Origin of the sequence: Gabonibacter chumensis (genome assembly GCF_024741215.1) — a bacterium.
GTDB classification, from domain to species: domain Bacteria; phylum Bacteroidota; class Bacteroidia; order Bacteroidales; family Marinifilaceae; genus Gabonibacter; species Gabonibacter massiliensis.
Window position 1 is genome coordinate 1 of the sequence record NZ_JANSKB010000004.1, and the last position, 170,639, is coordinate 170,639.

At 41.9% G+C, this 170,639-nt stretch carries 141 protein-coding genes, 5 tRNA genes and 1 other RNA gene; 74 read left to right on the top strand and 73 right to left on the bottom strand.

Going from position 1 to position 170,639, the window contains the following annotated elements; translation table 11 throughout:
* The first annotated feature begins 723 nt into the window (after positions 1 to 723).
* The 23 genes from NVS78_RS11170 (at position 724) to NVS78_RS11280 (ending at position 21,690) form a co-directional block, all read left to right on the top strand.
* Entirely contained in the window at positions 724 to 1,998 is a 1,275-nt protein-coding gene (locus NVS78_RS11170) for a lipopolysaccharide biosynthesis protein (RefSeq protein WP_286359253.1), read from the top strand.
* Entirely contained in the window at positions 1,999 to 2,931 is a 933-nt protein-coding gene (locus NVS78_RS11175; RefSeq protein ID WP_286359254.1) for an AAC(3) family N-acetyltransferase, read from the top strand.
* Between the two features lie 4 nt (positions 2,932 to 2,935).
* Complete coding sequence (gene fabD, locus NVS78_RS11180) at positions 2,936 to 3,874, top strand: ACP S-malonyltransferase (RefSeq protein ID WP_286359255.1); 939 nt, start codon at positions 2,936 to 2,938, stop codon at positions 3,872 to 3,874.
* Positions 3,871 to 4,098 (top strand): acyl carrier protein, encoded by a 228-nt coding sequence (locus tag NVS78_RS11185; protein WP_041502351.1) that lies wholly within the window; start codon positions 3,871 to 3,873, stop codon positions 4,096 to 4,098. The genes fabD (NVS78_RS11180) and NVS78_RS11185 overlap by 4 nt, the downstream gene beginning before the upstream one ends.
* Positions 4,098 to 5,159 carry a 3-oxoacyl-ACP synthase III family protein gene (locus NVS78_RS11190; protein ID WP_286359256.1) on the top strand — a complete coding sequence of 354 codons (1,062 nt, stop codon included), beginning with the start codon at positions 4,098 to 4,100 and terminating at the stop codon, positions 5,157 to 5,159. The genes NVS78_RS11185 and NVS78_RS11190 overlap by 1 nt, the downstream gene beginning before the upstream one ends.
* Before the next feature lie 22 nt (positions 5,160 to 5,181).
* A complete protein-coding gene (locus NVS78_RS11195; RefSeq protein WP_286359257.1) occupies positions 5,182 to 5,919 on the top strand; it encodes an SDR family NAD(P)-dependent oxidoreductase in 738 nt (245 codons plus the stop codon).
* Between the two features lie 7 nt (positions 5,920 to 5,926).
* Positions 5,927 to 6,550: an LbetaH domain-containing protein gene (locus tag NVS78_RS11200; protein WP_286359258.1), complete on the top strand. Its 624-nt coding sequence runs from the start codon at positions 5,927 to 5,929 to the stop codon at positions 6,548 to 6,550.
* Positions 6,551 to 6,554: 4 nt separating this feature from the next.
* Entirely contained in the window at positions 6,555 to 7,193 is a 639-nt protein-coding gene (locus NVS78_RS11205; protein ID WP_286359259.1) for an MBL fold metallo-hydrolase, read from the top strand.
* Positions 7,194 to 7,211: 18 nt separating this feature from the next.
* Positions 7,212 to 8,471, top strand: a complete 1,260-nt coding sequence (locus tag NVS78_RS11210) for a hypothetical protein (RefSeq protein ID WP_286359260.1) — start codon at positions 7,212 to 7,214, stop codon at positions 8,469 to 8,471.
* A gap of 61 nt (positions 8,472 to 8,532) precedes the next feature.
* Positions 8,533 to 9,738 carry a UDP-N-acetyl-D-mannosamine dehydrogenase gene (gene wecC / locus NVS78_RS11215; RefSeq protein WP_286359261.1) on the top strand — a complete coding sequence of 402 codons (1,206 nt, stop codon included), beginning with the start codon at positions 8,533 to 8,535 and terminating at the stop codon, positions 9,736 to 9,738.
* Positions 9,739 to 9,740: 2 nt separating this feature from the next.
* On the top strand, positions 9,741 to 10,895 hold the full coding sequence (gene wecB, locus NVS78_RS11220) for a non-hydrolyzing UDP-N-acetylglucosamine 2-epimerase (protein ID WP_286359262.1): 1,155 nt from the start codon (positions 9,741 to 9,743) through the stop codon (positions 10,893 to 10,895).
* Positions 10,896 to 10,948: 53 nt separating this feature from the next.
* Positions 10,949 to 11,923 (top strand): lipid II:glycine glycyltransferase FemX, encoded by a 975-nt coding sequence (locus NVS78_RS11225; RefSeq protein ID WP_286359263.1) that lies wholly within the window; start codon positions 10,949 to 10,951, stop codon positions 11,921 to 11,923.
* Positions 11,923 to 12,987: a polysaccharide deacetylase family protein gene (locus NVS78_RS11230; protein ID WP_286359264.1), complete on the top strand. Its 1,065-nt coding sequence runs from the start codon at positions 11,923 to 11,925 to the stop codon at positions 12,985 to 12,987. Before NVS78_RS11225 ends, NVS78_RS11230 begins: the two co-directional genes overlap by 1 nt.
* Complete coding sequence (locus tag NVS78_RS11235) at positions 12,956 to 14,062, top strand: glycosyltransferase family 4 protein (RefSeq protein WP_286359265.1); 1,107 nt, start codon at positions 12,956 to 12,958, stop codon at positions 14,060 to 14,062. The genes NVS78_RS11230 and NVS78_RS11235 overlap by 32 nt, the downstream gene beginning before the upstream one ends.
* 16 nt (positions 14,063 to 14,078) lie before the next feature.
* Positions 14,079 to 14,495 (top strand): sugar 3,4-ketoisomerase, encoded by a 417-nt coding sequence (locus NVS78_RS11240; RefSeq protein ID WP_286359266.1) that lies wholly within the window; start codon positions 14,079 to 14,081, stop codon positions 14,493 to 14,495.
* Positions 14,479 to 14,901, top strand: a complete 423-nt coding sequence (locus tag NVS78_RS11245) for a sugar 3,4-ketoisomerase (protein WP_286359267.1) — start codon at positions 14,479 to 14,481, stop codon at positions 14,899 to 14,901. The genes NVS78_RS11240 and NVS78_RS11245 overlap by 17 nt, the downstream gene beginning before the upstream one ends.
* Positions 14,891 to 15,658 carry an acyltransferase gene (locus tag NVS78_RS11250; RefSeq protein ID WP_286359268.1) on the top strand — a complete coding sequence of 256 codons (768 nt, stop codon included), beginning with the start codon at positions 14,891 to 14,893 and terminating at the stop codon, positions 15,656 to 15,658. The genes NVS78_RS11245 and NVS78_RS11250 overlap by 11 nt, the downstream gene beginning before the upstream one ends.
* A gap of 56 nt (positions 15,659 to 15,714) precedes the next feature.
* A complete protein-coding gene (locus NVS78_RS11255; protein WP_286359269.1) occupies positions 15,715 to 16,824 on the top strand; it encodes a DegT/DnrJ/EryC1/StrS family aminotransferase in 1,110 nt (369 codons plus the stop codon).
* Entirely contained in the window at positions 16,814 to 18,067 is a 1,254-nt protein-coding gene (locus NVS78_RS11260) for a glycosyltransferase family 4 protein (RefSeq protein WP_286359270.1), read from the top strand. The genes NVS78_RS11255 and NVS78_RS11260 overlap by 11 nt, the downstream gene beginning before the upstream one ends.
* 10 nt (positions 18,068 to 18,077) lie before the next feature.
* Complete coding sequence (locus tag NVS78_RS11265; RefSeq protein WP_286359271.1) at positions 18,078 to 18,935, top strand: GNAT family N-acetyltransferase; 858 nt, start codon at positions 18,078 to 18,080, stop codon at positions 18,933 to 18,935.
* A gap of 103 nt (positions 18,936 to 19,038) precedes the next feature.
* Entirely contained in the window at positions 19,039 to 19,836 is a 798-nt protein-coding gene (locus NVS78_RS11270) for a polysaccharide deacetylase family protein (protein WP_353620737.1), read from the top strand.
* Positions 19,833 to 20,729 carry an NAD-dependent epimerase/dehydratase family protein gene (locus tag NVS78_RS11275; protein ID WP_286359273.1) on the top strand — a complete coding sequence of 299 codons (897 nt, stop codon included), beginning with the start codon at positions 19,833 to 19,835 and terminating at the stop codon, positions 20,727 to 20,729. The genes NVS78_RS11270 and NVS78_RS11275 overlap by 4 nt, the downstream gene beginning before the upstream one ends.
* 7 nt (positions 20,730 to 20,736) lie before the next feature.
* Positions 20,737 to 21,690, top strand: a complete 954-nt coding sequence (locus NVS78_RS11280) for an MraY family glycosyltransferase (protein ID WP_286359274.1) — start codon at positions 20,737 to 20,739, stop codon at positions 21,688 to 21,690.
* Between the two features lie 36 nt (positions 21,691 to 21,726).
* Here NVS78_RS11280 and NVS78_RS11285 read toward each other — a convergent pair whose 3' ends face one another.
* The 7 genes from NVS78_RS11285 to tgt form a co-directional block, all read right to left on the bottom strand.
* Positions 21,727 to 22,869: a Wzz/FepE/Etk N-terminal domain-containing protein gene (locus NVS78_RS11285; protein ID WP_286359275.1), complete on the bottom strand. Its 1,143-nt coding sequence runs from the start codon at positions 22,867 to 22,869 to the stop codon at positions 21,727 to 21,729.
* A gap of 5 nt (positions 22,870 to 22,874) precedes the next feature.
* A complete protein-coding gene (locus tag NVS78_RS11290) occupies positions 22,875 to 25,292 on the bottom strand; it encodes an SLBB domain-containing protein (protein ID WP_286359276.1) in 2,418 nt (805 codons plus the stop codon).
* 144 nt (positions 25,293 to 25,436) lie between these two features.
* Positions 25,437 to 25,964, bottom strand: coding sequence for a UpxY family transcription antiterminator (locus NVS78_RS11295; RefSeq protein WP_286359277.1), 528 nt, complete (start codon positions 25,962 to 25,964; stop codon positions 25,437 to 25,439).
* The gene (locus NVS78_RS11300; protein WP_286359278.1) at positions 25,957 to 27,951 is read right to left on the bottom strand and encodes a polysaccharide biosynthesis protein; all 1,995 of its coding nucleotides are present in this window, start codon (positions 27,949 to 27,951) and stop codon (positions 25,957 to 25,959) included. The genes NVS78_RS11295 and NVS78_RS11300 overlap by 8 nt, the downstream gene beginning before the upstream one ends.
* 104 nt (positions 27,952 to 28,055) lie before the next feature.
* On the bottom strand, positions 28,056 to 29,474 hold the full coding sequence (locus tag NVS78_RS11305) for a pseudouridine synthase (protein WP_286359279.1): 1,419 nt from the start codon (positions 29,472 to 29,474) through the stop codon (positions 28,056 to 28,058).
* A gap of 130 nt (positions 29,475 to 29,604) precedes the next feature.
* Positions 29,605 to 30,684 carry an LptF/LptG family permease gene (locus NVS78_RS11310; protein ID WP_286359280.1) on the bottom strand — a complete coding sequence of 360 codons (1,080 nt, stop codon included), beginning with the start codon at positions 30,682 to 30,684 and terminating at the stop codon, positions 29,605 to 29,607.
* Positions 30,685 to 31,815: a tRNA guanosine(34) transglycosylase Tgt gene (tgt, locus tag NVS78_RS11315; protein ID WP_286359281.1), complete on the bottom strand. Its 1,131-nt coding sequence runs from the start codon at positions 31,813 to 31,815 to the stop codon at positions 30,685 to 30,687. It abuts the gene before it with no gap.
* Between the two features lie 229 nt (positions 31,816 to 32,044).
* Between tgt and NVS78_RS11320 the strand changes: the two genes are divergently transcribed.
* From NVS78_RS11320 to NVS78_RS11330, 3 genes are all read left to right on the top strand, one after another.
* On the top strand, positions 32,045 to 34,255 hold the full coding sequence (locus NVS78_RS11320; RefSeq protein ID WP_286359282.1) for a S9 family peptidase: 2,211 nt from the start codon (positions 32,045 to 32,047) through the stop codon (positions 34,253 to 34,255).
* A gap of 236 nt (positions 34,256 to 34,491) precedes the next feature.
* A complete protein-coding gene (locus tag NVS78_RS11325; RefSeq protein WP_286359283.1) occupies positions 34,492 to 35,955 on the top strand; it encodes an aminoacyl-histidine dipeptidase in 1,464 nt (487 codons plus the stop codon).
* A 234-nt stretch (positions 35,956 to 36,189) separates the two neighbouring features.
* Positions 36,190 to 37,866 (top strand): AMP-binding protein, encoded by a 1,677-nt coding sequence (locus NVS78_RS11330; RefSeq protein WP_286359284.1) that lies wholly within the window; start codon positions 36,190 to 36,192, stop codon positions 37,864 to 37,866.
* A 31-nt stretch (positions 37,867 to 37,897) separates the two neighbouring features.
* On the opposite strand, the gene NVS78_RS11335 is transcribed toward NVS78_RS11330, so the two are convergent.
* Positions 37,898 to 38,464, bottom strand: a complete 567-nt coding sequence (locus NVS78_RS11335; RefSeq protein ID WP_286359285.1) for a fumarylacetoacetate hydrolase family protein — start codon at positions 38,462 to 38,464, stop codon at positions 37,898 to 37,900.
* A gap of 38 nt (positions 38,465 to 38,502) precedes the next feature.
* Entirely contained in the window at positions 38,503 to 39,066 is a 564-nt protein-coding gene (locus NVS78_RS11340) for a nitroreductase family protein (protein WP_286359286.1), read from the bottom strand.
* 136 nt (positions 39,067 to 39,202) lie between these two features.
* Here NVS78_RS11340 and NVS78_RS11345 point away from each other — a divergent pair, with 136 nt between their 5' ends.
* Positions 39,203 to 42,034 (top strand): PD-(D/E)XK nuclease family protein, encoded by a 2,832-nt coding sequence (locus NVS78_RS11345; RefSeq protein ID WP_286359287.1) that lies wholly within the window; start codon positions 39,203 to 39,205, stop codon positions 42,032 to 42,034.
* 305 nt (positions 42,035 to 42,339) lie between these two features.
* Positions 42,340 to 42,954: a uridine kinase gene (udk, locus tag NVS78_RS11350; protein WP_286359373.1), complete on the top strand. Its 615-nt coding sequence runs from the start codon at positions 42,340 to 42,342 to the stop codon at positions 42,952 to 42,954.
* 61 nt (positions 42,955 to 43,015) lie between these two features.
* Here the strand turns inward: udk and NVS78_RS11355 are convergent, their stop codons facing one another.
* From NVS78_RS11355 to rbr, 4 genes are all read right to left on the bottom strand, one after another.
* Positions 43,016 to 45,676, bottom strand: a complete 2,661-nt coding sequence (locus tag NVS78_RS11355; protein WP_286359288.1) for a DNA gyrase/topoisomerase IV subunit A — start codon at positions 45,674 to 45,676, stop codon at positions 43,016 to 43,018.
* Positions 45,677 to 45,729: 53 nt separating this feature from the next.
* Positions 45,730 to 47,562: a DNA topoisomerase IV subunit B gene (locus tag NVS78_RS11360; protein WP_286359289.1), complete on the bottom strand. Its 1,833-nt coding sequence runs from the start codon at positions 47,560 to 47,562 to the stop codon at positions 45,730 to 45,732.
* A gap of 185 nt (positions 47,563 to 47,747) precedes the next feature.
* Positions 47,748 to 48,488, bottom strand: a complete 741-nt coding sequence (locus NVS78_RS11365) for a biotin--[acetyl-CoA-carboxylase] ligase (RefSeq protein WP_286359290.1) — start codon at positions 48,486 to 48,488, stop codon at positions 47,748 to 47,750.
* A 153-nt stretch (positions 48,489 to 48,641) separates the two neighbouring features.
* A complete protein-coding gene (gene rbr, locus NVS78_RS11370; protein WP_041502387.1) occupies positions 48,642 to 49,220 on the bottom strand; it encodes a rubrerythrin in 579 nt (192 codons plus the stop codon).
* 197 nt (positions 49,221 to 49,417) lie between these two features.
* Here rbr and NVS78_RS11375 point away from each other — a divergent pair, with 197 nt between their 5' ends.
* From NVS78_RS11375 to NVS78_RS11395, 5 genes are all read left to right on the top strand, one after another.
* The gene (locus tag NVS78_RS11375; RefSeq protein WP_286359291.1) at positions 49,418 to 50,110 is read left to right on the top strand and encodes a 4Fe-4S dicluster domain-containing protein; all 693 of its coding nucleotides are present in this window, start codon (positions 49,418 to 49,420) and stop codon (positions 50,108 to 50,110) included.
* 42 nt (positions 50,111 to 50,152) lie between these two features.
* Entirely contained in the window at positions 50,153 to 51,226 is a 1,074-nt protein-coding gene (locus NVS78_RS11380) for a CoB--CoM heterodisulfide reductase iron-sulfur subunit B family protein (RefSeq protein WP_286359292.1), read from the top strand.
* Positions 51,227 to 51,250: 24 nt separating this feature from the next.
* Entirely contained in the window at positions 51,251 to 52,270 is a 1,020-nt protein-coding gene (locus NVS78_RS11385) for an FAD-dependent oxidoreductase (protein WP_286359293.1), read from the top strand.
* Positions 52,271 to 52,286: 16 nt separating this feature from the next.
* Complete coding sequence (locus tag NVS78_RS11390; protein WP_041502391.1) at positions 52,287 to 52,622, top strand: 4Fe-4S dicluster domain-containing protein; 336 nt, start codon at positions 52,287 to 52,289, stop codon at positions 52,620 to 52,622.
* 220 nt (positions 52,623 to 52,842) lie between these two features.
* Positions 52,843 to 54,393, top strand: coding sequence for a (Fe-S)-binding protein (locus NVS78_RS11395; protein WP_286359294.1), 1,551 nt, complete (start codon positions 52,843 to 52,845; stop codon positions 54,391 to 54,393).
* Between the two features lie 161 nt (positions 54,394 to 54,554).
* Here the strand turns inward: NVS78_RS11395 and NVS78_RS11400 are convergent, their stop codons facing one another.
* The 3 genes from NVS78_RS11400 to rpsO form a co-directional block, all read right to left on the bottom strand.
* Positions 54,555 to 55,655, bottom strand: coding sequence for a PdxA family dehydrogenase (locus NVS78_RS11400; RefSeq protein ID WP_286359295.1), 1,101 nt, complete (start codon positions 55,653 to 55,655; stop codon positions 54,555 to 54,557).
* 240 nt (positions 55,656 to 55,895) lie between these two features.
* On the bottom strand, positions 55,896 to 58,091 hold the full coding sequence (gene pnp / locus NVS78_RS11405) for a polyribonucleotide nucleotidyltransferase (RefSeq protein WP_286359296.1): 2,196 nt from the start codon (positions 58,089 to 58,091) through the stop codon (positions 55,896 to 55,898).
* Positions 58,092 to 58,209: 118 nt separating this feature from the next.
* Positions 58,210 to 58,479, bottom strand: coding sequence for a 30S ribosomal protein S15 (gene rpsO / locus NVS78_RS11410; RefSeq protein ID WP_286359297.1), 270 nt, complete (start codon positions 58,477 to 58,479; stop codon positions 58,210 to 58,212).
* A 245-nt stretch (positions 58,480 to 58,724) separates the two neighbouring features.
* Between rpsO and NVS78_RS11415 the strand changes: the two genes are divergently transcribed.
* Together NVS78_RS11415 and NVS78_RS11420 are read left to right on the top strand one after the other, a co-directional pair.
* Complete coding sequence (locus NVS78_RS11415) at positions 58,725 to 59,423, top strand: DUF1573 domain-containing protein (RefSeq protein ID WP_286359298.1); 699 nt, start codon at positions 58,725 to 58,727, stop codon at positions 59,421 to 59,423.
* Between the two features lie 288 nt (positions 59,424 to 59,711).
* Positions 59,712 to 62,201 (top strand): endonuclease MutS2, encoded by a 2,490-nt coding sequence (locus NVS78_RS11420; protein ID WP_286359299.1) that lies wholly within the window; start codon positions 59,712 to 59,714, stop codon positions 62,199 to 62,201.
* Between the two features lie 226 nt (positions 62,202 to 62,427).
* On the opposite strand, the gene NVS78_RS11425 is transcribed toward NVS78_RS11420, so the two are convergent.
* The gene (locus tag NVS78_RS11425; protein WP_070807436.1) at positions 62,428 to 62,769 is read right to left on the bottom strand and encodes a helix-turn-helix domain-containing protein; all 342 of its coding nucleotides are present in this window, start codon (positions 62,767 to 62,769) and stop codon (positions 62,428 to 62,430) included.
* A gap of 360 nt (positions 62,770 to 63,129) precedes the next feature.
* Here NVS78_RS11425 and NVS78_RS11430 point away from each other — a divergent pair, with 360 nt between their 5' ends.
* The 4 genes from NVS78_RS11430 (at position 63,130) to NVS78_RS11445 (ending at position 68,829) form a co-directional block, all read left to right on the top strand.
* Positions 63,130 to 66,042, top strand: coding sequence for a DUF4988 domain-containing protein (locus NVS78_RS11430; protein ID WP_286359300.1), 2,913 nt, complete (start codon positions 63,130 to 63,132; stop codon positions 66,040 to 66,042).
* A gap of 215 nt (positions 66,043 to 66,257) precedes the next feature.
* Positions 66,258 to 67,550, top strand: a complete 1,293-nt coding sequence (locus tag NVS78_RS11435) for an arginine deiminase (protein ID WP_286359301.1) — start codon at positions 66,258 to 66,260, stop codon at positions 67,548 to 67,550.
* 444 nt (positions 67,551 to 67,994) lie between these two features.
* Entirely contained in the window at positions 67,995 to 68,372 is a 378-nt protein-coding gene (locus NVS78_RS11440) for an immunoglobulin domain-containing protein (protein WP_286359302.1), read from the top strand.
* A 70-nt stretch (positions 68,373 to 68,442) separates the two neighbouring features.
* Positions 68,443 to 68,829 carry an immunoglobulin domain-containing protein gene (locus NVS78_RS11445; protein ID WP_286359303.1) on the top strand — a complete coding sequence of 129 codons (387 nt, stop codon included), beginning with the start codon at positions 68,443 to 68,445 and terminating at the stop codon, positions 68,827 to 68,829.
* Positions 68,830 to 68,957: 128 nt separating this feature from the next.
* Here NVS78_RS11445 and NVS78_RS11450 read toward each other — a convergent pair whose 3' ends face one another.
* Positions 68,958 to 72,344, bottom strand: a complete 3,387-nt coding sequence (locus NVS78_RS11450) for an ABC transporter permease/M1 family aminopeptidase (RefSeq protein WP_286359304.1) — start codon at positions 72,342 to 72,344, stop codon at positions 68,958 to 68,960.
* A gap of 503 nt (positions 72,345 to 72,847) precedes the next feature.
* Between NVS78_RS11450 and NVS78_RS11455 the strand changes: the two genes are divergently transcribed.
* Positions 72,848 to 73,237, top strand: coding sequence for an immunoglobulin domain-containing protein (locus NVS78_RS11455; protein WP_286359305.1), 390 nt, complete (start codon positions 72,848 to 72,850; stop codon positions 73,235 to 73,237).
* A 214-nt stretch (positions 73,238 to 73,451) separates the two neighbouring features.
* Here the strand turns inward: NVS78_RS11455 and ubiE are convergent, their stop codons facing one another.
* The 5 genes from ubiE to NVS78_RS11480 form a co-directional block, all read right to left on the bottom strand.
* Complete coding sequence (ubiE, locus tag NVS78_RS11460) at positions 73,452 to 74,144, bottom strand: bifunctional demethylmenaquinone methyltransferase/2-methoxy-6-polyprenyl-1,4-benzoquinol methylase UbiE (RefSeq protein WP_286359306.1); 693 nt, start codon at positions 74,142 to 74,144, stop codon at positions 73,452 to 73,454.
* A 73-nt stretch (positions 74,145 to 74,217) separates the two neighbouring features.
* Positions 74,218 to 74,958, bottom strand: a complete 741-nt coding sequence (locus NVS78_RS11465; protein WP_286359307.1) for a DUF3858 domain-containing protein — start codon at positions 74,956 to 74,958, stop codon at positions 74,218 to 74,220.
* Positions 74,959 to 75,259: 301 nt separating this feature from the next.
* Positions 75,260 to 76,303 (bottom strand): DUF2776 family protein, encoded by a 1,044-nt coding sequence (locus NVS78_RS11470; RefSeq protein ID WP_286359308.1) that lies wholly within the window; start codon positions 76,301 to 76,303, stop codon positions 75,260 to 75,262.
* Between the two features lie 89 nt (positions 76,304 to 76,392).
* A complete protein-coding gene (gene obgE, locus NVS78_RS11475; RefSeq protein WP_286359309.1) occupies positions 76,393 to 77,385 on the bottom strand; it encodes a GTPase ObgE in 993 nt (330 codons plus the stop codon).
* 11 nt (positions 77,386 to 77,396) lie between these two features.
* Positions 77,397 to 77,939, bottom strand: a complete 543-nt coding sequence (locus NVS78_RS11480) for a phosphoribosyltransferase (RefSeq protein ID WP_286359310.1) — start codon at positions 77,937 to 77,939, stop codon at positions 77,397 to 77,399.
* A 109-nt stretch (positions 77,940 to 78,048) separates the two neighbouring features.
* Between NVS78_RS11480 and purE the strand changes: the two genes are divergently transcribed.
* Both purE and NVS78_RS11490 read left to right on the top strand, forming a co-directional pair.
* Positions 78,049 to 78,555 (top strand): 5-(carboxyamino)imidazole ribonucleotide mutase, encoded by a 507-nt coding sequence (gene purE, locus NVS78_RS11485; RefSeq protein WP_286359311.1) that lies wholly within the window; start codon positions 78,049 to 78,051, stop codon positions 78,553 to 78,555.
* A 345-nt stretch (positions 78,556 to 78,900) separates the two neighbouring features.
* Positions 78,901 to 80,964, top strand: a complete 2,064-nt coding sequence (locus tag NVS78_RS11490) for a helix-hairpin-helix domain-containing protein (protein ID WP_286359312.1) — start codon at positions 78,901 to 78,903, stop codon at positions 80,962 to 80,964.
* A gap of 186 nt (positions 80,965 to 81,150) precedes the next feature.
* On the opposite strand, the gene hisIE is transcribed toward NVS78_RS11490, so the two are convergent.
* The 9 genes from hisIE to NVS78_RS11535 all read right to left on the bottom strand — a co-directional run bounded on the left by hisIE (position 81,151) and on the right by NVS78_RS11535 (position 89,268).
* Entirely contained in the window at positions 81,151 to 81,762 is a 612-nt protein-coding gene (gene hisIE, locus NVS78_RS11495; protein WP_286359374.1) for a bifunctional phosphoribosyl-AMP cyclohydrolase/phosphoribosyl-ATP diphosphatase HisIE, read from the bottom strand.
* Positions 81,762 to 82,544 (bottom strand): imidazole glycerol phosphate synthase subunit HisF, encoded by a 783-nt coding sequence (gene hisF, locus NVS78_RS11500; RefSeq protein ID WP_286359313.1) that lies wholly within the window; start codon positions 82,542 to 82,544, stop codon positions 81,762 to 81,764. Before hisF ends, hisIE begins: the two co-directional genes overlap by 1 nt.
* Before the next feature lie 6 nt (positions 82,545 to 82,550).
* Entirely contained in the window at positions 82,551 to 83,267 is a 717-nt protein-coding gene (gene hisA / locus NVS78_RS11505) for a 1-(5-phosphoribosyl)-5-[(5-phosphoribosylamino)methylideneamino]imidazole-4-carboxamide isomerase (RefSeq protein ID WP_286359314.1), read from the bottom strand.
* A gap of 2 nt (positions 83,268 to 83,269) precedes the next feature.
* Positions 83,270 to 83,848, bottom strand: coding sequence for an imidazole glycerol phosphate synthase subunit HisH (gene hisH, locus NVS78_RS11510; protein ID WP_286359315.1), 579 nt, complete (start codon positions 83,846 to 83,848; stop codon positions 83,270 to 83,272).
* 11 nt (positions 83,849 to 83,859) lie between these two features.
* Positions 83,860 to 84,954, bottom strand: coding sequence for a bifunctional histidinol-phosphatase/imidazoleglycerol-phosphate dehydratase HisB (gene hisB, locus NVS78_RS11515; protein WP_286359316.1), 1,095 nt, complete (start codon positions 84,952 to 84,954; stop codon positions 83,860 to 83,862).
* Positions 84,951 to 86,009, bottom strand: coding sequence for a histidinol-phosphate transaminase (gene hisC / locus NVS78_RS11520; RefSeq protein ID WP_286359317.1), 1,059 nt, complete (start codon positions 86,007 to 86,009; stop codon positions 84,951 to 84,953). The genes hisB and hisC overlap by 4 nt, the downstream gene beginning before the upstream one ends.
* Before the next feature lie 3 nt (positions 86,010 to 86,012).
* Positions 86,013 to 87,299 (bottom strand): histidinol dehydrogenase, encoded by a 1,287-nt coding sequence (hisD, locus tag NVS78_RS11525; protein WP_286359318.1) that lies wholly within the window; start codon positions 87,297 to 87,299, stop codon positions 86,013 to 86,015.
* Between the two features lie 48 nt (positions 87,300 to 87,347).
* Complete coding sequence (gene hisG / locus NVS78_RS11530) at positions 87,348 to 88,205, bottom strand: ATP phosphoribosyltransferase (RefSeq protein WP_286359319.1); 858 nt, start codon at positions 88,203 to 88,205, stop codon at positions 87,348 to 87,350.
* 289 nt (positions 88,206 to 88,494) lie between these two features.
* Positions 88,495 to 89,268 carry a hypothetical protein gene (locus NVS78_RS11535; protein WP_286359320.1) on the bottom strand — a complete coding sequence of 258 codons (774 nt, stop codon included), beginning with the start codon at positions 89,266 to 89,268 and terminating at the stop codon, positions 88,495 to 88,497.
* Between the two features lie 313 nt (positions 89,269 to 89,581).
* Between NVS78_RS11535 and NVS78_RS11540 the strand changes: the two genes are divergently transcribed.
* Positions 89,582 to 91,435, top strand: coding sequence for a PCMD domain-containing protein (locus tag NVS78_RS11540; RefSeq protein ID WP_286359321.1), 1,854 nt, complete (start codon positions 89,582 to 89,584; stop codon positions 91,433 to 91,435).
* 43 nt (positions 91,436 to 91,478) lie between these two features.
* Here the strand turns inward: NVS78_RS11540 and NVS78_RS11545 are convergent, their stop codons facing one another.
* The 7 genes from NVS78_RS11545 to NVS78_RS11575 form a co-directional block, all read right to left on the bottom strand.
* Positions 91,479 to 92,378 carry a hypothetical protein gene (locus NVS78_RS11545; protein WP_286359322.1) on the bottom strand — a complete coding sequence of 300 codons (900 nt, stop codon included), beginning with the start codon at positions 92,376 to 92,378 and terminating at the stop codon, positions 91,479 to 91,481.
* A gap of 23 nt (positions 92,379 to 92,401) precedes the next feature.
* Entirely contained in the window at positions 92,402 to 93,826 is a 1,425-nt protein-coding gene (locus NVS78_RS11550; RefSeq protein ID WP_286359323.1) for a RagB/SusD family nutrient uptake outer membrane protein, read from the bottom strand.
* An 11-nt stretch (positions 93,827 to 93,837) separates the two neighbouring features.
* Positions 93,838 to 97,431, bottom strand: coding sequence for a SusC/RagA family TonB-linked outer membrane protein (locus NVS78_RS11555; RefSeq protein ID WP_286359324.1), 3,594 nt, complete (start codon positions 97,429 to 97,431; stop codon positions 93,838 to 93,840).
* A gap of 76 nt (positions 97,432 to 97,507) precedes the next feature.
* On the bottom strand, positions 97,508 to 98,668 hold the full coding sequence (locus NVS78_RS11560; protein ID WP_286359325.1) for a FecR family protein: 1,161 nt from the start codon (positions 98,666 to 98,668) through the stop codon (positions 97,508 to 97,510).
* Positions 98,669 to 98,743: 75 nt separating this feature from the next.
* On the bottom strand, positions 98,744 to 99,295 hold the full coding sequence (locus NVS78_RS11565; protein WP_286359326.1) for an RNA polymerase sigma factor: 552 nt from the start codon (positions 99,293 to 99,295) through the stop codon (positions 98,744 to 98,746).
* A gap of 154 nt (positions 99,296 to 99,449) precedes the next feature.
* Positions 99,450 to 100,919, bottom strand: a complete 1,470-nt coding sequence (locus NVS78_RS11570; protein WP_286359327.1) for a bifunctional metallophosphatase/5'-nucleotidase — start codon at positions 100,917 to 100,919, stop codon at positions 99,450 to 99,452.
* Positions 100,920 to 101,809: 890 nt separating this feature from the next.
* Positions 101,810 to 101,883, bottom strand: a tRNA-Pro gene (locus NVS78_RS11575).
* 203 nt (positions 101,884 to 102,086) lie between these two features.
* On the opposite strand from NVS78_RS11575, the gene trxB reads away from it, so the two are divergent.
* On the top strand, positions 102,087 to 103,064 hold the full coding sequence (gene trxB / locus NVS78_RS11580) for a thioredoxin-disulfide reductase (protein ID WP_434802138.1): 978 nt from the start codon (positions 102,087 to 102,089) through the stop codon (positions 103,062 to 103,064).
* A gap of 33 nt (positions 103,065 to 103,097) precedes the next feature.
* Here trxB and NVS78_RS11585 read toward each other — a convergent pair whose 3' ends face one another.
* The gene (locus NVS78_RS11585; RefSeq protein WP_286359328.1) at positions 103,098 to 104,102 is read right to left on the bottom strand and encodes a Smr/MutS family protein; all 1,005 of its coding nucleotides are present in this window, start codon (positions 104,100 to 104,102) and stop codon (positions 103,098 to 103,100) included.
* A gap of 156 nt (positions 104,103 to 104,258) precedes the next feature.
* Between NVS78_RS11585 and hutU the strand changes: the two genes are divergently transcribed.
* The gene (hutU, locus tag NVS78_RS11590; protein WP_286359329.1) at positions 104,259 to 106,268 is read left to right on the top strand and encodes a urocanate hydratase; all 2,010 of its coding nucleotides are present in this window, start codon (positions 104,259 to 104,261) and stop codon (positions 106,266 to 106,268) included.
* Positions 106,269 to 106,586: 318 nt separating this feature from the next.
* Here hutU and NVS78_RS11595 read toward each other — a convergent pair.
* The 3 genes from NVS78_RS11595 to ffs all read right to left on the bottom strand — a co-directional run bounded on the left by NVS78_RS11595 (position 106,587) and on the right by ffs (position 106,890).
* Positions 106,587 to 106,658, bottom strand: a tRNA-Thr gene (locus NVS78_RS11595).
* A gap of 46 nt (positions 106,659 to 106,704) precedes the next feature.
* A tRNA-Thr gene (locus NVS78_RS11600) sits at positions 106,705 to 106,778 on the bottom strand.
* Between the two features lie 12 nt (positions 106,779 to 106,790).
* Positions 106,791 to 106,890, bottom strand: an RNA gene (gene ffs, locus NVS78_RS11605) — signal recognition particle sRNA small type.
* Positions 106,891 to 107,108: 218 nt separating this feature from the next.
* Here ffs and NVS78_RS11610 point away from each other — a divergent pair.
* Together NVS78_RS11610 and NVS78_RS11615 are read left to right on the top strand one after the other, a co-directional pair.
* Entirely contained in the window at positions 107,109 to 108,200 is a 1,092-nt protein-coding gene (locus NVS78_RS11610) for a PAS domain S-box protein (RefSeq protein WP_286359330.1), read from the top strand.
* The gene (locus tag NVS78_RS11615; protein WP_286359331.1) at positions 108,190 to 109,323 is read left to right on the top strand and encodes a hybrid sensor histidine kinase/response regulator; all 1,134 of its coding nucleotides are present in this window, start codon (positions 108,190 to 108,192) and stop codon (positions 109,321 to 109,323) included. Before NVS78_RS11610 ends, NVS78_RS11615 begins: the two co-directional genes overlap by 11 nt.
* Here NVS78_RS11615 and NVS78_RS11620 read toward each other — a convergent pair.
* Both NVS78_RS11620 and NVS78_RS11625 read right to left on the bottom strand, forming a co-directional pair.
* Positions 109,312 to 109,929, bottom strand: a complete 618-nt coding sequence (locus NVS78_RS11620) for a 3'-5' exonuclease (protein ID WP_286359332.1) — start codon at positions 109,927 to 109,929, stop codon at positions 109,312 to 109,314. The two genes, NVS78_RS11615 and NVS78_RS11620, sit on opposite strands and share 12 nt — an antisense overlap.
* A gap of 3 nt (positions 109,930 to 109,932) precedes the next feature.
* Positions 109,933 to 110,466, bottom strand: a complete 534-nt coding sequence (locus NVS78_RS11625) for a DUF5063 domain-containing protein (protein ID WP_286359333.1) — start codon at positions 110,464 to 110,466, stop codon at positions 109,933 to 109,935.
* A 341-nt stretch (positions 110,467 to 110,807) separates the two neighbouring features.
* Here NVS78_RS11625 and NVS78_RS11630 point away from each other — a divergent pair.
* Positions 110,808 to 110,895, top strand: a tRNA-Ser gene (locus NVS78_RS11630).
* Between the two features lie 471 nt (positions 110,896 to 111,366).
* Here the strand turns inward: NVS78_RS11630 and NVS78_RS11635 are convergent.
* From NVS78_RS11635 to NVS78_RS11665, 7 genes are all read right to left on the bottom strand, one after another.
* The gene (locus NVS78_RS11635; RefSeq protein WP_041502427.1) at positions 111,367 to 111,888 is read right to left on the bottom strand and encodes an IbrB-like domain-containing protein; all 522 of its coding nucleotides are present in this window, start codon (positions 111,886 to 111,888) and stop codon (positions 111,367 to 111,369) included.
* Positions 111,881 to 113,176 (bottom strand): DUF3440 domain-containing protein, encoded by a 1,296-nt coding sequence (locus tag NVS78_RS11640; RefSeq protein WP_286359334.1) that lies wholly within the window; start codon positions 113,174 to 113,176, stop codon positions 111,881 to 111,883. Before NVS78_RS11640 ends, NVS78_RS11635 begins: the two co-directional genes overlap by 8 nt.
* Entirely contained in the window at positions 113,151 to 113,564 is a 414-nt protein-coding gene (locus NVS78_RS11645; protein ID WP_286359335.1) for a hypothetical protein, read from the bottom strand. The genes NVS78_RS11640 and NVS78_RS11645 overlap by 26 nt, the downstream gene beginning before the upstream one ends.
* A gap of 367 nt (positions 113,565 to 113,931) precedes the next feature.
* A complete protein-coding gene (locus NVS78_RS11650; RefSeq protein ID WP_052634402.1) occupies positions 113,932 to 114,315 on the bottom strand; it encodes a helix-turn-helix domain-containing protein in 384 nt (127 codons plus the stop codon).
* A 215-nt stretch (positions 114,316 to 114,530) separates the two neighbouring features.
* Positions 114,531 to 116,912 carry a translocation and assembly module lipoprotein TamL gene (tamL, locus tag NVS78_RS11655; RefSeq protein ID WP_286359336.1) on the bottom strand — a complete coding sequence of 794 codons (2,382 nt, stop codon included), beginning with the start codon at positions 116,910 to 116,912 and terminating at the stop codon, positions 114,531 to 114,533.
* Position 116,913: 1 nt separating this feature from the next.
* On the bottom strand, positions 116,914 to 121,662 hold the full coding sequence (locus NVS78_RS11660) for a translocation/assembly module TamB domain-containing protein (protein WP_286359337.1): 4,749 nt from the start codon (positions 121,660 to 121,662) through the stop codon (positions 116,914 to 116,916).
* 46 nt (positions 121,663 to 121,708) lie between these two features.
* Positions 121,709 to 121,846 carry a hypothetical protein gene (locus NVS78_RS11665; RefSeq protein WP_286359338.1) on the bottom strand — a complete coding sequence of 46 codons (138 nt, stop codon included), beginning with the start codon at positions 121,844 to 121,846 and terminating at the stop codon, positions 121,709 to 121,711.
* Positions 121,847 to 122,017: 171 nt separating this feature from the next.
* Between NVS78_RS11665 and NVS78_RS11670 the strand changes: the two genes are divergently transcribed.
* The 4 genes from NVS78_RS11670 to NVS78_RS11685 are packed head-to-tail and all read left to right on the top strand — an operon-like array spanning position 122,018 to position 126,202.
* Entirely contained in the window at positions 122,018 to 123,562 is a 1,545-nt protein-coding gene (locus NVS78_RS11670; RefSeq protein ID WP_041502431.1) for an acyl-CoA carboxylase subunit beta, read from the top strand.
* A gap of 17 nt (positions 123,563 to 123,579) precedes the next feature.
* Complete coding sequence (locus NVS78_RS11675) at positions 123,580 to 123,894, top strand: acyl-CoA carboxylase biotin carboxyl carrier protein subunit (RefSeq protein ID WP_286359339.1); 315 nt, start codon at positions 123,580 to 123,582, stop codon at positions 123,892 to 123,894.
* Positions 123,895 to 123,937: 43 nt separating this feature from the next.
* Positions 123,938 to 124,855, top strand: coding sequence for an ABC transporter ATP-binding protein (locus NVS78_RS11680; RefSeq protein WP_286359340.1), 918 nt, complete (start codon positions 123,938 to 123,940; stop codon positions 124,853 to 124,855).
* A 12-nt stretch (positions 124,856 to 124,867) separates the two neighbouring features.
* On the top strand, positions 124,868 to 126,202 hold the full coding sequence (locus NVS78_RS11685) for an ABC transporter permease (protein ID WP_286359341.1): 1,335 nt from the start codon (positions 124,868 to 124,870) through the stop codon (positions 126,200 to 126,202).
* 429 nt (positions 126,203 to 126,631) lie between these two features.
* Here the strand turns inward: NVS78_RS11685 and NVS78_RS11690 are convergent, their stop codons facing one another.
* The 4 genes from NVS78_RS11690 to gcvT all read right to left on the bottom strand — a co-directional run bounded on the left by NVS78_RS11690 (position 126,632) and on the right by gcvT (position 131,501).
* A complete protein-coding gene (locus NVS78_RS11690) occupies positions 126,632 to 127,882 on the bottom strand; it encodes a DUF1015 domain-containing protein (protein ID WP_286359342.1) in 1,251 nt (416 codons plus the stop codon).
* Between the two features lie 144 nt (positions 127,883 to 128,026).
* Complete coding sequence (locus NVS78_RS11695) at positions 128,027 to 128,947, bottom strand: 3-phosphoglycerate dehydrogenase (protein ID WP_041502436.1); 921 nt, start codon at positions 128,945 to 128,947, stop codon at positions 128,027 to 128,029.
* Positions 128,948 to 129,091: 144 nt separating this feature from the next.
* The gene (gene serC / locus NVS78_RS11700) at positions 129,092 to 130,165 is read right to left on the bottom strand and encodes a 3-phosphoserine/phosphohydroxythreonine transaminase (RefSeq protein ID WP_041502437.1); all 1,074 of its coding nucleotides are present in this window, start codon (positions 130,163 to 130,165) and stop codon (positions 129,092 to 129,094) included.
* Positions 130,166 to 130,403: 238 nt separating this feature from the next.
* Positions 130,404 to 131,501, bottom strand: coding sequence for a glycine cleavage system aminomethyltransferase GcvT (gcvT, locus tag NVS78_RS11705; RefSeq protein WP_041504837.1), 1,098 nt, complete (start codon positions 131,499 to 131,501; stop codon positions 130,404 to 130,406).
* Between the two features lie 251 nt (positions 131,502 to 131,752).
* Between gcvT and NVS78_RS11710 the strand changes: the two genes are divergently transcribed.
* A complete protein-coding gene (locus tag NVS78_RS11710) occupies positions 131,753 to 132,091 on the top strand; it encodes an STAS domain-containing protein (protein ID WP_041502438.1) in 339 nt (112 codons plus the stop codon).
* Between the two features lie 49 nt (positions 132,092 to 132,140).
* Here NVS78_RS11710 and NVS78_RS11715 read toward each other — a convergent pair whose 3' ends face one another.
* Both NVS78_RS11715 and NVS78_RS11720 read right to left on the bottom strand, forming a co-directional pair.
* Positions 132,141 to 133,142 (bottom strand): ornithine carbamoyltransferase, encoded by a 1,002-nt coding sequence (locus NVS78_RS11715; protein ID WP_286359343.1) that lies wholly within the window; start codon positions 133,140 to 133,142, stop codon positions 132,141 to 132,143.
* Positions 133,143 to 133,257: 115 nt separating this feature from the next.
* Positions 133,258 to 134,226 (bottom strand): carbamate kinase, encoded by a 969-nt coding sequence (locus NVS78_RS11720; protein ID WP_286359344.1) that lies wholly within the window; start codon positions 134,224 to 134,226, stop codon positions 133,258 to 133,260.
* 710 nt (positions 134,227 to 134,936) lie between these two features.
* Here NVS78_RS11720 and NVS78_RS11725 point away from each other — a divergent pair.
* The 8 genes from NVS78_RS11725 (at position 134,937) to NVS78_RS11760 (ending at position 144,860) form a co-directional block, all read left to right on the top strand.
* The gene (locus tag NVS78_RS11725; protein WP_286359345.1) at positions 134,937 to 135,221 is read left to right on the top strand and encodes a fibronectin type III domain-containing protein; all 285 of its coding nucleotides are present in this window, start codon (positions 134,937 to 134,939) and stop codon (positions 135,219 to 135,221) included.
* A gap of 37 nt (positions 135,222 to 135,258) precedes the next feature.
* Positions 135,259 to 138,453 carry a golvesin C-terminal-like domain-containing protein gene (locus NVS78_RS11730; protein WP_286359346.1) on the top strand — a complete coding sequence of 1,065 codons (3,195 nt, stop codon included), beginning with the start codon at positions 135,259 to 135,261 and terminating at the stop codon, positions 138,451 to 138,453.
* A 231-nt stretch (positions 138,454 to 138,684) separates the two neighbouring features.
* On the top strand, positions 138,685 to 138,996 hold the full coding sequence (locus tag NVS78_RS11735) for an FtsB family cell division protein (protein WP_286359347.1): 312 nt from the start codon (positions 138,685 to 138,687) through the stop codon (positions 138,994 to 138,996).
* Positions 138,997 to 139,001: 5 nt separating this feature from the next.
* Positions 139,002 to 139,427, top strand: a complete 426-nt coding sequence (gene ruvX, locus NVS78_RS11740) for a Holliday junction resolvase RuvX (protein WP_041502445.1) — start codon at positions 139,002 to 139,004, stop codon at positions 139,425 to 139,427.
* Between the two features lie 2 nt (positions 139,428 to 139,429).
* Positions 139,430 to 139,984, top strand: coding sequence for a peptide deformylase (gene def / locus NVS78_RS11745; RefSeq protein WP_286359348.1), 555 nt, complete (start codon positions 139,430 to 139,432; stop codon positions 139,982 to 139,984).
* 54 nt (positions 139,985 to 140,038) lie between these two features.
* Positions 140,039 to 141,985, top strand: a complete 1,947-nt coding sequence (locus tag NVS78_RS11750; protein ID WP_286359349.1) for a ComEC/Rec2 family competence protein — start codon at positions 140,039 to 140,041, stop codon at positions 141,983 to 141,985.
* Positions 141,986 to 142,071: 86 nt separating this feature from the next.
* Positions 142,072 to 143,415 carry a Trk system potassium transporter TrkA gene (gene trkA / locus NVS78_RS11755; protein WP_286359350.1) on the top strand — a complete coding sequence of 448 codons (1,344 nt, stop codon included), beginning with the start codon at positions 142,072 to 142,074 and terminating at the stop codon, positions 143,413 to 143,415.
* Positions 143,412 to 144,860 carry a TrkH family potassium uptake protein gene (locus NVS78_RS11760; RefSeq protein WP_286359351.1) on the top strand — a complete coding sequence of 483 codons (1,449 nt, stop codon included), beginning with the start codon at positions 143,412 to 143,414 and terminating at the stop codon, positions 144,858 to 144,860. Before trkA ends, NVS78_RS11760 begins: the two co-directional genes overlap by 4 nt.
* Positions 144,861 to 144,931: 71 nt before the next feature.
* Here the strand turns inward: NVS78_RS11760 and NVS78_RS11765 are convergent, their stop codons facing one another.
* From NVS78_RS11765 to NVS78_RS11800, 8 genes are all read right to left on the bottom strand, one after another.
* Positions 144,932 to 145,540 (bottom strand): L-threonylcarbamoyladenylate synthase, encoded by a 609-nt coding sequence (locus NVS78_RS11765; protein ID WP_286359352.1) that lies wholly within the window; start codon positions 145,538 to 145,540, stop codon positions 144,932 to 144,934.
* A gap of 11 nt (positions 145,541 to 145,551) precedes the next feature.
* Positions 145,552 to 146,208, bottom strand: coding sequence for a fructose-6-phosphate aldolase (gene fsa, locus NVS78_RS11770; RefSeq protein ID WP_041502451.1), 657 nt, complete (start codon positions 146,206 to 146,208; stop codon positions 145,552 to 145,554).
* A 95-nt stretch (positions 146,209 to 146,303) separates the two neighbouring features.
* A complete protein-coding gene (locus NVS78_RS11775) occupies positions 146,304 to 147,557 on the bottom strand; it encodes a YeiH family protein (RefSeq protein WP_286359353.1) in 1,254 nt (417 codons plus the stop codon).
* Positions 147,558 to 147,638: 81 nt separating this feature from the next.
* Positions 147,639 to 148,019 carry an SRPBCC domain-containing protein gene (locus tag NVS78_RS11780; protein WP_041502512.1) on the bottom strand — a complete coding sequence of 127 codons (381 nt, stop codon included), beginning with the start codon at positions 148,017 to 148,019 and terminating at the stop codon, positions 147,639 to 147,641.
* Between the two features lie 64 nt (positions 148,020 to 148,083).
* Positions 148,084 to 148,677, bottom strand: a complete 594-nt coding sequence (locus tag NVS78_RS11785; protein ID WP_286359354.1) for an OmpH/Skp family outer membrane protein — start codon at positions 148,675 to 148,677, stop codon at positions 148,084 to 148,086.
* A gap of 90 nt (positions 148,678 to 148,767) precedes the next feature.
* On the bottom strand, positions 148,768 to 149,448 hold the full coding sequence (locus NVS78_RS11790; protein ID WP_286359355.1) for a peptidase associated/transthyretin-like domain-containing protein: 681 nt from the start codon (positions 149,446 to 149,448) through the stop codon (positions 148,768 to 148,770).
* Between the two features lie 33 nt (positions 149,449 to 149,481).
* The gene (locus NVS78_RS11795; protein WP_286359356.1) at positions 149,482 to 150,054 is read right to left on the bottom strand and encodes an RNA polymerase sigma factor; all 573 of its coding nucleotides are present in this window, start codon (positions 150,052 to 150,054) and stop codon (positions 149,482 to 149,484) included.
* Positions 150,045 to 151,175: a glycosyltransferase gene (locus tag NVS78_RS11800; RefSeq protein WP_286359357.1), complete on the bottom strand. Its 1,131-nt coding sequence runs from the start codon at positions 151,173 to 151,175 to the stop codon at positions 150,045 to 150,047. The genes NVS78_RS11795 and NVS78_RS11800 overlap by 10 nt, the downstream gene beginning before the upstream one ends.
* Positions 151,176 to 151,303: 128 nt before the next feature.
* Between NVS78_RS11800 and NVS78_RS11805 the strand changes: the two genes are divergently transcribed.
* Positions 151,304 to 152,494 (top strand): 6-phosphofructokinase, encoded by a 1,191-nt coding sequence (locus NVS78_RS11805; protein WP_286359358.1) that lies wholly within the window; start codon positions 151,304 to 151,306, stop codon positions 152,492 to 152,494.
* A 35-nt stretch (positions 152,495 to 152,529) separates the two neighbouring features.
* Here NVS78_RS11805 and NVS78_RS11810 read toward each other — a convergent pair whose 3' ends face one another.
* Positions 152,530 to 152,769, bottom strand: coding sequence for a hypothetical protein (locus tag NVS78_RS11810; RefSeq protein ID WP_286359359.1), 240 nt, complete (start codon positions 152,767 to 152,769; stop codon positions 152,530 to 152,532).
* Positions 152,770 to 153,095: 326 nt separating this feature from the next.
* Between NVS78_RS11810 and NVS78_RS11815 the strand changes: the two genes are divergently transcribed.
* The 3 genes from NVS78_RS11815 to prmA all read left to right on the top strand — a co-directional run bounded on the left by NVS78_RS11815 (position 153,096) and on the right by prmA (position 156,014).
* The gene (locus tag NVS78_RS11815) at positions 153,096 to 153,509 is read left to right on the top strand and encodes a helix-turn-helix domain-containing protein (RefSeq protein ID WP_286359360.1); all 414 of its coding nucleotides are present in this window, start codon (positions 153,096 to 153,098) and stop codon (positions 153,507 to 153,509) included.
* A gap of 242 nt (positions 153,510 to 153,751) precedes the next feature.
* Positions 153,752 to 155,113: a TrpB-like pyridoxal phosphate-dependent enzyme gene (locus NVS78_RS11820; RefSeq protein ID WP_286359361.1), complete on the top strand. Its 1,362-nt coding sequence runs from the start codon at positions 153,752 to 153,754 to the stop codon at positions 155,111 to 155,113.
* 49 nt (positions 155,114 to 155,162) lie between these two features.
* On the top strand, positions 155,163 to 156,014 hold the full coding sequence (gene prmA, locus NVS78_RS11825) for a 50S ribosomal protein L11 methyltransferase (RefSeq protein ID WP_286359362.1): 852 nt from the start codon (positions 155,163 to 155,165) through the stop codon (positions 156,012 to 156,014).
* Between the two features lie 520 nt (positions 156,015 to 156,534).
* On the opposite strand, the gene floA is transcribed toward prmA, so the two are convergent.
* Positions 156,535 to 157,509 (bottom strand): flotillin-like protein FloA, encoded by a 975-nt coding sequence (floA, locus tag NVS78_RS11830; RefSeq protein WP_041502517.1) that lies wholly within the window; start codon positions 157,507 to 157,509, stop codon positions 156,535 to 156,537.
* Positions 157,510 to 157,519: 10 nt separating this feature from the next.
* Complete coding sequence (locus NVS78_RS11835; protein ID WP_041502469.1) at positions 157,520 to 157,987, bottom strand: NfeD family protein; 468 nt, start codon at positions 157,985 to 157,987, stop codon at positions 157,520 to 157,522.
* A gap of 202 nt (positions 157,988 to 158,189) precedes the next feature.
* Between NVS78_RS11835 and folE the strand changes: the two genes are divergently transcribed.
* The 7 genes from folE (at position 158,190) to NVS78_RS11870 (ending at position 166,178) form a co-directional block, all read left to right on the top strand.
* Positions 158,190 to 158,816, top strand: a complete 627-nt coding sequence (gene folE / locus NVS78_RS11840) for a GTP cyclohydrolase I FolE (protein WP_041502470.1) — start codon at positions 158,190 to 158,192, stop codon at positions 158,814 to 158,816.
* Positions 158,817 to 158,828: 12 nt separating this feature from the next.
* Entirely contained in the window at positions 158,829 to 159,704 is an 876-nt protein-coding gene (gene fabD, locus NVS78_RS11845; RefSeq protein WP_286359363.1) for an ACP S-malonyltransferase, read from the top strand.
* Positions 159,705 to 159,794: 90 nt separating this feature from the next.
* The gene (locus tag NVS78_RS11850) at positions 159,795 to 161,897 is read left to right on the top strand and encodes an HD family phosphohydrolase (protein ID WP_286359364.1); all 2,103 of its coding nucleotides are present in this window, start codon (positions 159,795 to 159,797) and stop codon (positions 161,895 to 161,897) included.
* Complete coding sequence (locus tag NVS78_RS11855; RefSeq protein WP_286359365.1) at positions 161,872 to 162,915, top strand: LacI family DNA-binding transcriptional regulator; 1,044 nt, start codon at positions 161,872 to 161,874, stop codon at positions 162,913 to 162,915. Before NVS78_RS11850 ends, NVS78_RS11855 begins: the two co-directional genes overlap by 26 nt.
* 116 nt (positions 162,916 to 163,031) lie before the next feature.
* A complete protein-coding gene (locus NVS78_RS11860) occupies positions 163,032 to 163,955 on the top strand; it encodes an ATP-binding cassette domain-containing protein (RefSeq protein ID WP_286359366.1) in 924 nt (307 codons plus the stop codon).
* Between the two features lie 4 nt (positions 163,956 to 163,959).
* Positions 163,960 to 164,700 (top strand): ABC transporter permease subunit, encoded by a 741-nt coding sequence (locus NVS78_RS11865; protein WP_059025358.1) that lies wholly within the window; start codon positions 163,960 to 163,962, stop codon positions 164,698 to 164,700.
* The gene (locus NVS78_RS11870; protein ID WP_286359367.1) at positions 164,700 to 166,178 is read left to right on the top strand and encodes a GldG family protein; all 1,479 of its coding nucleotides are present in this window, start codon (positions 164,700 to 164,702) and stop codon (positions 166,176 to 166,178) included. The genes NVS78_RS11865 and NVS78_RS11870 overlap by 1 nt, the downstream gene beginning before the upstream one ends.
* Before the next feature lie 60 nt (positions 166,179 to 166,238).
* Here the strand turns inward: NVS78_RS11870 and NVS78_RS11875 are convergent, their stop codons facing one another.
* The 4 genes from NVS78_RS11875 to NVS78_RS11890 all read right to left on the bottom strand — a co-directional run bounded on the left by NVS78_RS11875 (position 166,239) and on the right by NVS78_RS11890 (position 168,897).
* Complete coding sequence (locus NVS78_RS11875) at positions 166,239 to 166,832, bottom strand: hypothetical protein (RefSeq protein ID WP_286359368.1); 594 nt, start codon at positions 166,830 to 166,832, stop codon at positions 166,239 to 166,241.
* 33 nt (positions 166,833 to 166,865) lie between these two features.
* On the bottom strand, positions 166,866 to 167,672 hold the full coding sequence (locus NVS78_RS11880) for a MazG-like family protein (RefSeq protein ID WP_286359369.1): 807 nt from the start codon (positions 167,670 to 167,672) through the stop codon (positions 166,866 to 166,868).
* On the bottom strand, positions 167,659 to 168,570 hold the full coding sequence (locus NVS78_RS11885; protein ID WP_286359370.1) for an AAA family ATPase: 912 nt from the start codon (positions 168,568 to 168,570) through the stop codon (positions 167,659 to 167,661). Before NVS78_RS11885 ends, NVS78_RS11880 begins: the two co-directional genes overlap by 14 nt.
* A gap of 254 nt (positions 168,571 to 168,824) precedes the next feature.
* A tRNA-Arg gene (locus NVS78_RS11890) sits at positions 168,825 to 168,897 on the bottom strand.
* A gap of 165 nt (positions 168,898 to 169,062) precedes the next feature.
* Here NVS78_RS11890 and NVS78_RS11895 point away from each other — a divergent pair.
* Positions 169,063 to 169,572 carry a DUF6913 domain-containing protein gene (locus NVS78_RS11895; protein ID WP_286359371.1) on the top strand — a complete coding sequence of 170 codons (510 nt, stop codon included), beginning with the start codon at positions 169,063 to 169,065 and terminating at the stop codon, positions 169,570 to 169,572.
* Positions 169,573 to 169,578: 6 nt separating this feature from the next.
* A complete protein-coding gene (dapA, locus tag NVS78_RS11900; RefSeq protein ID WP_286359372.1) occupies positions 169,579 to 170,481 on the top strand; it encodes a 4-hydroxy-tetrahydrodipicolinate synthase in 903 nt (300 codons plus the stop codon).
* Positions 170,482 to 170,639 lie beyond the last annotated feature (158 nt).

A 170,639-nucleotide genomic window follows, 5' to 3' on the forward strand; every position in this document is an offset into this window, starting at 1 on the left:
AAAGATTCTTGAACAATCTCTACCTCAAGATCAAATAACGACCGATTAATGATATTTTCAGTTGATGTTTAATATATAATTATATGTATAATTATATTAATTTATATATATGATGAATTCTGGCATAACTTTACGTTCTAAGAAGAACGGTTTATATAAAAAATAAATGTCGACAACAAAAAAAATAAATTCAACAATAAAATGGTAGTGAAGAACATAATCGATAAAAAAGCTTGCTAAATGCGAGATAAAAGAGTCGTTTATTTTGTATGTAGTATTATTTTTTTACTTTTGCACTCGTTATAATGCGACCGAAAATGTATCATATATGATACAAAACAGAAAATACTGATTAGATCCTACATGGGATTGACGGGGCGGAGCTATGAAATAACTCATGAATCTCTAATTAGAAAACATAGTATATATTAACATATATTTGTATTACTTTACATATTAGCATATATATCATTAATCGGTCGTTTATTGAATGATTTCTCACAACATAAAAAAACCTTTAATAAGGTTATATAATTCACTAACAAGCAATAATTTAACAGTGTTAAATATAATAAAAAAACAACTAATCATATTCTATAATTAAAGTGCTAAATATTCACTTGCTGAGAAGTAAAATACAATTATAAACTTAGCATATCCAAAAATAAGCGATCATAGAGAGGCAATCGCTCAGCAAAATAGTGCTTCGCAATTTGTTAACCAATGATATTCGATTTTTTAGGTTTTTATAAAAACAGTCCTTTTGCGAGAAATGCACTGACCTTAACCATAGGTACAACCATTGCTCAATTTTTGCCACTATTAATTTATCCTATCCTTGCGCGAATTTACAGTCCCGAGCAGTTCGGCATCTTGGCATCATTAACTTCGGTCATATCGATTCTAACTGTCATCTCTACGGGAAAATACGAATTTGCTATTCTTGTAGCAAAAGATGATAAAGATGCAGCTAACACCACTTGTTTATCACTGGTGATCAGTGCTTTGTTCTTATTGATTATTTTATTGCCATTATATTTCTTCCGAAATGAGATTGGGAGATTATGTGGTAATAATTTGGAATATTGGATATTAATCTGTCCGTTTGCCGCTTTCTTTATCAATATTTTTAATTGCTATAATGAATGGTGTGTCAGAAAAAAATATTATTTCAATTTATCCTTAAATAAAATTACAAATTCCGTATCCGTAACGCTGGGTAAACTACTATTCGGATTTACAAAATTTCAAAATTCAGGTTTAATCATCGGAGATGTCATTGGGCGAATTATCACTGCGTTATGTTGCGTTTTCCGTGTGCTAAATAAAGACTGGGGTATCTTTAAAAAGGTTACCTACAAAGGGATGAAAGCAATGGCTATTAAGTTCATCGAATTCCCTAAATTTACGATGCCAGCTCAATTATTAAACACAGTAGGAGGTGCTGTTCCCGTTTTAATCCTTAGTGCTTACTACAATAATACTGAAGTAGGTTATTTCTCTATGGCAATAAGTATTTTAAGCGTACCCATAAGTGTAATAAGTAATTCTGTTCGGGACGTTTTCAGGCAGAAAGCCAATGATATATACATTAAGCAAGGAAGTTTCAGAGGGTTATTCATAAAACTATTTCAATTAATGTTTGCATTAACATTAATTACTTCTTTAGCTGTCATTTATTTTTTACCCGATCTCTTTGTATTCGTATTAGGTAAGCCATGGGCAGTAGCAGGCAAATATGCCCAAATATTACTTCCCATGATCGCCATTGATTTTATTGCAATATCTTTATCTGGGGTATTGATCATAACGAACAAACTAAAACAAAATTTAATATGGCAAATATATTACACTTTTGTTTCAATAGTTCCTTTAGTTTTTGCTTATACATGGCATTTTGATATTTATCATGCACTAATACTATTTAGCGTATGTAAAAGTACCGCCTATATATATTTATTAGTCATATCTTTTTATTATTCCAAAGGAAAAAAATAAATGTCCCAACAGCAAGAAATAAGAAAAAAAACGATAAGAGTAGCTAAAAAGATTTTAGGAATTCCTCAAAACCAATGTCTTACCCCTAGAGTTTTCCAAAAATACTTTAGATTAAGATATGGACCTTGGATATATAAAAAGAAAATAAGGACAGAAGAGATCATAGAAGAGATGAAAAAAATGGGTATGAAAAGGGGAAGTAACATTTTCATTCACTCTTCTTGGGATGAAATGTATAACTATAACGGCTCTGAAGAAAATCTGATAGATGCGATTTTAGAAATAATCGGCCCTCAAGGAACATTAATCATGCCCGCTTTTCCTCTACTACGTAAAGGAAAAATATTTAATGTAAAAAAAAGCGTTACGGGTGCGGGGACATTGGCCGAGACTTTCAGAAGGTATCCTGGGGTTAAAAGAAGTATTAATGTTCAACATTCTGTTTGCGCTTTAGGACCTCAAAGCGATTTCTTACTTGCGGAACACCACTTGGGAGAATCTTGCTGGGACGAGAAATCTCCTTATTTCAGGTTGTCTCAGATTGACGCATTAGTTTTTACACTCGGTTTAAGAAAATATTACATCGGAACAATGCTACACTGCGTGGAATCTGTATTAAGGAAAGATTATCCATATTATTCTTCTTTCTATACGCCTGTTCTCGTAAAACACGAATACATAGATTTAGATGGCAAACAGAAATGTTATTATTGTTACGACAAAAAGATCCGCATCAGAGATAAATTATTTGGAACAACAACAATGGTCAAAAAACACTTCGCTAAAGAATGGTATGCATGTTCTCAAATCTCAAATTTAATTATCGGAGTATATCACGCGAAAGAGATAATACCTCATTTAATCAACTTGGGAAAAAAAGGAATCGACGTGTATCAAAACTCAGGGAAAAAAGGTTATAAATTTGACAAGTAATAAAATGAAGAAAGCTTTTATATTTCCGGGACAAGGCTGCCAGAAAGAAGGCATGGGAAAAGAACTTTACGACAATTTTCCCCGGGCCAAGGAACTTTTTGAACGGGCTAATGATTACTTCGGCAGGCGTATAACCGATGTTATGTTCCATGGAGATGAACTGGAATTAATGGAGACTAAAAACACGCAGCCCGCCGTTTTCGTGTATGAAGTGGCTACCGCTTTGACACAAAATGAAATTCAACCGGATGTTGTCGCCGGACACTCGTTGGGAGAATTCGCCGCTTTGGTCGTTAACGGTTGTTTATCCTACGAAGACGGTTTAAATCTTGTATTGAACAGGGCCTTAATCGGTCAAAAAGTATGCGAAAAATTTGACACGGCCATGGGAGCCGTTATCGGTTTTCCGGATGAATATATTCAAAAAAGATTAAAAGAAATCTCAGAAGAATCCGGTGAACCCATCTATTTTGCGAACTACAACGGACCCGGTCAGGTAGTCATTACAGGCTCGAAGACAGGAGTAAAAATAGCCTGTAAAACATTTAAAAAAGAAGGAGCCAAAAAAGCCGTTCCTTTAGCCATCGGGGGATCGTTCCACTCCCCGTTCATGATAGAAGCGGAAAAAGAATTAGGTAAAATAATCAGGGACACGGAATTCAGGAAACCGCATTGTCCCATTTACCAATGCGTGGACGGGAAAGCTCATGTTGATCCGAAAGAAATTCAAGATAATCTCGTTATTCATATAACTCATTCCGTATTGTGGACGGATATGGTCAATAACATGGTAAAAGACGGAGTAACGGAATTTTACGAGGTCGGCACGGATGACACGCTGCAAAAGATCGTTACTCGCATGTATCCCGATAAAAAAGTAACTTCCATTTGGGAAATAGAAGAATATAATAGTATAAATCCATTTAAAGAAAAAGAATCATGAAACTAGAAGAATTCGTACAGTTATTCGCGGAACAATTTGACGATACCCCGGTTGAAAAGTTCACACCTTCAACAATCTATAAAGACTTAGGTGAATGGGGATCATTGGTAGCACTGTCTATAATTGCCATGGTCGACGATGAAATGGGGAAACGCATTTCAGGAGGAGATTTAAGATCTTGCAAAACCATAGAAGATTTGTATAACTTGATCGAGTCCAAGTAATGTCATTTCTTGAAGTCAAAAAAGTAAAGATAGCAGGAATTTCAGCTTGTGTCCCTTCCGCCGTGGAAGAGACTCTCGATTACGATCTTTTACCGAGAGAGATGCTGGAAAAGTACGTGGAATCAGTAGGTGTATTGAAAAAACACCGGGCAAAGGAAGATCAATGCACCTCTGATCTTTGCCACGAGGCGGCTGAAAAGTTGATAAAGGATCTACAATGGGATAAATCTGAAATCGATTTGTTAGTATTTGCCTCGCACACGGGAGACTATAAACTCCCCTCCACGTCCTGTACTCTTCAACATCGTTTAGGCCTACCGACGGACATCATGGCATTCGATATCAACCACGGTTGCTCCGGGTATTTATACGGGCTGAGCATCATCAGTAACCTGATGTCAACCGGATCTTTTAAAAAAGGTTTACTTCTGGTCGGGAACACGCAATCCAAAAATGTCAGCTATTACGACCAAAGTACCTATTTGATATTCGGCGATGCGGGAACGGTTACCGCTTTGGAATATCGACCGGACAATTACGACTTAATGAAGTTTCACTTTCTCACGGACGGTTCCGAGTTCAGCTCCGTGTATATTCCCGACGGGGGATACCGGCATCCTATTACCCCCGACTCTTTCGTCATGGAAGAAGACGAGGAGGGCATAAAGCGGAACAGGACACACCTGAGAATGAACGGGACAGATGTTTTCTCTTTTGCCAATTCTTATATGCCTAAATCTGTCGGGGCCTTGATGAATCATTACGATATCAATAAAGACGATATCGATTTCTTAGTCATGCATCAGGCCAACAAATTTTTATGCGAAAAAATTCGCAAAAAAATAAAGATCCCGGCAGAAAAGACTCCTTACACGTTTCCCGATTACGGAAACACGAGTGGGGGTTCCATCCCGTTAACCATGACTTTAAAATTAAACCAGCCATTAGCGAAAGAGAAATTAAAGTTACTGATGTCGACTATTGGAGGAGGGTTCTCCGTGGCATCTGCATACATCGAGACGCAAGGTGATATACATTGTTCCGACCTTGTATATTTATAAATTTACTGAATAACGCGTATACATGAATCCCTTCAATTTACAAAACAAAACCATACTTGTGACGGGAGCCTCCTCGGGGATAGGCAAGGCTACTGCCATAGAATGTTCAAAAATGGGGGCCTCCCTAATTATCACGGGACGTGACGAGTCCCGTTTACGGGAAACATTAAATTTATTAGAGGGAGAAAAACATCAATCCGTGCAAACCGATTTAACTTCCGATGACGGAATTGAAGTACTATGTCATCGGATTAATAAAATAGACGGCGTCGTGTTATGTGCCGGTATTAATGATAAATCGTTAATCAAGCATGTCAATCGGGATAAAATAGATCGAATGATGAACATTAATTTATTCGCTCCGATTTTATTGATTCGCTCTCTACTAAAATCAAAGAAGCTGAACAAATTTGCATCGGTGATCATATTATCATCCATTTCCGCCTACTATCCGGCAGTTTCCAATGGATTGTATGCAGCCTCAAAAGGAGCGTTAAATTCATTCTCTAAAATATTAGCGCTGGAGTTACTACCTCTAAAAGGCAGAGTTAATTGTATCCAACCCGCCTTCGTTGAAACAGAGATGCTAAAAAAATACACCCTGCAAGAAGAGATAGAAAAAATCAAAGAAGATTACCCGTTAGGAAGATTTGCCCGACCGGAAGAGATCGCCTATGCAGCCGTCTATTTTTTATCGGATGCCTCCCAATGGGTAACCGGTAATTTTTTCATCATGGACGGAGGATTTACGTTAAGGTAAGTATGTTATGAAAAAACTGATCATAATCGGCACTGGCAATTTCAGCAAAGTCGTTGAAGAATACGCACGCAAAAGCACGGCATACAACAAGGAGTGGGTGATAAAGGGATATTTAAAATCTGAATTCGATACACCGAATGACACGACCATCCTCGCTTCAACGGTAGAGGAATACTCCATAGAACCGGAAGACGTTTTTATCTGTTCGTACGTGAACGGACAAGAACGGGAGGTTATAACGCGGTGCATTGAAGCTAAAGGCGGACATTTCATCAACGTTATTCATCCTTTCGCCAATATTTGTTCTTCCGCCAAACTGGGAAAAGGGAATATAATAGGAGCCTTTACAACGATATCGGTCAACACGACAATCGGAAACCACACTATTGTACAAGATCATTGTAACGTGGGACACGACTCGGCAATCGGGGACTATTCCCATCTTTACGTTGGAACACTTGTCAGCGGCAAAAACAGGATCGGGAACGGGGTATCCGTTTTCACGGGATCGGTTATTTATCCCGGCTTACCAATCGGGAATAAAGCAACCGTGGGAGCGGGAAGCGTCGTGATGAGAAAAGTGAAAGAAAATTCGACCGTGGTGGGGAATCCGGCAAAAGTAATGGATTAAAGAGTTGGTTCAGATAAAAAGAATAATAAATTCTCCGGTCGCTTCCAATTGCTATATCGTATCGCTCCCGTATCAGAACGATTGCATCGTGGTAGATCCGGGAACACCCGATCCTGTTTCAATCGTTTCTTTCTGCCTGGAAAATAATTTAAAACCGGAATACGCCATACTGACACATGAACATTATGACCATTGTATAGGATATAACGAATTAAAAAGATATTACCCGGACATTAAGTTAATATGCTCGTCGGTATGCGCTCAAAACATCCGGTTACCGGAATGGAATCTTTCCAAATACGCGGAAAATGTCATGCCGACAAGTATTCATGAGGCAGATATCCGTATTGAAGATACAAATCATCCGCTAAATTGGAATAACCGTATCATTCGCTTCTTTTTAACCAAGGGACACAGTAAAGGAAGTATCTGTTTCAGTATCGATGAGAAATTTTTATTCACGGGAGATACTCTTATACCTGGTTTTAAAACGATTACCAAATTAAAAGGCGGTTCAAAAGAAGAACTATCGGAATCTTTGAATAGACTATCAAATTATTTCAAGGGTAAAGAAAGTGAATTAATAGTCTACCCGGGTCATGGGGAGTGTGTCTTGTTTAAAGAAATTAATCATAAAGATTGAATCTTATACAATTGAAAAATGATTAAAAACACATATAATAATTTTTGGATTATTTTTTCAATTATTCTATATAAGATAGCATTAGATTACTCTTACGAATTAGTTATATCTAACGGATTTGAATATGCAGGATTAGGCAACCATTTTACTACCGGGAATTATATCATATCATGGTGTTTTCTATTAACGTTCATTCCGTTTATCTTAAGAATAAACAGAAAAATAACCTATTCCAATAGTGTCTTGCTCTTACTTACAGCAATATCACTTGTTCCCTCTACGACTTTGATAGCTTATTTAAATTTCGAAACAAAATTCATTATACTATTATATATTTATTGGTTTTGCTTTTTTTCATACGATGCAATCTTTACCAGATTCAGAATCAAAGAAAACGGGAATAAAAGAAATTTTATTTTAATTAGTTTTCTGCTTTGTGCAAGCGTAATATACGTATCATGGAAATATACTGGATTTAGATTCCATTGGGGGATTAAAGATGTCTATGATCTAAGATTAGAAGCAAGAGAGTATGATATCGGGGCTATAGTCGGCTATTTAGCGACAGCTGCCGATAAATTACTGCCTGTCATATTAATCTATTGTATCCTAAAGAAAAAAAACATTTTATCCATGGCATTAATATTTGTGATTCTTCTAAATTTTGGGATCGCAGGTAGTAAAGGTGTTTTATTTTCTTTATTCTTATGTATTTTAGGTTTTTACTTTTTCAAATATCGACGTTCTCTATACGTTTTCAGTATATGTGCGCTACTGAGTACATGGAGTGTCATAGAATACATTTTCTTCAAACAGTTTTTAGTAGGTTTTATTGTATATAGAATCTTATTGATACCTAGTCAATTGAACTATTATTATTATGATTTTTTTAAAGACAATGAGCTCGATTTTTTTAGGCAGGGCTTTTTAAGACATTTCGGTTTTGAATCTCCATATAAAGGAGGTATTGAATTTCTAATAGGTACTAAATATTTTAATGATTACCAAACAAGGGCAAACAACGGATTATTTACCGATGCCTATTATAATTGCGGAATCATAGGAATACTATTATTCCCGTTAATACTGGTTTTTCTGCTAAAATTGATAGAATCCGTATCGAATGGAGTAGATGAAAGATTGATGTTTGTTCCCGTGTATATGGTCGCTCTGGCATTTTTAAGCACAACATTTACAACGGCACTATTAACCCATGGCCTTTTATTATTGATGTTGATGCTATATTATATTCCTCGAAATAAAGAAAATTATCAATAATTTATTTCCACCTAATCATTTTTTGTGTTCTGGATTATCCAAATTTATATATAAATAATTTATGAAAGCATGTTTTATGGGGTTAGGCTATATTGGCTTACCCACAGCTATTATTGCCGCCAAGCATGGTATACAAGTAACCGGCGTAGACATCAACCCTCAAGTAGTAGAACTAACCAACAAAGGACAACTTCATATTATAGAGCCCGGACTGGAAGAATATCTGCAAGAGGTAGTTCAAAACGGATATTTGCGGGCTTCTTTGAAACCTGAGACAAGCGATGCTTATTTTATCGTGGTCCCCACTCCTTTCAAGGGGAATCATGAACCAGATACCTCTTACGTGGAAGCTGCGACCCATACCGTTTTGCCTTTCTTAAAAGAAGGAGATTTATATGTCATCGAATCAACGTCCCCGATCGGCACCACGGATAAAATGAAAGAATTAATATTTTCTAAACGCCCGGAACTAAAAGATAAAATTTACATCGCTTATTGTCCTGAACGGGTTTTACCGGGAAACGTGATTTATGAGTTGGTCCATAATGACCGGGTAATCGGGGGTATAAATCCTGCATCAACCGAGAAGGCTTCTGCTTTTTACGGCCAGTTTGTTCAAGGGACTTTGCATAGGACCAATGCACGCACTGCTGAGATGTGCAAACTTACCGAAAATTCCTCTCGAGACGTTCAAATCGCTTTCGCCAACGAGTTATCACTGATTTGTGATAAAGCCGGGATCAACGTGTGGGAATTAATAGAATTGGCGAATAAGCATCCGAGAGTCAACATCCTTCAACCGGGTTGTGGAGTCGGAGGACATTGCATAGCGGTAGACCCTTATTTTATTACGGCTGATTTTCCCATGGAATCCAAAATAATTGCCGACGCCCGGGAAATCAATAACTATAAATCATTTTGGTGCGCAGAAAAAGTACAAAATGAGATGCTGAAATTCGAATTGAAGAACCATCGTAAACCGATTGTAGCCATGATGGGACTTGCGTTCAAACCCAATATCGACGATCTCAGAGAATCTCCGGCCAAATACATAACCAGCAAAGTAATGCAAAGCTGCAATAACGCCGATATTTTAGTAGTTGAACCTAATGTGCAAAATCATAAAGTATTCAAACTGACTAACTATAAAGAGGCTTACAACAAAGCTGACATTGCTGTTATGCTCGTCGCACACAACGAGTTTAAGGAATTAGCTTGGACAGACCAAAAAATAATTCTCGATTTTTGCGGGATCTATAAAAAATAAGGATGAAAAAAATAATGTTAGTTTTCGGGACCCGTCCGGAAGCGATTAAAATGGCTCCTCTGGTAAAAGAGTTTAAGAAATACCCGGAACAATTTCAGACCATTATTTGTGTTACAGGTCAACATCGGGAGATGTTGGATCAGGTATTGCAAATTTTTAACATAATACCGGATTATGACTTGAATATCATGAAACAAGGACAAGACCTGTATGATGTGACGGCCCGGGTATTAACGGGAATGCGGGGTGTTTTGAAAGAGGTATGTCCCGACATCGTACTGGTTCACGGAGATACGACCACTTCTATGGCTGCTGCACTGGCCGCTTTTTATCAGCAGATCCCAGTAGGACATGTGGAAGCGGGACTGCGCACACACAACATCCATAGCCCCTGGCCGGAAGAGATGAACCGGCAGATCACCGGACGGATCGCCACGCACCACTTCGCCCCTACCCCTTTAAGCCGCCGGAACCTGCTCAACGAAGGTGTCGAGGAGCAGAATATCCTGGTTACGGGGAATACGGTCATAGATGCCTTGTATACGGTTGTAGACCGGATCAACAACGATACGGTACTTAATACCCAATTACAGGAGCAGCTAAAACGTGCCGGATATGATACCGGCAGATTAACAGGCGGTAAGAAGCTGGTATTGATAACGGGCCACCGCCGGGAAAATTTCGGGGACGGCTTTCTCCAGATATGCCGGGCTATAAAAACCTTAACGGAAAAATATCCGCAGGTAGATTTCGTTTACCCGATGCACCTGAATCCCAATGTAAGACAGCCTATCCATGAGATATTCGGAGAACAATCCAATGCCAATGTGTTTTTTATCGAGCCGTTGGAATACTTGAGTTTCGTCCTGCTGATGGAGAAATCCTTTATGGTACTGACCGACAGCGGGGGAATCCAGGAAGAGGCGCCGGGACTGGGCAAACCGGTACTCGTGATGCGGGATACTACGGAAAGACCGGAGGCGCTGGAAGCGGGTACGGTAAAACTGGTAGGAACCGATTATGAAAAAATTATTTATGAAGTTTCCAAATTATTAAACGACTCAACTTACTACAATCAAATGAGTCAAGCTACAAACCCGTATGGAGACGGATCAGCCTGTACGAAGATTGCTCATTATTTCATAAATTATCGATAATAAATAATTGTGAGTACATTCATTAATAATAGCAATAGGATATAATAGAGTTCATGAAAATTATTAAGGAGATAGACAATTACAAAAATATATTGCCTGTATTGGCTTACCCTGAATATTTAGCATCGACCAATAGTATGATCGATTATGGATATTTTATACAAGACCGTTGTATACAACCTTTTATCGTAAGAAAAAAACTCTTTTTTAAATATATCCAATTACCGTCTGCTGTAATTGGAGGGACAACACACGAAGAACGACAAAATTTTTTGAACGACGTTATCACGTATGTCAAGAAAAACTTTCATACAGATATGATGATTACGGTAAACACTGTTGTATCTGATGTTTTCCCTACAGGTTCCTTATACTGTAAGTTCGCTTCATATATCCTAGATCTAAGTAAAACAGAAGATGAATTATTTAAAGGATTACATTCTAAACACCGAAATGTAATAAGAAAAGCCGAAAAAGACGGGTTAATTATAGATTACGGGAATCAGTATAGTCAAACTTGTTTTGAAATAATCCAGCAAACATTTTCCAGGCAGGGTAAGATGACATCGAATGCCAATTTTGCCACAAATTTAAAAATACTGGGAGAAAATGTGGACTATTGGATAGTAAAAGACAATGAGCGTATCTGCGGTTGTGCCATATTACTTTGGAGTAAAGGATTCACATCATATTATTTGTATGGCGGTTCTCGAGAACGCCCGCATAGTGGAGCTCTGAATCTGTTGCATTGGACCGCAATTTTAAAAATGAAAGAACGAGGAGTAAAATATTATGATTTCGTCGGAGCAAGAATCAATCCTGACGTAGGCAGTAAATTAGAAGGGATACAACGGTTTAAATCACGCTTCGGAGGTGACTTCAAAATCGGTTATATGTGGCGTTACGTGTTTCATCCACTTAAATACTTTATGTATCAAACTTTATTATGGGGATATCTTAGATTATTAAAAAGAGATGATACACCTATTGACGCCATAAAAGAAGAACGCAAAAAAGGAAATTTTTAATGAAGAATATTATCATAACATTAGACTATGAACTCTGTTTAGGACAAAAAACTGGAGGCATTTATGACACTCTAATACTTACAACAAATAAATTGCTTGATTTGTTTAGTAAATACAAGGTAAAGGTCACCTTTATGGTTGATATGGCCTATCTATTACGAATGAAAGAATTATCCCTTAACAATACTAAATTACAAGAAGAATATTTAATCATACTAAATCATTTGAAAGAGATTAATAATCAGGGACATGATCTGGAATTACATCTACATCCCCAATGGTTATATTCTACTCATGACGGAAGCGAATGGCATTTAGATTTTAAACACTATAAATTGAGTGATTTGAATTCTAATGAAGTAAAGAGACTATTTTCTGAAGCTATTGATTTACTATCTACTATAAAAAAAGATAAAGTTATAGCTTTTCGTGCCGGAGGATTTTCATTACAGACATTGGAAAACTATGGACAAATATTAAGAGCAAACGAAATTAAGGTTGATACTTCTGTTGTCCCGGGAGAAAAAGAAAACTCTATCTATCATGTTTATGATTTTTCCCATATACCTAAAAAAGATCTCTATCCTTTCCAAGATAACGTATCTATTGAGGTTTCAAATATAGATTTATATGAATTACCAATCAGTACAATTTCTTACAATCCATTTAAATATCTACTAATAAAAAAGAAGTTAAAAACAACTGGTAATTATACATTATATACCCGAGGAGTCGGTATCGGAAATAATCTATCCAAGATGCAGGTACTTAAGCATTTATTACCACAACTTCTCAGAAAAAAATCCACTGGGGCCTCTCTTGACGGAATCATGTCTGCTTTTCTATTAAAGCACTTCAACAAATACTGTGTTGAGAATCCGAATTTTGAGAACTATGTCATTCTTGGTCATCCGAAAGGGGTATCTGACGACAGCTTAAAGAACACAGAATATTTCTTGAAAGCAACAGTAGGTAATTATAAATTTTTAACCATCAGGGAGTTAATCTCTTCAAAAATACACAATAAAAACAATGAAAATCTGTCACTTAACAGTTGCTCATAAACGCTACGATACACGTATATTCAAAAGAGAGTGTTGCAGTCTAAGTAAAGCTGGTCACGAGGTAACACTATTATGTGCGGATAATAAATCAGCTGAGGCCATAGATGGGGTTAAGATAGTTCCATGGGGCAAACAAGTTTTATCTAAATTCCAACGGGCGAAATTACTATTATTTTCGAGAAGCTTAGCAAAAGAAGCACTAAAACTGAATGCCGATATTTACCAATTTCATGATTTGGAACTAATTACCTTGGGGTTGTATTTAAAAAAAAGAGGGAAAAAAGTAATTTTCGATGCTCATGAAGATTGGGAAGCCTATATAACGGAGATAAATTTTTTACCAAAATTTCTTTCTAAAATTCTATCCAAAAGACTGACCTTTTTCTATAAAAAACATTTGAATGATTTTGACGCGATCTTCACAGTCTCCCCTAATATGGTAAGCAATCTGAAACAATATTCGGATCAGGTATATTTTGTTCCTAACTATCCTACAATTAACCATTTACATAAAATATCCCTCCCAAAAGATCAAACTTTCATATACGCAGGAACCGTATATGAAATGAGTAATCAAAAACAGATTTTACAAGCCCTTAGTTGCGTGCCGGCGGCCAAATATATGATTGTAGGTAAAATCAATCCCGAATTAAAAAAACAACTTCAAACCATGCCGGCATCAGAACGTGTTACATTCATAGATTGGGTTTCCAAAACGGAATTAGACCAATACTATTCTAAAGCACTCGCCGGGCTTGTCGTCTTTGATTATGTGGGCATCTGTTGTTATAGGGAAGGACAGTTGGGATCGAATAAAATCTTCGAATACATGGCCATGGGATTGCCTGTAATCTGTACAGACTTTCAGTTATGGAAAAAGTTGATCATTGACAAATATCACTGTGGAATATGCGTACCTCCAGGAGACAGCAAAGCCATCGCCCAAGCTATGCAATACCTCATAGACCACAAAGACGAAGCTTACCAAATGGGCAAAAACGGACAAAAAGCAATCTCGGAAGAGTTTAACTGGGGAAAACACGAGAAAGAATTTTTATTGAGATACAATGATTAAGTAATGAATTTAAATTATGACGTTAAATAACGTAGAGATCATACATCTCCCTCGATTTTTAGATAATCGAGGGAATCTATCCTTTATAGAGCAAAGGAAGCATATTCCTTTTGATATAAAACGTTCCTACTGGATATACGATGTGCCTGGCGGACAGATTCGAGGAGGACATGCTTATCGTAAAAACGAGGAATTTATTGTGGCTTTGTCCGGAAGTTTTGATGTCGTTTTGGATGATGGAAAGCAAAAAAAGATTTTCTCTTTAAACCGTTCCTATTTCGGATTATATGTCCCTAAATGTATTTGGCGACAAATGCAGAACTTTTCAACGAACTCCTTAGCCTTGGTATTAGCGTCAACTCCATTCGATGCAAATGATTACATCTACGATTATGAACTATTTAAATCATTATCAAATGAGGAAAGAGAGTAAAGTTTACGATTGTACGATTATCGAACTGGATAAACATCATCAAGAAAGAGGAAATATTTCCGTTGTAGAGAATAACAAGACCATTCCTTTTGCGATTAAACGAGCTTACTATTTATACGACATTCCGGGTGGGGAATCAAGAGGAGGTCATGCTCATAAGAATTTGTATCAATTGATTATTGCAGCAAGCGGTAGTTTCAATGTTACTCTCGATGACGGGGATGTGAAACGTACTTTTACTTTAAACCGCCCCTACCAAGGTTTGCTAATCGTTCCTGGGATATGGAGGACACTGGATGACTTTTCTTCTGGATCCGTTTGTTTAGTATTAGCTTCGATGGAATATGACGAAACGGATTATATACGTGAATACGATAAATTTATTAGTTATAAAAATGAAATTTAATGATTTTAATGTACGGATTAGCCCTTCTGCCCAAATAGGAAAAAATGTACGAATCGGAGACAATACGGTGATTTATGACAATGTTATCATTCAAGACAATGTCATCGTCGCAAATGACTGCATACTCGGAGAACCATTGAATATTTATTATAGTGAAATTGAAAACTATAATAATCCTCCCACAATAATTGGAAATAATTCACTAATTCGTAGTCATACAATTATTTATGCAGGATGTGAAATTGGAAATCATTTTCAGACTGGACATCGAGTTACGATCCGGGAATACACAAGATTCGGACATCATTGTAGCGTGGGAACATTAGACGATATCCAAGGATACGCCATATTTGGGAATTATTGTCGTTTACACAGTAACGTACATATTGGACAAGGTTCTAAACTGGGCAATTTCGTCTTCGTCTATCCTTATGTAATCTTCACGAATGATCCGACTCCTCCTTCTGATTTATGCCAAGGGCCTATAGTTGAGGATTATTCTCAAATAGCAACAGGAAGCGTGTTATTACCTGGAATAAAAATAGGCAGGCATTGTTTAATCGGTGCAGGTAGCGTTGTCGGTAAGGATATTGGAGATTTCATGTTAGCATTAGGCAGTCCCGCTAAAGAAATAAAAAATGTCAGCCAAATAAAAGATAGAAATACAGGCACTAGCCATTATCCTTGGCCTTATCATTTCGAGCGCGGAATGCCATGGCAAGGAATTGGTTTTGAAGAATGGACCGAACAAAATTGAAATAACCATTCACTATAATGAAAACGAACAAAAGATAGTAATATAATAACAATTTAATGATAAAGTTTCTCAATTTACAGAAAATAACAGCCAAATATCAACAAGAAATACACGAGGCAGTAAAACGAGTCGTGGATTCCGGTTGGTATTTACAGGGAAAAGAAAATGAAAATTTTGAAAAAAATTATTCAAAATATATTGGGACAAAATATACAATCGGTTGTGCAAATGGATTAGATGCACTAATTTGGATATTTCGGGCTTACATAGAAATGGGGGTCCTTCATCCCGGAGACGAAGTCATTGTCCCTGCACATACATATATCGCTTCCATATTGGCCATCACGGAAAATGGTTTAAAGCCGGTACTGGTTGAACCCGATATCGAAACTTACCAAATAGACGACACAAAAATAGAAACTGCAATTACAGAAAAGACAAAAGCGATTCTGATTGTTCACCTGTACGGACAATGCGCCTATACCGAAAAAATCGGAGATATTTGTAAAAAATACAATCTGAAATTGATTGAAGACAACGCCCAAGCTCATGGGTGTTTATTTGAAGGGAAAAAAACGGGTTCGTTAGGAGACGTCAGTGGACATAGTTTTTACCCAGGTAAAAACTTAGGGGCATTAGGAGACGCAGGAGCAATTACAACAAATGATAAGGAATTGGCCGAAGTCATTAGAGCTTTGGCCAATTATGGATCAAATCAAAAATATATTTTCAAATACACGGGACGGAATAGCCGGTTGGACGAAATCCAAGCTGCCGTGTTAAACGTGAAACTAAAATATTTGGATCAAGATATTATCATTCGAAAACAAGTAGCTCGATATTATATCGAAAATATCAAGAATTCGAGGATCATACTTCCTATTATAAAAGATTGGGATGCTCATGTATTTCATCTGTTTCCGATCCGCTGCAAATATAGAGATGAACTTCGACAATATCTTGATCAAAAAGGAATTCAAACTATTATCCATTATCCGATTCCTCCACACAAACAGGAGTGTTATAAAGCATGGAATAATTTATCATTTCCCGTGACCGAGCAAATCCATAGGGAGGAGTTAAGCCTGCCAATAAGTCCCGTAATGGAAAAAGAAGAAATCCAAATTATTGTTGACACCATGACACTTTTTGCTTATGAAAAGTAAAAAAACAGTATGGTTAGTAAGTGTAAACGCACAACCCCCTGAACACGATACACATTTGAGGCATCGCAAATTTGCAGAAATGTTGACCCAAAAAGGGTATGATGTCGTCATTTTTGGAGGTAGCTTTTTACATTATGCAAAATTCAATCTGATTAACGATTCAAGAAAATATATAACACCGAAATACCAGAATATACAATATGTTTTTTTCAAAGTACCGTCATACTCCTCTAATGGAATAAAACGCATGCTTTCCATATTCTTATTTGCATGGCGATTATTCTATTACAGAAAAAAATTCATTAAGCCTGACATTATTGTCCATAATATACACGTACCTTTTGATCTCCCCGTATATTTTGCAGCAAAACGATTAAAATCCAGGTATGTAACAGAAGTATGGGATTTATGGCCGGAAGCATTCGTAAGTACAGGATTGGTAAAAAGGAGTAATCCTCTGTTAAAATTAGCATTCAACATGGAAAGATTTCTTTACGAAAAAGCTGACAAATTAATTTTTACCATGGAAGGAGGAAAAGATTATATAATAGAAAAAGGGTGGGATATAGCCCATGGAGGAAAAATAGATATCAATAAATATCATTATATCAATAATGGCATCGATTTAGATGAATTCGAATACAACAAAAAGAACTATATCATACAAGACAATGATTTATCAGATAACTCTCACTTTAAAGTCATTTACTTAGGCTCAATACGATTAGTCAATAATGTACAACAATTAATAGATGCCGCTGCTTGTCTCCAAAATAATCCCAAGATTAAATTTCTGATATACGGAGATGGGGACGAAAGAGAAAGGTTAATAGATTATTGTACAAAATATAACATAAATAATGTCATTTTTAAAGAAAAATGGGTTGACATAAAATATGTTCCCTACATTTTGTCATGCAGCTCTCTTAATTTATTGAATTACAAAAAAGTAGACACTCAAAAATATGGGGGAAGTCAAGGCAAATTGTTTCAATATTTGGCGAGTGGCAAACCAATTCTATCGAATAATATGATGGGATACGATATTGTAAATAAACACCATGCGGGAATATCTAAAAACATAAGTAGCGCCCAAGAATACGCAGAAATTATCAATGAATTTGCATCATTAGATCAAGAAAAACACAATACACTGTGTACAAACGCATTAAACACCGCACGATTCTTTGATTACAAATATTTATTCAAAGCCTATTTTAAACTAATAAATGAATTATTATAAAGATTTTTCCATGGAATACAAAATACAACAATTATCCTTTGATGATAACTGGTTAGCATTACAGAAGGTGGTTGATTTACAAAATATCGTTTACGCCGGTACTAATCATAAATTTTCACTTAAAGGATTCAAACACCTGTATGTAGATAATCCCTTGGGGCATGTCATTTCCTTCAACGCTTTCTATGGTGATGATATGGTCGCTCATTATGCCTGTATTCCCGTCAAAATGAAGATTCAAAATAATCTGATCGATGGCGTACTAAGTCTGGCAACAGTAACACATCCCAATCATCGAGGCAAAGGATTATTTACAACGTTAGCAAAAAAAACATATGATTATGCACGAGATAAAGGTTACAAATTTGTAATCGGAGTAGCTAACGCAAATAGCATTCATGGTTTTATGAAGTATTTCAATTTTACTTTAGTCTCTCGATTAAATGTCATGTGGGGTTGGGGAACAGATATAAAATATGCTTCGAACAAAACGTATAGCGTTTACTGGGACGAGGAGTTGTTGAACTGGAGATTAAGTAAACAGGAATACGCTGTTCATAAAACCTCTATCGTCGGGAAAACGAACTTCTACAAATTCCGAAACGTGTTGGGAGTAAAAACATTCATGGGTGTTTTTCCGGAAAAATTACTGACCAAGTTAAATCTCAAAAAATCCAATAATTTTTTAAGACCGCTAAATCTTTACGTGGGTCTGGGGGCCGATTTAAAAAATGGACACTATTTCAGTATCCCCGGTTTTATCAAGCACTCCCCTTTCAATCTAATCTTTATGGATCTAACGGGTAACTTACCCCCCGTCACGAAAGATAATATCTTTTTCCAGTTAATCGATTTTGACGTGGCTTGATCCCAATTTATCATCCGGTATAACCCTTTACTATTTTATTATAATGAATATTCTGACCTTTGATATAGAGGACTGGTACTGCCATGATAATTACTCTCAAAACATGGATTGGGATAAACATGAAGTTCGAATACACGAGCCTCTGGAGAGAATATTATCGGAACTGGAAAAAAAGAAAGTCAAGGGAACTTTTTTCTGCCTGGGATGGCTCGCGCAAAAACATCCCGAAGTGATCCGAGTGATTCACGAGAAGGGACACCACGTGGGATGTCACTCTTACCAGCATGAACTGGCATTTAGATTAGATTATAAAGCATTCAAAAACAACACTTTCAAATCGAAAGCTCTGCTGGAAGATATCACCGGTGAAGCGGTGGATGCTTTCAGGGCCCCCTCCTTTTCCGTCATGAAACAAAACCTGCACGTTTTTGACGTGCTCGCGGAGCTGGGCTTCAAATACGATTGCTCTATATTTCCCGCCAACCGGGAATTCGGGGGATTAAAAGAATACGGGGAAGGTGTTCCCGGGATTATAGACGTCAACGGTTACAAGTTGAAAGAATTTCCGATGAACGTGTATCGTTTCCTCGGTAAAGATATCATTTTTTCCGGCGGCGGGTATTTCCGGATTTTACCTTACCGGTTAACAAAGTATTTCATGCGACATAGCGATTACGTGATAAACTATTTCCACCCGAGCGATTTCGACCCGGCACAACCGAAGATGAAACACTTGCCTTTGATGCGCCAAATCAAAAACTCGATGGGCTTGCGAGGCGCTTTCGAGAAATATCAGAAACTCATCCGGGATTTCGACTTCGTCGATATTCGCCAAGCCGATTCCCTGATAGACTGGGATAAAGCAAAAACTTTCGACATCAAAAATATACAGGTAATATGAATTTACTTTTCACGGGAGCTTCCGGTTTTTTAGGGAAAGAGGCAGGTCCTTTATTATCAAAGAAGTACGAGTTGGAAACGATCGGGTTAACCTCGCTTGATGATTACACGGTAAACCTGGCCAAAGAAGTACCGGTCTTGTCCAAGAGGTATGACGTGGTACTGCATGCTGCCGGCAAGGCTCACGTCATTCCCGGAACGGAAAAAGAAAAACAGGAGTTTTACGAGGTAAATCTACAAGGTACGAGGAATTTATGTGAGGCGTTGGAAAAAGCGGGAGTACCAGGTTCATTCGTTTTCATCAGTACAGTCGCCGTTTACGGTTGCGAATCGGGAAAGTTGATCGGTGAAGATCACCCGTTGAACGGGGCTTCTCCTTACGCCGACAGTAAAAAACAGGCGGAAATCTATTTACAAGAGTGGTGCTCGATGCATAACGTCATATTAACAATCCTGCGTCCCTCTCTGTTAGCAGGAAAAAATCCTCCGGGAAACCTGAGATCCATGATCGAGGGGATCAGGACCGGACGTTATTTAAGCATTGCCGGGGGAAAAGCCCGCAAGAGCGTGTTGATGGCGGAAGATATTGCCAGGTTGTTGTTCCTGGCTGTCGACAAGGGGGGCATATACAACGTGTGTGATGACGAACATCCGAGTTTTCGGCAACTCGAAAAAACGATCTCGGTTCAACTGGGCAAGAAATTACCGGTGAACATACCTTACTGGTTGGCTAAAGCATTAGCATTGGCAGGTGATTGTTTGGGAGATAAAGCCCCTATCAATTCCTCGAAATTGGACAAGATAACGAAATCGTTGACTTTCAGTAACGAGAGAGCGAAGAGTATGTTGGGCTGGGAACCGTTAAACGTGTTGGAGCATTTTAAAATTCATTGATCCGGTCGTGTATTATTTTTTAGTTTTTGCTTTATTGCTGGTCCTCGAGTTGATCTATTTTCGAGTAGCGGACCGATTCAATATTATCGATAAACCGAACGAGAGGAGCTCGCATACACGAGTTACCTTACGAGGAGGCGGAATTATTTTCTATTTCGGAGCCTCGATCTATTTTCTTGCGAACCGTTTTGAATACCCGTGGTTCATGACCGGCTTGACCTTGATAACCATCGTGAGCTTTATCGATGACATCCATTCCGTGTCCAAGAGAGTGCGTTTAGCGATACACTTTACGGCCATGTTACTGCTATTCTACCAGTGGGGGGGCACGGCCTTACCCTGGTGGTATATCCCGATCGCATTGATCTTTTGTATAGGAATAATCAATGCCTATAATTTTATGGACGGTATTAACGGCATTACCGGGGGATACAGCTTAGTCGTAACGGGAACTTTACTCTATATAAACGAATACCAGGTGAATTTTATAGAAGCGCAACTATTATGGGTTATAGTGATCGCCATCACGGTATTCAACATTTTTAATTTCCGTAAAAAAGCGAAATGCTTTGCCGGGGATGTCGGATCAGTCAGTATAGCGTTTATCATTTTATTCCTGTTAGGGAAGTTGATCATACAAACACGAGATCTCAGCTATATTATTTTACTGGCAGTATACGGGGTCGATAGCATACTCACGATTATACACCGGCTCCTATTACACGAAAACATCTGTCTCCCTCATCGGAAACACCTCTACCAAATAATGGCAAACGAACTTAAAATTCCACACGTTGTTGTCTCCGGATTTTATATGTTACTCCAAAGCATCATAAGCATAGGCTACATCTACTGTCAAGCTTATAAATCCTGGTACTTTATAAGTATCATCCTGATCTTGAGTTACGGGTACATATGGTTTATGAGAAAGTATTTCGGATTGCATTCCATAACACAATAAAAAAGCGGGAAATTTATCGATTTCCCGCTTTTTTATTTACTCTTTAACTATCCGCCTCAATTTCGCACTTCCGAAGATTTCAGCCACGAAGGGCAAACCCAACACGACACCGATTCCGGCAAACCCTCCCAAAAAAGTAAATAATACACAAATCAATGCCCGCTTAGGTTTAGATCGTTCATTGGGAATAACGACCGGATCCACGACCGTCAATATGGGAGTTGTCTCTTTTACGGCAATTTTGGCCTGCTCCAATTGTTTGGCCAACTCATTGTACACATTATTAGCCAAAGTATACTCTGCCGTCAATCTCTCCTCTTCAATCTTAGCCATGGCCGAAGAGAAATTTTTATTACGATCCTGAAAACGGGCCAACTCTTTCTGTTTCTCTTCAAAATCATTCCTGGTCTCGTTATAACGCTCCTCGACAAATTTCAAATTAGAAGCGACCTTCTCTATCTTAAATTCCGTAATATATTGCTGCAGCAAAGTTTGTGCATACTGGGCCAGCTGCGCTACGGCAAGCGGTTCCGGTAACTCCGCGGATAACTGAACATATCCATCCTTTTCGTTAACATTAAGAGATATAATATTTTTTAAATTCTGGGATACTTTCTGTTCATCTCCTGTCATAAATAAAATAGTAGAATCCCCCCCCGATAATACCGTGGTTGTATCTTTTCCCCGAATCGCATCGATAACAACTCCCGGTAAACCGATCGTATACTTTTTGATAAAACCGATCAAACTAAATTTTTGATATTGATCATCCGTGAAATATTCGAAAAGAGTCACCGGGTGATCGATTCCCTCAAATGTCAAAGGGGCATTCATCAACTCTTTTTGAAAAGGGACACTGGCGATAATTTTCGGATAGATCTTAGGCGAAAGGACCTCTCCCGCACTCATACTTCCCAAATTGATACCCACCATCGAAGCTAACCCCGACAAACCTCCCGACATATTCTTCTCTCCCGATTGGGGTACCATCGTACTGCCGGCCGTATATACCTTAGGGCTAAAAAGGGCTACCAAAATTCCGATCGCCATAAAACAAACGGTCACCTTCAACATCAATTTCCTGTTTCTCCACAATTTACGAACCACTTCAACCAAATCGATCTCCTGTTCTTCAGGACGTACTTTATTTTGTTGTGGTATTGTTTCGTTCTGTTCCATATCGCTTATTTCGAATTATTCATAATGGTTGTAATCATAGCCGCCATCGAAGTCGTAGAAGAAGCTAAACTCATGATTTCAGCCAAGCTCATTCCCTTCCTTATCGGTCTAATCGGTACGATAATCTCACATCCCGGTTCTATCTGTTTCGCACTATTCCCTTTTCTCTTAGCCACCATTCCATTCATATAAACAATATACGTCCCCCGTTTTTTAGCTCTGAAAGCAAAACCGCCTGCACTGGCAATATACTCTTTCAATTTCTTTTTAGGATTGTAGGTAGTGGTGTTGGGACGCATCACGGCTCCGTCTACTTTCACCGTTCCGTCATAAAGCGGAACGATAATGCGATCTCCTTCTCGAAGTACCACATCGTAATCCGATCCGGGATTAGCCATCGCTTTATCCAATTCGATTCCCACGTAATAGGTATCACCTAACTCTAAAGTTTTAACGTCGATGGAATCCTTACCGACCCCCTGAGTCATCAATTTCAACTTGGATTCCAATCTCCTGCGTTCATCTTCGTTCAATTTTCTCTCCAAACGGGCTCCTTTAATATAAGCCTTGGTGGTTAGTCCTCCCGCACGATTGATAATACTCGATAAGCGTTCATTTTTTACCGATTTAGCATACTGACCTTCATACATCACCTCTCCTTTTACCATCACATTCTGTTGTTCACTATAACCGGGAGAACGACGGACCTCGATCTCGTCGAAAGGTTCTAAAACAAAGTCCTTCGGACCGTCGATAATCAAACCGTCTTTTAGCGTATAACTAAATATCTCCGCCTCAAAAAGAGCCTCCTTTTTCGCTTTGGGATTCTTTACCCGACGAGCCACATCCACTTTTACCGTAGAAGCCGATTCCAAAAGTCCTCCTGCCTGCAATACCAAATCTTCCAACGACATATTCTGTATATAAGGATAAATACCCGGTTTCTTCACTTCTCCGCGGACCGAAACAATATAATTTTCCTGCAATTCCAAAGTAGAAGGTATATAAAGCAGGTCATTCTTTTGTAAGAGCATATCCTCTTCCCTTCCGGACAATATCTCTTGCAAATTCAAAGATTGAACCTGCTTCGTCAAATCCGGATTTTCCCGGTACAATAAAACCCGTCCCGTAAAAGCATCTCCTTTCAAACCTTCAGCCACCTTTACCAACTGGGCTACCGTTTGAATATCCTTATCCAAGGAGTAATCCCCCGGACGATACACGGCTCCCTGTACAGAAACCTTATTCTCAAAACGCGACACGATAGAATCGACCTCGACCACATCCCCGTCATCCAATAGGAAAGAAGGAAAATCCTCCTTTTTCACCGTGTGGATCTGGTATTCGGAACCGCTCTTGCGAATCAAACGTACATTCTTTTTATATGCATCTCCCGTAAACCCTCCGGCATAGTCCAATAACTTCTGTAAGTTCTCCGCCGCAGTCATTTCGTATTTCATGGGTCTTTTCACCCTTCCTTTTATCTGTACCAAATCTTTATAAGGACCGACAACAACGTTATCCCCGTCCTGCAAAACGATATCCCCGATATTTCCCCCCTCCAGAATATACTTATATACATCAAGAGTTGCAATCTTATTTCCCTTTCTAAAAATATTAATCTCCCTTAAAGTACCGATATCATTGACCCCTCCGGCAGAATAAAGCGCGTGGAAAACGGATGCCAAGGAAGGCAAGGTATAGCTCCCCGGGACAAGCACCTCTCCCATCACGTTCACCTGAATACTTCGGATCTGTCCCAACGTCAGGTTAACAAAAGTAGTCGGTTGTGCGGCCGTTATCGCGGAGTAAATCTTAGAAAATTCGTTTTTGATTTTTCCGTTCGCCTCTTTCACGGAAAGACCGCTCAAATAGATCGGCCCTAAATTCTCGACGATGATACTTCCGTCCGGGGATATCACCGAGCGCACGGTCTGTTCCGAATCCCCCCACACATCGATGATGACCTCGTCACCAGCCGCCAACTTGTAATTTTCAGGAGTGGGGATATTCAATATCGGCTCAAAAGTTAATTTTTTATTATTAAACAGATCCTTACCGAACACCTCCTCCGAACGATCGGCAACAGGGGCCGGAATTGAATCCATCATGACAAACAAAGAGTCCATCGAACTCAACATCTCTTTGTTTATGGTCCTCAGACGATTCTCCCCCGACTTATTATCGGTCATTTTACCCGTTCCCCCCTCCTTCTCTGCCATCATCTTTTCGTATTGTGCCTTCAGACGTAACATCTGTTCCTGAGTCACTCCACGGTCTTTTAACATCAGCATCATCTCCTGCTGCGTTTTTCCGTCTTTTTGAGCTTGCTTCAACAATTCAATGACCTGTGCATCGGTCATCTGGGCAAAAGAAGCAACAACCGCACCAAACAAAAATACAATAAGCAATACGAATCTCATATAATCGATTTTAATTGTTTTTAAGTTTTTACTAAAATTATTTAACCGCAAGACCACCAAAACAACTCTATTTTGCGGGCGACGGCAAAGATACGTTTTTAATTGAAAATCAAAAAAACATATCTGAAAATTATCCGACCATAACTACATACCGGAAACGACTCTTTGATAAGGTTCCACACAGCTTAAAGGCACCGTCGTCAAAGCACACCCCAAATGCTCCAAACGGACCATAATTCGATGTTTCCCCCTGACCTCAACCAACTCTCCTTCCAACCCCGCCAGCTTTCCCAACACAACCCGCACATAAGAACCGACAGGCAAATCCACGGTAGAAATTTCCACCTCCTCTTCCGCGTTATCGTTCATAAAACGCAATGCCCTTATCTGTTTATCCGGTATCGGAGCCGGTATTCCGAATTCCTTCAAAAAAGAGACCACCCCAAAAGTCGTCAAAACCTTTTGCATCTGCAATAAATTCACGTATACGAATATATATCCGTTTATCAAAGGGACCTCCACCTTTTTGTTACGGTCACTCCATTTTCTGATTACGATACGCAATGGCAAATAATTAACAATCCCCTGCTGATCCAATCGCTCCTTTACTTTCTTCTCTGCCCGGGAAGCCGTGTAAACAGCGTACCAACGCGACTGATTTTTCTCAAACATCACCCGACACCTCCTGTTTCTCTAATATTTCCATACGATCGAGTACGCCTTGCATCTGTTTGTTCATTCCTTCTTCTTCCATTTGGAAATCAATGGATTCGAAAACAGAATTCTTAGACTTGAATTCAGGAACGATGTTTTTCATCTGTTTCACAACCATAAAACTATCCGCGGTCTCCAAGGCAGAATGCAATCTATTTATCTCTTCCAATACCCCCCTGTAATCGTATTCCCTGACTTTAGCTATTTTTATTCGATCGTGAACAGTGGGCAGAGTCGTCTCCTTTACATTCAAAACTTCCTCGTATAGCTTCTCGCCGGGACGTAACCCGGTAAAGACAATATGAATATCCTTTCCGACTTCAAAACCGGACAATTTGATCATTTTCCGAGCCAAGTCTACGATTTTCACACTTTTCCCCATGTCAAACACGAAAATTTCCCCTCCATGCCCCAAAGCACCCGCTTGCAAGACCAGTTGACAGGCTTCCGGAATTGTCATGAAGAAACGGGTTATTTCCGGATGAGTTACCGTAACCGGCCCTCCCGTTTCGATCTGTTTTTTAAAACGAGGGATAACCGATCCGTTCGATCCCAATACATTTCCGAAACGGGTCGTTATAAAATTAGTTTGCGATACCTTGTTTAAAGATTGCGTGTAGATTTCAGCAATACGCTTACTGGCTCCCATGACATTCGTCGGATTTACCGCCTTATCCGTGGAGATCATAACAAAACGCTTGCAGCCGTATTTTACGGCACAATCCGCCATATTCTTGGTTCCGAACACATTGGTTTTCACCCCCTCCACGGGATGCATCTCAACCATCGGCACATGCTTATAAGCCGCGGCATGATAAACGATATCCGGATGATACATTCTGAATATACCTTCCACCCTCTCTTTATCACGAATATCCCCGATTTCAATCTTATAATTAAAAAAATGAAATTCCTCTTTCAATTCCAGTTCTATATCATACAACGGAGATTCAGCCTGATCAAAAAGCACAATCAAAGAAGGTCTGAAATGAGTCAATTGACGGATGATCTCGCTTCCGATGGATCCGGCCGCCCCAGTCACCAAAACGACCTTATTAAGTAATTGCTTCCGCAAATTATCCTCATCCAATTTGATCTCTCCACGCTCCAACAAATCTTCGATCTTTATATTTTTTATATGCCGTATACTCAGATCCCCGTTAATCCAACTTTCGAAACGAGGAACCTCCAACACGTTGACATTGTATTTCAGGCAGGTTTCGACAATCATTCGCTTTTTATCGTAAACGATCATCTTTTTAGCGATAATAACTTTATCCACCTTATTCCGTTTCAACAGATACCCCAAAGAAGACATCTTGTAGATCTTAATTCCCTCCAATACTTTCCCGGCTTTTTTATCATTCACATCAATAAACGCAAGGATATTATAAGACATATCCTCCGCGTTATCCAACGCGTGCTTGGCCATAATCCCATACTCATCGCTTCCGCAAATAATGACATTCTTCTTTACCTTTTCCGCCCCTATATATTGGATAAAAAGAGTTTTTACAATCAACCTGCTCACAATCATCATACTCATTAACAACACGTACTCCGTCAAAAGCACGGAGATAGCGATCAATAGACGACCGGTCACCAAAAAATAAGCACCGCTTCCTAAAAGAAGTACCAACTCTCCAGCCGTTAATACATAATAAATCCGTAAAGCATCTTCTGTTCCGGTAAATCGAACAATACCGGAATAAGTTTTTCCCCAGATAAAACTAACAATTCTTACCCCCACGATACAAATCGCCCCTCGTGAAACAAGAGACATGTTTATGCGGTCTAACTGAAAATTCCCAAGTATCAAATAAGTGACACCGACCGCGACGCAGCTCAACATCACGTCGATTATAAAAACGATCCATCTTGGCGTATAGGAGAAAGAGTGCAGCGCTTTCATCCTATTCAATCCATTTGTAACAAATGCAACCATAAATTCCCGTTATATTACATCTCTCATGGGTCCATGCAACCGACCCATGAAAGATGTTGTTAAAGTATAAAAAAACACAATAGTATCTACAAAGATCTACCTATTTAATAAACTTTTAACACATTCACCTCTTCAGGTGTTAAGAATCTCCATCTTCCGCGAGGCAAGTTCTTTTTCGTGATTCCGGCAAAATAAACCCTATCCAATCGAAGAATCTGATAGCCGAAATATTCGAATATACGACGAACGATACGATTCTTTCCGGAATGAATTTCGATGCCGACTTGCGTACGATCATCAGCAGCTATTTGAATATCGTCAGCCTGAACAAAACCGTCTTCCAACTCAATTCCGTCCCGGATGGACTGAAGATCTCCCATACTTACAACCTTATCCAAAAAAACGTGATATATTTTTTTCTGATTATACTTCGGATGCGTCAATTTCTTAGCCAAATCGCCATCATTCGTGAATAAAAGCACTCCCGTCGTCTGGCGATCCAAACGTCCGACCGGATAAACCCGCTCCTTACAAGCCCCCTCGATCAGAGACATTACCGTCTTTCGCTCCATGGGATCATCTACAGTAGTCACGTAATCTTTAGGCTTATTCAATACCAAATACACTTTACGTTCCGGCACAACAACACGATCGTCCACTTCTACCCTATCTTCCCGTTTAACCTTCACGCCTACTTGTTGTATCACCTCACCGTTTACTTTTACCCGTCCGGCTAAAATCAATTCATCTGCATCCCGGCGGGAACAAATTCCCCCTTTGGCAATATATCGATTCAACCGCAATTCCGTTTCATCGCCTTCGTTCTCCAACCGATGAGCCAACTGTTTTTTCTGAGAATAGACACTCCTCTTTCTCTCTCTTGCTTCCGGAAAAGTCCTACGTTCACGATTGGGACGATCTACCCGGTTGAAACGGTCGTTTCTCTCTTCACGTTCTCCCCGATTGTACTCTTCCCGGTCAGAACGTGCTCCTCTCCTGAATTCATTTCTTTTTCCCGACTCTTCCCGGTTATTCCTCTGCTGGAAACGCCGTTCTCCCCCCTCGCTCCGGTTCTCCCTGTCGGAAGTATACCTTTCGTTTCTATCTTCCCGGCTTTCCCTTCTCGGAAAACGGTTTTCCCTCCGTTCTCCTTGTTCTTCGCGTCTCTGGTAATTTTCGTCCCGGCGACGGAATGAACGTTCTTTTCTTTCCCCGTCACGATCTCCCTCGTAACGATCTCTCCGGAATCTCTCCCCCTCATCGTTACGTTCCCCTCTGTCAAAACGATTTTGACGAACAAATTTACCTTCTCGTTCTTGATTCAAATCCCGAATCTCAACCCGTTTAAACCTTCTGACCGGACGATCCGACTCTCCCTCTCCGGAAAAATCATCTCTCCGTTCTCTATTAAAACGATTTGCCCTCTCATCTCCCTCACGGGTGTCAGGCTTCCTTTGCCGATTCTCGTCACGATTCCCGGCATTTCGACTAATCCTTGGTCTTTTCTCTTCCCGATTGTACATAACAGACTTCTAATAAATTAAATATTAATTATAACTGAGCATACTATAAATCAACAGTATATTAAATGCTCTTCGATTTTTAGACAACTGATCTTTCTATTTTTTAATTCAATTGCACTCCCGACTCAACTTACTTCGGAGCCGTTCGATAAACAAAAAATGCCACGAAAGCATACAAGATATTAGGTATCCATACCGCTAATAACGGATTCATATTTCCATTGGTTGCAAATACCGTCGAAAATTGCATGAATAGAATATAAGAAAAACTGATCAACAACCCTAATCCTAAATGGAATCCCATACCTCCCCGAATTTTTCGGGAAGCAATACTCACCCCTATCAATGTCAGTATAAAGGTGGCAAAAGCATTGGAAAATATTCTATATTTCTCAATCTGAAACTCAACGACATTACTACTTCCCCTCAGCTTTTGTCTGTCGATGTATTCATTCAATTCCGGCAAAGTCAAACGTTCCTTTATCTTCTTGGGATCTTCTGAAAATTCCGCCGGAGTAAAATTTAATAAGGTATCGATCTGCCTACCCGTCGTATACGTCTCTTTCATTCCGTCGAACTCCCTGTAAGTCCAATCCTTAATTGTCCATTTTTCTTTCTTCTCGTCCCATTCGATCAACCGGGCGTTCAATTTATTTATTAACGTATCTCCCCGGAAATTCTCATATGAAAAATCATATCCTATTTTAGGACCCACGGAAAAAGAGGACATATATATATAAGAACCGGGAGCCACTTGACGATGAATATTCTTCTCTCGATTTTGAAAAGTTTTCCAAATGTATTTTTCCGAGAACTCTATCCGTTTCTTATTGGCATTAGGGATGATAAAAGCAGTCAACAACAGGGATAACGTCGCGATAACACCCGCCGAAATCATATAGGGACGTACCATCCGGCGAAAACTGGTTCCCGTACTTAAAATGGCTATGATTTCACTATTGTAAGCCATCTTGGAAGTAAAGAAGATAACAGAAATAAATGTAAACAGAGAAGAAAACACATTCGCGAAATAAGGAACGAAATTGAGGTAATAGTCAAAAACAATGGCGTTAACCGGAGCACTGTTCTCTATAAACTTCTCCAAACGCTCCGAAAGGTCGAAAACGATAACGATACTGAGAATGAGTACCATTGAGAAAAAGAAGGTACCCAAAAACTTTCGTATAATATATATATCCAGTTTTTTCATCTACAGCCGAGTTGTCACTTTTTTTACTGTTTTCGCTTTCCATTCAAGGAAATCACCTTCCAATATATGCTTCCGCGCCTCTTTTACCAACCACAAATAAAAGGACAAATTATGGATCGAACAAATTTGCAACCCTAAAATTTCATCTGCTTTAATCAAATGGCGCAAATAAGCTTTTGAATAATCTTTATCCACGAAAGAGAGAGCTAAAGGATCAATGGGGGAAAAATCCTTTTCCCACTTTTTGTTCTTAATATTAATTACCCCCTCCGTCGTAAACAACATTCCGTTTCTTCCGTTCCGGGTAGGCATAACACAATCGAACATATCGACTCCTAAAGCAATGGCTTCTAAAATATTCTCGGGTGTACCGACACCCATCAGGTAGCGGGGTTTATCTTTCGGTAAAATTCGGTTCACCACCTCAATCATCGCGTACATCGACTCCGCGGGCTCTCCTACCGCCAAGCCCCCGATAGCATATCCTTCCCGCTCCAATGACACCGCATGCTCAGTAGCACGTTCCCGAAGATCTTTATACACACATCCCTGAACGATCGGAAATAAAGACTGATGGTAACCGTATAACGGCGCCGTTGCATCAAAACGTTTTACACAACGTTCCAACCACCTTTGAGTCAACTCCAAAGATTTTTTAGCATAAGCGTAATCGCTTTGCCCGGGAGGACATTCGTCGAAAGCCATCACGATATCGGCCCCTATCTTACGCTGGACATCCATTACGTTTTCCGGTGTAAAAAGATGTTTCGACCCGTCAATATGAGAACGGAAGGTAACCCCTTCTTCCGTAATCTTCCGGCTATCCGTCAAAGAAAATACCTGAAAACCGCCGCTATCGGTCAATATCGGTCTATCCCACGCGTTAAATTTATGCAAACCTCCCGCGGCTTGCAATACATCCGTACCCGGTCGCAAGTAGAGATGATACGTGTTTCCTAAAATAATTTGAGCCTGAATATCCTCTTTCAACTCCCGGGCATGAACAGCTTTCACGGTCCCTACTGTCCCCACCGGCATGAAAATGGGAGTTTCAATAGTTCCGTGGTCTGTCGTTAACATGCCACCTCTTGCTTCGCTATGCTTGTCTTTCGCTAAAAGGGTGTAATTCATTCGCTTTCATTTTTGAAACGGCAAAGATAGTGATTATTTTAGATTAAAATCGTCTCTCTTTCCCCTAAATATCGCAAAAACGTACCCTTCCCCCTCAAAACAGGCCGAAAATTTAAAATCCAAGCCATTTAATCGTTATTTTAAACTTAAAATCAGCAAATCATTTTCAAATAAAAGAAAAAAATAGAATCTTTGGAACTTGATTCAAAATGCTAAAAAATTATAGGTTATGAGAATGTTTTACAAGTTAATTGTATTCCTTTTTATGGTGGGGTTGGTTTTACCCGGATATGCACAAAGCGAAAATAAAAAATTTAGTCTGGCCGATTTCTGTCTCAATTATACATTTATGCCCACAGGGGTTCGGGGACTTCGTTCACTGAACGACGGAGAACATTATACGGTTTTGGAATCCAACGGACAAAAATTAGTCATGTATAGCTACAAAACCGGAAAGGCCGTAAACACCCTGTTAGATCTCGGTGATCCCAAATATAAAGAGGTAAAAACGATACAAGACTACGAGTTCAGTCCCGATGAAAGCCGCATTTTGATATGCACGAACGTAAAACCGATTTACCGTCGTTCTTTCACGGCTGATTATTACGTTTTCGATTTTAAAAACAGGGAACTGAAACCGTTATCCACAGGCGGACCTCAACGTTTGGCAACTTTCTCCCCGGAAGGAACCAAAATAGCATTCGTACGGGACAACAATCTCTTTATCGCGGATTTACGCTTCGGTTCCGAATTACAGATCACCTTCGACGGAAAATTCAATCAAATTATTAACGGGGCTCCGGATTGGGTTTACGAGGAAGAATTTGAATTCAATAAAGCATTCGAGTGGGCCCCCGACGGATCTGCCATCGCTTTCATGAAATTTGACGAATCAGATGTAAAGATATACCATATGAATATGTTCAAGGGAGAGAGACCGGAACTGAAAGAAAATGCCGTCTATCCTTCCAACTATTCTTATAAATACCCGAAAGCCGGTGAAGCGAACTCCAAAGTCAGCGTACACGTGTACGATATAAAAGATCGCGTCACAACTCCCATGAACATCGGGGACGAAACCGACATCTATATCCCGCGCATCAAATGGACCACCGATCCTAAAAAATTAGCCATACTGAAATTAAACAGATTTCAAAACAAGCTGGAAATTTTGCTGGCAAACGCCCGGGTAGGCAACACGACAATGCTATACAGGGAGGAGAACAAATACTACATAGACGAGAATAACTTCGATAACCTTATTTTCCTGGAAGACGGACAACATTTCGTACTCAGCAGTGAAAAAGACGGTTATCTCCATCTTTATCTTTTCGACATGGCCGGAAAGGAAAAACAAGCCATTACCTCCGGTCATTTCGACGTGGTCGATTTTTACGGGTACGATCCCGAAAAAAGATTATTCTACTACTCTTCTCACGAAGTATCTCCTATCGAAAAATACGTCTATTCCATCGATCTAAAAGGACGAAAGAAATTACTAACTCCCACACAAGGTTGGAATAATGCGGAGTTTAGCAAATCTTTCAAATACTATGTAAACACGGTTTCCAATGCCAACACCCCTCCTGTCACCACTCTTTACGGGGCGAACGGAAAAGACATCCGTATACTGGAAGACAACGCAGCACTAAAGGAGACCTTAAAAGATTACTCCGTGGCTCAACGGGAATATATTCAAATACCGGCCGCGGACGGGACGACACAACTCAACGCGTGGATCATGAAACCCGTCGATTTCGATCCTGAACAAACTTATCCGTTATTGATCATTCAATACAGCGGACCGAATTCTCAACAGGTACATAATTCCTGGGCCATAGACTGGACGCAATACTTGGCACAAGAAGGTTATATCGTAGCTTGTATCGATCCCCGGGGAACCGGCGCCAGAGGAGAAGAATTCCGAAAATGTACTTACATGCAGTTAGGTAAAATCGAAAGCGACGATATGATTGCCGCGGCCAAATGGTTGGCTGAAAAACCGTATATCGACCCGGCAAAGGTCGGAATCTGGGGGTGGAGCTACGGAGGATTCATGTCCTCTCTTTGCCTGATGAAAGGAAACGATGTATTCTCCACGGCCATAGCGGTAGCCCCGGTTACCAACTGGAGGTTCTATGACTCCGTTTACACAGAGCGTTTCATGCGTCGTCCCCAGGACAACCCGAACGGCTACGATGACAACTCTCCGATCAACTGGGCAGATAAACTGAAAGGACATTTATTAATTTGTCACGGAACGGCAGACGACAATGTTCACATCCAGAATGCTTATGAATTATCGGAAGCTTTGGTACAAGCCAATAAACCATTCGACATGCAAATTTATACCAACCGCAACCACAGTATATTCGGAGGCCTGACACGTTTGCATCTGTATAGCAAATTCATGGATTACCTGGACAAGCATTTGAAATAAAAAACTATTTCAATAATCTTTATACGCCTGGCTTCTTCTTGATTTCATTTGAAGAAGCCAGGCGTAATCTTTAGGTAAGAAAACCATTTTTAACCCTTTCGTTACTCTATCCAACGATTTTTTTATAACTTTAGGCGTTTAAAACGACATGATAGACAAATTATACCCGAATCTTTCGGGAAAATATTCTTCATTGCCAACAAAGTATGAATCGTTTAACTTAAAAAATAAAGATTATGAGCAAATGCATATGCACGCTGGAACCTCAGGCTATCTGGGAAAACTTTTATAAACTCACGCAAGTTCCCCGTCCTTCCAATCACGAAGAAAAAGCGAGAGAATTCGTTATGAAGTGGGCAAAAGAAAACGGAATAAAAGCCGAGATGGACGAAGCCAATAACATACTATTGAGCAAACCCGCGACACCGGGAATGGAGAACCGTAAAGGAGTTATTTTACAAGGACATCTGGATATGGTTCCTCAAAAAAACGAAGATAAAAAACATGACTTTACCAAAGATCCGATCGATGCTTATATCGACGGAGAATGGGTAACGGCAGACGGCACGACCCTGGGAGCTGATAATGGAATCGGCGTCGCTACCGGCATGGCTTTACTGCTGTCCAAAGATATTCCTCACGGGCCGTTGGAAGTGTTGATCACCGCCACTGAAGAAACAGGAATGGACGGAGCCAACGGCATTCGTCCGAATTGGTTAAAAGGTGATATCCTTTTGAATTTGGACTCGGAAACGGAAGGCGAATTATACGTCGGATGTGCAGGTGGAATTGACGGAGAAATTCAATTTACTTATACTCCGGAAGCCGTGCCGGCCGGAAATAAAGCCTATAAATTGGCCTTAAAAGGATTGAAAGGCGGCCATTCGGGCATGGACATTAACCTGGGAAGAGGAAACGCTAACAAGTTATTCTTCCGCTTTTTAAAAGCTGTAGCGCAGGAACTCGATATAAGGATCGCTTCCATAGAAGGAGGAAACATGAGAAATGCCATTCCGCGCGAGGCATTTGCCATCGTAACCCTTCCCGCAATCCATGTTGATAAATTCCAAAACAGAATCAAAGAATACGAAGCCATTTTTAAGGCGGAACTCAGTGCAAAAGAACCGACATTGCAACTATTCGCAGAGGAAGTTTCCATGCCCGAAAACGTGATGAATGCTCAAATTCAAGCCAATATCATCAACGCGATCGTGGCTTGTCCGAATGGAGCCATGAGAATGATCGATTCTATGCCCGACACGGTAGAAACATCCAATAACCTTGCTATCGTCAAAGGAAGAGAAGGCAAAGTAGAAGTTTATATGTTGATGCGCTCTTCTGTTGAAACGGCAAAAATGGCATTAGCTCAATCCGTTCAGGCTGTGTTCGAACTGGCAAAAGCGGACCAGATCAATTTCGTGGGAGAATACCCGGGCTGGAAACCCAATCCAGACTCGGCAATCCGTAAAACGATGGAAAACGTATACGAGAAATTATACGGCAGGAAACCGGCTATTATGGCCATCCATGCCGGATTGGAATGCGGTATTCTCGGATCCACGTACCCGAACTGGGATATGATTTCGTTCGGACCGACCATCAGTTCTCCGCACTCCCCGGATGAAAAGGTAAACATCGCCTCTATCGTTAAATTCTGGGATTTTCTGAAGGCTACCTTACAGGCTATTCCTGAAAAATAATACATCTTTGAAGACAGATTTATTTTTTATGTTTTGAATAGCATTCAACATACGAAGAATAAATCTGTCTTTTTCATAAACGTGACATCTCCAAGCGCAAACGTTAGCATCTTTTACGAAACTGTCCCGCATCCGCCTTTCATTTAACAACATCCCCTCTCTTTTTTTTATTATTTTAACCATAAGGGACGATTTTCTGTATTATCTTTGTTGGGAAAATTCAAATGTTTAACTATGACTTTAAAAAAATTGACGTTACCCGAACTGCTGAAACACAGCTGTTCTAAGTTCGCAAAAAACCTCTCGTTAAATTTTGTCGCAAGCGGAAAAAGAACTTACCAAGATTTATATAATGACGTCATTGCTGTTGCCAATCATTTGATTCGCTTAAATATAAAAAAAGGAGATAAAGTAGCCATCCTAAGTGCTAATATGCCCAACTGGGGAATCACTCAATTTGCAATAGCAAGTACGGGAGCCATTGCCGTTCCGATTTTACCCGGGTTCTGCTCCACGGAACTTCAAAATATACTGGAACATGCTGAAGTAAAAGTAATTTTCGTATCCCGCCTTTTGGCCAAATGTTTAGAAGATGTTAAGACCCCGTTCTTAAAACATAAGATTCTAATCAACAATTTTGCAACCATCCCGGAAGGCTGTTATGCCCCAGAAGAATTAGATAAGTTGACTCCCGATATCGACCTCAACGACTACACCCCGCTACCCGATATTACGGTAGAAGAGGAAGATACGGCATCCATTATTTATACTTCCGGCACGACAGGGTTCTCCAAAGGAGTAGAATTGACACATAAAAATTTAGTATGGGATGCCCGTCAATGCCGTACGATACAGCATGTAGACGAATCGGACCGTTTCTTAAGTATCCTCCCTATGGCGCATACCTATGAAAATACCTTGGGCTTACTCTTACCGCTTATGTTCGGATCCCAGGTTTTCTATCTGGACCGGGTGCCGACCCCCAAACTTTTGGTTCCGGCCATGCAAAAGATTCATCCCACGGTTATCCTATCCGTACCGCTCATCATCGAGAAGATATACAAGACTCAAATCGTTCCCAAATTCAACAGTAACAGAATCATTCGAACCTTATACGGTTTTTCCGTAGCCCGTAAATTCTTCCACCGGATGGCAGGTAAGAAATTAATGGAAACATTCGGGGGAAAATTAAAATTTTTCGGTGTCGGAGGCTCTAAACTTGACGGAACAGTAGAAAAATTTTTGAAAGAAGCACGCTTTCCTTACGCCATCGGTTACGGACTGACCGAAACAGCCCCCATGGCTGCCGGCTCCAACCCTTCAGGAACATTCTTGCAAGGCGTGGGACCGATGATGGAAGGCGTTTCTATAAAAATCAACGAACCGGACGAAAAAGGAGAAGGAGAAATCTGGATCAAAGGTCCTAACGTGATGAAAGGTTATTACAAACGCCCCGAACTAAATGCCGAAGTCTTCACGAAAGACGGGTGGTTCAAAACGGGAGATTTAGGCTCTTTCGACAAAAAGAATCGCTTATCTATCCGAGGCAGGATTAAAACCATGATCTTGGGAGCATCGGGAGAAAATATCTATCCGGAAGAGATCGAATCCATCATCAACAATTTCCGTTTTGTAAACGAATCCTTAGTCGTGGAAAACAGCGGTAAGTTAGTCGCCATGGTTCATTTCAACATGGAAGAGTTAGAAAAGCATTACAAGAACCTTAAAAACCAAGCTGATAATTACAAGACAATGATCAGCGACTATATCGAAGAACAGAAGAAAGAGTTACGCGAATATGTAAATGCCCGGGTCAATAACTTCTCCAAATTACAGTTAGTCATGACTCAACACGAACCTTTCGAAAAAACCCCTACCCATAAGATAAAAAGATTCTTATATAACAAGTAAATTAAAAAAGTCGAGTTCTCACTCGACTTTTTTAACGAATACAAAAATCCAACAGTAACTTCCCGTCGAGGTATCCTTTAAGATGATCTCCAATCTGAAGCCCGCGATAGCGAAAAGGATTTCCACAGTAAATATAATCTCCGATTTTCAACATATAGTACTCGGACATTGCGGCTATAACCTGTTCCGGCGTCACGGAAGAGTCCGTCACATTCCCTCGAAAGATCTCTTTCCCGTTCAACTCCAAAACATACTCTCCCCTTATCTTATCCCGGCTGCACAAGGAAGAAATGGCAGCCGCCCCGTCAAACGAATAAGCCACGGCCGGAGATAATCCCTTCTCCAATAACTCCCTCTCCCGGTTATCCGCGTAAAATCGAATACCGATTCCCACCTCCTCGTAATACCGGGAAGCAAAGCGTTCGGATACCCCCTTACCAATCTTGCAAATACGCAATACCAATTGCGGAACACAACTCAATTCCGTTGCAAAGGCCGGAAGATAAAAGTCTTCATTATTCCGTAACAAAGCATTATCTCCGAGAGTCACCCCTGTCCGTTCTCCGAAAACATTATATTCCGTACACAGCAGTTTCATTTCACCAGTATTTATGAATAAAATAACGCGTCTTTCGTCTACACCAACAAATCCTGCACCGAACGTTTAGGAACATGGTGAGAACCGTCGTTTTCCCTCCAATATTTATAATCTTTCCCCCGCATCTCTTCCAACACGACGGTCTCTTTCGGCTTTCCTAAAGCAATCACGTACATGATCTTCAAATGATCCGACAATTGCAGGATAGTCCTCAACGACTCGTTCTTAAAAGCCTTTACAATACATCCCCCATACCCTTTTTCTACTGCCCCGAGCAAAATCGTCTGCGCCTGTATTCCGTCGTCACACAAACAATTCTCCACGATACCCGTGTCCAATAACTGTATCAAATAAGCGGAAGGGCGTTCTCCCTCATCCGGTCCGGCCCAATCAGTCAAATAACCGGCCCAAGACAAGGTATGAAAAACCCGGTCGCACTCCTCTTCTCCCGTAACCATTCTGTATTTCAAGGGTTGCGCGTTCCTACCGGAAGCACAATAACGGGTCAACCCCACGAGATCCGTCAGCTCTTCGGACGTTATCTTCACCTCCTGATAAAAACGACGATAACTTCTATTTCTCAACAACAACTCTTTCAACATAAATCTGATTTTAGATTGTAAATTTAAATCGTAAATTTGCTTCGAAGCAAAATTAATAATAATAATTCGAAATCCCACGGATATACAGGCTATCGGTAACAAGCACGGCAGTTTGCAATCCATAATAAATAAAACGATGAGTTCATTTCTGCATCTATTGGCAAAGGACCTGATACAAAGACAGGGTGATCATTTCGATGACCTGACAATCATTTTTCCCAATAAACGCGCCGGTCTGTTTTTTGCAAAAGAATTAGCCACATTTATCGACAAACCAGTCTGGATGCCGGAAATTATCACGCTGGGCGAATTTATAGAACAACATACCGGACTAAAAAAAGCGGACGACCTTCCCCTCATTATCAAACTCTATAAAGCCTATCAATCCGTCTCCGGAACAACGGAACGCTTCGATGATTTCTATTATTGGGGCAATATGCTGCTCGGGGATTTTGACGACATAGATAAATACCTCGTTAACGCGAAAGATCTTTTTTCAAACCTGACGGCCCTGAAAGAAATAGAACGTTCCTTCCCCTATCTCTCCCCGGAACAAGCCGAAATCATACAAAGTTTCTGGAGCAGTTTCCATCCGGACAAATTCAGCCCGGAACAACTGGAATTTATCCACGTGTGGGAAAAACTATACCCGACCTACCGATGCTTCAAAGAAAAACTGCTCTCCGAAAAACTGTGTTACGAGGGTATGGGACAACGGCTTTTCTGTGAAAGCATACATACCGTTCATACGGATAAATCCATCATCTTCGCCGGATTCAACGCGTTGAACTTTTGCGAGAAAAAAATATTCTCTCATTTTAGAGACAATGGAAAAGCTTTATTCTACTGGGATTACGACCTCTATTACCTGACAAACGAAAATCATGAAGCCGGGAGATACATCCGGGAAAACATGAAGCTATTTCCCAATGCTTTAGGCTTGGAACATTTCAACCATTTCCGTTATAACAATAAACACATCGAATACATCTCGGTTCCCTCGGTTATCGGACAGGCCAAATTAATTCCTTCTTTGCTGGAATCTTTCCATCTGGATTCAAATATTTCCCCTATCGATACGGCGATTGTCTTATGTGACGAAAAGCTACTGACGCCGGTTTTACATTCCATTCCGGATTTTGTCAAAAAAATCAATATCACGATGGGGTATCCGGCCAAGAATACGGCCATTGCCGCCCTGATCTCCATGTTGGGAGATCTGAAACACTATGCCAAGAAAGAAAGCACGATGACCTATTACTATTACAAACCCGTCATCGCCCTGCTGAATCATGAACTGATTCAGCATACTTGCCCCGGGGAGATCCACCGGATAACCGATTACATAAATACGCGAAATATCGTATATGTGAAAGAAAAAAGTTTACAGTTCAACGAAATAAGCCGGACGATCTTCTCTTCTCAAGAAGAGAGCTTACCGACTTATCTGTTGAACGTGTTAAAAAAACTACTCGCATCCCTACCGACGGAGAATCAGGCTAACGCCGCTATTGAAAAAGAATTTATCTTTACCCTGTACACGATCATACAGAGCATCGAAAATACGTTCCACGAGGAAGGAATTACTCCGGACGACCCCTTCTACATTCGAATGATCGGCAAGATTCTTCAAGAACTTTCCATCCCCTTCTCGGGTGAGCCTTTGGAAGGTATGCAGATCATGGGATTGATGGAGACCCGTATGCTGGACTTCAAAAAACTGATACTTCTATCTGTCAATGAAGGTATTATTCCCCAAAACAGTTACAGTTCCTCTTTCATACCGTATAATCTTCGAACAGGTTTCAATTTACCCACCCCGGAACATCAGGATGCGCTGTTCGCTTACTATTTTTATCGGCTGCTTCAAAGAGCGGAACAAGTTAAATTACTATACGCGAACACCACCAAAGGAACCTCCGGCGGAGAAATGAGCCGTTTCCTTTATCAAATAAAATACGAATCGGGATTACAGATCCGGGAAACGAACTTCCAAAACGATATCTCCGTCCAAAACGTTCCCTCGCTAACCATTCCTAAAAACAAAAACATACTACAACAATTGGAGCGTTATACCCGACAGGATGAAAAGGGAATCTCACCTTCGGCGTTGAATACCTATATGGAATGCCATCTGAGGTTTTATTTCAAATACATAGCCCGCATCAAAGAAAAGGAGGAGATAGCCGAAGAATTGGATCAACGCCTTCTGGGTACTATTTTTCATCAGGCAACCCAAACCCTGTATCAAACGCTCTCGCGGGAAGAGATAACCCTCGAAAAATTAGAAATACTTTCTCAAAACGATACCTTAATCGAAGAACATATCCGGCAAGCCTATTCCGAATTGTACGATACCGCGGTATCCCAAATGATGGAAAGCGGGACCAACGATTTGGTATTAAGTGTAGTAAAAAAATACATCAAAAAGGTTTTGGAATACGATAAAACGCTCTGTCCTTTTCAGATCATCTCCATGGAAAAAAATTACCGGAGCTCCGTTCGCATTCAATCCTCCGGGGGAGCTAAAACCGTCTACGTGGAAGGAGATATCGACCGGGTAGATAAGACCTCTCGGGGAATTCGGGTGATCGACTATAAAACGGGAACGGACAAAACCGACTTCAAAGATCTTGCCTCCATCTTCGACATGACGAATAAACAAAGGAACAAAGCGGCTTTTCAAACCTTACTCTACTGCATGATGTACGAGTACGGAAATCCCGGTGCAGATCCGATACAACCGGGGATATACAGTACTAAACTACTGTTTACCCCCAATTACGACTATTTGCTGAAATGCGACAACGAACCGATCTACCGGTTTAAACCTTACGAACCGGAATTCAACCGTTTACTCGTCCGGCTGCTGGAAGAGCTCTTTTCTGCCGATCATCCGTTCGAACAAACCCCGATACGTGAAAAATGCAAACATTGCCCCTACAATGAAATCTGCAAACGGAAATAAAAAGATTGTAGATTCAAAGATTAAAAAGATTAGGTGATTTCGGATTCTTGACGATCGAGGAAGGAAGAAGCGGGGTTAAAAACGGAGGGGCATAAATAGTGGACGGCGAACGTCGTGTTAGCTCTTAGGAGCGACCGGACGACGGATTGTCCGAGCACGGCGAGTCCCGGAGGAGTTATCCCCTTTGCGATTGTAGATGGACGATAAAAAAACGGCAAGGTCAGAATTGAATTGTAAATCAAAAAATTCATTTAGACCTTATAATAAAAATCACTATTTTTGCAAAAACAATCAAGACGATCATGATAGATACAACCATCATAGGAGTAGCAGGCGGAACAGCCTCCGGCAAATCAACCCTGGTTCAAAAATTACAGGAAGCTTTTATCGGCGAAGACGTACTTACCTTATGCCACGACTACTACTATAAGGCACATGACGAATTATGCCACGAGGAACGTACGAAATTGAATTACGACCACCCGGCCTCCTTCGATACCGACATGATGATAGAACACATCCTTGCCCTAAAAGCCGGTGTTCCCGTCGAACGCCCGGTCTACTCTTTCGTGGAGCACAACCGGTTGCCGGAGACGGTTAAAATCTATCCGGCAAAAGTAATTATTCTCGACGGTATCCTGATTCTGGAAAACAAAGAACTCAGGAATCTCATGGACGTTAAAGTATACGTGGATACCGATGCGGATGTCCGCTTAGGACGCCGCTTGCTCCGGGACGTCCAGGAACGGGGTAGAAGTATGGACTCCGTTCTGGCCCAATATTTCGGAACCGTAAAACCCATGCACGACGAATTTGTCGAACCCTCCAAAAGATATGCCGATCTCATCATTCCCGAAGGCGGTTTCAATTCCGTCGCTCTCGGCTTACTGATCGAAAACATCCGTTCCCTGATCCGCTAAATTTATAGCGCAAACTCCAAAAGCAAAATAAATCAAACTTTCGGAGTTTATTCATTCGTTATCATTCAAAATCTATGGTCATCTGAGATTCACCGCTCAACATATCCGGGTTGGTAATTTCAAAATCGACGGTTCCCTCTTCCTCTTCCGACGTTGTCTCCTTCTCTCCCGCCTCCAAAGGTTCTATTTCTCGGATTTCCTTCACCTCATAAGTTGTCATCCGTTTTCCACGGGCCTTATAAGACTTTTCGGCAATAAACTCGTCGGCAACAATGATCTCGCCCGGCCGTTTCTCGTAGCGTCCGCCGAACAGAATCTCGAACCGGGGTCTGGTTTCTCCGCTTAAACATACTAAACGAGAGCCTTCCGTATCCCCTATAAACGACAATAACTTCGCACTATCTTCAAAACGGAATCGCTTCAGATAATAAAATTGTTGCTCGGCATCAAAGAAGACGACCGACCATATTTTATCGGGTTCAAATTTTTCTAATTTCAGAAAACCCTCTTCATAATGGTTGCTTAAATCAAAGTCGGAAGTATAATAAGTTCCATTCTTATTTACCACCAATATTCTATCGTCTCCCTGAAACTCTCCTAAATAGCGTCCCCGCTCGTCCGTGCTCAACCGCAAGATATCCTCGTCAAACCAGATCTTCCGTCCGCCTAAGGTCGATATTCCTTTCTGTACCAACGATATTTTGTGAATATCGTTCTTACTCAAGACATTTCCCTGCGAATCGCGGCCTTTGATCGCCAGATTGGCAAAATCATACTCGAAAACCAATTTTTTCATTCCCGGCTTCGGTTTCAGGCAAACCTTGATCACCTCTGCCTCCCCGTTAGGATTAGCACTAAAATAAAGCACCCTGGAACCGGCAGTGCCTTTCGTCAGATTATATTGCTTATCTCTCGTCGTTCCCGTCACAAAAAAACGTTTCACGTACGAAGCCCCGACTTTTCCATCCCGGTAAGCTACATTATAGATCGTCCGTCTATCACTCTTCTTAAATACGCTCACGTACAATACATCCTTTCCGACAAACAACTTATCGGCCACCTTAGTCACGTAATACGTACCGTCTTTACGGAAGACGATCACATCATCGATATCGGAACACTCACACACGAACTCATCTTTTTTCAACGCGGTACCGATAAAACCTTCCTCCCGGTTGATATAAAGTTTCTCGTTAGCGACAACGACCTTCGTCGCTTCGATATTCTCAAAATTCCGGATTTCGGTGAGCCGTTCCCGCCCCTTTCCGTACTTGTCCTTGATGTTTTTATAGTATTTTATCGTGTAAGGAATAATATGTTCTATGTTGTATTTCACCCGCGTAATCTCCTCTTCCAACCCTTTGATATAATTTTCTGCTTGTTCCGAATTGAATTTAAGAATGCGTTTCATCTTAATTTCCAACAACAGCTTTATATCCTCATCCGTAACGGGGCGTAACAATCGCGGCAAGAAAGGCTCCAAACGTTTACGCACATGACCGATAACCGCCTCTATCGTGGCACTCTCTTCAAACTCCTTATCTTTATAAATCCGTTCTTCGATGAAAATCTTTTCCAACGTGGAATATTGCCAGTCCGCCTCCAACTCTCCCAAACGGATTTTCAACTCTAATAAAAGCAAAGCGACCGTATCGTCTACCGACTTTTTCAATATGTCGGTTATCGGCATAAACACGGGCTTATCGTTCTCGATCACACAGGAATTGGGAGAAACAGACAGTTCACAATCCGTACAGGCGTATAAGGCATCGATGGTTTTATCCGAGGATACTCCCGGAGCCAAATGAACCAAAATTTCCACGTCGGCCGCCGTATTATCATCGATTTTTTTGATTTTGATCTTTCCCTTTTCGTTCGCTTTAAGTATACTGTCTATCAAAGAAGAAGTGGTACGACCGTAAGGAATCTCCGTGATCTTTAAGATTTTATTACTTGCCTCCTTCTCGATCTTCGCCCGAATTTTCACACTTCCCCCCCGAATCCCGTCGTTGTATTTCGAAACATCGACCATGCCTCCGGTCGGAAAGTCCGGGTACAAAACAAAATCCTCGTGTTTCAGATACGCGATACAAGCATCCAATAACTCGTTAAAATTATGCGGCAATATTTTAGAAGCCAAGCCCACGGCAATACCTTCAACTCCCTGAGCCAACAACAAGGGAAATTTCACCGGCAGAGTAATAGGCTCCTTATTCCGCCCGTCATAGGATAATTTCCAGTTCGTGGTTTTGGGATTAAAAGCCACCTCCAAAGCAAATTTCGACAATCGAGCCTCGATATAACGGGGAGCCGCCGCCGAATCCCCCGTCAATATATTTCCCCAGTTTCCTTGACAATCGACCAACAAATTTTTCTGTCCCAGTTGTACCAAAGCATCCCCGATAGAAGCGTCTCCGTGGGGATGATACTGCATCGTACTACCGATAATATTGGCAACCTTATTGTAACGTCCGTCATCCATTTGCTTCATAGCGTGCAAAATACGACGCTGTACGGGTTTTAACCCGTCATTCACGTAGGGAACGGCCCGTTCCAGTATAACGTAAGAAGCGTAATCCAAAAACCACGTCTCGAACATTCCCGACAAATGACGTATGGAACGAATCTTTCCATTCTCATCCTGTCGCTTCTGAACTTCCGCATTTTCGGTATCATTCTTTATCTCGTTTTCTTCCGTCTTATCCTGATCTTCTTCCGCCATAGTATTAATCCAAATTTAAAACTTATGATCCTGTCCGATTTTACATCCGGACCTCAAATCTCATCTTTTTCCACGTAAAGATTCTCAATAATGAAATCCTGACGCTCATTGGTATTTTTCCCCATATAATAAGCCAGTATATCATCTATCGAATCTTGCCTTGTCATTCGTACGGGTTCCAAACGAATATCCTTCCCGATAAAATATCGGAACTCATCGGGAGAGATCTCGCCTAATCCCTTGAATCGGGTAATCTCGGGTTTCGGCCCCAGACTTTTAATCGCCTTTTCCCGGTCCACATCAGAATAACAATACCGGGTCTCTTTCTTGTTTCGCACGCGGAATAGAGGCGTCTGTAAAATATACAAATGACCCGCCCTGACCAAGTCAGGGAAAAATTGCAAAAAGAAAGTCAACAGCAGCAAACGAATATGCATACCGTCCACATCGGCATCCGTGGCGATAATAACATTATTATATCGTAAATCCTCCAAACCGTTTTCAATGTTTAAGGCAGCCTGCAAAAGATTGAACTCCTCGTTCTCGTAAACGACTTTTTTCGTCAATCCGTAAGAATTCAAAGGTTTACCGCGCAAACTGAATACAGCCTGTGTATTCACATCCCGCGACTTCGTAATAGAACCGCTGGCAGAATCCCCCTCGGTAATAAAGATCGAAGATTCCGTCTTTCTCTCGTGATTCGAATTAAAGTGGACCCGGCAATCCCGTAACTTCCGGTTATGTAAACTTACCTGTTTGGCTCGCTCCCTGGCAATCTTCTGGATTCCGGACATAGCCTTACGCTCCTTCTCCGCCTCTATGATCTTACGCAATAACAACTCAGCCGTATCCGGATTCCGGTGCAGGTAATTATCCAACTCTTTTGTCACGAAATCCATGATAAAATTACGAACCGAAGGCCCTCCCGGAGCTATATCTTTAGAACCCAATTTGGTCTTCGTCTGCGACTCGAATACCGGCTCTTGTACTTTTATGCTGATGGCAGCGATAATCGATGTACGGATATCGGACAAATCGAAATCCTTTTTGTAAAAATCACGGATCGTCTTTACCACAGCCTCCCGGAAAGCAACCAGGTGCGTTCCTCCTTGCGTGGTATTCTGTCCGTTCACGAACGAGTAATACTCCTCCCCGTATTGACGTCCGTGCGTCATGGCCATCTCTATATCGCAACCTTTCAAATGGATAATCGGGTAAAGTCCCTCCCCGTTCATGTTCTCCGTAAGAAGGTCATATAACCCCCGTTTCGAGTAAAATTTCTGTCCGTTAAAAATAATGGTTAACCCGGAATTCAAAAAAACATAATTCTTAAACATGGACTCCAAATACTCCATGATAAAATGATAATTCCCGAACAACTCCTTATCTGCAACAAAGGTGACTAACGTACCGTTAGGCTCTTTCGTCGGCTCGATCCCCTTCTCCTCCACGACGACAGCCTTACTGTAACGTACATATTTTGTCTCGCCGTCCCGAAAAGACTGAATGGTAAAATTTTCAGAAAGAGCATTGACAGCCTTAATACCTACTCCGTTCAACCCCACGGATTTTTTAAAGGCTTCGGAATCATATTTCGCTCCGGTATTCATCTTAGAGGAGACATCCACCAATTTTCCCAACGGAATCCCTCGTCCGAAATCCCGCACGGACACGGTCCGTTCCTCTACTTTTATAACAACCTCACTCCCCGCCCCCATGGCAAACTCATCAATGGAGTTATCGATCACCTCTTTCACCAAAATATAAATTCCGTCATCCATTGCCGCCCCGTCGCCTAACTTCCCGATATACATACCCGGCCGTAGCCGTATGTGTTCCCGCCAGTCCAACGTTCGAATAGATTCTTCCGAATAATTCTCTACCATATTTTATGTTCGTTTTGCACAAAAATAATAAATATCTTTTTTTAATCCTTCTCCTGCACTTCACTTCCCGGCATTTTTTAGCCTTATCTTTTTATTTATCAATAAGAAAAAATTAGAAAATCCGTAGTCCGACGTTTATTCTATCGGGGAATCAGATACTTCCGTCTATCACCACCCGAAATCGTTTAAAGATACGCCACCTCTTTAAAACCGTAAATCCGCTCTTTTCCCTCCGTATCTCTCAACAGGAGCTGTCCGTATTCATTTATACCCAGAACAGAGGCTTCGAAAATCCCTTGCCCGTCTCTCCAGCGAAACATACCTTCCCGACGATAAAGTCCGGATACGAAATCCTTTTCTAATTTATCGTAATCATAGACTTGCTCGTATCTTCGACCTATTGCAGACAACAACTCGGCTAACGTTTCGGTCAGCTCCTTCTCTTTTCCGGTCAATTGCACGAGAGATACCGGATTAGGAGCATCCGATAAAAAACGGGATTGGTTTACATTCAACCCGATGCCGCAAAAAGAAAAAACGACCTTCTTCCCCACAACCGTATGTTCGATCAATATTCCCGCGATCTTTCGTTCACCCGCGTAGACATCATTCGGCCACTTCACGGATACATCTTCCACATAACGGGAAAGGAAATCCCTTGCTCCCAAAGCGATCACCATCGACATGGCAAATTGCTCCCCCGCAAGCAAAGCCTCCGGTTTAAAAACAACGGTCATGGAGATATTTTTACCCGGCTCGCTCTCCCAACGGTTCCCTACCTGCCCCTTACCGTGCGTCTGCCGGTAAGTCAGAATCACCATTTTATCCTCCAACTCGTTCCACCTCAAACGAGCAGCTTCACTATTGGTAGACTCCAATTCGTCATACTCGAGAATTCGGAATCCACTTAATCGATATTCCTGCATATCCATTGTCTTTAACCAAGCAAAAATAACAAGAATAGTCGAATCTTCCTCATAAATTCAAAAACAAAAGATGCCGTCCTCAAAAAAGACAGCATCTTTTACATTTCCCGAAATCGTCTAAAACAGAAGACCTGCTTCAACCGAATATCCACATCAGTAGTTCTCCTTAAATAATTCGAAATAAGCTTGCGGATGCAAACAAGCCGGACAAACTTTAGGAGCTTCCGGTCCCTCATGGATATAACCGCACCTCCGACAATACCACCTTGTCGGTTGAGAACGTCTAAATACGATATCCTCATCTAAATTCGACAAAAGTTTCAGGTAACGGGCCTCGTGATTTTTTTCGGCTTCAATAATCATCCGGTACATCGTGGCAATTTTTTTAAATCCCTCTTCCTCTGCAACCCGGGCAAATTCAGGATAAAGATGATGCCATTCATCGTATTCCCCCTCTGCCGCCTCTCGCAAATTATTGGCCGTATCCGAAATAATCCCGTTAGGATAAGAAGCTGTTATCTCCAACATACCTCCCGGCAACTCGCTGAAAAAACGCTTCGCGTGTATCTCTTCCTGAAGAGCCGTCTCGTAAAATATCCCCGCAATTTGCTCGTACCCCTCTTTTTTAGCCACTTCGGAAAAGAACGTATACCGATTCTTTGCCTGTGATTCTCCGGCAAATGATTTTAAAAGATTGGCTTCCGTTAAAGTCCCTTTAATCTTCTGTTCCATAAAATAATTGTTTAAAGTGATTCATATCTTTTGTATACGGAAAGCAAAAATCTAAGTTTCAAACGAATGGTAAAGGGGTGGTATAAATACATATTCGCAATAGGTATTTGCCTCCTTTAATATACCGATCATAAGGTTTAATTTTGCAAAATCTCATCGTATGGGAAATTTTTTATAAAACGGTAAAATCGAAAGACATGTCCGAGATATTAAAAAAATTACGCGAAGACATCCATTTCATCGAGGGAATGAACAGCTGCATGAATTGCGGGGTATGTACGGCAATCTGTCCGGCCGCCGAATTCTACAACTACGACCCGCGCATGATCGTGGAGACCGTTCAACGGGGTGACGAAAAAGAAATTGAAAATTTACTGAAAAGCGATACCATCTGGTATTGCGGAGAATGTATGTCCTGCAAGACCCGCTGTCCTCGCTGTAATACCCCGGGACTTATCATCATGGCGTTGCGTCGGGCCTCCCAGGAATTAGGTTATTTCGTTTATTCCGAAAAAGGACGCCAGCAATATGCCCTCAAGCATGTCATCGGAGAATCGGTACTAAAACGGGGATATTGCGTGACTCCCGACCTGGTCAAACCGGAAATGCACCCCGAACAGGGACCGGTATGGGAATGGATATACGAACACCTCGACGACGTGTATGACCGTTTACATTCCAATTACCGGAAACCAGGAGCAGGAGCCATGAGGGAAATCAACGCGGAAAGCATGCAGGAACTCCGGGAGATATTCAACGTTACCGGCGGAACCGAATTTATGAACCACATCGAACAATGCTCGCGAGACAAAGCGAAAGAGACCGGTATCGACCTGGAAGAGTCCTATTTCCTGAAAACTTATATGGAGAACAGCAACCACCACCAGTAAGGTCATTCAAAATCGTAAATCATAAACCGTAAATAGCATAGTATGAATCTCGAGGGAAAACAACAAATATGGAAAGACTATCAAAAAGAGATTGCCGATGATAACTACTACTACGCGAGGAGTTGTATCCGTCAGACTTTCTTTCCCGGATCGGAATGGGCTTACGTGGATATCATGAAAAACAGACTGGGAAAAGACCTGTTGGATGATCCCCGCCATACAACGTGTACCGGAATAGGCTACCATTCCGACATCGTCCCTGCCGAAACCATTATGACGGTCGTCGCCCGCCATTTCGCGTTAATGACAGAAGCAGGATACGAGAATATGACTCCCTCTTGCATCACCTCTTTCGGTATATATACGGAAATCTTAGAGACCTGGGAACACCATCCCGAAATAGAGGAAAAAATACGCGAATACCTGTGGAAAGCCACAAAACGGGAATTCAACAAACCGAAGAACTTGGCTCATACCTCCGACGTGATGTATAAATTCCGGAATGAGATCTTTCAACAAGCCCAATACAAACTCGTCGATATACACACCGGCAAACCGCTCCGGGGAGTGGATCATATCGGTTGTCACTATTCTAAAATGTTTCCCACCAAAGGCATCGGAGGAGCGGAATTTCCGGCAGTACTTTCAGGCATGATCTATGCTTGGGGAGGGGACGTTATCGACTATCCGGAACGACGCCACTGTTGCGGATTCGGATTCCGGCAATACTTAGTCATGGCGAACCGGGGATATTCCGTGGCAAACTCCAAGAAAAAATTCGAGTCCATGCAACCCTACGAACCGGATTTCATCGTGGCCAACTGCCCGGGATGTGCCATGTTTTTAGATAAATGGCAATACACGATCAGCGAAATGGAAGGCATCACGTACGGTCCCGACGGCTACGGAATTCCCGTGCTGACTTACGAGGAGTTAGCCGCGTTGGTGTTAGGATACGATCCCTGGGAAATAGGGCTGCAAATGCATCAGGTATCCGTCGAACCTCTCCTCGATAAAATGGGGGTCCGCTACGATCCCGAAGCCAAATATAAAAATAAAAAAGGGGAGGATATCGGCCGCCCGAAGTGCCCTACATATCTAAAAATCAGAGAATAAACGTCACAAATTAAAACAAGATAGATGGAAACCGTTATCATCATAGGAGCAGGACCGGCAGGATGTGAAGCCGCCTATCAATTGGCCAACCAAAATATCCGCGTGGAATTAGTGGAAAAAAACAATGAAACGGGAGGTAACCTGAATAACTGGTACCAGCTATTTCCAGACCGGAAATATGCCCAAACCCTTAACGACCAACTGAAAGAGCACCTGAACCATCCTAACATCAACCTACACGCGGGAATGGAACCCCGGAAAACAGAAAAATCGAAAGAAGGAAACTATTCGGTATTACTGAGTGACGGCAGCCTGATAGAAGGAAAAGCCATGTTGATAACGACGGGTTTCAAATTATTCGACGCCAGACGAAAAGAAGAGTACGGTTACGGTATATACGAAAACGTGATCACCTCCGTTGAATTGGAAAACATGTTCTATAATCACTCCATCCGAACCCGTAAGGGCAAAATGCCCCAAAGGATAGGAGTCATTCATTGTGTCGGTTCTCGTGACGAAAAGGTATGCAATTACCATTGCTCCAAACTATGTTGTATTACCGGGGTAAAGCAAGCCATTGAGCTACGGGAATTGCTTCCGGAAGCCGAAATTTTCTGTTTTTACATGGATATGCGCATGTTCGGACCGGGGTATGAAGAGATGTACCGGGAAGCACAGGAAAAATACAACATTAAATTTGTTCGGGGGCGACTTTCTGAAGCCGCTGAAAACATGGAAAAACAAATCATCATTAAAGTGGAAGACACATTAGTCGGTAAACCGTTGCGAATGACTCTCGACATGATGGTTTTATTGATCGGCATGGAATCTTCCGAAGGTAATCGTTATATGGCGCAAGCACTGGGACTGGAGCTGGCTCCGAACGGTTTTATCAAATCGCAGGATCCTCACTATCGGAACAACCTGACCAACAAGGAAGGCATTTTTATAGCGGGATGCAGCGGGGCCCCGATGAACCTAACCGACACCTTAGCCGATGCCCGTTCTGCCGCAACCCACATTTTGGAATACGTGAAACAATAAAAGAAAGCAGATTGTCATGAATTTTTGGGGATTTAACATATCGGAAACCAGAAGTATCAACTACGATACAAACGACAAGGGCATGATGGAATATGTAGCAAAAGAGGTGCCCAGCAGTAAACTTTGTATCGGATGCGGAGGCTGTACAGCCGGCTGTACAGCGGGTAATCTGACTGATTTTAATATCCGGAAAATTCAGATGCTGATGAAACGGGGAGAATACAAAGAAGCGAGAGAACAACTACATAAATGTATGCTATGCGGAAAATGCATGTTGGTATGTCCCCGCGGGGTGGAAACCCGGAAAATGATTTTAGTAATGGAAAACTATATTAAAAACAACTCGAAATAAAGAGCTTATGTATTACGATCATTTTGTTTTACCCTTTACTATCGGGCTCAATATATTACTAATCTATTTGTGTTTCAAATACTACAGATGGATCAAAAGTTTTCCGAAAGCAGACCGGATAAAAATACGAAAAGGATTGTTTTCAACCCGGACAATCCGTTCCGCGAAAGAAATTTTTCAAGAAAGTTTAATACATCGCAATATATTCAGAACCAATCCTATGTTGGGATATATGCATATGACCTTTGCTTTCGGCTGGTTTCTGTTGATCGTCATCGGAAAGATCGAATCCATGGTCTACCACACGAGCGCATTCAATCCGCCCTATTTCGCCATCTTTTTCCGTTACTTCCATCCGGCAAAGGAAACCTTCCCGTATAGTGAAACCTTCGCCTTCCTGATGGATACGATTTTGTTGTTTTTATTGATCGGAATCCTTCTGGCCGTAACCAAACGCTTCTATTCCGCCTTATTCGGAATGAAAAAAACGACCAATCAGAAACCTTACGACCTGCTCATCCTGACCGTGTTATGGCTTATTTTTCCGGTTCGTTTTTTAGCGGAAAGTTTTACCAGCGGGACAAACGGGGCCGGTGGTTATCTTACTTATAACGCGGGAAACTTCTTCGCCCAGTATCTTCCGGTGGAACATCTCTCCTATGCGGCGTGGTGGACCTACTCTTCCTTGCTCGGTCTATTTTTTCTGCTTCTCCCGTTCTCGAGATACATGCACATTCCCACGGAAATGGTCTATATTTTCCTGAAAAATTGGGGAATAAAACAAGGGAAGAAATACAACGGTTTCAGTGAAATACAAGTCAACGCCTGTTCCCGGTGCGGAATATGTATCAATGCTTGTCAGCTAAATTCCTCCTGTGAAATAAACGATGTACAACCGGTCTATTTCTTACGCCGGCTAAGAGATAAAAAAGAGTATGACAAACAGGCCGAAAACTGTCTGATGTGCGGAAGATGCGAACAATCCTGTCCTGTCGGCATCAACCTGAACGCCATTCGGCTCAGTAAACGCCCGGATATAAACAGAGTCACGAAGGAGACTTACGCGTACATCCCCCGACCGGATATGCAACCGGCCAAAGTAGCTTATTTTGCCGGTTGCATGAGCCACCTGACTCCGGGTATTATAAAATCCATGCGACAAATTTTCGAACGGGCCCACGTAGACTATACTTTTATCGACAAAGAAGCCGGTATCTGTTGCGGGCGTCCGTCTGCCCTCAGCGGTAACTGGAATGCCGCAAAAATCATCATGGATCACAACCAGGAAGCGATCGAGGCTTCCGGGGCACAGATTTTAGTAACCTCCTGTCCGATCTGTTATAAAACTTTCAAAGAAGATTATACGCTGAAGTTACAAATTATGCATCACACGGAATACCTCGACCTTCTGATCGAAAACGGTCAGCTTCAAGTCCGCTCCAACGATCTGAAGACCGTGTTCCATAATCCTTGCGAATTGGGTAGAGGATGCGGAGTCGTGGAAGCTCCTGAAAAGGTCTTAAAACAGGTGAGTCGTAAAATAGCCACAACCTACGACGGAAAAAAATCGCTTTGTTGCGGGGGCAGCTTAGCCAACACGGCCATCGATTCGAACCAAAAGACAAAAATCAGTACAGATACCGTGAAAGCCTATGCCGCCTACCAGCCCGATGTGATCGTTACTGCCTGTCCCCTTTGTAAAAAGACCCTCACGAAAACGTCCCAGAGCATTCCGGTAAAAGACATAGCGGAAGTCGTGGCCGACAATTAACAATCGGCAATTGGAGACGGGCGATCTTAAATAAAAAAATAAGTGATTAAGCTCTTAATCACTTATTATCCGTATCTTCCAATCTACAATTTCAAATTACATCCGAGATTACTCGCAACCCTCAATCACTTATCCTTACAATTTAGACAGCTTGTTCGTTTTCAATCGTCTATTTCCTCCCTCACCCCTTCGATCTGCTCCACGTTCAGATCGGTTTCGTTACTGCCGGATGCAATATCATAATGAGGTAGTGGGTTTTCCTGAAGGGATAAATTCTGTTGACGATTATTAAAAACATCCATAGCCAAATAGACGGCATTCCTCAATCCCTGTTCGTCTGCTATTCCCTGCCCCGCAATATCGTATCCCGCATCATCCAAGGAAGAGGCACAAACGACGGGTACTCCCGCCACATAAAAAGCCCCGTTATCCTCTTGGATCGTACTGAAAGGAACAGCACCCTGGTCATGATACATGGCCAAAACCGCATCGAATTTCTTGTACATCTGTTCCGCAAAGAAACGGTCTGCCGCGAAAGGTCCTATGGCAATAACTCCTTTCTCCCGGGCACGTTCAATAGCCGGATGGATCACGTTAATTTCCTCTTCCGTCAACTGTTTGCAATCCACTTGGGGATTTAAGCCCAACACGGCGATTTTAGGTTTCTGAATCGTAAAATCCAACTTCAACGCATCGTTCAACAGATTCAACTTTCTCTCGATATTTTTTACCGTAATTTGATGGGGAACATCACGAAATTTCACGTACTCCGTCACAAATCCTATCTTTATATTATCGTTCACCAGAATAGACATGGCCTCCGGCTTATTGTACCGTTTCGACAGGTATTCGGTCAAACAACCTACCTCTTCCAAAGCGAAACTTGAATTTCCCTGCGGAGTAACGACCAGCACATCGACAGCCTCCTTGTCCAATTGTCCTAATGCGTAAGCGAGAGCAGTCATAGATGCGGTATCCGATTCGGAGGTCTCCTGACCGATATCCACCTTCACGTTATCGTCAACGCAATTAACCACATTCCCTCTTTTCGGATTGGCTTCCGAAGCTTCCCGAATCGTATTCAGACTAAAATTCTCCACATTCAACGCCTTCCGGTAATAAGCAGCGACCTTGGGTGAACCGTAAAGAACGGGAGTACATAATTCACAAATTCTATTCTCGGCCAATAATTTTATGATCAACTCATAAGATATACCGTTCACATCCCCTTGCGTAATCCCTACTTTTAATCTGTTTTCCATAATACTGATTATTTCATTTTTGCAAAGGTAAGAAAAAACAGTTAAAAAAGAACGAGGCGACCCAAAAAGAAAGCAGGCCGCCTCGTTTCTTCCATTTCTGAATATTTTTCAAAAATACGGATAATTCAGCTCTAAATCGTCAATCCGCAATCATAACTCTCTCCCCAATCATCCTATCGCGAAGTCCCTTAATCACGGGATCCCGATAATCACCCAATCCCTGAATTACCCCATTTTATCTTATTCCGGTTTATTTTCTTTCCGTTCCGGTCTCTGGGGGCGAGGTCCGCGATTCGGACGTTCTCCTCTCTCCTCTCCCTCCGGACGTTCCGGCTTCGGAAGCAAAACTTTTCTGGAAAGTTTAAACTTACCGGTTTTCGGATCGATATCGATCAATTTCACTTGGATCTTATCTCCCTCCTTCAATGCATCCTCTACTTTCTCCAAGCGCTTGTGGTCAATTTCGGAAATATGAAGCAATCCGTCTTTTCCCGGCAGGAATTCCACGAAAGCACCGAAAGTCGTGATATTCTTTACCACACCCTCGTATACCTCGCCGATCTCCGGCTTGCTGGCAATCGCTTTAATCCGGGCCACGGCAATAGCGATAGACTCGGCATTAGAGGCGGAAATATCTACTATACCCTGATTGCCGACCTCTTCGATAACCACGACAGCCCCGGATTTCTCCTGAATATCTTGTATGATCTTACCGCCGGGGCCAATGATCGCACCGATCTGATCCTTATCGACCGTCAAAGTAACCATACGGGGAGCATGCGGTTTCAGATCCGGACGCGGTTCCGGTAAAGTCTCCTTAATAATATTCATAATATGCAAACGTCCCCTTCTGGCCTGATCCAGGGCTTTCTCCAAAATTTCATAGGGTAGCCCGTCCACCTTTATATCCATCTGGGTAGCCGTAATACCATCCACCGTTCCGGTCACCTTAAAGTCCATATCGCCCAAATGATCCTCATCACCTAAGATATCCGACAACACGGCATACTTGGCACATCCTTTATCGGTAATCAACCCCATGGCAATACCCGTTACCGGCTTCTTCATCGGAATTCCGGCATCCATAATCGCCAGTGTTCCGGCACAGACCGTAGCCATAGAAGAGGAACCGTTGGATTCCAATATATCGGAAACCACACGTACTGTATACGGATAATTATCAGGCAACATCACTTTCAAGGCGCGATGAGCCAAATTCCCGTGACCCACTTCCCGGCGTCCTACTCCCCTCGAAGGCTTCGCCTCGCCGGTAGAGAAGGGCGGGAAATTATAGTGCAATAAGAATTTTTCTTTTCCCTGTTCGGTAGCTTCGTCCACGATCTTCTCGTCTAACTTCGTTCCCAAGGTTACCGTTGCCAAAGCCTGTGTTTCGCCCCGGGTAAAGACAGCTGACCCGTGAGGACCCGGCAAATAACCTACTTCACACCATATCGGACGAATTTGTTCTGTCGTACGACCGTCCAGACGAAGTCCCTCGTCCAAAATCATCCGGCGAACGGCCTCCTTCTCCACGTCGTGGTAATAACGACCCACCATCATCTTTTTCTCTTCCCTCTCCTCTTCCGGAATCGTCTCCAGGTATCCTTCTCTCACTTCGGTAAACAACTTCTCGCGCAAATGCTTGTCGGCATTACATTGACGAGCGACCGCATAGGCCTTGTCATAACACTTTTCCCATACGTCCTTACGCAACTCTTCGTCGTTCACCTCGTGGCAATACGTTCTCTTCTCCTTGTTCACGGCAGCAGCCAGTTCCATCTGGATCTGACATTGTTCCTTGATAGCCTCGTGGGCGAATTTAATGGCATCCAACATCTCTTTTTCGGATACCTCTTTCATTTCACCCTCCACCATCATGATGTTATCCATCGTGGCGGCTACCATAATATCCAAATCGACCTCTGCCATCTGGCTCTTCGTCGGGTTAATCACGAATTCTCCGTTGATACGGGCTACGCGCACCTCTGAAATCGGTCCGTGAAAAGGGATATCGCTCACGGCAATAGCAGCCGAAGCGGCTAATCCGGCTAAAGAATCCGGCATTGACTCTTCGTCGGCTGAATACAAGGTCACCTGTACGAAAGTCTCCGCGTGATAATCATCCGGAAACAACGGACGCAAAGCCCGGTCAATCAAACGAGAAACCAAAATCTCGTAATCGGACGCCCTTCCCTCTCTCCGCGTAAAACCTCCCGGAAAACGACCGACAGCGGAAAATTTCTCTTTATAATCCACGGACAACGGCATAAAATCCACGTCCGGTCCAGCTTCCTGAGCTGAAACAACAGTTGCCAGAATCATCGTGTTGCCCATCTTTAACATGACGGCACCGTCAGCCTGCTTGGCCAACTTCCCGGTTTCCAGCGTAATTACCCGACCATCTTTCAGGGTAATACTCTTTTCAATCACATTCATAGTAATAAATAATACAGTTAAAATATCTATAATTTTAACGGAATTCTTTTAGACAAGGAGGAGGGAGGGAGGGTAAATAAAGCAAATCCGAGGAGTACCTCGGATTGCCTCTATGTAACTACTTACGTATATTCAATGCTTTAATAAGTGCACGATATCTTTCGATATCTTCTCTCTTCATGTAATCAAGCAATGCTCTACGCTTTCCTACTAATTTGATCAATGATCTTTGCGTCGCAAAATCTTTATGATTTGCTTTCATGTGCTCAGTCAAATGAGCAATACGGTAGGAAAATAAAGCTACTTGTGACTCAACAGAGCCGGTATCCTTATTAGACTTCCCGTACGTTGAAAAAAGTTCTTCTTTCTTTTCTGATGTCAAATACATGATGTTCAGTCTTTTAATTTTAAAGTTTATTTTAACGCCGCAAAGATATACTTTATTCCGATACAAAACAAGACATTTTAATTGTAGATTGTAAATTGACGATTGTAGAATACAAAGAGTTAGTAATTGAGAGATTACAATTTCAATTACCACAATCACATAAATGCTCAACCTTTTTAATTTACAATTTAAAATCGTCAATCTACAATCATCAATTATTTATATCTTTGCAAATAAAATAAGTAATGATCAGAAACTACATTATATTCATATTTCTGCTTTTTCCGACGTTGCTGTTCGCCCAGAAAGCAAAAATAGCCTTTGACTCCAAGGAGCATAATTTTGGCCGAATACAGGAAAAAGGGGGAAAAGTATCCTTTGAATTTACCTTTAAAAACGAAGGAGATTCTCCTCTTATCATTCGTCACGTGGAAGCCAGTTGCGGATGCACCGTTCCCAAATGGGACAAGCGCCCCATACCGCCCGGAGGTACCGGATCGATTACCGTGACCTTCAACCCCCGCTCCCGTCCCGGTAATCTTTTAAAAAAGATTGTCGTCTACACGAATGCCACTCCCCCGAACCATCTCCTGAAAATTACCGGGAAAGTCGTCGAGGAGCCTATCGATATTCAAAAGGAGTATCCTTTCGCCATAGGATCTCTGCGTTTCACGACCGATACCATCCGTTTGGATGCGCACCACCCGAAACAAATCATCGGTATGTTTCAAAATGAGAAGAAAAAAATCTCGTTAGATCGGATACAGAAACCGACCTATCTCGAGTTGGACTACTCTCCCTTAATCATTCAAAAACAACAAAAAGGAGATATTATCATTACATTAAAAAACAATATGATGAGAAACTTTTCCCCCTCCGACACGCTTATCATCACGACCAGTGAAGGAGTACAAGGAAAATTCATCATCAAAATAGAAAAATAATCCCGAAATGATCAATAAAACATACAAAATCAAAAGTATCACCGAATCGCTCAATCGCAGATTCACCAATCCTCCACCGCTTATTGCAAATTGGAAATTTCAGATTGTAAATCAGGGGTATTCTGCCATTCAATGCTTTCGTGATTACGAAATAAATTTGAATCACCCAATCACTGAATCACCTAATCATCTAATCGCTCAATCATCTAATCACTTAATCACATAATCACTTAATCACATAATCACTTAATCACATAATCACATAATCACATAATCACTTAATCATTTATGATTTATCCCGAAAATTTTGAATCCAAAATAAAATTCGACAAAATACGTCAGTTACTATCCAATAATTGTCTTAGCGATATGGGACGGGAATTGGTCGACGACATCTCTTTTATGACCGATCCGGACGCTATCCGGTCCGCCCTGGAAGAGACCGGGGAACTGATGCGCATCTGTCAGGAAGAAGACCATTTTCCGGTCTCCTTTTATCATGATGCGCGACCGTTCCTGACTCGGATCCGGGTAGAAGGACTTTTGTTAGAGGTTCATGAATTGGTGATACTGAAAAATTCATTAGAAGCACTAAACGCCATCATTCGCTTTTTCCGGGGAAAAGAGGAAAAATACCCCCGCCTAACGGTACAGGCAGGTAACCTGCAAATGTTTCCCTACATTCTGCAACGTCTCGACAACATAATCTCCAAATACGGAACCGTCAAAGATTCAGCCTCTCCGGAACTGAATACCATCCGACACGCCATCATGAAAAAGCAATCGGGTATCTCCCGGCGGATGCAGACACTCTTACAAAAAGCCCAGGAAGAAGGTTGGGCCGACAAAGAAAGTGCCGTATCCATCCGCGACGGCCGCATGGTCATCCCCGTTCCCTCGGCATTCAAACGTAAACTGAACGGTATCGTACATGACGAGTCGGCTACCGGAAAGACTTCCTATATCGAACCGGCGGAGATCATCGAAACAAACAACGAGATACGGGAATTGCAATTGGAAGAAAAACGGGAAATCACCCGTATTTTAAAGCGGTTTGCCGATGACCTGCGTCCCTATATCGACGACCTGCTCCCGGCTTACGGTTTCATGGCTTTTGTCGATTTCGTCCGGGCAAAAGCGCTCTTCGCCTTAAACCTGAACGCCATCGTTCCGGTTTTCGAGAACACCCCTTCCATGTTATGGTACAAAGCCAAACACCCTTTACTCTACCTGAACTATAAAACAAGCGGGAAAGAGGTTGTTCCGTTGAACATAGAGATCGACGAAAAACAACGTATCATTCTGATATCCGGTCCCAATGCCGGAGGAAAATCTGTCTGTTTGCAGACCGCCGGTCTCCTCCAGTACATGTTCCAATGCGGCCTCCCCGTCCCGGTAGAAGAGAACAGCAAATTCGGTATTTTTCATAAGATATTAATCGACATCGGCGACGAACAATCCATCGATAACGACCTGAGTACTTATAGTTCACACCTCCTGAACATGAAAAATTTCATGCGCTACGCCTCTTCCGATACCCTTATCCTGATCGATGAATTCGGTACCGGAACGGAACCCATGCTGGGGGGTGCCATTGCCGAAGCGATCCTGAACGCTTTAAACGACCGGCAGGTCCGGGGGGTGATTACCACTCACTACACCAACCTGAAGCACTTTGCCTCCTCCGTTACCGGAATAGAAAACGGGGCTATGCTTTACGACACCCATCACATGCTTCCCCTGTTCGAATTGGAGATCGGCAAACCAGGTTCTTCTTTCGCTTTCGAAATAGCGAAAAAGATCGGATTGCCAAAAGAAATTTTAGATGATGCTGTCGGGAAGATCGGGGAAGAACATGTCAACTTCGACAAACACCTGAAAGAGATTATCCGGGACAAACGCTACTGGGAAGAGAAGCGTAAACGGATACACCAAAACGAAAAACGGTTAGAAGAAATTCTCGCCAAATACCAAAAAGAATTGGATGAAGCATCCAAACTCAGGAAAGAAGTATTGAAAGAAGCCAAAGAAAAAGCCCGGGAGATTATAGCCGGGGCAAACAAAACCATAGAAAACACGATCCGGGAGATCAAAGAAAGCCAAGCGGAAAAAGAACGAACGAAAACGGCAAGAACTGCCTTCGAACAGGAAAAAGAGCGTCTTTTTGACGAAGATACGGAAGAGGAAGAACGCCTGAAACGAAAGATCGAGAAATTGAAAAACCGGGAAAAAAACAGACGAACAAAAGGACAACAACAAACCGGACAAACAGAAACGAGCCAAGAAGACGAAAAGGAAAAAACCGTCGTTTTTAAAAAAGGCGATCCGGTAAAAATCAACGACAATACCGTGGGAGAGATCATCGAGGTAAACGAGAAAACCGCGGTCGTCGCCTTAGGATCTCTGCTGACCACGGTAAAACTGGAACGATTGACAAAACTCTCCGGCAGTCAGGCCAAAAAAATAAAACAAAACAAACCTCAAACCGGTTATTCCAACTATTTGGAAAACATCAGTCAAAAACGGATGAGCTTTAAACCCGATATAGACGTCCGAGGCCTCCGGGGAGACGAAGCCCTGCAAAAGGTAGTCGCGTTTATCGACGAGGCCGTCATGCTGAACATGAAAAATTTACGAATATTGCACGGCACGGGTACAGGGGCTCTCCGGCAAATCATCCGGGATTACTTAAAAACCAACCCCGTGGTCGGACATTTTGCCGACGAGCAAATACAACTTGGCGGAGCCGGAATCACGGTAATCAAATTGGATTTATAATCAGTTAAAACCGTAAGAATGACTTCGCCTTATCCGATCCCCAAAGCCGCTTTAATGTATCACTGATTGTCGTACCCGCTTCTTGTACAAGCTGGGTTATACAGCCGAATTTCAGGCGATAATGCGGCCAAATTCAGTTTCAAAACAAAATTAATTCAGCCCTTTCTGCCAGACGAACAGAACCATGAGCTCAAAAAAAACAAGCGAGATCAAAATCCCGCTTGTCCTATTTTTTTTCTTCTAAAAACTTAGTGATTAATTTTCGATAAACATCGTCCTCGACCTCCATCTCTACCATAACCTTCCTTTTGGAAGAAAGATTCTCCGATCTGCGACTACACGCCTCAACCACAACATTCTCCTCTCTCAACTTCTCCGAAAACAAACGGAATAAATCGATATTCAAGGCCATGCTGATTTTATACAGCAAATCCGTGTCTATCGATTGACGCTTAAAAAGATGATACACCAAACTCCTCTCCTTATTGATCATCCGGGCAAATTGGCTGGCAGATAAGCCACTCTTTTCAAATTCCCTCTTAATTATTTCTCCTATATCCAATTCCATAATAAGCAAAATTACAAGATTTATCGAGAGAAAAGATTTAATGTTTGTGATATTATCCTACATTTTTGTTGAAAAATATTTGCACATGTGAATTCCAAAACATACTTTTGTGAAATAAAATCACATTTTAATGAAACATGTGGAAATATTCACACAAAATTATGATAAGGCTTTCACAGATAAATCGATAAAAAAACAGGACAATATACCGGAGACGATTTTTTAACGGCATTAACCCATAAAAAAGGAGGTAGAAAATAAAAAAGACATTGAAAAAGAATAGAACCTAAATCCGAAACTATGAAAGAAGTTTCTATCGCGTGACTTCAAATTTTATTTACTAATATAATTTTAATACGTATGAATAAAAAAGGGAATTTTGCAAAAACCGCATTGTTATGTGCATTGCTTTATGGACTTGCAGGACCTACTTTCGTCGGTTGTAAAGACTATGACGACGATATCAAAAACCTGCAAACACAGATCGACGCTAATAAAGAGGCCCTCGCCAAAATCAAGGACTTGGTCGATAAAGGAGCTGTCGTGACGAAAGTAGAGACCGATAATGAAGGAGGTATCTTCTTAACTTTATCCGATGGAACGAAACACCACATCACCAAAGGTGACAAGGGGGAAGACGGAGCCGAAGGACCGCAAGGTCTTCCGGGAGCAACGGGAACAAACGGTAAAACCCCGACATTCTCTGTCATAGACGGAACCTTAGCTTATCAATACGAAGGTGAAGAACCTGTAAAAATCGAAGGAGCTACGCTTCCCAATATAACCGTGGACGATTTCGTGTTCACCTACGACGAGACTACCAACGAGTTATTATTGAACGGTAGTCCGGTGGCTACTTTACCCGCTGGACCTGCCGGAAAAGGTGTGGTAAAATTCGAAATCGTCGAAGGACACCTGTGGTGTAGCTATACCGACGGTGAAAAAGTCGACCTCGGTCAGGTAAAAGGCAACGACGGCACGACCCCGGAGGCGCAAGCCCCGAAATTCGAGTTCTCTATCGCAGACGGCAAGCTGATGGTAAAAGACCTCAACAACCCGCAAGCCCTACCTGTTGAAGCCGGTGACCTTAGCGGCATGTTCCAATTCGGAGCCGACGAAAACGGCAACTGGACCGTGAACGGAACCGTTGTCGGTCAAATCGCGCAAAGCGTGAAACTGACCGTGGTTAACGACGTACTTTGCTTAAACGGAGTAGCCATCGAACCGGAGATCCGGATGAACAACAACATCTACATGATCCAAAACGCCAACGGAAGCATCACGATCAACATGCCGAAATACGAGGACGGAGTTTTCGTGGCCTACGAAGAGGTAACCTTACCGACCGTGGAGATGCTGGGTGCCGCCCTGAGAAGCATCGCTTTTATCCCGACCAAGTTGGGTGACACGGACGTGGAGATCAACACCCTGAATACCTACGCCACAATTACCGAAATGGAAACGGCTTCCGGCGGAGAGATTTTGGCAGGTAACAAAAACGTGGAAATGTTGTTCCAAGTATACCCGACGACCTTCGACCTGACTCAAGCTACATTGAAATTCAATACCGAAGCGTCTATCGCGAGAGCTGCCGGACCCTCTTTCACAATCACGAAGACCGAAGCTATCACAGGTGCCAACGGCAAGTTCAAAGTAACGGTTAAAGCCGAAGGATTAGAAACAGGTAAAGTATACCCGGTTTCCCTTGTCGTAAACGGCGAAATTGCCTCTTCTTACATCAAGATCGAGAACGCCACCCCGATGGTAAAAGCGAATGTGGCCATCAAAAAAACAAAAGAAGGTGTTATCGGAGATGCACTTAACGGCTCCCCCAATAGAGAGTTGAAATACGACAACACAACCGGTTTCAGCTACAATCTGGCTGTTGTAAAAGATGCTAACGATCAATTGTTAAGCGAATTAGGCTTCTCGACCAGCATCGAATTGGCATTCAAAGGTACTCCTTCCGAAATTGCAGAGATGGAGAAATACTTCGAGCTGGATCAAGCCACGCTGACCGTTAAAGCCAAAGCGACCAACACCCCGGCAGAAGCTCTCGACAAAACATGTAACGTTATTTTCTACGCGAAGAACGGTGCTAACTACATCACCGCAAGTGAAGTTATTCCTTTTGTTTTGAAAACGGCAGATGTAAATCCGGATGACATAATTACCCCGCCGACTCCAGGCACGATCCCGACAGCGTTCACGGCCACGTTAGAAGCTCGAAGAAATACAGGCGTCGCTGTTAACCTGAACACGGCAACGGGATGGGATTTCAACGCCATCGCCAACGAATTGGTTGTCTCCGCAACAACCTTAGAGGGTTATACCTACGCCACCGCAGCCGGTGACGGAAAATATACCGTGGAGATCGAAGGAGCGACAGCAGGTGTCATAACCAACACGGACTGGAGCGTAGCCAACGCGAACGGTGTTCCCACGATCACAATCCCGGGAACGGCAGCAGTAGAGGATTACACCATCACGATCACCTACCAAAAAGATGCCGACACGAAAGTACAGGCCAAAGTGAACCTGACCGTTACGGACGAAACTTCTACCTTGCAAAAAGTTCCGGGATTCTGGACAGAAAACAACACCACGTTGAACATCAAGGGTAAACAATCCGACGCAGGAAGTAATCCTCAAAACTGGGATATGAGCTTCGACCTGACAAAAGCCATGACCGTAACAGCTCCTCAGACTCTGGCCTTCGAAATGGTCGATCCGAGCAATCCTTACGCCGAAATTGACTCAGATAGTAAAACATTGAAATTGAAAGCGACCGCATTTGATAATGGAGATCTCAGTGCTATCCAAGGCGTACAAGTGAAGGTAACCGTTAAGAACAGCGCGAGTGCTGCTATCTACAATGAAACAATCGTTGTTAAATACGTGAACCCGTTAGGTGAATTCACGAAAAAACAGGATGCCGAATTCATTGCTTACAACAAAGACGGAAACAACACGGTGGAGATCACCAAACAATTGTCTTTGAAAGCAATCGATGGTTTCGAACTAATTGCCGGAGACGGTACAATCGACGCAACCTCACCTTCCGTATTCCAAGGAGCCACCGTCATTACGACAAATCCGGATATTAACGTAGCAGTTGATGCAAACGGAAAGTTGACTTGGACGGTAATTCCCGAAGCAGAGTTCAGCACAATCACGGTAAATGTAGCAGTAAACTACAACACGAAATACGGCAATCGTTCGATCACGATCCCGGTAACCATTAAACCGGCAAGTGAAGTGCCACTACCGTAAAGGGTAAAAAAGTTATGAAGACATAGCTTTAAATTCAGACCAATGCAACCATTCGGGAGCGAGTGCAAACTCCCGAGCAGGAGAGGGGGTACGGAGGTACCCCTTCTCTATTTTATGCATAATTATTTTCCCTTTTTGCATAATTATAGTGGTGATTTATACGGTTTATCCTCCATTATATACTATTTTTGTGGTGTAAATCAAAAAAATACATTATGTCTAAGATTGTTGAGGTAAATGTTCAATCCGAAATCGGTAAATTAAACGGAGTGATACTCCACACGCCGGGAGAAGAGGTGGAAAACATGACTCCTGAGAACGCTGGCAGAGCACTCTACAGCGACATTTTAAATCTATCCATTGCCAAAAAAGAATACAAACAGCTCAGTGAGGTTTTGGGGAAACTGACCAAAACCTATCAGGTAAGAGACTTGTTGACAAACATTTTGAAAAACGATAAGATCAAGCAAACCGTGCTCGATCGGATCGAAAAAATCGAACCCTTTATCGCCGATGTTACCCCGAAAGGTTCCATCAAAGAGCGGTTATTGGATGAAAATGCAGAAGATTTGGCCCGTCTGCTCATCGAGGGAGTGGAGATGACGCGCGACACGTTGACCAAATTCCTGAACAAGGATTGGTACGACCTGCGTCCGCTACACAACTTCTTCTTCACGAGAGATGCCTCCATGAGCATGTATAACGAGGTACTGATCGGTAAAATGGCCAATGCCGTACGTGATCGCGAATCCGTGATCATGCAGTCGATTTTCGACTTCACCCCGGAATTCAAAGCCAAAACCCTGAACCTCGATCCGGCCTGCAACGCGGCTAACCGCAAATGTACGATCGAGGGTGGCGACGTGCTGATCGCCCGGGACGACATCTTAGTCATCGGAAACGGATGCCGTACCAACACCCACGCCATCGACATGCTGATGAACGAATTCATCAACCGCAAGGAAGAACGGGTACAACACATCCTCGTGCAGGAACTCCCGCACACCCCGGAATCTTTCATTCATCTCGATATGGTATTCACCTTTCTGGATCGGGATAAATGCATGGCGTACGAGCCCCTCATCATGAGCCCGGGCAACTACCAGACCGTACACATCAAAATCCAACACGGCAAACTGATCTCCATACGCCGGGAAAAGAACTTGCTGCATGCCTTAAAAAAATTGGGCATGGACCTGGAACCGGTATATTGCGGAGGAGAAGACGACACCTGGAATCAGGAACGCGAGCAATGGCATAGCGGGGCGAACTTCTTCTGTGTAGCCCCCGGAAAAGTGATCGGTTACGCCCGCAACAACTACACGGTAGACGCCATGAATCAGGCCGGATTCGAAATTATCCGCGCTAACGACGTCATCAACAACAAAATAGACCTGAAAAATTACGAAAAATACATGATCACCATCGAAGGCTCCGAACTCCCCCGCGGAGGAGGCGGAGCCCGCTGCATGACCATGCCGGTCAACCGCGACAACGTCGAATGGTAAATAACTCGCTCAAAAGCACCTTTTGAACGACCCGAAATGAAAAACGCCCTCAAGAATCCTCCGGGGGCGTTTTTTATTCCCACGTCACACCCGAGAACAGGTACCGTCCCAACCATTATAAATTCGTAAGATGAAGAGATTAGGGGATTGGGAGATTAAGTTCTTCGAATATAACCGCTTAATCACTAAATCACAGAATCACTAAATCATAGAATCACTAAATCATAGAATCCTATTTATACACGGGAACGAGCACAATATACTATAAAACCGATATCCTTCGACCTTCTCGAATACCCCAATTTTTTCCATCAATTAGCTCATTCATTATCATTTTAATTATACATATATTATATTCATATAAAATATCAAATAATTCTTTTGATATATATAATTATTTTTAGTTAATTTGTTATTATTATACAACACATAAATTTTTTAATTATGAAAAATAAAATTATATTTATTATCATGTTAGTCATGACCCTCACGGGGAGTTATACCAGCGAGACAGATGCAGCAAGTAGCTCAGGAGAAACAATGCCAGAATTTAGCTCTGTACCGCCACCCAGAAAATCTGCATCGAAAGACCAAAACATTGAAATCGAGGCCAAAGCAGTAGGGACTCCAACTCCCGAGATTCGTTGGTATAAATATGGCCGCAGAATCGTCGAGAGCGATAAGTATTCCATACATGACAAAGACGGAAGATCTACATTAACGATAAAAAATGCAAAAATCAGCGATTCGGGTATATACGAAGTGGTGGCAGAAAACGATTTAGGCAAAGTTAATGCAACTTGCGAAATTCTTGTATTATAATTTTGGATTGAATTTAATCTTTTACAGATCCATCCTATTCACTAAACTTATAATATATAATTTTTTAATCATGAAAAAGAAAATTGTATTTACCATGGTATTATTTATGGCTTTCGCCGGAAGCTATATTTATACTACAAATGCGGCAAGTAATGCAGAAAATTCCATGCCGAAGTTTATCAAAAAACCATCCGACCAAACAGTACCGCCAGGCGGAACAATTAAGATTGAAGCTATCGTCAGGGGGACTCCAACTCCCGAAGTTCGTTGGTATAAAGAAAACCGTAGAATTTACAACAACGATAGGACAACTATTAGTACCGATTCAACGGGCAAAGCAACGTTAACAATAGTAAAAGCGAAGCAAGAAGATGAAGGAATTTATGAAATAAAAGCAGAAAATATAATAGGCATGGTAGACACGACCTGCACGGTACGCGTATCAAAGAAACGATAAAGTCATCCGACTCAAAATCGAATTTATTTCTAACCAGAAAAGAGTCTGGTCGATGAGCAGACTCTTTTCTTTGCCTCGACATCCATCCAATAGCACACGGGGACGGGTAATGGGTATTTTATTAGGAACTACTCCACCTTAACCCATTTCACGGCATCGGCATTCAACACTTTACCGGGTAAAAGCCCCTTGTCTTGAAGCACAACTTTCACATCACCCGGGGAAAGTTCATACTTCCCAGAGGCAAACCATCCGTTATTAAAATCAGAGCCCCTCTCTTCCTCCTGGTTCAATTTAAATTCCTCCTCTCCTCCGTCAGCCCGGCATAGCCTGACCGTGAAGTCGTACTCTCTTTTAGTTTCAGTCTCCTCTGGAGGGATAAAAAATATTTTGTCTTCCACCCCGTCGTGAAAAAAAGAGTATTCCACCGACGGATCATTTCTAAATGACAACGAATTACCACCCGTGGGAACATGCTTAATAAACAGTTCATACGTCCCGGCCTCCCGGATCGAGGCATTCCACTCCACCCGGGATTTACCGCTGCCCCCCGCTTTACTGTAAAAACTTTTTACCACGTCGCCGTAAGCGTGATCCGAAACAAATAGCGTCCACCGCCACTCGGATTGCTTCGGGGGATAAAGATTATACTTTTTATCTTTACCCGGTTTTTCAAAATAGGACGATCGCTCCTCGTGGATCACGAATCCCTCGTCCTCGTTATCCACGATAATCTCCTTCACGGGAGAAAAATAAGTTGTGTCGACCTCCCGGATCGTGTCACGATCCACCCAAACCTTGCCTGGGTTCCAAACACTAAATTCTTCCGGTATGTTTCTCGAGAAACCGGTACTGAGAAAAAAATAATTCGAATAACCTTTCAATTGAGCGGCCAGAGCGACCTCCACACAAGCCCGGGGAGCTACCGCAACGTATCGCAACACGCCCTTTTGGGCAAGACCCGTTTGCATTATATATTGATAATCTACGCGGACGAGACCTTCCACGTCACTCTTATTCCAAATCTTGAAATAAATCGTCGCCCGCTTTTCATTCCGGTTCTCGTTTATCTCGATATCCCGGATAACGAACGCCGGGACTCCCTTGCCCGTGTACCAAGCGCTCAACACGGGATAAACATCTATATTAAAACGACGATCCAACTCGTCACAAAACACGTCGAAATCCACCTCCCGGTATTTATAGCGTTTCTCGAAATCATCGACAAACCAAAACAAGGAATCTCCCGTCAAATTCCGCAAACGATTCCACAAATCGACGCCCTTCACTCTCACGACATCCTTCATCCCGGGAATTTTCGCCCCCGGTTGAAAAGCTTGCTCCAAGCTATTCCCGGAAAAATACTCGATCGCTTCCATGTCTCTTGCCACTTTGACCTCCGTGATACCCGTTATTTTATCCGGTTTCATCGCTTTAAATATCGAGTTGATCATCGGGTAACGGGAAGAACTTAATAACATGTTTCCCTCTCTTCCCAGAAAAGAACATTCGTATTTATTCCACGAATCTGCCGTGATTGAACCACGCCCTTTATTCTTTTTCACGAGTGGCAACCACGAGAAAAAATCCCGCTCCGGCCCCGCCTGATAAAACATCTCGAAATTATCCACAATGATATCGGCCTCAACATCTGGCAACGGGGTATCTTTTATTCCTTTTGACATTAAACGCGACCGCTCATTCCGTATCCTTCTTCGAAGCATCTCCTCGCCACCTCCCAATTGACTTGTTCGCCGCTCCGGAACGAGAAACAGTTCCGGGTGAACATAATCGGTTCCCTCCCTCCACGGACGGATAAACGCGTGATAGGAAACGGGGACCTCAACGAGAGCGACCTTATCGTATGGATATTTGTAATAAGTGACAAACATCCATTTGATCTTTTCCACTGATCGTTTTTTCCCCTCTTCCGAGGCCTGAAAGGCCCCCCGGCAGGGAACCTCCCCACGGGGATAATAATACTCGCTCAAAAAATCCGTGTCCCGAAATCGTTCTTTATCCATATCGCCCGCGACCAAAACGATACCGAAAAGATTCCGCTCGTTATCGAAGCAGGTCGTGTCCCCCCTCTCGGACATCTCCCCCTGCGAAATAATCGTTTTTCGATCGGGATTTATCACGTTTAGCTTGTACAACGTGTAATCCCGACGGGAAATCCACGGGATACCGACGTTCACGACAGGGATCGTCGTGGGATACCAAATCGTTTCAGGCGTCAACAAGGTGAAATCATCCGTCAAAAAGAAAAAACGATGACCAAAACATAACAGGTTATTAAAGTCCATGGCGTTAAACTCCCCGTCTCGGATTTCCGGATAACAAATACTCCCCTCGATCTTTCCGGAATATTTCATCGTCACAATCGAACGACCCCCCGGTTGCATCCCGCACGGCACAACGATTACCTGCCCCTCCCGTTCAAAGGGCAACTCTTTTCCATCTATCATCAACCCGGAAAGCTCCAAACCCGGGTTCAGGTAAAACAATACCGTGTCCACTGCCGTCGCGTTACGGTTCTCGATCAAGAGCCTACTGCCCGAAGACAAACGCTCCCCTTCTTGACGGAACGTGATCTCGTGCTCCACCGTGTTCACCTTGGGAACATTATCGTATCGCTCGTAAACGGACCGGTAACGCCCCCGGAGCTCGCTTTGACGTTCAAAAGGAAAAAGATAAACGAAACCCGTCACGATACTCGCTCCAAAGCAAACCGAGATAATCAACCCGGACCGTCTCCGCCTATCGGTCAATCGCTTAAAGCCGACAACGGAGAGAGCGAACAAGCCAAGGGCAATCCAGACAAAGATCATACGCTGCAACAGGTAACTCCACATCCCGGGATGACCCGCCAAGGGCGAGAAAATATTCGGCACCCGGGAAGCCGTAAAATCGGCAACACCGTGAGCGAAAAAAGGAAACAAGGCTAACGACGCCCACAGGTAGAGCAACAACCCTAACAAGGCGAAAATTCGCGAACGAACGAACGTTTTCACGCAAACGACCAGCGCCGTGGTGAAAAGAATCGCCGGCAACGTCAGCGTGAAAAAATAAAACAGGTACAACAAGGGAGAGAAAACCGAGTCTATCACGAAAACGTGAAGCATCCCGGTCAACACCATCAACACGATGTCTAACATAATTAGAACCTCCACAACAGCCAAACCCTTCCCGAGCACGTATTCCGCGTTCCCGACCGGACGGGACAACAACGCGTCGTTCGTCCTCCTCGACCGTTCCCGCTTTATAAAATCCCCCGCTATAAAAATGGCGAAAAAAGCCTGAAACACGCAAAACAGGTAAGCGTTCACGTAAGGGACCGCGGAAGGAATATCCGCCCGAAAAGCGTAAGAATCGACACGCCAGTAGCTATGCGCGAAAACGTGAAAACTCAAAATACCCCCGGCCAACAGAAAAGCCAAGAGAACGAAAACAAAATTTCTTGTCATCATCTTTCGCTCGTACCCGGCAACTATATTTAACTCTTTAAGATTCATCTCACGTGTATTATTAACAATTAAAATCCCATTTCGTCAATTTTAACATATCAGTTAAAACAATCATGTTTTTTATATTCTACATCAAAAATAATACTAAAATTCCGAAATCACGTGACAATATAACAAAATAATAAATACAAAACGCAAAACAAGTGTTTTTATTATTTTTCAACTTCGCTTTATACAAAAATATAAACATAATAATAGCGCCTTACACCTTATCAATTGTGATTAAGAAATTAAAGAGATTATAATATTAGACAAATTTACGATTTCTAATTATAGATTTACAATCAGACGACCTATCGATTTAGTAATTTCTTATTTACACTTCCTGCATAGAAGGATTCTGAGATCAAGAGGATACTTAATTTACAATCTACAATTCAGAATTTACAATTTACACGTATTAGGTAATAATATTTCGGATGACATACTTGTTATATATAATTATTTTTACTTTATTTGTTTGTATTAAATAATTTATAAAACTTTTAATCATGAAAGGGAGAATTTTATTTATCATGATGTTATCCATGGCTCTCACGGGAAGCTACATGCACAAGACAAATGCAACGAGTGGTCCCAAAAATTCAATACCAGTATTTATCAAAGCCCCACCCGATCAAACAATAAAGAAAGGTGGAATAATTAAAATTGAAGTCACCGTCACAGGGACCCCAACTCCTGACATTCGTTTTTATAAAGACGATAGCAGACTTTACGCCGACTCAAGAACTACGATAAAAAACGATACGACAACAGGAAAATCGACGTTAACAATATCAAATGCCGTATCAGAAGATGCAGGAATTTATAGAGTCAAAGCAGAAAACATCATAGGCGTGGCTGATACCACTTGCAAAATAAAAATATCACCAAACAAATAAAATCACCCGACACGAGTCCGGATTTTATTTTTAAATTTACATAAAAAAGGATTATCCCAATGTAAAAAGCTTTAGGTAATCCTTTTTACACAAATTACCTGACGAAAACAGGTGCAAGGTATTTATAGATGCTACGATAGTGATTCGATAAAAGGTATCTATTTGTATATTTGAAAAAAAACTGGACAATTGGTCTATTCCTCAAATATCAAGTTTACTTTTCTCCTATATAAAGAGAGGCGATACCGAAAGTCAGCCGACGCTGCAAAACCCGACGATAACCGCATGAATGCATTATGTTCAGAAATTGACCGCCTTGAGGAAAAGCAAAAACGGAAGCCGGCAAATACTCGTAAGCATTCCGGTTACCGGAAACCAAACCTCCCACCAAAGGAAGTATTTTTTTAAAATAAAAACGATACAACTGTTTCATGGGAAAACGTTCCGGCGTTGAAAATTCCAATATGACCACCTTTCCTCCCGGCTTCAGAACCCGGTACATCTCCGTCAGTCCCTTTTCCAAATGTTCGAAATTCCGTACCCCGAAAGCCACGGTTACCGCATCAAAAGAATTATTCGGGAACTCCAAGTTCTCGCTGTCCCCGTAACGAAAGTCCAGCCGATCCGTCAATTCCCGTTCCGTTGCCTTTTCTCTGGCAACAGCCAGCATATTTTCCGAAATATCTGCTCCGACTACCTTCTTTACCCCGTGTCTTAGTGCCTCTATGGAAAAGTCGCCCGTTCCGCAAGCCACATCCAAAACGATATCCTTACGCCCCGCTCCGACCACCTTCATCGCCTTTTTCCGCCATTTTTTATCAATCCCCATGGATAAAAGATGATTCAACAAATCGTATTTCGGTGCAATACCGTCGAACATCTCTTGTACCTTCTCTTTTTTTGCCATTTTCTCTTCTTTAATTTCAGCAGAACAAAAATACGAATTTAAACGATACTTAAAATCGTAAGTATTCCCTTCACTACTTATTTCGTGGTTTCAATACCATTCGGAGTCGATCCTGCAATTGAACCTGTTGAATGAACAACTGAAAACCCTCGTAAGCCTCTTTCGGATAAATCCCGGCCTTCAACAAAAAATTCCTTTTTAAATAAATTTTATCCTTAAAACGCGACACCTCCGTGGAATACTCCCCATAAGGGCTGTATAAAAAAACCGGCGCAATTCCCGTCTCCACGATATATCCTTCCGGAATGCTCACGGAAATCGTATCTTTTTGAGCAAACGAACAACTTATCTCTACCGGCGGCACACCATCTCCGGAAGACAAAGGGATATCCTTTATTCCTGAAAAAGAAAAAGGAGAAAAGAAAAGCCGATCCCCGCTTTTACCGCAAAAACCGATTAGAGTTCCTTTTATTTCATAACCGATCTCCGGAACGTCATTCCCCTCAGGCTCGAAAAACCGGAAATCTTTCAACTCCAATTTTCCGTACGCCACGCGAGTCGATATCCATTTACGCTTTTCATTTTCCGACTTGCTCATCCCAAAAAGCAAACTATCCCGTTCTGCCTTTACTCCCGCACACACATACTTCATTTCCAACCCGACCTTACCGTCCGCTCTGATCTCCAAATCAACCCGTACCTTCCGAATATTCTCGCGCAGGGGAAATTTCCGGGTACAGACCGATCCAATTTCTTCCTGAGCAAAAATTAAACCGAACAAAAAAATAAAAACTACATTCAATATCCACTTCATATTCTGTTTCTTTAACTAAATCGTTACTCAGACAAATTCGGACAAAACCTATAAATAACCAAATCAAAATAACAATTACAGGCAGAGCCTTCCAGCTTTTTCTTACCGAAAGCTAAACTCCCTTTGCCGGTTGTCCTATTCACCCTCTTGATCCTACTTTGAGGTAAAGGTATCATTCTGTTTTCAATTTATAAATTCTTTCTTAAAAAAATACATTCCTTTCACGTCAAACTATTTTCCATAAAAAAGCAACTGAAAACCAATTTTCAGTTGCCTATATATCAGATTGTATATTTATATTCTACTTGCCGGAAGTTCCGCTTTCCAAAATGCTGACGATCGAGAACAAAGAGAAACAAATTCCTCCCAATCCTACAAGCACACGGGCAGGCACAAAAAATGCCCCATCCAACATGGCCTCTTCAAATAAAAAAGCTCCCAAAAACAAACATAGCAAAGCCGTTATAACCGGAATTAAAGGGATGCGATTCGCCAACTTAAACTCTTGCTTCCAAACCTTAGCCAATAACAGGATCTTACTGGAGATACTGAAACAAACCAACCCTAAACCGATCAAAATAAAACCGGTCGTATTCACCGGAGCCGAGGCGGCAAATAACTCGACCAATCCCCATACCACACAAACACTACCCATAAAGAAAACCAACATCGGCCAATATTTGCGATCCCGGTCGGTATAGTCATTTCGTATCTGCCGGGCAATACTCGCCACCAAACCGATCAAACTGGTACAAATGCAAGCAAGGCCCCCCATAACGCTACCCGCAACGAAAGAATTCGAATCCGAAGAGTCGGACAACAGGACAATAGCCCACACCCAAGCTACGGCCGAAAACAAAATAACAAGGGCAATCAAAACACTTTCCGTTTTCGCCGAAAATCCTTGAATATTAATTTCATTACCGGGAGTATGGGAATTCGTGGGAATAAGAGCAAACTTGGTGGAAGAAGTCGCCGCGGTAGAGATACAGGCAGATATCAATCCCACCCCGCAAATCACATGACCGGAAACAAACAATTCCGGCATATCGTGTGCACTGAATACCCATATGCCGAAAGCGATCGTACCGAATGCCAGCAAATAAGCGAATCCCGGCAATACATATTTAAAAACCGGTTTATAGGTGTGAATCAGTTGCCGGATGATCGTTGCCGCCGTCGCGAACAATGCCATACAAATCACTCCCAACGAAAAAACGACCGGTCCCGCAACGAATCGTGCCGTATCGCTTCCGTAATAAAAAATATACCCTCCCAGAAAAAAGCATATCAACGCCATAAACACGGGAATTCCTCTGAACAAAATACTAATGCCGTAATTCATATCCAATTCTTTTTAAAATTCTATGAATATACGAGGCCACCTCTTCCCTATGTTCCTGATTTTTTCGTAAATTTCCCTAAATTAAGCCTTTATTCCTCATTCAATACCTTCCAGAGCCTATCTTTAAGCTCCGTAATTCCCTGCCCTGTGACGGAAGAGATAAAAACATACGGGATTTCCGGCAAATCCGTCTCCATCTCCGCTATCAACTCCTTATCCGCGTAATCCGATTTGGTAATGGCCAACACGCGTCTTTTGTCCAATAGTTCAGGGTTATACTGTTTCAATTCATTAAGCAAAACATTATACTCGTTATGAATATTAGGACTATCGGAGGGAACCATAAACAGCAGAACGGAATTTCGTTCGATATGACGTAAAAAACGAATTCCCAATCCTTTTCCCAAATGGGCCCCCTCAATAATTCCGGGAATATCCGCCATCACGAAAGAGCGATCATCCCGATACTTCACAATCCCCAGGTTAGGTACCAAAGTAGTAAAAGGATAATTAGCGATTTCAGGCTTTGCCGCCGAAACCACCGATAACAAGGTCGACTTCCCGGCATTCGGAAAACCGACCAATCCTACATCCGCCAAAACCTTCAGCTCCATGATAACCGTCCGTTCGACACGAGGTTCTCCCGGTTGGGCAAAACGCGGAGTCTGATTCGTGGCCGAACGGAAATTCCAGTTTCCTAATCCGCCGCGTCCGCCGGCAACAACGATACATTTCTGCCCCTCTTCCGTAATTTCACAGATCAATTCACCGGTATCCGCATCCCGTGCCACCGTTCCCAACGGCACGTCAATGACGACATCATTTCCGTTCGCCCCGGTACTCCGACACTCGCTACCGCTCTTCCCGTCCTCGGCAAAAATATGCCGCTGGTATTTTAAATGGATCAACGTCCAATAGTTTCGATTGCCTCTCAATATCACATGCCCCCCTCGGCCGCCGTCTCCCCCGTCAGGTCCCCCCTTGGCCGTCATTTTATCCCGGTGAAGATGGGTTGAACCAGGACCTCCTGCCCCGCTACGACAATATATTTTTACATAATCTACAAAATTGGTTGCTGCCATTATAATCAGTTTTAATCTTTACACAACGTATACAAATCCGGAAGGTTACGGCCCAAGCCGTCGTAATCCAATCCTCTTCCTACAACGAAATCATTTTCCAAAGCAAAACAATGATAATCGACAGTCAATTCATGCACCAAAGCCTTAGGCTTATAAAACATCGCCGCTATCCTGATCTGCTTCGGACTTTTTTTCTGCAACATCTCTTTCAGGTGCACCATGGATTTCCCCGAATCAACCATATCCTCGACGATCACAAGCGTACGCCCCGTAATATCTTCATTCAACCCGATCAACTCTCTTACCCGACCGGTAGAAGAGGTACCGGCATAAGAAGCGATCTTCACAAAACTAACCTCCGTCCCCTCCAAAGTGATGCATTTCAATAAGTCGGACGTAAACATGAATGCCCCGTTCAATATGCTTAAAAACAACGGACGTTCTCCCTGTAAATCACGGTTAATTTCTCCTGCTACCCGCTCGATCTCTCGATCAATAGCAGCCGCCTCAATAGAAACCTGAAATTCCTTATCGTGCAATCTGACCTTTTTCATTCTTGTTTCAATTTAAACCATTGAAGATCGGGAGAATTCGCCCCGAATTCGTTTTTTTTTATTTACTTTGCGCAAAAGTACAATTTTGAATTTAAAATCCCGTAAAAATATGAACCCAAAAGTAAGTATTATTATGGGCAGTACCTCGGACCTGCCCGTTATGGAAAAGGCTGCAAAAGTATTGAACGACTTTTGTATTCCTTTCGAGATAAATGCCTTATCGGCCCACCGCACACCTGCTGAAGTAGAAGAGTTCGCAAGGCATGCAGGGAAACGAGGCATCGAGGTGATTATTGCCGGAGCCGGAATGGCCGCCCACCTTCCCGGTGTCATAGCCGCAATGACCCCCCTACCCGTTATCGGAGTTCCCATTAACGCTTCTCTCGACGGCATGGATGCCCTGTTAGCCATCGCCCAAATGCCCCCGGGAATTCCCGTGGCCACAACAGCCATCAACGGTGCCATGAATGCCGGAATTTTAGCCGCACAAATTTTAGCCGTCGGAGATGCCGAACTAAAAAATAAAATCGTGGAGTTCAAAGAATCACTTAAGAAGAAGATTGTCGATGCCAACAAAGAGTTGGCACAAATAAAATACGACTATAAAACCAACTAAAAATAAATCCGGTTTAAAATAAACCGGATTTATTTTTACAGACAGTTGGTTCCGTCTCGACCTTTTCCCGGGGATTACCGTTATCCCGCCATAAATCGTCCCGCAGACCCGGACAATCTCAATAAAAGATTGAACCCGCTATTTCTACCTCCCTGGTTTCCCTCTTGCCCCGATTTGTTTTAAAAACAACCCGTCACACACTCATCCAAAAATATATCATTTAACACCACATACGGAATACACGTATTCCATTTTTCCATAACTTTGAAAAAAAAAAAGAATAGCTCCCGTGTGTCTGTTCACACACTCTTTTACGATTAAGACCTCATTTACAATCGGTGTATCATGAAACGAGTACTCCTCCTGATCGGTCTGTTTTTCCTTCCATGTTGGGACTGTTTCGCTCAAGAAACATCCGATATAGAGAAACTCCTGGAAGAAAACGGTATTCTCGATTCCGAAGAAAATTACGAAGAGATGCTTACTACCCTATCCTATCTTCGACAACACCCCCTCGACATAAATACGGTCGGATTCGACAGCCTGAGAATGTTATTTTTTCTTTCTGATAGCCAAATCGATCAGATTCTGATTTTCAGGAACGAAACAGGAGCCTTCAAACATCCGAATGAACTCTTGTTGATTACCGGCATCGGAAAAAGGGATTTGGCCAATATTCTCCCTTTCATTCAAATCGGCACTACCGTTACAACAGCCGTTCTAAAAAGAAAGACTCGCGTCAAACAAGAAATATTAGCCAGGCTTAAAACGACCCGACCCACGCAAACAGGTTATCGAAAATACAAGCGGGAAGCTTTCCTCAAAGAGAAAGATTTCAAAAAGGCACAAGAAAAACAATTCCGGGGGCCACCCTTCGGGAGCCTATTAAAATACAAAATCGGGGAACGCTCCCGCTGGACAGGCGGCTTTACACTCGAAAATGACCCGGGAGAAAGCTACTTCACGAGATATCAAAAAAACGGGTTCGACTTTCTATCCGCACATTTCATGTTAACGAACAAACACTGGCTTCAAAAAATCATCATCGGAGACTACAAATTACAATGGGGACAAGGCTTAGTCGCCTGGCACGGTTTCTCAGCCGGAAAATCCGGAGCTTCCCTGAATACCGAAAAATCGGGGAACGGAATCGTTCCCTACACCTCTACCGATGAAAACCGTTTCCTGAGAGGGATAGGTATATACCTGGTTCCCCACAAAAACATCAAAACCATTTTATTCCTCTCCCGCAAAAAAACCGACGGCAACCTCATCGATCGGGACAGCCTCGATCCGGAAGAGTTGGAAGCAGCCTCCCTCTACCAAAGCGGTTACCACAGAAACCTGCCCGAATGTAAAAAAAAGCACTCTTTAAAAGAGTTCACCGCCGGAGGGTCTTTCAATCTAAATCACCGACGTTTTCGAATCGGTATCCATACTTTATATTACGATTTCACCCCTCGCTTATCCGCGGGAAACCGCGTATATCAACGCTATAACGACACCGGGAGCAAGCGATTTCTAAACAGCATAGATTACAAAACAGGTATTCGAAGCTTTTACCTTTTCGGTGAATTTGCCCTAAGCGACAAAGGGGCAATCGGTACCATTCACGGACTGCGTTACAGCGGATTCTCCAAAGCATCTGCCTGCATCATCTACCGCCATTACGATAAGGATTACCGCTCCCATTACAATCAGGGATTTGCCGAATACTCCAACACCTCAAACGAAGAAGGCATCTATATCGGTATAGCAAGTTCTCCCGTGAAAAACCTGAAAATAAATTTCTATTACGACTGGTTTCGCTTCTTCGCTCCCCGCTACCAAGCCACTCTCCCCGGTTCCGGACAGGAAATAGTATGCGATATTACCTACTATTCCCGCAAATGGGAATGCTATTTTCGCGTTAAGCACGAATCCAAACCCGAGAATCCGGTCAGACAAACATTAGCCCGCGTTCAACGACAGAGAAACGAATTCAGATTTCAATTCTCCAACAAATACATATCTTTTCTCGAACTTCGTACCCGTATAGATTATATTCATTACCGGAAAGACACGCGAGAAGAAAAAGGAATGCTCATCTATCAAGACTTTATATTCTCCAGTCGTAAACAAAACATCAAAACCCAATTCCGTATAGCCTATTTCAACACGGACGGATACTACTCCCGGATCTATACTTATGAACATAACGTATTATACGGCTACTCTTTCCCGGCCTATCAGAATAGAGGCCTCCGTTCCTACCTCAACCTGAACTGGAAGGTGCTCCAATCGATCACTTTTTATTTGAAAGCAGGAATGGTATATTATCCCGATAAAGAATACATCGGTTCCTCGCTTACCCGGGTCAACGACAACAAATTATTCGACCTATCGCTTCAAATACGCATCTCCATTTAAAGATTCTGAGATTGAGGGATTGGGAGATTAAAAAAGATTGCAAATTGTAGATTAAAAAACTGTGTTCAATTTACAATCTGCAATCAAAATGAACGTGTGGATCGAGGGATTAAATTTGAATCACTTAATCTTCAATCTCTCAATCACCAAATCACAGAATCACTAAATCGCTAAATCACAGAATCACTAAATCCTATTGCATCTATGCCTTTGCTTCAATACCCCTATCACGTTCTCCAGCTCACAGCCCTTTGCCATCAGTAAAACCAGATAATGATACAGCAAATCGGCCGCTTCATTCAAAAATAATTCCCTGTTCTCATCTTTTGCCTCTATAATCAGCTCTACGGCCTCCTCTCCCACCTTTTGGGCCACTTTATTTATTCCCATCGAAATCAATCTTGCCGTATAAGAATCTTCGGGAGAATCATTTTTCCGCTTTTGCAGAAAATGTTCCAGACACAATAAGAAATTACCCGGTTCATTTTCCTCTCCCCAGCAAGTATCTTGTCCAGTATGGCAAACCGGACCATCCGGTTTCACTTTTACCAGCAACGAATCCCCGTCACAATCCGCAAGTATTTCCTGCAAGTACAAAAAATGTCCGCTCTCTTCACCTTTCGTCCATAAACATTGTCGGGAACGACTGAAAAAACATACCTTTCCGGCCTTTACCGACCGCCTGACGGAAGCTTCATTCATATATCCCTGCATCAAAACGACACGAGTATTCGCATCCTGAATAACAGCCGGGACCAATCCGTCCTTGTCAAATTTTAAACTACTGATATCTAACATCATATTTGTATTTCATTAAGTGATACATCTCTTACTTCAACCCCTTTGGTTGCCAAATAGGATTTCAATTCCGGAATTTTGATTCTTCCGTCGTGAAAAACACCCGCGGCCAAAGCCGCATCTGCCTCTCCTCTCGTAAAAACATCATAAAAATCCTCATTCTTTCCGGCCCCGCCGGAAGCAATAATCGGTATAGTCAACTCATTAGCCAAAGCGGCTACCGTATCATAGGCAAATCCTCGACAGGTCCCGTCATGATCCATGGAAGTAAACAAAAGTTCTCCAGCCCCTAAATCCGCAGCTTCCCGTGCCCATTCCCGTAAAACGAAAGAGGTTTCCCTAATTCCCCCGTGACTAAAGACCCTCCACTCTCCTCTTTTTAGCGAAGCATCGATAGCCACGACTATACATTGTTTTCCGAAATTTGCCGCAAGTCGGCGAATCAATCCCGGATCCCCGATTGCCGCCGAATTAACAGAAACTTTATCGGCTCCACATTTTAATAACGCTTCGACATCCCGTTCTGAAGCTATACCGCCCCCCACGGTAAAAGGAATATTTACCGCCTCAGCAACCTTTCTCACCCACTCAGACATCGTTTTCCTCCGAGTGCTACTGGCCGCAATATCTAAAAATACCAATTCATCTGCCCCAGAATCAGAATAAAGAAGAGCTAAATCCACCGGATTTCCGACATTTTTTAAATCCCGGAAACAAACTCCTTTCACGACACATCCCTCTCTTACATCCAAACAAGGAATTATTCTCTTTGCCAATCCCATATCTCGCTATAATTTCATTCGTACTATCTCTTCCCAGGTCAATCGCCCCTCGTAAAAAGCTTTCCCTATAATAACAGAGGTCACTCCCAAACGGTACAGAGCCTTTACATCTTCAACCGAGCGAACACCTCCCGAAGCGATTAATTTTATTTCCGGAAACCTCGTCCGCAATTTGCCGTACAACCCTGACGAAGGCCCGGAAAACATTCCGTCCCGTTCGATATCGGTACACATCAAGTTCATCAACACGCCGTCGTATTGTTCGATCAGATCAAAAATCGTTTTATCCGACTTCCGTCGCCAGCCGTTAATATAGACCCGTTCTTCCCGAACATCTGCCGCAATTATAATTCGTTCGGCCCCGTACTTCGTTATCCAACTTTTAACTTTCTCCGGATTCGTTTGTGCCATACTTCCGATTGTTACCCACCGGGCCCCCGCTTCCAATACTTGTTGTACCTCTCCTTCGCTTTTTATTCCCCCGCTGAAATCCACCTCCAAACGGGTCAAAGAACAAATTTCCCTCAATAAATCGAGGTGAGCGACCTTTCCCTTCCGGGTTCCGTCCAAATCAACCAAATGTAACCTCCCGACTCCCGCCTTTTCAAAACAAAGAGCCATACCAACCGGGTCCTCCGTATAAACAGAACATCTATCGTAATCTCCCTGACTCAAACGAACACATCGTCCGCCCATAAGATCTATTGCCGGTATAATCTCCATATTCAAAGCATTAAAAAATTACGTAAAATCATTTCTCCCGTACCTGAAGATTTTTCCGGATGAAATTGACACCCCCAGAAATTATCTTTTCGAACGGCTGCACAAAATTCTCCATCATAATCACATGTCGCAATTTGATACGCGTTACATGGAATATAATACGAATGAACGAAATATCCCCATTCCATTTCTCCGACCCGCCGGAACAAATCGGAATGTAAATCGAATATTCTATTCCATCCCATATGAGGGACTTTCTTCCCCTGCCCTATTCGTTTTACGGCTAACGGAAATATTCCCAATCCCGTGGTGTCTCCTTCCTCCGAAAAAGTACACATCAACTGCATTCCCAGACAAATTCCCAATACCGGAACCTTCAGTTCGGGAATAATCTTATCCAACCCCTTTTCCCGCAATTGTCGCATCGCCGCGGCAGCTTGCCCTACCCCGGGAAAAATTACCCGTTCGGCTTCGAGGATGACCGACGGATCGGAAGAGACGATAACCTCTTCATTTAATCGCCGGATCGCCGTCTGCACGGAAAAAACATTTCCCGCACCATAATCGATAATCGTAACCATTTCCGATACTATTACAGCTGCCCCTTGGAGGAAGGAATTCCGCTTCCCGAAGAATTTACGGCTACTTTGATACAACGTCCGAAAGCTTTAAAAATCGCTTCGATCTGATGATGGGTATTCTCACCCTCAACTTTTACATGTAGATTACAACCGGCCTCCCGGCAAAATGACTCGAAAAAATGGCGCGTCATCTCTGTCGGGAAATCCCCTACAAACTCTCGCTCAAACCGGGCTTTCCAGACCAGATACCCTCTTCCGCCGAAATCAAGCAACACTTCGGCACGAGATTCCTCCATCGGTAATACAAATCCGTACCGTTCGATACCTTTCTTACTCCCTAAAGCCTCCTTAAAACACCGCCCCAAAAGAATAGCCGTATCCTCTATCGTATGATGCTCGTCTACCTGTTTATCCCCCTCCGCATCAACGACCAAATCGATTCCCCCGTGACGAACGACCTGTTCCAACATATGATCAAAAAAACCTATACCCGTACGTACATCGCTCTCTCCGTTCCCGTTCAATACCAACGTCATTCCAACCTTCGTTTCGGAAGTCTCGCGGGATAAACTCACTCTACGAGAATTCGATTTCAGATAACGGTACACCTTCTCCCAGGAAGAACAGGTTACCGTTTCCGAAACCCCTCCTGCTTTCCCCTCCCCCAACAAGATTCCCTTTATTCCCATATTTGACGCCAACTCCATATCGGTCAGACGATCCCCGATCACGTAAGAATTTTCCCGGTCCAAGCACTCGTTCATATACTTTTCCACCATACCGATCCCGGGTTTTCGAAAAGGCGAATTCTCCCCCGGGAGACTACCGTCTATCAGTATCTCATCAAAAATAATTCCCTCGCCTGCCAAGACTTTCAACATCCAGTCATGCGGAGGCATAAAATCAGCTAAAGGGAAAGCAGCTGTTCCCAAACCGTCCTGATTGCTAACCATCACCAGACGATAGTCTGTTTCTTCCGTTATTTTCCGCAAAGAACCGATAACTCCCGGCTTAAAACGCAATTTATCCATTCGATCCACCTGAAAATCACCCGGAGGCTCTTCTATGATCGTTCCGTCCCGATCAATAAATAATATTTTTTTCATAAATAACCCTGTTTTAAATACCTTTCTTCCAATTCAGACAACACATCCATAAAAAAATCATTTTCTCGCGAGGTCCCGACCGAGATACGTAGTCCGTTCTCTATTCGAGGAGGCATCTGCCGGACTCTGACCACGATTCCCCGTTTCAATAGCTCCTGATACAAACATTCATATTCTTCGCTACATACTAAAATAAAATTAGCTTCCGAAGGGAAAACCCGGTCAAAAAGGGCATTCCGTTTCAGATAATTATAAAGCCTCTCCCTTTCCCGTTTTATTTCATCTAAACACCTTTGAAAGAATTCCGTATTTTCCAACATTCGTAAAGCTTCCGTTTGTACCAAAGAGCCTACATTATAAGGCAGTCTTACCCGATTCAAATAACGGGTTAACCCGGGATGCGCCGCAAGTATCCCTACGCGCAAACCGGCCATTCCCCAAGCCTTGGATAACGTTTGCAAAACAACTACATTAGGATAATCCCCTAATCGGCCGATTATCGATTCTTGACTCGCGAAATCGATGTAAGCCTCATCGATAACAACCAAACCGGAACACTTTTTCGCAATCTTCAATACACGTTCGACGGGCAAAACATTTCCGACCGGATTATTCGGGTTACAGAAAAAAACGATTTTACTTCTATCGTCCATACAGGCCTCCACCCTGTCCCATTCAGGCATAAACGCCTCATCCAACCTCAATTTCAAAACCTCTATCCCGTTGATCCGGGCACAAACCTCATACATAGAGTACCCCGGATCAAAAAGGATTACCCGATCTCTCCCCGGTTCGCAAACTGTCCGGATCAACAAATCGATCAATTCGTCACTCCCGTTCCCCAAGACCAACTGATCCGTCGAAACCCGTCTCAGGTCCGCCAAGCGTTTCTTTAATTTCCGTTGAAAAGGGTCCGGATAACGATTAACCCCCGTCTCAAAAGGATTCTCGTTCGCATCCAAAAATAGGATTTGTTGTTCGCCGGCGAATTCCGCACGGGCGCACGAGTAGGCTTCCAACTCTTTTATACCGCCACGAATAATACTCTCAAACATATTTTACTCTTTTTCAGTATTCATTCGTACGGTTATCGCGTTCCGGTGTCCCCAAAGTCGCTCGTACTCCGCCATGACCTCGATCGTTTCGCCCAACACGGACAAACCTTCGGAAGTTATTTCCTGAAACGTGATTTTTTTCATAAAAGAATCCAGATTCACCCCACTGTACACCCGGGCAAACCCGTTAGTCGGCAAGGTATGATTCGTACCTGATGCATAATCACCCGCACTTTCGGGAGAATAATTTCCTAAAAAAACAGAACCTGCACTCTTGATCTCCGTGAGCCAACGTCCATAATCCCGAACACAAAGCATTAAATGTTCGGGAGCATACCAATTGGCCAACTCTATACATTCCCTTATCGTCTCCAACACGATACATTTAGAGTTCTCCAACGCCCTTGTTGCCAAATCCTTCCGGGGAAGTTCCTCCAATTGTCGTTTTAGTTCGACTTCAACCTTTTTCGATAAATCTTCACGGTCAGTAAGGAGAAACACTTGACTATCCGGCCCGTGTTCAGCTTGAGATAATAAATCGGCCGCAATAAAGCCGGGCCGGGCAGAATCATCCGCGACAACCATTAATTCCGAAGGTCCAGCAGGTATATCTATCGCTACGCCATAACGCCCGGAACGTAATTTGGCCGCAGTCACGAATCGGTTCCCCGGACCGAAGATCTTATCGACCCGTCCGATCGAAGAAGTCCCTATTGCCATGGCCGCTATCGCCTGAATTCCTCCTACCTTATATATCTTTTTCACCCCGCACAAAGCAGCCGTCCATAACACGACAGGATTTACGTTACCATCGGCAGACGGCGGAGTACAAAGGATAACCTCTTCACAGCCGGCCAATACCGCCGGGACCGCTAACATCAACACGGTCGAAAATAAAGGAGCACTCCCCCCGGGAATATACAACCCGACCCGTTGTATGGCTCTTGCTTCCTGCCAGCAGCAAAAGCCCCGTTCATCCTTGACTTCGACTTTCAACGGTTTTTGCAAAGCATGGAAACGATAAATATTTTCCTTTGCTTCCCGAATAGCTACTTTCAATTTTTCGTTTACCGACTCATTCGCCTCATCAAACTCTTTTCCCGTAACCTCAAAATCATCCAGTTTTACCCGATCAAAATACCGGGTATATTTTTTTAACGCCTCGTCCCCATTTCGCTTTACTTCCTCAAAAACAAGATCACACACCTTTTCCAAATCAACCGTCTGATCCGACGGACGCTTCAACAACTCCGTCCACACTTCTTTTGTTGGATATACTATCTTTTCCATATCGACATCAGTAAATTAGCTTTATAAACATCATAAACGCGGATCAAATCACTCGACCATCTTTTCAATCGGAACGACCAATATTCCCTCTGCTCCGGCCTCCTTCAAACGATCGATCGAATCCCAGAACTGATTTTCATTCACCACGGAGTGCAAAGAATACCAACCGGACCGTCGCAAAGGCATAACCGTGGGACTTTTCATCCCGGGCAATATTCGGCAGATTTCATCCAGATGCGCTTCCGGGGCATTCAACAAAATGTATTTATTGCTTTTTGCCGCCAACACGGCTTTCATCCTAAAAACCAACTGCTTCGTTAACATCTTTTTTTTCAAATCCGGAGAAGGATTCGACACCAATACCGCGGTAGAACGGAACAAAGTATACACCTCGGAAAGACCATTTTTAAACAAGGTGCTGCCGGAACTCACGATATCGCATATGGCATCCGCCAAACCTATATTCGGGGCGATCTCCACTGAACCGGAAATCACATGAATTTCCGATCGCAAGCCGTTTTGCTTCAAAAAAGCATTCAAAGTATTCGGGTAAGAAGTGGCAATTCTCTTTCCTTCCAAGAAAGAGAGTCCCGTAAAAGTCTCCGACTTCGGGATAGCGATGGAAACACGACAGGAGGAAAATCCCAAATCCAATAATTTCGTAACCCGGGATTGTTTCTCGATCAACGTATTTTCACCGATAATGGCCAAATCGACAATACCATCCTCCACGTAATGAGGAATATCCGAATTACGCAGATAGAGAATTTCCAATGAAAAATTGGACGCCTGAGCCATCAACTGATCTTTCCCGTTATTGATCGAGATTCCGCACTCCCGCAAAAGAGCCAAAGAATCGTCATACAGTCGTCCCGATTTTTGAACAGCAATTTTCAATCTCGTCATAATTTTTGATTTAAAAACTCGCTGAATCCGGGAAGGCCAAAAGAATAAAAGACAAACGAGCCCGCCTGAATCCAGGCGAGCTCGTTTATACTTTCTATTTCAAATTACAGCACAACAGCATCATCTCACCTGAACACAGTGATGGTAATGATGATGCATATGATGTAAATTCGCTCTCATATTTTGTCTTTTATCGCTGCAAATATAAAACTATTTTTATAAAAACCATCCATAATAAAAAAATCCTGCGGTTTTAACGGCAGGATTTTTATCTTCTTTATCGGAAAAACTATTTCTCCAATCTGATTCCTATTTTGAATTCGGTTGTTTTAGCCCAAACTCCGGGAAGTGCTTCCACTATCGGTTTGATCATTGCAATCGTCTCATCGGTTGAATCTTCCGGAATTAATTTGGAAAGTACCGGCAGCAAGGCCATTACCTGATCAAAGAAAGCCTTGTCAAGAGAAATCTCGAGCTTCTTATCCTGATCTGTCATCTTGTAAGTTGCAGGAATTCCCTCTGTCGTCACCTTATTGACAAAAGTCATAAGCGTTTGCAAGTCGGCTTGCGACAATCCGAGGGTTCCCAAAGACTCTAAACTCAAATCAGCCTCAGCCAAAATATTAACGATATTGGGATAAAGAGCAATTTTAGTTCCGGATACGATCTTATAACTCAAATATTTCGGTTCAGATGCTTTCCAAGTAGGAGTAACTGTTCCGTCCAGACTTACTCCGGCATCGGAATAAGTGGCTACTACCTGTCCGTTCTTCTGGAAAGTAACATCCTTTAGTACTTGTGCTAAAAGTACGCTTCCGAATCCTTCGGCCATACCGGAAATAGACTCTATCGGGAAAGGCACTCCGAACATAGGAAAAGTTGTTCCCTCTTCAGCTACCCATTGGAAAGACAAAGGACCGGAAACGAACATCTCATCATCATCCATTTGCACGCTTCCTAATTTCCAAGTACCGACAAGAGCATGATCGTTATCGTCATCATCACTACACGCCGAAAAGAACGTAACACCTAAAATCAATAATAACAAAAGTTTGTTTTTCATAGTCATTAAATATTAATTAAACATATTGTTTTTCATCATTAAACCTTCGTTTTTCCAGTACGACGAATTAATTAGCAGCAAAAAACATGCAAAAATAATCAAAAATTAAATCTCTCCTCGTTTTTTAACATTTTATTTTTCTATATGCCTAATTACGTGTATCATGCATTATTATACTACGAATGTTAAATAAAAACACACAATGATAACCTTTTTCATTTTCTTTATTTTATTCTCTATCAAAAAAGGAACGTTTTTTGATAGAAGGTACAGTTATTTATAATATAAAAATTTAATTAATAATTAATGACTTATGAAAAACAAATTACTCCTTATTTTAATTTTAGGCATGAGCATTTTTTCCGCCTGCCATGATGACGACAAACCGGAAGCTCCGCCTACCATCGACGACATTGTCGCCACTTACTCTTCCGACAAGCTTCAAGCTACTGCCAACGGGAAAAACCTCCCATCGAATGCCGCCATCAATATCATAAAAGAGACCGATGAAACAAGTACGATCAAACTACTGAATATCGTGCCGGGTGTTCCGGAATTCGCTATTCCCAACGCAACTTTTGAAGCGGTGAGCAAAAGTGCCTATTACAGTAAGCTCGAGGGAAGCGTAACCGACAGTATTGCCGGATACGATGTACAACTGACAGGAAGTGTCGAAGCGGGGATTCTAAGTGCCACGATTACGATAACCGACATGGGTGGGGAAAGTATAGACGCTACAAGTTTTTATAACAAAACTTACAAAGGAGAGATGACCATCAAAGTTTCCAACCTGACCGAGCCCGTGGTTATGACCCAACGAATCTACACCTCGCGTCCTTCCACTAAAGAGAAATCTCGTATCCAATTGGAGATAAATAATTTCTCTTTCTCAGGCATGTCGTTAGGAACGATAAAATTAGATACCCTTCCTGTCCTTCAAAGAGGACGTTATTATTCCTTCAAATCAATAGACCAAGAGATAGAAGTACAGGGAATCGGAAAAGTGCAGGCGGATGTCAACGGAGTAATTGTCGGTAACGACATACAACTCTCGTTAATCGTAAAAGCAGGCCCTTTAACCGTTAACGTTTCGTTCGACGGAGAGAGCGTAACGGAGAGTACGGACATGAAAGCTACAATTACCATAAACAGTAACGTTCTCCTCGATCCGATCGCGGTCAGTGCGTCCAACTACACGTTCAAAGTATGGGATTCCACCCCGACCGAACAATTGGCTCTACTCCCCGAAATAGAGATCCCGGCAGGAGCAACTTTGGACTCCGTTATAATTTATAATGCCGTGGATAAGAGCACTACCCCTATCGATAATAAGACAACTATCGATTTTTCTAAATTCACCCCGGAGTGTTATGTAGCCTACTACATTACAGCCGAAGACGTTCGCAAGAACAGCATAAAAAAATTATTCGTTGTAAAAATAGAGGATAAAGACCTGGTATACACGATGGAAAACTGGAATTCCATTGGTAAATATTTTGAACCTGCAGGGCTCACCTCTTCCAACACGGCAGCCTCTCTCTTCTCCATCATGGGCATTCCCGTGGAGCCTTACCCCGTCTCAAAAGCTGAAGACGGAGCCGCAAAAGTCATAACCAGAAAAACCGTCAGCGAAACGTCGCCAAGCGGTATGGTTCCTGCCATGACAGCCGGAACGTTGTTCAACGGCGAATTCAAACTCAACATTTTTGATCAATTGAAAAGCACCAAATTCGGTATTCCTTACCGGAAAAAACCGGTATCCCTGAAAGTTTCCTATAAATATACCCCGGGAGCACTTTATTATAAAACGGAAAAAGTGTCGAGCGGAAACTCCACGATCAATACGGCCGTAGAGATGCCGAATACAAAAGATACCTGTTCCATCAACGCTTACCTGTATGAAGTAAGCTCTTACGATGAAACCTTAGACGGAAGCAATATAAATACTTCCCCTTCCGTAATCATGAAAGCAAGCCTTATCGACGGAAACTCGACAAGCAGCTATACCGAACGAACCATCAATTTCACGGAAACGGGTAACGGAACATTCGATCCTTCGAAAAAATACAAATTAGCTATCGTTTGTACCCCCAGTAAAGACGGGGATCAATTCATGGGAGCCGAAAGTACGCTATGGATCAAACACTTGGAAATAATTTCCGAATAAAAAGAGAGGCGGCCTTTACGGCCGCCTCCTTGTTACCTCCAACCTACTGAAGTGACGAGATATCGAACCCACCACATTGTTTCATCGCTTCTTTCAATATGTCGTATTTCTTTTTCATCAGGGGATATGCTTCAAAAATGGCATCTCGTTCCGTTTTCGTTACCCTGAAAACAAACTCCAACCATTGAGAAATATCGATATCTTTCGATGGCGCCTGAATCCACCAACCTCCCCAATCCGGATCCGGATCAAAACTCGTCATCCCCGGATCATAGGAGACAAATCCCATTTCATGCCAGTCGATATCATCCGGGGTTTCAACATCCAAGTCCCAATCGGATCGCTTATAATACGCTTCACTCACTTCATAAAATTCCTCCGGAATCTGAAATACACCCTTGATGGCCAATAAATAATCCTTCCAGAATTTACCGTTCACCTCTCCTCGAATTTCCCGGATATCGGCATCCGTGTAACTGTCCATCTCCGGACGAATACCGGCAATCGCCACATAGTTCGTGCTTACGAAGGCATGATAACTGGGAGTCTGATCCTCCATCCCCAAAAAGAAAATGGAGTCGGCCATGATCACGGAATAAGGCAGGTATTCCTTTAAGAAACCCTCGGTATAAACATCGACAAACACTTCTTTTACCAAAGACAAACCCTTTTCAAGAAGTTCCTTTTCCTGAAGAGGAGAGACCACTCTGATATTGTTCTTCTTCTTAAAGTTATAACGGTAATCCCGGATATCCGGATCTTTTACTAAAATCGTCTGGTAGGTTTTGTAAAATTCATAAATATAATGTTGGACGGGATCCGACGGATCGTCCTCCAAATTATACCAGCTATTTCCCACGGAAGCATGAATCTTATCCTCATCGGAACAAGCATTCAAACAACATACCAATGCACAAAACAGTATTAATTGTATTGTTTTCATCTTCATCTAATTTTTGGTTTTCATCATTTTCTCCGTTGCGGACGGTCTATTTGCTCTATGGAAAGATTCATATCCCGCTCTTTCTGCGGTATCGGCAAGGTATAAGCCGGATCATCTTTTCTCAACACATACTCGGTATAGTTACTCGGGTTCTCTACCGATGTATATCGATGTACGATCTCAGGACGATCCCAACGACGTAAGTCAAACCAACGGAATCCCTCGAAACAGAATTCCATCCGACGTTCCTCCTTCACGTAATTCAAGGCCTGTGCCGCTGTCGTGGCCGAAAGAATGTAATCCCCTGAAATTCGCTTCTCCCGGATAGCATTTACATCCCGCATGGCGTTTTCTATGTTTCCCTTATTGGCATACGCCTCTGCCCGATTCAGGTAAGCCTCCGACAAACGGAAAGCGTAAGCATAAACTCCATCGGAAGAAGCCCCGTAAAATTTCAACGGTTTTTTCTTCGTATAATCAAAAAACAAGTTGGTCGTTTTCCGCTTATCGGTAGCCGGATACAGATTCATCAACTTTTCCGAGGGGATAAAAGAAGCCGCATAAGAAGAACCATACAGAAATGCCTGACTCTGGGTCGAGAGATTGCCATAAGTAAACAGTATCTCTCCATTTTTTATAGACATAAATCTCTGATTCGAATAGCTTCCATTCATATCAAACAATTCGGCATCCGTCGTCATAATGACCGAATCGGCATAAGCAATTGTCCGGTCGTAATCCTTTCTGAACAAAGCAATCCGACAAGCCAACAAATAAGAGGTGGATAAATTCGGTCGAAAAATCGTTTTTTCCATTTCAGCCTCTTTAAAAGAAGCAATCGAACGTTTAATATCCACCTCCATCAAATCATACACCGCTTTAACAGAGGAACGGGATAACAATCTGTCTTCTATGCCTGTCGCGGAGTTGATCGGTACACAAAAATCGACGGCGGCCTGTTCCTCGTTAATATAAGGCTTACCGTACAAATTAGCCAACATAAAATAGGACCAGGCTCTCAGAAAATAAGCTTCTCCGGCCAGATCGGCTTTCTCCTTCCCGCTACCTTCCATACTATTTAAATTATCAAGAATCACATTTGCCACAAATATCCGGTGATAATACTCCCCCCAGGCCTGATCTTCCATCAGCGCATTATTCATTTGCAATTCAGGATATTGTTGCCAGGAATAATAGGACCAGAACCTGGCTCGCTTGTCTTCCCGATCAAGTCTCTTTAAATTAATATACTCTTCCGCATCATCTGTCATCACGTCCAAGTAATCACATAGGATAAGCTTATTGTTCAAACCTTCCCCGTATAAAAACTCTTTATAGTTTTGAACGGTTTTGGGAATTAACAAGTCCTGCGAACTTTCATCCAGAAAATCACTACAAGCTCCGAACAATAGGATAGATATAATATACAATAAATTATGTTTTTTCATCACAGGCGATTTTAAAATGAAACATTCAATCTTAACGAGTATCCCCTTTGAGGAGGAACAGTCCCGGATCCCATGGTTACTTGTTCCGGATCTCGTCCTTTCAGATTTTTACTCTTCACCACAAAAGGATTCGTCACGTCAAAACTCAGGCTTGCCGAAGAGACGCACACCTTTTTCAGCAACTCTTCGGGAAAATTATAACGCAGCGTCAAAGAACGACATCTCAAAAAGTCTCCCGATACGACTCTCAAATCACTCTTATTATACATATCCCATCGGTTATTGGCTATCGGATACTTTCTTTCATAAGTGGTAAATGCCATATCGTCATCGGACAGAGCCGGAATATTCGTATAATCCTCATCTCCTTTCTGGCGCCAACGATCCACAAATTCGCTCGACATATTCTGTTGAGGGAAAGGCAATGCTTGTCCGGAAGACAAATAGAGGTCGTTCAAACGGACCTTATTACCTAAAGCAAAAGAGAAAAGAGCATTCAAACTGAATCGTTTATATCTTAAATCCGTTGAAAAACCTCCGGCAAACGTCGGTTCCCTCCGTCCCGCGTATACAAAAGCAGCAGCATAGGCTTCTTCTTGCGTATTGATCACCTTTTTCCCGGTTTCATCCGATTCCGACTCTCCATAGAACGTAGGAAGCCCTTTATCATTCAACGCCTTAAACCGATAAGCATAAAAACTATTGATCGAACGGCCGTTCCGTACTAAGGTCCCGTTGATGTAATCGCTCCAAGATACGGATTCCGCCTCGCCCGCGTTAGTAACCTTATTATAATTTTTTGCCGTATTAAAAGAGATTCCCCATGCCCAATCTTTCGTACGAATCGGATTCACGTTTACACTGATCTCCCAACCCGAATTATTGACGTCACCATCATTAATAGCCACATAATTCGCCCCGGTAGAAGGAGCAATTATTTTCTGTACGATCTGGTCTACCCCCTTCTTTTTATACACCTCTACCGTACCGAATACCAATCCTTTAAAGAAAGAGACATCAATACCCAGATTGTAGGATTTAGTCTTTTCCCATTTCAAATTATTATTCGGAAATTTATATAAGGTCGATTCGTATTCCCTGGAAACATCATCCAAAGTTCCCATGCGCACGATCAGGTTCGGCGTCTGATCCGGATGCACATTACCCTGAATACCGTAAGATGCACGTACGGCAAACTCATCCAACCAATTTATCCCCCTCATGAAATTCTCATTATGCATATTCCACCTCCCGGAAACAGACCATACCGGTAAAAAACGAACACTCTTATCCTGCCCGAACTTATTGGATCCGTCCGTCCTAATATTGAAATTGGCAATATACTTATCGTCATAAGAATAGGTAAACGTACCGTACCAGGATACAATATTAGTCAGATTATCCGTGATCACGTCCGGCGTATTGGTTATATTCTGAGCCAATTTTCTCCATTTTGTCAGATCGACTTGGGCAAACTTTTTCCCGCGTTCGGGTAGGTATCCCCATTGGGTAGATTTCAGGGCGTCGTATTTGGAAGAAGAGATTTCACTTCCGACCATCGCCGTTACATTATGTTTTCCGAAATCCTTGTAAAAAGTAAAACTGTTTCTTATGGTATAACGAACGTTACGCGTATCCTCGTTGACAAGCTCTCCTCCCATAGGGATCTCACACCTATCCAAAAAATCGTTCGACGGATCTTTCGGGAGCGGTGTTCCGTAAGGCGTCTGGCGCTTCATCGAAACATAATAAGATTTTTCACCAGCCCAATAGGTTTGGTAATTATTATTCGTGGAAATACCCAGTAAAGAACTAAATTTCAAATACGACAAAATATTCCAATCTACCGTCAGATTCAACCTGACAGCATGATTCTTTACCTTTGTTCCGCTCTCGGACAACTCATTCAAAATATTAAACGGGATCATGTCGGAATAACCTATTCCGTTATCGTAAAAGAACAAATCACCGTTTGCATCATAAAGAGGAATCGCTCTCGACGTCTGCGCCGCGTATTGATACACGTCAATGGAATTATGGGGTCGCTTGGTATTGGTCAAAGCAGCACTCAGGTTCATACCTACTCTGAAACGATCGGTGAAACGGGTGTTTACCTTGATCATCGCATTGTAACGATCCACGTCTTCTTTTTTATTCACACTCTGGTCATCCGCGTATCCCAAAGAAAAGTAATAATCTCCCTTATCGAAAGCACCGGAAACAGAAATCGAATGCTGATGGCTGACCGAAGTACGAAATAAAAGATCATACCAATCCGTGTTCAACTCTTTCAACTCTTTTACCTGTTGCCGAAATTCATCGTAAGAGATCGTCTTGTTCCACAAATCCATCAGTGCTCCTTCATAACCCATATGAGTGGGCTTATAAGAGATAAATTCCAATCCTTTTTCATGCATCTCTTCCGACATTTCAATCCGCTCTTCGGAATCCATTAAGCGCATAACCTTATAAGAAGGAGGAGTCATGATAGAGATCCCGCCGTAATAATTAATACGTACTTTGCCCTCCCGTCCTTTTTTCGTAGTCACCACGATTACGCCGTTCGCAGCTTTCACTCCATAAATGGCTGTCGCACTCGCATCTTTCAATATATCGATCCGTTCTATATCACTCGGATTCAAACTGGAGATGGCATTCCCGATCAAATTTACCTTGTCCATGCTATTCAACTCTTCTGTAGAAATCTGTACGGGCTCGTCCAAAATAATCCCGTCGACCACCCAAATCGGCTCGCGGTTTCCCGTGATAGAGGATGATCCTCTAATTCGAATTTTCGGAGCAGCTCCCGGAGTCGAGGTCTGGTTCAATACAGTAACACCGGCTAAACGTCCCTGTAACATCTGATCCACTGAAATGGCCCCGCCCATTAATATATTTTCTCCTTTTATAGAAGTCACCGAACTGGACAGCCTTCTCTTGTCAATTTGTTGGTAACCGGTTACGACCACTTCATCCACCTCCTCTACCGACTCTTTCAAAACTACTTTCATAAAAGCGGTATCAGCCTTTATTTCCCGTTTTTCCATTCCTATAAAAGAGAAAATCAGGAATATCTCTTTATTGGCCGGAACACTTATTTTAAATTTTCCGTCAATATCCGTTACCGTTCCCACAGTCGTTCCTTTCAATAAAATCGTAACTCCCGGTAATTTCAATCCTCCTTCATCCTGCACGACTCCTTTTATCTCTCTTTTCGCAATGACGGAATCCGTTTTAACTCCCCGGTCCGGCAAAATCAAGACATACCCCGTCGTGATCTCGTATCGGTAAGGCAAGATTTTAAACAACTTAGCCAGAGCCGATTCCAAAGACATGTTATTCAGCTCCACGCTTACTGTCTGATCGACATCCACCTCCCGGTTATTATACATAAAATAAACTCCGGTCTGTGTTTTAATCTCCCGCAAGACCTCTTTCAAAGCCTTATTCGAGAATTTTGCATTAACCACACGCTGTGCCGAAGTTTCAGCCGCAAGATGCAATGTAAAGACAAACATCAATAGCCACGTTAATTTCATAACTTTCATGATTTTGTTCGCACATTTTCCCCGTGCAAACGTGTACCATCTACTCTTTTTTTTCATAATTTTGTTTTTTACGTTAAAATCAACTCCTGTTCAGCCGACAGGAGTTCGAAAAGGAGTGTTAGCCGCACTCCTTTCATTTTTTAGAAACGGTAATAATCCTATCTTTTTTAATAAACTGAATTTTTGACAATTTCTCTATCATCCCCAGGAGAACACTCATATCCCGGTGCCGATCGGCCGCCCCGGTAAATAGAATATGACGTAAAGATTCATCGGAATAAATAAATTCAACGTCATACCAACGCCCCAACTGAGCGGTAATTTGTTGCAACTCCATCTTCTCAAACTCGAAAACACCCGATTTCCAAGCAACGTACGTTCTGACGTCCACCTGCCTTACATCTATTTTCGTGGCATCGGAAACAGCTTGTTCTCCCGGTTTCAACAACAACGAATCCCGCCCGTTAGATATCCGCACACAACCTTCAACCAAGGTCGTCACCACTTTCTCTTGTTGTTCGTAAGCCGATACGTTAAAATGAGTTCCTAAAACCCTTATTTGTGCCCCCCGGCCCTGTACCAAGAAAGGCCGGGACTCGTCTTTTGCAACCTCGAAATAGCCCTCCCCCTCCAATCGTACGCTTCGATTTTCTTTACCAAAAACAACAGGATAAACTAACTTCGAATCCGAATTTAACCAAACCTTCGTCCCGTCCGACAGCTGTAAAAAATACTCTCCCCCGCGAGGAACAAGAATCGTATTTACACCGATCTCTTCCCCAGCCTCTTCGCCTTTCGCGACATATCGGATTTTTCCCGCCGTATCCTTTTCTATCACAGCCCCGTTCACCTCTTTTAATCGAAATAAAGAATCCCGGGAAAGATCTACCTGCTTCCCGTCAGACAACAGCAATACCGCCTTGGAAGAACCCGGTAAAACAGCCATGATTTTCTCCTCAGGAATACCCGCATTTTGTTGCATGTACCAATAAAGCGAAACAGACAGTAACAAAACAAGCATGGCCGCGTAAGGATAATAACGGGTAATCCATCTCCTCTTCCCGGTATCGGAACGCCTGATCTTTTTCTCTATCTTACACCAAGCTTCACTCGTATCCGCCATATCCCAAAAGGCCAGTTGTCGGCCCCGACGATATCTCTTTAAGTATCCCCGAAAAATCTCCACGTGTTTTTGATCCTCCCGTAACCAACGCCTCAACTCGCTCGCATCCGCGGAAGTCAACTCTTTTTTGCAGTATAAAACGACCCATTCGATAACTTTTCTCTCATCCATTTTTTAAAGCTTTTATACGGATAAGCCCAAAACGATTCAAATGGGTGAATTAATAACGATTTTTTTGATTTTTTTTTAATGAAGCAGTATCAACACAATCGTGTTCAATGAACTTCTCAACTGTTTTAAAGCCCTTGCCAAATGTGTTTTCACCGTGTTTACGGATAAATCCAAATACTCCGCAGCCTCTTTGTATTTCATATCTTTTAATACGATCGCTTCAAATACCTTACGGCATTGTTCGGGTAATTTTTCAATTTCCGCGTATAATTTTTCCCGCTCCTCCTCTATGGCCTCGGCAGTATACTGAACATCCAGCATCTCTTCGTAACGTTCCAATTCATCAAATTGATATTTCTGTCTAATTTTTAACAACTTGACACAATTGTGCCGAACAGACGAAAACAAATAAGAACGCAAAGAACCTTGAAACATCGTTTTTTCCCTTCTCTCCCAAAACTTCACGAATAACTCCTGGATTACATCCTCTGCCTCTTCGTACGAATCAATGTAGTTCAATGCAAAAACACACAAAGGTTTATAATACAAGTCGAAAAGTTCTTTTAATCCAGACTCATCCCCTTCGTTAATTTTTTCCAAAAGATTACGCTCATCCCGATTTGTCATACACCACCCGTTTATTTCTGCATTTGGCGAAAATATACAAAATAGTCAACGCAACAAAATAAACAATTAATTTCTACAATATCGAAAAAGTACGCGCAATTTAATAATCGAATGATAAATCATCCCATCACTTCATCCAGGAATCCTCCATCTCTTACTTGGGATTTATAAATGCACGCTTTTTGTTATAAACCACCGGTCCCGCCTTTTGTAAATATTGCATTACCGCCTCCGTGATCGATAAGGACTTTTCTCCTTTACCCTTTCCCGAAAAATCATAAGTAGTACTCACGTAATTGCTCAATCCGATTTTATACCGCCGCCCATCGTTCAACTTACGACCGTTCTTATCCTTAAAAACCACATCCACGCCTTTTCCCGTCTTATCCCGCAAAATCGTATAACTTCCCTTGGAAATAAAAAGATCGACACGACGATATTCATTACTCGTTTCACTATTAAATCGATTCAAAACCAACGTCTTCATTTCTGGCAAGGAAAGCTCGTGTTTCACCACATAATTATCAAAAGGTTCTATCTGATAAATCATCCCCTTCGTAATATCTCCTGCCGGAATAGTATTCAAACGAATCCCCCCGGAGTTATAAAATGCAAAATCACATTCCGCCCTGTCGGCCATAGCATCCGTTACCAGAGAGGCAACGTTCTCCTTATGTTTCATAGGTTCGGCCGCTTTCCCGACCACAACCTTAAAATCAGGATCATTGCTGTAACTTTCAACCATAGCGGCAACCTCGGCATCCGGAGTCTCGATACTCGCCAAATCGACTACATGATAAGATTTGCCCGTTAACTTCCCCCTCTCAAATTTTAACACCGTAACTCCGGCATAATGCAATCGACTTCCCGTTTGGCTGATCATGACCCCATTCACCATTTTAGGTTCTTTCAAAAGCGTATGGGAATGTCCTCCGATAATAACATCTAATTCCGGCATGACCGCGGCCAACACCGAATCGGCATACACCCCCAAATGTGTAAGTCCGATAAAAGCATTACACTCGTTCTTTAATTTCCGGTACATATCTGCCTCATCTGTAAAATCGGCAAATGTAATACCCTCCAGATGCTCGGGATTCGTGGCGGGGATATGACTCGTTGGACTGATTTCGATAAAACTTAAAAAACAGAGTCTTATCCCGGCTTCCTCCACGAACAAGTAAGGCGGTAATTGTCCCAACTCGCTCCCATCCGAACGAATGTTGGCACAAATCACTTTAAATTGCGCTTCAGAAAGTCGTTTTTTTAATACTGTTTGACCGTAATCAAAGTCATGATTTCCCATCGTTGCAAGGCTGTATCCCACTTTATTCATCAATTCGATCATCGGTTTCCCCCTTTCCTTAGCATGATCGACAAAAGGACTGCCGGAAAAACGATCTCCCGCATCTACCAATATTATATTAGGAAACTTCTCCCTCATCTCCTTCACGAAAGTAGCAAATTTAGAAAATTGGCTGATTTGGGCATGCATATCATTCGTAGAAATAATAACGATTTCAGCATCTCCTGTTTTGGACGATTTTTTGTTATTAAAACATCCAAACATCACTACCACAACGAGTAGTATAAAATAAAGATTAAAGCTTCTCCTCTTTTTCACGACCATTTTGTTTTAAATTAATCCTAAACAAAAATAAACAAAAATAACGGGAAAACAACAAAAAAGGCGGGTAACCGTCACGGTCCCGCCTCAAAATTAGAATTTTCAAAAGTTGCTATACAAAAATATAACAATATTTTCACTCCAACGTTCAAACAATACAGAAGATTGTAAAAGCCTCCGGTATTAAATAAAGATCTCACTCAAAATTTAATAAAAAACGTGCAATTGCACACCGGAGGCACTATCTTCCTATGCAATGCACGTATATTACTTGAGTGAGATATGCAAATGTAGAAATTAAAATTTAAAAAAATACTATTTTCATGAAATTATTCATTTATATTCATTCTTTTTTACATCTAAAATAGGACCTTTATGACTAAAATCAACAATCACACAAGTACAATACCCGCATCAATACACCAATCGAAGTTTACACGTTTAAACAGAAATCAAATCACACAAAGAGAAAATTAAGATATACCCCCCACAAATATACGTTCACAAAAAGATCAAGACAAAACATTTGATATATGTTAATTATTAATAATTTAAATTATTCATCATAAAATTATACATATACACACGCGAAAAGTTTAGCAATGAACAAAGGAGGCAGCCACTCAAAAAGTTTTATCGCTAAAAAATTTTCTTTAAAGGATAGACGCTTCATCTTTCCTCACTCTTGTCATCGTACAGAGTATAACCAATAAACGATCGATATACTTGCGTGGACCAGTATCGGTGTCTCTATCGCCACACCATTCCCGCCGGTATAGAAATCTTCCCTCTCTATTTTTGGGGCCAGGCATTCGTCAGCTTAAATATATTGCACCCGCAAAACAAAAGAGGTCGGACTTTTGGTCTAACCTCTTGATGCTCAGTAGTCGGGATGACAGGATTTGAACCTGCGACAACACGCCCCCCAGACGTGGACTCTACCGGGCTGAGCTACATCCCGAAATGCAGGTGCAAATTTAGAAAAAAAATTTTAGAATAGATGCATTCCGATACAAAAAATATTTATCAAGCTCAAGCTGGTATTTAATATTTTCATTCTAAACGAATTAACGCGAATGACCAATTGACCGTAGGAGATAAAAGTTGGTGTTCCGATTTTAATTTGATAAATTTGCACGTAAAGGAAAACATAATAAGAAACCAATGAATACAAATATGTCATCAGAAGAGATTCCCGAAAGAGTAAAATGCCTTATCATCGGCTCCGGCCCAGCCGGTTACACGGCTGCCGTTTATGCCGCACGAGCTAACCTCGCTCCCGTACTATACACCGGATTACAAATGGGGGGGCAGTTAACCACTACCACCGAAGTTGAAAACTTCCCCGGATACCCGGAAGGAGTCAGCGGTCCCGTCCTCATGGAAGACATGAAAAAACAAGCCGAAAGGTTCGGAACCGATATACGCTTCGGTATTGTTACCCAGGTTGACTTCTCCGGTCACCCGCACAAAATAACAGTCGATGACACGAAAAAAATAGAAGCGGACGCCGTTATCGTTGCCACCGGAGCCACGGCAAGGTATCTGGGACTACCTTCGGAAGAAGCCTACAGGGGCTCAGGAGTCAGTGCTTGCGCCACCTGTGACGGATTCTTTTATAAAAATAAAGATGTGGCTGTCGTCGGAGGGGGAGATACGGCTTGCGAGGAAGCAACCTATCTCGCAGGACTATGTCGCAAAGTGTATCTCGTTGTTCGAAAAAACTACCTGAGAGCCTCGAAAGCCATGCAAGCGAGAGTCTTCGCCATACCCAACATCGAGGTATTGTTCGAGCACAACACCGTTGAACTGTTCGGCTCCGACATGGGGCTGGAAGGAGCCCGGCTCGTTTACCGGAAAGGGACTCCGGAAGAATGCACGAAAGAGATCAAAATAGACGGCTTTTTCTTAGCCATCGGTCATACTCCCAACACGGATATTTTCAAAAAATACTTGCAATTGGACGAACAGGGATATATCATTACGGAAGGTGTAACCACGAAAACCAACATCCCCGGTGTTTTTGCCGCGGGCGACGTGATGGACCCCATTTACCGTCAAGGGATCACCTCAGCCGGTAGCGGCTGTCGCGCCGCAATCGATGCGGAGCGTTACCTAAGCGAATTGGAGTGTGGAATTTAAAATAAAACACCGGGAGGATCTCCCGGTGTTTTGTTATTTTATCGTTACCATCGTTGCTCCATAACCATACTGCTTGAAAGAAGCATCCTGATGTTGAAAGCGTTTATATTTAGTTTGCAGCTCCCATAAAATACGCTGCTTTAAAACTCCATCCCCTTTTCCGTGGATGAAAATAATTTTTTGCCCTCGACGTAATTTATACTCTTCCAATGTTTTACGAAATACATCCAACTGATATTCGAGCATATCTTTATTTTCCATACCCGCTGTCGTCTCAAGCAACTGAGAAATATGAAGATCTATTTCAAGCATGTTTCCCACCATTTGTTTTGCAGGTCTCCTTCCCGGCAACTCATCCATTTCTTTTTTGGAGGCCTGCAACAACTGCTTCGCCTCTAAATCGACTCGCTCCGTTATCGAACTCTCCTTTTCGAGAGGGCGAACGAAAGCTACCGGTTCAAACCAACGCACGTGCTTATAAGCGCCTGCCTTACACAAAGAAACCGGATTCAGTTTCACAGGCACATCAATCGCACTTTTGAAGGTAAAATACCCCTTTTGATAAAAAATAGCTTGCACTTGAATGCTTTTCACCCCGTCCAACTCCTTCAAAGAATAATTACCGACAAGATAAGCAGCATCCGGATTACAATTCCCGGCCGTAATCCCATTGTATCTTTTACCATCATAAAAAGCAACGGAACACAAACTTACCAAATTTGTATCGTTGACTAAATAAAGATCGAAACGGCTTTCGTTCAAATTATTAAAATTCTCCGGAACAAAAGCCAAATACAACGTGTCCGACGACGACATCTCCACTCCCCTTTGCGCCTGAACCGGTATATCTGTCGCAACAGAAACGGTTGTCGCGTGAAAATCCGAATGAATGACCACCAGGTCGTTTATCGAAGCCGGGATCTCGAATCCATACTCATCGCAATATACGTTTACGCTGTTCGCATCAATTATTCCGGTAACCTTACCTTCCAGTTTTTCGGAAATAAAGCGAACGATATCACCTATTCTTACATTCATCGTATTCCTTATTTTATTTTGCAAAAATAAGATTTTTCCCGTAGAGGTAATATAAAAGAGAGCTGTAAGTAAAAAAAACGGCATGAACGCGAAAAAAAACATTAGAAATTATTAACTTAGCCCTTGAATTGGATCATAAGTTAAAAATATATAATAATGACATTACAAGAATTTCAAAAATCCATCACGGAGGGTATTCCCGATACATTACCCGCCCCAAAGCCTTACGAGCCTGAAATCAATCATGCCCCGAAGCGGAAGGATATTCTCACGAAAGAAGAAAAGCGATTAGCCATCCGAAATGCATTGCGTTATTTCGATCCCAAGCACCATGCCGTTCTTGCAGCTGAATTTGCAGATGAACTTGAAAAATACGGACGTATTTACATGTATCGTTTTCGTCCGGACTATAAAATGTACGCCCACAACATCAACGATTACCCGCACAAAAGCTTACAGGCTGCCGGCATCATGTTGATGTTAAATAACAACCTGGACATAGCCGTCGCCCAACATCCGCATGAATTAATCACTTACGGGGGAAACGGGGCCGTGTTCCAAAATTGGGCCCAATACCGATTGACCATGAAATACCTGTCCGAAATGACGGACGAACAAACACTCGTCTTGTATTCGGGACATCCCATGGGATTATTTCCGTCACACAAAGACGCACCCAGGGTGGTCGTAACGAACGGAATGGTTATTCCCAACTACTCCAAACCGGACGATTGGGAACGTTTCAATGCCCTGGGAGTCTCTCAATACGGACAGATGACTGCCGGCTCATTCATGTACATCGGTCCCCAGGGAATTGTTCACGGGACAACCATTACCGTGTTGAATGCAGGACGCAAAATTTCACGGCACGGGGAAGGATTAGCCGGTAAACTCTTTATTACCGCCGGATTAGGCGGTATGTCCGGAGCTCAGCCCAAAGCAGGGAATATCGCCGGATGTATCAGCATTACCGCGGAGATCAACCCGAAGGCCACTCAAACCCGTTACAACCAGGGATGGGTAGATGAAGTCATCGACGATCTGGACAAACTGGTAGAACGGGTAAAAATAGCCAGAGAGAAAAAAGAAGTTGTTTCCATTGCATTCCAAGGAAATATTGTAGACGTCTGGGAACATTTCGCGAAAGGAGATATCCCCGTTGAATTGGGCTCGGACCAAACCTCGTTGCATAACCCGTGGGCAGGCGGCTATTACCCCGCTGGAATCAGTTTCGAAGAGAGCAAACGCATGATGGCCGAAGAACCGGAGCGATTCAAACAAAATGTTCAGGAATCTTTACGCCGTCACGTGGCAGCCATCAACAAATGCGTGGAACGGTTCAATACTTATTTCTTTGACTACGGAAACGCCTTCCTATTGGAATCCTCCAGAGCAGGTGCCGATATCGTAAAACCGAACGGAGATTTCAAATACCCTTCGTACGTTCAGGACATCATGGGCCCCATGTGTTTCGATTACGGGTTCGGTCCGTTCCGCTGGGTATGTTCCAGCGGCGACCCGAAAGATCTTGCCAAGACCGATGAAATCGCCGCGCAAGTATTGGAAGAGATCATGTCTCACTCACCCGAAGAAATTCAGCAACAGATGGCCGACAACATCCGTTGGATCAAAGCGGCGGGAGAAAATCATTTAGTAGTAGGTTCTCAGGCACGGATCCTGTATGCAGATGCAGAAGGACGTATAAAAATTGCAGAAGCATTCAATAAAGCCATTGCGAAAGGAGAAATATCCGCTCCCGTTATTCTGGGACGGGATCACCACGACGTATCCGGTACGGACTCTCCCTATCGCGAAACGTCTAATATATACGACGGTTCGCGCTTCACCGCCGATATGGCCATTCAAAATGTTATCGGAGACTCTTTCCGCGGAGCAACTTGGGTCTCCATCCACAACGGCGGCGGTGTAGGCTGGGGTGAAGTTATCAATGGCGGATTCGGAATGATGCTGGACGGAAGTAGCGACAGCGACAGACGCCTAAAGAACATGCTTTTCTGGGATGTCAATAACGGAATTTCCCGTCGTAGCTGGGCCCGTAACGAAGGGGCCATATTTGCGATCAAACGGGCCATGGAGAATAACCCGAATCTGAAAGTCACGCTCCCCAATTTAGCTGACGACCGACTCATCGAATCTTTATTTTAATCTATAAATAAGACGTTAAAGGACCGTGCGGATAATTTCTTCCGCACGATTTTTTTTATTTCATATTGCCAAAATACAAAAAAATCGTATATTTGTTTGGTCAAGGATGTGGTTATGTTGATACGAAAGCACACTACGATTATTTAATGTTTTTATCAATAGATCACGGAACACGCACTGAAGTGATCTTTGTATAATCCTTGACATAGCGGCCTCCCTCCCCGGTGGCCGCTTTTTTAATGATCAACAATCCTCGCCACACAAACCGTCTCCGGGGGATTATAAAACAAAAAAGCCATCATTTCTGATGACTTTCTGAGCTGTTATCGGGATTTGAACCCGAGACCTCTTCCTTACCAAGGAAGTGCTCTACCCCTGAGCTACAACAGCATTTAAATCTATTATTCTCCTTCTCCAAAAATATTCCCTTCACTTGAGCCTCTTGTCGGATTCGAACCAACGACCCCGAGATTACAAATCACGTGCTCTGGCCAACTGAGCTAAAGAGGCGAATTTCATAAAAACGGGTAAGCTTACTATGTCGCACCGCTACAACCATCTACCCTTGCTGCCTTCCGACCCTGGGGGAGTTCGACAGGAGCTGGTCGCATAGGACTTACCCGGGCACAAAAGTACAAAATTCTTCTTTCGTACCAAACATTTTCAAAGATTTTTCTTACATAGAATTTAACCTTTAAGATAAGAATCTGAATATAAAAACCTTAATCTGAAAAAGGACGCAAATGGGATGCAAAAAACAGATTTAACGTAACATGTTCTACCCGAATGAAGTATAAAAGTAAAAACAAAAGTAAAGAATAAAAAATATCGATACAATATATGCAGAACAATATACATTCATCGGATTCGGATTTTCTTTCAGCATTAAGTGTTTTACTTGCCGCAAATCTGGAATCAGAAAAGAATATTCAACTGGCACTTAAGAAATTGGGAGAACACGAGAAAGCAGACCGAATACATATCATTGATATAAAACACGACATGAGTTTTTCTATCTCTCACGAATGGCTGAGGGAAGGGATGACCTCCATCCAAAACAATATGTCCCAAAACATCTTCTTACTCGATAAAAAATTAGAAAAACAACTTGATGAAGATAATTATATTTACATCAAAAATATAGAAGACGTCACGGATCCGAGTATTAAAAATATCCTGAAAGCGACTCATGTTCGTTGCGCCCTTCTTCTTCCGCTCTTCATCTCCAGTCATCTTCTGTCGTTTTTAAGTCTTAGCAGAGTGGATTGCAAAGACGAATGGCAAGAGGAAGATATCCGCTTTCTAATCCAAGTGGCCAGTGTGTTTTCAGGTGCGCTTGAAAAAGAACTTATCCTTTCCAAATTAGTGAAACACCACACGTTGTACCAAGACTTCATCGAAAACAAAATTGATTTTATCCTCCGTCTCGATCGGAAATTGCATATCAATTATTCCAATAAAAGATTCTACTCCCTTTTCGGAAAAAGTCCGGAAAGTGTCCTGGGCTGTAAATTTACAGAACTAATCCCCGCATTGATTCCCTATACCCAAGATATAGAAGATCTTCAGGATAATCAGGAATTAGTCTTGTCTATAAACACTCCATTAAAGAAAGGGGAAGAAACGTTATGGATCAAATGGCATATTTATTCCATCCGACTTGAAAAAAACTTGGTAGAACTCCATATCATCGGGCACGATATTTCCGAATATTATAAAGAATTTGAATTATTCAAATCGGAATTACGAGCCTTCAATCAAAACATGTACCCGATCTGGCTTGCCATAAAGGAAGGATTGTCCAATTGTAAACTATCTGATTGTAACGGTTCTTCCATGGACAGCATACACGAAAAGGTTTTCGCGTTCAACCATCGTTACGAAGAACTATTGTTAAAAATAGATCCCAAATTCACTACCCATGCACATTGATTACCACGAATACACCATACTTATCGCGGACGATTCAGCTTCAAATCTCGAAAAAACAAAATATATTCTCGAGCAGGAGGCTTTTAATGTAATCACGACTCCCGTGGGCGAAGAAGTTATTCCCATTGTTAAAACAAAATCCCCGGATATCATCATATTAGCTTTAACACGCGTAAACGGGGAAGGAATGAAAATTACTCAAAAACTAAAATCCGATCCACAAACGAAATTAATCCCAATCATCTACCTGACTACAGGTAATAAACATGAAGAATTTGCAATGGTATCCCATCATGAAGGTGTCGAATTCATTTCCAGGCCACTAAGTAAACAGGAACTACTCACCAGATTAAATAATCAGTTGTTGCTATTGGAATCTTTACGGATCATTGAACGACAAAATGAAAAACTCCAAAACGTAGTCCGGGCAAAAGATAAACTTTATTCCGTCATCGCCCATGATTTACGGGCACCGATCGGAACTATCAAAATGATCCTGGAAGCCATTGACAATCAAAAAAACAAAATCCCGGATGAAAATATACGCCACTTGCTACGGATGGTAATAGAAACCACGGATGAAGCTTTCTCTCTTCTGGAAAACCTTCTGTTATGGAGCAACAGCCAAAACGGGAAACTGGAAGCGAACCCGCAGGAGTTCAATTTAACGGCCACGATCCAACAGGTTATCGCCCTATTGGATAATGTTGCCAAAGCAAAAGGAATCACGATTTTTAACGAGGTAAAACAACATTTTGAAGCTTATGCTGATACGAATATGATAAATACGGTCATTCGTAACCTGCTCTCCAATGCCATAAAATTCACCTATCCCGACGGAGAGATACATGTTGACTGTCGAAAGAACGAGAATAAATTGATTATATCCGTAAAGGACAACGGACAAGGTATCAAACGGGAAGACCAACGTAAATTATTGGATAAAGGGAGCTATATTACTTCATTCGGGACCCGGAAAGAGAAGGGCAGCGGCTTAGGTCTTCAACTCAGCCAAGAATTCGTAAAATTGAATCACGGGAAACTATGGTTCGAATCGACGGAAGGGGAAGGAGCGACTTTCTATTTTTCCGTCCCCATAAAACCCTTACGATCAACAAAGTAAAATATTTTGCTTCTCTCCGGAACGTAAAGCCTCGTACATTCTCAAAGCCCCCCAAGCATCCGTTGCCGCGTAACGAATTTGTGCGGTCGTTAACACGGGAGCCTCCCAATTCGATGTTCTTTGTCGTTTTGAAATCTTCACACCAAAGACGATAGACATCAATTTAGAAAACGACATCTCTTCAATACCAAAGGCTTTTACAAACAGCTGCAAGTCCACAAAAGAAGCCGGTAAAAAATCAGCCATTTTACGTAATGCCCGAATATCATCCCGGATTCCCACCCCGACCTTCAAAACATCCTCATTCACCAATAATTCCCGTAAAGAGTAAGGCAAACCGCATTTATTCAACCGAAACAAATAAACCCGTTCCTTCGATGCCAATTGCAATAACCCCACTTGATGAACAACCCCTTTCTTAAAAGAAGGCTTGGTTTCCGTATCGAAACCTAAAACAGCATGATCTCTTAAATCTGCAACAGCAGTAGCCACCTGTTCCGGTCTATCCACCACGATAACTTCTCCTCTATATAAAAAAACAGGAAACTCTTCAACCTCATCGGGCTCTATCTTCCTTTTATATTCTTGCATGACAATATTCCCCATGAATCACTCAACCTCATTATCCATTATTCGAAAAACGGCTACATGAACAGCTCTTAAAACACTTGCACATGCCCGTCCCCAGTAAAGTTCAAAACTATTATTCAATTGCCACAAGGCCTCCTCTATCACATCAGTCATTCCATGCCTGTAAGCCGATATAAAATTCTTCAGGTCTTGATAAACATCACAAACTTTCTCCGCTATAGAATTAACGATCGGTGTCTCGCTATATTGCATATTATCATCAAATACCTCCAGGTATTCATCCTGTTCCCCCATCAATTGATGAAGCGCAGCATACAAAACGTTATAATCTTCTTCCGTTACCGTATCCTCCAACAGCCCCAACTCGTCACTCTCGCAACGAGGCAATAAACTGCCCTTCAAATAGATCAAAGGAATAAATTTTTGCAATCTGGAAAGAAAAAGCTCTCGCCCTTCCCCCGCAGCAGCTTCAACAAAATCACAAAATTCCTTTGCCACAGCCACGAACTCGATTACCTCTTTACTATAACCGACATGCTGAAAATCGTCCATATTCATTTTATTAAATTCACCACAAATTTACCAAATATATCAGACTATGTATATAGACCGATTCAAAAGTTTCAAAGAAAAGTGCGGTTCACTTCATCACGAAGAAAACCGCACCGAGACTAGCAACAATCTACATTCACGTGTAATCCCAAGATTGTATACCAGGGACTCTCTCCTACCCTAATGCTAGTAGTCTCTTTTCCAATCCCCATATCATATCTCCCCACTAAATTGTACTATTGATACGCCTTCCATTTCATTTTCGTTGTTGATTTTCCGTTAAAAATCGATAAGAATGGAGTTGTTAATAGAAAATTATTTCTATATTTGCCTCCGCATCCGGAGAGATGCAGGAGTGGCTGAACTGGCACGCCTGGAAAGCGTGTATACCCCTAAAGGGTATCCGGGGTTCGAATCCCCGTCTCTCCGCTTAAACATTTACGAATCAAGAGAGTTGACAACAAATCAGCTCTCTTTTGCATTTAAAGGGATTCGAACGAAGGTAAAGACGGGTTCGTAACGCGTTCTCGAGGGAGAATCTCCCGAGTCATCCCCGTCTCTCCGCTTAAACATTTACGAATCAAGAGAGTTGACAACAAGTCAGCNAAGACGGGTTCGTAACGCGTTCTCGAGGGAGAATCTCCCGAGTCATCCCCGTCTCTCCGCTTAAACATTTACGAATCAAGAGAGTTGACAACAAGTCAGCTCTCTTTTGCATTTAAAGGGATTCGAACGAAGGTAAAGACGGGTTCGTAACGCGTTCTCGAGGGAGAATCTCCCGAGTCATCCCCGTCTCCACGTGTTCGATTTTGATTTACAACTTATAACCAACGGAAACAGTCAATCGTTCAACCTTCTAATTACAAGATCATCGAATCCCTAAACTGCCTTTATCACTTATTATCTAAGTAAAGTTCTCTTGGGAATACTGAAGTTTTTATCGGCAAAGAGTTCGGCCAAACCGGAGATTTGTTTCAATCGCAACAACTCGTCTTTATCCATACCAATATTTTTAAGGATCCACTCATCCGACATACCGGCTTTTGTCAATTCGGAAACGATCTCCGTCATCAGCTCGATGCTATGCGATCCTCTCGCCCTATTATGTCGTATCGTGGAAGCCATCCGATTCGACAAGTCTTTTTCAATCACGACAATCGGCAACAACCCTTTTTCCCGTTCGTAAATACGTTTTGAGTTTTTCAATACCTGATAACGATGATACCCGTCCACCAGCTCATACACATCTTTTTCGGCAAGGTAATAACATACGCAGGGCATGGTATAACCATCCTCCCAGATTGAAAGCTCCAATAACTTCATTTCAGGAGGTGCGACGATATTCGGATTGTAATTATTGGCACACACTTTTTCAACCGGCACGGCTATCACTTTATATACGGGACTTATGTAATCACTCATAGTGTAACAACGATTGATATTTTTCCATTATGCGTTTTTTACGCTCCTTTTCGCTTTTATTCAATGCAAATCCCATGTATTTACATGCATGATCATTTTTCAAAATACAGATACAGACCCGCTTAAACGTGGGTAAATCTTTAAATTCCGGCAGATCAATATCATCAAGGTATTCCATGCGAACCGGCTTTTTGAATGTTTTATAGTTACTCTTTTCTCCTACTTCTATCGTTATTCCGGCTTCACGCAATTTCTCTATCGTTTTATCTGCCAAACAACCACCCCTTTTCCTCCAAAAATCGATGCTCACGGACAACTTTTCCAAGTAATTCTGTCGAGTCTCTTCCGGTAAAGTTTGTAACAGAAATTCCATATAACTCACCCACGTATGTCCCTGAGGTAATTTCACGGACTGCCAACCGACAGCAGAAGTTCCGCCATATATCCCCACGAAATTTATTCCGTTCACCCGATTCACCATTTTTCCCCAGGTATTGGGATCCAGTACCCTGTACAATTTCAGGCTGGTTTGAGCCGGAGAGATAAACGGACTCGACACCCGTTGTTTCTCAATGGGTATTCCGGCCTGATAATAGAGATCGTACAACCTGTTATAGTCCCAATGAAACTTACCATTTGCCGTCCACACATCCGTGGTCAACCAATCGTATATGGGATAAGCATTATAAACATAATCATACAGCTTACGCGTCCATCTCATTCCCCGATAAGTATAATATTTCTTCTCCCCGTGTATCGAACGCCATCGATTTAAGCTCTCTTGCGTTCGGATTCCCACTAAACAACAGGTTCTTTCCGCTTTTTTATACTCATGAAACCACTGCGCGAATTGCATCTGGAAATCATAATCCCACAACTCTTCCGTATAAAAAGAAAAATCTTTTCGGGTATAACTCTCCCGAGGTAAATTCCGCACCCAAATATCACGATTTTTTTCGTCCCAAGGACGCCAAAAATTCTGATACATCGAAGTACAGGTCGGTACTTTAAACGGCACGCAAACATGATATACCTCCAAGATATCGGCATTGGAACTTAACATCCGTTCCACGTAACGAGTAGTCTCTTCATATTGTACCTCGTAATCCATGTGAAAAACCCCCAATTTACGATTCAACTTGTTTCGCCGAATAAAATCGATACAAAGATTGAGCAAGACGCCACTGTCCTTGCCTCCCGAAAAAGAGACGTAAACATTATCAAAGTCAGCAAAGATCTTACTCAAACGTATCAAAACCGCCTCATAAACGTTTCTTGCCATCTTCATTACTTTTTTCCATTTTTACATATTGCTTCCACTCCCGCACGGAACGAAAGCCATTTTCTTTAAACACGGAAACATGGCGGGACAGCGTCACGGATGTAATTTTACACTCCCGTTCAAATGCTTTTAAAACCTCCTTAATCAAAGTAGAAAGCAATAGCGCGTCATCACCTCTTACATAATAATTATTAATAATGGCTTGTTGTGTTCGGAGCTCTACCGGAACGAAACCATACACCCACCGCTCGTCACACGCGATAAACCAAACATGATTTCGAGAAGTTTTAAAAGGATAGTTATTATTTTGACGCAATACATTGGGACTCATCACCAAAGGTGCAACCAGTTCATACAATCGGGATTCCGTACCTGTCAATTTCTCAATTTTCATAATTCTCTCATGATAAAAAGTTTAATTTTATACCTGGAATCCGGCACGTATGACCCATGATAAACATCTACCGCACAACGATTAAAACGCCCATTTTTCCACCCCTTCGGAATATTATACTACCACACTTTTTATCACATGTTCCAATATATACCCATTCCCTGGACCATGAGTAACAATCAATCTACTTGTTTTACACCCCATTCCTCCTTATTCTATACCACCCACTCAAACTTTACAAAGATATAAAAATTATGACAAATAAAAACAAAGAAAAGCACAAACATTCAGCCTTATAGCAGTAAGCGTTATACATAAAAAAACGGAAGATCATTGATCTTCCGTCCCTTCCAAGATTTTTCGACATCTATTTTTCATTACCTAACGGAGGCAATTTACTTATCAACAACTCTGCCGTATTAATCAATTGAGATATTTGTTGGTCTTTCTCCCGGATACTATCCGTATGTTTTTCCAACAAATTCAAAAGTCTATTAACCGTATTCTCGTCTTCTTCCGGTTTTCCGTCTTCCGCCACTAAACGCTCCTTTTCCCCCTCCCCGGAAATCAACCATTTTCTGTTTACGCCAAGATAACGACTAATAACCTCCAATTTTGTAATATCGGGCTTAGTGCGCTCGTTCAAATAATTGGAAAGCGTGGTAGCTGATAGATTCAACTCCTTAGCGACACGATAGTTCGTGTAGCCTTTCTCATCCATAACTTCTTTTAATCTCTCTGAAAATCCCATAATAGTTTATTTAGAATCATTTAAAATTTTACTTACAGCTTACAAATAATCCAATTTTACTTGCGCGACTACTAAAATTGTATTACCTTTGTGATCTGTCTACTACAAATATAACAATTTATTGATAACATTGCCAATATTCCCATGGTAATGTTATAGATTGGTGGTGTCTACATAGAAAAGAGGTACGTTATTGAATTAACGTACCTCTTCCGTCAGAACGGATAACCGATGGCCAAATGAAAAGCCAACCCGTCTTTAAATTTAGAAATGTTATAATACCCGTGTTTATCCGGATTTTTATACGGAGTATGAAGTGCAATACCTAAATCCGCCCTTAAAACAATGTAACTGATATCGTATCGTAAACCGAATCCAGTACCTAACGCAATCTCTTTCCATAATCCTTTCAATTTAAATTCTCCACCGGGACGCTTCGGATCGTTTCGAAGCAACCAAACATTTCCCGCATCCAAAAAGATAGCCCCGTTCAAACGATAACCTATTTTAAAGCGATATTCGATATTCCCCTCCAATTTTATATCTCCGGTCTGATCCAAATAGGCGGTCGAATTACGACTCTCCTGATGATAGCTGCCGGGACCTATAGAACGAATCGTAAACGCCCGGATGCTATTGGCTCCCCCGATATAGAATTGCTCGCTATAAGGCATCACCTCCGAATTTCCGTAAGCATATCCTATTCCTCCCAATAAACGCATAGCCAATAACGATTTTTCCGTCATTCGACGATACACGACAATTTCCGATGTCAATTTCAAAAACTGAGAGTAAGGATTACCGAATATGGTTTTACCGCTCCCCTGACGATTACCTGTCAAGAATAAAATTCCGGACAAAACATTTCCGGCAGACATCAACGTACTCTGCCACATAAATCGATTCGGATTCCGAGAAGTAGCCGCACGGTCGTAAGTGTACGAGTAAGACATAGATGGAATAAACTGGTTCTTAAAACTCAACGCGATGGCCGGATTATTCGTCATCGTCGAGTCAAATGCAGAAGAGGTCCGAAGCAGATAAGTATAATTGATTTTCAAAGGCGTAATCGTATGGTATTTCCTCAAAGAAGACTGGAAATTATAATTAGCGGCCCCGGTAAAAGAGATCATCCGGAAAAAGGTATGGCGATTTAAAAAATCCACTCCTAACTGAAAATGTGTCCTCTCCGCAAAATCCCTCTCTCGTTTCATAAAGCCGGGAACCAACAGACGAGGAACGGATAAATCGGCATTCAAGCCGATTTCATAGGAATTAATCAGGCCCGAAGTCGATTTTCCCTGCTTTTTTCCCGTTTGCCATTCATAAGCTCCATTCAAGCGGAATGATAGATTTTCTCCGCCGCGGAATAAATTTTTATTTGTAACGCTCAAAATCAAACCCGGTCCCAGTAAATTATTGGATTTCGAAGAGACATCAACCTCTATTTCAGTCTCTATCGGCAAATCATAAGCTGCCGTAATCCTTACATCCAATTTTCCGAAAGAATCCCTGACCAAAGTATCAGCCGGAGTTACGGCCAAATTCGCGTATTTAAAAATCCCCAGACGAATCAAATTAGCCTGCGTCCTATTTTGCCGGGCGGCGGAATATACCTCTCCCGGCAACAAACGAATAGAGGAAGCTATGATTTTAGGTTTTATACGCAAAGGCTTCGTATAATCTATATTAAACCCGTGAAAATAAAAAGAATCCCGGGCCACACCCGTAAAAGAATCCTCCAGTATCAAATCGACCTGATTGATCTTGTAAGGCCAGAGAGCGTTTTGAGGAACGCCCCTTTTTAAAGCAACCCGGATATCAACGACTCCTCTCTCCTGCGTCGTATCGGCCAATATCTCTATATAATCCGGGCGAAAATAATAATATCCCCTATTGCGTAAAACGGTCGCCACCCGTTCCCTCTCATCCTCCAACGTACCAAGATCGTATTCGTTTCCTTTGACCAACAAACTTCTTCCCCACGTATTTTGAAGAATACGCGACATCCGCCCTTCCCATCCCCACAAATGAATATCCCCCAACACATATGCTTTCGGGATATATACATGATAGCTGATTTTCGCCTTTTTGGGATTACGCTTATTATAGATCAATCGATAATCGGATTTCACTCCAAAATAACCGTAATCTTTAGCCGCATAATCGACAACCTTAAGCCGTAAATCCGGTTGAACATCTGAAATCAAGACAGGTTTTTTCGCTAATTGTTTATACAACCAATATTTAAAACCTTTTTTCTTCTTAATATTCCAGTTATACACCCACAAACCTATCGGAAAAGGAGTCCGCACGTAAGGCGAGTACAAAGGATTGTTCGGAGGATAAGACAAAGGACCCGTAATAGCAGAACTCTTCGGACCTTCCAATCGGACCCCCTTTTCGGTTTCGATTTTCATCTTTTTTACCCCGGTATACAATACCTGCCCTTCCGTCAGCTTCTTCGTAGTAGAACATCCCCCTAAAAACAGAACCCCTGCACAAACACAAAAGAATAACACCTCCCGGAATAGATTTACTCCGTAATACCTATGTTTTTCCCCTTTTGCGGCAGGCCAATAAATTTCTTCCCTCATGCTACTTTTCTTTTTCTGTTTTTAAAGTTCCGTTTCTAAGTTCTCTTACACTCTTTTTCCGGAACAAATCTAAGAATTTCTGAAATTTCTTTCTTAAAACGACACCAATACCGGTTTGAGTCACCTCTCCTTCCAACACGCTTTCATATCCGGTATGTCTGAATATTTTTAAGAAAAAATTCGGATTCTTTCCAAACAAATATTCCACGGAAATATCATCTATCAAATTCTCTTCAAGACCTCCACCTCCCTCCGCAGGATCATTGTCCGTAGAAAAGCGCCCTCCGACTTTTACTCGCACCTTATTGTTAAACAGTCGTTTAGAAAACTGGTACGAGTAATCCGTTTTCTGGGTTTCCCCTGACTCGGTCGTCTGATTGTAAGTGTTTATACCGAAACTTAAATCCATCCCTTTCAGGTATCTGCGAGACCATTGGTTCAGCTCCTTTTCAATCAATCCGTTCAACGCATTATTGGATGCGTTCGATTTTGCCACCGTCCCCGGACCGTTATAAGAACCGTATATCATTAGATTCATGGCTTCTTTAGACCGCTCTTCCGGAGTCATGGCAGCCAACTGGTTTTGTATGGTCATATCCCCGGTTGCCGACAAATCAAACGTTATATCCGGATGCTGCAAGGTATTGGTAATCCGTATCAATGCTTTGAAGTTTACCATCCTTGAATTCTGGTTATCATCGGAAACATTAGCCGAGATATTTTCCGCAGCCGTAATATTCAACATCGGATTAGCCATATCTCCGGTCCACTCCACAAAATTTCCATCCTGAATCGTGAAAACCTTTTCTCCAATTACGGGGATACTATAATTCACAGAACCGCCCGTCAAAACGTACTTACCCACCAAACGACTTTCGTTCAAAGGGCTCAAAGAATAAGTCAGTTCTCCACCGCCATTAATAACGACCCGATTCTGTCCGTTATCAGAAAGCAAAACGTTCAGATTAACCAAAGGAGAAATATTCAATAGCAATAAAATATCCAAACTACTATTTTGTATTGTTCCGATACGATCATCCAATTCCGCCAGGGTCGTATCCCTGAAAGAAACAAAGCGCACGATGTTAGAACTTTTATCATTTATTTCCAAAGGCGATGATTTCAAAACATAGTTTATCACACTATTATCCAACAAGCCCACATTACCCCTTACAAATAAAGCATTCAAAGCTCCTTTAACCTGAACGTCCAAATCAATAAAGGCTTTACCGTAAACCATGGTTGTATCATTCGGGTTTACCTTGATCACCTGAAAATTTTTAGCGTTTACAGCCGTATTCATTCGAATATCCGAAAACGAAGCAAAATTTACATCTCCCTGCAATTCCATCCGTTGACGATTGGGCGCAATCAGACCGAAACCATTAAACGCCAAACGATTATCTGCAATTGAAATTCGATTCGAATCAATTTGAAATAATGTGCCGACAGGTAGAACCGTTACGCGGCCTTGCCGAAATAATAATCCTCCGTTAATCAGGGGATGCTCCGGATCTCCCCGAAAAGCTATTGTCCCATGCAGATCTCCTTGCAGATCGACAAGACCGGAAGGGATAAAAGCGTTTACCACACGCAAAGGGAACTTGGGAATGTCTATATCTATAGACATGTTCTTATCCTGATTTCCCGTCAATACCTTTCCTTTGGCCAGAACGGTTTTATCTCCATCCAAATGCAAGGCAAAGTCCATTTCATGAAGCTGTTCCCGCGTCAAGCGATATCCTGCATCCAACTCCAGGTTGCCGATCCTCCGGTGTTCATAAAAAAATTGATCGAGCCGGATATTCCCGGTCACGTCCAATATATGTCCCTGGTTTTTCAACTCCAAGCCGGTAGAAAAGATTCCCGCCATATTCGGAAGAAAAGGCAGCATCTCCGAAATCAGTCCCACATCTATACCCTGAATATCAATACTCAAAGTTTCTCCCGACCTCTCTGGTTCCTGAAAGGACAACAGCTTAAATCTCTTTTGCCCGCTCGTTAATCGCAAATCAGCCGACAACCTCTTTTCCGGAGATAAACGAAGATAATTATCCTGATTTACTTGCCAGGGAAGATAACCGAAGATCAAAGAATCGGAAGCAATATTAAAGGTAAATACACTATCGCGCAACGTAAAATTCATTCCCACGTTAACCGCAGTCTTTCCTGACAAGGTATTTCCTTTCAATCGAGCATACAATTGATCAAAAACGGCTCCTCCGCTTAAAGAAACCCGGGAAAAATTGGCTTGTATATCCTTCGAGTTGTAAAGAGTCAGTCCGTATTTCAATACAGCTCCTTCCTGCCATACTCGGACCAATAAGCTGTCCGCCCTCATTTTCTCCATAACGATTCCCCGTACCTCTGTCGTGATATCCAACTCTTTTCCCTGAGGAACCTTCATATCTACATCTAAACTCTTAAAGAGGATACCGTTCATTTTTAAATACTGATTCAACAGGTTGTCGGTTCCGGCGGTAAAGTATAATCGGAAGTCCGGCAAACTACCCCGAATAGAGTCCATATCCAAAGCGTACTCTTTTATCTGTTGAGCCATTCGCTCGCCCGTAGCCGTAAATTGACGGATCAGTTCTTCTCTTCCCTCACAACTTTTAAAAGAAAACCTCAAATCACCCGTTTCCATGTTCACATCCGTATGGTCTACTCCACTGGATGCGGACAGATCGAATTTGCCCAAATTCAATTTCCGTCCTTTCTGGTTTAATTTGATCTCAGAGAGTTGCAGCTGCAGGGAAGACTCTCCATCCGTTTTTAATGACGCATCCAAATGAACACCCGATGCAAAAGCCAACTCGTCCGGCATAAAATGCAATTCCCGCAAATCGACCCGGTGAACTTCTCCGTCTAAAACGGCACGATAATCCCCATGATCAGAATCTAACCCGAAATTCAAATCCAAATACATATCTTCAACCGGACTTTGCAGTTTGCCTTTTAGTTTTCCGGCAGCGAGAGACGCGTTCAGAGTAATATTCTCATACAAATACCCCCGATAAACCAACGATTGCAATTCCAGGGCCGAAGTAGCCACCGCCCTTTCCCAATCCCATCCTCGTCCGGATGCAGAAAAATTCATCGTGACCATCCCCAAAGAATCTCCAGGAAAGAATTCATCAAGATCCACCTGTTCGATATTCACACCAAGCCGATACGAGTCCGTTTTCAATCCATAATTACCGTTCAGTTCGACCGCCCCCTTACCGGGAGTTATTCCTAATTTAAAACTAATATCCCCATGGGACGCCACCACCCCTCCATCCATTTCAATCGGGCTGGGGAGTCGTACCCCGGAGGTGGAATCACTCATCAAAAAAGGAGATAAAAAACTACTATTTTCAATTTTCGCGATAAAATCAAACGTACCGGTCAACCGTTCCGGATCATTCCAAAAAGCAAACGTTCCATTTCCGTCAACAGAAAAATAAGCATCCGAATGTACCCGCAAATATTCCAAATTGACCCGTTCTCGCGTTCCATCCGCCTTCACACCCCAATCTATGGATTTACCGTATAATTCATTCTTCAATTGATTATTGCTATCCGGAACAAACAAGGCAATATCTCGACCGGAAACACTCCCCTGCGCCAATACTTCCATCGGAGTAGAAGAGTTCACACCGGACAAGCCACTTCCCACTTTTGCCTGTAAAGAAAAATGACTATACGGCGTTTCCACGGCCCAATCGGATAATATCATTACCTGTTCTCCCATTTTTACGCGTCCCGACAGATTACGAATATCCAGTCCGTTCTTTTCTTTCAATCGTATACTCTTAATCACAGTGGCTATCTCCGTCCCGCGATTATAAATGCTATCCATCGCAACGGCTAAAGAATTGATATCGATCACCTCCGGGAACGCCATGCCATTCTCGTGCTCAGGCCCCATCTTAAAACGTCCGTCCTTCAGATCCAGCTCGTCCATTTTTACTTCCCAAGCCGCTGTATCCGCCGCGTTCTCCCGGACGACAGAAACCGCATTGCCCGTTTTCTCTTCCTGCTCAGTCGTCTGAAGTTCACAATAAGCCCCTTTCAATTCCAATCGCCTAATCGCAACAGACCGACGTCCCAAATCGACCAGACCGGCATCCAACATCCCACGTCCCACTCCCGACCGAAGCTTTCCCATGGATAATCCCATCATCTCGCAATTTACGTTCTCCAAAGAGATTTTATCCAATAAAAATCGCCATGCCAAAGGAGTAGTAGCCGTATCGGCAACATCTGCCACCTTTTCACCCGCCCGAAATTCAACCTTTCCATCCGTTAACGACAATGAATTTATCTCCGCATCCTGCCGACTTAAATCGGCACTACCCGACTGTAAACGCAATTGTCCCAAAACTACGTCTAATTTCATTCCCGACAAGCTGTCGGATAAACGGACGACCACCTTTTCCAGCAGCAATCGACGAACCTCGACCTCTTTTTTCAACAACTTAAGCAAAGAAACATTGACCTGAATCTGGCCAGCAGCCAGTAATGTATCTCCCTTTACCTGTTCGACATAAACTTTCTCCACGTAAAGATCCAGGGGAAACTTCAACAATACCCTTTTCACCGATAAATTCACTCCGAGATTTACCGCCGCGTAACTTTCGACTTTTGTCTTCACATAATCCTGAATTGCAGGGACATACAAAAGCAGCACGAGCAGTACGATGACTCCCCATAAAAACAATACGCCTCTCAATATATATTTCAGAACCTTACGTAAGACTTTCATTTTCTTTTACAGTCAAAAATCTCAACAAAACTACAACTATTTCTTTTTAAATCCCTACCTGCAACACCTTAAATCTCTCTTCGGCCGCCACTCCCGCAAGAACCCTCCCTATTCTCGGTTCAGAAAGAATAATCCTCAGATTTACTTCAACGAATAACCCGAAATACAAGTTACGAAAACCCATCCATTTGCTCTTCTCAAAAAACAGCGAATAAGCATTTAAGTATCAAATCATTATATCAAATCTCGATTCAAGCAGTTTTTTTCCTCGTTTTTTTTTCGTAATCTTGCAAGCTGGTAGATGTGTTTTTTCTAAAAAAGAATGACACATTATTTATTAACCAAAATGTAAAATATGTCACTTAAAAGAAATGTTCTTGATTTAAGAAAGAGAAAAGAGATTGTTCTTCAAGGAGGTGGCGAAGAGGCGATTAAGAAGCAAGTTGCCATGGGAAAACTGACAGCTCGCGAACGAATTGAAGCCATTCTCGACAAAGATTCTTTCCACGAATACGACATGTTCGTAGAGCATCAGGCAAAAGATTTTGACATGGATAAAAAGGTTCTCCACGGGGACGGTGTAATCATCGGTACCGGTACCATTTATGGTGAACCTGTATGTATTTATGCACAAGATTTTACGGTAGCAGGAGGTTCTTTAGGACTTATGCATGCCCGCAAAATCACCAAAATCATGGACCATGCCTTAAAAATGCGTATGCCTTTAATCGGTATCAATGATTCCGGTGGAGCGCGTATTCAAGAAGGAGTCGACTCTTTAGCCGGATACGGAGAAATTTTCTTCCGTAATACCCAAGCATCCGGAGTAATCCCCCAATTATCTGTTATTTTAGGTCCTTGTGCAGGAGGTGCTGTTTATTCTCCAGCTTTGACAGACTTCGTTTTCGTGGTAGATAATATCTCTAAAATGTTTATTACAGGACCCGAAGTCGTGAAAACAGTTTTGGGAGAAGAGATTTCCATGGAAGAGTTAGGCGGTGCAAAAGTACATAGCCAGGTCAGTGGAAACGCCCATTTCTTCGCATCAACCGAACACGAATGTTTTGAGCAAATCAAAAAGCTATTAACCTTCATTCCGTGGAGTAATCAGGCGAAAGCAAAGCCATTCCCTCCTAAACCTCCAAAACCGGAATATAAAATCGAAAAAATAGTTCCATCAGATCCGACTCAACCTTATGACGTGAGAGACGTCATCAGGGCTGTTGCCGACGACTCGGATTTCTTGGAAGTTCAACAAGAATTTGCACAGAATATCGTTGTGGGCTTCGGTCGTATCGACGGAGAAACAATCGGTTTCGTAGCCAACCAGCCTTGTGTATTGGCAGGCGTACTGGATTGCGATTCCTCTGATAAAGCCGGAAGATTCATCCGTTTCTGCGACGCTTTCAATATTCCATTGGTAACTTTCGAGGATATGCCGGGATATTTACCGGGGACCGAACAAGAACACATGGGAGTTATTCGTCACGGAGCAAAAGTTTTATATGCCTATAGCGAAGCTACCGTACCCAAAGTAACCGTTATTTTGAGAAAAGCCTATGGAGGAGGTTACATTGCCATGAATTCACGCCATTTGAAAGCAGACTTCATGTTCGCTTGGCCAACGGCAGAAATTGCGGTAATGGGTCCTGAAGGTGCTGCCAACATTATTTTTAGAAAAGAGATCATGTCGGCCGAGAATCCGGAAGAGATGCGCAAAATCAAGGTAGCCGAATACCGGGAAAAATTTGCAAATCCTTATGTTGCTGCATCTAAAGGATACATAGACTCTGTTATCGAACCGGAAGAAACCAGAAAAATATTAAAACACTCCATCGAGGTATCCAGCAATAAATCGGTAATGACTCCTGCTAAAAAACACGGGATTCCTCCATTTTAATTTTAAAACATACCACGATGAGTAATTGTAAATACGATAGCCTGGAAATAGACGGGTTAAAATACAAGACCCACCTGACGACAAAATTCACGAATCGCCAGAAATGGGAAAAGCCAAATCCGGGAAATGTTACAACTTACATTCCGGGATCTATTATCGATATCTACGTTCAAGAGGGGCAAGAGGTCGAAGCAGGTGATTTGTTATGCCTGTTGGAAGCCATGAAGATGCACAATAAAGTGCTTGCTCCGATTTCCGGACATGTGAAAAAAATCCATGTGCAAAAAGGAGACAAACTTCCTAAAAACACGTCAATGTTCGAGATAGAATAACGAAAAGCCGCCCTTCGGGGCGGCTTTAAACCAACCTTACATCATGAGTTTCTTTAAAGCGATAGACATCGTTAAAACTTATACCCAACACGTGGCTTTAGACCATGTTTCCATTGACATTCCGGAAGGTTCAATTTACGGTCTGTTAGGTCCCAATGGAGCAGGAAAAACCTCTTTAATCCGAATCATCAACCAAATCACCGCTCCTGATTCCGGAGAATTGTTATTCAAAGGTAATCCTCTACAACGGTCAGACGTCAACCATATCGGTTATTTGCCGGAAGAGCGGGGATTGTACAAAAAAATGAAAGTCGGAGAACAAGCCGTATACCTTGCTCGCCTCAAGGGAATAAGCAAAAAAGAAGCTATCGACCAATTAAAAATGTGGTTTGAAAAATTTGAAATCGGAAATTGGTGGGATAGGAAAGTGGAAGAATTATCAAAAGGCATGGCACAGAAGGTTCAATTCATCACCACAGTCCTCCACGAACCGGAATTATTAATTTTTGACGAACCTTTCAGCGGATTTGATCCCATCAATGTAGAGCTATTGAAAAAAGAAATCCTGGAGTTACGACGTAAAGGGACAACCATTATTTTCTCTACTCATAATATGGCGTCTGTCGAAGAAATTTGCAGCCACATCGCTTTGATTAACAAATCCCGGAAAATTATAGAGGGTCCCATTAACCGAATCCGGGAAAAATACGCGAGCAACACCTATAAATTAACCTGTAGGCACAGTCCTTCATTTTTTCCGGAACAAATCCTCGGAAACGAATTTGAAATCATATCTCAACGGGTAGAAGGAGACATCCAGGAAATCGTCCTGCAACAAACCCGGCCTTGTACCTCGAATATTTTATTAAACAGAGTATTACCCGAAACTGAAGTCATTTCTTTCCAAAAAATCATTCCCGGTATGAATGATATTTTTATTAAATTGGTAAAAGAGCAATAAGATCAAACTATTATGAACAAGATTTTAATTATTATCAACCGGGAGTTCACGACAAGGGTTCGTAAAAAAACATTCCTGATCGTCACCATCTTCGTTCCGATTCTTTTTGCTTTATTTTACGCCTTCTTAATGTGGATGTTATTAAGAAACGACCAGCAAAAACGAGACGTCGCCGTTATCAACCACTCTTCTATCGAACAACCGTTCGAGCAGATTAACAATACCAGTTTTACCTATTTGGACCAGGATATTCCGGAAAGTGATTTTGCCCGATATTTGAAACAAAACAATTTTTACGCCATCGCAATCATTCCGAAAGAGGTCATGCGTGACGGCGAATTTTCTATTTATTCTTTCTCTCAGCTCCCCATGGAGTTAAAGAACGAATTTTCGGCCCAATTGCGTCAGAAAATTGAAAATATCAAACGTTCTCGAGTCATTGCGGAAAGCCAAATTCCCGATTTAGAAGAAAAATTACAAAGCACGAGAACCCCGGTATTGGTTCGCACGATGGTCGTATCGGAAAAAGGTGATGCCAAAGAAAGTTCCTCCGAAATTGCCTCGATCATAGGACTTGTTCCGGGCATAATCATTTATTTCTTTATTTTCATGTATGCCTCCCAAGTTTTAAAAGGTGTTATCGAGGAAAAAACGAACCGGATTATAGAAGTGCTCGTCTCTTCCGTAAAACCTTTTCAATTTCTCCTGGGCAAGATCATCGGGGTTGCGGCCGTCGGTCTTTTGCAATTCCTTATCTGGATTGTAATATGCTTGTTCGTAATCATTATCGTACAGATCGTATTCATGCCCAATATAGACATAGAAGCTCTGAAGAATGCGACCGATTTAGGAATAATGGCCCAAGACTCAACCTTCAACCCGCAGCAACTTGCCGTTATTCAAAGCCTCGTGAAGACGATAGACCCGTCATTTATCCTGAAATTCATCGGAGCCTTTCTTTTCTATTTCATGGGAGGATACCTATTATACGCTTCTCTGTTTGCAGCCATAGGCGCAGCCGTCGATAACGAAACGGACTCTCAGCAATTTATGACGCCTCTGTCCATTATCTTAGTCGTTGCCTTCTATATTGGTATCGCTGCTATGAAAAATCCGGACTCGTCGATCGCATTCTGGGGTTCGTTGATTCCGTTTACCTCTCCCGTTGTCATGCTTGTCCGAATTCCTTTTGGAGTTCCCACGTGGGAAATTATAACGTCCATGCTCTTGTTGGTGGCCGCCTTCCTGTTCTTCACCTGGTTATCCGGTAAGATCTACCGCATCGGAATTCTAATGTACGGCAAAAAGGTCACCTGGAAAGAATTGTACAAATGGTTAAAATATTAAACGAAACCGGGTAGTGACACTACCCGGTCAACAACACCACCTCTGTCACCAACATGAACACTTATCTCTCAACCGCATCTTTAAATTCCTATAAAGAAATGTAGTCTCTCCCGCCTCCTGGTAACCCTATGCTACATATCACGTATACTCTAAGCGATCTTTTTTCGAACTAAAACCAGTTCTTATTTTGTATATCCTATCTGTTTCTGTTACTTTTGCTCATACAAAAAAAGAGCAGGGTTCCTCACTTTGCCAAAGTATACACGGATAAATACACGTGCGAGGAATTCCCTGCTCTTATATAATAAGACGGACACCATCTACTGCGGTATTTACCCGATAAATATACTTTGGCAAAACAAAGGTACAAAATTGTCTAAATTAATAAAGCTTCAAGACATAAAAAAAGCGGCCCGAAGGCCGCTATAATCAGATTTTATGAATTACCATTCCGGAACGAAGCTTCGGTTCAAACCAAGTAGTCTTCGGTGGCATAATATTACCCGTATCTGCAATGTTAATCAATTGCTCCATAGAAACGGGATAAAGGGCAAAAGCCACTTTCATCTCACCGTTATCGACACGACGTTTTAACTCACCCAAACCGCGGATTCCACCGACAAAATCTATACGAGTAGAACGACGCAAATCCTGGATATCAAGAATATCCGCCAACACATGATTGGACAGGATCGTCACATCCAATACTCCGATAGGATCATTATCATCGTAACTTCCCGCTTTGGCCGTCAGTTTATACCACTTGCCACCCAAATACATGCTGAATTCATGCAATTTAGCCGGATGGTATATTTCTGTTCCCATACACTCCACGGTAAAATGATCGGCTAATTTAACCAGCAACTCCTCCTCTGTCAACCCGTTCAAATCCCTTACAACCCGGTTGTAATCAATAATTTTCAACTGAGTATCCGGAAAATGCACGGCCATGAAGAAATTGTACTCCTCTGTTCCGTTGTGGTCCGGATTCTTGGATTTGAACTCGGCTCCGATACGGGCAGCAGCAGCTGTCCTATGGTGTCCGTCGGCTACATAAGTATAAGGAACTTTTGTGGCGAACAACTCTTCCAAACGTTTATTGGTTTCCGGACAGTTGATAGCCCAAAAATGATGTCCGAAACCGTCTTCTGCCACAAAATCATAATCGGCTTTCCGGTTTTTCACGATATCATCCACGATAGCGTCAATCTCAGGAACAGCCTTATAGGCAAAAAATACGGGTTCCAGATTGGCCTTCACGTAACGGGTCAAGATCATACGATCCTCTTCCTTATCCGGACGAGTCAGTTCATGTTTCTTAATGATTCCGTTCATGTAGTCTTCGCAAGCGGCACAACCCACGATACCGTATTGAGTTCTTCCCTCCATCGTCTGAGCGTAAATATAAAACTTAGGTTCGGCATCCTGTATTAACCAACCTTTGTCCTGAAACATTTTAAAGTTCTCTACACTCTTGTTATAAACGGTTTCCGAATGAATATCCGTACCCGGAGCACAATCGATCTCCGCACGGGTAACATGCAATAAAGAACGAGGCTTTCCGGCAGCCATCTGAGCGGCTTCCTCCGAATTCATCACATCATAAGGCAGACACGCCAACTCTTCGCAAACCTCTTGGGTTGGTGGACGTAATCCTTTAAATGGTTTTACTATAGCCATATTTCATTTTGATTTAGCAGTTTACGACTTAACTATACGAAAAATTAGTAATTGGGCGATTATCTAAATTCTATATTCAAACTATCCAACCTTTGAATCACCTACTTCCCGAATCCTATTCATCGTAAACCCAAAATTTACAATTTATTTGTTTACTTTAAATTTTTGATCGCCTTTCTCGAAGAAATTAACAATCTGATGCGCTGCAGCCAAACCTGCATTCACGTTAGCCTCTTCTGTCTGAGCTCCCATTTTTTTAGGAGTGGCAAAGAAGCGACCTTCGAATTTACTGAAACAATCACATACCGGAGCGATATCGGTAATATAGTGGAAATCGTTTCTCTCTTCCATCAATTTAGCCAACCCTTCTTCGTCGATTACTTCCTGACGGGCCGTATTTACCAGAACGGCTCCCTTCGGCATGTCTTTCAACAAATTGTAATTGATCGATTTTTTAGTTTGTTCCGTTGCCGGGATATGCAACGAGATGTATTGACATTTTTTATACATCTCTTCAGCAGAGTGCAACGGAGTAGCACCAGCAGCTTTGATCTGCTCGTCCGTCATGAAAGGGTCAAAAGCGTATACTTCCATACCGAATCCCCGGGCGATACGTCCAACATTCTGCCCTACATTTCCATAAGCATGAATACCGATCGTTTTGTCTTTCAACTCGGAACCCGATTTTCCGTTATAGAAATTACGGGCCATGTAAATCATCATACCGAAAGCTAATTCTGCAACGGCATTTGAATTTTGTCCCGGGGTATTCATGGCAACAATGCCACGTGCAGTACAAGCGGCCAAATCGATATTGTCGTATCCGGCTCCCGCACGAACGATTACTTTCAAATTCTTGGCAGCATCGATCACCTCCTTGGTTGCTTTATCAGAACGGATAATCATAGCATCCACATCAGCAACAGCTGCAAGCAACTCGGCCTGTGAAGTATATTTTTCTAATAGGACGAACTCATATCCCTGAGCTTCAACGATCTCTTTAATTCCTTTCACTGCAACAGCAGCAAACGGTTTTTCTGTTGCGACTAAAACTTTCTTTGCCATCTCGATAAATTTTAAATCACGAGTCTCCTGAAACGGAATACATCGTATGTTTTAAATAATAAAAAAAAGATTTACGATTCCGGATCACAATCAGTCCGCCCAAAGCAAACCGAATGTAGATCTGAAATCGTAAACCTATAATCGTTAAATGTGTTTTGCTTCAAATTCTTGCATAGCGGCGACCAAAGCTTTTACATCTTCAATCGTACACGCGTTATAAGTAGAAGCACGGAAACCACCTACTGAACGGTGACCTTTAAGACCTACCAAATTCTTGGATTTTGCGAAATCAAGGAATTCTTTCTCCAAAGATTCGTATCCTTCTCTCAACAAGAACGGAATGTTCATTCTGGAGCGAGAACCTTCTTTAACGACCGGACGGAAAACTTTACTTCTCTCCAATTCAGCGTAAACCATATCGGCTCTTTCGATAGCCAACTTCTCCATGGCTTTCACTCCACCCATCGCTTTAACCCATTTCAACGTCTCTTTTACGCCAAAGATGTTGATACAAGGAGGTGTATTGTACATCGATTCTTTGTCTACATGAGTCTGATATCTCAACATCGTCGGAATCATTCTGTCTTTTACCACGTTATTCAAAAAGTCATTCTTAATGATCACGAAAGTAACTCCGGCAGGTCCGAGATTCTTTTGGCAACCGCCGTAGATCATTGCATATTTGGCCACATCAACCGGACGACTGCAGATATCAGAAGACATATCGGCAATCAAAGGTACCGGAGAAGTCGGATCTTCAAAAATTTCAGTACCGCGAATGGTATTGTTTGAGGTAATGTGCATATAATCCACGTCAGAAGGGATAGTAAATTTCGGATAGTAAGTAAATCCGTCAGCTTCAGAAGAAGCCACGATTTCCACCTCACCCCACATTTTAGCCTCCTTAATGGCAGCCGTAGACCAAGTTCCGGTATTCACGTAAGCAGCTTTTTTGTTTAAAAAGTTGTACGGAATCATACAAAACTGCATGCTGGCTCCACCTCCCAAGAAAAGTACAGAATAACCTTCCGGAATGTTCAACACCTCTTTGAACAAGGCAACGGCTTCATCGTAAACAGCTTGAAAATCTGCAGAACGGTGAGATACCTCCATAATAGATTGCCCCGTGTTTCCGAACTCAAGAACAGCCTTTGATACATTTTCCAATGTAGAATCCGGTAATTTACAAGGACCGGCATTAAAAATATGTTTTCTCATCACTAAAATTATTTAATAGATTTAATACGAAAATCTTATTTATAAAAACACTACAAATATGCGAAATAAGTCTGTATAAAAAACCTTTTTACCGTTTTTTTATTCGTTTTTCTTATTTACTGAAAATCAAATAACTTGCCTCCTTACCAAAGTCCTTTACAGACCTACTTTGCATTTAAAAAAAGAGGAAGCATCCGTCTCCGGATGCCTCTCTGATTATACGACTCCGTGCATCCGATTAAAAGAACGGCGTCTTTACAATCTTTGCCTTAAGAGCTTTATTTCTTACCCGAATATAAATCTCAGTATCCAATTTATGGAAACCGCTCTTCACGTATCCGGTCCCGATAGATTTTCCGGTCCAAGGGGAAACAGTCCCGGAACAAACGACTCCGATCTCGTTTCCTTCGGCATCTTCGATCACATATCCCTGGCGAGCGATACCTTTATCCAATAATTCGAACGGTTTCATGTAACGGGAAGGTTTATCCGCTTTCAACTTCTCGTGATAAGCCCGGTTGATAAAATCATTTCCCGGAACAAATTTGGTAATCCAACCCAAGCCGGCTTCTATCGGAGAATGAGTATCGTCAATTTCATGTCCGTATAAACAGAAGCCCGCCTCTAAACGTAAAGTATCCCGGGCTCCCAATCCTGCCGGCTTTATTCCGAATTCTGCCCCGGCTTCGAATACAGCGTTCCAAATCTTATCGGCATCTTTATTATAAGCATAAATTTCACATCCTCCCGCCCCGGTATAACCCGTGGTGGAAAATATCACTTTGTCTACTCCTGCAAAAGGAATTTCCTGGAACGTATAATACTCCATATCCTCAACATTTGCCGTAGTCAATTTTTGCATCGCTTTCAATGCCAAAGGTCCCTGAACTGCTAACTGACAAATATTATCCGATGCATTTTCCAAATCCGTATCGACATTCATTCCCAACTCTTTGGCCCACTTTGTGCACCATTCCCAATCCTTGTCGATATTGGCGGCATTTACCACCAATAAATACTTTTCCGCACTGAAACGGTATACCAAAAGATCATCCACTATTCCACCCGTCTCGTTGGGGAAGCAACTATATTGAACTTTTCCGTCCGTTAGCGCGGCTACATCATTGGACGTTAATTTCTGAACCAATTCAAAAGCCTTGGGGCCCTTCACCCAAAATTCGCCCATATGGGAAACATCAAATACCCCGATTTTTTCCCGAACCGTATTGTGTTCTTCCTTAATGCCAGTATATTCTATCGGCATGTTATAACCGGCAAACGGAGCCATTCTCGCTCCAAGCGCTTCATGAAAATGTGTAAAAACGGTAGTTTTCATTTTATCTGTTATTTTTATATTTATATTATTTTCCGCACGTTGTGTCAAACGTTCCGCAAAGTTAAAATTTTTATTTATCCTTGCCATCCTTTCTGTAAAAATATTATCTTTCGGAATTATTCTGCTTTTTATTCCAATAAAAAATGATTACTTTTGTAACATAGTACCCGGATAAAGGGCAAAAACAATACCTTTTCGAATGAAAAAACATAAACTACGATAAATATTAATCCTTAATAAACCAATTAACAATGATTCTCAATGTAACAGAACAAAACGGAATTACTCTTGTCGAGTTTGTGGATGTAACCCGATTTACACTATCCATCGCCGACGAAGTAAAACAACAACTCAGACCACTTTTAAACAACAAGGAGTGTAAAATGGTTTTCGATCTCCATGGAATTGATTTTATCGATAGTAGCGGTATCGGTTGTATCATTGCTCTATTCAAGACTGCTAAAAGTATCGGATCTACTTTGAAATTATGCAATCTTACCCCAGAGGTATTAGAGATTTTCAAATTACTGCACTTGCAAGTAATCTTCGATATTACCGGAACCAGAGAAACTTGTTTACAATCGATGTAAATAAAAAAAAGCGGGTTTTAACCCGCTTTTCTTGTCATTGTATCTTGCATTAGTCACCTAAAGTAGCGACCATAACAGCTTTGATCGTATGCATACGGTTTTCGGCTTCATCGAATACGATTGAATTTTCAGATTCGAACACCTCTTCGGTCACTTCGATTCCATCCATCCCGAATTGTTTGTGCACGTCACGCCCTACTTGAGTTTCCAGATTGTGATATGCCGGTAAACAATGCATAAATTTACAATTCTTGTTTCCAGTCATCTCCATCACTTTCTTATTCACCTGATACGGGGTCAAAAGTTTGATTCTCTCCGCCCAAACCTCCGCAGGCTCGCCCATAGACACCCATACGTCCGTGTACAAGAAATCGCACCCCTTCACTCCAGCTTCGACATTATCCGTAATCGTAACTTTAGCTCCGGTTTCCTTGGCGATCTCCTGACATGTGGCTACTAATTCCGCATCGGGTTGCAATCCCTTCGGTGCAACAATACGTACGTCCATTCCCATCTTAGCACCACCGACCATCAACGAATTGCCCATGTTAAAACGAGCATCCCCGAGATAAGCAAAAGTAACCTGATTCAACGGTTTGTCCGAATGCTCCATCATGGTCAGGAAGTCAGCCAGGATCTGGGTCGGATGAAACTCGTTCGTCAATCCGTTCCACACGGGTACACCAGCATACTCGGCCAACTCTTCAACTGTTTTCTGAGCAAATCCGCGATACTCTATCCCGTCGTACATGCGTCCCAGGACACGAGCCGTATCCTTCATCGACTCCTTCACGCCGATCTGAGATCCGGAAGGACCGAGATAAGTCACGTGAGCTCCTTGATCATAAGCGGCTACCTCAAAAGCACAACGCGTACGAGTAGATGTTTTCTCGAATATCAAAGCGATATTTTTCCCTTTCAATCGAGGCTGTTCTGTTCCGGCATACTTCGCTTTTTTCAAATCAGCAGCCAAATCCAACATGTATTTAATCTCTTTCGGAGTGAAGTCCAATAACTTCAAAAAATTCCTGTTTCTTAAATTAAAAGCCATACTAATATAATTTTAAATTTATGATTCCCTATTTTATATTGAAAAGGACAATATTCTTTCCGCTATAAAATTCCGTCAAATTTACAATATAGAAGCGAGAATAGAAAGTGAAAAATCATCTTCTGTCGTCCTCGTACTCCATGGTGATTTTCGAACCGTATTTTTTATCTTCCAACTTCGTGGCCTCCGTAATCACGGCTTTTTGTCCCCCATTCTTTACAAAGCGCAGACAGGCCCTGATTTTAGGTGCCATACTCCCTTCCGCAAACGTACCATCCTCCAAATATTTTACCGTATCGGCATAATCCAAAAACTCCAACACCTTTTGAGTCGGTTTTTTATAATCCTTATAGATATAAGGTACGTCCGTCAATATATAAAATTCGTCCGCTTTCACCCGACTACCCACCATGGAAGAAGCTAAATCCTTGTCGATTACACCTTCCAACGGTTTAATTTCTCCCTGTTCGTCCAAATACACGGGAATTCCTCCCCCTCCCGTGGTAATAACGATATTGCCTTCCCGGGCCAAGCGTTCTACCAACTCGGCATTCATAAAATCAATAGGCTCGGGAGAAGGGACAACCCGTCTCCAACCTCCTTCCACTTTTATCTCCTCCTTAAATACCCATCCCTTCTCTTTTGCCAAGCGGTCGGCCTCCTCTTTCATGTATATCTTTCCGACACGTTTCGTCGGATTGCTCATGGCGGGATCATTCTTATCCACGATTACCTGAGAAACCATAGAGATTACATTCCGTTCAATTCCATGCTTTTTCAGAATATTACGCAGATTCCGTTCAATCATATACCCGATTTGTCCCTGAGTATAAGCGACACAAACATCTAAAGGCATTGCCGCATTGCCGAACTTCTCCACACCGGCAGCATTATCCATCAAAACATTTCCCACCTGCGGACCATTCCCGTGAGAAATGATCAGATTATATCCGTCTTTCAATAAAAAGACCAAATTCTCCAAAGTATCAACCGTATTCGCATTTTGCTCCTCGATTGTTCCTTTTTGATTTCCTCTCAGCAAAGCGTTACCTCCCAAGGCAACCACAGCCAGTTTCTTTTCCATACAACAACTTTTATAATTATTTTTCTAACTCTTTTCAATGTTTCATTTTCGTCCACAAAGCTAACGAAATAAGTCATATGAAAAATAGGTAAATTCCATTTTTATATTTATATAAATCACTGACTATAAGATATATGTATAAATATTCCCTCCGTTTTTATAAATATGCAGCGTGAAATCGATCTTTTCCGTAAAAAATTTCCACCAGAACTTTCGTTTAACTTTCTCTTTTTTGCATATCGGATGTCGTTGGCAGATATTTGTTTGGCTACAATAAGCTTACAGGGGATATATTTTTTAGTCAAACCCTGTAAATTTGCAATTTCGTCTTCGTTTAAACATTTAAATCAGCTTTATACAACGCAAGAGTATTCCTGTTATACTCGCAAGTTACAGCTGGCCTCAAAACCGCGTTCCCCTCTTTCGGAATACCGCAACCTCTTACAAGAATGTCCTATTTATTAAAAGGCTTAAACTCCAATTTTTCGGTGACAGGAAAACCTCATCCCTATTTGAGATAGAGATAATTGAACTCTTAGCAGCACTACAGCTATTGAAAAAAGAAATACGGATCAATAGCAATAAAAGCTAAAATTCATCTTCATAAATGAATTTTATCAAACAATAACAATTGCTTACAATATTAGATTATATCATTTATCTTTGTGAAAAGATTAATTATATTTCGAAACATGAAAATTAAGAAAACCATGAAAAAGAACATTTTGAAACTATTCTTGTTTGTCAGTTTAGGCTTGATCACGACACTTGTCTTTACGAGTGCAAGCCTACATATTGATGTTCCTGGTCCTCCGGGACGGCCTGTTATTACTGATATAAACAGACATGGATGTACGATAACATGGGCACCACCCCGATATGACGGGGGATCACGAGTGACAAAGTATCAGGTGGAGTATAGATACGTAACGTCAGAAGGATGGATCCACACGCAACATACTAAAAATGAAAATTCCCGGGAAATCATGACATGAATTAACCGGGAGTTAAACGAACAATGATTGAAATAACATGACAGCCCTAAAAACCGCAACCTTTTACGAGAGCAAACTGGTAAGAAGAAACTGGTTGTTTTACTTCTTTATTCTCGGGATACTGGGATACACGATAGGTGTTTTGATCCCGCCGGATACGAATCGCGTTCTATGGTCGAATGTCGCGTTCGCGTCATCCATTCCCTTGCGCGGGATTTACTTCTTGAACCTGTTTCAATCGTTAATCATTACTTTCATCGTTTGCGACACCCGGAGAAAGCAAAAAAAAGCGGATACCCGGGAAGTGCTTTCCACGCGACCTGTTGGTAACGAGCAATCCTATATAGGGGAATTTTTAGGTGTTCTTCTTCCGTTCCTTGCAGTAGATGTCATTTTCATGATTGTTTGCGTGTTTATCAATATATTCGTGTCGGATTCACCGGTTAACCCCTTGATAAATCTATTTTACCTCCTCACGCGCATACTGCCCTCGCTCGTCTTTATCACCGGGTTATCCTTGCTTGTCAACAGGTTGATCAAACACCCTTTTTTAAGTTGGCTTATCCTGACCGTTTTTCTCTACTTGGCGTACGCTTACCTGACAACACCCCTTCACGGAATACTGGATTTCCGCGGCAATTGGTTGCCAGACTCTTTTTCCACGATAGTCGGCTTTATGCATCTCGAGGATTACCTGCTCCAGCGCATCGCTTTTTTATTGTTAGGAACCAGTTTTCTTTGTTTTGCCGTTCCACTCGCGAAGAGATTACCCGGAGTCCCCGGGCAAAAGCCTTATTTTATAGTTTCCGCCTGCCTGCTTCTGGTATTTTCCTCGTGCCTGGGATACATTTACGTCGAGAAGTTTCAAACCCGCTTGAAGAATAGAATCGCCTATCGCGAAGCATTTCTCGAATACAATAAATACCCCACCTCACGCGTGCTCACCCACGACATCACGTATCGACCCAAGGGGAGTCAGTTCTCGGCAACAAGCCGGATGAAGGTCCAGAACCAGAAAAAAGTAAAAATGGACCGGCTTTTACTCTTTTTAAACCCGGGACTCGAGATCGACAAGATTGAATCCGACGGGCAAAACCTTCCCTTTCACAGGGATCGCCAAGTTGTCGTCATCGAACATTCCCTGACACCCGGCGAGAATATCGAACTGGAGATCGAGTACGGGGGAAGTATCGACGAGGATATTTATCAGGTAAATATCCCCGACGAGGATTTCTTCGCTCCCGTCGTTTACACCTCCTTCCATGAAAATTACGGTAAACGCTCGGCTTTCGTGTCAGATAAATTCACGTTACTTATACCGGAAGTGATGTGGTACCCGACAGCGGTTCCCCCGGTCGAAATGCAGGCAGCTAAAGAGGTTAATTTCACAGCCTATACCCTTCGTGTTAAAAAACCGGGCGAGATGACCGTTTTATCCCAGGGAGAACCCACTAAAAAGGGAGATGACGTCACGTTCGATAACAGGCAAAACCTGAACGGATTAAGTCTTTGCATGGGGAAATACGAGAAAAGAGCGATCACCGTCGACTCCCTGACAGTGGAACTTTACACTTACCCGGGAAATGATTTCTACATGAAACCTCTTGACGAGTGGGAAGACCTGAAAGAAGACGACCCGGAGCGGGAGAGAAACTTAACGAACATATTTCATCGATGTAAAGAGATCATCGAGGGAGGTAAGCCTAACCCTTACCCCTTCACGTATTTTAAACTGATCGAGACGCCTTCCTCCTTTCTGCGCATGTCCCTGTTTCATGATAACATTCAACCGGAAATAGTGTTTTTCGAGGAACGATTTGCCACGACAGAACATAACAAACCCGATGCTTTTTTCAAGACGCCGAGCATGAGTGTACAGGAATGTATGCTATACGAAATAATGCCCGATTACTTGAACCGAATAAATACAGATCGCATTTTCACGGCCCATAATATTGGTATCACCTCTGACAGATACTTGGGTATGGATTTAATATTCAATCAAATGGCGAACACGCAAGGAGCACCGTCACGATTCGTCATGCCGAAAATGTTAAATTATATCGCGGAAAAAGGATTAAAAGGGTGTATCACGGAAGGATACAGCGGAGAGCGATACCTCGCCATCTCTCTAAAAGTATCCCATCTACTGAGTTATCTCACGACGATTACCACTTGGGACTCGCTAAGTCGGTTCACGCGGGAGTTTAACGCGCGAGCCCGTTTTCGGGAAGTTAACTTCGACTCGTTTATCGAGGAATTCGAGCAGCGTTTCGGGCAGAACATCCAAGCTTACATGGACGAATGGTACACGGGTCACCAGATTCCATGGTTATCGATAAAAGACCTGTCCTTTAAAGAAACGAGGAAAACGCAGATCGTGGATTTCAAAGTGGGCAATTTTGGCGAGACGGACGGTATAGTTTCGATCATTACAGTTGACTGGAGCCAAGACGGAAAAAAGGTAGTTGAAAATTGGCGGAGTTTCCCGGTTAAACCCGGGGAATGTAAACGAATCGTCGTTCATGAAAACATCAGGTTTCGCCTGGAGTTCACCACGAATTTCTCGGGAAATTTACCGAGAGTCATTTCATTCAATAGCGAAGAATTGCCCTCGTCGGCCACAATTCCCGATGAAGGAGTCACCTTGCTCGATAGGGATCAATTCTCTCCCCCGGGAGAGATCATCGTCGACAACGAGGACAAGGGTTTCTATTTAATCGATTCCACAGACAATCGAAAACGATTGGCGGATCTCGTTCTAAATGAGAACGAGGAAGAATATAATACTCTTCCTAATCTTAAAGTTAACACGTGGGGTCGTCCTTATTTATCAGAAGGACGTCATGTTTACGGCGAGTGTATTCGTAGCGTTTTTACAAAAGGGTCCGGCACGGGAAAGTTCAAGGCAGAATGGGTGGCAGACCTCCCGGAAGCGGGTAAATACGAGATATTTATCAATAGACCTGATTGTGGAACAATAGGTACGCATGGAAGTTATACAACAAATCACCCGAAGATAAAAAACTACTATACCGTCTACACCCCGGAAGGAAAAGAGGAAATCATTTTAGAGGTTGAGAAAGGTGATCCTACTTGGGTATTACTGGGCACGTTCACCTTACCGGCAGGAAAATCCAGCGTTGTACTGGATGACCGGGGAGTTCCTCCCATCGAGGATGAGCACTCGCAACTAGTGGTGGCCGATGCCGTTAAATGGGTAAAAAAATAACTATGAAAGCTTAACCTACACCCGAAAACATTTTTAACCCGTATAAACAAAAATGCTCTGTTCATCAAGATTGCCATTCCCTCTCGACCATGCACATAGGTAGAACGGTCGTTCATAAGCGTGTTCTTCTCTGTATCCACGCCTGCACGCTTTTGAGATTTTCAACCAAACACTTAGCTATTTTCGTCCAGGTTTTGCATATTTTCTGCGAATTCTTCGTATCTTTGTCATATGCAAGGCGAAAAAAAACAACCTATCCGGTACTTTTTTCAACGATTCGCAAACAAATACACGTTTGTTGCTCTGGTATTTGTTATTTGGATCGTTCTATTCGATAAATACAGTTTTATCGACAAGATCCAATTACAATCCAAAATTCTCAAACTGGAAAACGAAAAGCGGTATTACAAGAAAAAGATTGAAGAAGACAACCGGAAAAAAGAGGAGTTATTGAGTAACCGGGATAATCTCGAAAAATTCGCGAGAGAGCAGTATTTAATGAAAAATGAAAATGAAGATATTTTCATTGTGATAAAAAAGTAAACGTATTGGGAAGAATTGTTGCTATCGATTACGGGAAAAAACGGGTGGGAGTTGCCGCAACAGATCCTTGTCGTATTATTGCCAACGGTATCGCAACGGTCGGATCACATGAAATTTTACAATTTTTGGAAGTTTATACTTCTAAAGAAACGGTCGATCTGTTTGTCGTGGGCTACCCGAAGCAATTGAATAACACGGATTCCGAGAGTATGGTTTATATTAAACCTTTCCTCACGGCACTAAAACGAAAATTTCCGACCATTCCCGTGGAAATGTACGATGAACGTTTTACCTCCGTATTAGCTCATAAGGCCCTGTTGGAAGGAGGAGCTAAAAAGAAACAAAGGCAGAATAAAGCGATCGTCGACACGATCAGCGCAACTATCATCCTACAGTCTTATATGGAAAAACAACGGAATTTAAACATTTAACTATGCTTTTACCTATTTATATCTACGGACATCCGATCCTTCGAAAAATATCGGAAGATATCACACCCGATTACGAAGGACTACCTAAATTATTGGAAGATATGTGGCAAACCATGTACGAATCGGATGGCGTAGGACTCGCCGCACCCCAAATTGGAAAAAACATCCGTATCTTCGTGATAGACGGAACTCCGTTTGAAGAATACGATCCCCGGTGTAAAGATTTTAAAAAGACCTTTATCAACGCGCATATCATAGAACGGACAGGAGAGAATGTATTACAAAACGAAGGATGTCTCAGTATCCCCGGGATCCACGAAGACGTTCTCAGAAAAGACAAGATTAAAATTGCTTATAAAGACGAAAACTGGGAAGATCACGTGGAAGAATTCGAGGGAATGCGTGCCCGTATCATACAACACGAATACGATCATTTGGACGGAATAGTATTCACGGATCATCTTTCCGTATTGAAAAAAAGACTATTAAAGAGCAAGCTAAACAGTATTAGCGCCGGTAAATTTAAAATAGACTACAGGGTCGTATTGCCGAAATAATCCGGGCCGTCCAAAGACATACGCCGTAGTTTATTCATTATAAACGAATCGCGTATGTTTGCCTTATTCAAACATAAATATCCTTTTATACTGTTATCCTTTCCGGTAACAGGCGGGATTTTATGGAGCAGCCATATAACGGCCTTCGCGCTCCAAGGATACACGGTAGGTATACTTCTCTCGCTCGCGTCGATTGCATACACTTTCCTACTATCCCGAAATTTTCTATTTCAAAATCTATCCCTTGTCCTGTTTCTCTTTTTCCTCGCCGCGTATAGAAATCATTCCCCTGAAGTTCCCATTCCCCAGAACGGAAAAAACTATGCCATAACAGGAGAATATACCGGTCAATTCTCCCCCGGTCACTACATCATAAAAAATAAAGCGTTATGCATACGTTTACAGGTTAAGGATTCCCTCTGCCCGGAAATCGGAGATTGTTTCTATTTCCAGGCCAGGCTATTTCCCCTCTCCTCCCGTTCCAACATTTATGAATTCGATTACAACGATTATCTCCGACAACAGGGAATTCATCTACAAGGGATCGCACTCTCTCCGCTGACTCCCGTCAAACACCGATCTTCCTTTTGGGGACTTTCGCAAAAAATCCGGAAAGCGTTACTTGAAAAATTAAATCACGCGGTAAAAGATACGACGACACGCTCTCTCTTACAAGCACTTTGTCTCGGCTACAAATACAATATCCCCCCGGATTATCGAAAAGTATTTCAATCCACCGGAACAGTCCATTTATTAGCGATCTCCGGTCTGCATATGGGAGCTATCTATCTGTTATTAACGTCTGTTTTATCTGTACTTCATCTAAAAAAGGGAGAATGGCTGCTTATTCCTTTATTATGGCTGTTCGCTTTCGTATCGGGACTCTCTCCGTCGGCATGCAGGGCTGCCTCGATCTTAAGCTTTATTGTCATAAGTAAATTATTACATAAAGACCATACCCCTTTAAATGCCGTCGGGGCCTCCGCTTTTTTCACCCTGCTGATAAAACCGGCGCTACTTTATTCCGTAAGCTTCCAGATGTCCTACGCGGCATACACGGGAATCGTACTGCTTTATCCCGTTTTTCGGGTAAAATCCATCCGCCGGCCCGTCGTTATTCAAAAAATATGTTCGCTTTTTTTTCTCAGTTTAGCAGCACAGATCGCCGTCCTCCCCCTGACAGCTTACTATTTTCATTCTTTGACGTTAAACAGCGTTATCATCAATATCGCGGCCATCCCCTTGGCTACTGCTCTATTATACGGGGGGATTTTAATACTTGCATTGCCGGGATGTATCGGCTTGCTTGTCTCTCCTTTTATCGTAGGTATAGAACGATCTCTTTTATTCCTATTACATATTTTTGACCGTTTTTCTCTCGTGCAGGATAATCTTTACCCGACCCCCGTACAACTCGTTTTAATTTACCTACTCCTCTTGTCTTTTCGGGCCTACATAACCAATCGCACATCATACATCCGACATATCATATACCTCGTCTCTCTCTCTTTGTTCCTCTTCAACGGTATCTCCCGATACGAAAAACAAAGCAATCAGGAGGTCGTTATCTATCACCGCCATAACAGCTCTATGATTCTTTTGAATTACAAGGGATATTATACCTTTTTAAAGAATACCTATCCTCGTTCACGACATCTTCCCTATATCGAAGCGAACCGTCTGAAAGCCATTCCTTCTCATCACAGCTTCATCGCGAACGAGATACAACGTTTTCATAATCGGCTTATCTCTCCCTTCTTTTCATTACATATTGCCGACTCTTCAACCCGGAACATCCCTCCTACCGACTACCTCGTTATCACCGGCAATATTCTTCCGCACCAGCTCTCCTGTCTTTCCGAAAGCCAATTGAAAAAAATCATCCTCGACGGCTCCAATCACAGTCGTAGCATTGAAGCCTGGAGGATATGGGCAAAAGAAAAAGGACTTCCCTTGCAGACCACGAGTGAAAACGGATCGCTACAACTCAAACTAAAATAGCTCTTTTATTGCAATTTCATTCGGCAAAATTATGGTATTAAAATTATAATTCTTTATTTTGCTGGCTTAAATAACACCTAACTAAAATGAATATCGTTATAGCGGGAGCAGGAGAAGTCGGGACACATCTCGCGAATATGCTCAGCAAGCAAGAGCATAACATCATGTTGATAGACAGCGATCAGGAAAAACTCGAATTGCTCGAAAACCAACTGGACGTGTTGTCTATCGTGGGGTCGTGTACCTCTATCGGAGCCTTAAAAGATGCCGGTGTAAACAAATGCGATCTCTTCATTGCGGTAAATCATTTAGAAGACCAGAATATCAACTCAGCCATATTGGCCAAAAAATTAGGGGCGAAACAAACGATCGCCAGAGTAAATAACAGCGAATACTTAGAAAACGAAAACAAAGAGTATTTGAAAATGATCGGGATCGACTCCTTGATCTATCCTGAACGTTTAGCGGCAGAAGAGATTGTCGCCTCTTTAAAGCAAAGCGGGTCAAGACAATTACACGAATTTTCCGACGGAAGGCTTCAGCTGCTGGGTATTAAGCTGTGGGAAAATGCCCCGGTTTTGAACCTGACCCTGATCAAAATGGCAGAACGTTATGGAGCGCAGAACTTTCGGGTCGTCGCTATCAAAAGGGCAGACAGGACCATTATTCCCAGAGGATTAGATTCATTCATGTACGGGGATTTGGTCTTTATTGTAACGAAGCCGTTTTATGTACCCAATATCTTTGCCCTCTGCGGAAAATCACAATACGAAATTAAAAATGTCGTTATCGTGGGAGGTTCCCGCATCGGAGTGAAAGCAGCCTCCTTGCTGGAAAAAAATTACAATGTAAAAATTATCGAGAAAGACCGGGAAAAATGTATCCTCTTGGCCGACAAATTAAAATCGACTCTGGTTATCAATGGTGACGGAAGGGACCTTGCCCTCCTCCGGGAAGAGGGAATCAAGAATACGGATGCGTTCATCAGCGTTACGCACTCCTCCGAAACAAATATATTGTCTTGCCTATTAGCCAAGAAATTAGGAGTGAAAAAAAGCGTGGCGGAAGTAGAAAACATCGATTATATCGATCTCGCCGAAAATATAGGTATCGGAACATTAGTCAATACGAAATTAATCGCCGCTTCACACATCTATCGCTATACCATGAATGTAGATGTAAAACACCTGAAGTTCCTGACGTTTTCCGAGGCGGAGGTTTTCGAATTGACAGCAGAAGCAGGTTCCAAGATTACCAAAAAAACATTGGCAGATGTAAACTTTCCCCTCAACGCCACAGTCGGAGGGGTTATCCGGGATGGCGAAGCCATTATCGCCAAAGGAGACGTACAAATTGCAGCCGGAGATAACGTGGTTATTTTCGCTTTGCCCAATGCCGTAAAAAAAGTAATTAAGCTCTTTCAGAAATGATCAACTTCCGATTTATCGTAAACATCATAGGAAAACTTTTATTAGTAGAAAGTGCCTTTCTCATGCTTTGTATCGTTGTCGCTTTAATTTACGGGGGAAGCGATTTACTGGCATTCATCTACTCCACCGTAATCACCTTGACAGCCGGATCGCTTATGGCATTTACGGTAAAAGTAAAGGACCGGGTTTTAGCAAAGAAAGACGGGTATTTTATCGTAACCTCTACCTGGGTCATTTTTACCGTATTCGGTTGTTTACCTTACTTGTTTGGCAATACCATCCCCTCTATTGTCGATGCCGTCTTTGAAACGATGTCCGGATTCACCACAACGGGTTCTTCCATTATAAACAATGTCGAGGCCCTACCGCACGCGACTTTATTCTGGCGCTCCCTGACCCAATGGATGGGAGGTATCGGGATCATCGTATTGCTGCTGGCCATCTTACCCGGTTTCGGGATTGAAGGACGGGATATGTTCGTGGCGGAAGTAACAGGCCCGACCCACGATAAATTCACGGCCACCTTCACGTCGACGGCCCAGCGCATGTGGACTCTATACTTATCCTTAACCATCCTGCAAACGGGTTTCTTGCTTTTAGGCGGGATGGACCTTTTCGATTCAATCTGTCATTCATTCACCACCATGGCGACCGGAGGGTATTCAACAAAACAAAATAGCATCGCTTACTGGGATTCAGCCTATATTCAATATGTATTCATTATCTTCATGTTTTTGGCAGGAACCAATTTCGGACTCATGTATTCCGTAATCTTAAAAAAGATACGCAATCCTTTCCGGGATGAAGAATTCAAACTCTATTTTCTTATTGTCGTCGTATCCAGTACGATCATCGCTTTAGGGCTCTATTTTAACGGATATTCCGATTTAGAGAAAAGCATTCGCGATGCCCTGTTCCAAGTCGTTACCATACAAACGACCACCGGCTACGCGACGACCGATTACCTTCTGTGGCCTCCTCTCTTGGGCATAATTATTTTCGTCTTGATGTTTGTCGGAGCCTCGGCGGGTTCCACCTCCGGTGGACTGAAATGCGTCCGCTTAAGCCTGTTGTTTAAAAATTCGTTCATAGAGATGAAACGAATCATACACCCCAACGGCATCATTAACGTGAAATACAATAACAAAAGCGTGCATCCGAACATCATGAGCGGAGTGATGGGTTTCGCCATTCTGTACATCTTCATATTCGGCATCTCCAGCGTTATCATGTCTTTTTTCACGAAAGATATCGCGACAGCCTGTAGCGCCGTTATCACCTCCCTGAGTAACGTGGGACCGGGATTTGGGGAGATCGGCCCGATGGGTAACTTTTCCAGCCTCCCCGGTATTGCAAAAATATTCCTGGCCATCCTAATGTTAGTCGGTCGTCTCGAGGTTTTCACCGTGCTCGTTTTATTTAGCAGAACTTTCTGGAAAAAATAATTGGTCCGGAACGAGCCAATAAAAAACGGCGCTATCTTAAAAGAAAGCGCCGTTATAGCATAAAAGAGGTCTTATAATTCCCCTAATCCCTGACGGATCACGGCTATTTCATCTCCCGTACAATCCAATACGGTAGAAGGAACATTTTTACCGTACCCTCCGTCAATGACCAAATCTACCAATTTTTCATATTTTTCATGAATCAATTCCGGATCCGTAATGTATTCGACCTCTTCATCGGGACCTCCCTTAACGGAAGTCGTCAACAAAGGCCCGTCCAACTCTTTTACAATGGCCTGCACTATAAAATTATTCGGAACGCGAATCCCTATCGTTTTCCGCTTATTCATCAACACATTCGGTAATTTATTCGTAGCAGGCAACACGAAAGTGTAAGGGCCCGGTATATACTGCTTCATCGTCCGGAACACCTCATTATTCACTTTTGCATAAATGGATATGTTACTCAAATCTTTACATATCATCGAGAAATTCGCCTTTTCCGCTTTTACGCCGCGGATGGCCGATACCCGTTGCACCGCTTTCACGTTATTAATATCGCACCCGATAGCATAGATCGTATCGGTAGGATAAATAATCACGCCTCCGTCGTGTAACAAATCCACAATCTTTCGAATCTCCCTTTCATTGGGATTATCCTCGAATAAGCGTACAAACATAACCCGCTGATTTACGAGTTCACCTTCTTGTAATCAGCCAGAAATGCAGCTAAACCACTATCCGTCAACGGATGTTTCAATAATCCCTTGATAGCGTTCAACGGACAGGTAGCTACATCGGCTCCGGCCTCTATACATTGAATAATGTGTTGCGTATGACGAATCGAAGCGGCTAACACCTGGGTATTGTATCCGTAATAAGCATACATATCAACAATTTTTTCTACTAATTCAATGCCGTCACTACTGATATCATCCAATCTACCGACAAAGGGAGAGACGTAAGTAGCCCCAGCTTTAGCAGCCAACAAAGCTTGCCCCGGTGAAAAAACCAAAGTACAATTCGTACGAATTCCTTTTCCAGAGAAATATTTTATCGCTTTAATTCCATCCGCGATGCAAGGTACTTTCACCACAATATTGGGATGTAAAGCAGCTAATTCCTCTCCTTCTCTTATCATTCCTTCATAATCCGTTGCGATCACTTCCGCGCTTACATCTCCATCTACAATATTGCATATTTCGATATAGTGTTTTTTGCAATTTTCTACTCCCTTTATTCCTTCTTTGGCCATCAACGAAGGATTTGTCGTCACTCCGTCCAATACCCCCAAATCATTAGCTTCCCTAATCTGGTCCAAATTTGCGGTGTCAATAAAAAACTTCATATTATATTATTTTTAGGTTTAACATCATGAACTGCACACAAAAGTATAAACAATATCCGAATATTATTAAAAATGAAGAATTAAAAATATCATTCTCAACTCAATACACCAAATAACAGCCAAGCTATCAATAAGGTAAAAAATACATTAAATGCCTGGGCTCCCAGAAAAGCATAAGTCGAACGTCTGTTTTCGGAGGTTATCAAACTCCTGAAATCCGTTTCCAAACCGATTGAAGTAAACGCAAGGGCGAACCAAAGACCCTGAATATTTTTCAGAATCGGTTTTGCCTCACTCACAACGGCAGGGTCTATCAGAAAAGAAAATACCAAAGAAGCAGCTACAAAACCCAACACGAACTTCGGGAAACGGGTCCATATCACTTTTAACGTCGGTTTTTCCTCTACACCTTCTACCTCCTTTTTGGTATAGGACCAATATATGCTGATTAAAAAAGCGGCAATACCCAACAATACATTCTGAGAAAATTTCACAATGGTACTGGTCTGTAAAGCGACTTCCCCGTATATAGCGCCCGTTGCGGCCACCGCCCCGGTAGTATCGATAGTTCCCCCGATCCATGCTCCGGCCATATCTTCCGGCAAATCGAGCAATTTAGCCAATGCCGGCATAAGTATGATCATCGGGACCGCCACTACCAAAACCAACGAAACGACATAGGACAATTTGGTTTTATCCCCTTTGATTGCTCCAGCCGTTGCCACGGCTGCCGATACGCCACAGATGGAAACAGCACTGGATAGCATTAAGGCCATCTCTTTATCGATACCCATTCTCTTGCATAACCAGAAACAAAAATTCCACACCACGAAGACAACGATACAAGATTGTATCAACCCCAGCGAACCGGACTTCAACAAGTCTCCGAACAATACGGTCGTTCCTAATAACACCAATCCGATTTTCACAAAAAGCTCCGAAGAAAGGGACTCTTTCAACCATTTGGGAATAGAAAAAACATTACTGATGAAAAGGCCGATTAATAAACTGAATATCACCGTCTCCAGTCCCCAATCCTTTAAAAATTTATTCCCGCCGACGACCATAGCCAAAAGCGTCAAAAAGAACACGACAGGGAAACTATAGATAACGGATCTAAAACTACGGCCGTTCATTCTTCCGGCAATCAACGCCATAATAAACATAAACCCAAAAACCAAAAGAGCATGCCCCACGTTATCTAAAGCAAATACCTTATTGAGCAAGACATCTGCATCCGGCCAGCTAAAAGAAGGCCACTGCGGTTTCAACTGAAAAATTATCAATAAAATGATAAACCACCCCACTATTGCTGAGGTCCAATCTTCGGAAATCTTACATTTACTCATCTGACTAATTCTTAAATTTATTCAGCGACAAAAATAAGATACATTTTTTTTCAATACATCCGCATTTTTACTGATTTTATATCAATACATTTCCAACATCCCCTTTATCGCCCCCCAGTAATACTCTTTCCAGCCTTCCACGATTTCATCATACACTTCGTCCGGAATATGAGTATGCAATAACTCCACGCGAGTCGTCTCTTTTTTCTTCTTCAATTCGATCGTTACTACCGAAGGATTTTCTGTTTCTCCGAAAAACCACTCCTGCACCACCCTCTTGTAAGGCTCGATCTCTAAGTTCACACCACAGATATCTCCTTCCCAAAGAGAAAAAACAAATCCCTTCTCCGCCTTCATTTGTGCCGGATAACCGCTCCAAAGCTCGATTTGAAAAGGATTCGTCAAAGCTGCAAACACCTCTTCCGGATCGGCAACTATTTCAATCGTATACTTAAAATCCATAAACTTTTTCATATAAAAGAAAAGGCTGATTTATTCAGCCTTTTCTCTTTATTATCTATCCTATTTATTTCTTCTTATATTGTGCATTCAACTGTTTCAATATGTCTTGCGTTATATCAAATCCGTCTTCTGCATAAAAAACAGTTCCACCCAAGGTTGTACTCAAAATTAAATTATAACCTTTTTCCTTGTTGTATTCTTTCAAAAAAGCAATAATAACATCATACAACTTTTTATTAATTTCGTTCTGCTCACGCAGTATATTCTCTTGAGTCTCCTGTTTCAAACGCTCCATATTCTGACTTTCGAGTACGATATCGTAATACTCCTGATTGGCACTCTCCCGGGTCACGAACCCGTTATTCTCCAATTTACGTTGATATTCGTCTTGCCTCTTTACCAGGGATTTCATTTTCACGTTCATGTCCGTCTTATACTTCTCTATCTTTTTCAAAAAAGCCTCATTCAATTCTCTTGATTGAGTGTAATTACTCAACAAGGTATCCATATTGATATAGACGATTTTAGTCCCCGGATTAACAACTTTTACTCCTTCCGATTCATTGCCTGCTCTATTATTTCCCGCAAAATGCAAAATATATAACACGACCACGGCAACTAACAATAACACATTTAATCCTATCGAAAAATTTTTCATAAAATATAACTTTGTTATTAATAAATCGATTAACTGGAAACGGACTTCCCGGTGGAAATAGTTTCAGTTACAAAGATAGTCTTTCTTCTTTTAGTTGGCTCGTTTTTCCCTTTTTTCTACATAAAAAATTTTCTTTAACAGGTCCACCTCATCCTGTCGAATCGGGCGAAACCGTTCATGTAATCTCCGAGACATATAAAGCTTACGAATCGTCCTTATCGATTGTACCCCCACTCCAAATCCGACATCCACATGTCCCTTGTTCTCTACCGTATGAGCAAATTTTTCTATCTGCATTTTCTGATTCATCTCCCGGTCCATCTTCGTTACCGGAGAAAAAGCCCCGGCAACAATCCCTTTTTCATTATATAAGGCATTCTCCATACTGCGGTCCGGCTTATAATCTTCCAATACATAACGGGGGATGACCACAACCTCCGCCAATAAGACAGTATCCCGAGTCATAAAAATCCCTAACAGATAATCTCTTTGAGTAAGCGTATCGCTAACTACTATTTTCGCGGGCACATACCCCACGTGAGAAAAGACCAACGTATCCCCCATCTTTACCTCAAAAGCGAAACGCCCGTCCTCGTCTACCCCCCGGTAAACACTATCCAGTCGGCAGAGAGCGTTCCGGAGCGGAAAAATACTATCCCGATCGCACACTACTCCCGTAACGAACAGATTATCCTGCTTCTCAACCTGTCCGTTAACACTATATATGCCATAAAAGAAAAAAAATAACAGGAAAAACTTAAATCCTCTCATTTTCCCGGGCAATTTCACTATTTTGCAAAATATTCAGCAAAGCTCCCTTGCCCGAAACAGCTGAGCTTTAACGGTTCCTAAGGGAATCGCCAACTCCTGAGCAATCTCTTCATAAGAAAATTCGTCAAAATAACGTAATTCGATCAATTTTCGATAACGTCCTTTCAACATCGCCACCTTTTCACGCATGAATTCTGCGCGTTGCTTACGAATTGTCTCTTCTTCCGGGCTCAATACATCCGCCGGAACACTATTGATATATCCCCGGTCGTCCGGATTGATATCATCTTTATCTAAAGAAACGGTTAAAGCTTTTTTCTTTCGTATAAAATCAATGGTATTATTCGATGCGATCTTAAATAACCACGTACTGAAAGCAAATTGAGGTGAATAATAATTTAAACTCGCAAAAGCCTTTTCAAATGCTTCGAACATCAAATCTTCCGCATCGGTACGGTTATTCACCATCTTCAATATCATGAAATAGACGGAATCTTTATACCTTTTAAACAACTCTGCATAAGCTTTTTCGTCACCCCCAATCGCTCGCTTTACAATTTTATAATCATAAAGCGCTTTTTCTGATAAATTATTCGTTATCTCCATTTCTTTCTGTTAAAAAATGAATATCCATTCCAGTACCATCGATAGGCAAAACCCACTGTACTTACGACTAACGAAGTTAGGAATAATTTTCTTTGTTTTAGATGCTTAGAGTAAATATTTAACAATATAAAATCTAATAAAAATGTTAAAAGAACTAATATTAATAAATATTCCACAAAAACACCCATAATTATAAAGCAAAATGATAAGCCGTAAAATAAAATACGCACAATCTCATCCCCTTCCACTTGCGCACGCAACACGATCGGCCATTTGAATTTACTGGCAAAGTAATAAGAAATCTCATCCACTCCACCCTTCTTATCGTTTTCATCTACAATCATATAACTATTCGGGTCTTTTACCACTCGAACTTTTCCAAACTTAGACAATTCCTTAACCATATCGTTATCGTAACCTAAATATGATTGCGAATTTCCCGTGAAACCGCGATTCTTTATGTAATACGATTTTCTATACGCCATGTTACATCCATCACCCAAAATATATTTTTTCGATTTCACAAGAAAACACATTTTTAAAAAACGTAATAACCGGAAACACCGCCGTTTCATTATCCCCGGTTCATCCCCGATATAATTGGAAAATCCCAATACGACCGCCGTATTTTTATCAAAATAGGATTGCATCGTTCTTACCCAAAAAGAGGAAGCAGGACGACAATAGCTCTCTGAAAACAGTAATACGTCATGTTTCGCCGCCAATATTCCTATATTAATCGCCAGTTTTTTCGTAAAACGAAATTTCGTGTCAGGAAAGATACGCGTATAACGTAACTGAGGATACGCCTTTTGTATCTCAGCCAAAACATCCTGAGTATCGTCCTCCGAACACTCATCAACCACGATCACTTCGTAATTTTCATAAAACTGCATTAAAAAGCTCGGCAGATTTTTCTTTAGGAACTCGGCATTATTATGGGAAACAATAATCACCGAAACTCCTTCCCCCGAACCTTCCTCTCTTTTTTTATCTTTTCGCAAAACGGAGACACTCTTATATATGACGTAAAACAGGTGAATCCCCCACAAAAAAAGCAGAAAAATCGCCACATACCCGTAAAACCCATACCCTTCCCATATAATCCGAAGATTCTCCATAATAAAAATATTTGTTCCATCGTGCAAAAATCAGACAAATATACATACTTAAACCTTAAATTACCGTATCTATTGAACAATTTTATTTACATTAGAAGAGAATTTACGAACACAAAAATAGCTATACTATGAAAGGACAAAAAACAAAAGGAATCATTGGAATATTAACGGGAGGAGGAGATGTCCCCGGCCTGAATCCGGCCATCAGAGCCGTAACAATAAGGGCTCTGAGAGAAGGCTATAAAGTAATCGGAATACGGAGAGGCTGGAAAGGACTCATTGACATTATCCGCGATTCCGAGTATGACAATTCGGATAACTTTTTCGAATTGACGGAAGAAATCGTAAACAGAGCAGGACGTACGGGAGGAACTTTTCTCCATACCTCGAGAACACGGGCATCCCATGTACCTAAAGCAAGCGTTCCGGAACATTTACAAGATAAGTACACGGACGATATAAACGATTTAACACCGGAAGTACTGAAGAACCTTGATTTTATAGGTGTAGATTTTCTAATACCCATTGGAGGAGACGACACCCTCAGTTACGCGGTCAGGTTGAGCCAGGAAGGGGTAAGAGTTGTCGCCATTCCGAAAACGATGGATAACGATGTGCCCGGAACCGATTATTGTATCGGCTTTAGCACCTGTATCACCAGAACCATTTCCCTTACTCATGACCTAAGAACCTCTGCCGGTTCACACGAGCGTATCCTGGTTTTGGAAGTGTTCGGCCGATACGCCGGATTCACGGCCATGTTACCCACGTTAGCCGGAGCAGCCAATCGATGCGTTATCCCCGAATACCAGTTCGATATAGAGCTGTTGACGGAGCTGCTCTGCGAAGACCGGTTTACCAATCCAAGCAGGTATTCTGTCGTCTTGGTTTCAGAAGGAGCGACTTACTCCGGAGGAGATATGATTTTCCAAAGTGAAGAAAAGGATATGTTCGGACATAAAAAGTTGGGAGGAATAGGAGACCTGATTTCTCGGCAATTAAAAGAGCTGACCCCCCAATTCAACCGGGGAGAAGCCATTGACACGATTACCCAAAAATTAGGTTATCTCGTGCGTTGCGGAGATCCGGACGCTTTAGATTCTATTGTTCCTATGGCATACGGGAATCTCGCCTTGGATTTAATCAACAAAGGATTACACGGACGATTGGTCATCCTCAGGAACGGTCGCTACGACAACGCTCCCATCGAGATCGTCACCAGTTCGAAAAAATTAGTCGACGTCCAAAAATTCTATAACACGGAACGGCTTCGTCCCAAATACAACAGTTTTGAATTTATGCCCCAAATGATCTTATAAAAAAAGCGGTCTCGTGAAGAGACCGCCTCTTTTCCTTACTTCGTAGGCTTGATTTGCTTCACCGGAGCCGTCGTATCGGGGGCGATGCTATCCGTTACGATAAGAACCTCCGATTCCTCGACAACAACATCCGTAGAATCAGGAACCGACTGAGATTGCGTTACCGACTTTTGATTTGCATTTTGATTTTTTTGCTTATTTCCGCAAGCAACAAACGTTAAAGCCGCAACGACCATTAACAAATTAATCCATCCTATTCTTCTACAAGTTTTCATTTTTTCCCAGTTTAAATTAACAAGTTGTTCCAACACTTTCCATTACGGATACATACCTAAAAAGTTTCACCCGAAGCCCTCTCTTTCCCCTATTCTTTTCCCCGAAAATGAAAAGTGCCGATGAAATGAATCATCGACACCCTGCACACTTTATAAATACTGTCTGGTTGCATGACAGTCTCTTTTAAATAATCTGCCACTCTAATTATGGTAATTATCCATATTTATCATTAAATTATAAACGATATTTAGGACAAAAGTATTGATTTTGTGAATAAATATGTATATAAATCAATACATGTATTGAAATTTAGAATCATTCTATCATGGATATGACAATAAATCAAAGACTTGACGATTTCTTAGAAGAAAAACATATCAGTCAAGAGGAATTACGCTCACAATTAGGTTTAAAAACCCGTCAACAGGTCAGTAATTGGATCAATTGCAGAGAAAAAATTTCAGAAAAGCATATCATTCGAATTGTTGAACTCTATCCGGAATTAAATGCCAATTGGCTCATAACCAATGCCGGAAATATGTTTAATGATCAAAAAATCGTCCGCCATATTAACCGGAACGCTTACGGATTTTGTGAAGAATGTATCAAAAAAGAACAAAAAATAGAATATTTACAGGAACTTATTCACCAAAGGGATCAAGAGATCAAGTTGCTAAACCGGGAGATCGGGAAACTGGAAGACCGATTAGCCCGTTGCGTAGAGAATAAAGAACTCTAATAAATCTAAATAACCGGAGAAAGAGTTGTATCGAAAAAAAGAATACTCTATATTAGCACCCGCAAATAGCATACGAAACATGACAAGGAAACAATACATAACCTTAAATTGGTGGTGGCACCTATTTAAACTTCGTAGTAAACGATGAAGTTATGTAATTGTATTGCATAAAGATTTCAGGCGAGCCTATTGTTTACTACAGTAGGCTCGCTTCTTTTTTATTCACTTACAAATTTCATACTATGAAAAAGATTAAAAAAATTCTGCTTTCAGAAAAAGAGATGCCGACGCAATGGTACAACATCGTGGCCGATATGCCGAACAAACCGCTACCGGCCCTCCACCCGGGAACAAAACTTCCCTTAAAAAAAGAGGATCTTGTTCCCTTGTTCGCCCGAGAACTTATAAACCAGGAGTTCGCAACGGATCCCTATATCGAGATTCCCGACGAAGTACAAGAGTTGTATAAAATATGGAGAGCAACCCCTCTCGTGAGAGCTTACGCTTTAGAAAAGGCCTTGGATACTCCCGCTAAAATCTACTTTAAAAACGAAGGGACGAGCCCGGCCGGATCGCATAAACCCAACACGGCGATTCCACAAGCTTACTACAACTACAAACAAGGCATCAAGCGAATGACGACAGAAACCGGAGGAGGCCAATGGGGAACCGCTCTCAGTTTCGCCTGTCAGCATTTCGGAATCGATCTGAAAGTATTTATGGTAAAAGTCAGTTACGGTCAAAAACCTTATCGAAAACTAATGATGAATACCTGGGGTGCCGATGTAATTCCCTCCCCCAGTACACTTACCGAGGCCGGAAGAAAAATATTACAAGAACATCCCGATTCATCAGGCAGTTTAGGCATTGCCATATCCGAAGCCGTAGAAATGGCAGCCCGGGATCCGTATACAAATTACTCCTTAGGTAGTGTATTGAATCATGTACTGCTCCATCAAACGATTATCGGAGAAGAAGCCATTTTACAAATGCAAAAGGCAGAAGCGGAACCGGATATCATTATCGGTTGTTTTGGAGGCGGTTCTAACTTTGCCGGAATCTCTTTTCCTTTTATACGCGAAAAGCTAAAAAAGAATAAAAACACCCGGATCATCGCTGTCGAACCTCAATCCTGTCCGAAACTGACCAGAGGACAATTCCATTACGACTTCGGAGATAGCGTGGGTCTAACTCCCTTATTGCCGATGTATACCTTAGGCCACGATTTTCAACCGGCAGATATCCACGCCGGAGGATTACGCTATCACGGGGCAGGCATGATCGTGAGTCAACTTTTGAAAGATCGCTTGATAGAAGCCGTGGCTATCCCGCAACTGGAAACGTTTAAGGCAGGTATTCTATTCGCCCAAACCGAGGGTATCATTCCCGCACCGGAATCAACCCACGCCATAGCACAAACCATACGGGAAGCTCTGATCGCCAAAGAAGAAAAAAAAGAAAAAACCATCCTTTTCAATTTGTCCGGACACGGTATGATCGACTTATTCGCTTATGAACAATACCTAAACGGAAATCTCTCGGATTTTCAAATCCCGGATATTGAAATCAACCGATCTTTAAAAGGATTGGATAAACTCATGTGAAGAACATAGCTATCTAATTTTTTGCTACTTTTGCAAAAAATTAGATAGCATGTATTACACGGAAGTCCATTTTTACATTACCCCCTATTCCGAAGATATCACGGATGCTCTTATCTCGGAACTCGGCCATTTAGGTTACGACAGCTTCTCCTATACTGACGAAGGATTTAAAGCTTACATCCCCAGCAAACAATACGATAAGAACGCCATTTCGCAGATGGAGATACTCCCGTTTTTCGAGCAAGAATACCAAATCAAATGGGAAACGACTCAAGTCGAGAACCAGGATTGGAATAAGGTGTGGGAAGAAAATTTCACCCCCATCATCGTTAAAGACCGGATTTTGGTCAGAGCCGGATTTCACGCCTCCATTCCCGGCATCGAGCATGAAATCATCATTGATCCGAAGATGAGTTTCGGTACCGGTCATCACGCGACCACGGCCCTCATGCTCGAAACCATATTAGAAATCAAACCGGAAATCAAAAATAAAAAAGTACTGGATATGGGATGCGGAACAGGAATACTCTCCATTATGGCAGCCCAGTCGGGGGCAACCGAAGTAACCGGAATCGATATCGACGAATGGGCATATAATAATGCCGTGGAAAACTTAAAAACAAACCGTATATCCAACAACGTACGTATTAAGATCGGTGACGCGAATTTGCTACAAGAACAACAAAATTACGACATCATTTTAGCTAACATAAACCGCAATATCCTGCTAAATGACATGCATCGCTACACCTCTGTCCTCAATGAAAACGGCTATTTGATTATGAGCGGCTTCTACCTGCAAGATCTGCCCAAAATTCAGGAAGAAGCAGAAAATTTAGGACTCAGATTCAAATCTCACAACGTAAAAGAGAATTGGGCCGTTGTAATATTCAACAAATAAATATGAATTTGTTTAATATTTAACAATCTATTGCAAATCGAAAACAGATGTATAAATTTGCATCGCAAAAAATAAAGAATAATGGTATTTACTAACAACTCATACAAACTTATGTGCATGCAAAGATGATTTGCATGCCGATGAACTGTTTTCAGTCAAAACTGTGGAAAAAGCCTGTGTAAATTACACAGGCTTTTCTATTTTATATCAAACCACATATAACAAACATCATGAATGTATTTTCGAGGAACATCCGTGGGTTCAGCCCGACGCATTCAAAAGGCAGCCGAATTCATTTCGGAGGAGGTCTGAACATAGATTACGACTATTCCACAAATCATTTGATACCCGATTGGGCAGCCTATTTTCAACTATTCAAAACGTTTTTCCAAGCACTTCCGAATCAAAAAATCCACTTCGACCCGCACGGTACCCACTTTTCCGAGACATGGAGGAGACAATAAAAACACCGCCCTGAAAAGGCGGCGTCTTTTTCCTGTATAACCCGAATCGCATCTTTTTACTTACGGGGAGTTTTTTTATCATTCGGTTTCGCGATGGATTCCCTCATGGTGGTATCGGCCTCTATATTTTTCATCCGATAATAATCCATTACTCCTAAATTTCCGTTTCGGAAAGCTTCTGCCATTGCCCGAGGGACGTCGGCTTCCGCCTCGATCACCTTAGCCCGCATCTGCTGAGCCAATGCTTTCATCTCCTGCTCGGTAGCGACAGCCATAGCTCGACGTTCCTCCGCCTTAGCCTGTGCAATCTTCAAATCGGCATCCGCCTGATCCGTTTGTAACTCCGCTCCTATGTTTTTACCGATATCAATATCAGCAATATCAATAGACAGGATTTCGAAAGCGGTTCCCGAATCCAACCCTTTATTCAAAACTACCTTGGAGATCGAATCGGGATTTTCCAATACCTCCTTATGCGAATTAGCCGATCCGATGGAAGAGACGATCCCTTCACCGACACGAGCTAAAATGGTCTCTTCACCGGCACCCCCGACCAGCTGTCGAATATTGGCCCGCACGGTCACTCTCGCTTTGGCTATCAGTTGAATGCCATCTTTTGCCACCGCCGCCACCGGAGGAGTATTGATCACTTTAGGATTCACACTCATCTGCACGGCCTCAAAAACATCCCGACCTGCCAAGTCTACTGCCGTTGCGATTTGAAAAGTCAAATCGATATTTGCTTTAGAAGCAGAAACCAACGCGTGTACAACTTGTGCTACATGGCCTCCCGCTAAATAATGTGCTTCCAATAAATCCCGATAAAGCTCCAAGCCGGCTTTTTTCCCCTCGATCATAGCCCTCACGATGACAGAAGGCGGAACCTTACGCCAACGCATCAACACCAATTGCAAAAGAGATACTTTTACATCCGATACCAAAGCCTGAAACCACAATCCGATAGGTATAAAATAGAGTACGATCCAAAGCAGGAAAAGTCCTCCGGCTATCACAACAATCAATAAAACCATTCCATCCATTCTATTCTGTTTTTAGTTTAACAATAATCTTATTCTTTAAAACTTTTATTACCACGACTTCACTATTCTCGTTAATATAACCGGATTGAGACTGTCCTTCCACAATATGGTCCCCGACCTTTACCTTGCCCATCGGAGCCAACCTTCCCAAACACAATCCCGTATCTCCCTCCTGTATCGAACGATCGATTCCTTCAACCGTCCCGTCGATCTGGGTATTTAACTGCAAACGTTTCCAAGTCTTAGATCTCAACGTATAATAAGTAATTCCGATACCTCCCGCAGCTGTACCCAGTACCGTAAAATGTCCTTCCCACACTCCCATACTGCTGTACGCCATATAAATAGCGACTCCGATACAAACAAAACCGATAACCCCGGCAACATTTACCCCGGGAAAAACCAAAAACTCCATAATCAATAGAACAAAACCTATTAGAATCAACATAATAAGCACCAACCACTCCATAATACTTTTGATTTAAATTTTCGTTTAAAGGTATATTTTTTTTATTAAAATCCTATCAATAAAGAGGTAAATTAGCTTCTTCCGTCAGAAATAGAACATTTTATTTCTCATCATCAACCCTAATCTAAAATATTTGTATTTACTTTGCACTTCAATTTGCATGATTGATCGCATAGATCTAATTTCATAAAGAGAAAGAGGAATGATGGACTTTGAAACAGATAACAACAACGAATTCTATCATAAAATAGAATGTTTTAACAAAGAAAGAACAGAAAAACTAAGTTATCACTATAACGAAATTATCAAATTACTCGGAGAAGATCCATGCCGGGAAGGCCTTGTCAAAACACCTTACCGTGTTGCCAAAGCCATGCAGTTCATGACGCAAGGTTACACGCAGGATCCCGAAAAGATATTGCGTTCGGCTCTTTTTAAAGAGGATTACAGACAGATGGTTATAGTAAAAGATATCGAAATATATTCTTTATGTGAACATCATATGCTCCCCTTTATCGGGCGGGCTCATGTAGCGTATATCCCCAACGGATACATTACCGGATTAAGTAAAATTGCACGAGTGGTTGAAGCCTTTGCCAGAAGATTGCAGGTTCAGGAACGTCTGACCCACGACATTAAAACATGTATTCAAAACACGTTGAACCCGTTGGGCGTTGCCGTTGTCATTGAAGCACAACACATGTGCATGATCCTGCGCGGCGTTCAAAAACAACACTCCGTTACGACGACCTCTGATTTTAGCGGTGCTTTTGAAAAATTAGCGACGAGAGAAGAGTTCATACGGTTAATCAGCAACAAATTTCATTAAAAACAGAAACATATGAAAAAAGCATTTGTATTTCCCGGACAGGGAGCCCAATTCGTCGGAATGGGTAAAGATCTATATGAAAATTCGCCGGAAGCAAAAGAGTTATTCGAACGTGCGAATGAAATCTTGGGATTTCGTATCACCGATTTAATGTTTAACGGAACGGAAGCGGATTTAAAACAGACCAAAGTAACCCAACCGGCTATCTTTCTTCACTCTGTTATTTTAGCCAAATCATTGAACGAAAAACCGGACATGGTTGCAGGCCACTCCTTAGGAGAATTTTCCGCGTTGGTCGCCAATGGGACTCTATCGTTCGAAGACGGTTTGAAATTGGTACACGCGAGAGCATTAGCCATGCAAAAAGCTTGTGAAGCCAATCCATCAACGATGGCGGCAATATTAGGTTTGCCCGATGAAACCGTAGAGGAAGTTCTGCACGGAATCGAAGAGGTTGTCGTAACGGCTAATTACAATTGCCCGGGGCAACTTGTGATTTCCGGCAGCAACAAAGGTATCGAAATCGCTTGCGAGAAACTGAAAGCCGCCGGGGCAAAAAGAGTACTTCCCTTGAACGTGGGAGGTGCTTTCCACTCTCCTTTAATGGAGCCGGCCCGCAAAGAATTGGCAGAAGCGATCATGAACACGAAATTTTCCCAACCTTCTTGTCCGGTATATCAAAATGTCAATGCCGCTCCCGTGTCGGACCCGGAAGAGATTAAGACAAATCTAATCGCGCAATTGACAGCTTCCGTACGTTGGACCCAGACGGTTCGCAACATGTTATCGGACGGAGCTTCTTCTTTCCTTGAGATCGGACCCGGAAAAGTCTTACAGGGACTTATCAAGAAAGTGAATCCAGACGCAGAGACAGCAGGTATTCAATAAATGATTTTAAAGCCTCCCGGATGGGGGGCTTTAAAATTTTTTGTATCTTTATTCCCCGATTTACGGCAGCGTCATTCAATTGAGATCATTATGTCAAACAGTACAAGGAACAACAAACATCGCAGGCTACAACATTTTTTCAAAATAGTCATAATCATTATTATTTGTGGCATTATTGTATCCCTATTACCCAAAATAGAAGGATTTAAATATACTTATCAAAAAGGAATGCCCTGGAGATACGGGACCTTAACCTCTCCCATGGATTTTCCCGTACATAAAACGTCTCAAGAAAAAATGGCCGAAATTGAAAAAGTCAAGAAAGAACAATTACCCATTTTCAATTTCAACGAAACATTAATAACAGGACAACTAAGCAAATTTTCAGAAAAGATTAACGGTTTAAAAAATAGGGGTAATCGTGAAGCCATTAACCAAATCACCGCGAAATTAAAAGAAATCTACCAAAAAGGTATCATTCTTTTGCCCGAGAAATTAAGCAAAAGCAATATCAAATCCATTCTCGTCGTAAAAAACAACATCGCTTTTGAAGAAAATTTCGAACAGGTATACACGCTCAAAAAGGCATATGAAACATTAACTGATTTTATTCATAAACTGAATATATCTCAAGAGGCAAAAGAGAAATTAATCGGAATGGATCTGAATAATTATCTCATCCCGAATCTGGAATACGATGCACTAAAAACAGGCTTAGCCTTAGACAACGCGATCAAGAACATCAGTCCGACACAGGGAATGGTGCGGAAAGGAGAAGTTATCATTCTAAAAGACGAGTTGGTCACACCGGAAAAATACAAGATATTGGAATCATTCAAAATCGAACACGAACAAGATCTCGGTTCTTCTGGCGACAGGATAAAAATGATCGTCGCTCAAACAATACTGACGCTGATAGCCCTTATCAGTTTCTCTATTTTTCTTTATTTTTCAAGAAAGCGACTCTTTTACAACAATAAAGATTTCCTTTTTCTTTACAGCATGTTCCTACTCACGATCCTGTTAGGAAGTCTCTGTTATTTCCGGGATATCAACATCTTGGCGATTCCGGTACTTTTTTGCCCGATCATCGTGAATATTTTATTCGGTCCTCGTCCGGCTTTATACCTATTAATCGGCACAAGCATGCTGGTATCTTACTATTCGCCGAATAGTTACATGTATCTCTTCATGCAGGTATCTGCCGGTATCGTTGCCATTTTTAGTTTATCCCAATTACAACGCCGCGGACAACTATTTTTGGCTATCGCATTTATCTTCATTACTTATACACTCGTTTACGGGGCATTTACTCTCATACAAAACGGGACCCTATTACCTCGCCAGCTTTTCGACCTTCTCTTTTTGATGATTAATGTCCTTCTACTCAGCCTGACTTATCCGGTACTATACTTAGTCGAGAAACTATTCGGGTACACGTCCGAAATCAGCTTGATGGAGTTCTCTAATCCCAATCATCCTGTTTTACGTACATTAACCAGAAAAGCCCCCGGAACCTTTCAGCATTCGTTAATGGTAGCCAATTTGGCGGAAGAAGCCATATACCATATCGGGGGAAGTCCTCTATTAGCCCGGACCGGAGCCCTGTATCACGATATCGGAAAAACCTACGATCCAATCATGTTCATCGAAAACCAATCCGGAGGAATCAGTCCGCACAAAACACTGGACTTCGACGAAAGTGCACAAATCATTATCGGACACGTGACGAAAGGAGTCGAATTAGCCAACAAATACAAATTACCGGAAGCCATCATCAACTTCATCCGAACCCACCACGGTAAAAGTAAAGTCAAATATTTTTATTATTCATACAAGAATAAACACCCCGATAAAAAGATAGACGAAGAACTCTTCACCTACCCGGGTCCCGATCCTATGAGCAAAGAGTGTACCGTCGTTATGATGGCCGATGCCGTGGAAGCAGCCTCTCGCGCATTGGAAATAAAAAACGAAGAGAATATTGCCAAATTGGTAAATAATATCATCGACGATCAACTCAAAGAAGGAAGATTTGCCAATGCCGATATTACGTTTAAAGATATCTCGACGGTGAAAAGAGTATACACGGAAATGTTAGTAAACGTATATCACGCCCGTATCGCTTATCCGAAATTAAAACAACAAGATAGTAAACCTACAGATCATGAGTCAAAAACCGATAACGATTAAGGACCTCGCCGAACAGTTGAATATCTCTGTCTCTACCGTTTCCAGGGCACTGAAAGATAACCACGAAATTAGCGAGAAGACCCGGAAAGCCGTGCAAGATCTGGCAAAAAAGGTAGGCTATAAGCCCAATCCCATCGCTGTAGCCCTAAAAACACATAAAAGTTACACGATCGGAGTTATCGTACCCCAAATCGTCAGCACCTTTTTCGCGACCGTCGTAAAAACGATTGAGGAGGTCGCCGATAAATACGGATACAACGTGTTAGTCAGCTCCTCCAACGAAAGTTTTGAAAAAGAAATGAAAAGCATCGACATCTTATTGGGAACCCGTGCAGATGGAATTATCTTATCCTTAGCCCACGAAACTCGTACGTTCGACCATATTAAAAATATACAGGAGGCAGGAATTCCTGTTGTTCTATTCGACCGGACAACCGATAAGTTTGAAATATCAAGGGTTGTTACAGACGGACTGACTGCAGCCTTCCAAGCCGTACAACACCTCGTGGAGGTTGGCGCAAAAAAGATCTTTATACTTACAGGACCGAAACAAATCACAATCGGAGGCAACCGGATGAAGGGATATTTAAAAGCCATGGAAAGTAATCATTTGGAAGTAAAACCTCATTACGTCTGCCATTGTGAAGACTATACGGTCCAAGCCGGCAAAAAAGCCGTTCAGCAAATCATCGCCGCAAAAGATATTCCGGAAGCGATATTCGGGATTAACGACGATTTAATTATCGGGGCAATCGAAGCCTTGAAAGAAGCAGGTTTACGTGTACCGGAAGATGTTGCACTGGTCGGCTTCTCCAACACGAAACGATCCAGATACATGTCGCCCACCGTCAGTTCAATCAATCAATTTCCGGAAAAAATAGGGAAAATCGCGGCTGAACTCCTTTTCGAACAAATTTTAAATAACAGACACGCCAAAATAAGAGAAGAAATCGTGAATTGCGAATTAATCGTTCGGGACTCGTCGAACCGTAAACGACAAGTATTACATAATAATTAATCATATTTAAAGTTAGGAGTCTAAAACCTTGTTAATCACATAGTTAAATATTGTTAAACCACCTATAGCCCAAGACTACATCATTAAATTTGTAGAAAACTAATAGCAGCAGTCCAATGGATATCGTCGTTGAAAATTTAACCAAATCTTTTGAACACAAAAAAGCCGTGGAATCGATCTCTTTCACCGCGAGGAAAGGGGAAATTCTCGGTTTTTTAGGACCGAATGGAGCTGGCAAAACAACCATCATGAAAATTCTGTCCGGATTCCTTTATCCGGATGAGGGAAATATTTTTTACGGGAATTACTCCATATACAAACACAAGGCAAAAATAAAAAGAACAATCGGTTATCTGGCAGAACATAACCCGTTATATAACGAAATGAATGTCATTGACTTCTTGTTCTTTATTGCCAAACTATATAATATCCCCCGCTATAAAACGACAGCCAGAGTATTGGATATGTTACGACTATGCGGCCTGGAAAATGAAAAACACAAATTAATCAGAGAATTATCCAAAGGGTATTGTCAACGTCTCGGAATGGCCCAGGCCCTCATTCATGATCCCGATATTCTCATTTTGGATGAACCGACGACAGGTCTTGACCCGAATCAGATCATCGAGATCCGGGACATCATCAAAAAAGTGAAAGAAGATAAGACAATCGTATTAAGTTCGCATGTTCTTACCGAAATCGAAACGACTTGCGACCGTGTTATGATCATGAGCCATGGAAAAATAGTAGCAGACGGAACGGCTTCGGAACTTCGTAAAAAATCAGCCTCTGAACACTGTCTTCGATTAGCGATAAAGGGAGGAGAAACCACTCGCATTTATGAAGCTCTCTCTTCATTACCTCAAATAAAAAATATCGACAAATTAAACAAGCAAACATTCGAATTAGAATATACCCCAGGGGAAGAGATCGAAAAGATCCTATTTGACCTATGCCACGACAACAACTGGTATATAACGGAATTGACCCCTATACAAGCGCGTCTGGAAGATATATTTCATAAAGTCACTCAAAATTAGAGGTATGCGTACGGTTAAAACACTAATAAACAAAGAACTGAAAATTACATTTAACTCTATACTCATTTACATCGCTCTCATCGTTTTTTTCGGAGTGACAGGCTTTATATGTTGGTTCTCCTGGTCTAACATATTCTCTATCGGACTCGTCCCCCTCAGTTATCTTTTCAATATCTTTTACTGGGCCTTATTTTTTCTGATCCCTTTTCTCACCATGAAAAGTATCGCCGAGGAACGCAAAGTCGGTACTTACGAACTCCTCCTATCCAAACCCATTACAACGTGGCAGATCATCTGGGGAAAATTCTGTGCTATTCTATTACAGGTCGTCCTTTGTTTGGTATTAACTCTCTCTTATTATATTACCCTTGCCTACTTAGGGCATATCGATCACGCGGTAGGTATATGCGGTTATATCGGGCTGATTTTAGTAAGCAGTTGCTACATCAGCATCGGTATGTTCGCCTCCTCTCTTACCAGCAACCCTTTATTCGCGTTTTTCATCAGTATCGGAGTAGGACTTTGTTTTCAAAAGTTATTCGAATGGATCGCAGAATTATTCGGGACAGGGCTTCTGACGAATATTTTCCATTACCTTGCCATGGGAGAGCATTTCGATTCTTTCTCGCGCGGAATCATCGATACAAAAGATATCATCTATTTCTTTTCAATTATTATTCTCTTTCTTAACCTGACGAAATACGTCATGAATAAGAGTAGAATTCAACCTAAAAAAAATAACTGATGAGAAACAAAATATTTTATCATCCGGCTTATTTGATCGTCCTATTGATCATAGTGAATATCATAGCTTATTTCACATTCGTAAGAATCGATATGACCTCGAATAAAAAATACTCGTTAAGTCAGGTAAGTAAATCTTTCATAAAAAAAACAGATAAAGACATTACCATCGACCTTTATATCTCTCAAGATATCAGTCAGGAAAAGAAAAAAGTAGAGAAAGAGTTCAAAAACCTGCTCAAAGAATACAAAAGTCTCAGTAATAAAGGTTTCACCATAAATACGATCAATCCGGACAACGAGGAGAAAAGGCATGCGGCATTGGATGCCGGAATAGAGTATATTCCCCAGGAAATCAATGATATTTTTACCCAAACTGTATTTTTCGGCGCGACAATCAGGATAGGGGATCGCAGAACGACCATTCCTTATCTCTCCTCTCACATGTCTATGGAATACGAGATGACCCGAATACTGAAAGAAGCGTGTGATACGTTAAAACCCAGAATCGGATTTTTGCGGGGACACAACGAAATACCGCTAAGTAATATATCCCATGTGATCAACGAACTTTCATCCATGGGACATATCGATTTCATATATATTGACCAGTTTACGAATTTAAATGATTACAAAGTAATCTGCATTGTAGGTCCTGAAGAAAAATTCCTTCCGCAACAGATTCGTCGCTTAGAAGAATACCTGGAACAAGGAGGACGGCTTTACATCGCTTTGAATCATGCAGTAGGGCAAATCGGACACAACCAGAATACCGGATTTATCAATCAGGTCGGCATCGAAGAGATGCTGGAAAATTTCGGTTTAAAAATCGAATACGATTTCATCGTAGATAGAAGCTGCGGTACGATAACCATTAAACAAAACCAATTCAGACATATTACTATTTTCCCTTATATCCCGATTATCCGGAACTTCAGCAAACACATCATTACCAAAGGACTAAATGCCATCGTTCTTCAATTTGCCAGCAGCATTAAGAATGTAAAGACAACCCATCCTTATGTATTTACTTCATTAGCCAAGTCCTCTTCTATTTCAGGTGTCGAAGAAATACCCGTGTTCTTTAACTTGATGAAGACCTGGACAAAACACGATTTTAATCACCCGAACAATACCGTAGCCGCCTTACTTACCAATGAAGACAACAACAGCGCGATTGTCGTGATCACGGATGCCGACTTTATGCAAAATGATATTTACAACTTCCCCAACCATGATAACACCACGTTTGCCGTAAATTCCATCGAATGGTTAGCCGACGATTCCGGATTAATCAATTTGAGAAATAAATTTATTACCCATCAGGTACTACCTCCCATCAGTGACGGGATAAAAATATTCTGTAAAAACTTCAATTTCTTTCTTCCTATATTATGCATCCTCGCGCTTGCCTTTTTTATGTACAGAAAGAGCAAGATCAAACGCTTACGACGCTCTCAACCCGGGTATATCGATTGACGACGAAATTAGGAATCGATTAATTCTATTATGTTGTAATTTACAATTACAAATATCACATTAATTATTAGACCTCTTTATGTCAACGATCAAATCCCGAAACTCTTTGTTCAAAACTCGATAATTTTCCGAATTCATTATATTGGTTGATATTTGATATAATTCTTCTTTACAATTCGTACCTCTAAAATTACCCATCTTTGAATAACAATACTTTATATTTGTTTTTATATTTTCAATATCATTCCAGTGTCGATCATCAAGCCGTGAAGAAAGGAATACCTCAAGCGCTTGCAATAATAAATGTATCGCAGTTTCGTAACTATTCATTGAAATGGCCAACATCCCTCGATTATTTAAATTATAAGCTTCACTAACAATTTGATAATTTGATAATTTTTTAACGGTATCTTCTAACCTTGCCTTTTGAATATCTAAATGCTTTAATTCTCTTTTTATATCAATAACATTGTAAATCTGATAACCAACAAAAATTGTAAATATTATACCCATCAACGATACTAATATTCCAATATATGTAGCTTCAGACATTGTAAAAGGGGCTACCCTGTATAAAGAGAAAACCACTGCGATAATAGAGCATAAAATCGACAAAAAAAGTCCACAATATATAAGTTGTAATTTTTTTCCCATAAGATTATCAATTTGATATAACAAGATTCGAGTTTAATAAGCAGGCTCAATGTCCACCCTTACCTCTTCTTCATCTGGAATTTCATAATCAGAAATCAATTGCAATTTATGTTCTTTTATAGGACAACAACAATAACTAATCTTATACCCCTTCCTTAAATCTTTGCAATCAGGACATCCATCTTTATACTTCTCGGAAATTATACTTCCGAATCTATATTCCAGTCTTTTATTCTGTGCATCTTTCAATTGATGTATCAGATTCGCCAACCCCATAATCCACGAAAAAACATCTGCCATTTCCATTTCCACGCAAGGAAGATCTTTTTTTATATGTTTCTTTCGATACGCTTCACTCAATTCTGCAAGTTCCTCGGCTAAATGACTGACATTAATAATAAAAGAGCTTTCCGCTCCACGTGGATAAATTTTTTGAAAATGCGATTGCCATTCATTTATTGTTTTCGGTTTTCGATCTATATTATTTCTAACATGATCCCTTAAACTGGGTATATCCAATTGTTCTTTACCAATGCGACATTGGCAAGTCGTTTTTTGACAATATGGACATATTCCGGGAAATTTATTCCACAACACATCACTCAGGTTAATATTTCGATTATCGTATTTAAAAAATAAGACACAAAACCATTTGAAAATAGAAGGCAGTATTTTTTCAATCTCCGCTTCTCTTTTTCTATTTATCAATTGAAAACACCGTCCGACATCTTCATAAAAAAAGACTATGATATCTTTGAAGGATCTTTCGCAGTTATTCCTTTCGTATATCTGATTGATGGTTTTCGCCCAATCATCTATGCTTTTTTCACTCGTTTCCATCTACTTTATCTTTTATGTATGCTTTTAAATCATTCCAGTCACACAAATCCTCCTCTTTACAATTCTCTTGAATATATTCTTGAATGGCCTGCCCGGAAGCCAAGGTTTCATCATTTTTAAAATTCATTAATCTGCATGGCAACAAAAAAATTCGCTTAATGATCGAATTCAGTACTCTTTTATGCCCGTCATAAATATAAAATTTGTTATTGAATACAATGACTTTAATGGGATCCTCAGGATAGCGATCAAATTCTTTTGATTCATTACCGATAGATTGAATATTTTCGAAAGACAGATTCGTACTACTTTGAGTCGGTATAAGTGTATAGGGAGACAACCAAATCTCATTGGAAAAGACCTTATTTTGATAATTTGCAATAATAATGTCAGCGATCGTCGATGGAGAAGAATAACTCGTATCCACCACTAAATTATAATTGGAAAAGTTTTCTAAATCTATGTTATATTGTATCTTAAATCTATGTACCTCGCTGTTCCGGCGTTGAATGATATTAGCTAAAGCAGTTCCGATATTTTCGTATTTTTCGTTGATTCTTCCCACGTCATTATAAACACGTTCGGCGGCAATTTCATCTTTTACGTATAAATATACTTTAAAAGATTGCGGTATAAAATGCCATGCTAACCTGGAATCGAATATTTTGGGAGTCGACTTCAGACCTTCACTTTTGACGAAATCATCCAATTCATGGTCAAATTCAGGATGCGTTTCCATGTACTTATTGAAATCGTTCGTACTCATTCCGTAATCTTGAGCCATCCTCCTCAAAAGACTTCCGATCGACTCGACTTCCAGCCCCAAACGCTCTTTTAAAATAGAGGAAACCACACTTTTACCACTTCCCAAACTTCCTGTTATCGTAATATGTCTCATGTGTAAACATTGAAATATTAAATACTTATATTATTTTATCTACCTCTTCGTAAAAGGGTATAAATATAGCATTATTTTATTTTTATACGATCTCTAAAATATTTAATTTCAATTTGTATCGAGAGTACCTCTTCAAAAGTCAGGTATTAAGATGAAATAACAGAGTTCTGAGCTGAAAGCGGGAGTTTATTATACCTGCATAAAATAAAAAAGAAGTGAGAAATCAACGATTTAAGATTTCTCACTCCATTTCGTGAACTCGGCGGGAGTCGAACCCACAACCTCTTGGGCCGTAACCAAGTGCTCTATCCATTAAGCTACGAGTCCTTCTTGTTTTGCGATGCAAAGATAGATAAACTTTGACGAACCTGCAAGTCTTTATTTGATTTTTTTCAAACAGTTTTTTTTATTTCTAAAAAGAAGAAAATGGTCCGAATCTTGTTTTAATTACTATTTTTGTATAGGGTTGTTCAATGATTAATATCGAAGTGTATGTTTAAGAAAATATTCAGAAAATGGAAGAGATGGAATTTGAAAGGAAAACAAATGGAGTTCGAGAGAAAACTCTCCTTTCATAATTTCAAAACAGCACGGAGTTGCATGATTTTCTGGGTAGAAAGTGATATCCCATTCGATAAAGTAGAAAGACTGAAGAATCTTTTATCGGAACACATGAATGTAGATGCTTTGGTTTTTCTCGAACCGGGGCGATCGTTGCCTGTCATCCCGAAGACATTATGCGTGAATGAAGACGGCATATCTTACAGTGGAAAGTTTTCAGACAGCAAACTAAAAGGATGTGTGGAGAATGCTTACGATTTATGGATTGATTTATCATTGAAACCGAATGTCCTGCCTGATTATATCGTGAGAAATTCCAGGGCAAAATGCAAAATCGGCATGGGACGCAGTAGTTTCGAAAACGATATCATATTTGAGGATGTGAACGACATCGATACGTTTACAGAGCGTATTTCAAGGTTATTGAGTAAAGTAAATTAGGTTAAAATGAAAAAATTTTCGGGTGTAGGAGTTGCTTTGATTACTCCTTTTACGGATAACGGACAAGTAGATGAAATTTCATTACGCGGATTAGTTGATCACGTCATAAAAAACGGCGTAGATTATTTAGTAGCTTTAGGAACGACTTCCGAGGCTGCAACTTTATCGGCCGAAGAAAAAGAACGAGTAGTAAACATCATCGCGGAACAAAACGGAGGGCGGCTTCCTTTAGTTTTGGGAGTCGGCGGGAACAATACACAACAAGTATTACAGGATTTGAATACACTACCTTATGTTCCACAGGCCGATGCCATTTTAAGCGTAACTCCCTATTATAACAAACCCTCTCAAGAAGGTCTGTACCGCCATTTCAAGATGATAGCAGAAAAATCGCCTTTACCCGTGATATTGTATAATGTGCCCGGACGAACCTCCGTCAACATGGCGGCTCAAACAACATTACGACTGGCTCATGACTTCAAGAATATCATAGGTATAAAAGAAGCCTCCGGCAATTTCGAACAAGCTACGGCTATTCTAAAAGATAAGCCGGAAAAGTTTCTTTTTATTTCCGGTGACGATGGAATAACCTTACCCTTAATGTCGATCGGATGTTGCGGAGTCATTTCCGTTATTGCCAATGCTCTTCCCAAGGAATTTACAACCATGGTGCATTTAGCTTCCGAGATGAAATTCGAAGAAGCCCGAAAGATCCATTTTGAATTGTCGGAACTATGCAAAGCCCTTTTTGAAGAAGGTAACCCAGCGGGAATAAAGGCTGCTTTACACCTGAAAAAAGTAATCGCATGCAATAAACTAAGAACACCTCTAACGGAGGTTAGTGAAAAACTTTACCAAAAATTGACGGTCCAAATCAATGAATCATGGATTAGGAGATTAAATGATTGACGATTGTAAATTGTAGATTGTAAATTAAAAACGGAATTCAATCTACAATCTACAATTTAAAATCTACAATAAAAAAAAGCCACGATCTCTCGTGGCTTCTTCCTAAATTCGGCATCGACCTACTCTCCCACCTCGCGGCAGTACCATCGGCGCTAACG

What these genes read in the sequence shown, in the direction of transcription:
- NVS78_RS11170 (WP_286359253.1), top strand. Translation starts at nt 724, where the DNA reads ATGATATTCGATTTTTTAGGTTTTTATAAAAACAGTCCTTTTGCGAGA.
- NVS78_RS11175 (WP_286359254.1), top strand. Translation starts at nt 1,999, where the DNA reads ATGTCCCAACAGCAAGAAATAAGAAAAAAAACGATAAGAGTAGCTAAA.
- fabD (WP_286359255.1), top strand. Translation starts at nt 2,936, where the DNA reads ATGAAGAAAGCTTTTATATTTCCGGGACAAGGCTGCCAGAAAGAAGGC.
- NVS78_RS11185 (WP_041502351.1), top strand. Translation starts at nt 3,871, where the DNA reads ATGAAACTAGAAGAATTCGTACAGTTATTCGCGGAACAATTTGACGAT.
- NVS78_RS11190 (WP_286359256.1), top strand. Translation starts at nt 4,098, where the DNA reads ATGTCATTTCTTGAAGTCAAAAAAGTAAAGATAGCAGGAATTTCAGCT.
- NVS78_RS11195 (WP_286359257.1), top strand. Translation starts at nt 5,182, where the DNA reads ATGAATCCCTTCAATTTACAAAACAAAACCATACTTGTGACGGGAGCC.
- NVS78_RS11200 (WP_286359258.1), top strand. Translation starts at nt 5,927, where the DNA reads ATGAAAAAACTGATCATAATCGGCACTGGCAATTTCAGCAAAGTCGTT.
- NVS78_RS11210 (WP_286359260.1), top strand. Translation starts at nt 7,212, where the DNA reads ATGATTAAAAACACATATAATAATTTTTGGATTATTTTTTCAATTATT.
- wecC (WP_286359261.1), top strand. Translation starts at nt 8,533, where the DNA reads ATGAAAGCATGTTTTATGGGGTTAGGCTATATTGGCTTACCCACAGCT.
- wecB (WP_286359262.1), top strand. Translation starts at nt 9,741, where the DNA reads ATGAAAAAAATAATGTTAGTTTTCGGGACCCGTCCGGAAGCGATTAAA.
- NVS78_RS11225 (WP_286359263.1), top strand. Translation starts at nt 10,949, where the DNA reads ATGAAAATTATTAAGGAGATAGACAATTACAAAAATATATTGCCTGTA.
- NVS78_RS11230 (WP_286359264.1), top strand. Translation starts at nt 11,923, where the DNA reads ATGAAGAATATTATCATAACATTAGACTATGAACTCTGTTTAGGACAA.
- NVS78_RS11235 (WP_286359265.1), top strand. Translation starts at nt 12,956, where the DNA reads ATGAAAATCTGTCACTTAACAGTTGCTCATAAACGCTACGATACACGT.
- NVS78_RS11240 (WP_286359266.1), top strand. Translation starts at nt 14,079, where the DNA reads ATGACGTTAAATAACGTAGAGATCATACATCTCCCTCGATTTTTAGAT.
- NVS78_RS11245 (WP_286359267.1), top strand. Translation starts at nt 14,479, where the DNA reads ATGAGGAAAGAGAGTAAAGTTTACGATTGTACGATTATCGAACTGGAT.
- NVS78_RS11250 (WP_286359268.1), top strand. Translation starts at nt 14,891, where the DNA reads ATGAAATTTAATGATTTTAATGTACGGATTAGCCCTTCTGCCCAAATA.
- NVS78_RS11255 (WP_286359269.1), top strand. Translation starts at nt 15,715, where the DNA reads ATGATAAAGTTTCTCAATTTACAGAAAATAACAGCCAAATATCAACAA.
- NVS78_RS11260 (WP_286359270.1), top strand. Translation starts at nt 16,814, where the DNA reads ATGAAAAGTAAAAAAACAGTATGGTTAGTAAGTGTAAACGCACAACCC.
- NVS78_RS11265 (WP_286359271.1), top strand. Translation starts at nt 18,078, where the DNA reads ATGGAATACAAAATACAACAATTATCCTTTGATGATAACTGGTTAGCA.
- NVS78_RS11270 (WP_353620737.1), top strand. Translation starts at nt 19,039, where the DNA reads ATGGATTGGGATAAACATGAAGTTCGAATACACGAGCCTCTGGAGAGA.
- NVS78_RS11275 (WP_286359273.1), top strand. Translation starts at nt 19,833, where the DNA reads ATGAATTTACTTTTCACGGGAGCTTCCGGTTTTTTAGGGAAAGAGGCA.
- NVS78_RS11285 (WP_286359275.1), bottom strand. Translation starts at nt 22,869, where the DNA reads ATGGAACAGAACGAAACAATACCACAACAAAATAAAGTACGTCCTGAA.
- NVS78_RS11290 (WP_286359276.1), bottom strand. Translation starts at nt 25,292, where the DNA reads ATGAGATTCGTATTGCTTATTGTATTTTTGTTTGGTGCGGTTGTTGCT.
- NVS78_RS11295 (WP_286359277.1), bottom strand. Translation starts at nt 25,964, where the DNA reads ATGTTTGAGAAAAATCAGTCGCGTTGGTACGCTGTTTACACGGCTTCC.
- NVS78_RS11300 (WP_286359278.1), bottom strand. Translation starts at nt 27,951, where the DNA reads ATGGTTGCATTTGTTACAAATGGATTGAATAGGATGAAAGCGCTGCAC.
- NVS78_RS11305 (WP_286359279.1), bottom strand. Translation starts at nt 29,474, where the DNA reads ATGTACAATCGGGAAGAGAAAAGACCAAGGATTAGTCGAAATGCCGGG.
- NVS78_RS11310 (WP_286359280.1), bottom strand. Translation starts at nt 30,684, where the DNA reads ATGAAAAAACTGGATATATATATTATACGAAAGTTTTTGGGTACCTTC.
- tgt (WP_286359281.1), bottom strand. Translation starts at nt 31,815, where the DNA reads ATGAATTACACCCTTTTAGCGAAAGACAAGCATAGCGAAGCAAGAGGT.
- NVS78_RS11320 (WP_286359282.1), top strand. Translation starts at nt 32,045, where the DNA reads ATGAGAATGTTTTACAAGTTAATTGTATTCCTTTTTATGGTGGGGTTG.
- NVS78_RS11325 (WP_286359283.1), top strand. Translation starts at nt 34,492, where the DNA reads ATGAGCAAATGCATATGCACGCTGGAACCTCAGGCTATCTGGGAAAAC.
- NVS78_RS11330 (WP_286359284.1), top strand. Translation starts at nt 36,190, where the DNA reads ATGACTTTAAAAAAATTGACGTTACCCGAACTGCTGAAACACAGCTGT.
- NVS78_RS11335 (WP_286359285.1), bottom strand. Translation starts at nt 38,464, where the DNA reads ATGAAACTGCTGTGTACGGAATATAATGTTTTCGGAGAACGGACAGGG.
- NVS78_RS11340 (WP_286359286.1), bottom strand. Translation starts at nt 39,066, where the DNA reads ATGTTGAAAGAGTTGTTGTTGAGAAATAGAAGTTATCGTCGTTTTTAT.
- NVS78_RS11345 (WP_286359287.1), top strand. Translation starts at nt 39,203, where the DNA reads ATGAGTTCATTTCTGCATCTATTGGCAAAGGACCTGATACAAAGACAG.
- NVS78_RS11355 (WP_286359288.1), bottom strand. Translation starts at nt 45,676, where the DNA reads ATGGCGGAAGAAGATCAGGATAAGACGGAAGAAAACGAGATAAAGAAT.
- NVS78_RS11360 (WP_286359289.1), bottom strand. Translation starts at nt 47,562, where the DNA reads ATGGTAGAGAATTATTCGGAAGAATCTATTCGAACGTTGGACTGGCGG.
- NVS78_RS11365 (WP_286359290.1), bottom strand. Translation starts at nt 48,488, where the DNA reads ATGCAGGAATATCGATTAAGTGGATTCCGAATTCTCGAGTATGACGAA.
- rbr (WP_041502387.1), bottom strand. Translation starts at nt 49,220, where the DNA reads ATGGAACAGAAGATTAAAGGGACTTTAACGGAAGCCAATCTTTTAAAA.
- NVS78_RS11375 (WP_286359291.1), top strand. Translation starts at nt 49,418, where the DNA reads ATGTCCGAGATATTAAAAAAATTACGCGAAGACATCCATTTCATCGAG.
- NVS78_RS11380 (WP_286359292.1), top strand. Translation starts at nt 50,153, where the DNA reads ATGAATCTCGAGGGAAAACAACAAATATGGAAAGACTATCAAAAAGAG.
- NVS78_RS11385 (WP_286359293.1), top strand. Translation starts at nt 51,251, where the DNA reads ATGGAAACCGTTATCATCATAGGAGCAGGACCGGCAGGATGTGAAGCC.
- NVS78_RS11390 (WP_041502391.1), top strand. Translation starts at nt 52,287, where the DNA reads ATGAATTTTTGGGGATTTAACATATCGGAAACCAGAAGTATCAACTAC.
- NVS78_RS11395 (WP_286359294.1), top strand. Translation starts at nt 52,843, where the DNA reads ATGTTGGGATATATGCATATGACCTTTGCTTTCGGCTGGTTTCTGTTG.
- NVS78_RS11400 (WP_286359295.1), bottom strand. Translation starts at nt 55,655, where the DNA reads ATGGAAAACAGATTAAAAGTAGGGATTACGCAAGGGGATGTGAACGGT.
- pnp (WP_286359296.1), bottom strand. Translation starts at nt 58,091, where the DNA reads ATGAATGTGATTGAAAAGAGTATTACCCTGAAAGATGGTCGGGTAATT.
- rpsO (WP_286359297.1), bottom strand. Translation starts at nt 58,479, where the DNA reads ATGTATTTGACATCAGAAAAGAAAGAAGAACTTTTTTCAACGTACGGG.
- NVS78_RS11415 (WP_286359298.1), top strand. Translation starts at nt 58,725, where the DNA reads ATGATCAGAAACTACATTATATTCATATTTCTGCTTTTTCCGACGTTG.
- NVS78_RS11420 (WP_286359299.1), top strand. Translation starts at nt 59,712, where the DNA reads ATGATTTATCCCGAAAATTTTGAATCCAAAATAAAATTCGACAAAATA.
- NVS78_RS11425 (WP_070807436.1), bottom strand. Translation starts at nt 62,769, where the DNA reads ATGGAATTGGATATAGGAGAAATAATTAAGAGGGAATTTGAAAAGAGT.
- NVS78_RS11430 (WP_286359300.1), top strand. Translation starts at nt 63,130, where the DNA reads ATGAATAAAAAAGGGAATTTTGCAAAAACCGCATTGTTATGTGCATTG.
- NVS78_RS11435 (WP_286359301.1), top strand. Translation starts at nt 66,258, where the DNA reads ATGTCTAAGATTGTTGAGGTAAATGTTCAATCCGAAATCGGTAAATTA.
- NVS78_RS11440 (WP_286359302.1), top strand. Translation starts at nt 67,995, where the DNA reads ATGAAAAATAAAATTATATTTATTATCATGTTAGTCATGACCCTCACG.
- NVS78_RS11445 (WP_286359303.1), top strand. Translation starts at nt 68,443, where the DNA reads ATGAAAAAGAAAATTGTATTTACCATGGTATTATTTATGGCTTTCGCC.
- NVS78_RS11450 (WP_286359304.1), bottom strand. Translation starts at nt 72,344, where the DNA reads ATGAATCTTAAAGAGTTAAATATAGTTGCCGGGTACGAGCGAAAGATG.
- NVS78_RS11455 (WP_286359305.1), top strand. Translation starts at nt 72,848, where the DNA reads ATGAAAGGGAGAATTTTATTTATCATGATGTTATCCATGGCTCTCACG.
- ubiE (WP_286359306.1), bottom strand. Translation starts at nt 74,144, where the DNA reads ATGGCAAAAAAAGAGAAGGTACAAGAGATGTTCGACGGTATTGCACCG.
- NVS78_RS11465 (WP_286359307.1), bottom strand. Translation starts at nt 74,958, where the DNA reads ATGAAGTGGATATTGAATGTAGTTTTTATTTTTTTGTTCGGTTTAATT.
- NVS78_RS11470 (WP_286359308.1), bottom strand. Translation starts at nt 76,303, where the DNA reads ATGAATTACGGCATTAGTATTTTGTTCAGAGGAATTCCCGTGTTTATG.
- obgE (WP_286359309.1), bottom strand. Translation starts at nt 77,385, where the DNA reads ATGGCAGCAACCAATTTTGTAGATTATGTAAAAATATATTGTCGTAGC.
- NVS78_RS11480 (WP_286359310.1), bottom strand. Translation starts at nt 77,939, where the DNA reads ATGAAAAAGGTCAGATTGCACGATAAGGAATTTCAGGTTTCTATTGAG.
- purE (WP_286359311.1), top strand. Translation starts at nt 78,049, where the DNA reads ATGAACCCAAAAGTAAGTATTATTATGGGCAGTACCTCGGACCTGCCC.
- NVS78_RS11490 (WP_286359312.1), top strand. Translation starts at nt 78,901, where the DNA reads ATGAAACGAGTACTCCTCCTGATCGGTCTGTTTTTCCTTCCATGTTGG.
- hisIE (WP_286359374.1), bottom strand. Translation starts at nt 81,762, where the DNA reads ATGTTAGATATCAGTAGTTTAAAATTTGACAAGGACGGATTGGTCCCG.
- hisF (WP_286359313.1), bottom strand. Translation starts at nt 82,544, where the DNA reads ATGGGATTGGCAAAGAGAATAATTCCTTGTTTGGATGTAAGAGAGGGA.
- hisA (WP_286359314.1), bottom strand. Translation starts at nt 83,267, where the DNA reads ATGGAGATTATACCGGCAATAGATCTTATGGGCGGACGATGTGTTCGT.
- hisH (WP_286359315.1), bottom strand. Translation starts at nt 83,848, where the DNA reads ATGGTTACGATTATCGATTATGGTGCGGGAAATGTTTTTTCCGTGCAG.
- hisB (WP_286359316.1), bottom strand. Translation starts at nt 84,954, where the DNA reads ATGAAAAAAATATTATTTATTGATCGGGACGGAACGATCATAGAAGAG.
- hisC (WP_286359317.1), bottom strand. Translation starts at nt 86,009, where the DNA reads ATGTTTGAGAGTATTATTCGTGGCGGTATAAAAGAGTTGGAAGCCTAC.
- hisD (WP_286359318.1), bottom strand. Translation starts at nt 87,299, where the DNA reads ATGGAAAAGATAGTATATCCAACAAAAGAAGTGTGGACGGAGTTGTTG.
- hisG (WP_286359319.1), bottom strand. Translation starts at nt 88,205, where the DNA reads ATGACGAGATTGAAAATTGCTGTTCAAAAATCGGGACGACTGTATGAC.
- NVS78_RS11535 (WP_286359320.1), bottom strand. Translation starts at nt 89,268, where the DNA reads ATGAAAAACAAACTTTTGTTATTATTGATTTTAGGTGTTACGTTCTTT.
- NVS78_RS11540 (WP_286359321.1), top strand. Translation starts at nt 89,582, where the DNA reads ATGAAAAACAAATTACTCCTTATTTTAATTTTAGGCATGAGCATTTTT.
- NVS78_RS11545 (WP_286359322.1), bottom strand. Translation starts at nt 92,378, where the DNA reads ATGAAAACAATACAATTAATACTGTTTTGTGCATTGGTATGTTGTTTG.
- NVS78_RS11550 (WP_286359323.1), bottom strand. Translation starts at nt 93,826, where the DNA reads ATGAAAAAACATAATTTATTGTATATTATATCTATCCTATTGTTCGGA.
- NVS78_RS11555 (WP_286359324.1), bottom strand. Translation starts at nt 97,431, where the DNA reads ATGAAAAAAAAGAGTAGATGGTACACGTTTGCACGGGGAAAATGTGCG.
- NVS78_RS11560 (WP_286359325.1), bottom strand. Translation starts at nt 98,668, where the DNA reads ATGGATGAGAGAAAAGTTATCGAATGGGTCGTTTTATACTGCAAAAAA.
- NVS78_RS11565 (WP_286359326.1), bottom strand. Translation starts at nt 99,295, where the DNA reads ATGACAAATCGGGATGAGCGTAATCTTTTGGAAAAAATTAACGAAGGG.
- trxB (WP_434802138.1), top strand. Translation starts at nt 102,087, where the DNA reads ATGAATACAAATATGTCATCAGAAGAGATTCCCGAAAGAGTAAAATGC.
- NVS78_RS11585 (WP_286359328.1), bottom strand. Translation starts at nt 104,102, where the DNA reads ATGAATGTAAGAATAGGTGATATCGTTCGCTTTATTTCCGAAAAACTG.
- hutU (WP_286359329.1), top strand. Translation starts at nt 104,259, where the DNA reads ATGACATTACAAGAATTTCAAAAATCCATCACGGAGGGTATTCCCGAT.
- NVS78_RS11610 (WP_286359330.1), top strand. Translation starts at nt 107,109, where the DNA reads ATGCAGAACAATATACATTCATCGGATTCGGATTTTCTTTCAGCATTA.
- NVS78_RS11615 (WP_286359331.1), top strand. Translation starts at nt 108,190, where the DNA reads ATGCACATTGATTACCACGAATACACCATACTTATCGCGGACGATTCA.
- NVS78_RS11620 (WP_286359332.1), bottom strand. Translation starts at nt 109,929, where the DNA reads ATGGGGAATATTGTCATGCAAGAATATAAAAGGAAGATAGAGCCCGAT.
- NVS78_RS11625 (WP_286359333.1), bottom strand. Translation starts at nt 110,466, where the DNA reads ATGGACGATTTTCAGCATGTCGGTTATAGTAAAGAGGTAATCGAGTTC.
- NVS78_RS11635 (WP_041502427.1), bottom strand. Translation starts at nt 111,888, where the DNA reads ATGAGTGATTACATAAGTCCCGTATATAAAGTGATAGCCGTGCCGGTT.
- NVS78_RS11640 (WP_286359334.1), bottom strand. Translation starts at nt 113,176, where the DNA reads ATGAAGATGGCAAGAAACGTTTATGAGGCGGTTTTGATACGTTTGAGT.
- NVS78_RS11645 (WP_286359335.1), bottom strand. Translation starts at nt 113,564, where the DNA reads ATGAAAATTGAGAAATTGACAGGTACGGAATCCCGATTGTATGAACTG.
- NVS78_RS11650 (WP_052634402.1), bottom strand. Translation starts at nt 114,315, where the DNA reads ATGGGATTTTCAGAGAGATTAAAAGAAGTTATGGATGAGAAAGGCTAC.
- tamL (WP_286359336.1), bottom strand. Translation starts at nt 116,912, where the DNA reads ATGAGGGAAGAAATTTATTGGCCTGCCGCAAAAGGGGAAAAACATAGG.
- NVS78_RS11660 (WP_286359337.1), bottom strand. Translation starts at nt 121,662, where the DNA reads ATGAAAGTCTTACGTAAGGTTCTGAAATATATATTGAGAGGCGTATTG.
- NVS78_RS11665 (WP_286359338.1), bottom strand. Translation starts at nt 121,846, where the DNA reads ATGGGTTTTCGTAACTTGTATTTCGGGTTATTCGTTGAAGTAAATCTG.
- NVS78_RS11670 (WP_041502431.1), top strand. Translation starts at nt 122,018, where the DNA reads ATGTCACTTAAAAGAAATGTTCTTGATTTAAGAAAGAGAAAAGAGATT.
- NVS78_RS11675 (WP_286359339.1), top strand. Translation starts at nt 123,580, where the DNA reads ATGAGTAATTGTAAATACGATAGCCTGGAAATAGACGGGTTAAAATAC.
- NVS78_RS11680 (WP_286359340.1), top strand. Translation starts at nt 123,938, where the DNA reads ATGAGTTTCTTTAAAGCGATAGACATCGTTAAAACTTATACCCAACAC.
- NVS78_RS11685 (WP_286359341.1), top strand. Translation starts at nt 124,868, where the DNA reads ATGAACAAGATTTTAATTATTATCAACCGGGAGTTCACGACAAGGGTT.
- NVS78_RS11690 (WP_286359342.1), bottom strand. Translation starts at nt 127,882, where the DNA reads ATGGCTATAGTAAAACCATTTAAAGGATTACGTCCACCAACCCAAGAG.
- NVS78_RS11695 (WP_041502436.1), bottom strand. Translation starts at nt 128,947, where the DNA reads ATGGCAAAGAAAGTTTTAGTCGCAACAGAAAAACCGTTTGCTGCTGTT.
- serC (WP_041502437.1), bottom strand. Translation starts at nt 130,165, where the DNA reads ATGAGAAAACATATTTTTAATGCCGGTCCTTGTAAATTACCGGATTCT.
- gcvT (WP_041504837.1), bottom strand. Translation starts at nt 131,501, where the DNA reads ATGAAAACTACCGTTTTTACACATTTTCATGAAGCGCTTGGAGCGAGA.
- NVS78_RS11710 (WP_041502438.1), top strand. Translation starts at nt 131,753, where the DNA reads ATGATTCTCAATGTAACAGAACAAAACGGAATTACTCTTGTCGAGTTT.
- NVS78_RS11715 (WP_286359343.1), bottom strand. Translation starts at nt 133,142, where the DNA reads ATGGCTTTTAATTTAAGAAACAGGAATTTTTTGAAGTTATTGGACTTC.
- NVS78_RS11720 (WP_286359344.1), bottom strand. Translation starts at nt 134,226, where the DNA reads ATGGAAAAGAAACTGGCTGTGGTTGCCTTGGGAGGTAACGCTTTGCTG.
- NVS78_RS11725 (WP_286359345.1), top strand. Translation starts at nt 134,937, where the DNA reads ATGAAAAAGAACATTTTGAAACTATTCTTGTTTGTCAGTTTAGGCTTG.
- NVS78_RS11730 (WP_286359346.1), top strand. Translation starts at nt 135,259, where the DNA reads ATGACAGCCCTAAAAACCGCAACCTTTTACGAGAGCAAACTGGTAAGA.
- NVS78_RS11735 (WP_286359347.1), top strand. Translation starts at nt 138,685, where the DNA reads ATGCAAGGCGAAAAAAAACAACCTATCCGGTACTTTTTTCAACGATTC.
- def (WP_286359348.1), top strand. Translation starts at nt 139,430, where the DNA reads ATGCTTTTACCTATTTATATCTACGGACATCCGATCCTTCGAAAAATA.
- NVS78_RS11750 (WP_286359349.1), top strand. Translation starts at nt 140,039, where the DNA reads ATGTTTGCCTTATTCAAACATAAATATCCTTTTATACTGTTATCCTTT.
- trkA (WP_286359350.1), top strand. Translation starts at nt 142,072, where the DNA reads ATGAATATCGTTATAGCGGGAGCAGGAGAAGTCGGGACACATCTCGCG.
- NVS78_RS11760 (WP_286359351.1), top strand. Translation starts at nt 143,412, where the DNA reads ATGATCAACTTCCGATTTATCGTAAACATCATAGGAAAACTTTTATTA.
- NVS78_RS11765 (WP_286359352.1), bottom strand. Translation starts at nt 145,540, where the DNA reads ATGTTTGTACGCTTATTCGAGGATAATCCCAATGAAAGGGAGATTCGA.
- fsa (WP_041502451.1), bottom strand. Translation starts at nt 146,208, where the DNA reads ATGAAGTTTTTTATTGACACCGCAAATTTGGACCAGATTAGGGAAGCT.
- NVS78_RS11775 (WP_286359353.1), bottom strand. Translation starts at nt 147,557, where the DNA reads ATGAGTAAATGTAAGATTTCCGAAGATTGGACCTCAGCAATAGTGGGG.
- NVS78_RS11780 (WP_041502512.1), bottom strand. Translation starts at nt 148,019, where the DNA reads ATGGATTTTAAGTATACGATTGAAATAGTTGCCGATCCGGAAGAGGTG.
- NVS78_RS11785 (WP_286359354.1), bottom strand. Translation starts at nt 148,677, where the DNA reads ATGAAAAATTTTTCGATAGGATTAAATGTGTTATTGTTAGTTGCCGTG.
- NVS78_RS11790 (WP_286359355.1), bottom strand. Translation starts at nt 149,448, where the DNA reads ATGAGAGGATTTAAGTTTTTCCTGTTATTTTTTTTCTTTTATGGCATA.
- NVS78_RS11795 (WP_286359356.1), bottom strand. Translation starts at nt 150,054, where the DNA reads ATGGAGATAACGAATAATTTATCAGAAAAAGCGCTTTATGATTATAAA.
- NVS78_RS11800 (WP_286359357.1), bottom strand. Translation starts at nt 151,175, where the DNA reads ATGGAGAATCTTCGGATTATATGGGAAGGGTATGGGTTTTACGGGTAT.
- NVS78_RS11805 (WP_286359358.1), top strand. Translation starts at nt 151,304, where the DNA reads ATGAAAGGACAAAAAACAAAAGGAATCATTGGAATATTAACGGGAGGA.
- NVS78_RS11810 (WP_286359359.1), bottom strand. Translation starts at nt 152,769, where the DNA reads ATGAAAACTTGTAGAAGAATAGGATGGATTAATTTGTTAATGGTCGTT.
- NVS78_RS11815 (WP_286359360.1), top strand. Translation starts at nt 153,096, where the DNA reads ATGGATATGACAATAAATCAAAGACTTGACGATTTCTTAGAAGAAAAA.
- NVS78_RS11820 (WP_286359361.1), top strand. Translation starts at nt 153,752, where the DNA reads ATGAAAAAGATTAAAAAAATTCTGCTTTCAGAAAAAGAGATGCCGACG.
- prmA (WP_286359362.1), top strand. Translation starts at nt 155,163, where the DNA reads ATGTATTACACGGAAGTCCATTTTTACATTACCCCCTATTCCGAAGAT.
- floA (WP_041502517.1), bottom strand. Translation starts at nt 157,509, where the DNA reads ATGGTTTTATTGATTGTTGTGATAGCCGGAGGACTTTTCCTGCTTTGG.
- NVS78_RS11835 (WP_041502469.1), bottom strand. Translation starts at nt 157,987, where the DNA reads ATGGAGTGGTTGGTGCTTATTATGTTGATTCTAATAGGTTTTGTTCTA.
- folE (WP_041502470.1), top strand. Translation starts at nt 158,190, where the DNA reads ATGATGGACTTTGAAACAGATAACAACAACGAATTCTATCATAAAATA.
- fabD (WP_286359363.1), top strand. Translation starts at nt 158,829, where the DNA reads ATGAAAAAAGCATTTGTATTTCCCGGACAGGGAGCCCAATTCGTCGGA.
- NVS78_RS11850 (WP_286359364.1), top strand. Translation starts at nt 159,795, where the DNA reads ATGTCAAACAGTACAAGGAACAACAAACATCGCAGGCTACAACATTTT.
- NVS78_RS11855 (WP_286359365.1), top strand. Translation starts at nt 161,872, where the DNA reads ATGAGTCAAAAACCGATAACGATTAAGGACCTCGCCGAACAGTTGAAT.
- NVS78_RS11860 (WP_286359366.1), top strand. Translation starts at nt 163,032, where the DNA reads ATGGATATCGTCGTTGAAAATTTAACCAAATCTTTTGAACACAAAAAA.
- NVS78_RS11865 (WP_059025358.1), top strand. Translation starts at nt 163,960, where the DNA reads ATGCGTACGGTTAAAACACTAATAAACAAAGAACTGAAAATTACATTT.
- NVS78_RS11870 (WP_286359367.1), top strand. Translation starts at nt 164,700, where the DNA reads ATGAGAAACAAAATATTTTATCATCCGGCTTATTTGATCGTCCTATTG.
- NVS78_RS11875 (WP_286359368.1), bottom strand. Translation starts at nt 166,832, where the DNA reads ATGGGAAAAAAATTACAACTTATATATTGTGGACTTTTTTTGTCGATT.
- NVS78_RS11880 (WP_286359369.1), bottom strand. Translation starts at nt 167,672, where the DNA reads ATGGAAACGAGTGAAAAAAGCATAGATGATTGGGCGAAAACCATCAAT.
- NVS78_RS11885 (WP_286359370.1), bottom strand. Translation starts at nt 168,570, where the DNA reads ATGAGACATATTACGATAACAGGAAGTTTGGGAAGTGGTAAAAGTGTG.
- NVS78_RS11895 (WP_286359371.1), top strand. Translation starts at nt 169,063, where the DNA reads ATGTTTAAGAAAATATTCAGAAAATGGAAGAGATGGAATTTGAAAGGA.
- dapA (WP_286359372.1), top strand. Translation starts at nt 169,579, where the DNA reads ATGAAAAAATTTTCGGGTGTAGGAGTTGCTTTGATTACTCCTTTTACG.